203 protein-coding genes, 2 tRNA genes and 1 riboswitch (1 of these 206 only partly in view) are annotated in these 226,700 nt (G+C 62.3%); of the genes, 93 read left to right on the plus strand and 112 right to left on the minus strand.

Annotated features, from left to right (window positions below):
• Window position 1 precedes the first annotated feature (1 nt).
• The 8 genes from CTATCC11996_RS12300 (at window position 2) to CTATCC11996_RS12335 (ending at window position 9,901) form a co-directional block, all read left to right on the plus strand.
• Window positions 2-541, plus strand: coding sequence for a GspH/FimT family pseudopilin (locus CTATCC11996_RS12300; RefSeq protein ID WP_238532409.1), 540 nt, complete (start codon window positions 2-4; stop codon window positions 539-541).
• A complete protein-coding gene (pilV, locus tag CTATCC11996_RS12305; RefSeq protein WP_003076516.1) occupies window positions 529-1,221 on the plus strand; it encodes a type IV pilus modification protein PilV in 693 nt (230 codons plus the stop codon). The genes CTATCC11996_RS12300 and pilV overlap by 13 nt, the downstream gene beginning before the upstream one ends.
• Before the next feature lie 9 nt (window positions 1,222-1,230).
• Window positions 1,231-2,091 carry a PilW family protein gene (locus CTATCC11996_RS12310; RefSeq protein ID WP_003076518.1) on the plus strand — a complete coding sequence of 287 codons (861 nt, stop codon included), beginning with the start codon at window positions 1,231-1,233 and terminating at the stop codon, window positions 2,089-2,091.
• A gap of 5 nt (window positions 2,092-2,096) precedes the next feature.
• Window positions 2,097-2,924 carry a pilus assembly PilX family protein gene (locus CTATCC11996_RS12315; protein ID WP_034348957.1) on the plus strand — a complete coding sequence of 276 codons (828 nt, stop codon included), beginning with the start codon at window positions 2,097-2,099 and terminating at the stop codon, window positions 2,922-2,924.
• Window positions 2,925-3,230: 306 nt separating this feature from the next.
• A complete protein-coding gene (locus tag CTATCC11996_RS12320; protein ID WP_003076521.1) occupies window positions 3,231-6,533 on the plus strand; it encodes a pilus assembly protein in 3,303 nt (1,100 codons plus the stop codon).
• A 31-nt stretch (window positions 6,534-6,564) separates the two neighbouring features.
• Window positions 6,565-7,005, plus strand: a complete 441-nt coding sequence (locus CTATCC11996_RS12325; protein ID WP_003076524.1) for a type IV pilin protein — start codon at window positions 6,565-6,567, stop codon at window positions 7,003-7,005.
• 30 nt (window positions 7,006-7,035) lie between these two features.
• Window positions 7,036-8,145: a bifunctional diaminohydroxyphosphoribosylaminopyrimidine deaminase/5-amino-6-(5-phosphoribosylamino)uracil reductase RibD gene (gene ribD, locus CTATCC11996_RS12330; RefSeq protein ID WP_003076525.1), complete on the plus strand. Its 1,110-nt coding sequence runs from the start codon at window positions 7,036-7,038 to the stop codon at window positions 8,143-8,145.
• 52 nt (window positions 8,146-8,197) lie between these two features.
• Window positions 8,198-9,901, plus strand: a complete 1,704-nt coding sequence (locus CTATCC11996_RS12335) for a phospholipase D-like domain-containing protein (RefSeq protein ID WP_172590526.1) — start codon at window positions 8,198-8,200, stop codon at window positions 9,899-9,901.
• On the opposite strand, the gene CTATCC11996_RS12340 is transcribed toward CTATCC11996_RS12335, so the two are convergent.
• Window positions 9,855-10,898, minus strand: coding sequence for a tRNA dihydrouridine synthase (locus CTATCC11996_RS12340; RefSeq protein WP_003076529.1), 1,044 nt, complete (start codon window positions 10,896-10,898; stop codon window positions 9,855-9,857). The genes CTATCC11996_RS12335 and CTATCC11996_RS12340 overlap by 47 nt on opposite strands.
• Window positions 10,899-11,070: 172 nt before the next feature.
• Here CTATCC11996_RS12340 and CTATCC11996_RS12345 point away from each other — a divergent pair, with 172 nt between their 5' ends.
• Window positions 11,071-11,685: a hypothetical protein gene (locus CTATCC11996_RS12345; RefSeq protein ID WP_003076531.1), complete on the plus strand. Its 615-nt coding sequence runs from the start codon at window positions 11,071-11,073 to the stop codon at window positions 11,683-11,685.
• Window positions 11,686-11,696: 11 nt separating this feature from the next.
• Here the strand turns inward: CTATCC11996_RS12345 and CTATCC11996_RS12350 are convergent, their stop codons facing one another.
• From CTATCC11996_RS12350 to CTATCC11996_RS12380, 7 genes are all read right to left on the minus strand, one after another.
• Window positions 11,697-12,911 (minus strand): methyltransferase, encoded by a 1,215-nt coding sequence (locus tag CTATCC11996_RS12350; RefSeq protein ID WP_003076534.1) that lies wholly within the window; start codon window positions 12,909-12,911, stop codon window positions 11,697-11,699.
• A 33-nt stretch (window positions 12,912-12,944) separates the two neighbouring features.
• Window positions 12,945-13,469, minus strand: a complete 525-nt coding sequence (locus CTATCC11996_RS12355) for a GNAT family N-acetyltransferase (RefSeq protein ID WP_034348967.1) — start codon at window positions 13,467-13,469, stop codon at window positions 12,945-12,947.
• 267 nt (window positions 13,470-13,736) lie between these two features.
• Window positions 13,737-15,176 (minus strand): coniferyl aldehyde dehydrogenase, encoded by a 1,440-nt coding sequence (locus CTATCC11996_RS12360; protein WP_003076536.1) that lies wholly within the window; start codon window positions 15,174-15,176, stop codon window positions 13,737-13,739.
• A gap of 75 nt (window positions 15,177-15,251) precedes the next feature.
• Window positions 15,252-15,614, minus strand: coding sequence for a hypothetical protein (locus CTATCC11996_RS12365; protein ID WP_003076538.1), 363 nt, complete (start codon window positions 15,612-15,614; stop codon window positions 15,252-15,254).
• A 121-nt stretch (window positions 15,615-15,735) separates the two neighbouring features.
• Complete coding sequence (locus CTATCC11996_RS12370) at window positions 15,736-16,092, minus strand: hypothetical protein (RefSeq protein ID WP_003076540.1); 357 nt, start codon at window positions 16,090-16,092, stop codon at window positions 15,736-15,738.
• Window positions 16,093-16,121: 29 nt separating this feature from the next.
• Entirely contained in the window at window positions 16,122-18,734 is a 2,613-nt protein-coding gene (clpB, locus tag CTATCC11996_RS12375; protein ID WP_003064338.1) for an ATP-dependent chaperone ClpB, read from the minus strand.
• Window positions 18,735-18,864: 130 nt separating this feature from the next.
• A complete protein-coding gene (locus CTATCC11996_RS12380) occupies window positions 18,865-19,785 on the minus strand; it encodes a helix-turn-helix domain-containing protein (protein ID WP_034349098.1) in 921 nt (306 codons plus the stop codon).
• A 124-nt stretch (window positions 19,786-19,909) separates the two neighbouring features.
• On the opposite strand from CTATCC11996_RS12380, the gene CTATCC11996_RS12385 reads away from it, so the two are divergent.
• Window positions 19,910-20,803 carry a DMT family transporter gene (locus tag CTATCC11996_RS12385; protein WP_003076544.1) on the plus strand — a complete coding sequence of 298 codons (894 nt, stop codon included), beginning with the start codon at window positions 19,910-19,912 and terminating at the stop codon, window positions 20,801-20,803.
• 88 nt (window positions 20,804-20,891) lie between these two features.
• Here the strand turns inward: CTATCC11996_RS12385 and CTATCC11996_RS12390 are convergent, their stop codons facing one another.
• Complete coding sequence (locus CTATCC11996_RS12390; protein WP_034349101.1) at window positions 20,892-21,350, minus strand: molybdenum cofactor biosynthesis protein MoaE; 459 nt, start codon at window positions 21,348-21,350, stop codon at window positions 20,892-20,894.
• Window positions 21,351-21,403: 53 nt separating this feature from the next.
• Here CTATCC11996_RS12390 and CTATCC11996_RS12395 point away from each other — a divergent pair, with 53 nt between their 5' ends.
• Together CTATCC11996_RS12395 and CTATCC11996_RS12400 are read left to right on the plus strand one after the other, a co-directional pair.
• Window positions 21,404-21,658: a hypothetical protein gene (locus CTATCC11996_RS12395; RefSeq protein WP_003057869.1), complete on the plus strand. Its 255-nt coding sequence runs from the start codon at window positions 21,404-21,406 to the stop codon at window positions 21,656-21,658.
• Window positions 21,659-21,671: 13 nt separating this feature from the next.
• A complete protein-coding gene (locus tag CTATCC11996_RS12400; RefSeq protein ID WP_003076549.1) occupies window positions 21,672-21,998 on the plus strand; it encodes a hypothetical protein in 327 nt (108 codons plus the stop codon).
• Between the two features lie 85 nt (window positions 21,999-22,083).
• Here the strand turns inward: CTATCC11996_RS12400 and CTATCC11996_RS12405 are convergent, their stop codons facing one another.
• The 3 genes from CTATCC11996_RS12405 to CTATCC11996_RS12415 all read right to left on the minus strand — a co-directional run bounded on the left by CTATCC11996_RS12405 (window position 22,084) and on the right by CTATCC11996_RS12415 (window position 23,770).
• Window positions 22,084-22,671 (minus strand): hypothetical protein, encoded by a 588-nt coding sequence (locus tag CTATCC11996_RS12405; RefSeq protein WP_003076551.1) that lies wholly within the window; start codon window positions 22,669-22,671, stop codon window positions 22,084-22,086.
• On the minus strand, window positions 22,668-23,027 hold the full coding sequence (locus tag CTATCC11996_RS12410; protein ID WP_034348972.1) for a GIY-YIG nuclease family protein: 360 nt from the start codon (window positions 23,025-23,027) through the stop codon (window positions 22,668-22,670). The genes CTATCC11996_RS12405 and CTATCC11996_RS12410 overlap by 4 nt, the downstream gene beginning before the upstream one ends.
• A gap of 170 nt (window positions 23,028-23,197) precedes the next feature.
• Complete coding sequence (locus tag CTATCC11996_RS12415) at window positions 23,198-23,770, minus strand: TetR/AcrR family transcriptional regulator (RefSeq protein ID WP_003076554.1); 573 nt, start codon at window positions 23,768-23,770, stop codon at window positions 23,198-23,200.
• Between the two features lie 89 nt (window positions 23,771-23,859).
• Between CTATCC11996_RS12415 and CTATCC11996_RS12420 the strand changes: the two genes are divergently transcribed.
• The gene (locus tag CTATCC11996_RS12420) at window positions 23,860-25,059 is read left to right on the plus strand and encodes an MFS transporter (RefSeq protein WP_034348974.1); all 1,200 of its coding nucleotides are present in this window, start codon (window positions 23,860-23,862) and stop codon (window positions 25,057-25,059) included.
• A 136-nt stretch (window positions 25,060-25,195) separates the two neighbouring features.
• Here CTATCC11996_RS12420 and CTATCC11996_RS12425 read toward each other — a convergent pair whose 3' ends face one another.
• The 8 genes from CTATCC11996_RS12425 to CTATCC11996_RS12460 all read right to left on the minus strand — a co-directional run bounded on the left by CTATCC11996_RS12425 (window position 25,196) and on the right by CTATCC11996_RS12460 (window position 33,401).
• Complete coding sequence (locus CTATCC11996_RS12425) at window positions 25,196-25,534, minus strand: recombinase family protein (RefSeq protein ID WP_003076559.1); 339 nt, start codon at window positions 25,532-25,534, stop codon at window positions 25,196-25,198.
• 96 nt (window positions 25,535-25,630) lie between these two features.
• Entirely contained in the window at window positions 25,631-25,885 is a 255-nt protein-coding gene (moaD, locus tag CTATCC11996_RS12430; RefSeq protein WP_003076560.1) for a molybdopterin converting factor subunit 1, read from the minus strand.
• 11 nt (window positions 25,886-25,896) lie between these two features.
• The gene (locus CTATCC11996_RS12435; protein ID WP_003076562.1) at window positions 25,897-27,153 is read right to left on the minus strand and encodes a molybdopterin molybdotransferase MoeA; all 1,257 of its coding nucleotides are present in this window, start codon (window positions 27,151-27,153) and stop codon (window positions 25,897-25,899) included.
• A 14-nt stretch (window positions 27,154-27,167) separates the two neighbouring features.
• Complete coding sequence (mobB, locus tag CTATCC11996_RS12440) at window positions 27,168-27,710, minus strand: molybdopterin-guanine dinucleotide biosynthesis protein B (protein ID WP_003076564.1); 543 nt, start codon at window positions 27,708-27,710, stop codon at window positions 27,168-27,170.
• Between the two features lie 129 nt (window positions 27,711-27,839).
• Window positions 27,840-29,264 carry a threonine synthase gene (gene thrC, locus CTATCC11996_RS12445; RefSeq protein ID WP_003076566.1) on the minus strand — a complete coding sequence of 475 codons (1,425 nt, stop codon included), beginning with the start codon at window positions 29,262-29,264 and terminating at the stop codon, window positions 27,840-27,842.
• A gap of 156 nt (window positions 29,265-29,420) precedes the next feature.
• The gene (locus tag CTATCC11996_RS12450) at window positions 29,421-30,617 is read right to left on the minus strand and encodes a hypothetical protein (protein ID WP_003076567.1); all 1,197 of its coding nucleotides are present in this window, start codon (window positions 30,615-30,617) and stop codon (window positions 29,421-29,423) included.
• 91 nt (window positions 30,618-30,708) lie between these two features.
• Window positions 30,709-32,043: a homoserine dehydrogenase gene (locus CTATCC11996_RS12455; RefSeq protein WP_003064309.1), complete on the minus strand. Its 1,335-nt coding sequence runs from the start codon at window positions 32,041-32,043 to the stop codon at window positions 30,709-30,711.
• Window positions 32,044-32,111: 68 nt separating this feature from the next.
• Window positions 32,112-33,401 (minus strand): pyridoxal phosphate-dependent aminotransferase, encoded by a 1,290-nt coding sequence (locus CTATCC11996_RS12460; protein WP_003057902.1) that lies wholly within the window; start codon window positions 33,399-33,401, stop codon window positions 32,112-32,114.
• Between the two features lie 166 nt (window positions 33,402-33,567).
• On the opposite strand from CTATCC11996_RS12460, the gene CTATCC11996_RS12465 reads away from it, so the two are divergent.
• From CTATCC11996_RS12465 to CTATCC11996_RS12480, 4 genes are all read left to right on the plus strand, one after another.
• Window positions 33,568-33,936 carry an Mth938-like domain-containing protein gene (locus CTATCC11996_RS12465; protein ID WP_003076571.1) on the plus strand — a complete coding sequence of 123 codons (369 nt, stop codon included), beginning with the start codon at window positions 33,568-33,570 and terminating at the stop codon, window positions 33,934-33,936.
• 139 nt (window positions 33,937-34,075) lie between these two features.
• Entirely contained in the window at window positions 34,076-34,564 is a 489-nt protein-coding gene (locus CTATCC11996_RS12470; protein ID WP_003057908.1) for a peroxiredoxin, read from the plus strand.
• A 221-nt stretch (window positions 34,565-34,785) separates the two neighbouring features.
• Window positions 34,786-36,534 carry a PhoH family protein gene (locus CTATCC11996_RS12475; RefSeq protein WP_003076574.1) on the plus strand — a complete coding sequence of 583 codons (1,749 nt, stop codon included), beginning with the start codon at window positions 34,786-34,788 and terminating at the stop codon, window positions 36,532-36,534.
• Window positions 36,535-36,939 (plus strand): hypothetical protein, encoded by a 405-nt coding sequence (locus CTATCC11996_RS12480; RefSeq protein WP_003076576.1) that lies wholly within the window; start codon window positions 36,535-36,537, stop codon window positions 36,937-36,939.
• A 159-nt stretch (window positions 36,940-37,098) separates the two neighbouring features.
• Here the strand turns inward: CTATCC11996_RS12480 and dnaB are convergent, their stop codons facing one another.
• The 5 genes from dnaB to rpsF all read right to left on the minus strand — a co-directional run bounded on the left by dnaB (window position 37,099) and on the right by rpsF (window position 40,120).
• Window positions 37,099-38,532: a replicative DNA helicase gene (gene dnaB, locus CTATCC11996_RS12485; RefSeq protein ID WP_034348979.1), complete on the minus strand. Its 1,434-nt coding sequence runs from the start codon at window positions 38,530-38,532 to the stop codon at window positions 37,099-37,101.
• Window positions 38,533-38,682: 150 nt separating this feature from the next.
• Window positions 38,683-39,135: a 50S ribosomal protein L9 gene (gene rplI / locus CTATCC11996_RS12490; protein WP_003057918.1), complete on the minus strand. Its 453-nt coding sequence runs from the start codon at window positions 39,133-39,135 to the stop codon at window positions 38,683-38,685.
• Between the two features lie 11 nt (window positions 39,136-39,146).
• Window positions 39,147-39,428 carry a 30S ribosomal protein S18 gene (gene rpsR / locus CTATCC11996_RS12495; RefSeq protein WP_003057920.1) on the minus strand — a complete coding sequence of 94 codons (282 nt, stop codon included), beginning with the start codon at window positions 39,426-39,428 and terminating at the stop codon, window positions 39,147-39,149.
• Window positions 39,429-39,446: 18 nt separating this feature from the next.
• Entirely contained in the window at window positions 39,447-39,737 is a 291-nt protein-coding gene (gene priB / locus CTATCC11996_RS12500; protein ID WP_003076580.1) for a primosomal replication protein N, read from the minus strand.
• 20 nt (window positions 39,738-39,757) lie between these two features.
• Window positions 39,758-40,120 (minus strand): 30S ribosomal protein S6, encoded by a 363-nt coding sequence (gene rpsF / locus CTATCC11996_RS12505; protein WP_003057922.1) that lies wholly within the window; start codon window positions 40,118-40,120, stop codon window positions 39,758-39,760.
• A 313-nt stretch (window positions 40,121-40,433) separates the two neighbouring features.
• Between rpsF and grpE the strand changes: the two genes are divergently transcribed.
• From grpE to dnaJ, 3 genes are all read left to right on the plus strand, one after another.
• Window positions 40,434-40,979 carry a nucleotide exchange factor GrpE gene (gene grpE / locus CTATCC11996_RS12510; RefSeq protein ID WP_003076582.1) on the plus strand — a complete coding sequence of 182 codons (546 nt, stop codon included), beginning with the start codon at window positions 40,434-40,436 and terminating at the stop codon, window positions 40,977-40,979.
• A 122-nt stretch (window positions 40,980-41,101) separates the two neighbouring features.
• Window positions 41,102-43,039, plus strand: coding sequence for a molecular chaperone DnaK (dnaK, locus tag CTATCC11996_RS12515; protein ID WP_003076584.1), 1,938 nt, complete (start codon window positions 41,102-41,104; stop codon window positions 43,037-43,039).
• A 100-nt stretch (window positions 43,040-43,139) separates the two neighbouring features.
• Window positions 43,140-44,273: a molecular chaperone DnaJ gene (gene dnaJ / locus CTATCC11996_RS12520; RefSeq protein ID WP_003076586.1), complete on the plus strand. Its 1,134-nt coding sequence runs from the start codon at window positions 43,140-43,142 to the stop codon at window positions 44,271-44,273.
• Window positions 44,274-44,338: 65 nt separating this feature from the next.
• On the opposite strand, the gene CTATCC11996_RS12525 is transcribed toward dnaJ, so the two are convergent.
• Window positions 44,339-45,643 carry a tetratricopeptide repeat protein gene (locus tag CTATCC11996_RS12525; RefSeq protein ID WP_236597877.1) on the minus strand — a complete coding sequence of 435 codons (1,305 nt, stop codon included), beginning with the start codon at window positions 45,641-45,643 and terminating at the stop codon, window positions 44,339-44,341.
• A 350-nt stretch (window positions 45,644-45,993) separates the two neighbouring features.
• Between CTATCC11996_RS12525 and CTATCC11996_RS12530 the strand changes: the two genes are divergently transcribed.
• The 12 genes from CTATCC11996_RS12530 to accD all read left to right on the plus strand — a co-directional run bounded on the left by CTATCC11996_RS12530 (window position 45,994) and on the right by accD (window position 60,172).
• A complete protein-coding gene (locus CTATCC11996_RS12530; protein ID WP_003076589.1) occupies window positions 45,994-46,962 on the plus strand; it encodes a LysR family transcriptional regulator in 969 nt (322 codons plus the stop codon).
• A gap of 57 nt (window positions 46,963-47,019) precedes the next feature.
• Window positions 47,020-48,441: a 3-isopropylmalate dehydratase large subunit gene (gene leuC / locus CTATCC11996_RS12535; protein WP_003076591.1), complete on the plus strand. Its 1,422-nt coding sequence runs from the start codon at window positions 47,020-47,022 to the stop codon at window positions 48,439-48,441.
• Between the two features lie 24 nt (window positions 48,442-48,465).
• Window positions 48,466-48,591: an entericidin A/B family lipoprotein gene (locus tag CTATCC11996_RS12540; RefSeq protein ID WP_003076592.1), complete on the plus strand. Its 126-nt coding sequence runs from the start codon at window positions 48,466-48,468 to the stop codon at window positions 48,589-48,591.
• A gap of 25 nt (window positions 48,592-48,616) precedes the next feature.
• Window positions 48,617-49,273 carry a 3-isopropylmalate dehydratase small subunit gene (leuD, locus tag CTATCC11996_RS12545; RefSeq protein ID WP_003076595.1) on the plus strand — a complete coding sequence of 219 codons (657 nt, stop codon included), beginning with the start codon at window positions 48,617-48,619 and terminating at the stop codon, window positions 49,271-49,273.
• A gap of 252 nt (window positions 49,274-49,525) precedes the next feature.
• The gene (gene leuB / locus CTATCC11996_RS12550) at window positions 49,526-50,602 is read left to right on the plus strand and encodes a 3-isopropylmalate dehydrogenase (protein WP_003076597.1); all 1,077 of its coding nucleotides are present in this window, start codon (window positions 49,526-49,528) and stop codon (window positions 50,600-50,602) included.
• 373 nt (window positions 50,603-50,975) lie between these two features.
• Window positions 50,976-52,088 (plus strand): aspartate-semialdehyde dehydrogenase, encoded by a 1,113-nt coding sequence (gene asd, locus CTATCC11996_RS12555; RefSeq protein WP_003076601.1) that lies wholly within the window; start codon window positions 50,976-50,978, stop codon window positions 52,086-52,088.
• A 371-nt stretch (window positions 52,089-52,459) separates the two neighbouring features.
• Window positions 52,460-55,387: a motility hub landmark protein FimV gene (locus tag CTATCC11996_RS12560; RefSeq protein ID WP_003076603.1), complete on the plus strand. Its 2,928-nt coding sequence runs from the start codon at window positions 52,460-52,462 to the stop codon at window positions 55,385-55,387.
• A gap of 40 nt (window positions 55,388-55,427) precedes the next feature.
• Window positions 55,428-56,258, plus strand: coding sequence for a tRNA pseudouridine(38-40) synthase TruA (truA, locus tag CTATCC11996_RS12565; RefSeq protein ID WP_003076605.1), 831 nt, complete (start codon window positions 55,428-55,430; stop codon window positions 56,256-56,258).
• A 42-nt stretch (window positions 56,259-56,300) separates the two neighbouring features.
• The gene (locus CTATCC11996_RS25035) at window positions 56,301-57,086 is read left to right on the plus strand and encodes a phosphoribosylanthranilate isomerase (RefSeq protein WP_003076607.1); all 786 of its coding nucleotides are present in this window, start codon (window positions 56,301-56,303) and stop codon (window positions 57,084-57,086) included.
• Window positions 57,011-58,303: a tryptophan synthase subunit beta gene (gene trpB, locus CTATCC11996_RS12575; protein WP_003076609.1), complete on the plus strand. Its 1,293-nt coding sequence runs from the start codon at window positions 57,011-57,013 to the stop codon at window positions 58,301-58,303. The genes CTATCC11996_RS25035 and trpB overlap by 76 nt, the downstream gene beginning before the upstream one ends.
• Window positions 58,300-59,109, plus strand: a complete 810-nt coding sequence (trpA, locus tag CTATCC11996_RS12580) for a tryptophan synthase subunit alpha (protein WP_003076612.1) — start codon at window positions 58,300-58,302, stop codon at window positions 59,107-59,109. Before trpB ends, trpA begins: the two co-directional genes overlap by 4 nt.
• 187 nt (window positions 59,110-59,296) lie before the next feature.
• The gene (gene accD / locus CTATCC11996_RS12585; RefSeq protein WP_003076614.1) at window positions 59,297-60,172 is read left to right on the plus strand and encodes an acetyl-CoA carboxylase, carboxyltransferase subunit beta; all 876 of its coding nucleotides are present in this window, start codon (window positions 59,297-59,299) and stop codon (window positions 60,170-60,172) included.
• Between the two features lie 174 nt (window positions 60,173-60,346).
• Here the strand turns inward: accD and CTATCC11996_RS12590 are convergent, their stop codons facing one another.
• A complete protein-coding gene (locus CTATCC11996_RS12590; RefSeq protein WP_003076615.1) occupies window positions 60,347-60,913 on the minus strand; it encodes a YggT family protein in 567 nt (188 codons plus the stop codon).
• Between the two features lie 60 nt (window positions 60,914-60,973).
• Here CTATCC11996_RS12590 and CTATCC11996_RS12595 point away from each other — a divergent pair, with 60 nt between their 5' ends.
• The 6 genes from CTATCC11996_RS12595 to CTATCC11996_RS12620 all read left to right on the plus strand — a co-directional run bounded on the left by CTATCC11996_RS12595 (window position 60,974) and on the right by CTATCC11996_RS12620 (window position 67,538).
• Window positions 60,974-61,624, plus strand: a complete 651-nt coding sequence (locus tag CTATCC11996_RS12595) for an LON peptidase substrate-binding domain-containing protein (protein ID WP_003076617.1) — start codon at window positions 60,974-60,976, stop codon at window positions 61,622-61,624.
• Window positions 61,625-61,867: 243 nt separating this feature from the next.
• Window positions 61,868-63,418 (plus strand): lysine--tRNA ligase, encoded by a 1,551-nt coding sequence (lysS, locus tag CTATCC11996_RS12600; RefSeq protein WP_003076619.1) that lies wholly within the window; start codon window positions 61,868-61,870, stop codon window positions 63,416-63,418.
• A gap of 173 nt (window positions 63,419-63,591) precedes the next feature.
• The gene (locus CTATCC11996_RS12605) at window positions 63,592-64,428 is read left to right on the plus strand and encodes a class II glutamine amidotransferase (RefSeq protein ID WP_003076621.1); all 837 of its coding nucleotides are present in this window, start codon (window positions 63,592-63,594) and stop codon (window positions 64,426-64,428) included.
• Window positions 64,429-64,535: 107 nt separating this feature from the next.
• Window positions 64,536-65,564 carry a hypothetical protein gene (locus CTATCC11996_RS12610; protein ID WP_003076623.1) on the plus strand — a complete coding sequence of 343 codons (1,029 nt, stop codon included), beginning with the start codon at window positions 64,536-64,538 and terminating at the stop codon, window positions 65,562-65,564.
• A 113-nt stretch (window positions 65,565-65,677) separates the two neighbouring features.
• On the plus strand, window positions 65,678-66,736 hold the full coding sequence (locus CTATCC11996_RS12615; RefSeq protein ID WP_034348988.1) for a GGDEF domain-containing response regulator: 1,059 nt from the start codon (window positions 65,678-65,680) through the stop codon (window positions 66,734-66,736).
• Window positions 66,737-66,881: 145 nt separating this feature from the next.
• Window positions 66,882-67,538 (plus strand): mechanosensitive ion channel family protein, encoded by a 657-nt coding sequence (locus CTATCC11996_RS12620; protein ID WP_080569868.1) that lies wholly within the window; start codon window positions 66,882-66,884, stop codon window positions 67,536-67,538.
• A 73-nt stretch (window positions 67,539-67,611) separates the two neighbouring features.
• Here the strand turns inward: CTATCC11996_RS12620 and purT are convergent, their stop codons facing one another.
• From purT to CTATCC11996_RS12750, 26 genes are all read right to left on the minus strand, one after another.
• Complete coding sequence (gene purT, locus CTATCC11996_RS12625) at window positions 67,612-68,829, minus strand: formate-dependent phosphoribosylglycinamide formyltransferase (RefSeq protein ID WP_003076628.1); 1,218 nt, start codon at window positions 68,827-68,829, stop codon at window positions 67,612-67,614.
• A 133-nt stretch (window positions 68,830-68,962) separates the two neighbouring features.
• Complete coding sequence (locus CTATCC11996_RS12630; protein ID WP_034348990.1) at window positions 68,963-69,316, minus strand: hypothetical protein; 354 nt, start codon at window positions 69,314-69,316, stop codon at window positions 68,963-68,965.
• A 115-nt stretch (window positions 69,317-69,431) separates the two neighbouring features.
• Complete coding sequence (locus CTATCC11996_RS12635; RefSeq protein WP_003076632.1) at window positions 69,432-69,902, minus strand: hypothetical protein; 471 nt, start codon at window positions 69,900-69,902, stop codon at window positions 69,432-69,434.
• A gap of 54 nt (window positions 69,903-69,956) precedes the next feature.
• The gene (locus tag CTATCC11996_RS12640; RefSeq protein ID WP_003076633.1) at window positions 69,957-71,012 is read right to left on the minus strand and encodes a 6-phosphofructokinase; all 1,056 of its coding nucleotides are present in this window, start codon (window positions 71,010-71,012) and stop codon (window positions 69,957-69,959) included.
• A 112-nt stretch (window positions 71,013-71,124) separates the two neighbouring features.
• Window positions 71,125-72,906 carry an ABC transporter ATP-binding protein/permease gene (locus CTATCC11996_RS12645; RefSeq protein WP_034348992.1) on the minus strand — a complete coding sequence of 594 codons (1,782 nt, stop codon included), beginning with the start codon at window positions 72,904-72,906 and terminating at the stop codon, window positions 71,125-71,127.
• A gap of 193 nt (window positions 72,907-73,099) precedes the next feature.
• Window positions 73,100-74,191, minus strand: coding sequence for a beta-N-acetylhexosaminidase (gene nagZ, locus CTATCC11996_RS12650; protein ID WP_003076637.1), 1,092 nt, complete (start codon window positions 74,189-74,191; stop codon window positions 73,100-73,102).
• Between the two features lie 56 nt (window positions 74,192-74,247).
• On the minus strand, window positions 74,248-74,643 hold the full coding sequence (acpS, locus tag CTATCC11996_RS12655) for a holo-ACP synthase (RefSeq protein WP_003076639.1): 396 nt from the start codon (window positions 74,641-74,643) through the stop codon (window positions 74,248-74,250).
• A gap of 65 nt (window positions 74,644-74,708) precedes the next feature.
• Window positions 74,709-75,482, minus strand: coding sequence for a pyridoxine 5'-phosphate synthase (locus CTATCC11996_RS12660; protein WP_003076641.1), 774 nt, complete (start codon window positions 75,480-75,482; stop codon window positions 74,709-74,711).
• The gene (gene recO / locus CTATCC11996_RS12665; protein ID WP_003076643.1) at window positions 75,479-76,258 is read right to left on the minus strand and encodes a DNA repair protein RecO; all 780 of its coding nucleotides are present in this window, start codon (window positions 76,256-76,258) and stop codon (window positions 75,479-75,481) included. Before recO ends, CTATCC11996_RS12660 begins: the two co-directional genes overlap by 4 nt.
• 145 nt (window positions 76,259-76,403) lie before the next feature.
• Window positions 76,404-77,507 (minus strand): GTPase Era, encoded by a 1,104-nt coding sequence (gene era / locus CTATCC11996_RS12670; RefSeq protein WP_003076644.1) that lies wholly within the window; start codon window positions 77,505-77,507, stop codon window positions 76,404-76,406.
• Complete coding sequence (gene rnc / locus CTATCC11996_RS12675) at window positions 77,504-78,187, minus strand: ribonuclease III (protein ID WP_003057967.1); 684 nt, start codon at window positions 78,185-78,187, stop codon at window positions 77,504-77,506. The genes era and rnc overlap by 4 nt, the downstream gene beginning before the upstream one ends.
• A gap of 9 nt (window positions 78,188-78,196) precedes the next feature.
• The gene (locus tag CTATCC11996_RS12680; RefSeq protein ID WP_003057968.1) at window positions 78,197-78,547 is read right to left on the minus strand and encodes a DUF4845 domain-containing protein; all 351 of its coding nucleotides are present in this window, start codon (window positions 78,545-78,547) and stop codon (window positions 78,197-78,199) included.
• Between the two features lie 72 nt (window positions 78,548-78,619).
• Window positions 78,620-79,597, minus strand: coding sequence for a signal peptidase I (gene lepB, locus CTATCC11996_RS12685; RefSeq protein ID WP_003076646.1), 978 nt, complete (start codon window positions 79,595-79,597; stop codon window positions 78,620-78,622).
• Window positions 79,597-81,405 (minus strand): translation elongation factor 4, encoded by a 1,809-nt coding sequence (lepA, locus tag CTATCC11996_RS12690; protein WP_003076648.1) that lies wholly within the window; start codon window positions 81,403-81,405, stop codon window positions 79,597-79,599. The genes lepB and lepA overlap by 1 nt, the downstream gene beginning before the upstream one ends.
• A 427-nt stretch (window positions 81,406-81,832) precedes the next feature.
• The gene (locus CTATCC11996_RS12695; protein WP_003076649.1) at window positions 81,833-83,335 is read right to left on the minus strand and encodes a DegQ family serine endoprotease; all 1,503 of its coding nucleotides are present in this window, start codon (window positions 83,333-83,335) and stop codon (window positions 81,833-81,835) included.
• 260 nt (window positions 83,336-83,595) lie between these two features.
• Complete coding sequence (locus tag CTATCC11996_RS12700; RefSeq protein ID WP_003076652.1) at window positions 83,596-84,384, minus strand: sigma-E factor negative regulatory protein; 789 nt, start codon at window positions 84,382-84,384, stop codon at window positions 83,596-83,598.
• 27 nt (window positions 84,385-84,411) lie between these two features.
• Window positions 84,412-85,041: an RNA polymerase sigma factor RpoE gene (gene rpoE, locus CTATCC11996_RS12705; RefSeq protein WP_003076654.1), complete on the minus strand. Its 630-nt coding sequence runs from the start codon at window positions 85,039-85,041 to the stop codon at window positions 84,412-84,414.
• A gap of 38 nt (window positions 85,042-85,079) precedes the next feature.
• On the minus strand, window positions 85,080-85,562 hold the full coding sequence (locus CTATCC11996_RS12710; RefSeq protein WP_003076655.1) for a hypothetical protein: 483 nt from the start codon (window positions 85,560-85,562) through the stop codon (window positions 85,080-85,082).
• Between the two features lie 124 nt (window positions 85,563-85,686).
• Window positions 85,687-86,934 (minus strand): beta-ketoacyl-ACP synthase II, encoded by a 1,248-nt coding sequence (gene fabF / locus CTATCC11996_RS12715; protein WP_003057981.1) that lies wholly within the window; start codon window positions 86,932-86,934, stop codon window positions 85,687-85,689.
• A 36-nt stretch (window positions 86,935-86,970) separates the two neighbouring features.
• Window positions 86,971-87,210 carry an acyl carrier protein gene (gene acpP, locus CTATCC11996_RS12720; RefSeq protein WP_003058049.1) on the minus strand — a complete coding sequence of 80 codons (240 nt, stop codon included), beginning with the start codon at window positions 87,208-87,210 and terminating at the stop codon, window positions 86,971-86,973.
• A 159-nt stretch (window positions 87,211-87,369) separates the two neighbouring features.
• Entirely contained in the window at window positions 87,370-88,113 is a 744-nt protein-coding gene (fabG, locus tag CTATCC11996_RS12725; protein ID WP_003076657.1) for a 3-oxoacyl-ACP reductase FabG, read from the minus strand.
• Complete coding sequence (fabD, locus tag CTATCC11996_RS12730) at window positions 88,110-89,054, minus strand: ACP S-malonyltransferase (protein WP_003076659.1); 945 nt, start codon at window positions 89,052-89,054, stop codon at window positions 88,110-88,112. The genes fabG and fabD overlap by 4 nt, the downstream gene beginning before the upstream one ends.
• A gap of 51 nt (window positions 89,055-89,105) precedes the next feature.
• Window positions 89,106-90,086 (minus strand): beta-ketoacyl-ACP synthase III, encoded by a 981-nt coding sequence (locus tag CTATCC11996_RS12735; protein WP_003076660.1) that lies wholly within the window; start codon window positions 90,084-90,086, stop codon window positions 89,106-89,108.
• An 8-nt stretch (window positions 90,087-90,094) separates the two neighbouring features.
• Window positions 90,095-91,135: a phosphate acyltransferase PlsX gene (plsX, locus tag CTATCC11996_RS12740; protein ID WP_034348996.1), complete on the minus strand. Its 1,041-nt coding sequence runs from the start codon at window positions 91,133-91,135 to the stop codon at window positions 90,095-90,097.
• Window positions 91,136-91,332: 197 nt separating this feature from the next.
• A complete protein-coding gene (gene rpmF, locus CTATCC11996_RS12745) occupies window positions 91,333-91,515 on the minus strand; it encodes a 50S ribosomal protein L32 (protein ID WP_003058062.1) in 183 nt (60 codons plus the stop codon).
• Between the two features lie 239 nt (window positions 91,516-91,754).
• Entirely contained in the window at window positions 91,755-92,309 is a 555-nt protein-coding gene (locus tag CTATCC11996_RS12750; protein ID WP_003076664.1) for a YceD family protein, read from the minus strand.
• A gap of 25 nt (window positions 92,310-92,334) precedes the next feature.
• Between CTATCC11996_RS12750 and CTATCC11996_RS12755 the strand changes: the two genes are divergently transcribed.
• Together CTATCC11996_RS12755 and CTATCC11996_RS12760 are read left to right on the plus strand one after the other, a co-directional pair.
• The gene (locus CTATCC11996_RS12755) at window positions 92,335-92,943 is read left to right on the plus strand and encodes a Maf family nucleotide pyrophosphatase (RefSeq protein ID WP_034349000.1); all 609 of its coding nucleotides are present in this window, start codon (window positions 92,335-92,337) and stop codon (window positions 92,941-92,943) included.
• A complete protein-coding gene (locus CTATCC11996_RS12760; protein WP_003076667.1) occupies window positions 92,940-93,728 on the plus strand; it encodes an SAM-dependent methyltransferase in 789 nt (262 codons plus the stop codon). The genes CTATCC11996_RS12755 and CTATCC11996_RS12760 overlap by 4 nt, the downstream gene beginning before the upstream one ends.
• Window positions 93,729-93,822: 94 nt before the next feature.
• On the opposite strand, the gene CTATCC11996_RS12765 is transcribed toward CTATCC11996_RS12760, so the two are convergent.
• From CTATCC11996_RS12765 to CTATCC11996_RS12780, 4 genes are read right to left on the minus strand one after another with little or no spacing between them, the layout of a single operon-like run.
• The gene (locus CTATCC11996_RS12765) at window positions 93,823-94,875 is read right to left on the minus strand and encodes a S49 family peptidase (RefSeq protein WP_034349004.1); all 1,053 of its coding nucleotides are present in this window, start codon (window positions 94,873-94,875) and stop codon (window positions 93,823-93,825) included.
• A gap of 1 nt (window position 94,876) precedes the next feature.
• The gene (locus CTATCC11996_RS12770; RefSeq protein ID WP_003076671.1) at window positions 94,877-95,242 is read right to left on the minus strand and encodes a Rieske (2Fe-2S) protein; all 366 of its coding nucleotides are present in this window, start codon (window positions 95,240-95,242) and stop codon (window positions 94,877-94,879) included.
• A gap of 8 nt (window positions 95,243-95,250) precedes the next feature.
• On the minus strand, window positions 95,251-95,934 hold the full coding sequence (locus CTATCC11996_RS12775) for an HAD family hydrolase (protein WP_003076672.1): 684 nt from the start codon (window positions 95,932-95,934) through the stop codon (window positions 95,251-95,253).
• 9 nt (window positions 95,935-95,943) lie between these two features.
• Complete coding sequence (locus tag CTATCC11996_RS12780; protein ID WP_169315343.1) at window positions 95,944-96,948, minus strand: RluA family pseudouridine synthase; 1,005 nt, start codon at window positions 96,946-96,948, stop codon at window positions 95,944-95,946.
• 586 nt (window positions 96,949-97,534) lie between these two features.
• Here CTATCC11996_RS12780 and CTATCC11996_RS12785 point away from each other — a divergent pair.
• From CTATCC11996_RS12785 to queF, 4 genes are all read left to right on the plus strand, one after another.
• A complete protein-coding gene (locus CTATCC11996_RS12785; protein ID WP_034349009.1) occupies window positions 97,535-100,510 on the plus strand; it encodes an Rne/Rng family ribonuclease in 2,976 nt (991 codons plus the stop codon).
• A 107-nt stretch (window positions 100,511-100,617) separates the two neighbouring features.
• Window positions 100,618-101,418: a peroxide stress protein YaaA gene (gene yaaA, locus CTATCC11996_RS12790; protein WP_003076678.1), complete on the plus strand. Its 801-nt coding sequence runs from the start codon at window positions 100,618-100,620 to the stop codon at window positions 101,416-101,418.
• A 45-nt stretch (window positions 101,419-101,463) separates the two neighbouring features.
• Entirely contained in the window at window positions 101,464-102,363 is a 900-nt protein-coding gene (locus CTATCC11996_RS12795) for a 2OG-Fe(II) oxygenase (RefSeq protein WP_003076680.1), read from the plus strand.
• A gap of 74 nt (window positions 102,364-102,437) precedes the next feature.
• Entirely contained in the window at window positions 102,438-103,283 is an 846-nt protein-coding gene (gene queF, locus CTATCC11996_RS12800) for an NADPH-dependent 7-cyano-7-deazaguanine reductase QueF (RefSeq protein ID WP_003076681.1), read from the plus strand.
• A gap of 95 nt (window positions 103,284-103,378) precedes the next feature.
• Here queF and CTATCC11996_RS12805 read toward each other — a convergent pair whose 3' ends face one another.
• The 4 genes from CTATCC11996_RS12805 to CTATCC11996_RS12820 form a co-directional block, all read right to left on the minus strand.
• Window positions 103,379-105,739, minus strand: a complete 2,361-nt coding sequence (locus CTATCC11996_RS12805) for a hypothetical protein (RefSeq protein WP_003076683.1) — start codon at window positions 105,737-105,739, stop codon at window positions 103,379-103,381.
• Between the two features lie 74 nt (window positions 105,740-105,813).
• Window positions 105,814-107,370 (minus strand): methyl-accepting chemotaxis protein, encoded by a 1,557-nt coding sequence (locus CTATCC11996_RS12810; protein ID WP_003076685.1) that lies wholly within the window; start codon window positions 107,368-107,370, stop codon window positions 105,814-105,816.
• A 137-nt stretch (window positions 107,371-107,507) separates the two neighbouring features.
• A complete protein-coding gene (gene dinB / locus CTATCC11996_RS12815) occupies window positions 107,508-108,725 on the minus strand; it encodes a DNA polymerase IV (RefSeq protein WP_172590573.1) in 1,218 nt (405 codons plus the stop codon).
• 201 nt (window positions 108,726-108,926) lie between these two features.
• Window positions 108,927-110,447, minus strand: a complete 1,521-nt coding sequence (locus tag CTATCC11996_RS12820) for an amino acid permease (protein ID WP_003076690.1) — start codon at window positions 110,445-110,447, stop codon at window positions 108,927-108,929.
• 543 nt (window positions 110,448-110,990) lie between these two features.
• Window positions 110,991-111,090: riboswitch (glycine riboswitch) on the plus strand.
• Window positions 111,091-111,261: 171 nt separating this feature from the next.
• Here CTATCC11996_RS12820 and CTATCC11996_RS12825 point away from each other — a divergent pair.
• Window positions 111,262-112,530 carry a D-amino acid dehydrogenase gene (locus CTATCC11996_RS12825; RefSeq protein ID WP_003076691.1) on the plus strand — a complete coding sequence of 423 codons (1,269 nt, stop codon included), beginning with the start codon at window positions 111,262-111,264 and terminating at the stop codon, window positions 112,528-112,530.
• 160 nt (window positions 112,531-112,690) lie between these two features.
• Here the strand turns inward: CTATCC11996_RS12825 and CTATCC11996_RS12830 are convergent, their stop codons facing one another.
• Complete coding sequence (locus CTATCC11996_RS12830; protein WP_003076693.1) at window positions 112,691-113,623, minus strand: DMT family transporter; 933 nt, start codon at window positions 113,621-113,623, stop codon at window positions 112,691-112,693.
• 351 nt (window positions 113,624-113,974) lie between these two features.
• Between CTATCC11996_RS12830 and nhaA the strand changes: the two genes are divergently transcribed.
• The 3 genes from nhaA (at window position 113,975) to CTATCC11996_RS12845 (ending at window position 117,420) form a co-directional block, all read left to right on the plus strand.
• The gene (gene nhaA / locus CTATCC11996_RS12835) at window positions 113,975-115,363 is read left to right on the plus strand and encodes a Na+/H+ antiporter NhaA (protein ID WP_034349012.1); all 1,389 of its coding nucleotides are present in this window, start codon (window positions 113,975-113,977) and stop codon (window positions 115,361-115,363) included.
• A 451-nt stretch (window positions 115,364-115,814) separates the two neighbouring features.
• On the plus strand, window positions 115,815-116,618 hold the full coding sequence (locus tag CTATCC11996_RS12840) for a tetratricopeptide repeat protein (RefSeq protein WP_003076696.1): 804 nt from the start codon (window positions 115,815-115,817) through the stop codon (window positions 116,616-116,618).
• Window positions 116,619-116,661: 43 nt separating this feature from the next.
• Window positions 116,662-117,420 carry a tetratricopeptide repeat protein gene (locus tag CTATCC11996_RS12845; RefSeq protein WP_003076698.1) on the plus strand — a complete coding sequence of 253 codons (759 nt, stop codon included), beginning with the start codon at window positions 116,662-116,664 and terminating at the stop codon, window positions 117,418-117,420.
• Between the two features lie 55 nt (window positions 117,421-117,475).
• Here the strand turns inward: CTATCC11996_RS12845 and CTATCC11996_RS12850 are convergent, their stop codons facing one another.
• Window positions 117,476-118,654 carry an alpha-hydroxy acid oxidase gene (locus CTATCC11996_RS12850; protein WP_003076701.1) on the minus strand — a complete coding sequence of 393 codons (1,179 nt, stop codon included), beginning with the start codon at window positions 118,652-118,654 and terminating at the stop codon, window positions 117,476-117,478.
• Window positions 118,655-118,852: 198 nt separating this feature from the next.
• Here CTATCC11996_RS12850 and CTATCC11996_RS12855 point away from each other — a divergent pair, with 198 nt between their 5' ends.
• The 4 genes from CTATCC11996_RS12855 (at window position 118,853) to lldD (ending at window position 124,585) form a co-directional block, all read left to right on the plus strand.
• Window positions 118,853-120,511, plus strand: coding sequence for an L-lactate permease (locus CTATCC11996_RS12855; RefSeq protein WP_003076703.1), 1,659 nt, complete (start codon window positions 118,853-118,855; stop codon window positions 120,509-120,511).
• Between the two features lie 488 nt (window positions 120,512-120,999).
• On the plus strand, window positions 121,000-122,664 hold the full coding sequence (lldP, locus tag CTATCC11996_RS12860) for an L-lactate permease (protein ID WP_003076704.1): 1,665 nt from the start codon (window positions 121,000-121,002) through the stop codon (window positions 122,662-122,664).
• Between the two features lie 17 nt (window positions 122,665-122,681).
• Window positions 122,682-123,452: a transcriptional regulator LldR gene (lldR, locus tag CTATCC11996_RS12865; RefSeq protein ID WP_003076706.1), complete on the plus strand. Its 771-nt coding sequence runs from the start codon at window positions 122,682-122,684 to the stop codon at window positions 123,450-123,452.
• The gene (gene lldD, locus CTATCC11996_RS12870) at window positions 123,449-124,585 is read left to right on the plus strand and encodes an FMN-dependent L-lactate dehydrogenase LldD (RefSeq protein ID WP_003076708.1); all 1,137 of its coding nucleotides are present in this window, start codon (window positions 123,449-123,451) and stop codon (window positions 124,583-124,585) included. The genes lldR and lldD overlap by 4 nt, the downstream gene beginning before the upstream one ends.
• Before the next feature lie 40 nt (window positions 124,586-124,625).
• Here the strand turns inward: lldD and CTATCC11996_RS12875 are convergent, their stop codons facing one another.
• Complete coding sequence (locus CTATCC11996_RS12875; RefSeq protein ID WP_003076710.1) at window positions 124,626-125,507, minus strand: EamA family transporter; 882 nt, start codon at window positions 125,505-125,507, stop codon at window positions 124,626-124,628.
• Window positions 125,504-126,124 (minus strand): nitroreductase family protein, encoded by a 621-nt coding sequence (locus tag CTATCC11996_RS12880; protein ID WP_003076712.1) that lies wholly within the window; start codon window positions 126,122-126,124, stop codon window positions 125,504-125,506. The genes CTATCC11996_RS12875 and CTATCC11996_RS12880 overlap by 4 nt, the downstream gene beginning before the upstream one ends.
• 80 nt (window positions 126,125-126,204) lie before the next feature.
• On the opposite strand from CTATCC11996_RS12880, the gene CTATCC11996_RS12885 reads away from it, so the two are divergent.
• Entirely contained in the window at window positions 126,205-127,098 is an 894-nt protein-coding gene (locus CTATCC11996_RS12885; RefSeq protein ID WP_003076715.1) for a LysR family transcriptional regulator, read from the plus strand.
• A 27-nt stretch (window positions 127,099-127,125) separates the two neighbouring features.
• Here CTATCC11996_RS12885 and pbpC read toward each other — a convergent pair whose 3' ends face one another.
• The 11 genes from pbpC to argH all read right to left on the minus strand — a co-directional run bounded on the left by pbpC (window position 127,126) and on the right by argH (window position 144,891).
• Window positions 127,126-129,504 carry a penicillin-binding protein 1C gene (gene pbpC, locus CTATCC11996_RS12890; RefSeq protein ID WP_003076717.1) on the minus strand — a complete coding sequence of 793 codons (2,379 nt, stop codon included), beginning with the start codon at window positions 129,502-129,504 and terminating at the stop codon, window positions 127,126-127,128.
• A 162-nt stretch (window positions 129,505-129,666) separates the two neighbouring features.
• The gene (locus tag CTATCC11996_RS12895) at window positions 129,667-130,224 is read right to left on the minus strand and encodes an HdeD family acid-resistance protein (RefSeq protein ID WP_012837236.1); all 558 of its coding nucleotides are present in this window, start codon (window positions 130,222-130,224) and stop codon (window positions 129,667-129,669) included.
• A gap of 106 nt (window positions 130,225-130,330) precedes the next feature.
• The gene (locus tag CTATCC11996_RS12900) at window positions 130,331-131,206 is read right to left on the minus strand and encodes an endonuclease/exonuclease/phosphatase family protein (protein ID WP_034349121.1); all 876 of its coding nucleotides are present in this window, start codon (window positions 131,204-131,206) and stop codon (window positions 130,331-130,333) included.
• 66 nt (window positions 131,207-131,272) lie between these two features.
• Window positions 131,273-131,659 (minus strand): VOC family protein, encoded by a 387-nt coding sequence (locus CTATCC11996_RS12905; protein WP_003076721.1) that lies wholly within the window; start codon window positions 131,657-131,659, stop codon window positions 131,273-131,275.
• A 34-nt stretch (window positions 131,660-131,693) separates the two neighbouring features.
• Window positions 131,694-132,560 carry a carbohydrate ABC transporter permease gene (locus CTATCC11996_RS12910; RefSeq protein WP_003076722.1) on the minus strand — a complete coding sequence of 289 codons (867 nt, stop codon included), beginning with the start codon at window positions 132,558-132,560 and terminating at the stop codon, window positions 131,694-131,696.
• Window positions 132,557-133,513, minus strand: a complete 957-nt coding sequence (locus CTATCC11996_RS12915; protein ID WP_003076724.1) for a carbohydrate ABC transporter permease — start codon at window positions 133,511-133,513, stop codon at window positions 132,557-132,559. The genes CTATCC11996_RS12910 and CTATCC11996_RS12915 overlap by 4 nt, the downstream gene beginning before the upstream one ends.
• A complete protein-coding gene (locus tag CTATCC11996_RS12920) occupies window positions 133,513-134,802 on the minus strand; it encodes an ABC transporter substrate-binding protein (protein WP_003076726.1) in 1,290 nt (429 codons plus the stop codon). The genes CTATCC11996_RS12915 and CTATCC11996_RS12920 overlap by 1 nt, the downstream gene beginning before the upstream one ends.
• Before the next feature lie 46 nt (window positions 134,803-134,848).
• The gene (locus tag CTATCC11996_RS12925) at window positions 134,849-135,970 is read right to left on the minus strand and encodes an ABC transporter ATP-binding protein (protein ID WP_003076728.1); all 1,122 of its coding nucleotides are present in this window, start codon (window positions 135,968-135,970) and stop codon (window positions 134,849-134,851) included.
• Between the two features lie 226 nt (window positions 135,971-136,196).
• Window positions 136,197-142,208 (minus strand): alpha-2-macroglobulin family protein, encoded by a 6,012-nt coding sequence (locus tag CTATCC11996_RS12930; protein ID WP_003076730.1) that lies wholly within the window; start codon window positions 142,206-142,208, stop codon window positions 136,197-136,199.
• Between the two features lie 154 nt (window positions 142,209-142,362).
• Window positions 142,363-143,343: a Bug family tripartite tricarboxylate transporter substrate binding protein gene (locus CTATCC11996_RS12935; RefSeq protein WP_003076732.1), complete on the minus strand. Its 981-nt coding sequence runs from the start codon at window positions 143,341-143,343 to the stop codon at window positions 142,363-142,365.
• A 99-nt stretch (window positions 143,344-143,442) separates the two neighbouring features.
• On the minus strand, window positions 143,443-144,891 hold the full coding sequence (argH, locus tag CTATCC11996_RS12940) for an argininosuccinate lyase (RefSeq protein WP_003076734.1): 1,449 nt from the start codon (window positions 144,889-144,891) through the stop codon (window positions 143,443-143,445).
• 339 nt (window positions 144,892-145,230) lie between these two features.
• Here argH and CTATCC11996_RS12945 point away from each other — a divergent pair, with 339 nt between their 5' ends.
• The 3 genes from CTATCC11996_RS12945 (at window position 145,231) to CTATCC11996_RS12955 (ending at window position 148,211) form a co-directional block, all read left to right on the plus strand.
• Window positions 145,231-146,196 (plus strand): DMT family transporter, encoded by a 966-nt coding sequence (locus tag CTATCC11996_RS12945; RefSeq protein ID WP_003076736.1) that lies wholly within the window; start codon window positions 145,231-145,233, stop codon window positions 146,194-146,196.
• A 190-nt stretch (window positions 146,197-146,386) separates the two neighbouring features.
• On the plus strand, window positions 146,387-147,457 hold the full coding sequence (locus CTATCC11996_RS12950; RefSeq protein WP_034349127.1) for a sensor histidine kinase: 1,071 nt from the start codon (window positions 146,387-146,389) through the stop codon (window positions 147,455-147,457).
• Window positions 147,438-148,211, plus strand: coding sequence for a LytR/AlgR family response regulator transcription factor (locus CTATCC11996_RS12955; protein WP_003076740.1), 774 nt, complete (start codon window positions 147,438-147,440; stop codon window positions 148,209-148,211). Before CTATCC11996_RS12950 ends, CTATCC11996_RS12955 begins: the two co-directional genes overlap by 20 nt.
• A gap of 99 nt (window positions 148,212-148,310) precedes the next feature.
• Here CTATCC11996_RS12955 and CTATCC11996_RS12960 read toward each other — a convergent pair whose 3' ends face one another.
• The 5 genes from CTATCC11996_RS12960 to polA all read right to left on the minus strand — a co-directional run bounded on the left by CTATCC11996_RS12960 (window position 148,311) and on the right by polA (window position 154,471).
• Window positions 148,311-149,258: a ZIP family metal transporter gene (locus tag CTATCC11996_RS12960; protein ID WP_003076742.1), complete on the minus strand. Its 948-nt coding sequence runs from the start codon at window positions 149,256-149,258 to the stop codon at window positions 148,311-148,313.
• Between the two features lie 201 nt (window positions 149,259-149,459).
• Entirely contained in the window at window positions 149,460-150,365 is a 906-nt protein-coding gene (locus tag CTATCC11996_RS12965; protein WP_003076744.1) for a dienelactone hydrolase family protein, read from the minus strand.
• A gap of 92 nt (window positions 150,366-150,457) precedes the next feature.
• Window positions 150,458-150,769 carry an AzlD domain-containing protein gene (locus CTATCC11996_RS12970; protein WP_003076747.1) on the minus strand — a complete coding sequence of 104 codons (312 nt, stop codon included), beginning with the start codon at window positions 150,767-150,769 and terminating at the stop codon, window positions 150,458-150,460.
• Window positions 150,766-151,428: an AzlC family ABC transporter permease gene (locus CTATCC11996_RS12975; protein ID WP_034349018.1), complete on the minus strand. Its 663-nt coding sequence runs from the start codon at window positions 151,426-151,428 to the stop codon at window positions 150,766-150,768. The genes CTATCC11996_RS12970 and CTATCC11996_RS12975 overlap by 4 nt, the downstream gene beginning before the upstream one ends.
• A 229-nt stretch (window positions 151,429-151,657) precedes the next feature.
• Window positions 151,658-154,471 (minus strand): DNA polymerase I, encoded by a 2,814-nt coding sequence (polA, locus tag CTATCC11996_RS12980; protein WP_003076751.1) that lies wholly within the window; start codon window positions 154,469-154,471, stop codon window positions 151,658-151,660.
• A gap of 100 nt (window positions 154,472-154,571) precedes the next feature.
• Here polA and CTATCC11996_RS12985 point away from each other — a divergent pair, with 100 nt between their 5' ends.
• The 4 genes from CTATCC11996_RS12985 to CTATCC11996_RS13000 all read left to right on the plus strand — a co-directional run bounded on the left by CTATCC11996_RS12985 (window position 154,572) and on the right by CTATCC11996_RS13000 (window position 159,176).
• Window positions 154,572-154,934 carry a hypothetical protein gene (locus CTATCC11996_RS12985; RefSeq protein WP_003076753.1) on the plus strand — a complete coding sequence of 121 codons (363 nt, stop codon included), beginning with the start codon at window positions 154,572-154,574 and terminating at the stop codon, window positions 154,932-154,934.
• Between the two features lie 112 nt (window positions 154,935-155,046).
• Window positions 155,047-156,003, plus strand: a complete 957-nt coding sequence (locus CTATCC11996_RS12990; protein ID WP_003076755.1) for a homoserine kinase — start codon at window positions 155,047-155,049, stop codon at window positions 156,001-156,003.
• Between the two features lie 111 nt (window positions 156,004-156,114).
• Window positions 156,115-156,945 (plus strand): BPSS1780 family membrane protein, encoded by an 831-nt coding sequence (locus CTATCC11996_RS12995; protein ID WP_003067798.1) that lies wholly within the window; start codon window positions 156,115-156,117, stop codon window positions 156,943-156,945.
• Window positions 156,946-157,184: 239 nt separating this feature from the next.
• Window positions 157,185-159,176, plus strand: coding sequence for a PhoX family protein (locus CTATCC11996_RS13000; protein ID WP_003076757.1), 1,992 nt, complete (start codon window positions 157,185-157,187; stop codon window positions 159,174-159,176).
• Window positions 159,177-159,257: 81 nt separating this feature from the next.
• On the opposite strand, the gene CTATCC11996_RS13005 is transcribed toward CTATCC11996_RS13000, so the two are convergent.
• The 4 genes from CTATCC11996_RS13005 to CTATCC11996_RS13020 form a co-directional block, all read right to left on the minus strand.
• Window positions 159,258-161,741, minus strand: coding sequence for a UvrD-helicase domain-containing protein (locus CTATCC11996_RS13005; protein ID WP_003076759.1), 2,484 nt, complete (start codon window positions 161,739-161,741; stop codon window positions 159,258-159,260).
• 182 nt (window positions 161,742-161,923) lie between these two features.
• Window positions 161,924-163,504 carry a DHA2 family efflux MFS transporter permease subunit gene (locus tag CTATCC11996_RS13010; protein ID WP_003076761.1) on the minus strand — a complete coding sequence of 527 codons (1,581 nt, stop codon included), beginning with the start codon at window positions 163,502-163,504 and terminating at the stop codon, window positions 161,924-161,926.
• Window positions 163,505-163,511: 7 nt separating this feature from the next.
• A complete protein-coding gene (locus CTATCC11996_RS13015; protein WP_003076763.1) occupies window positions 163,512-164,684 on the minus strand; it encodes an HlyD family secretion protein in 1,173 nt (390 codons plus the stop codon).
• A gap of 125 nt (window positions 164,685-164,809) precedes the next feature.
• Complete coding sequence (locus tag CTATCC11996_RS13020; RefSeq protein ID WP_003076765.1) at window positions 164,810-166,306, minus strand: efflux transporter outer membrane subunit; 1,497 nt, start codon at window positions 166,304-166,306, stop codon at window positions 164,810-164,812.
• A gap of 106 nt (window positions 166,307-166,412) precedes the next feature.
• Here CTATCC11996_RS13020 and CTATCC11996_RS13025 point away from each other — a divergent pair, with 106 nt between their 5' ends.
• From CTATCC11996_RS13025 to CTATCC11996_RS13050, 6 genes are all read left to right on the plus strand, one after another.
• Window positions 166,413-167,060, plus strand: a complete 648-nt coding sequence (locus CTATCC11996_RS13025) for a TetR/AcrR family transcriptional regulator (RefSeq protein WP_003076766.1) — start codon at window positions 166,413-166,415, stop codon at window positions 167,058-167,060.
• 199 nt (window positions 167,061-167,259) lie between these two features.
• A complete protein-coding gene (locus tag CTATCC11996_RS13030) occupies window positions 167,260-168,237 on the plus strand; it encodes a GMP reductase (RefSeq protein WP_003076768.1) in 978 nt (325 codons plus the stop codon).
• Between the two features lie 199 nt (window positions 168,238-168,436).
• Window positions 168,437-169,315, plus strand: a complete 879-nt coding sequence (locus tag CTATCC11996_RS13035; RefSeq protein ID WP_003076770.1) for an NAD(P)-dependent oxidoreductase — start codon at window positions 168,437-168,439, stop codon at window positions 169,313-169,315.
• A gap of 79 nt (window positions 169,316-169,394) precedes the next feature.
• Window positions 169,395-169,470, plus strand: a tRNA-Lys gene (locus CTATCC11996_RS13040).
• Window positions 169,471-169,518: 48 nt separating this feature from the next.
• Window positions 169,519-169,594 (plus strand) — tRNA-Lys (locus tag CTATCC11996_RS13045).
• 159 nt (window positions 169,595-169,753) lie between these two features.
• Window positions 169,754-170,986, plus strand: coding sequence for a multidrug effflux MFS transporter (locus CTATCC11996_RS13050; protein WP_003076772.1), 1,233 nt, complete (start codon window positions 169,754-169,756; stop codon window positions 170,984-170,986).
• A gap of 180 nt (window positions 170,987-171,166) precedes the next feature.
• Here CTATCC11996_RS13050 and CTATCC11996_RS13055 read toward each other — a convergent pair whose 3' ends face one another.
• Together CTATCC11996_RS13055 and orn are read right to left on the minus strand one after the other, a co-directional pair.
• Window positions 171,167-173,293, minus strand: coding sequence for a DEAD/DEAH box helicase (locus tag CTATCC11996_RS13055; protein WP_003076774.1), 2,127 nt, complete (start codon window positions 173,291-173,293; stop codon window positions 171,167-171,169).
• Window positions 173,294-173,576: 283 nt separating this feature from the next.
• The gene (orn, locus tag CTATCC11996_RS13060; protein WP_003067823.1) at window positions 173,577-174,185 is read right to left on the minus strand and encodes an oligoribonuclease; all 609 of its coding nucleotides are present in this window, start codon (window positions 174,183-174,185) and stop codon (window positions 173,577-173,579) included.
• Window positions 174,186-174,215: 30 nt separating this feature from the next.
• Between orn and CTATCC11996_RS13065 the strand changes: the two genes are divergently transcribed.
• The 4 genes from CTATCC11996_RS13065 to CTATCC11996_RS13080 all read left to right on the plus strand — a co-directional run bounded on the left by CTATCC11996_RS13065 (window position 174,216) and on the right by CTATCC11996_RS13080 (window position 177,874).
• Window positions 174,216-175,517: a M48 family metallopeptidase gene (locus CTATCC11996_RS13065; RefSeq protein ID WP_034349021.1), complete on the plus strand. Its 1,302-nt coding sequence runs from the start codon at window positions 174,216-174,218 to the stop codon at window positions 175,515-175,517.
• A gap of 19 nt (window positions 175,518-175,536) precedes the next feature.
• Window positions 175,537-175,875 carry a 4a-hydroxytetrahydrobiopterin dehydratase gene (locus tag CTATCC11996_RS13070; RefSeq protein ID WP_003076782.1) on the plus strand — a complete coding sequence of 113 codons (339 nt, stop codon included), beginning with the start codon at window positions 175,537-175,539 and terminating at the stop codon, window positions 175,873-175,875.
• 5 nt (window positions 175,876-175,880) lie between these two features.
• Entirely contained in the window at window positions 175,881-176,867 is a 987-nt protein-coding gene (gene rsgA, locus CTATCC11996_RS13075) for a ribosome small subunit-dependent GTPase A (RefSeq protein ID WP_003076783.1), read from the plus strand.
• 116 nt (window positions 176,868-176,983) lie between these two features.
• On the plus strand, window positions 176,984-177,874 hold the full coding sequence (locus tag CTATCC11996_RS13080) for a lytic transglycosylase domain-containing protein (protein WP_003076785.1): 891 nt from the start codon (window positions 176,984-176,986) through the stop codon (window positions 177,872-177,874).
• Between the two features lie 148 nt (window positions 177,875-178,022).
• Here CTATCC11996_RS13080 and CTATCC11996_RS13085 read toward each other — a convergent pair whose 3' ends face one another.
• The 6 genes from CTATCC11996_RS13085 to rpsP form a co-directional block, all read right to left on the minus strand.
• On the minus strand, window positions 178,023-179,006 hold the full coding sequence (locus CTATCC11996_RS13085) for a CobD/CbiB family protein (protein WP_003076788.1): 984 nt from the start codon (window positions 179,004-179,006) through the stop codon (window positions 178,023-178,025).
• 47 nt (window positions 179,007-179,053) lie between these two features.
• The gene (locus CTATCC11996_RS13090) at window positions 179,054-179,752 is read right to left on the minus strand and encodes a CoA pyrophosphatase (protein ID WP_034349137.1); all 699 of its coding nucleotides are present in this window, start codon (window positions 179,750-179,752) and stop codon (window positions 179,054-179,056) included.
• Between the two features lie 112 nt (window positions 179,753-179,864).
• Window positions 179,865-180,251, minus strand: coding sequence for a 50S ribosomal protein L19 (gene rplS / locus CTATCC11996_RS13095; protein ID WP_003076790.1), 387 nt, complete (start codon window positions 180,249-180,251; stop codon window positions 179,865-179,867).
• 137 nt (window positions 180,252-180,388) lie between these two features.
• Window positions 180,389-181,168, minus strand: coding sequence for a tRNA (guanosine(37)-N1)-methyltransferase TrmD (trmD, locus tag CTATCC11996_RS13100; protein ID WP_003076791.1), 780 nt, complete (start codon window positions 181,166-181,168; stop codon window positions 180,389-180,391).
• 52 nt (window positions 181,169-181,220) lie between these two features.
• Window positions 181,221-181,790 (minus strand): ribosome maturation factor RimM, encoded by a 570-nt coding sequence (gene rimM, locus CTATCC11996_RS13105; RefSeq protein ID WP_034349024.1) that lies wholly within the window; start codon window positions 181,788-181,790, stop codon window positions 181,221-181,223.
• Window positions 181,791-181,892: 102 nt separating this feature from the next.
• A complete protein-coding gene (gene rpsP / locus CTATCC11996_RS13110) occupies window positions 181,893-182,147 on the minus strand; it encodes a 30S ribosomal protein S16 (protein WP_003058210.1) in 255 nt (84 codons plus the stop codon).
• A 282-nt stretch (window positions 182,148-182,429) separates the two neighbouring features.
• Here rpsP and CTATCC11996_RS13115 point away from each other — a divergent pair, with 282 nt between their 5' ends.
• Window positions 182,430-182,915, plus strand: a complete 486-nt coding sequence (locus tag CTATCC11996_RS13115; protein ID WP_034349141.1) for an NINE protein — start codon at window positions 182,430-182,432, stop codon at window positions 182,913-182,915.
• Window positions 182,916-183,133: 218 nt separating this feature from the next.
• A complete protein-coding gene (locus tag CTATCC11996_RS13120) occupies window positions 183,134-184,915 on the plus strand; it encodes a putative bifunctional diguanylate cyclase/phosphodiesterase (RefSeq protein WP_003076796.1) in 1,782 nt (593 codons plus the stop codon).
• 105 nt (window positions 184,916-185,020) lie between these two features.
• On the opposite strand, the gene CTATCC11996_RS13125 is transcribed toward CTATCC11996_RS13120, so the two are convergent.
• Both CTATCC11996_RS13125 and CTATCC11996_RS13130 read right to left on the minus strand, forming a co-directional pair.
• Window positions 185,021-186,031, minus strand: coding sequence for an inorganic phosphate transporter (locus tag CTATCC11996_RS13125; protein WP_003076798.1), 1,011 nt, complete (start codon window positions 186,029-186,031; stop codon window positions 185,021-185,023).
• 19 nt (window positions 186,032-186,050) lie between these two features.
• On the minus strand, window positions 186,051-186,698 hold the full coding sequence (locus tag CTATCC11996_RS13130) for a DUF47 domain-containing protein (RefSeq protein ID WP_003058214.1): 648 nt from the start codon (window positions 186,696-186,698) through the stop codon (window positions 186,051-186,053).
• A gap of 165 nt (window positions 186,699-186,863) precedes the next feature.
• Here CTATCC11996_RS13130 and CTATCC11996_RS25530 point away from each other — a divergent pair, with 165 nt between their 5' ends.
• Window positions 186,864-187,052, plus strand: a complete 189-nt coding sequence (locus tag CTATCC11996_RS25530; protein ID WP_138983856.1) for a hypothetical protein — start codon at window positions 186,864-186,866, stop codon at window positions 187,050-187,052.
• Window positions 187,053-187,198: 146 nt separating this feature from the next.
• Here the strand turns inward: CTATCC11996_RS25530 and CTATCC11996_RS13135 are convergent, their stop codons facing one another.
• The 5 genes from CTATCC11996_RS13135 to CTATCC11996_RS13155 form a co-directional block, all read right to left on the minus strand.
• Window positions 187,199-187,957 carry an ABC transporter ATP-binding protein gene (locus tag CTATCC11996_RS13135; RefSeq protein ID WP_034349027.1) on the minus strand — a complete coding sequence of 253 codons (759 nt, stop codon included), beginning with the start codon at window positions 187,955-187,957 and terminating at the stop codon, window positions 187,199-187,201.
• A gap of 2 nt (window positions 187,958-187,959) precedes the next feature.
• Entirely contained in the window at window positions 187,960-188,742 is a 783-nt protein-coding gene (locus CTATCC11996_RS13140) for an ABC transporter ATP-binding protein (protein ID WP_003076802.1), read from the minus strand.
• A 30-nt stretch (window positions 188,743-188,772) separates the two neighbouring features.
• Window positions 188,773-189,852, minus strand: a complete 1,080-nt coding sequence (locus CTATCC11996_RS13145) for an ABC transporter permease subunit (RefSeq protein WP_003076803.1) — start codon at window positions 189,850-189,852, stop codon at window positions 188,773-188,775.
• A 9-nt stretch (window positions 189,853-189,861) separates the two neighbouring features.
• Window positions 189,862-190,791 carry a branched-chain amino acid ABC transporter permease gene (locus CTATCC11996_RS13150; protein ID WP_003076804.1) on the minus strand — a complete coding sequence of 310 codons (930 nt, stop codon included), beginning with the start codon at window positions 190,789-190,791 and terminating at the stop codon, window positions 189,862-189,864.
• A 350-nt stretch (window positions 190,792-191,141) separates the two neighbouring features.
• Window positions 191,142-192,482 carry a replication-associated recombination protein A gene (locus CTATCC11996_RS13155; protein WP_003076806.1) on the minus strand — a complete coding sequence of 447 codons (1,341 nt, stop codon included), beginning with the start codon at window positions 192,480-192,482 and terminating at the stop codon, window positions 191,142-191,144.
• A 399-nt stretch (window positions 192,483-192,881) separates the two neighbouring features.
• On the opposite strand from CTATCC11996_RS13155, the gene brnQ reads away from it, so the two are divergent.
• Window positions 192,882-194,210, plus strand: a complete 1,329-nt coding sequence (gene brnQ / locus CTATCC11996_RS13160; RefSeq protein WP_003076808.1) for a branched-chain amino acid transport system II carrier protein — start codon at window positions 192,882-192,884, stop codon at window positions 194,208-194,210.
• 123 nt (window positions 194,211-194,333) lie between these two features.
• On the opposite strand, the gene lolA is transcribed toward brnQ, so the two are convergent.
• Both lolA and CTATCC11996_RS13170 read right to left on the minus strand, forming a co-directional pair.
• A complete protein-coding gene (gene lolA / locus CTATCC11996_RS13165) occupies window positions 194,334-194,969 on the minus strand; it encodes an outer membrane lipoprotein periplasmic chaperone LolA (protein ID WP_034349030.1) in 636 nt (211 codons plus the stop codon).
• A gap of 20 nt (window positions 194,970-194,989) precedes the next feature.
• Window positions 194,990-197,350, minus strand: coding sequence for a DNA translocase FtsK (locus CTATCC11996_RS13170; RefSeq protein WP_034349032.1), 2,361 nt, complete (start codon window positions 197,348-197,350; stop codon window positions 194,990-194,992).
• A gap of 258 nt (window positions 197,351-197,608) precedes the next feature.
• On the opposite strand from CTATCC11996_RS13170, the gene trxB reads away from it, so the two are divergent.
• From trxB to CTATCC11996_RS13190, 4 genes are all read left to right on the plus strand, one after another.
• Window positions 197,609-198,562, plus strand: a complete 954-nt coding sequence (gene trxB, locus CTATCC11996_RS13175; RefSeq protein ID WP_003076814.1) for a thioredoxin-disulfide reductase — start codon at window positions 197,609-197,611, stop codon at window positions 198,560-198,562.
• A 277-nt stretch (window positions 198,563-198,839) separates the two neighbouring features.
• Complete coding sequence (gene rpmB, locus CTATCC11996_RS13180; RefSeq protein WP_003058229.1) at window positions 198,840-199,073, plus strand: 50S ribosomal protein L28; 234 nt, start codon at window positions 198,840-198,842, stop codon at window positions 199,071-199,073.
• A 20-nt stretch (window positions 199,074-199,093) separates the two neighbouring features.
• On the plus strand, window positions 199,094-199,264 hold the full coding sequence (gene rpmG, locus CTATCC11996_RS13185) for a 50S ribosomal protein L33 (protein WP_003058233.1): 171 nt from the start codon (window positions 199,094-199,096) through the stop codon (window positions 199,262-199,264).
• A gap of 140 nt (window positions 199,265-199,404) precedes the next feature.
• On the plus strand, window positions 199,405-200,163 hold the full coding sequence (locus CTATCC11996_RS13190; protein ID WP_003076816.1) for a hypothetical protein: 759 nt from the start codon (window positions 199,405-199,407) through the stop codon (window positions 200,161-200,163).
• A gap of 16 nt (window positions 200,164-200,179) precedes the next feature.
• On the opposite strand, the gene CTATCC11996_RS13195 is transcribed toward CTATCC11996_RS13190, so the two are convergent.
• Window positions 200,180-201,784 carry an aminotransferase-like domain-containing protein gene (locus tag CTATCC11996_RS13195; protein ID WP_172590571.1) on the minus strand — a complete coding sequence of 535 codons (1,605 nt, stop codon included), beginning with the start codon at window positions 201,782-201,784 and terminating at the stop codon, window positions 200,180-200,182.
• Between the two features lie 119 nt (window positions 201,785-201,903).
• Here CTATCC11996_RS13195 and CTATCC11996_RS13200 point away from each other — a divergent pair, with 119 nt between their 5' ends.
• On the plus strand, window positions 201,904-202,299 hold the full coding sequence (locus CTATCC11996_RS13200) for a hypothetical protein (RefSeq protein ID WP_003076821.1): 396 nt from the start codon (window positions 201,904-201,906) through the stop codon (window positions 202,297-202,299).
• On the opposite strand, the gene CTATCC11996_RS13205 is transcribed toward CTATCC11996_RS13200, so the two are convergent.
• The 3 genes from CTATCC11996_RS13205 to CTATCC11996_RS13215 form a co-directional block, all read right to left on the minus strand.
• Entirely contained in the window at window positions 202,274-203,494 is a 1,221-nt protein-coding gene (locus CTATCC11996_RS13205; RefSeq protein WP_003076823.1) for a DesA family fatty acid desaturase, read from the minus strand. The genes CTATCC11996_RS13200 and CTATCC11996_RS13205 overlap by 26 nt on opposite strands.
• 123 nt (window positions 203,495-203,617) lie before the next feature.
• On the minus strand, window positions 203,618-204,949 hold the full coding sequence (locus CTATCC11996_RS13210) for an RsmB/NOP family class I SAM-dependent RNA methyltransferase (protein ID WP_003076825.1): 1,332 nt from the start codon (window positions 204,947-204,949) through the stop codon (window positions 203,618-203,620).
• A 231-nt stretch (window positions 204,950-205,180) separates the two neighbouring features.
• Complete coding sequence (locus CTATCC11996_RS13215) at window positions 205,181-207,058, minus strand: M48 family metallopeptidase (protein WP_003076827.1); 1,878 nt, start codon at window positions 207,056-207,058, stop codon at window positions 205,181-205,183.
• Between the two features lie 96 nt (window positions 207,059-207,154).
• On the opposite strand from CTATCC11996_RS13215, the gene CTATCC11996_RS13220 reads away from it, so the two are divergent.
• The gene (locus tag CTATCC11996_RS13220; RefSeq protein ID WP_034349034.1) at window positions 207,155-207,412 is read left to right on the plus strand and encodes a DUF1653 domain-containing protein; all 258 of its coding nucleotides are present in this window, start codon (window positions 207,155-207,157) and stop codon (window positions 207,410-207,412) included.
• A gap of 51 nt (window positions 207,413-207,463) precedes the next feature.
• Here the strand turns inward: CTATCC11996_RS13220 and purN are convergent, their stop codons facing one another.
• Window positions 207,464-208,042 carry a phosphoribosylglycinamide formyltransferase gene (purN, locus tag CTATCC11996_RS13225; RefSeq protein WP_003076832.1) on the minus strand — a complete coding sequence of 193 codons (579 nt, stop codon included), beginning with the start codon at window positions 208,040-208,042 and terminating at the stop codon, window positions 207,464-207,466.
• A gap of 86 nt (window positions 208,043-208,128) precedes the next feature.
• On the opposite strand from purN, the gene CTATCC11996_RS13230 reads away from it, so the two are divergent.
• The 4 genes from CTATCC11996_RS13230 to CTATCC11996_RS13245 all read left to right on the plus strand — a co-directional run bounded on the left by CTATCC11996_RS13230 (window position 208,129) and on the right by CTATCC11996_RS13245 (window position 212,152).
• Window positions 208,129-208,815 carry a YceH family protein gene (locus CTATCC11996_RS13230; RefSeq protein ID WP_003076834.1) on the plus strand — a complete coding sequence of 229 codons (687 nt, stop codon included), beginning with the start codon at window positions 208,129-208,131 and terminating at the stop codon, window positions 208,813-208,815.
• Between the two features lie 235 nt (window positions 208,816-209,050).
• Window positions 209,051-210,232: an acyl-CoA dehydrogenase family protein gene (locus tag CTATCC11996_RS13235; protein WP_003076836.1), complete on the plus strand. Its 1,182-nt coding sequence runs from the start codon at window positions 209,051-209,053 to the stop codon at window positions 210,230-210,232.
• Window positions 210,233-210,378: 146 nt separating this feature from the next.
• Window positions 210,379-211,494 carry an acyl-CoA dehydrogenase family protein gene (locus tag CTATCC11996_RS13240; protein ID WP_003076839.1) on the plus strand — a complete coding sequence of 372 codons (1,116 nt, stop codon included), beginning with the start codon at window positions 210,379-210,381 and terminating at the stop codon, window positions 211,492-211,494.
• 163 nt (window positions 211,495-211,657) lie between these two features.
• The gene (locus tag CTATCC11996_RS13245) at window positions 211,658-212,152 is read left to right on the plus strand and encodes a nucleoside deaminase (protein ID WP_003076841.1); all 495 of its coding nucleotides are present in this window, start codon (window positions 211,658-211,660) and stop codon (window positions 212,150-212,152) included.
• A 75-nt stretch (window positions 212,153-212,227) separates the two neighbouring features.
• Here the strand turns inward: CTATCC11996_RS13245 and CTATCC11996_RS13250 are convergent, their stop codons facing one another.
• From CTATCC11996_RS13250 to CTATCC11996_RS13260, 3 genes are all read right to left on the minus strand, one after another.
• A complete protein-coding gene (locus tag CTATCC11996_RS13250; protein WP_003076843.1) occupies window positions 212,228-213,175 on the minus strand; it encodes a bestrophin family protein in 948 nt (315 codons plus the stop codon).
• A gap of 222 nt (window positions 213,176-213,397) precedes the next feature.
• Window positions 213,398-213,949: a 2-oxo-4-hydroxy-4-carboxy-5-ureidoimidazoline decarboxylase gene (uraD, locus tag CTATCC11996_RS13255; RefSeq protein WP_003076845.1), complete on the minus strand. Its 552-nt coding sequence runs from the start codon at window positions 213,947-213,949 to the stop codon at window positions 213,398-213,400.
• A gap of 68 nt (window positions 213,950-214,017) precedes the next feature.
• Window positions 214,018-214,950, minus strand: a complete 933-nt coding sequence (locus tag CTATCC11996_RS13260; protein ID WP_003076847.1) for a LysR family transcriptional regulator — start codon at window positions 214,948-214,950, stop codon at window positions 214,018-214,020.
• Window positions 214,951-215,080: 130 nt separating this feature from the next.
• On the opposite strand from CTATCC11996_RS13260, the gene CTATCC11996_RS13265 reads away from it, so the two are divergent.
• From CTATCC11996_RS13265 to CTATCC11996_RS13280, 4 genes are read left to right on the plus strand one after another with little or no spacing between them, the layout of a single operon-like run.
• Window positions 215,081-216,418, plus strand: a complete 1,338-nt coding sequence (locus tag CTATCC11996_RS13265; RefSeq protein WP_003076849.1) for an MFS transporter — start codon at window positions 215,081-215,083, stop codon at window positions 216,416-216,418.
• 14 nt (window positions 216,419-216,432) lie between these two features.
• Window positions 216,433-216,948 carry a hydroxyisourate hydrolase gene (locus CTATCC11996_RS13270; protein WP_003076851.1) on the plus strand — a complete coding sequence of 172 codons (516 nt, stop codon included), beginning with the start codon at window positions 216,433-216,435 and terminating at the stop codon, window positions 216,946-216,948.
• Window positions 216,949-216,991: 43 nt separating this feature from the next.
• Window positions 216,992-217,327: a hydroxyisourate hydrolase gene (gene uraH, locus CTATCC11996_RS13275; protein WP_003076853.1), complete on the plus strand. Its 336-nt coding sequence runs from the start codon at window positions 216,992-216,994 to the stop codon at window positions 217,325-217,327.
• A gap of 24 nt (window positions 217,328-217,351) precedes the next feature.
• A complete protein-coding gene (locus CTATCC11996_RS13280) occupies window positions 217,352-217,840 on the plus strand; it encodes a nucleoside deaminase (RefSeq protein ID WP_003076855.1) in 489 nt (162 codons plus the stop codon).
• Between the two features lie 58 nt (window positions 217,841-217,898).
• Here CTATCC11996_RS13280 and CTATCC11996_RS13285 read toward each other — a convergent pair whose 3' ends face one another.
• Window positions 217,899-218,456: an HNH endonuclease gene (locus tag CTATCC11996_RS13285; protein WP_003066139.1), complete on the minus strand. Its 558-nt coding sequence runs from the start codon at window positions 218,454-218,456 to the stop codon at window positions 217,899-217,901.
• Window positions 218,457-218,638: 182 nt separating this feature from the next.
• On the opposite strand from CTATCC11996_RS13285, the gene CTATCC11996_RS13290 reads away from it, so the two are divergent.
• From CTATCC11996_RS13290 to CTATCC11996_RS13305, 4 genes are all read left to right on the plus strand, one after another.
• Window positions 218,639-219,700 carry a bifunctional riboflavin kinase/FAD synthetase gene (locus tag CTATCC11996_RS13290; RefSeq protein ID WP_003076857.1) on the plus strand — a complete coding sequence of 354 codons (1,062 nt, stop codon included), beginning with the start codon at window positions 218,639-218,641 and terminating at the stop codon, window positions 219,698-219,700.
• 105 nt (window positions 219,701-219,805) lie between these two features.
• Window positions 219,806-222,661, plus strand: a complete 2,856-nt coding sequence (ileS, locus tag CTATCC11996_RS13295) for an isoleucine--tRNA ligase (RefSeq protein WP_003076859.1) — start codon at window positions 219,806-219,808, stop codon at window positions 222,659-222,661.
• Between the two features lie 117 nt (window positions 222,662-222,778).
• On the plus strand, window positions 222,779-223,294 hold the full coding sequence (gene lspA / locus CTATCC11996_RS13300) for a signal peptidase II (protein ID WP_003076862.1): 516 nt from the start codon (window positions 222,779-222,781) through the stop codon (window positions 223,292-223,294).
• A 642-nt stretch (window positions 223,295-223,936) separates the two neighbouring features.
• Window positions 223,937-225,601 carry a Na/Pi cotransporter family protein gene (locus CTATCC11996_RS13305; protein WP_034349038.1) on the plus strand — a complete coding sequence of 555 codons (1,665 nt, stop codon included), beginning with the start codon at window positions 223,937-223,939 and terminating at the stop codon, window positions 225,599-225,601.
• Between the two features lie 13 nt (window positions 225,602-225,614).
• Here the strand turns inward: CTATCC11996_RS13305 and CTATCC11996_RS13310 are convergent, their stop codons facing one another.
• Entirely contained in the window at window positions 225,615-226,430 is an 816-nt protein-coding gene (locus CTATCC11996_RS13310) for an NUDIX hydrolase (protein WP_003076874.1), read from the minus strand.
• 150 nt (window positions 226,431-226,580) lie between these two features.
• Between CTATCC11996_RS13310 and CTATCC11996_RS13315 the strand changes: the two genes are divergently transcribed.
• Window positions 226,581-226,700, plus strand: partial view of a DMT family transporter gene (locus tag CTATCC11996_RS13315; protein WP_003076877.1) — the beginning only. The gene runs 780 nt beyond the window's last position; the window shows 120 of its 900 coding nt (coding positions 1-120); it begins with the start codon at window positions 226,581-226,583; its stop codon lies beyond the right edge, outside the window.

Here is a 226,700-nt window from a genome sequence, read left to right on the forward strand (position 1 = left end):
CTTGAGCAGTTACGGATTCACTTCCATTGAGCTGATAGTGACCGTTGCCATAGCCGCAGTCCTCAGCGCCATTGCAGTGCCCAGCTTCAACTTTATTTTTGAGCGCTGGCGCGTCATGGAGGCCGTGGAGATCATGAAATCCAGCCTGATGTTCGCCCGCTCAGAAGCTATCAAGCGCGGCGGCAACGTATATCTGGAAAAGCTTCCCCGAACCACTGTTGGCTGCGTCACCGACGGAACCACCCAGGACTGGGATTGCGGCTGGGTCGTCTTCGTGGACAGCAATGGCAACAGGCGCTGGAACAGTGGAGAGGAAATCCAGCGCTATGAACCCCCAACCAAAGTAACCGTCACCAGAACCAAATCAGGCGCCACCATCCGTGTCGACCGCTGGGGAATGATGGATGGTGCCAATTTGATCGGCTTCACGATAGCACCTCAGCCTGCCGGAATAGCCTCTGCCGCCACCAAAGGCATTTGCATGTCTTCGGGCGGACGAATTCGAGTCATTGAACAAAAAGACGTGCCATGCACCAACTGAATCACACTCGCCAAATCGGCAAACAGCGAGGCATCACTTTGCTGGAATCGTTGATTGCCATCGTCGTTGCCGCACTGGGCATCCTCGGCATCCTCGGCGTACAAATGCGCACGCTGACCGACACCCAGACCAGCATGCGCCGCGCTCAGGCCATCCGTTTGATTGAAGACCTCAGCGAGCGCATGAAGGTAAATCCCAATGCACTGAGCGGCATCAACACCTACGTCACGGGCTGGACCGCCACACCGCCAACCACTGCGGCGACCAAAAAATGTGTTGGCAGCACTACCTGCACTCAGGCTGAGTTGGCCGAGTACGACCTCAAGGAATGGAAACGTTTGGTGGAGCGCTCGCTCCCGCTTGGCAATGCAGCCACCTTCCTGGCCCTTGCTGACGGTGACGCCAACAGCATCACCAACCGTCGGCAATTGGGCGTGCTCATACGCTGGCGGGAAAACGAGCGCGAGGACTTTGCAAGCGACGCTGCCCAAAAGGCCTACAAGGACGCCATCAACACCGGAGCCAGCATCAAGGGTGACGGCAGCATTGGCACCAAAGACCCCACCTCCTGCCCCGCCAACTTCACTTGCCATCTTCAATACATACCGGTCAGTGCACGCTGCGCACCTGACTTTCGTGCAGGCAATAGTGCACCTTTGTTTTTCTGCCCCGGAACCTGACGTATCCTTATGAAAGTCTCCAGCATCGCGAGAAGCCAGCCCCAGCGCGGCGTGACTCTGATTGAACTACTCGTCGGCATCGTCATCGGACTTCTGACGATAGCCGTCGCCATGGGTGCGCTGATGGTCTCAAGAGGCGTTACCGGCACGGTCAGCGATAGCAGCATGCTGCAGCAACAAGCGGCATACGCCTTTCGCGTCATCGGGCAACAGCTCCGCCAGGCCGGTTCCTTGAAACTGAATCTAGCCTCACAGAAGTCAGAAGGAGCCGATATCGATATGTCGGATCCGGTAGCCTTTGAGACCAAAGCCACAGATTTCGATCCCGCTGTCAATACCATCAGCGGTATGGACAGCCCCGGCACCAATGAATACAAGCTCACCTTGGGTTATCGCAACTATAAAGAGCCGGTATATACATCGACAAATCCTGCATCCATGCTGCGCGATTGTCTCGGCCAATCACCCAATGAAAATTTGATTCAAAGCCGGTTCTCGCTCAATTCCACAAATAATGAATTGCGCTGCGTGGGCGCATCAGGAAACTCACAGCCCATTATTCAGAATGTCGCTAATTTTCAAGTGCGATATTTGCTGCAGACATCGGCATCCAGTGGATCCCCGCAGATCAGCTATGTCGATGCAGCTACTGTGGCAAGCGCTTGGCCGCAAGTTGTCGGCGTGGAAATATGTCTGGTGCTTTATGGCAATGAAGCCATTGATATGCCGGACAACACCACCTACCTGGACTGCGACAACACTACATCCGTCACCATGAATACATTGGCTGCCCCGCGTACGCGGCGAGCGCATATGGTTTTTCGCAACATCTACCAGCTGCGTAGCCAGGGGCTGGCTACCGTCAGCTGAATATCATGAATACATTCAAAATTCCCCGACAAAGAAAACAACGAGGTATATCACTATTCATTGTGATCATCTTTGTCATGCTCTCCATGTTGCTGGCCCTGTGGGCATCTCGCACATCGCTGTTCAATGAGTTGATCGTCGGCAATGATGCCGATTACCAGCGAGCCTTCGAGGCGGCACAGGCCATCTTGCAAGATGCCGAACTCGATATTCGTGGAGAAAATGCAGACGGCAGCTTTTGCACACCCAATGACAGCGACGGAAATATATGCCGACGCACGACTGCACAAAAGATCCCGCTAGAAGCACAAGAGGTTGGCGCTCTTCTGGCGGACCTCGCAGACCCCACCAAGATTGCCAGCACGGCGCCGAAATGCAAAAACGGGATTTGCATCAAGCGCGCCGATCGTCCTGACATCAAAGACAAGCAGGACTTCTGGAACAACACAGATTCGACCAAGGGCATTACCCTGACACAAATGACCGACGTACAGACAGGCACCACCACGCCTGTCGGCGCACGCTATGGTCAATTCACAGGCGCCGCAATCGGAGATGATGATAGTCCGGCAAGCGCCATATTGCGAGACAGAAGTGCCGCCAACCAAGGGGCCTGGTACTGGATCGAAATTCTCCCCTATGACGATAGCAGCAAGAATTCCGGCGTTCTTGTGAATAGCACAGGCACTGGCGCCATAAACCCCAACAATATTCTTGCGCTTAACTTAACACCCAATATTGTCTACAGAATTACGGCGCTTGCTTATGGCCGCAAACCTACCACCATGGTTGTATTGCAGCAAACATATGCACGCCAGAAGCTAAAAGACTAACTCATTCAAAGAACTTTCGCGATTACCTAAAAGGTGAAAGCCGTGCAAAATAATATTCCTCATCATTTTCGAAAAAAAATAGTTCCCGCAGCCATCGGATTGGTCATTGCACATCAGACAGCATTCGCTGTTGACTTGGTTCAAGCGCCACCGGGCACGCTGCAGCCTTATGTCATGCCGAATGTCATTATTTCGATTGATGACTCTGGCAGCATGAACTATCGCCTGGACCGAGAAAGCTCATCAGGAGCAACCAATGGCACAACCCCGAGTTCTGATGGTTCCTGGCCAAGCACAAGCCGCCGAATGAATGTGCTGAAGTATTCGCTTCAGTCCATTTTCGACCCCACTCACATCAAATACGACAGCACTTTGCTGCCGGACCGAAAAATACGCCTGGCATGGCAAACCATGAATGCGAACAACGGCACCCCCAGCTCGCTTCCAGGCTCGTCAAACACCGCCCCTACACTGGCAACCAACTCCATGCAGGTGCTGGCCGGCAACCACCGAACAGACTTCCTGACCTTTATCGACAGACTCTACCCCAGCAGCGGAACACCATCCCACAGGATGTTCAGCCAGGCTGATGAATACATGCGGGCGAGTCTGAACAAAAACGGGCCCTGGGCATCGGACCCTGGAGAAACGGCGGCGCCTTATCTGGGCTGTCGCCGCAACTACCATATCTTCATGACCGATGGACGCTGGAATGGAACGGCATCGGGCGGCTCGCAGGACGACAACACAAAGGACATCACACTTCCCGACGGCACGGTCTACGGAAGCAGAACTGCAAGTCTCAGACCAAAAAATCAGCTGTACGCGGACACCTATAGCAATACGCTGGCAGACTGGTCGTTCAAGAGCTGGGGCACCCGACTGCAGACAGCCACCGACCCCAATGGGGTCAATGGATTGAAAGGCACGATACAACCGACGACCGATTACGACAAAGCCACCCAGACAGAAAACTTCGGCAAAGACTCTGCGAACAAGAATGCCATTCTGGAGCGCTTCTGGAATCCACGCTACAACCCGGCCACCTGGCCACATATGGTGACCTACACCATCGGCTTCAGTGCCATGTCCTACACGTGGAATGCCGACATTCAAACCCCCACCAACATGGTCCCCTTTGGCTATGACGGTGATTTTCCGGCTTTGGTGACAGGCACCAAATCATGGCCGCAGCTGACTTCCAATACGGAAAGCAATAACGCGCTTGATTTGTGGCATTCCGCCCTGAATGGTCGCGGCCGCTTTTACGCGGTTGAAAAGGGTGAAGACCTGACAAAGGCCTTTCGCGAGATTTTCCAGCAGATCAATACCCAGACCGACCCTGATTTGACATCCACCGCCACCAGCGGGTCCAACAACACCCGCTATGACGTGGGCAAATACACCGGCAACTACGAACCCAAGAACGGCTGGAAGGGCTTCATCAAGGCCGACACCATCAGAACCGATGGAACTGCGGTCGCGAATCCGGGATGGTCTGGTCAAAATACAGCAGACAAGTTGGATGCCATGACCGTGAGCGACCGGGTCGTCCTCAGCTGGAGTGATAAATGGGAAAGCACCAACAACTACAAGGGAGGCGTGTTTTTCAAATGGGCAGGCGATGAAACCTATCTGAGTACCTCGCAAAAGCTATGGCTGCAGAAAAAATCTGACGGGAGCGGAACCGACGAGGGGGCGACAAAAGGGCAGCAACGCCTGAACTTCCTGCGCGGTGATCGCTCTCTCGAAGGCTCGGAAACCACAGGCTATACGACGGCAAGACCGTTTCGCGAACGCAGGAGCATTCAGGGCGACATCGTCAATTCCATCATCTGGTTCACCGGTATTCCCTCCAGCAACTACCCCTTGAAGGGCTATGCAGACTTCACTCGTGCCAAAGCAAACCGGACCGCGATGATTTACGCCGGAGGTAACGACGGCATGCTGCATGGCTTTACCGCAGGGACTGGCGCCGAGAAGATTGCCTATGTTCCTCAAGGCGTGATTCCCAGCCTGGGACGCCTGACCGACCCCACCTACAACCAAAAGCACCGTCACTTTGTGGACGACTCTCCCATGACCGGCGACGTAGACCTAGGCACCAGCACCACGCCCAACTGGCGCACCTTGCTGGTCGGGGCTCTAGGCGCCGGAGGCAAGGGCTATTTCGTGCTGGACGTGACAGATCCAGCCGATTTTGCCACTACCACCGCCCCTAGCCTGGTCAAGCTGGACCGTACGCGAAGCACTGATTCCGCCATGGGCGCCAGCATACCCAACTGCGCATTGACGGGCATCAGCGCCACAGAAGCAACAGCCTGCGTGGCGGCAGTGGCCGAAGACAGAGATATCGGCAATATCACCGCCCCCCCGGTTGCTGACGAGAACAATCCCATGCGCACCACACAGATCACGCGCATGAACAACAACCGCTGGGCAGTCGTGCTTGGGAATGGCTACAACAGCAGCAATCAGCGCCCCGTGCTGCTGATTCAGTATCTGGATGGTGCCATGGAGCTCAAGCGCATCCCCGTCACCGCCGAAGCAGCTGGCACAGGCAAGGCCAACGACAACGGCTTGAGCGCTCCACGCCTCGTGGACATCAACGGAGACGGCTTGCCGGATGTCGCCTACGCAGGAGACAACCAGGGCAATATGTGGAAGTTTGATCTGACCAGCGCAGACGCCAGCAACTGGGGAGTTGCGCTTGCAGGCTTGCCACTGTTCACGGCAACTGGTCCGGCGTCCCTCAACAGCGCCCGAACTATTGCCCAGCCTATCACCGCCCCGCCTACGGTTCGCGCCAACGACAGAAAGATGACCATCGGTTCAGGCACCGACAGGAAGACCGTGGCGATTGGCGGCATGATGGTAGCCTTCGGGACCGGCCGCAATGTCACCAAGGCCGACGAAACCGATAGAACAGTGCAGACCATCTACTCCGTGCTGGACAACACCCGCTACAACCTTGTCAGCACCAGCCTCGGCCCACGCCTGCAGGTCAACAGTGGCAGCTCTACTTGCACGACGCCCAACGGCAGTTGCATTCCCGTTCCCAGAGCCCTTGGAACCGGTGTCGTGACTGCTCAGCTGGCACAGCAAACCATTACGGAGCTCGACAACGGCCAGTTTGGAACCGTGGGCGCCAGCAATGACGACAACAAACTCAGCGCCAGCACCTGGGCGAACTACAACGGCTGGTATCTGGATTTGCCTGCAGTCGGCGAGCGTCAGCTCAAGCCCATGGAGTTTTATGACGGCAGCAATATCCTGGCCATTTACTCTCAGGTTCCAGCCAAGGGCACAGACGTCGATCCCAACGTCGAAAGTTGCGACTCCAGCACCGTGGATGAAGAGCGCCAGTACCGCACCTTCATCAACATCATGGATGGGCTTCGTCCGTCGGTTCAGATCGTTGATAAAAACAACGACGGTCTCTACAACTCGCTGGATCTGAATGTGTCGCGCGTCAAGGTAAGCAAAGGCTCCCACACGCTAATCACCCAGAAAAACAAGATCGCAGACTTCGATGCCAAGACCAACAAGGAAATGCTGGCCCGCATGCCTGAGCAGTCGCTGCGCCCCAGCTGGCGTCAGCTGCGTTGATGACTGCGCGCTTCACGAGGAGAAACTGATAATGCAGAAGAACCAGCAAAAAGGCTTCACGCTGATCGAGCTGATGATTGTGGTGGCAGTCGTTGGCATTCTCAGTGCCATTGCCTATCCCAGCTATACCGAATATGTTCGCCGCGGCCACAGAGCCGACGCACGCGCCGGCCTGCTACAAGCCCAGCTATGGATGGAGCGCGCAGCCACGGCAACCGGGGCATATCCAACCAATGCAGACCTCACCAAGGTGCTACCCGCCAACCTGTCCTGGTCCGCCGACTCCAGCAAGCGCTACCAGATCGAAATGAAAGCCAGCTCCACTGCCGCCTACACTTTGATCGCCAAACGCAAAAACCCGGGAGCTCAGGCAACGGACAAGTGCGGAGACTTCACGCTCAGCAACACAGGGGTCAAGAGTGCTGACAATGTGGCAAGCAGCACCACAGCCTCGGACTGCTGGACCAAGTAAGCCTGGCACCTCTGCATTACCATCCTGGGCATGACACCCTCTGCCCACTTCATGAACAAAGCGCTTGAGCAGGCTGCTCAGGCGCTTTTTCTTTCTTCACCCAACCCGCGCGTTGGCTGCGTGATCGTCGATGCCTCGGAGCGCATCATCGGCCAGGGCTTTACCCAGCAGGCCGGCGGCCCGCACGCCGAGGTGATGGCTTTGCGCGATGCTGCAGCCAAAGGCAACGATGTGCGTGGAGCCACGGCCTATGTGACGCTGGAGCCCTGCTCGCACCATGGCCGCACCGGCCCCTGCTGTGACGCCTTGATCGCAGCCGGCATCGGCAAGGTGGTGGGCGCGCTGACGGATCCCAATCCACAAGTGGCCGGCCAGGGCTTCGAGCGGCTGCGCGCCGCGGGTGTCAATGTGGAGATAGGCCCCGGCGGAACTGAGTCACGCGAGTTCAATATCGGCTTTTTCAGCCGCATGATTCGCGGCACGCCCTGGGTGCGCATGAAGGCAGCCAGCTCGCTGGACGGCGTAACTGCCTTGCACAATGGCCAAAGCCAGTGGATTACCTCGGCGGCCGCCCGGGCCGACGGACATGCCTGGCGTGCCCGTGCCTGCACGATTCTGACCGGCATAGGCACGGTGCTTGAAGACAATCCGCGCCTGAATGTGCGGGATGTAGACACGCCACGCCAGCCACGCATTGCCGTGGTAGACAGCAAGCTGGACATCCCGCTGGATGCTCATGTTTTGAAAGCACCCAGCGGTTGCCTTATCTATACCTACAGCACAAATCAATCCAAGATCGAGCAACTGCAAGCGCTAGGCGCTACGGTTATTGATATGCCGAACGCAGCGGGCAAGGTCGATCTGGCGGCCATGCTGCGGGATCTGGCCCAGCGCGGCACGAATGAGCTGCATGTGGAAGCGGGCTTCAAACTCAACGGCTCCCTGATTCGCGAAGGCCTGGTCGATGAGTTCCTCTTCTATCAGGCCCCAAAACTGCTGGGCACGGGAGCCATGGGTATTGCCAACTTCGGCCCGCTCGACAGCCTGGACCAAGGCCTGCCACTGGTGTTCCATGATGTCGCCCGCCTGGGACCGGACCTGCGCATTGTTGCCAGAGTCCAGGGCCGAGAGCAGTTCTAGCGCAGTCTGTGTCCGACATGTGAACTCGGTCATCATGGGTTACAAAGCAGCAATGACGGCTTCTATCTCCACATCGTCACTACTGCAGCCGTTGCGGCGGCCAAAGTGTCTGACACTGCTTGCCAGCGCTTTTATCGCGTTGCTGCTCACGGGTTGCGCAGCGTCGCTACCCAAGGATGTGGAACGCCCCATCAGCACCGCACTGAGCCAGCCCCAAAGCACCGAGCTGGGCCTGTTCGTCTCTCAGGCTCGCCCGGCCAGGGCAAAGCCAGATGCCTCGGCTTTTGCCTTGATCTCCGGCCCCAGGCATGCCCTCAGCAGCCGCATGGCGCTGGTCGAGAACGCACAGAAGACGCTGGATCTGCAGTACTACGCCATCCATGCAGACCAAAGCACCGGGCGACTGCTGCGCGCCGTCGTGCAGGCGGCCCGGCGCGGCGTGCGCGTACGCGTGCTGCTGGACGACTTCCACAGCACGGGGCCGGACGCGCAAGTCATGCGCCTGGCTTTTGTGCCCAATGTGGAGATGCGCATGTTCAATCCGCTGGCCGGCTCGCGTGCCTCTACCATCGGCCGGGCCTGGACGCTGCTGACCGACTTTCAGCGCGCACAGCAGCGCATGCACAACAAGCTGTTCGTGGCCGACAACACCCTGGCCGTGATTGGCGGACGCAATCTGGGCGACGCCTACTTTGACGCCTCCAATGTGGGCAATTTTGTCGACCTCGATGTTCTGGCCGCCGGCCCCATCGTCAAAGACCTGTCGCTCAGCTTTGACCGCTACTGGAACAATGTGCGCGCCTACCCCGTGCAGTCGCTGATCAGTGAGCCGGACTTGCTCAAGCTCAAGACGCAGTTTGACCAGGAAGACGCCAGCGGCAAAGCCGAACCAGCCCAAGGCGCCGCTGACCCCGAGAACGGCTCCCTGAATCTGAACCAGATCCCGTGGATCTGGGCCCAGGCCATGGTGCTGGCGGACAGCCCGACCAAGATCCCCGTCGAAGGAGCAGAACGATCCGCCGCCAGCGAGCCCGCCGGGGCAGCCGTGCTCAAGGCCGACGAAGCCTCCAGCCCACCCCCCTCCGCCGCACCGGCGCTGAATGCCGACTCGGTGGTCGATGGTCTGCTGGCTCTGATCCGCTCCGCCAAGCAGGACTTGCTGGTGGTTTCGCCCTACTTCGTGCCGGGGCAGGAGATAATGGACGCCTTTCGCGCCGCGCGCAGCAAAGGTGTCCGCATCCGGGTACTGACCAATTCGCTGGCCTCCAACGATGCACCGCTGGCCCATGCCGGCTATGCGCGTCACCGCAAGGCTCTGCTGGAGATGGGCATAGAGCTGCATGAGATGCGCAGCGAAGCGGCCAATGTACGCTCGGCATTGCGCGCAGGCACCACAGGCTCCAGCGGGGGCAGCGCCGGGGCTTCGCGGGCCATGCTGCACACCAAGCTGCTGGTCATCGACGGGCGTCTGGTCGCCGTGGGCTCCATGAATCTGGATATGCGCTCACGCCTGCAGAACACCGAGATCGCCGTGCTCATCGCCAGCCGCCGCTTCAGCCAGCTGGCTGGCGACAGCATCGATGAAAGCCTGCCCGAAAACAGCTGGCGGGTGGACCTGGACCCCAAGGGACAACTGGTCTGGCGTGCGCCTCAGGACAGCGGGCTTGCGGACTCCTACTCGGAGCCCGATGCCAGCCTGGGTCTGCGGCTTATGCTGCAGCTGCTCGGACCTCTGGCTCCGGACAGTCTGCTTTAGATGTGGTTTGCGGCCAGGCCCATTCCTGCTGCAGATCGCGCAGCGGCAGCGCTTGCACCCAGTCGCTGATGGCGCGCTGATCGGTCTGGGTGCGCACTTCCTGATAAGCCAGCTCGGCCTCGGGAAAGCGTCTGCGCATGAGATTGAGCCACTGCTTGAGGCGGCCCGCACGCTGGCGCGGCTCCAGATCCTCGCAGACCATATGCCAAAAACGCTGCACCTGGGGCACCAGCGCCAGCCAGTCAATGCCAGCGGCCGCCGCGCCACTGCCCTGCCCCACGGCGCGACGCACGGCCAGTGCCAGACCCGGGTCGGCCACAATGCCGCGCCCCAGCATCAGATCCTCGCAGCCTGAAACTTCGCGGCAGCGCAAAGCCTCTTCCACAGTCCAGATCTCGCCATTGGCCACCACATTCACACCCACCGCCTCACGGATACGTGGAATCTCTTCCCAGTAGGCAGGGGGGCGATAGCCGTCCAGCTTGGTGCGCGCATGGACGACGATCTCACAGGCACCGCCCTGCTCCATGGCCTGGGCGCACTCGGTCATCAGCGCACGGTCGTTGAAACCCAGCCGCATCTTGGCCGATACCGGCAGCTGCGCCGGGACCGCCTTGCGCACGGCTTCGACCACGCGGGCAATCTGCATGGGGTCCTGCAGTAGCGATGCGCCACCGCCATGGCGGTTGACCACCTTGGCCGGGCAGCCGAAATTCAGATCGATGCCCTCGGGTCCCAGACGCGCCAGATTGGCCGCATTCTCGGCCATGCTGACGGGGTCGGAACCCAGCAGTTGCGCCCGCACCGGCACGCCGGCCAGCGTCCTGCTGCCGTTGCGCAGCTCGGGCATGGTACGCAGATAGACCTTGTCCGGCAGCAGCGAGCCGCTGATGCGAATGAACTCGGACACGCAGCGATCCGCGCCGCCCACCCGGGTCAGCACATCGCGCAGCACAAAATCCAGCAGCCCTTCCATGGGCGCGAGCAGCAGTCTCATTTCAGATTCAAATCAGATTGACCTGTAGCGCTTATTCAGAAAACGCCAGCAGCTATTAATTCAGAAGCAATTGGCAAGCTTGGGCAGTAATGACTGGCCGATCCACTGCGAATTGGCGCAGATTCACACCACTGTCATCGTCAACTCATGCAATAGCGCATCCGCACTTGTAATGCGCCAGACAGAACCAGCCATGATTTTGCAGAAAACCGCCAAGGCCCAGGAGGAACTTCAGCCCGGATCACGCCAGCTGCCGCAGCGCGCACGCTCCCTGCTGTTGCTGGCCGGCGGCAAGAGCATGGAAGAACTTGCCGCCATGCTGGGCAGCGATCATGCCGCACTGGCCCAGCAATTGGTGGAGCAGGGATATCTCCAGCTGGTGACTTCATCCAGCGCCCCCAGGGAGCGCGGCATGGCCCTTCACCCTGCGGCGGCTCTCGCCACCCTCGGCCAAAGCCCTGCCGCACCGGCCCTGGCGCCAGCCGAGCAAGCCGCCAGCGCGTTGCCGGCCATCAATATGGCGGGCACGCGCATGTATCTATTCGATATGTGCGAGCGCCTGTTTGCCAACCGCCATGAGGCCCTGGCCCAGACATTGCGCACCCAGCTGCGCGAGGCCAGAGACCTGAACAGTCTGCGCAGCGCCGGCATCAGCCTGTTGGCGGCAGTACAGGAATATGCTGGCGAAGAGCGCGCCCAGTCGCTGCGCGAGAGACTGGCTGCCCTGCTGGCACATGGCGAAGCCGCCGATCCAATCGGCCAGGAACTGCAAGGCGCAGCGGCCTAGCAGCCTGTCTGTCAGCCGGCTTTGGCCAGACGCCAGAGCGAGGTCACTTCGGCCGCGCGCGCAGTGTGCAAGGGGTCCTCGCGGTCCTGTACCTTGCCATGGTGCGGGCGAACGTCATCGCGGCCCAGCACCTTGAGGCCGGCGTCGTCAATCCAGCCCAGCAGCTCGTCACGCGTACGCAACTTCAGATGCTCGGCCAGGTCCGACAGGATGAGCCAGCCTTCGCCGCCTGGCAGCAGGTGCGCTGCCAGCCCTTGCAGAAAACCGCGCAGCATGCGGCTGTCTTCGTCATAAATGGCCTGATCGAGCACCGATGCTGCCTTGCCCGGCAGCCAGGGCGGGTTGCAAACGATCAGGCCGGCCTGCCCTTGCGCAAACAGATCGGCATGCTGCAACTCAACCCGGGAAGCATGACCCAGACGCTGCAGATTCTCAGTGGCACAGGCCAGCGCACGCTCGCTGGTATCGGTGGCGACCACCGACTTCACGCCGCGCTTGAGCAGCAATGCCGAGAGCACGCCCGTACCGACACCAATATCCCAGGCCTGCTGAAGAGCGGCAGCGGGAATGCTCGCACGCGCCACCAGATCGAGATACTCGCCGCGCACGGGCGAGAAAACACCGTAGTGCGCATGAATGCGGGCGCCGTCCAGAGCAGGAATCTCCACGCCCTTCTTGCGCCATTCATGGGCGCCGACCACCCCCAGCAGATCGCGCAGCGGCACCAGCACAGACTGCGCATGTGCTTCGGCCGAAACGGCACCCCAGGCCTCGGAGCAGGCCAGACTCCAGTCCGGAGCCCGGCGCAAGGCGCAATGCCATTGCACATCCAGCTCGATCAGAATGCTGCCCAGCATGCGTGCACGCTGTGCCTGGGACTGGCGATACAGATGAAACGCGTGGGGAAAGCCTGATGCAGCAGTGCTCTTTGCCGGGCTCTTGCGACGCGACTTCTTGTCCAGCCGGCGGCCCAGTGCCAGCAACAGCTGACGCGCATTCTGAAAATCACCGCGCCACAGCAGCGACGCACCTTCGCTGATATGGCGAAACGCCGTATCAGCGGGCATGGTGTCATCGGCAACTTCGATGCGGCGGGGCTTGGGCAGGCTGCTTTCGCTGCGCCACAAGGCTGTATAGGCCTGGCCTTGCTCCTGCCATTGCAGCAGGTCGAAAGCAGATGCGGGAGCGCAGACTGAGGCCGCGAGCTTGCTGTTGGGAGACGTCACGGCCTGTCTTTCAGTGAGTGTTGAACGCTGTGATCAGCCGTTCAGAGGACGCTTGACGCGCACTTCTTCAATCTTGATGCTGCCGATCACAGCCGTCTTGGCCGTGGACATTTCACGCTTGAAGCCTGCCATTTCATGGAAACGCAGGGCACGCTCATTGCGCAGCGGAATCCAGGCGGTCACATTGGTGCAACCTTCTTCCAGCAGACCATCACGGGCGGCGTCCCACAGGGCGACGCCAACACCTTGATTCCAGTGGGAAGGGGCAGCATAGATGGCCCAGATCTCGCCGGTGGTCTGGCGGGATTTTTCATCGCGGGAGCGGTCAAAGCCGACAAAGCCAACGATCTTGTCGCCGTCGATGGCGACCTGGACCTGTGGCTCACAGTATTCAATAGCTTCGCGCCAGTAAGCCTGGCGCTTTTCAACCGAGGACATGGCCTTCAGTTGATCATCGGGAACCAGACCTCGATAAGCCTCCAGTGCGGAAGCAGTATGGATCTGGGCAATCGCTTTTGCATCGCGAAGAGTAGCGGGACGGACCTGGATACTAGACATGGAAAAACCGGGGCGGAAACATGTAAGAATAGAAGGGCGTAATTGTCTACAGATTCAGAGTTTTGGCACGCGGTGCAGTGGTTAGCCATTTGCTCAACTGCGGCTGTTCGCAATTTCTTGCTATGGCGCAATCTATGTGCTATGCGCTCCACTAAGCAGAGCAGCAAGCCCGCAACCATCAATGGTTTGCGTCACATTTGATGACAATCTGGCAAGCGCTCACAACAGCATCGAAGCACTCAATCCCTGTGCGACGGCCAAGAAACTTCAGAGCCAGCGTCGCATTAGGTCCATCACCCGATCGAATTTTTCCCCGAACGGCGGGTACAGCAGGGAAGTCGCCGCCCAGCGTGACTGCACGAAAACCGCCTTCTGGTGCACAAAGCGCAAAAAGCCCTGCTCTGCGTGATAGGCACCCCAGCCGCTGTCGCCGACACCGCCGAACGGCAAGTTCTCATGCGCCACATGCAGCAAGGTGTCGTTCACGCAGACGCCTCCGCTGACGGTGCGCATCAACACCGCATTGCGCTCGGCCTCGTCGTTGCCAAACCAGTACAGCGCCAGCGGGCGCGGGCTGGCGTTGATGGCATTGATCACGTCTTCGATATGCTCATAGGAGATCACAGGCAGGATGGGGCCGAAGATCTCTTCCTGCATCAGCTGCATCTCGCCCGTGGCGCCGAACACCAGAGCCGGAGCGAACTGCCGCTCCACGGCCTCGCCCCAGGCCGTGGTGTCGCCATCGACCGCAGGAGCTGCTGCCTCATGCATCCAGTGCACCTGCGCTCCCAGGCTTTGCGCCTGGCGCAGCATCTGCTTGAGCCGTGCCAGATGGCGCTTGCTGATGATGGCCGTGTAATCCGGGTTGCCCGAAATGCGCGGGTACAGCTGTTGCACCGCCGCCTGATAGGCCTCGGCAAACTCCTGCTCCTTACCGCGCGGCAGCAGCACGTAGTCGGGAGCGATGCAGGTCTGCCCGGCATTGACCAGCTTGCCGTAGGCCACCTTGAGCGCAGCGGCCTGCATATCGCAGTCCTGCGCAATGATGCAGGGCGACTTGCCCCCGAGCTCCAGCGTGGTGGGCGTCAGGTGCACGGCTGCGGCCTGCGCCACACGCCGCCCCACGGCCGTGGAGCCGGTGAACAGCAGATGGTCGAATTGCAGTCCCGAGAACTGCGTGGCCACGGCCACGTCCCCCTCGATCACGCAGAACTCTTCGGGCGCAAAGAACTGGGCGACCAGCTCGCCCATTTTTGCCGAGGTATGCGGCGTCAGCTCACTGGGCTTGAGCATCACGCGGTTGCCCGCCGCCAAAGCCGTGATGGCCGGCGCCAGCGATAGCTGCAGCGGATAGTTCCAGGGCGAGATGATGCCCACCACACCCAGAGGCTGGCGCTCCACCCAGGCCTTGCCGGGCTGCAGCATCAGCGGCGTGCGCACGCTCTGACGCTTGCACCACTTGGACAGATGCTTGAGCGTGTGCCGGAGCATATTGCGCACCAGCATCAGATCCAGCATTTCGGTCCAGCGCTCGGAGCGCACACCAAAGTCCTGCTGCACTGCGGCACAAAGCTGCTCGCCATTCTCATCCAGCATCTTCTGCAGGCGCAGCAAACGCTCACGGCGCACCAGCACAGGTACATCAACCTGCGCGCGGCTGGCTTGGTATTGCAAGTCAAAGATGCGATGCAAGTCCATGTAGTTCATGCCTGTCTTCAAAACCTCTGTTCACTCGTTTTCATTCTTACCCAAGCCAGCACCTGTAATCGGACCAGCTTCCCCTCATACAGACATCTCCAGCGGCATGCCATCTGCACCAAATGCAATGCCGCGCTCTTCCAGCCTGGCACGCGCGGCATGGTGCACCACGCCACGCTTGGGAAGGCTGGATTCCAGCAGGCGGCGCAGCGTGGCTTCGCCGACATTGGCGTGGCGAACGACTTCCATGCGCACGCCCCAGAACTTGTCATCTGCAAAGCGGTCAAGAATCTCTGCATCCGCATCTGGATTCATCGCGGCAGTCGCCCGGATGGCTTGATTGGGGTCCGTCAGGAAAGGCTCCAGCTCTTGCACATTGGCAGCGCCGCAGGCTGCAATGTAGCGGCGCTCCTCGGCAGCTTTTTGCTCAGGTGTCTTTTTTGCCATTGTGCCCTCGAAGAATTTGAATTCGTCCTTACTTCAGCGCAAGCGAGGTAAGTACCGCGTAAAAAAAGAGCCTGACACATACAAGCGCAGGCTCTTTGTTGGCGATCAGCTCGCAGCTCTATCAGGACTCATGGACCTCGCGCGGCTGCACATCGGTCACATCGCCGCTGCCGGGCAGAACGCCGCGGCGCCCGCGGGTTTCACGCCCATCCTTTTTGGCATCGGCATTGCCCGACGATTGCGCCATCCACTCGGCTCCCGAACGGTACACCGTCTGCCAGCCGGCAAAAGGACTCATGGCGCCCATGCTCATGGGCACCACGGGCTGGCCCGTGAGCCTGGCCCACAGGGCGCGCACGCCCCAGGCCAGGGCGATGAGGCAGGCCACGGCCATCAGGCACAGGAAGAACACCAGGCCCACCAGCATCAGCATGATGCGGACGGCCCAACGGGTTGCAGTGGCGGCGAAATCGTTCAAAGCAATACCTCTTTCTAGGGTTCGGGGCCTCAGGCAGTGCCTGCGGACTCGAACCGGAACACCCCGGGATCATTCACCGGGTCGACTGTCACAGCTATCGTACTCTTGGGTGGGAACTTTCCCTCAAGTAACAACTTGGACAGCGGGTTTTCAATACGCTGCTGGATGGCGCGCTTGAGCGGACGGGCACCAAACACGGGATCGAAGCCCACCTTGGCCAGCTCGGCCAGGGCTTGCTCGGACACCTGCATGCTCAGTTCCATCTTCTGCAGACGGCTTTCCAGCAACTTCAGCTGAATCCTGGCAATCGCCTCGATGTTCTTGGCATCCAGGGCATGGAAAACCACGGTTTCATCGATGCGGTTCAAGAATTCGGGTCGGAAATGGTTTTTAAGTTCCCCCCAGACCGCTTCCTTCACATCATCGGCATCCTCGCCAACCATGGCCTGTATTAAATGCGAGCCGATATTGCTGGTCATCACGATCACGGTGTTCTTGAAGTCCACCGTGCGACCCTGGCCGTCCGTCAATCGACCATCGTCCAGAACCTGCAGCAACACATTGAAGACATCGGGGTGGGCTTTTTCCACCTCGTCCAGCAGCAGCACGCTATAGGGCTTGCGACGCACGGCTTCCGTCAGGTAGCCGCCTTCCTCGTAACCCACATAGCCGGGAGGCGCACCTATCAAGCGTGCCACAGAGTGCTTTTCCATGAACTCACTCATGTCAATGCGCACCAGATGGTCCTCGCTGTCGAACAGGAATCCTGCCAGCGCCTTGCACAGCTCGGTCTTGCCCACGCCCGTGGGGCCGAGGAACAGGAAGGAGCCGGTGGGACGATTGGGATCTGACAGGCCCGAGCGCGAGCGGCGGATGGCATTGGCCACGGCGCTGATCGCCTCCTCCTGACCCACCACACGCTCGTGCAGCTTGCCCTCCATGTGCAGCAGCTTGTCTTTTTCACCCTGCATCATCTTGGCCACGGGGATGCCAGTGGCACGGCTGACCACCTCGGCAATCTCTTCGGCTCCGACCTGGGTGCGCAGCAGCTTGTTGGCCGTTGCGCCGTCCTGGCCCTCCTCCTTGGCCTGAGCTTCATGCAGCTGCTTTTCGAGTGCGGGCAGCTTGCCGTACTGCAGCTCGGCCACCTTGTTGAAATCGCCCTTGCGCTTGAACTCCTCAATCTGGATGCGCAACTGGTCCACTTCCTTGCGGATCTGCTCCGAGCCCAGAGCGCTGGCTTTCTCGGCCTTCCAGATTTCCTCGAGGTCGGCGTACTCGCGCTCCAGGCTTTCGAGCTCTTCCTCGATCAACTGCAGGCGCTTTTGCGAAGCCTCGTCCTTTTCGCGCTTCATGGCTTCGCGCTCGATCTTGAGCTGAATCATGCGGCGCTCGAGCTTGTCCATCACCTCGGGCTTGGAGTCCATTTCGATTTTGATCTTGGCCGCAGCCTCATCGATCAGGTCGATGGCCTTGTCAGGCAGAAAACGGTCGGTGATGTAGCGATGGCTCAGCTCCGCAGCGGCAACGATGGCGGGGTCGGTGATATCGACGTTGTGATGCGCCTCGTACTTCACCTGCAAGCCGCGCAGAATGGCAATCGTGTCCTCCACCGAAGGCTCGTCCACGATGACCTTCTGGAAGCGGCGCTCCAGAGCGGCATCCTTTTCGATGTATTTGCGGTATTCATCGAGTGTGGTCGCACCCACGCAATGCAGCTCGCCACGCGCCAGTGCGGGCTTGAGCATATTGCCGGCGTCCATGGCGCCATCGGCCTTGCCGGCGCCCACCATGGTGTGGATTTCGTCGATGAAAAGAATGATGCGGCCTTCGTCCTGTGCAATTTCCTTGAGCACGGATTTGAGGCGCTCCTCGAAGTCGCCGCGGTACTTGGCACCAGCCAGCAGGCCCGCCATGTCCAGCGACAGCACGCGCTTGTTCTGCAGGCTCTCGGGCACCTCGCCGGCCACAATGCGCTGGGCCAGACCTTCAACAATGGCGGTCTTGCCCACACCAGGCTCGCCGATGAGCACGGGGTTGTTCTTGCTGCGGCGCTGCAGCACCTGGATGGCGCGGCGGATTTCATCGTCGCGGCCGATCACCGGGTCCAGCTTGCCGCTGCGGGCACGCTCGGTCAGGTCCAGTGTGTATTTCTTGAGCGCTTCGCGCTGGCCTTCGGCTTCTGCACTGTCCACGTTCTGACCTCCTCGCACGGCATTGATGGCAGCCTCCAGGCTGGACTTGCTCACGCCGCTTTGCTTGAGCAAAGCACCGGCACGCGTGGCCGAGCCTGCGGCATCGGCCAGCGCCAGCAGAAACAGCTCGCTGGCGATGAACTGGTCACCGCGCTTGAGCGCTTCCTTCTCCGAGGCCTGCAGCAGCCGAGCCAGCTCCGAGCCGACCTGCACATCGCCTTGCTGCTGCACGCGCGGCAGATCAGCCATGGCCTGTTCGGCCAGGTTCTTGAGTTGCTGCACATTGCCGCCGGCGCGCTGCAGCAGCGCGCGCGGGCCGTCGTCCTGGCGCAGCATGGCTACCAGCAGGTGCAGTGGGTCGATGGTGGATTGATCAGCACCGAGCGCCAGGGACTGCGCGTCGGCCAAGGCTTCTTGGAATTTGGTCGTCAGTTTGTCAATTCGCATGGTTTGTCGCTTTCGCTCCAATCAGATTCATTGCCATTTATCTGATAGTCAAACAGGGGGTTTCAAGACCCTAATGCGCAAAAAACAGCAAAAGGCAGATCCACAACCACCCTGCTTGCGGTATATCAAGTCAAGCATCGCGCCAGCAGCGGGCCAGTTGCGTAGGAGTAAGCCCATAGTGCTTGCGAAAGCTGCGCAGCAAATGGCTGGCATTGGCAAACCCCGTTTCGGCGGCCAGCCATGCCAGCTGCGGCGTGCGCCCCCTCGCACTGCCTGTGCAGCCCTGCAGGCGGACACAGACCTGCTGCAGACGCCGCTGCATGACCCAGTCATGCACGGTGCAACCCATGCTTTGATGGAACATACGGGCAAAGTGATATTCGGACAAGGCCACGACCTGCGCCAGCGCGGGCAAGCTCAGGGCTTTGCTGTCGGCCAGATGGGCATCCACATAGTCAAGCACCTTGCGCCGGGCCGTGGATGACAGGCCACCCAGTGGTTTCAGCAGCTTGTGCCGCTGCCAGGGCGCCGCCGATTGCAGCACCAGCCGGTCCAGCACTTGCTGGCTCAGGCAGTCCGCCTGCCATATGTCGTGAGCCCCACTCCAGTCCAGTCGCCACAGCGCCTGTGCCCATTGCGCATAGATTGGGTCTTGGGAATAAATCTGTGGTGTCAGCGTAATGCTGCGCGGCTCGGAATCCAGCAGGCGCACCACACGGTCGGCCCAGGCAATATCCGAGACATACAGGTGCAGAAACTGCACGGGCTCGCGCACCAGCCAGCGCGATTCATGCTCGGCCGGGAGAACGCAAAAGCGCCCTGCTTCGCCTCGGGCCAGTGCATCGTCCTTGAGTTGCGACCCCTGACCTCCGGCCAGATAGACAGACAACGTGTGATGCCCCTGCTGGCGGTAGTGCACCTCATCATCGTGATTGGCCCAGATTGCCAATTCCAGCGACTGGCTCAAACCCGCTCTGCGCCTGATCTGGGCACGTGACCGAGCCAGTACATGACTCAGATGCGAAGGGGCGGATACAACGCTGGCGGGCATGCCTGCATTGTGGCGCCAGCCATCTGGCCGCGCTTGCTGCAGCGCCACAAAACCGCAGGAATGTGCAATGCAGAGCCAATCCAGGCGCGCAAGATCTTGGTTCTTCCAAGCACCAAGACTTGCCATGCTTTTACCTCTTTATGCCCTGGTCGTGCTGATCTGGGGCTCCACCTGGATCGCTCTCAAGATGCAACTGGGCAGCGTACCCGTAGAGCTGTCCATCGCCTACCGCTTTGGTCTTGCCTCCCTGGTGCTTTTTGCCTGGCTGCTGCTGACCCGCCAGTGGCGCGCCCCCCGCGGCGCAGCCATTCCACGCGTGCTGGGCCAGGGGCTATGCCTGTTCAGCCTGAACTTTGTCTGCTTCATGCACGCCAGCGAGACCCTGACCAGCGGTCTGGCTGCCGTGGTGTTTTCCAGTGCCAGCATCTGGAATGCATTTCTGGCGCGAGTCATCCATGGTCGCAGGCTTGCGCCCAATGTGCTCGCAGGCAGCGCTCTGGGCCTGACGGGCCTGGTGATTCTGTTCTGGCCGGAGCTGCAGCAAGGCCAGCACGCCAGCTGGCAAGGTCTGTTGTGGGCGCTGGGTGGAACGCTGTGCTTTTCCTGCGGGAACATGCTTTCTGCATCGCTGCAGAGCCTGGGCTACAAGCCGCTGCACACCAATGCCTGGGGCATGCTGGCCGGCACGCTGCTGCTGCTAGCGTATGCGCTGATTGCCGGTCTGCCCTGGCACTTTGATACCAGCCTGCAATATACAGGCGCGCTGCTGTATCTGGCCATTCCCGGCTCGGTGATTGCCTTTACCGCCTACCTCACACTGGTGGGCCGACTGGGACCCGAAAAAGCCGCCTATGCCACAGTGCTGTTTCCCATTGTGGCGCTCAATATCTCGGCTCTGTTCGAAGGCTACCAGTGGACTGCCGCCGGCATGCTGGGCCTGATCCTGGTGATGGCTGGCAATGTACTGGTCTTCAAGCCACCCCGCTGGCTGCAGCGGAACGATCTACAAAAAGCATAGCATCCACCGCTCTTTCGTATTGCGTTTCAGATGATTTTTCAATTGAAACTCAATGGGTAAATGCGTAAGCAGCTATCAATTCATAGAATCACTGCCATCGCGCCAATGCCTGCTCATCGCTGACACGCGCATCCACCCAGCGTGCGCCTTGCCCGGTCTGCTCTTTTTTCCAGAACGGCGCTTCGGACTTCAGATAGTCCATGATGTATTCGCAGGCCTCGAAGGATTTGCCGCGGTGGGCGCTGGTCACGGCCACCAGCACGATCTGGTCCATGGGCTGCAGCAGGCCGATACGGTGAATCACACGCGCGCCATAGATGCCAAAGCGCGCCACGGCCTTGTCGATGATGGCCTCGATCGACTTTTCGGTCATACCGGGGTAATGCTCGAGCTCCATGCTGGAGACGGCATCGCCCTCGTTGCGGTCGCGCACCGTGCCGACAAAGCTGCAGACCGCGCCCACGCGTGCATCGCCGGTGCGCAAGGCGGCAATCTCGGCCGAGAGGTCAAAGTCCTGGGTCTGAATGGATACACGTGCAGCAGTCATAGCCGCATTGTCGCAGGCCAGCATGGGCATGTCCGGCGCATTAGCATTGCGCCATGGCCACACAAACCATCAATCTGCCGGAGTACACGCTGTACCCCTCTCCGCGCAACGAGCACCGGATGATTTTCGAGTTCCAGCTCTTTGTGCCCTATCCCTATGAGCTGATCCATCTGCCCGACTACAACTTCAAGGGCAAGGCCACGCTGTTTGCCGCCCACCGCAAGCGCGACAACAAATCGGGCCAGCTCATTACCTGCGAGCTGGCCGTGGACATCGAGCGTTTCGAGCGCCTGTTCGAACCGAGCTAAAGGTCAAGGCTCTATGGACGATACCAGCCAGATTCAGCCGCCGCCCAGCTTTGCCGAGCTGTTTCGCACGCGCAGCGGCAAGCTGTCCGCCCCGATTGCCGAGGTCGTCGCACGCTATGAGCTGTGCGAAGACCTGGCAAGCCATCTGACCGAGCAGGCGCAGATGCTCTATCACTCGGGCAACTCCTCCGAAGAGCAGGTGCTGCTGGGCATGCATGCGGGCCTGGCCGCGGAGGGCTCGGTCGTCACGGCACTTGAAGCGGGCTGGATCGTGCAGCGCCTGGCCGAGCTGCTGGAATGGCGTGCACCGCAGTTCTCCGCTCCTGCAGACCCGGCCTGAAAGCCCGGACAGAACCCGTTTTCAGCGCTCTCGGACCAGCATTTGTCGCTTCAGATTTCAGGAACCTCTTTCACTCGAGAGCAGATCAGAAGGCTCCGGCAGGCGCATTGAGACGCTGCCAGGCCAAGGCCCGCCAGGCAGGCGTTCCGTAGGCGGCGACCAGATCTCGCCCTATGGCGGCCCAGGCCGGGTCGGCCGGTTTCAAGCCCAAGGCCTCGATGAACGGCGCTTGCACGATGAAGCACTGGCGCCGATAAGGCAGCAAAAAGCCATCCGCCTGCTGTGCAAGCACGCTGCGCGCCTGTGCATACTCGCTGAACCAGATGTGCAGAAGAATGCCGCTACGCGGCACATGCCAGAAGCTGCCCATGTCATCTCCCGGTGCCGCCAGCGCTCCCAACACCCGACGCGCCTGCTCCCAGCCGGCAAAGCCGACCTCGCGCGCCGCCTGATGCAGGTGATCGCGCAAGGTGGTCGAGCCCGCCGCCCCATCGCGCCGTGCACGGCTCAAGCGCACGCGGGCGCGCACCTTGATCTCGTCGACCAGGACTTGCTGCGACAGGAATCGGGAAACAGCACTTGCCCCCATGACCGGACCCGCCGGATCCACAGCTGCAGCACCATCGGGCAGCACTTGGCCTGAGCTCATGACATTCACGGATGCGCCGCTCATGACTGCACCTCTTGCACCTTTTGCAGCTCTTGCTGCCACAGGGACAGCAAGGCCTGAAGTTCGGCGTCATAGTCGAACAAAGGGTCGTCGCGTTCCTTGACGCGGTCCAGTACTTCGAAACGGAATGCCTGTGCGCCATGGCGGGCCCAGGCCTGGGCCATTGCCGGATCGCGCCGGGAGCCATGGCTCAGCTCAAACCGCAGGCGGTTGAGTATTGCATCCACATTGCGGCTGGCACCCAGGCGCAACAAGCCGGCAGCATCGCAGCGCACCGCGTAGATACCCATGGCGGGAAACGCCTGTTTGTAGTCCCGCGTCAGCGCGCGCCGCGCCTGGGGAAGGAGAGATGAAGTCATGACAGTGCTCCAGGTTGCATAGGAGCCTCCCGCGCTGGGCCCTTAGAACAACCATGGTCTGACAGAACATCGAATCGAGCGTGAACACGCTGCCTAAAGCAAGGGTGAGAGCCTCTTGTGCGGGCAGGCGCCCCTTAGCACCTGTGAGCCGCGATTCTAGTGCAAGCGCCTCAGGCCTGCTTGGGCGTCAGGTGCTCGACCAGCTTGCGCCCGAAAGCCACATCAGGCTGCAGACCATAGAGAATGCGATAGACGATGGGTGCCACCAGTTGATCCAGCATGGTGTCCACATCGGGACCCGACTCGCCACGCGCCCGGGCCCGGCTCAGCACAATGCCGAGCTGGTCGCGAATGATGTCCACGCAGGCGCAAGTCACCTGATCCTCCTGGGTCGCCACCAAGGTATCGCGCAGCAAGGTGCGCCCCAGAGGCGAGCCCATTTCCTCGATGTATTGCTCGGTCCAGGCCTGCAGATCGCCATGCAGGCTGCCCGTGTCCGCCGGCTCGGCAATGGGACGGATGCGCTCCAGCGCCACATCGGCCAGCAATTGCGGCAGATCGCCCCAGCGGCGGTACAGCGTGGAAGGCGTCACGCCGGCTTCGGTGGCGATCAGGGGAAAGGTCAGCTCCTCGCGCGGCATGCGCTCCAGCAGTTTCCTCACCGCCTGATGCACGCTGGCCTGTACACGGGAGCTGCGCCCGCCAGGTCGGGATTGGACTGGGTCTTTTGCAATCATGGTCATTAAAGCTAAATATTTGCGTTAACAAAGAATTAACGCAGAATACGCAAACGCAAAAATTTTGCTTTTATGGTAGCGGAGCCTGCTTTCCCATGCCCACATCCTCTATATCCCTGACTGCGGCGTCCAGCACCCGCAATATGGCTGCTGTCGCCCTGACCCTGGCCAGTTTTCTGGCTGCGTCCAGCGCTCCCACGCCCTTGTATCGCCTCTACCAGCAGGCCTGGGGCTTTTCGTCGGGCATGCTGACCCTGATCTTCGCGGTCTATGCCTTCAGCCTGCTCGTCGCCCTGCTCACCATGGGCGCACTGTCCGATTACCTGGGCCGGCGCCCCGTCATTCTTGCCGCCCTGGGACTGGAGGCTGTCTCCATGCTGATGTTCGCCCATGCACAGGATGCGCAAGCCCTGCTCTGGTCGCGCGTGGTGCAGGGCTTTGCCACCGGCATGGCCAGTGCAGCCCTGGGCGCTGCCCTGCTCGACATGGACCGCGAACGCGGTGCGCTGATCAATACACTGTCTCCCATGATCGGCATGGCAGCCGGCGTGTTCGGTGCCAACCAGTTGGCCAGCCACGGCCATGACGGACTGCACCAGATCTACTGGTGGCTGCTGCTGGTATTTGCGGCATCGGCCTGGGCCATTGCCGTGATGCCTGAAACCGTCAGCCGCCGCAGCGGGGCCCTGGCCTCCATGCGGCCTCGCATCCGCCTTCCCGCGCATATCCGCCCGGCCTTCCTGCGCATGGCGCCGCTGGATATCGCCGCCTGGGCGCTGGCGGGCTTTTATCTGTCGCTGGGCCCCACCCTGCTGCGGGTAATCACCGGCTCCACCCTGATGGCAGGCCTGGCCGTGTGCATCAACACCCTGAGTGCCGCAGCGGCCATCTGGCTGCTGCGCCACTGGACGGCCCAGCGCATGCTGCGCTTTGGCGGCTCGGTGCTGCCGCTGGGTATCGTGATTCTTCTGCTGGGCGTGGCCAGTCACAGCCTGACGCTGATGGTGGCCGCCTCCGTCATTGCCGGTGCGGGCTTTGGCGTGGGCTTTCAGGGGGCGCTGCGCAGCGTGCTGCCGCTGGCCGAGCCGCATGAGCGCGGCGGCCTGCTGTCCACCATCTATGTGCTGAGCTATCTGGCCTTCAGCCTGCCCGCCATCGCGGCAGGCCTGCTGACCCAGAGCCTGGGGCTGGTGCCCACCACCTTTGGCTATGGCCTGATGCTGATCGTGCTGGGCTTGCTGGCACTGGCAGCCACAAGGCAGAAGCCCGCGACGTGCATGGCAGACAGGCGCTGAATCACGGCCTTGCGCTGTACTGCATGGCTCATTCGCTCCAGGCCAATGCTCACCAATTACCCTGCGCCATCAAAAAAGCCGTGCGGCAGAAGCTGCACGGCTTGAGATGCGGTGGCTATCCTCGGACCTAGGCCGACTAGGCAGCCTTCCAGTCCGCATAGCGGTTCAGAATGCGCTGCACCTGACCATGGGTCCACTCACCGCCCTTGGCGGCCGCAATGCCCCGCGCATTGAGTTCGGCCGCCATGGCGCGGTGGGTCAGGCCTTGCTGCTGCAATTCGGCGAATAGCGCTTCGTGCTGCCTGGCAAAGGCATCGGCCGCCGATTTTCGTTTTTCCACCGTGGCGCGGATATTGTCCGCACCGGCCGTACCCAGCTTGACTCCGCGCTCGCGCGCTTCAGCCAGAGCCCTGCGGGTGCGGGCACTGATCTCGGGGTTGACTTCGGGAGTGGACAAATCGGCGGTTTCGGTCATGGCATTAGAGATGGGTATGCGACTCAGGGGCTGACCCCGCAACCATGGCGGGAGCAGCACAGCAGCGGTGTGTGAGGCAACAAGCGGCAAGGCTCATCAGCCGCCCGTCACAGGCGGGAAGAACGCCACTTCGTCGCCATTGCTGAGCACGGCATCGGCATCACAGATATCCTGGTTCAGCGCCATGCGCACGGCCTTGCTGGCTGCCAGCACCTGGGCAGCCGCATCGCTGCGGCTCATCAGTTGCTCGCGCAATGCCCCCACGGTAGTGGCCGGAGTCTGCAGGCTTTCGCTGCCCGTACCCAAGGCTTCCCGGATAGAGGCGAAATATCGAATCGTAACGGTCTTCATCTCCAACTCCATCAGGCCATGAGCTCGGCAAATGGGATAAAGCGCACGCTGTCTCCCATGGCAATCGTGGTGCCGGCAGGGTTGTCCACCACGCCGTCGCCCCAGGCCGTGGAAGTCAGCACGCCCGAGCTCTGGTTTCTGAACAGCTCCAGCCCACCGCTTTCGTTGTAGCGCACCCGCAGAAACTCTCTGCGCTTGTCGCCCTTTGGCCAGACGAAATCGGCGCGCGCCTCTATGGCTCGCGGCAGCACATGCTGCACGCCCTGCAGACGCAACAGGAACGGGCGCACCAGCACCTGGAAGGTGACAAAGCTCGAGACCGGGTTGCCCGGCAGGCCGATGAAGTGCGCAAAGCCCGTGCCGGACTCGCGATTGACGCGGCCATAGGCAAAAGGCTTGCCGGGCTTGATGTTGATCTGCCAAAGATCCAGCTGTCCCAGCTCCTGCACCGCGGGCTTGATATGGTCTTCCTCACCCACGGAGACGCCGCCGCTGGTGACGATCACGTCGTGGTCCATGGCGGCATCGGCGAGTGCGGCAATCGTGGCCTCGCGGTCGTCGGGAACAATGCCCAGATCCGTCACCTCGCAGCCCATGCGCAACAGCAATGCACGCAGGAAGAAGCGGTTGCTGTTGTAGATGCTGCCCGCTGGCATGTCCTGCGGAGCCACCGTGCCGGGCATGACCAGTTCATCGCCGGTGGAAAACAAGGCCACTCGCGGCTTGCGTGCCACCTGCAGGCGGGCAAAGCCCATGCTGGCAGCCAAACCAAGGTGGGCTGGCGTGAGGCGGGTGCCGGCCTCGATCACGGTCGCTCCCTGCGTGATGTCCTCGCCCGCGCGGCGAATCCACTGACCGCCCCGTGGCTCGACCTTGATGCGCACACGGCCGTCCTCGAGCAATTCGCAGTCCTCCTGCATGACGACGGCATCGGCCCCGGCCGGCACGGGCGCACCCGTGAAGATGCGGGCGACGGAGCCTGCAGCCAGGGCCTCAGGTGAGGTGCCGGCGGGAATGCGCTGCGACACCGGCAGCACCGCCGTGCCGCCCACGCATTCGGCGGCGCGCACTGCATAGCCGTCCATGGCCGAGTTGTCCTGAGGCGGCACCTGCAGCGGCGAGACGGCGGCCTGCAGCAGCACGCGGCCATCGGCATCGAAGGTATCCACCAGCTGTGCGCCGGCCTGGTGCCGGGCATGGGCCAGCAGCTCCTGCAGGGCCTCGTCCAGAGGCTTGAGCGGCTTGCGGGGCGTCTGTGGTGCTTGCATTGCTGTGTCTTTCCTTAGTTCTTGTATTGCAGAGAATCCGAATGCGCCAGCAGCCATTGCAGCACAAGCTGGGGCTGGTTCAGATCCAGTACAGGCTGGACAGGCGCTTGCGGCAGGTCATGGGCAGCGTCGGTGGCCACGGCCAGCACCCGGGAGTCCTGGGCAAACAGCGGCTCCAGGCTCTTGCCCTTGTCCAGCCTGTCCTGCTGCCGCCGCCAGACCTCGATCTTGGGCAGCTCGCCATGCTTGAAGCCTTCAACCAGCACCCAGTCCACGCTGGGGTCCAGTTGCGCCAGCATGTCGTGCACGCTGGGCTGCGCAGGCTGCTCGTATTCGCGCATCAACGCCATGCGCCTGTCGGACGCGAGCAGCACCTCGTAGGCACCGGCCTTGCGGTGGCGCCAGCTGTCCTTGCCTTCGCGATCCACATCAAAGTCATGATGGGCATGCTTGATGACCGAGACCCGCAGCCCGCGCTGCTTCATCAGCATCACCAGCGCCTCGACCAGGGCGGTCTTGCCCGCGCCCGAATATCCGGCAAAGCCTATGACCTTCATCTTGATTTCAATATGTTTTTGATAGCTACCAACGCTCTATGGAAAAGCTCAAAGTACCAATTTTATCCAAAGAAAAAAAGCACCTGTCGCCAAGCCACAGGTGCTTTTCAAGCTTAACGCCGCAGGACTTTATCTGCAGTTTGCGGCGATAAAGGCCTTGACCTTGTCCACGTCGGAGGGCATGACGACCACGCGCTTGGGCAGGTCTTCGATGCCGTTGAACTTGGCGGGACGGTCGGGCTGGCGGCCCAGCGCTTCTTCGATCGTCGCGGCAAACTTGATGGGCAGAGCGGTTTCCAGCACCAGCATGGGCTCGGCACCCAGATGCTCGCGCGCCACCTTCACGCCGTCGGCGGTATGGGTGTCGATCATCTGGTCAAAGCGCTCGAAGGTGTCCTTGATGGTGGCCAGACGGTCGGCGTGCGTGCTCTTGCCGCTCACAAAACCGTACTTGCCGGCCGCATCCTCGAAGGCGGGATCTGTGCTCAGATCGAACTTGCCCGCCTTGGCCACGCCTTCAGCGAACAGTTGCCTGGTGCGCACGCCGTCGCGGCCCACCAGATCGAACACAAAGCGCTCGAAATTGCTGGCCTTGGAGATGTCCATCGAGGGGCTCGAGGTCTCGTAGGTATTGGCCGAGCCACGCACCTGGTAGACGCCGGTGCGGAAGAACTCGTCGAGCACATCGTTTTCGTTGGTGGCTACCACCAGCTTGGCAATGGGCAGACCCATCTGGCGCGCCACATGGCCTGCGCAGATATTGCCGAAGTTGCCGGAAGGCACGGTGAAGCTCACCTTCTGGTCATTGGAGCGGGTGGCCTGCAGATAGCCGGCGAAGTAGTAGACCACCTGGGCCAGCAGACGTGCCCAGTTGATGGAGTTGACCGTGCCGATCTTGTACCGGGCCTTGAAGGTGTGGTCGTTGGAGACGGCCTTGACGATGTCCTGGCAGTCGTCGAACACGCCTTCGATGGCGATGTTGTGGATGTTCTCGTCCTGCAGGCTGAACATCTGCGCCTGCTGGAAGGGGCTCATGCGGCCGTGGGGGCTGGTCATGAAGACGCGCACGCCCTTTTTGCCGCGCATGGCGTATTCGGCCGCGCTGCCGGTGTCCCCGCTGGTGGCACCCAGGATATTCAGTTCCTCGTTGCGGCGGGCCAGTTCGTACTCGAACAGATTGCCCAGCAGCTGCATGGCCATGTCCTTAAAGGCCAGCGTGGGGCCGTTGGACAGGGCTTCGATGTGCAGCACGCCGTCGAGCTGACGCACGGGCACGATGGCGTCGCTGCCAAAGACTTCCCTGGTATAGGTCTTGGCACACAGGGCGCGCAGATCCTCGGCCGGAATGTCGTCGATATAAAGCGACAGAATCTCGAAGGCCAGGGCCGCATAGCCCTTGTTGGCCAGCGTCTCGCGCAGCTGGCTCAGCTTGGCATCGTCAATCTGGGGATACTCGACGGGCAGGTACAGGCCGCCATCGGGGGCCAGGCCTTCGAGCAAAATGTCGCAAAAACGCTTGCGGTCAGCATGGCCGCGGGTGGACAGATACAGCATCTCAAACTCGCCAAAAACTAAAATTCGGAACGGACAGCCAAACGGACAGAAGTCATGCCGCCAAGCCGACCATTATCGGTCAGCAAGCCCGATCTGACTGCGCGCGAATGCAGAGACCGGCCAACGCCATTGCCTCATATCGCGCTGAACGGGGACTCAGGGCTGCAAATAGCGCTGCGCCCCCGGCTTGATATAGGGCTTGAGCTCCTTGAACGGGACACTGACGCCACTGCCCAGGCACACTCCCATGGCGTGACCTATGCCTGAGATCACAAAACTCATCTTGTCGGGCTTATCGAACATCAGCGCCATGTACTGAGGCAGCAGCTCGGTGCACTCCTTGTCATCCTCGGAATGCCGGTCCACTGCCTTGCTCAGAAAACGCGACAGCCGATCACCATACTCCAGCTTGTACTCGCCATATTTCACGTCCTTGAGCAGGCGGGTGAAGTCCATATAGCCGCCCCGCAGCAAATCCAGCACAAAAGGGTCGTAGTGATTGTTGGGGTGCGCGCCGCCGCAACCGGTTGAGCCGGACTCCACCACACTCATCAAGGCGCTTGAGAGGTAGGTCACCTTGATCGACTCGTTATTGAAGTCCCCCAGTGAGCCTGCCGCCGGGCCGGCGTTCTGGTAGATCGAGCCCACACAGGCCAGCGCCTCCAGACTCATGCCCCAGTGGCGCTGCTCCAGAACGGTATTGGTCTGCGCCAGAATTTTGCTATCCGGGTGACGCGTGAGGCGCGGATACCAGAACTGGGTACGCGCATCGCGCACCGGCCTCCAGGCCAGAGTGGGGCTGACCACCACTTCCTTGCCCTGCTCCAGCTTTTGCTCGGCCACTTTCAGATAGTCGTAGGGCGTGGCCTGTGCCGAGATGGCAACGCCCGATGCAATACCGCTGCCCGCACCTTGCACAATCGCCAACGTCACGGCCTCCACACCGAATGGCGCTATCTTTTCAGGGTCGTACTGCGCAATATGGGTAAGGGCTAGCGGCAGTTTTTTGCCATGAATATCATCCACCCACTCACCCGCCAAAGCACTGCCTTGCTGGCGCAGATGCCAAACGATGCGGCGCTGTTGGGAGTCGGTCAACACAGGAGGCTCGCCACCGCTTTCACGCGCCCAGTCGTTATTCAAAGGACGCGCCTCAGACAGCGCATTCAGCGCGCCCCGGAGTGGAATATCCACTCCATGGCGCAGATAGAAATAGCGCCCCTGGCGTTCGCCATCCTCACCCGGCTTGCCCAGCTCCATCACCACCGCCGAGCCGCCCAGCGTGCCACGATAGACATCGACGGGCGCCGCTTGCGCACCCGCTGCCACTAAAAACAAAAAGGCTGGCGCCATAGGGCGCCAGCCTTTGAAGGAGTTTGCAATACCGACACCGCACTGAACAGGGAATAAACCGGTTTGAGTGCGACGGTACATGCTCAAGTCCTTAGTTCAGCTCTTCCTTGCGGATGCGGGTGATGGGAGCCAGCACCGTGGGCAGGCCCTGGATTTCCGCCAGGGCCTTGTCCATATCCCCTTCGCGCGTGTCGTGCGTGAGGATGATCAGGTCGGTCTGGGTCGAGCCTTCACCACCCACTTCATCAGCCTCGCGCTGCAGCACAGCATCGATGCTGATGCCGGCACCGGCCAGCAGGCCGGTGATCTTGGCCAGCACTCCGGCTTCGTCAGCCACGCGGATGCGCAGGTAGTAGCTGGTCACGACCTCGGCCATGGGCAGCACGGGCAGCTCGCTGCCGGCGGCAGCCAGGCTGCTGCTCTGGAAGGCCAGGGCAGGCACGCGGTGGGCAGGATCAGAGCCGTCCATGCGGGCGATATCCACCAGGTCGGCCACCACGGCGGAAGCGGTGGGCTCGGACCCGGCGCCCTTGCCGTAGTACAGCGTGGTGCCCACGGCATCGCCGTTCACCACCACGGCGTTCATCGCGCCTTCCACATTGGCGATCAGACGCTTGGAAGGCACCAGCGAGGGGTGCACGCGCAGCTCGATGCCCTTGTCCGTGCGCTTGGTGATGCCCAGCAGCTTGATGCGGTAGCCCAGTTGCTCGGCGTAACGGATATCGGCACCGGCCAGCTTGGTGATGCCTTCTACATAGGCCTTGTCGAACTGCACGGGAATGCCGAAGGCAATCGCGCTCATCAGCGTAGCCTTGTGGGCCGCATCCACACCCTCGATGTCGAAGGTGGGGTCGGCTTCGGCATAACCCAGACGCTGCGCTTCCTTGAGCACCACGTCGAAGTCCAGGCCCTTGTCGCGCATTTCGGACAGGATGAAGTTGGTCGTGCCGTTGATGATGCCGGCCACCCACTGGATGGAGTTGGCAGTCAGGCCTTCGCGCAGTGCCTTGATGATGGGAATGCCACCGGCCACGGCAGCTTCATAGGCCACCATCACGCCCTTCTCGGCTGCGGCCTTGAAGATTTCCGTACCGTGCACGGCCAGCAGGGCCTTGTTGGCGGTCACGACATGCTTGCCGGCCGCGATGGCTTCCAGCACCAGGGCCTTGGCAATGCCGTAGCCGCCGATCAGCTCGACCACCACATCGATATCGGGGTTGGCGATGACTTCACGTGCGTCGCCGACCACCTTGACCTTGTCACCCACCACGCTCTTGGCGCGTTCGGTATCCAAGTCGGCGACCATGGTAATTTCAATGCCACGACCCGCACGACGGCGAATCTCGTCTTGGTTGCGTTCCAGCACATTGAAAGTACCGCTGCCTACGGTGCCAATGCCCAACAGGCCTACTTGGATGGGTTTCATAAGTTCTAAGGTCAAAAAAGCGCTGAAGCGCTTGAAAATCAAGCGCCACCAGCTATCAAAAAGATGAGTTACGCGGCTTTCTCAGCCTTGGCAGGCTTGAGTGCCTTTTCTGCTGGCACTGCCTTGGGCTTGTCCGTGCCATGGCGCTTGCGGTACTTCTCGAGGAAGGCTGCCAGCCGGTTGATGGCCTCGCGCAGATCTGCCTCATGCGGCAGGAACACGATGCGGAAGTGATCAGGCTCGGGCCAGTTGAAGCCGGTGCCCTGCACCAGCATGACCTTGGTTTCCTGCAGCACTTCGAGGAAGAATTCCTGGTCGTCCTGGATGGGGTAGACGGCGGGATCAAGGCGCGGGAACATGTACAGCGCGCCCTGGGGCTTGACGCAGCTCACGCCGGGAATGGCGTTGATCAGCTCCCAGGCGAGATCGCGCTGCACGCGCAGGCGACCGCCCTCCTGCACCAAAGCATCGATGCTCTGGTGACCGCCCAGCGCCGTCTGCACCGCCCATTGGCCGGGCACATTGGCGCACAAGCGCATATTGGAGAGCATGTTCAGGCCCTCAATGTAATCCTTGGCGGGCTTTTTGTCGCCCGAAATCACCATCCAGCCAGCACGGTAGCCGCAGGAGCGGTAGGCCTTGGAGAGGGAATTGAAGGTAATGGTCAGCACATCGATGGACAGGCTGCCCAGCGGCGTGTGCTTGGCATCCTCGTACAGCACCTTGTCGTAGACCTCGTCAGCGAAGATGACCAGGCCATGCTCGCGCGCCAGCTCCACGATCTGCAGCAGCAGCTCCCTCGAGTACAGGGCACCCGTGGGGTTGTTGGGGTTGATGACGACGATGCCCTTGGTGCGCGGCGTGATCTTGGCGCGGATGTCGTCCATGTTGGGCATCCAGCCATTGGACTCGTCGCACATGTAATGCACGGGCGTGCCGCCGGACAGGCTGGTGGCAGCCGTCCACAGCGGATAGTCGGGCGCAGGCAGCAGCATCTCGTCGCCGTTGTCCAGCAGCGCGTTGGTGGCCAGGCTGATCAGCTCCGAAGCACCGTTGCCCAGATAGATATCGTCCAGTGTCACGCCCTTGATGCCCTGGCGCTGGGTTTCATGCATCACGGCCTTGCGCGCCGCGAAGATGCCCTTGCTGTCGGAGTAGCCTGCCGAGTTGGGCAGGTTGCGGATCATGTCCTGCTGCACTTCCTCCGGAGCATCGAAGCCGAACACGGCCAGATTGCCGATATTGAGCTTGATGATCTTCTGGCCGTCGTCCTCCATCTTCTTCGCCGCGTCCATGATCGGCCCGCGGATGTCGTAACAGACGTTTGCTAATTTGGCGGATTTTTGAACGGTTTTCATGCGAATCAATACAAAAGGATTTCAGGCACGCCAGGGCGCATTAAGTGCCATGGTGAAACCTATAATTTAAGCACAGTTCCGCGCTGCAGCAATGTCCCCACCCTCTCTGTATGGAGACAGCAGCCATCGCACCCGTCCAGCGCGCCGATTGCGCACACTCTCCATCATGAAATTTCAGGCAGACAAATCCGATGCGCAAACCATCACCGGCTATGGCCCGGGCTGGATCGCCGTTGACAAGCAAAACCACGAAACCAGTCTGTTGGTCGGAGCCCGCGGCCTGCTGACCGAGTGGAACTGCACCCGTTTCGAAGACCTGACGGCCGAGCATTTCGAGGAGCTTGCCAAGCTGGATGCGGAAGTCGTCCTCTTCGGCAGCGGCAGCAAGAACCGCTTTCCGCCTGTGGCCTGGCTCAAACCGCTGATCGCCAAACGCATTGGACTGGAGAGCATGGACACCGCATCGGCCTGCCGCACCTATAACGTTCTGGCCAGCGAAGGCCGCAATGTAGTCGCAGCCCTGCTGCTAGCATAGACTTCTGAGCTTACATTGAGAGAAATACGTATTTCAGGGTAAAATCGCAGGTTGCGGTTGGGGGCGATCGATTGATAAAAACAAAAATACCACCGACGTCCTCGGCATTTCAACGAACACACCCGAGAGATACAAGCGCATGGCGATCGTTGTCAACAAACCACTCCCAGAATTTGAAGCCAACGCCACCGGCGGCGTCAAGGTGTCCAACACCTCGCACAACGGCCAGATTCTGATCCTGTATTTCTACCCCAAGGACAACACGCCGGGTTGTACCACGGAAGCAATGCAATTCCGCGATAAGTACAAGGATTTCGTGAAGGCTGGCGCCACCGTGTTCGGCGTGTCGCGCGACAACATGAACTCGCACAACGACTTCAAGGAAAAGCTGGAACTGCCGTTCGAGCTGATTGCCGACACCGAAGAGAAGATGTGCCACATGTTTGGCGTGGTCAAGAACAAGATCATGTACGGCAAGAAGGTCAAGGGCATCGAGCGCTCCACCTTCCTGATCGGCGCTGACGGCATCCTGATGCAGGAATGGCGTGGCCTGAAGGTTCCCGGCCACGTGGACGAAGTACTCAAGGCCGTCAAAAGCCTGAAGACTCAGGACAAGAAGGTGGCCTGAACCCCGCCCGGGACTGAAAACCTTGCAATTATCTACACGCAAAGTATTTCAAAGTCTTTAAACAAGGCAAAACAGGAAATACTGCTTCAGGCCCTCGCAGCCTATGCATAATGGGGCATGCCTCAGTGCTACGCAGTATTCTCTGTTCACCCCACCAAAGCCGCCTCGGTTTCCAGGCGGCTTTGTGCTTTTTGAATCTTGTTGAGAACGGTTCGTCCACTATGCCCCTGCCCCCCGCACCCGGCCACCGCGCCGCAAAGCTCTCCGCAGAAGCCTTTTCGTCCATTCGCAAGACTGCCAGGCAGACTGCAGAACTTGACGAGGATCTGAACCCCTCCAACGGAGCCGCCCTGAATGTGACTCCAGAGACCGCCCCAGCGGTCACCAAGCCGCGCCGCAGCACCAGCAAGCCCGCCGCCTCGGCCACTGCAACCGCCAGGCCGCGCAAGACCGTCACAACAACGGCTGCCGCAGCAACGGCCTCTGCAGCAAAGACAGGGGCAGCTGCCGCAGCACCTGCCAAACCCGCCGACGCAGCTGCCAAGCCTGCCCGCCGCGCCCGCAATACGCGCACCGGCCCGACCACGCTGTTCGTGCTGGACACCAATGTGCTGCTGCACGACCCCAGCAGCCTGTTCCGCTTTGAAGAGCACGACATCTTCCTGCCCATGGTGGTGCTGGAAGAGCTGGACAATCACAAGAAGGGCATGACCGAGGTGGCGCGCAACGGCCGCCAGGTCAGCCGCACGCTGGACTCCCTGGTTGCCTCCCAGCCCGCCGACGGCCTGGAAAAAGGCCTGCCGCTCAATGCCACAGGTCAGCGCAGCGCCACTGGCACGCTGTACTTCCAGACCAACCCTCTGAATGCCGCTCTGCCGGACAGCCTGCCACAGGGCAAGGCCGACAACCAGATTCTGGGCGTGGTCGCAGCCCTGCGCGAGCAGCACAAGGATCGCGAAGTCGTGCTGGTGTCCAAGGACATCAATATGCGCGTCAAGGCACGCGCCCTGGGCCTGGCTGCCGAGGACTATCAGAACGACAAGGTGCTGGAAGACGGCGATCTGCTGTATTCGGGCGCCCTGGCCCTGCCCCACGACTTCTGGGCCAAGGCCGGCAAGAATGTGGAGAGCTGGCAGGAAGGCGCGATCACCTACTACCGCGTCAGCGGCGCCATCGTCGACCAGCTGATGATCAACCAGTTTGTCTATTACGAAGCACCGGGTGAGCCCAGCCTCTACATGCGCGTGACCGAAATCCGCGACAAGACGGCCGTGCTCAAGACGCTGCGCGACTTCGGCAACCCCAAGAATGCCGTCTGGGGCGTGTCCACGCGCAATCGCGAGCAGAACTTCGCCATGAACCTGCTGGTCAACCCCGAGGTCGACTTTGTCACGCTGACAGGCACGGCAGGCACCGGCAAGACCCTGCTGGCCCTGGCCGCCGGCCTGGCACAGGTGCTGGACGAGCGCCGCTACACCGAGATCATCATGACCCGCGCCACGGTGAGCGTGGGCGAGGATATCGGCTTCCTGCCCGGCACGGAAGAGGAAAAGATGGGTCCCTGGATGGGCGCCCTGGACGACAACCTGGAGTTCCTGGCCAAGGGCGACGGCGGCAATGCCGGCGAATGGGGGCGCGCCGCCACCAATGAGCTGATCCGCAGCCGTATCAAGATCAAGAGCATGAACTTCATGCGCGGTCGCACCTTCCTGAACAAATACGTCATCATCGACGAGGCCCAGAACCTCACGCCCAAGCAGATGAAGACCCTGATCACCCGTGCCGGCCCCGGCACCAAGATCATCTGCATGGGCAATCTGGCCCAGATCGACACGCCCTACCTGACCGAAGGCAGCTCGGGCCTGACCTATGTGGTGGATCGCTTCAAGGGCTGGCCCCATAGCGGCCACATCACCCTGGCGCGCGGCGAACGCTCGCGCCTGGCGGACTTCGCCAGCGAGGTGCTGTAAGTGGCCAGCTGGATCGCGGCGCTCAAGCTCGTGCCCTGGGGTGAGGTCATCAAGGCCACGCCCCAGGTGGTGAAGGCCGCCCAGGGCATGCTCAAGAAGAAAGAGGCTCAGGCCGAAGCGCGCGAGCAGGACGCCAGCGCGCAAAGCGCTGCGCAGCGCATTTCGCCGCCAGCCTCCGCCGGCGAGCAGGCGCTGCTGCTGATCCAGCAGCAGGAGGAGCGCATCGCCCAGCTGGAGCAGTCACAGCGCCAGTCGCTGGAGATCATCGAGAAGCTGGCCCAGCAAAATGCCCAGATCGTCGCGACCGTGGGTGCGCTGCGCATAGGCGCACAGCGCCTTGCCTGGGCCTGCGGCGCGCTGGGACTGTGCGTGATCGGCCTTGGCGTCTACCTGTTCAGCCGCTAGCGCTGCAGCCACTCAAAAACAAAGCCCGCAAGGTCCGCGCCTTGCGGGCTTTTCTTATGTTCACATTCAATTTGATAGCTGTCAGCACCCGTTATTCATAGATTTCATATTTATAGAGTTCTGAAATCCATGTTCTAAAAGCGCTATCAGCTATGCTTTTTAGTATTCATCCGTGCCGTAGCCTTGCGCCAGGTTCTCGAAACGCGTCTGGTTCTTCTGGAAGAAGAGCTTCACCGTCCCCGTCGGCCCGTTACGCTGCTTGCCGATGATGACCTCGGCAATATTGGGCTCCTTGCTCTCTTTGTTGTAGTAGTCGTCGCGGTAGATGAACATGATGATGTCCGCATCCTGCTCGATGGCGCCCGATTCACGCAGGTCGGACATCATGGGGCGCTTGTCAGTCCGCTGCTCCACAGAGCGGTTGAGCTGGGACAGCGCGATCACCGGACATTGCAGCTCCTTGGCCAGCATCTTCAAGCCCCGCGAGATTTCGCCCAGTTCGGTGGCACGGTTGTCGGAGCTGGCGGCCGATCCCGAGCCACTCATCAGCTGCAGGTAGTCGACCACGATCAGACCCAGCTTGCCGCACTGACGCGCCAGACGACGCGCATTGGCACGCAGCTCGGTCGGTGACAGGCCAGGGGTTTCGTCGATATGCAGCGACACGGTGCGCAATCGCTCGATGGCCTCGGTCAGACGCGGCCACTCGTCGTCGCTGAGCTTGCCGGTACGCAGATTGCCCTGATTGACGCGGCCGATGGAGCCGACGATACGAACCGCCAGCTGGGCCGCGCCCATTTCCATGGAGAAGATGGCAACCGGCAAGCCTTCATTGAGCGCCACATGCTCGGCAATATTCACGGCAAACGAAGTCTTGCCCATGGACGGACGCGCCGCCAGCACCACCATGTCGCCGGCCTGCAGACCCGAGGTCATCCGATCCAGATCGACAAAGCCTGTGGGCACGCCGGTGACATCCATGGGGTTGTCGGCCATCTCCTGGACCTGGTCCAGCAGATCCACCACCAGCGTGTCCAGCGACTGGAAGCCCTGCTTGTTGCGAGCCCCCTCCTCGCCGATCGCCATGATCTTCTGCTCGGCCTCGTCGAGGATGCGCTCGACGGTCTTGCCCTGCGGATTGAAGGCGTTGGTTGCGATGTCGTCGCTGGCCGTGACCAGCTTGCGCAAGATGGCGCGCTCACGCACGATTTCCGCATAGCGGCGGATATTGCTGGCACTGGGCACATACTGCGCCAGCTGGTTCAGATACATCAGGCCGCCGATTTCCTCGGCCTTGCCCATGCCCTGCAGATGCTCGTAGACCGTGATCACGTCGGCCGGCTTGCTGGCATTGATCAGCTTGCCGATGGCTTCGTAGATCAGCTTGTGCTCGTGCCGGTAGAAGTCGCCGTCGCCAAGCAGGTCACCCACGCGCTCCCAGGCATTGTTGTCCAGCAGCAGACCACCGAGCACCGAAGATTCCGACTCCATGGAGTGCGGCGGCACACGCAGTTGCGCCACCTGCTGATCAGCAGTGGGAACCGGGGCGAATGCATCATCTTGCAGATCAAGCGGGGGCATTACTGACGACATGAGACTCCTAGAGACAAGTCCTCCATCGTAGCGGGAGGCGGTGGCGACGTCACGGCGGGTGACGATAAAAACGCTGGCGAGACAAACAATTACCAGAAAACAAAAAACCGCCCGAAGGCGGCTTTTTGCCAATTCAGAACAGAGCCTGAATTAGGAGTGGTCGCCGTACACGGAGACAGCAACTTCTGCTGCCACGTCGGTGTGCAGAGCCACCACCACAGTGGCGTCGCCAACGGTCTTGATGGGACCGTTGGGCATGCGCACTTGCGACTTGTTCACTGCGAAGCCGGCCTTGACCAGTTCTTCAGCGATGTCGGCGTTGGTGATGGAGCCGAACAGACGACCGTCAACGCCGGCCTTCTGAGTGATCTTCACGTTGGCGCCGTTGAGCTTTTCGCTCAGTTCTTGAGCGGCAGCCAGCTTCTCGGCAGCAGCCTTTTCCAGCTCAGCGCGCTTGGCTTCGAATTCAGCCTTGGCAGCAGCTGTTGCACGACGTGCAGCGCCGGAGGGGATCAGGAAGTTACGAGCGTAACCGTCCTTGACCTTGACGATATCGCCCAGGTTACCCAGGTTCACAACCTTTTCGAGCAGAATGATTTGCATTGTCGTGCTCCTTAGATCTTGTGCTGGTCAGAGTAGGGCAGCATAGCCAGGAAGCGAGCGCGCTTGATGGCTGTGTTCAGCTGACGCTGATAGATGGCGCGCGTGCCGGTCAGGCGTGCGGGCACGATCTTGCCGTTTTCGGCGATGAAGTCACGCAGGGTGTCGACATCCTTGTAGTCGATTTCTTCGACGCCGGCGACTGTGAAGCGGCAGAAACGCTTGCGCTTGAACAGCAGCGACTGGGTGTTGCGCTTAGGACGCTTGTCCTTGTTGAATTTCTTGAACGTGGCCATTGCTGGACCTCTTGAAAATTAATTTTGTTGAATATCCTGAATGTGTAAAACCAGCATCTTGCTATTGCGCGGCGTGGCCAGAAAACCTTGAAAGGTCCATTGGCTACCGGGTGCTTGGCGGGCCAGCTTTTCAGCCAGGGCGCCAAAGGCAACAGCCTTGACAGATGCATTCACGTTGCGCGCACTGCCCAGCTCTTGTTGCTGCGAACTGTGCTCAATTCGCAAATCCAGGGCCGGCAATCCGGCGGGCGTGTAGCGCAAAGCGGCTTGCTCTGCGAGAAGGCCCGTCAATACAACGCGGTTTTCCACTCCTTCAGTGTCTGATGCTATTAAGCGTGCTCAGCCTGGTTGGCCTTGCGGGCTTCTTCGCGCTCAACGCTCTTCATCATGGCGGAAGCAGCTGTATCAGCCTTCTTCTTCTGCACAGTCAGGTGACGCAGCACGGCATCGTTGAACTTGAAGGCGTGTTCCAGTTCAGCCATCACAGCCTGGTCGGCTTCGATGTTCAGGCACAGGTAGTGAGCCTTAGCGAGCTTGTTGATCATGTAAGCCAGCTGACGACGGCCCCAATCTTCTTCGCGATGCACCTTGCCGCCACCAGCAGCAATCATGCCCTTGTAGCGCTCCAGCATCGCGGGAACTTGTTCGCTTTGATCCGGATGGATCAACAAAATGATTTCGTAATGACGCATAACGACTCCTTTTGGGTAAACGCCGCCCACTGCGTCTGTAGCGGTGCGGCAAGGCAAAACGTGAGATTCTAGCTGAGTAGCAGACTATCTGTACACTCAGGGGCCTATAAACCTGCGATTAGCATCGGTCAATCAAGGCGAGAGGTCCTGGAATCACAAGCACTTACTCTCCTAGAATGCTCCGCAAATCCTGCAGGATCGCTTCAGCCGCTGCGCCCCTCGCCCTTGTCGGGCCGCACAGGTCTTGAAATAGACCTGCCGGAGCGCATCTGGAAGACAGATTGTCTTAAGTTTTGAGAAACCTTCACCAACTATGACCGAGAACCAAAACCCCAACACCATCAACGACGCCAGCCCCGAGGAACTGGAAACGGCCCTGGCAGCCAATGCGTCGGACGAACTGGGTCGTCTGCAGGCCGAGCTGGAAGAACTCAAGGCCAAGAGCGCGGAACTGGCCGACCAATACCTGCGTGCCAAGGCCGACGCCGAGAACATGCGCCGCCGCGCCGAAGAAGAGGTCGCAAAGGCACGCAAGTTCGGCATCGAGAGCTTTGCCGAAAGCCTGCTACCCGTGATCGACAGCCTGGACGCGGCCCTGGCCATCCAGAACGCGACACCCGAGCAACTGCGCGAAGGCTCGGACGCTACGCTGCGCCAGCTGAATTCGGCCCTGGAGCGCAACAAGGTGCTGGCCATCAATCCCGCTGCAGGCGAGAAGTTCGACCCTCACCACCACCAGGCCATCTCCATGGTTCCCGCCGACCAGCCCGCCAACACCGTGGTGGCCGTGCTGCAAAAGGGCTATGCGATCGCCGATCGCATCCTGCGCCCCGCGCTGGTGACCGTGGCCCAGGGCTGAGCCCGCAAGACATAAGAAAACCCACCGTCAGGGCAAAAATTGTGAGTGACGGCTCTTGAAGCCGGCCACTACGCCCACAAGTGACGAATCAAGCAAACATTCAACAGATTACGGAGAGAATTATGGGAAAAATCATCGGTATTGACCTGGGCACCACCAACAGCTGCGTCGCCATCATGGAGGGCAACAACACCCGCGTGATCGAGAACAGCGAAGGTGCCCGCACCACCCCCTCTATCGTTGCCTATCAAGAAGACGGCGAAATCCTGGTCGGCGCATCCGCCAAGCGCCAGGCCGTCACCAACCCCAAGAACACCATCTACGCTGCCAAGCGCCTGATCGGCCGCAAGTTTGCCGAAGCCGAGGTGCAAAAGGACATCGACCTGATGCCCTTCCAGATCGTCAAGGCCGACAACGGCGACGCCTGGGTGCAAGTGCGCGACCAGAAGCTGGCGCCTCCCCAGATCAGCGCCGAAGTGCTGCGCAAGATGAAGAAGACCGCCGAGGACTTCCTGGGCGAAGCCGTGACCGAGGCCGTCATCACCGTGCCCGCCTACTTCAACGACGCTCAGCGCCAGGCCACCAAGGACGCCGGCCGCATCGCGGGTCTGGAAGTCAAGCGCATCATCAACGAACCTACCGCTGCTGCCCTGGCCTTCGGCCTGGACAAGGTGGGCAAGGGCGACCGCAAGGTGGCCGTGTATGACCTGGGTGGCGGCACTTTCGACGTCTCCATCATCGAAATCGCCGACGTGGACGGCGAAAAGCAGTTCGAAGTGCTGTCGACCAACGGCGACACCTTCCTGGGCGGCGAAGACTTCGACCAGCGCATCATCAACTACATCATCGACGAGTTCAAGAAGGAACAAGGCGTCGACCTGTCCAAGGACGTGCTGGCACTGCAGCGCCTGAAGGAAGCTGCTGAAAAGGCCAAGATCGAGCTGTCGAACTCCGCCCAGACCGACATCAACCTGCCCTACATCACCGCCGATGCCACAGGCCCCAAGCACCTGAACATCAAGCTGACCCGCGCCAAGCTGGAATCGCTGGTGGACGATCTGATCGAGCGCACGATTGCGCCTTGCCGCACCGCCATCAAGGATGCCGGCATCTCGGTCTCCGACATCCACGACGTGATCCTGGTCGGCGGTATGAGCCGCATGCCCAAGGTGCAGGAAAAGGTCAAGGAATTCTTCGGCAAGGATCCCCGCAAGGATGTGAACCCCGACGAAGCTGTGGCCGTGGGCGCTGCCGTGCAGGGCCAGGTGCTGGGTGGCGAGCGTTCCGACGTGCTGCTGCTGGACGTGACTCCCCTGTCTCTGGGTATCGAAACCCTGGGCGGCGTCATGACCAAGATGATCAGCAAGAACACGACCATCCCCACCAAGTTCGCGCAGACCTTCTCCACGGCTGAAGACAACCAGCCTGCCGTGACCATCAAGGTGTTCCAGGGCGAGCGCGAGATCGCCAGCGCCAACAAGATGCTGGGCGAGTTCAACCTGGAAGGCATTCCGCCCGCAGGTCGTGGCGTGCCCCAGATCGAAGTGACCTTCGACATCGACGCCAACGGCATCTTGAACGTGTCGGCCAAGGACAAGGCTTCCGGCAAGGAAAACAAGATCACCATCAAGGCGAACTCTGGCCTGTCGGAAGAAGAAATCCAGAACATGGTCAAGGATGCTGAGCTGAACGCAGCCGACGACAAGAAGAAGCTGGAGCTGGTGACTGCCAAGAACCAGGGCGAAGCCGCTGTTCACAGCGTCAACAAGAGCCTGGCCGAGCATGGCGACAAGCTCGATGCCGCCGAAAAGAGCACCATCGAAACCGCCGTCAAGGAGCTGGAAGAGGCGCTCAAGGGCGAGGACAAGGACGCCATCGACGCCAAGACCACGGCCCTGATGACGGCCAGCCAGAAGCTGGGCGAGAAGATGTACGCCGATGCACAGGCCGCAGGCGGTGCCGAAGCCGCTGCTGCCGCAGCAGGTGCCTCCGCCGGCGCATCGGCTGCCGCTGACGACAACGTGGTTGACGCCGAAGTCAAGGAAGTCAAGAAGGACTAAGCGCGGGCAGGTCCTGGCCTCAAACCATTGACCGCTTGCCGCCGCGCCGGGCTCCCAGGAGCTGGCGCGGCGTTCCTGTTCTATCCGACCGAAAACTCACATGTCCAAACGTGACTACTATGAAGTTCTGGGCGTTGCCAAAAGCGCCTCGGACGATGACATCAAGAAGGCCTATCGCAAGCTGGCGATGAAGTTCCACCCTGACCGCAATCAGGGCGACAAGGCCAAGGAAGCAGAGGAAAAATTCAAGGAGGTCAAAGAGGCCTACGAGATGCTTTCCGACAGCCAGAAACGCGCGGCCTACGACCAGTACGGCCATGCCGGCGTGGATCCCAATCGCGGTATGGGCGGCGGCGAGGGCTTTGGCGGCTTTGCCGAGGCCTTTGGCGATATCTTTGGCGATATGTTCAACGGCGGCGGCGGCCGCGGCGGTCGCGGCGGCCGTCAGGTCTACCGCGGCAACGACCTCAGCTACTCCATGGAAATCACCCTGGAAGAGGCTGCCAAGGGCAAGGATGCCCAGATCCGCATTCCGAGCTGGGACAGCTGCGACACCTGCAGCGGCAGCGGCGCAAAGCCCGGCACCAGCACCAAGACCTGCACCACCTGCAACGGCATGGGCACGGTGCAGATGCGCCAGGGCTTTTTCAGCGTGCAGCAGACCTGCCCGCACTGCCGTGGCACGGGAAAGATCATCCCCGAGCCCTGCACATCCTGCGGCGGCCAGGGCAAGGTCAAGCGTCAGAAGACGCTGGAAGTGAAGATTCCAGCCGGCATCGACGACGGCATGCGCATCCGCTCGGCCGGAAATGGCGAGCCCGGCACCAATGGCGGGCCGGCAGGCGACCTCTATATCGAGATTCGCGTCAAGGACCATGACATCTTCGAGCGCGACGGCGACGATCTGCACTGCAACGTGCCCGTGAGCTTCATCACCGCCGCCCTGGGTGGCGAAATCGAAGTACCCACGCTGCAAGGCAAGGCTGCGATCGACATTCCCGAAGGCACGCAAGCCGGCAAGCAGTTCCGCCTGCGCGGCAAGGGCATCAAGGGCATTCGCTCGAGCTACCCCGGCGATCTGTACTGCCACATCGTGGTGGAGACTCCGGTCAAGCTCACCGAGTACCAGCGCAAGCTGCTCAAGGACCTGGACGAATCGCTCAAGAAGGGCGGCTCCAAGCATTCGCCCAGCGGCGAAAGCTGGACGGACCGCCTGAAGAGCTTCTTCAGCTAAGCCCCCTGTGCCCCAACAAAAAGCCCATCGGCAATGCCTGATGGGCTTTTTTCATGGCGCGTCGATCACTCCTTGCCGGGCTTCCAGTTGCGCACCTCGCGCTGCACCTTCAGCCGCTCTGCGGGGCTCAATGCCTGCTCGGCAGTCTGCATGCGGCTTTGCAGCGAGGGATCCTTGGCATGAGCGATAGCCAGCCAGAAATAGGCCTTGCCCATGTCTTTTTGCACGCCCTGACCACTGACATACATGGCTGCCAGATTCGACTGCGCCAGGGTGTAGCCCTGCTTGGCTGCACGATCAAACCAGCGCGCCGCCTGGCCTGCATCCTGCGGCACGCCCTGGCCGTTGGCATACAGGAAACCCAAAGACGACTGGGCCGCCGCATTGCCCTGACCGGCCGACTTCTCCAGCCACCGCGCCGCGCGCGTCAGATCCTGCGGCACCAGCGCACCTACGGCATAGATCATGCCGGTGTTGTACTGGGCGTCGGCATGGCCTTTCTCGGCCGCCTGTTCAAACCATTGCAGGGCAGCCCGACCGTCCTCCTTGACGCCCCGGCCGCTGGAGAGCATCACCCCCAGGCTGTACTGACCTGCAGCCTCGCCGCTTTTGGCCGAACGCTCGAACCATTGCACAGCCTGTGCATCATCGGCCGCCACGCCTCGGCCCTCGGCATACATCAGACCCAGGTTGTTCTGGGCGATGCCGTCGCCCTGCTCTGCCGCCTTGCGGTACCAGTTCACAGCCTGCGCCTCGTCCAGAGTCACGCCCCTCCCATTGGCATAGAGCACTCCCAGGTCGGACTGCGCAGGCGCATAGCCCTGGTCAGCCGACTGGCGATACCAGTGCACAGCCTGTGCCAGGTCCTGATTCACACCTTTGCCAAAACGGTAGCGCGAGCCCAGCAGATACTGGGCCTTGGCGTCGCCCGCCTGTGCTGCTGCACGTATGGCTGCCAGCTCCTTGGCATCTTCGGCCTGATTGTTCCTGGCCTCCGGCGTCCAATGCTCACGGCCCAGCGGAGCGGCCGCTGCCGCACCTGCTGCCGCAGCACCAGCGACCGCTGCATTGCGGCCGGTGCGCCCTTTTTTACCGGCCTTGCCGGTGGACTTGGCCGATGAAGATTTGGCAGCACCTGCACTCGTGCTCTTGGCGGACTTGGACGATTTGGCTGGCGCGGCCGCACTGGATTTGGCCGGGGTCTTGCCCTTGGCCACAGCTGGCAAGGCAGTGCCGCCCAGCGCCAGTGCAGCTGCCAGCAGGCAGGCATGGCTCCAGCAACGGCTGCGGTGCAAGAGGGGCGCCCCCGAAGCCATAGCTGGCAACTCGGAAGGCTCACTGTCGGACATCGGATGGTTGGGAACTCTCATGACTCACATTTTTGCAGCGAATAGCGTCGATTCCTGGCTGCTTTACTGACGATTTACTTTGTAAAAAAATGCCGGAACTCAGGCACCAGAAAGACTTCCGCACCTCAGCCCGGATCAGGCTTGAACGATTCTGGCATCTAGAGTCTTCGCTATGAAAATGCAAGTGCGCAAGACTGACAAATGCAACATCGCATTCTCAGGTCTCGCCAAGTCATCGCAAAGCAAGAATTCACCCATCTCCAAAATTTACCCATCGTCAAGCAAGACATCTCATTCAAAGATGGATACAGCTAGATTAATCGGTAAAAATGCTGAAAACTTCTCGAAACGAGAAGACTTGAGCCTGCCCCATGAAGAATTCAGAGCGCAGTTTTGCGCGCCGCATCGATCTCACCTCGCTTCAGCTGTTCGTCGCCGTGTGCGAACTGGGCAGCATTGGCCGCGCCGCTGAACGCGAGTTCATTGCGGCCTCGGCCGTCAGCAAGCGCCTGTCCGACCTGGAAGCGACGGTGGATACCGCCCTGCTCTATCGCCACAGCCGCGGCGTGACGCTGACGCCGGCCGGCGAGAGCCTGCTGCACCATGCGCGCAATGTGCTGTACGGGCTGGAGCGCATGCAAGGCGAGCTCTCCGAATATGCCGACGGCGTGCGCGGCCATGTGCGCATGCACGCCAACATGTCGGCCATCGTGCAGTTTCTGCCCGAAGACCTGGGAGCCTTTGCGCGCGAACACAGCCAGATCAAGATCGATCTGCAGGAGCATCTGAGCCCCGACGTGCTGAGCGCCGTGGCCGAGGGCACTGCCGATATCGGCATCTGCACGCTGGGCAATATCAGGAGCAACGAAGGCAATCAGGCCACCGTTCAGCTGACCCAGGGCAATGTGCCGCTGCAGTACCGGAGCTACCGCAACGACCGATTGGTCGTCGTCGTGCCCGAGCGCCACGCCCTGGCCGAGCGCGAAAGCGTCGCCTTCACCGAAGTGCTGGAATGGGACATCGTCAGCCTGCATGCCGGCTCCTCGATCAGTCTGGCCATGCGTGCTGCCGCAGCCCAGGCCGGCCACCCGCTGCACCAGCGCATCCAGGTCACCAGCCTGGACGCCATGTGCCGCATGATCGACAACGGCCTGGGACTGGGCCTGCTGCCCGACCGCGCCTTCGAGCTGATGCATGGCGTGGGCCATCTGCGCGCCGTGCAGCTCACCGACGACTGGGCGCACCGCGAACTCTGCGTGGTGGCCCGCGATTTTGAAGCGCTGCCGGTGACCACCCGCCTGCTGGTCGATCACCTCTGCCCTGCCAGTGCCAAGGCTTGAAACATCGCATCAAGCCACAACAGAATCCTCCCAACAAACCAACCTCACGAGACCACCATGGGACGCACCCTCTACGACAAGATTTTTGACGAGCACGTCGTTCACACCGAGGAAGACGGCACCTCTGTCCTCTATATCGACCGCCATCTGGTGCACGAAGTCACCAGCCCCCAGGCCTTTGAAGGCCTGCGCATGGCCGGGCGCAAGCTGTGGCGCGTCAGCTCGGTCGTGGCCACGGCCGACCACAACACGCCCACCGACGGCTGGGAGCGCGGCTATGACGGCATTGCCGACCCCATCAGCAAGGAACAGATCACCACGCTGAACAGCAATATTGCCGAGTTCGGCTCGGCGGCCTTCTTTCCCTTCATGGACAAGGGCCAGGGCATTGTTCACGTCATGGGCCCCGAGCAAGGCGCGACCCTGCCCGGCATGACCGTGGTCTGCGGCGACAGCCACACCTCCACCCATGGCGCTTTCGGCGCGCTGGCCCACGGCATCGGCACCTCCGAGGTCGAGCATGTGATGGCCACCCAGACACTGCTGGCCAAGAAGGCCAAGAACATGCTGGTGCAGGTCAACGGCAAGGTCGCGCCCGGCATCACCGCCAAGGACATCGTGCTGGCCATCATCGGCAAGATCGGCACCGCCGGCGGCACGGGCTACACCATCGAGTTTGCCGGCGAAGCCATCCGCGACCTGAGCGTGGAAGGCCGCATGACGGTCTGCAACATGGCCATCGAAGGCGGCGCCCGTGCAGGTCTCGTGGCCGTGGACGACAAGACCATCAACTACATCAAGGGCCGCCCCCTGGCGCCCACGGGCGGCGAATGGGATGCCGCCGTCGGCTACTGGAAGACGCTGCATTCCGACGCAGATGCGAAGTTCGACCGCGTGGTGGAGCTGAACGCCGCCGACATCGTGCCCCAGGTGACCTGGGGCACCAGCCCCGAGATGGTGCTGGGCATCGATGCCGTCGTTCCCGATCCCGACAAGGAAAAGGACTCGAACAAGCGCGGCGCCATCGAACGTGCGCTGACCTATATGGCGCTGGAGCCCGGCAAGCCCATCAACGACATCTTTGTCGACAAGGTGTTCATCGGCTCCTGCACCAACAGCCGCATCGAAGACATGCGCGAAGCCGCAGCCGTGGTCAAGAACCTGGGCCAGAAGGTCGCCAAGAACATCAAGCTGGCCATGGTGGTGCCCGGCTCCGGTCTGGTCAAGGAACAGGCCGAGCGTGAAGGCCTGGACCAGATCTTCAAGGCCGCCGGCTTTGAATGGCGCGAACCCGGCTGCTCCATGTGCCTGGCCATGAACGCCGACCGCCTGGAGCCCGGCGAGCGCTGCGCGTCGACCTCGAACCGCAACTTCGAAGGCCGTCAGGGCGCCGGTGGCCGCACCCACCTCGTCAGCCCCGCCATGGCCGCTGCGGCAGCCATCCACGGCCACTTTGTCGACATCCGCAAGTTCTCCTAAACCATTTCTTCAGCGAGACAGAGCATGAAGCCTTCCGTCACGATTCTCTTGATCGGCCTGGCCTTCACCATGGCCGCCTGCAACACCGTCAAGTGCCTGGGCCAGGACGTGCAAAGTGCCGGCAGCGCCATCGAACGTGCCGCTCGCTGAACCCTTGATCCCTGGAATTCACGCCATGCAAAAATTCACCGTGCACAAGGGCCTTGTCGCCCCCATGGACCGCGAGAACGTCGACACCGACGCCATCATTCCCAAGCAGTTCCTGAAGTCCATCAAGAAGACCGGCTTCGGCCCCAACCTGTTTGACGAGTGGCGCTATCTGGACCAGCCCGGCCAGCCCGGCGTGCCCGAAGCCGACCGCAAGCCCAACCCCGAGTTCGTGCTCAACCAGCCCCGCTTCAAGGGCGCCAGCATCCTGATCGCGCGCAAGAACTTCGGCTGCGGCTCCAGCCGCGAGCACGCGCCCTGGGCCCTGGACCAGTACGGTTTCCGCGCCATCCTGGCCCCCAGCTTTGCCGACATCTTCTTCAACAACAGTTTCAAGAACGGTCTGCTGCCCATCGTGCTGCCCGAGGCCACGATCGACCAGCTGTTCAACGACGTCGCGGCCTTCCCCGGCTACGAGCTGACCATTGACCTGGAGCGCCAGGTGATCCTGAGGCCCCAGGGCGAAGAGATCGCCTTCGACGTCATCGCCTTTCGCAAGTACTGTCTGCTCAACGGCTTCGACGATATCGGCCTGACCATGCGCCATGCCGACAAGATCAAGGCCTTCGAAGCCGAGCGCCTGGCGCAAAAGCCCTGGCTGGCGCATACGCTCTTGCAGAAATAACCCCCTGAGCCGCTTTGCCTAGGCGGCCCCGCGGCTTCCCCCTTTCTCGATGCGTTGCATCGGAAGGGGGACGGCATCTTCGCTGCGGGGCGGCCCTTGCTTGATGCCTCCTTGTTTGGGGCGTGCTTGTTTTTAGGTTGCTACCCATAAATGAGCTGCTTGCGCCTTCTATTCATGAATATCAGCACTAATTCAATCTGAAATCTATGAATAAAAAGCGCAAGCAGCTATCAAATTAATCAAAGGAACATCATGAAGATTGCAGTTTTGCCCGGTGATGGCATCGGTCCCGAAATCGTCGCGGAAGCCGTCAAGGTGCTCGAGGCCCTGAATCTGGGCCTGGAGATGGAAACCGCTCCCGTGGGCGGCGCCGGCTATGAAGCTGCCGGCCACCCTCTGCCTCCTGCCACGCTGAAGCTGGCCCAGGAAGCCGACGCGATTCTGTTCGGTGCGGTGGGCGACTGGAAGTACGACACACTGGCCCGCCCCCTGCGCCCCGAGCAGGCCATTCTGGGCCTGCGCAAGGCCCTGGGCCTGTTCGCCAACTTCCGTCCCGCCATCTGCTACAAGGAACTGACCCACGCCTCCAGCCTCAAGCCCGAGCTGGTTGCGGGCCTCGATATCCTCATCATCCGCGAGCTGACCGGCGACATCTACTTCGGCCAGCCGCGCGGCCGCCGTGTGGCTCCCGATGGTCACTTCCCCGGTGCCGAGGAAGCCTTCGACACCATGCGCTACACGCGCCCTGAGATCGAGCGCATCGCCCATGTCGCCTTCCAGGCTGCCCAGAAGCGCGACAAGCGCGTGACCAGCGTGGACAAGGCCAATGTGCTGGAAACCTTCCAGCTGTGGAAAGACGTGGTCACCGAAGTCGCCAAGCAGTACCCCGACGTGGCGCTGGACCACATGTACGTGGACAACGCCGCCATGCAGCTGGTCAAGGAGCCCAAGCGCTTCGACGTGGTGGTGACCGGCAATATGTTCGGCGACATCCTCTCCGACGAAGCCTCCATGCTGACCGGCTCCATCGGCATGCTGCCCAGCGCCAGCCTCAACGACAAGAAGCAAGGCCTGTACGAACCCAGCCACGGCTCGGCTCCCGACATTGCCGGCAAGGGCATCGCCAACCCCCTGGCCACCATTCTGTCGGCCGCCATGATGCTGCGCTTCAGCCTGGGCCAGGAAGCAGCCGCCCAGAAGATCGAAGCCGCCGTGCAAAAGGTGCTGGCCGACGGCCTGCGCACTGCCGACATCTACAGCGAAGGCACGACCAAGGTCAGCACCCGTGAAATGGGTGATGCCGTGGTCAAGGCGCTGGCCAGCGTCTGAGGCACCGAAACCGCTGAAGCCCGGCCGCCGCCGTAAGCGGCGGCTTTGGGTTTGACGCAAATTTCGGCGCCAAATAAAACAAAACGTCAAAAATAAATCATTTATTTCGACGTTTTGACTAGAGTTTCAAGCACTTTTAGTTCTTCAAGCTTTTTCTCTAGTCGCTAGAATGACAACTCTTATGTTTGCCGCACGCACCTTCGCTCCCGAAATCGTCACACCCGCAAAGCTTGCCGGTGTGAATGCGCGCGCAATCACCATTAAGACGATTACAGGCTGACCCAGCCCGGTTCGTCGCGCGCCCCTTCCGGCCCTGACGAGCCGGCCGAAGCAGTCTCAAGCTACTGTTTTCAAAACTGAAAGGGCGTTTCAAATGAGCAAGCAATTGGTAGGTTTGGTGGGCTGGCGCGGCATGGTCGGCTCCGTGCTGATGGACCGTATGCAGGCCGAAGGCGACTTCGCGCTGATCGAGCCCGTGTTCTTCTCCACCTCCAATGCCGGCGGCAAGGCCCCGGCCATGGCCACCGTGCACACCGAGCTGAAGGACGCCAACGACATCACCGAGCTGTCCAAGTGCGACATCATCATCACCTGCCAGGGTGGCGACTACACCAAGGAAGTCTTCCCCAAGATCCGCGCCGCCGGCTGGAGTGGCCACTGGATTGACGCCGCCTCTTCGCTGCGCATGGAGGGCGACGCCGTCATCGTGCTGGACCCCGTCAACGACGATCTGATCCAGCAAAAGCTGGCCGCCGGCGGCAAGAACTGGATCGGCGGCAACTGCACCAACTCCATCCTGCTGATGGGCCTGGGCGGTCTGTTCAAGGCTGGTCTGGTGGAATGGGTCTCCTCCATGACCTACCAGGCCGCATCGGGCGGTGGCGCCAACCACATGCGCGAACTGCTCAAGGGCATGGGCGTGGTGCACGCCGCCGTCGCCGACGAGCTGGCGACCCCTGCTTCGGCGATTCTGGAAATCGACCGCAAGGTGGCCCAGACCATCCGTGACGATGTGCCCACCGAATTCTTCGGAGCACCTCTGGCCGGCGGCCTGATCCCCTGGATCGATGTGCAGTTGCCCAACGGCCAGTCCAAGGAAGAATGGAAGGGCCAGGCCGAGGTCAACAAGATCCTGGGCACCGAAGCCACGATCCCCGTGGACGGCCTGTGCGTGCGCATCGGCGCCATGCGCTGCCACTCTCTGGCCCTGACCCTGAAGCTCAAGAAGGATCTGCCCCTCGAAGAGATCGAAGCCCTGATCAAGGGCGGCAATCCCTGGGTCAAGTTCGTGGCCAACGACCGCGCCCTGACCGTCAAGGAACTGACTCCCGCAGCGACCACCGGCGGCCTGGAAGTGGCCGTGGGCCGCGTGCGCAAGCTCAATATGGGCCCTGAGTACGTTTCGGCCTTCGTGATCGGTGACCAGCTGCTGTGGGGCGCTGCCGAGCCGCTGCGCCGCATGCTGCGCATTCTGCTGGCCGCCTGATCTGCGCCGCCATCAAGCCCGCAGCGGGCTTGATCCAGCACAGCAAAGCGCCAGTCATCCTAGTGATGACTGGCGCTTTTTTCATGTCCAAGCTCTGGGCTTGGGTGACAATTGTTCGTCTATTCGGGCGAATGCAAACCGTCAGCAAACCTACATTAGGTTTCATCTCGTTGCCAATCGACAACAATTGAGAGCCTTGCCGACCCAGCTTTTGCTCACATTGCAATAGCGTCGTTGACAATGCAAACTATGTCCGCCGGGCCGAGAGACCTTTGCCGCCTGCTGGAATTTCCAATTTTTATGTGCACCGCAGCCACAAACCCGACCAAGAACAAGAGGGCTGTAGGCTGCACGAATCAAGTCTGAGCCCTATGCAACGCTGGAAACTTTCTGCGCTCGCCGCAGCCACCCTCGCACTGTCAAGCCTGCCGGCCACCGATGCATGGGCATTGGCACTGGGCCGCATCACGGTGCAGTCGGCTCTGGGCGAGCCCTTGCGTGCCGAGGTCGAGATCCCTCAGCTCAGCGCTGCCGAGGCCGACAGCCTCCAGGCCGCTATCGCATCGCCAGCGGCATTCCGCGCCCAGGGCATGGAATTCACGGGTACGGCCAACTCGGTGCGTGTGCAGGTGCAAAAACGCGCCAACGGCTCGGCCGTGCTCAAGCTCAGCAGCTTTCAGCCGGTCAACGATCCCTTTGTCGACCTGGTGATCGATGCCAACTGGGCATCGGGCAAGCTGCAGCGCAACTACACCTTGCTGCTCGACCCCCCTGCAACGCGCCGCCCGGCCCCGACGCCCACGACCGCTGCGCAGGCCACGCCTGCCGCGGCGCCTGCGCCTGTGCGTCCCGCCGTGACTGCACGCCCGGCGCCCAGCCCTGTCAACGCGGCCGGTCGGGATCTGCGCAATGACCGCGATCTAGACGAAACGGCAACCAAGCCGCAGCAAAAACGCCAGGCTGGCACTGCGGCACCTGCTGGCAGCGGTGATGAAGTTCGCGTCAGGACAGGAGACACCGCAGGTCGCATTGCTGCAGCGCACAAGCCAGCAGGCGTATCGCTCGATCAGATGCTGGTCGCCATGCTGCGCAGCAACCCGCAGGCCTTTGTCAAGGGCAACATCAACCGCATGCGCAGCGGCGCGGTAATCCAGCTGCCCGATCAGGCAGCCGCTCAGGCCACCTCGGCCAAGGAAGCCCGCCAGATCATGGCGGCCCAGTCTCAGGATTTCAACCAGTTCCGCCGTCAACTGGCTGGCGTGGCACCTGTGGCACCTGTGGAAGCAGCATCGCGCAGCGCTTCCGGCCAGGTTCAGGCCCACGTCGCAGATGCCAAGGCCGCCACCGCAGCCCCCGACAAGCTGACCCTGTCCAAGGGCTCCGTCAAGGGCGTGGCCGCCGATGAGCAAGTGGCCCAGCAAAAACAGGCCGCAGACCAATCTGCGCGCGCCGATGAGCTCAAACGCAATATGGCCGAGCTAAGCCAGATTGCGGCAGCCACCAAGCCCGCAGGTACGGCGGCAGCTCCCGCAGCAGGCACCGCGGCTGCAGCTGCGCCAGCGGCAAGCCCCACAGTCACCGTGCCCGCGGCCAGCACCGCCAATGCAGCAGCGCCCGCCCCCGCCCCCGCTCCAGCTGCTGATGCGCCTGCAACGCCTGCTACCCCTGCCCCAGCCGCACCCGAGGCTGCAGCAGCCGATGCCGGCAAGCCAGGCGACACCATGCCCGCACCAGCTCCGGCCGAAGGCGAACCGGCACAAGCCGCAGCCGAGCCTGCAGCGCCTGCACCGGCACCGGTTGCACCTCCCAAGCCTGTGGCGGCACCGGCCCCCATTCCCGAGGAGCCCAGCTTTATCGACAGTCTGATGGAAGACCCGACCATTCCGCTGGCTGGAGCAGCACTGCTGGCCCTGCTTCTGGGCTATGGCGGCTACCGTGTGTCTCAGCGTCGCAAAGCCGCTGCGGCAGGCGCGGACAGCACGCTGGGCGACAGCCAGCTGTCGGCGGACTCCTTCTTCGGCGCCAGTGGCGGCCAGCGCGTGGACACCACGACCAGCAGCAGCCAGATGTCGGGCCAGTCCATGCAGTACTCTCCCAGCCAGCTCGACGCCGGCGATGTGGACCCGCTGGCCGAAGCCGATGTGTACCTGGCCTACGGCCGCGACCTGCAGGCCGAGGAAATCCTCAAGGAAGCGCTGCGCACCGACCCCAACCGTCTGGTGCTGCACCAGAAGCTGGCTGAAATCTATGCCAAGCGCCATGACCGCATGGCCTACGCATCAGTTGCCAACAACGTCTTTGCCCTGACCCAGGGCAAGGGCCCCGAATGGCAGCGACTGGCCGATCAGGGCCGCATCCTGGATCCTGAAAACCTGACCTACCAGCTGGGCGGCGCCCCCCAGTCCCAGGCAGGCGCAGCGGCTGCGCCCAACGCCTTCAACCCCACCGCTCCATCGACCGCCTTGCAAGGCGGCGTGGCCGCCGCCGTGGGCTTCGGCTCGGCATTGGCTGCGGCACAGGCAGCCGAAGCCGCGGCCAGCCGCGAAGGCCCTCCCACAGAGCCCGCCGGCATGGACTTCGACATGGATCTGGAACTGCCAGCAGGCCTGCCCGACACTGCGGCCAGCGCAGCGCCTGTGCCCTCCGAGCCCGTTTCCTTGCCCAACGAACAGGACTTCGCAGCACTGGCACAGTGGGACACTCCTTCTGCCCCCTCCGCAGAACCGGCAGTTACAACCGCAGACAATGGCCTGAACCTGGATCTCGATGATCTGGCCTCGTTCAGCCTGCCCGCCACGGCATCTCAAGCTCCGGCCCCTGTCGCAGCTCCCGCGCCCGCCGAGCAAAGCTCTCTGAATGCACTCGAGTTCGACCTCGACAGTTTCACCCTGCCTTTGCAGACACAGCCCGAGCCAGACGGCGGACAGGAAACAGCTCCGCTGAACCTATCCTCCAGCCTGGAGAAACTGGACGAAGTGCAAGGTGGCGAAGCCCTGAGCTTGCAGCCGACCGAGGAGAGCGACAGCCTCGCCGCCGCCGCTCCTGCACAACCCGAGGTGACTTTCGACCTCAGCGGCCTGTCGCTGGATCTGGGCACAGCCGATATCGCCGCGCCAGTCGACGCCGTGCCAGCGCCCTCCGAACCCGAAGACCCGCTGGCCACCAAGCTGGCCCTGGCCGAAGAGTTCAATGCCATCGGCGACAGCGACGGAGCGCGTACACTGATCGAGGAAGTGATCGCCGAAGCCCATGGCGATCTCAAGGCCAAGGCTCACAGCCTTCTCTCTCAGATTGGTTGATTGATTTGATGCATTCAGACCCCGCGCCGGGAGCCATGCCATGCGCATAGCTCTTGGCGTCAGCTACAACGGTCAGGCCTATCGCGGCTGGCAAAGCCAGCCCGACGGAAACACCGTACAAGACAAACTCGAAGCGGCCCTGGGCCGCTTTGCTGCTCAAGAAGTCTCCACCATCTGCGCCGGTCGCACCGATTCCGGTGTGCACGGGCTGATGCAGGTCGTGCACTTTGACACCGAGTTGCAGCGCGCGCCCAACTCCTGGGTACGAGGCACCAACACCTTCCTGCCCAAGGACATCGCCGTGCAATGGGCGGCCGAGGTCGCCGACGGCCCGAATGGCTTCCATTCCCGGGCCTGCGCCACCGCACGCCGCTATGCCTATGTTCTGCTGCAGTCCCCCGTGCGCCCCAGCGTTGACCAGGGCCGGGTGGGCTGGGTGTTTCAGACTCTGGATGCGCAGCGCATGCGCGCAGCCGCCGATCTGTTGCTGGGCGAGCATGATTTTTCGTCCTTTCGCGCGGCAGGCTGCCAGGCCAAGAGCCCGGTCAAGACCCTGCGCCGCATCGACATCCACTACCGCCCCGCTGGCCAGGCCCCCATGCGCGACGGACAGATGGAATGCGGCTACTGGCGTTTCGAATTCGAGGGCAGCGCTTTTCTGCACCACATGATCCGCAACATCATGGGCTGCCTGATCTATGTGGGCCAGGGCTCCAAGCCCGTGCAATGGATGCAGCAAGTGCTGGAGGCACGCTCGCGCGAGGTGGCCGCCCCCACCTTCTCCCCTGACGGGCTGTACTTTCTCGGCCCCATTTACGATACACGCTGGGGCCTGCCTGTAGACACTCCCCCGTTTGCCTGGCTGCCCTGAGCGGCCAAGCGCCATCGATTGCTGCAACGCCTGGGACTTGTCATGTCTTCCATTGCCCCCCGCACCCGCATCAAGATCTGCGGCCTGACCCGCGAGCAGGATGTCGACGCTGCAGTGGCCGCCGGAGCCGATGCCGTCGGCTTTGTGCTCTATGCACCAAGCCCGCGCGCCGTGACGCTGCAACGAGCGGCCGAGCTGGCCCGGCGACTGCCGCCCTTTGTCACACCTGTTTTGCTCTTTGTGAATGAAACAGCTACCAATGTGATAGCTGCCTGCGACCTAATACCAAACGCCTGCGTGCAGTTTCATGGTGATGAAACGGCCGCGGATTGCGAGGCATCCACCCGGGGCGTCCAGCCCTGGTTGCGCGCGGCGCGCATACCCCTTGGAGACGATGCGGCCCAGTTTGACCTCGTAGAATATGCCCAACGTTATTCAAAGGCCCAAGCCATCCTGCTCGACGCCCATGTCGATGGTTATGGTGGCGGCGGCAAGGCATTCAATTGGTCACTTCTGCCAACAAGCGTCGACTCTCACCTCGTTTTGTCTGGTGGACTCACGCCTGCAAACGTGACCGATGGCATCTTGCAAGTGCGCCCTCGCGGGTTGTCTCTGGCCGTTGATGTGAGCTCTGGTGTCGAGGCCGAAGGTCCCGACGGCAAGCCTCTCAAAGGCATCAAGGATGCCCACAAGATTCATCGCTTCATTGCTGCCGTACGCGCAGCTGATGCCCAAATTTTGCAGACTGACACATGTTTGAATACCAGTATCCCGACGTCCACGGCCATTTCGGCCGCTACGGCGGCAGCTTCGCCAGCGAAACCCTGACCCACGCCCTCACCGAGCTGCGTGAGGCCTACGCAAAGTATCAGAACGACCCCGAATTCATCGCCGAATTCCAGTCCGAGCTGGCCCACTATGTAGGCCGTCCCTCGCCCGTCTATCACGCCTCGCGCATGAGCCGTGAAATGGGCGGTGCGCAGATCTATCTGAAGCGCGAGGACCTCAACCACACGGGCGCGCACAAGATAAACAATGTGATCGGCCAGGCCATGCTCGCCAAGCGCATGGGCAAGCCGCGCATCATTGCCGAGACAGGTGCCGGCCAGCACGGCGTGGCCACGGCCACCATCTGCGCGCGTTACGGCCTCGAGTGCATCGTCTACATGGGTGCCGAGGACGTGAAGCGCCAAAGCCCCAATGTCTACCGCATGAAGCTGCTGGGCGCGACCGTGGTGCCTGTCGAGTCCGGCAGCAAGACCCTGAAGGACGCGCTCAACGAAGCCATGCGCGACTGGGTGGCCAATGTGGACAACACCTTCTACATCATCGGTACCGTGGCGGGTCCCCACCCCTACCCCATGATGGTGCGCGACTTCCAGAAGGTCATCGGCGACGAGTGCCTGACGCAGATGCCCGAGTTTCTGGGCGCCGACAAGCAGCCCGACGCGGTGGTTGCCTGCGTTGGAGGCGGCAGCAATGCCATGGGCATCTTCTACCCCTATATCCCCTACGAAGACACCAAGCTGTTCGGCGTGGAAGCGGCCGGCGAAGGCCTGGAATCCGGCAAGCACTCGGCCTCGCTGCAAAAGGGCAGCTCGGGCGTGCTGCATGGCAACCGCACCTTCATCCTGCAGGATGAAAACGGCCAGATCACAGAGACTCACTCGGTGAGCGCCGGCCTGGATTACCCCGGTGTGGGCCCCGAACATGCCTGGCTGCAGGAGATCGGTCGTGCCCAGTATGTGGGCATTACCGATCAGGAGGCGCTGGACGCCTTCCACTATCTGTGCCGCGCCGAAGGCATCATCCCGGCTCTGGAGTCCAGCCACGCCGTGGCCTATGCCATGAAGCTGGCCAAGACCATGCGCGCCGACCAGTCGATTCTCGTGAGCCTGTCGGGCCGTGGCGACAAGGATATCGGCACCGTGGCCGACCTCTCGGGTGCCGAATACTTCGACCGACCCTCCATGCGCGGTCTCACCGTCAAGGGCGCTCCCGGACATGATGCAGCCAAGGCTGCCGCAGGGGGCAACAAGTTATGAGCCGAATTACCGCCACCTTCAACAAGCTCAAGGAAGAAGGCCGCAAGGCCCTGATTCCCTATGTGACTGCAGGCTTCCCGTTCGCCGCCATCACCCCGCCCCTCATGCACGGCATGGTGGAAGCAGGTGCCGACGTGATCGAGCTGGGCGTGCCCTTCTCGGACCCCATGGCCGACGGCCCCACCATCCAGCGCGCAGGCGACAAGGCCATCGCCAACGGCGTGGGCCTGAGCCAGGTGCTGGCCTATGTGGCCGAGTTCCGTAAAAAGGACCACACCACACCCGTGGTGCTCATGGGCTATGCCAACCCCGTAGAGCGCTACGACCAGATCCATGGCGAAGATGCCTTCGTCAACCATGCCGCCGCTGCCGGCGTCGATGGCGTGCTGATCGTTGACTATCCGCCCGAGGAATGCGAGGAGTTTGCCGCCAAGCTCAAGGCCCGCGACATGGACCTGATCTTCCTGCTGGCGCCCACCAGCACGGACGAGCGCATGCAACAGGTGGCCCGCGTGGCCAGCGGCTATGTCTACTATGTCTCGCTCAAGGGCGTGACCGGTTCGGGCGCTCTGGACACCTCGGCCGTGGAGGCCATGCTGCCGCGCATTCGCCAGCATGTCAGCGTGCCTGTGGGCGTGGGTTTCGGCATTCGCGATGCCCAGACCGCACAGACCGTGGGCCAGGTGGCCGACGCCGTCATCATCGGCAGCCGCATCATTGACCTGCTCGACAACCAGCCCCACGAAAAGATCGTGCCTCTGGCAATAGACTTTCTGCGTGGTGTGCGAAAGGCTCTCGACGCATAATGCTGCCCTGAAATCAGCCTCCCCCTGAGCGGCTTTGCCGCTTCCCCCTTGAAGGGGGACGACAGCCTCGCAGCGGGGCGGCCCTTGCTCGCTGTCCCTGACCGGGATTGCGCCAGTGCCTGCGCCGCGCCGCTCTCATGGGTTGCGGGTGGCGCGCAGTGCAGTGGAAACTGAAAAGGAAATAACCATGTCCTGGCTTGAAAAACTTCTGCCTGCAAAAATCCAGCAGACCAATCCGACGGAACGCCACCAGCAGATTCCCGAAGGTCTGTGGATCAAGTGCCCCAGCTGCGAAACCGTTCTGTACAAGACCGATCTGGAAAAGAACCAGAACGTCTGCCCGACCTGCGGCCACCACCACCGCATCGGTGCACGCGCGCGTCTGAACCATTTCCTCGATGCGGAAGGCCGCTATGAGCTGGCCCAGGAAGTCATTCCTGTCGACCCGCTGAAATTCAAGGACAGCCGCAAGTACCCCGAGCGTCTGAAGGAAGCGCTGGAGAACACCGGCGAGACCGACGCACTGATCGTCATGGGCGGCTCCGTCAAGAGCATCAATGTGGTCGTGGCCTGCTTCGAGTTCGACTTCATGGGCGGCTCCATGGGCTCCGTGGTCGGCGAACGCTTTGTGCGCGGCGTGGAAACCGCCATCGAGCAGAAAGTGCCTTTCATCTGCTTCACCGCCACCGGTGGTGCCCGCATGCAGGAAGGTCTGCTGTCGCTGATGCAAATGGCCAAGACCAATGCTGCGCTGACACGTCTGGCCAAGAAGGGCCTGCCCTATATCTCCGTGCTGACCGACCCCACCATGGGCGGTGTGTCCGCCGGCTTCGCCTTCGTGGGCGACATCGTGATCGCCGAGCCCAAGGCCCTGATCGGCTTTGCCGGCCCCCGCGTGATCGAAACCACCGTGCGCGTGAAGCTGCCCGAAGGCTTCCAGCGCGCCGAGTTCCTGCAGGACAAGGGCGCTGTGGACATGATCGTGGATCGCCGCGAGCTGCGTGATCGCATCTCCAGCTCTCTGGCCATGCTGCAACGTCTGCCTGCGGACGCCGTGGAATAAGCACCGGACGAGCAAAAAGCAAAACGGCTGACGCAGCATTCATCTGCGTCAGCCGTTTTTTTGTCGGTTTATCGCCTCGGGACATTCACAGAGCACCTCAGAGCAGCCTTGGAACTGACGAGGTTTCATCCGCAAGCCTCAAGGCGATGCGGCGTTCTTGGCCCGGACAGCCCCCTAGCGCACCCCGGCAATCATGGACAGGCCGCCAGCCTGCACATAGTTGAGCACCATCAGCAGCACCTGCAGGCCAATCAGGGCAATCAGCGCCGAAAAGTCCACATTGCCGATCAGGGGCACCACCTTGCGGATCGGGGCCACCAGCGGATCGGCCAGACGCTGCAGCACGCCGTAGATGGGCGAATAGGGCTGCACCCAGGACAGGATGGCGTAGATCAGCAAGATACCCATCATGCCGGACAGAATGACCTTGATCAGCCCGCACAGCGCCAGCCATGGCAGCGCCAGAACCGAGCCCTTGGCACCCAGCAGCAGCCAGATCAGCAGCACCTGCGCCAGTTGCAGCAGCAAGGCAGCAATCAGGCTGGATTTGTCCCAGCGGCCCTTGGCGGGAACGACCTTGCGCAGCGGCATGACGATCCAGTCGCTCAGCGCAAAGACCAGTTGCCCCACGGGGTTGCCAAACGGCACACGCTGTGCCTGCATATACATGCGCAGCAGACAGGCTCCGGTGATCAAGCCGACGACGACATCCAGCAGGAACAGAACGATTTCAAACAGCATGTGACCCAATTCAGAAAACAGTGAGCAACTCACCCATTCGTGGGATGATAGCCGGGCACCATGACCGATACGCAAAGTCTGCATTCCCTGCCCCTGTTCCCGCTGAACACGGTGCTGTTTCCCGAAGGCCTGCTGAGCCTGCAGGTCTTCGAGGTGCGTTATCTGGACATGATCCGCAAATGCCAGCATGCCGACGCCCCTTTCGGCGTGGTGGCGCTGCAGGTGGGACAGGAAGTGCGCAAGGCAGGCGCCCAGACCGAGCGCCTGCACTCCGAAGGCGTGCTGGCCCGTATTGCCCGGCTCGACTCGCCCCAGCCCGGACTGCTGCATCTGCAATGCAAGGGGGCCCAGCGCTTTCACATCCAGCGCTGCTGGCAACTGCCGCATGGCCTGTGGGTGGCCGATGTCACCATGCTGCCCGACGACCCCAAGGTCACTGTCCCCAAGCATTTGCTGAGCACCTCCCACGCGCTGGCTCAGGCCTTGCTGAACCTGCACGACCACGACCCCGATCACGCGCAACTGCCTACGCCGGCGCAGATGCACGACTGCGCCTGGGTTGCCAATCGCTGGGCCGAGATGCTGCCCCTGCCGGTGCGGATCAAGCAGCAGCTGATGACGCTGGATGCCCCGCTGCTGCGACTGGAGCTGATCGCCGATGTGCTGGAGCAAAGCGGCATTACCGGCTCGTCCCCGCAGGACGATGCCTGAAATCGCCTAAGACCCTTTGCTGGCGGCTGACAAAAGCTACCTATTCGATAGCATAAAGCTGACTTCTGAGACTGCAGCCTGAGCCATGGAGGCCGCATACCGCAGCTCCCGTCAGCGCTTTGCCCGGTCGCCTACCGCTGCTTCGGCAAAAAACTTAAAATCACCGGTTTCGGGCAGCGGCTATCCTTGCCGCGCCCTCATTCCTGGCCTCCAACCGGCGCTTGTCGCTGGCGCTCTCTTTTCATGACTGAACAAAACATCTCTTCTGCGGCAGAAAACACCGCCCCTCAGGACGAAAACAAACTCATCGCCGAGCGCCGCGAAAAACTCAAAGCCCTGCGCGAGTCCTCCAAGGCCAACGGCGGCGTTGCCTTTCCCAACGACTTCAAGCCCGAGCACCGCGCCGCAGCCCTGATCGCCGAACACAGCGACAAGGATGCTGAAGCTCTGGACGCCGCCGCCATTGCCGTCAGCGTGGCGGGCCGCATGATGCTCAAGCGCGTGATGGGCAAGGCCAGCTTTGCCACCGTGCAGGACGCCACGGGCCGCATCCAGGCCTATGTCACCCGCGATGCCGTGGGTGAAGAGGTCTACGCCGACTTCAAGAAGTGGGATCTGGGCGACATCATTGCCGTCGAAGGTCAGCTGATGAAGACCAAGACCGGCGAGCTGTCGATCAAGGCCACGAAGATCCGCCTGCTCACCAAGAGCCTGCGCCCCATGCCCGACAAGTTCCACGGCATGGCCGACCTGGAGCAGAAGGTGCGCCAGCGCTATGTGGACCTGATGACCGACGAAGAAGCCCGCAAGCGCTTCGTAGCGCGCAGCAAGGCCGTGGCCGGCATCCGCGACTTCATGGTCGAACACGGCTTCCTGGAAGTCGAGACCCCCATGCTGCATCCCATCCCCGGCGGTGCCAATGCCAAGCCCTTCATCACCCACCACAATGCGCTGGACCAGGAGATGTACCTGCGCATCGCGCCCGAGCTGTATCTCAAGCGCCTGATCGTCGGTGGCTTCGAGCGCGTGTTCGAGATCAACCGCAACTTCCGCAACGAAGGCATCTCGGTGCGCCACAACCCCGAGTTCACCATGATGGAGTTCTACGCGGCCTACTGGAACTACCAGGACCTGATGGACTACACCGAAAAGCTGATCCGCGACGCCGCCATCAAGGCCGTGGGAACGCTGGAGTTGAGCTACGGCGGCAAGCCTGTGGATCTGGCCAAGCCCTTCGAGCGCCTGACCATCCCCGAAGCCATCGTCAAATACACCGAAGCCGGCGACAACGTGGCCAACCGCGAATGGCTGACCAATGCCCTCAAGAAGCTGGGCATGAAGGAAGACAAGGACAAGCTGTCCACCCGCACCCTGGCCAGCCTGCAGGTGCTGTACTTCGAAGAGGTGGTGGAAGAGAAGCTGTGGAACCCCACCTTCATCATGGAACACCCCACCGAGATCTCGCCTCTGGCGCGTGCCAACGACGAGCGTCCCGAAGTGACCGAGCGCTTCGAGCTCTACATCACCGGCCGCGAATTCGGCAACGGCTTCTCCGAGCTCAATGACGCAGAAGACCAGGCTGCCCGATTCAATGCCCAGGTGGAAGCCAAGGACGGCGGCGACGACGAAGCCATGTACTTCGACCACGATTTTGTGCGCGCCCTCGAGTACGGCATGCCCCCCACCGGCGGCTGCGGCATCGGTATTGACCGCTTCATGATGCTGCTGACCGACAGCGCCAGCATCCGTGACGTGATCCTGTTCCCTGCCCTGCGCCGCGAACAGCAAGTCTGAAATTGATAGCTTTTAGCGCTTGACTGTCTTGGTTTTCAGATATATTTATTGCTGAAATCCAAGAATAGCAGGCGCTACCTGCTATCAAATATTCAGCAGAATACAGGCCCTGCCCGGCGGACACCTGGAACCGATAGGATGAATCATCGGTTCCATGTCTCAAGGAGAGCGCCATGTGTCGCTGGCTGGCCTATAAGGGCAATCCTGTTTCCCTGGAAACAATGCTGTTCCACGCGCGCCATTCGTTGATCGACCAAAGCCTGCATTCGAGATTCGGAGCGACGACGACCAATGGCGATGGCTTCGGACTGGGCTGGTACCAGCACCCGCACGATATGCCTTTTCGCTATCGCAGCATCCAGCCGGCCTGGCACGATCACAACCTGCGCGAGCTGTCGCGCGCCGTGTCGGCGCCCATGTTTCTGGCGCATGTTCGCGCGGCAACGCATACGCCGGTGCAGGAGACCAACTGCCATCCCTTCCGCCACCGGCGCTGGATGTTCATGCACAACGGCATGATCGAGGACTTTCCCCTGGTACGGCGCGATCTGCTCATGGCTATCGATCCGCAGTTCTTCAACTCGCTGGAAGGCTCGACGGACTCGGAGACCATGTTCCTTCTGGCCATGAGTTTCGGGCTGGAGCACACTCCTGTGCCGGCCATCGCGCGCATGGCGGGCTTTGTCGAGGCCACGGCGCGCAGCCACGGGATAGCACACCCGCTGAGCATGACCGTGTGTGCCAGCGATGGCGAGCAACTGGTGGCCGTGCGCTATGCGAGCGAGGGCCAGTCGCCGCGCTCGCTCTATCACAGCACCTCCTTCAAGCATCTTCACGCGCTCTACCCCGACGACCCGCGCATCGCGGCCGTTGGTGACGATGCGTATTTGATCGTGTCCGAACCGCTGGTTGATCTGCCGCAGGCCTGGGCACAGGTTCCCGAGTCGACGGCGATCGTCGTGCGCGGCACCCAGATCGATTACCTGCCGTTCGCGCCCATTCAATCCTGAGGGCGTGCTCAGCCGCGCAGGTCAACGCCCAGCGCAAGCTCATCCAATCGCTGTCGGCCATCTAGCCAGCGACTGTGGCATCGGCCCCATGGCTATACTGGCCCACCATGCATATCCCTCAATACTGGGCGCAAGCGCGGCTGCGCCATGCAACCGGCCAACGCCACGGCGCGACCGTCCAGCGTTGGGGCTGGTCAGACCACAGCCAGCAGGAAGCCCAGAACCATGCGCAGCAACGAGCCCAGCAAGCGCTGGACGCCGTGCTGGCCGCCCCAATGCAACGCCAGCTCGACGCAGGGTTCGAGCGCATGGAGTGGCGCACCGAATACGGGCTGGAAGGCGGCACGCCCATTCGCGAAGAAGTGCTGGAGCGGCGTGACGAATCCGTCATGACCCGCAACAGCTATGGCGCACATTGCCTGAACACAGAGAACGTGGCTATTGCCGACATCGACTTTCCGCGGCAGAAAAAGCCTGCCCGCTTCCCTGTCATCTCGTCGCTGCTGCTGGCTCTGGCCCTGCCCTGGCTGTGGGTGACCCCGCTGACCTGGAGTCTGGGTGCCGCGATATTGATGCTGCTGCTGGCCGGCATCGGCCTGGTCTTCTGGTCAGGCCTGAAGCAATGGTTGCATGCCCGCCATGCGCGGCGCGCCGAAGCCCTGCAGCCACCGCCCATCGATGCCGCGCTGGCAAAGGTTCAGGCTTTTGCGGCCGGACACCCGGATTGGGGCCTGCGCGTCTACGAAACGCCCAAAGGATTGCGCGTCATTGTCACTCACGCCGCATTCAGCCCCTCTTCCCCCGAGGTTCAGGCGCTGTTCCAGCAACTGGAGGTTGACCCGCTGTATGCCATGCTGTGCCATCAGCAGCAGTGCTTTCGCGCCCGAGTCAGCGGCAAGCCATGGCGCATGGGCTTGAATGGCCTGTCCACCCAGGAAAGACGCTGGCCCCAGCCTGAGGCCTCCCGGGCTGCACGCCAGCAATGGGTGTCGGACTATGAGGCCAGATCGGCACAGTTTGCAGCCTGTCGCTATATCGATCAGCTGGGCGCGACGACGCTGTGCTCAGCGGCACAGACTTTTGTGCTCTGGCACGATGAAAGCAGCAAGGCGCACTCCGCCCTGGCATTGGCCTGAGTATCTCCGTGACCATTCGCAAAGCCTGTTGCTTGAAACCGGCGTATAAAGTAACAATATATTTCCCGGCACATGCCTGAACTACAGATGCGTCCGCCCCTGATCTTCCTCCCATGACAGCTCTGCCATCTTCTGCATCAGCTTTGTCTGCCATCGAATCAAGCGGGGCACGGTTCTCGTCGCCTGATTCCGCGACGCCGTTCTCCGTGCTGGTTGTCGAGGATCAGGCCGTCATGCGCGCTGCCCTGGTGACCGAACTGCGCCAGGCCGGTGTGACGCACGTGCTGGAAGCCGAAAACGGCCGCTCCGCGCTGGCACTGTTTCGCAGCGAAAGACCCGATCTGGTGCTGCTGGACATCCGCCTCCCCGGCGAGGACGGCTATTGGGTCGCGCGTCAGCTGCGCGAGGCCGAGCCCGGCGAGTGGACACCCATCATCTTTCTCTCCGGCCTGGACAACGATCTGGACGTCTGGCGCGGTATTGAGGCGGGGGGCGACGACTACCTGGTCAAACCCGTCAAACCCATTGTGCTGGTCGCCAAGCTGCGCGCCATGCGCCGCCTGCTGGACATGCGCCGTCGCCTGGTCACGGTCTCTGCAGAGCTGCATCTGGCGAATCAAAAGCTCAACGAAATGGTGGAGCTCGATGCGCTCACGGGCCTGGTCAATCGCCGAGGGCTCGACCGCATGCTGCATGCCGAAATTGCGGCGGCAAGACGCGAGAGCAGGCCGCTGACGCTGATGCTTTGCGACCTCGATCACTTCAAGCACTTCAACGATACCTATGGGCATGTCCAGGGGGACGAATGCCTCAAGCAGGTCGGGCGCCTGCTGCGCGAAGTCTGTGTGCGCCCGCGCGACATCGCCGCACGTTATGGCGGTGAAGAATTTGCCCTGATCCTGCCCAACACCCCGCGTTCCGGCTCGATGACATTCGCCCGTGCTCTCGGCCAGATGCTCAAGTTCCTCAAGATTCGCCCACCAGGAACCGCCGAGGATATTCCGCTGACCCTCTCCGGCGGCATCACCACCTGCATTCCCGACGAGCACACCAGCGCCGAATCCATGCTGATGCGAGCCGACGAAGCCCTGTACGCCGCCAAGACGCAAGGGCGCAACCGCTTCTTCAGCTTCGAGATGCAGATGGACACCATAGAGCAAAGGCAGATCTAGCAGTCCACCTGGCCGCATTGCGGCTCTTGGCCTGCCTGCAAGGTCGGCACTTGTCAGCTCTGCTCTCAAGAGACGCTAGGATTGACGCATTGTCCTGTCAGACCCCTCGGGTCTGACCTCTGCCGTTTTTCTCGAGTGACTGGTTATGCGTCGTCTTCAAATGCACCTGCCCGATTGGATGCAGGACTGGCTTGAAATCCTGATTCCCGGGATTCAGATCTTTCTCATCATCCTGGTGGCCTGGCTGATCAACTGGCTCATCAAGCGCATCATCTCGCGCGCAGGCAAGGCCTACGACCTTCCTCATGAACTGCTCATGCCGCTGCGCGGCGTGTTTCGCTGGATCATCATCGCCGCCGCCGTGCTGGCGATTCTCGAGCGCATGGGCATGTCGGCCACCGTGCTCTGGACGGCCTTCACCGGCTTTGCCACTGTGGGCGCCGTTGCCTTCTTCGCAGCCTGGAGCGTTCTCTCCAACCTGTTCTGTGCGTTATTGATCGTCACCGTCGGCCCATTCAGGCTGGGCGACTATATCGAGGTGCTCGACACTGCCGAGAAGCCTGGAGCCAAGGGCCGCGTGATCGACCTCAATATGCTCTACATCACCTTGCAGGATGACAGCGCACCGGCGGGCATGCCCAATCTGCTGCAGATTCCCAACTCGCTGATCTTCCAGCGCGTCATTCGCCGCTGGAAAGGCGGCATGCCGGTGGTGACGGAAAACACTCCAGCCACCAGCCAGGAGGAAGCTTGCGCCGTGGCCATCACCACTCCTGGCGGCAGCGCCGTGACCTCGGGCTGAGACCGGCCGATACCCGGCCTCCATGCAAAAGGGCTTCCTGAGAAGCCCTTTTTTGATTCCCTGACGGGTCACCTCAAGGCAGGCGCGGCTTGACCTTGCTGGCGGCCAGCTTGGCATTCACGCGGGCCTGCTCCACATCGCCAGCGCGCGCCAGGGCCACGCCCATGCGACGCTTGACGAAACTCTCGGGCTTGCCGAAGAGGCGCAGATCGGTGCCGGGCACAGCCAGGGCTTGCTCCACGCCATCAAACACCAGGCCTTCGGCATCCTGACCGCCGTAAATCACGGCACTGGCACCGGGGTTGCGCAGGCTGGCATCCACGGGCAGACCCAGAATCGCGCGGGCATGCAGCTCGAACTCGCTTTGCCACTGCGTGCACAGCGTCACCAGACCCGTGTCATGAGGACGCGGCGAGACTTCGCTGAACCAGACCTGCTCACCCTTGACAAACAGTTCCACGCCGAACAGACCCAGGCCGCCCAGGTCGTCGGTGACCGCCTTGGCAATCTGGCGCGATTTCTCGAGCGCGGCAGGGTACATGGGGTGAGGCTGCCAGCTCTCCACATAGTCGCCGGCCTGCTGGATATGACCCACGGGGTCGCAGAAATGGGTTTCGATCTGGCCATCCGCACCCTTGGCACGCACGGTCAACTGGGTGATTTCATAGTCGAAGTCGATAAAGCCTTCGACGATCACGCGACCCTTGGCAACACGACCGCCGGCCATGGCGTAATCCCAGGCCTTGGCCACATCGGCCGGGCCGTCAATCTTGCTCTGACCCTTGCCCGAGCTGCTCATCACGGGCTTGACCACACAGGGGTAGCCGATGGCAGGCTGGCCGTCGCTGCCGTCGATCGCGGCTTGCAGCTCGGCCAGGGAGTCGCAGAAACGGTAGGGGCTGGTGGGCAAACCCAAGGTCTCGGCGGCCAGACGGCGAATACCTTCACGATCCATGGTCAGACGTGCGGCGCGGGCCGTGGGAATGCAGGTGATGACGCCTGCGGCCTCCAGCTCTTCCAGCATGGGCGTGGCAATGGCTTCAATCTCGGGCACGACCAGATCGGGCTTGACCTCTTCGATCAGCGCCTTGAGCTGGGCCGGATCGCTCATGGTGATGGTGCGCGCATGGTGGGCCACCTGCTGGCCAGGCGCATTTTCATAGCGGTCCACGGCAATGGTTTCCACGCCCAGGCGCTGCAGGGCAATCAGCACTTCCTTGCCCAGCTCGCCGCTGCCCAGCAGCATGACTTTGGTGGCATTGGGGGAGAGAGGGGTTCCTAGGGTGGTCATGGTTGCATCCTGCATATAAGGGGGCCGAGCCCCCGATCATAGGCGAGCAGGCAAGCCTCTCTTGGCTGCTGCTTGGCAATTCGGTCGCTTTCAGCGACGACCAATGAAGCGCATGGCGCGGCTGATCGAAGATTCAGTGCGGCATCGGCGAGTAATGCTCGATTCGGCAGGCGCCGCGATTCTTGCATTGCCCGTCCAGATAGCGGTAGCGTACCGTCACGGCAGCACCGGGACTGGGCCACTGCCTGCGCGGCAGCTCGCTTTGATAGTCCGCCGTTTCGGGCCTGAAGCTCAGCGCCGTGCCTGGCTGCGGACATTCGGCATCACCGCTGGCCTTGGCTTCGAGCACGCGGGTCTGCAGCGCGCGGCCACCGCTTTGCTTTTCTCGCACCTGCACCTTGAGATCGCAAATCTGCCAGTCAGCAGCCTGGGCAAAAGCGGCGCAGGCGGTCAAAGCCGCCGCGATCAGCATTCGGAAAAGAGTCATCTGCCTACCTGCAAGTGAGTGGTGTTCATGGGCCCGCATCTCCATTAAATAGATAGCACCAATCGCTTTAAGGCAAAGCGATTAAGGCCAATATCATGGAATTTTTTGGCGTATATCAATGCGTCAGGCCGACAGCCTTGCCGCCACGCTGCGGAATGCTTCCCGCGTCGAATCGCATCTCGGAAGTCCAGACCGCATCGTCCCAGACCCAGGGGCTACTGGCCTGCTCCAGGCCCAGCACATGCACGCCACTCAAGTCCTTGACGCGCTCCTTGAGCCAGTCGATCTGATCGCTGCGCACAAACACCAGGCAGGCGATCTCCCAGTCGGGCTGCGTGATGCCCAGGCCGTGCAGCTGCGACAGCAGCGGGGCATACCATTTCTCGATCCGCTCGTTGAGACGGTTGACCAGCGCCAGCGGATAGCCGGAAGCCGATACCTCGACCACATAGACCTGGCGACGAGCCGGGCGCAATGCCACGAAAGCCGGACATTGCCAGCCATCGGCCACCTCGTACTTGGGGGCCACAAAAGTCTCACCGTTGGCCGTGAGCAGCTGCATCACGGCTTCTTCATGTCGGTCCATGCTGAATTTCTCCGGCGCGCCGAAAGTGCGCGCAGGCTCACACCTTAGCGCAGCTCAGGCCTCGCCAAAGCAAATTCCGATATCGCGCGCCATGGTCAGCAGCGGGCTGTCCAGCGGCACCGTGCGCTGTGTATTGGCCACATCCGCAATCGCCACACTGCCGATGCGGCCGTTCTGCAGCGTGACCATATGGCCCAGCTGGCCGCCCAGCACCAGTTGCGCCGCGTGGTGGCCGAACTGCGTGGCCAGTACCCGGTCAAACGGCGTCGGATCGCCGCCGCGCTGCACATGCCCAAGGACCGTGGTGCGCACCTCGCTCTGGAGATGGGGTTGCAGGCGCTCGCGCAGCACATGGCCGACGCCGCCAAGACGCACAGGGTCGGGACTGTGCGCAATCCGCTCGCGCACCGTCAGACTCTGGCCGCTTTCCTTGGCCCCCTCGCCGATGCAGATGATGGTGTAGCGCTGACGCCGCTCGCGCTCCTGACAGACCTTGATGATGGACTGCAGGTCGTAATCGATCTCAGGCAACAAAATGATGTCGGCAGCACCGGCGATGCCGGACTCCAGCGCCAGCCAGCCCGCATGGCGGCCCATGGTCTCCACGATCATCACCCGGTGGTGGCTCATGGCCGTGCTCTCGATGCGGCGCAGGCTTTCGGTCACCGTGGCCACGGCCGTATCGAAGCCGAAGCTGCGCTCGCAGTTGGCAATGTCGTTATCGATGGTCTTGGGCACGCCTACGCATTGCAGTCCCACCTGCGTCAGGCCATGGGCCAGGCTCATGGTGCCGTCACCGCCGATGGCGACCACCACATCCAGTGCCAGCGCCTTGACATTGCGCCCCACCTGGGCCAGCGTGGCCGCATCGCGCAATGGATTGGCGCTGTTGCTGGTGCCCAGGATGGTGCCGCCGATATGCAAAATGCCGCTGACTTCGTCCCAGCTCAGCGCTCTGACGCGCGGGCTTGCATCCATCAGCCCTTCAAAGCCATCGGCAATGCCCAGTACCTCGCACTGGCCATGGTTGATCAGGGACTTGGTGACCGCACGGATCACCGCATTGAGGCCGGGGCAATCGCCGCCACCGGTCAGCACACCAACGCGCATGGGCTCGCTCTCCAAAGATTCTCGAATGCACATCATCCCACGAGAAAGCCGCTGCCAAAGCCTCCCTGGCCTGTACTGCGGTTGAGACTGCTTGTCCTCGAACCTGCCTGCTTCAGCAGCGCCCTAAAGGGCCGGCCTCCCGGATCCCTTGCTGCGGCGAAAGCAGCCAGCGGGCCGTGTGGAACTCCGTCACGCTGTCGCGGTGAGCGACCGAAACCAGTGCCCCGCCTCGGCCCTGAACCAGCTGCACCAGCCGGCTGTAGATCTGCGCTTCGGCAGCATGGTCCAGCGCGCTCGTGGCCTCGTCCGCAAACACCCAGGCCGGGCGCTTGAGCAGGACCCGCGCTACGGACAGCCGCTGCTGCTCGCCTCCCGACAGGCTGCTGTTCCAGGCCGCCTGGCTGTCCAGCCGCTCCTGCAGCTGCGGCAGCTGCGCTTCGCGCAAGACCTGTTTGAGTTCGGCATCGCTGTAGCTTGCCGCCGGCTCCGGATAGGCCAGGGCATCGCGCAGGCTGCCGTCGGGAAAATAAGGGCGCTGAGGAATGAACATAGCGTCCAGAGGCCGCTCCACCTGACCTCGCGCATAGGGCCAGATGCCGGCAAACGCCCGCAGCAAGGTGGACTTGCCACTGCCCGAAGGCCCACTGATCAGCAACCTCTGGCCCGGTCGTATCTGCAGCTCGGCGTCAGCCACGATGGGGCTTCCTGCGGGCAGGGACACATCGAGATTCCGGGTCTGCAACTGGGTCGACGCTGCAAGCTGCACGCCGACCGGATGCTCCTCCTGCTCGCGCAGACTCTCGTCAAAACCGGCCAGACGCAAGGTCGTGGCTCGCCAGGCCGCGATATCGGAGTAGTTGTTGACGATCCAGCTCAGCGAGTCCTGCACCTGATTGAAGGCCGAGCCTATTTGCATCAGCTGACCCAGCTGGATGGCACCGCTGAAAAAACGCGGTGCGGCAATGATGAAGGGAAAGACCACGGCCGCCTGGCCGAAGAAATTGGTAAACCAGCCCAGGCTCTTTTGCTTCTTGATCAGGTTCAGGTAGTTGCCTAGGGCATCGCCAAAACGCAGGCCGATCTGCGCCCCCTCGACGCGCTCGCCACCGTCCAGGGCAATGGCTTCGGCATGCTCGCGCACGCGGATCAGGTGATGGCGGAAATTGGCCTCCAGCTGCTGCTGGCGGCTGTTGAGCCAGACCTGGGGTTTGCCGATCCAGAAGGTGATCGCACTGCCGACCAGGCAATACAGCACCGCCATCCAGACCATGAAGCCGGAAACCTGCAACTGCCCGCCGCCGAACAAGGCCGGCAGAGCTATATCGACGACGGAACTCAGGCTCCACAGAATGCCGACGAAGCTCACAAAGGTGACGGCCGCATTCAGCAGCCCCATGGACAGCGACACGGTATAGGTGGTGAAGAGATTCAGGTCCTCCTGAATCCGCTGGTCCGGGTTGTCAGGCGCCTTGGCATTGCCGTCCACGCCATAGCGCCCCAACTCCAGGCGGTAGAACGCCTTGGCCGATAGCCAGCGCTGCAACATGTGATCAGTCAGCCAGCGCCGCCAGTTGAGCTGCAGCAACTGCGTCAGATAGAACTTGTAGACCGCAATGACGATATACACCAGGGCCAGCCAGAGAAAGCGCCAGAGCTGCTGCCAGAACACCTCGGCCTGCTTGTTCTGCAATGCGTCATAGAACACCCGGTTCCATTCATTGATCTGCACCAGCATGAACACCGCGGCGAGATTGAGGCCCACAATGGCGGCCAGCAGCCCCCAGGCCTTCCATTTATCCTCGGACTGGAAATAGGGCCGGGTCAGCGAAAAGGCCTGGCGCAGCACGCCCGGCCGGTGTTTGCGGGACTCAGGTCCCGGGCTCGTGGAATTCATGCAGGCTTTCGGTGATTCATGAACAACTGGCGCCGCGGCGATGCCGCTGCCAGGCTCCTGAGCTCACCCTAAGCCGGTTAACTGAGGCCAGACTTAAATGCCGGAAGCCGCCCTGCCCGGCCTTCGAGAGGCATAAAAAAACCGCTGCCCTTGCATCAAAGGCAACGGATGGCAGGGTCGGCTCAGTGCCGCGCTAGGGCAGCAGATCCAGCGCCTGCAGATAGGCAGGCTGGCGCATCAGATCGTCCCAGGCCTGGGGTTCAGTATCGGGCAGCAGCGAGACACGGCGCGATTCGGAGTCGATATCGGGCACCCAGCGGCCATCGCGCAGCGCGGCATCCATGCCGTCCAGCAACTCATCCACATGCTCGCCCAGACCCAGGCTCTGGTTGCACAGCAACACCATGTCGCAGCCCGCATTCAGGGCCGTCAACGCGGCATCGGTGTAGCTGATGAGTGCGCCGTCGATGCGGCGCGCGCCCTCCATACTGAGGTCGTCGCTGAAAATGGCTCCGTCATAGCGCAAACGGGCGCGCAGGATGTCCTTGAGCCACTTCTCGCTGAAGCCTGCCGGGCGCTTGTCCACCTTGGGATAGATCACATGGGCGGGCATGACGGCGGTAAGCACGCTGGACAGCCAGGGATACGGTGCGGCGTCTTCGTCGAGAATGGCCGTCAGGCTGCGCTTGTCGACGGGAATGTCGACATGCGAATCGGCCTTCACAAAGCCGTGACCGGGGAAATGCTTGCCGCAGTTGCCCATGCCGGCCTGCAACAGGCCGTGCATCAGGCTCTTGGCCAGGGCCGCCACCACGCGCGGGTCGCGGTGAAAGCTGCGGTCACCGATGACCGAGGATTCGCCATAGTCCAGATCCAGCACGGGCGTGAAGCTGAAATCCACACCGCAGGCACGCAGCTCCGTGCCCAGCACATAACCGGCGGCGGTGGCGGCGTTCATGGCCCGCATGGCACCGCCGCCTTCGCGGTGCTTTTTGCCCTTACCGTCATCCATCCACATCTCGCCAAAGGCGCGCATCGGCGGAATATGCGTGAAGCCGTCGGTGCGAAAGCGCTGCACGCGGCCGCCCTCGTGGTCCACGCTGATCAGCAGATCGGGCTTGACGGCCTTGATATCGGCGCACAGCTGGACCAGTGCGCTGCGGTCCTCCCAGTTGCGCTTGAAGAGAATGATGCCGCCCACCAGCGGATGGGAAAGGCGCGCGCGGTCCACATCAGTCAGCGATGTGCCGGCAATATCAATGATCAAAGGTGCATGCATGCTCATGATTTAAAAATTTCTATAGCTGCCAGCGCCTATATATCAAGCACCAGAGGCTAATTTCACTCTTTTCTTTCGACGACACAAAAGCTGGCTGCGTAGTCGGATTCATCGGTGACGGACAGGTGCGCCGTCAGATTGTTCTTCTCAAACCACTCCTTGAGTTCGCCATGCAGGCGAATCGCAGGCTGGCCGCTGGGCAGCTTGATGACTTCGCAATGGCGCCAGGTCATGGGCATGACCATGCCCATTCCCACGGCCTTGCTGAAGGCCTCCTTGGCCGAAAAGCGCGTGGCCACATAACGGATGCCGCGCTCGGGCCAGCGCTCGCTGCGCGCCTTCCAGGTCGCCAGTTCGCCATCGGCCAGAACCTTGCGGGCAAAGCGCTCGCCATGCTTTTCCAGGCTTGCGCGTATGCGGCGCACATCGCAGATATCGGTGCCGATGCCGTAAATCATGCGGGGCTCCTTTTGAGTCAAATCAGGCTCTGGCGCTTGCCAGTCAAGCGCCAGCAGCTATGGTTTCAGGATTTTTTGGCAGCCATACCGGCATCGATGCAAGCCTGATAGGCCTTGACGGTCTCGGCATAGCCCAGCTCCAGCGCATCGGCGATCAGCGCATGGCCGATGGAGACTTCGGCCAGACCCGGCACCCGGGCCACGAAGGCGGCCAGATTGTCGCGATTGAGGTCATGGCCGGCATTGATGCCCAGGCCCGCATCCAGCGCGGCCTGCGCGGCCCTGGCATAGGTTTGCAGTTGCTGCTCCTGCTCGGACTTGCCCCAGTTGGCGGCAAAAGGCTCGGTGTAGAGCTCCACGCGGTCGGCGCCGACCGCCTTGGCAGCCGCCATCTGCTCGGGGATGGGGTCCATGAACAGGCTCACGCGCACGCCCAGCGCCTTGCATTCGGCAATCAAGGGCTTGAGGCGTTCGGCATCCTGAGGAAAGCTCCAGCCATGGTCGCTGGTGAACTGGTCTTCGCTGTCCGGCACGAAAGTGGCCTGATGCGGACGCGTCTGGCGGATGAAATCCATCAGGTTCTGCGTGGGATTGCCTTCGATATTGAACTCGGCGCCAGGCCAGCTCTTGAGCAGCTCGTGCAGCTCGAACACATCCTGCGCACGGATGTGGCGCTCATCAGGACGCGGGTGAATGGTGATGCCCTGCGCTCCCGCTTCAAGGCAGATCTGCGCCGCACGCGTCACCGATGGAATGCCCAGATGGCGGGTATTGCGCAGCAGCGCCACCTTGTTGACATTGACCGAAAGCGCGGTGCGTGGGGAGACAGAGGTATTCATAGCGATTGCAGATCCATCATCAGCTGGCGGGTGCGCAGCATGGTTGAGCCGCAATGGTATTGCAGAAGATGGCGCAATTGCGGCTTCAGGGCCTGGGCCACTTCGGGCTCGGACAGCGCGTTCAGGGTTCTAGGAAACGGCTGCTCGGCCTGCAGCGCCAGCTCTATGCTCTGCCACTGCAGGCCGCTCAGCGCCGCGCGTTCGTAGCCTGCGGCCTGGCGCAACCCCCCATCGGCCACCAGCGTGTAGCGCAAAACACTGTTGACCTGGCTGAGCGTGGCGCTTTCCTGCCTCAGATCGGGCAGATGACCGAGTTCGCGCAGCAGCACCAGCTCGAAGGCGCGCAGCACGGGCTCGATGGCCTCGGTCGTGCCGCCATGCTGGCCAGCCAGCACGCGCACCACACCGGCATAGATATCGAACAGCGCCGTATAAGGATCATCGCGCGCCAGCAGCCGCAGCAGCAGCTCGTTCAGGTACATGCCCGACCACAGCGCATCGCCCTGGGGCATGACATGGCCGCCCACCCATTCCGCCCCCTTCAGGCTATGAATCTCAGCATTGCCCTCTGCTCCCAGCGTGTAGCTGAGCTTGAGCGGCTGCAGCGGCAGCAGCACAGGGCGAAAGTTGGAGGTATGGCGCTTGACGCCTTTGGCCGCAAGCGCCACACGCCCGCGATGGCGTGTGAACACCTCCAGAATCAGGCTGGATTCGCTCCAGTCGTACTGGTGCAGGATGTATGCGGGTTCGTCGCCGACGCGTTTGGCGCTAGCCATGACTTGCTCCGTACCACAACAAAAATGTGAATGGGGCGGTTTTGCCGCCGGGCCTCCCCAAGGCAAAACCCGGCCTAAGCCGGGTCAGGGCCCCCTCGGGGGGCAGCGAGCACACGCAGTGAGCGAGTGTGGGGGTCAAAAAGTTTTACTCGTAGCCGAAGGATTTGACCCGGGCCTCGTCATCGGCCCAGCCGGACTTGACCTTGACCCAGACTTCCAGGAACACCTTGGCATTGAGCAGCTTTTCCAGCTCCTGACGGGTTTCCGTGGAAATGCGCTTGAGGCGCTCGCCCCCCTGGCCGATCACCATGGCCTTGTGGCCGTCGCGCTCAACCACGATGGTGGCGGCAACGCGCATGAAGCGACCGAACTTGGTGCTGGGCTCCTCCTCGAACTTGTCGATGACCACGGTGGAGGTATAGGGCAACTCGTCGCCCGTGAAGCGAAACAGCTTCTCGCGCAGGGTCTCGGAAGCCAGGAACTTCTCGCTGCGGTCGGTCAGTTCGTCCTCGCCGTAGAACCAGGGCTGCTGCGGCAGGTACTTGGCGCAGATGCCATACATGCGCTCGATATCCTTTTTGTTCTTGGCCGACATGGGCACGAACTCGGCAAAAGGATGGCGCTCCTGCATATCGCGCAGCCAGGGCGCGATCTCTGCGCGGCGACCCACGGTGTCGAGCTTGTTGGCGATCAAGAGCGTGGGAATGCCGGGCTTGAACAGGCTCAGCACCTTGGCATCGGCCAGCGTGAAGCTGCCCGCCTCCACGACGAACAGGATCAGGTCCACATCGCCAATCGCGCCCATCACGGTCTTGTTGAGCGACTTGTTCAGGGCGGTGGAATGCTTGGTCTGGAAACCGGGGGTATCCACAAAGACGAACTGGGTCTCGTCCTTGGTGCGGATGCCGGTGATGCGGTGGCGCGTGGTCTGGGCCTTGCGCGAGGTGATGGAGATCTTCTGGCCCACCAGCGCGTTCATCAGCGTCGACTTGCCCACATTGGGCTTGCCGACGATGGCGATCAGGCCGCAGCGCTGCTCTTCGGGCGCGTAGACGCGTGCCGGAGCCTCTTCCTCCTGGTCGCGGATGGCGGTCGGCGTGCTACCGGGCTTGGCGGCGGCCAGCATGGCGCTGATGTAGTCCAGGCTGGGGTCGCTGATATCGGTAGTCACAGACTTGGGACCCTTTTGGCCCTTGGCTTTTTCTGCACCTGCGGTGCCCGCTATCTTTTTCTTAGCAGCATCGGTCATGGATTTTTGGCTTTCACTTTTTCCAGCAAGGCAGCGGCGGCTGCCTGCTCGCCCATGCGGCGGGATGCTCCCGAGCCCTGGGCGCTGATATTCCATTCGGCAATCGTGCACTCGACCTTGAAGGTCTGCTTGTGCGCCGCGCCACTGATTTCCACCACATGGTATTGCGGCAGCTTCATGCGCTTGCCCTGTAGCAATTCCTGCAGTGCGGTCTTGGGGTCTTTGTCAGCCGCACGCATATGGGGGTTGATGTCCACGCCCTCAAAGAGGTGGTGGACGACTTTCTCGCCTGCGGCAAAGCCGGCGTCGAGGTAGACGGCGCCGATCAGCGCCTCCACGGCATCGGCCAGGATGGACGGGCGCTGCTTGCCACCGGACTTGGCCTCGCCCTCGCCCAGACGCAGCAGGTCAGGCAGCTGCAGCTTCAACGCAATCTTGTGCAGCGTGCCTTCCTTGACGAGATTGGCCCGAACGCGCGAGAGATCGCCTTCGGGCATGGAGGCCAGCTTGGCATAGAGCAAGCTGGAGATGGCCAGGCTGAGCACCGAGTCGCCCAGAAACTCCAGTCGCTCGTTGTTGTCGGCCGAAAAGCTGCGGTGCGTGATGGCACGCTGCAGCAGCGCCGGGTTGGCAAATTGATGTTGCAGCCTTTGCTGCAGAGCGACTAGAGCAGGTTCCACCTGAAAGGTCTATTTCTTGAAACGGTAAACAAGGTAGGCAGGGCCTGCCAGATGAATCTCCCGGGAATACTCGAAGCCCACGACGATCTTGTCGTTGACCTTGGTCACGTTCAGATCGTTGCCAGAGATGGACTTGAAATCATCAATGGAGGCCGAACGATCGAAGCTGGCCTTGACTTCGGCAACGGTACTGCCTTCAGCGGCGGCCTTGTTGGCCGCCTTGGTGATGGCCTGGTACTCCAGGAAGACGGGCACCGATTGTGCGCCAATTGCGGCAACCGCCACGATGATGGCCACGAGAAACACCAGACCGATGAAGGACAGACCACGCTGCCTGGAGCGCAATGCCAGATTTTTCATGCTTTTCCCCTCTCAAGCCGGGCATGTTTCTGCCCGTGTATCCCAGAAAAATGACGAAACGATTGCCGGTGCTCAGTGGAAACGGCCGATACGGCTGAGATCACCGAAGTTCATCCAGACAAAAAAGGCCTTGCCCACGATGTTCTGGTCCGGCACAAAGCCCCAGTAGCGCGAGTCCAGCGAGTTGTCGCGGTTGTCGCCCATCATGAAGTAATAGCCTTCGGGTACCTTGCAGGTCACGCCTTCAACGCTGTAGCGGCAGTTTTCCTTGTACTCGAAGTTGCTCGCCCCCTGGATGAAGGCCGGCACATCGTTGTTGACGATGGCACGGTGCGGCTGCTCACCCAGGGTTTCCTCGAACTGCTTGAAGTAGCGCATCACGTCACGGTCCAGAAAGTCCGGCAGTTCGCGGGTAGGCAACTCCTTGCCGTTGATGCTCAGACGCTTGTTGATATAGGCCACTTCATCGCCGGGCACGCCCACCACACGCTTGATGTAGTCCAGCGTGGGCTGGGGCGGGTAGCGGAACACCATCACATCGCCACGCTGGGGCTTGTTGCCTTCGGTGATCTTCTTGTTGATCACGGGCAGGCGGATGCCGTAGGTGAATTTGTTGACCAGGATCAGGTCACCCACCATCAGCGTCGGAATCATGGAGCCCGAGGGAATCTTGAACGGCTCGAACAGGAAGGAGCGCAGCACGAAGACTATGGCGATCACCGGGAACAGACCGGCGGTCCAGTCCAGCCACCAGGGCTGCATGAGGATGCGGCCTTTGGCATCGTCGGAGACTTCGATGTCGGTCTTGGCAATACCCATGCGGTCCAGCTCGGCCCGGCGCTCGACCGCTGCCTGCTCCAGCGCTGCCGCAGCCGCGCGGCGTCGAGGCCAGAAGTAAAAGCGCTCGGCCAGCCAGTACACCCCGGTCACCACGGTTGCCAGAAACAGCAGCAGCGCGAAGTTGCCTTCGATGGAGCCGGTGTACCAGGCCGCGATATAGCCTACAAAGGCCGCCAGGATGGCGGCCGTGATCCACTGCATGACTTGCATCAATCCTCCACTTGCAGAATGGCCAGGAAGGCTTCCTGCGGCACTTCTACCGAACCGATCTGCTTCATACGCTTCTTGCCGGCCTTCTGCTTTTCGAGCAGCTTGCGCTTACGCGTGATGTCGCCGCCATAGCACTTGGCCAGCACGTTCTTGCGCATGGCCTTGACGGTCTCGCGCGCAATGATGTTGGCACCGATGGCAGCCTGGATGGCCACATCGAACATCTGGCGGCTGATGATCTCGCGCATCTTGGCAACCACGGCGCGGCCGCGATACACGGACTGCGAGCGGTGCACGATGATGGACAGGGCGTCGACCTTCTCGCCGTTGAGCAAGATATCGACCTTCACCACGTCGGACGCGCGATATTCCTTGAACTCATAGTCCATGGAGGCATAGCCGCGCGAGACGCTCTTGAGCTTGTCGAAGAAGTCCAGCACGATTTCGCCCAGAGGCATCTCGTAGGTCAGCATGACCTGACGACCGTGGTATTGCATATTCATCTGCACGCCACGCTTCTGGTTGGCCAGCGTCATCACCGGGCCCACATAGTCTTGCGGCATGTAGAGGTGCACGGTCACGATGGGCTCGCGAATCTCCTGGATGCGGCCGATATCGGGCATCTTGGAGGGGTTTTCCACGTCGATCAGCTCGCCATCGCCCTTGATCACCTGGTAGACCACGCTGGGGGCCGTGGTGATCAGATCCTGGTCGAATTCGCGCTCCAGTCGCTCCTGCACGATTTCCATGTGCAGCAGGCCCAGGAAGCCGCAGCGGAAGCCAAAGCCCAGCGCCTGTGAGACTTCGGGTTCGAACTGCAGCGCCGCATCGTTGAGCTGCAGCTTTTCCAGCGCATCACGCAACTGGTCGTATTCAGAGGCTTCGGTGGGGTACAGACCCGCGAAAACCTGGGGCTTGACTTCCTTGAAGCCCGGCAGGGGCTTGTCGGCAGGGCCCAGGTTGTTGGGCAGCTTCTTTTCCAGCGTGATGGTGTCACCGACCTTGGCGGCCTTCAGCTCCTTGATGCCGGCGATGATGTAGCCCACCTCGCCGGCCTTGAGCGCATCGCGCGGCTGGTTGGCCGGGGTGAACACACCGATGTTGTTGGCTTCATAGGCAGCACCGCTGGCCATCATCTTGAAGCGCTCATTCTTCTTGAGCTCGCCATCCACCACGCGCACCAGCATCACGACGCCCACATAGGGGTCGAACCAGCTGTCCACGATCATGGCACGCAGCGGTCCGTCGGGATTGCCCTTTGGAGCCGGCACCTTGGCCACGATGGCTTCCAGAATCTCGTCGATGCCCATGCCGGTCTTGGCCGAACAGGGAATGGCGTCGCTGGCATCGATACCGATCACGTCCTCGATCTCGGCCTTGGCATTCTCGGGGTCGGCCTGAGGCAGGTCCATCTTGTTGAGGACGGCGAACACCTCCACGCCCAGATCAAGCGCGGTGTAGCAATTGGCCACGGTCTGGGCTTCCACGCCCTGAGAGGCATCGACCACCAGCAGACCGCCTTCGCAGGCCGACAGCGAGCGCGAGACTTCGTAGGAGAAGTCCACGTGGCCGGGGGTGTCGATCAGATTCAGGTTGTAGACCTTGCCGTCCTTGGCCTTGTATTGCAGGGCCGCGGTCTGGGCCTTGATGGTGATGCCGCGCTCTTTCTCGATGTCCATCGAGTCCAGCACCTGGGCTTCCATATCGCGGTCGGCGAGGCCTCCGCAGCGCTGGATCAGGCGGTCCGCCAGAGTGGACTTGCCATGGTCAATGTGCGCAATGATGGAGAAATTACGGATGTGATTCATCAACGAGAAAGACAGCTTGGAATTGAAAAAAGTGGCCTGCAGCAGCAAGAAAAAAGGGCGCGTCCCTCAAGCGGCGCGCCCTTAACCAACAATCTCTGGCAACTGCGATAGTTGGGACTTTATTGTAGGCAAAACTGGCCGCAAGCCAAGACCCAGCAAGGCTTGACAAGTTTCGGTTTGTGATTTTCGAATTCATTTATCAACAAATTATCCACAAACCAGAAAACACCGTTTAGCCATCAGCAGCCGGAGATTGCAAAGGCTTTTGCACCGCTTGAAAACCGCTTGTCAGCGTGATTTTTTGCGTCCAACCACCATGCATTTGCGTGGGATTCTACCCAATGGCATAGGGGCACTGACAGGCTGAGGGCTTGTTGTCATTTCAGATCACGAAATGGCAACAAGCCCATGCTGGCTTTCAGCTCAGTTATTTGGCAGGGCGAATCAACACATACTGCGCCCAGTCACCACGGCGCACCAGCACATTGACGGGTTTGGACTTGTCAGCCTTGGCCCAGGCAGCCTCGAAGCTCTTGAGATCGGAGACTTCCGCATTCGCCAGTTGCAGGATCACATCGCCTTCACGCAGGCCGGCACGGGCTGCGGCATCCACCGCAGCCGACACGCGCACGCCGCCCTTGATGGCCAGCTCCTTCTTCTGCGCCGCCGTCAGTTCGCTCAGCGTCAGGCCCAGAGCCTTGTTCTCAAGCGTGCCGGCGGAAGGCGTCTTGCCTGCCCCACCGCTGCCGGCCTTGGTCTTGGCAGATTCGTCGGAAGGCACTTCGGCAATCACCATGCTCAACTCCTTGAGCTTGCCGCGGCGCAGCACGGTAATGGAGCTCTTGGTGCCTGGCTTGGTATTTCCTACGAGACGCGGCAGATCGGAGACCTTCTCGATGGCCTTGCCATCGAACTTGGTGATCACGTCGCCCGCCTCCACACCGGCCTTGGCCGCAGGAGAGTCCGGCTCGACGGCCGAAACAAGAGCGCCTTCTGGCTTGCCAAGGCCTATGGACTCGGCCACATCCTTGGTCACGGGGCCGATCTGCACGCCGATACGGCCGCGCGTGACCTTGCCGGTGGCACGCAGCTGATCGCTGACACGGATCGCTTCATCCACGGGAATTGCAAAGCTGATCCCCATGAAGCCGCCCGAACGCGAGTAGATCTGGCTGTTGATTCCCACCACCTCACCACGCATATTGATCAGCGGGCCACCCGAGTTGCCTGGGTTGATGGCCACATCGGTCTGGATAAAGGGCAGATAGTCGCCCGTATCGCGCTGCTTGGCCGAGACAATGCCGGCTGTCACCGAGTTTTCGAGCCCGAAGGGCGAGCCTATCGCCATGACCCACTCGCCCACGCGCAGCTTGCTCACATCGCCGATCCTGACCGCAGGAAGCCCCTTGGCATCGATCTTGACCACCGCGACATCGGTACGCTTGTCTGCGCCGACTATTTTTGCCTTGAACTCTCGCTTGTCGGTCAGCGTGACAATGACTTCATCTGCGCCGTCGACCACATGGGCATTGGTCATCACATAGCCGTCAGCCGTAAGGACGAAGCCAGAGCCCACGCCACGTGGCTGCTCTTCCTCTGATTGACCGCCCTTGGGCGAGCGCTGACGCGGCACATTGGGCACTGGAAGGCCGAAGCGGCGAAAGAACTCCAGCATATCTTCATCCATGCCCAGAGCTTCGGCGCTGTTGTTGGAGACTTTCTCCAGCGTTCGAATGTTGACAACCGAAGGTCCCACCTGATCGACCAGATCCGTAAAGTCCGGCAGGCCGCGTGCCGTAGCAGCACTTTGGGCATGAGCAGCAGTAACCGGCAGCATGCCTCCTGCGGCCAGAGCTGCGATCGCCATCGCACTGGCAATGGCTGTAGCCGAAACACGGGATTTGAGCGTCATCCGGGCTGGTGTGCGCATCGTTTTTATTCCTTGTTCGAGTCGTCTGACAGAACGGGTCGTCAAATCAGACCCATGAGAGAAAACAGGTGAGAGCATTGAAGCGCATTCTGGCAAAAGCCGCCATCAACTGAAAGCGCTCAGGCTCTTCAAGTTGCGCGCAGATAAAACAGCATCTGCACCCAACTGATCCTAAATCAATAGCTGCGTACGCAAGCCGGGAAAAAGCCTAGACCTGAAAACCATGCATTTCAGGCCTAAGACTGCTGTGTGAAGAAGCATCAATGGCGGGTAGCCGTGGCAAAGCTTGCATTGCGCAAAAAGCTGGCAGGCATCTGCAGATTGGGCGCGCTGCTTTGCTGAGGGTGAGAAGCCAGCAACTCGTCCAGACGCGGATCACGCAGCATCACGGTCTGGCCGTTGGGACCAGCAACTGCCACCACCGTGGAAGACTGGGCTTCCGAACCCAAGGGCATGGCCGCCTCTTCAGCACCCGAAACGGGCTGGCTCAAGCCCAGCGATGCGGCAGGCGCAGCGGCCACTACGGCATTCGGGCTGAGAGCGGCGAGCTGCGCCCCACCCTGGCGGCCGTACACCCCCCCCGAACCTGCGAGCATGACCCCCCAGCCCACGGCGGCCACAGCAGCAACCGAAGCAAAGCCGGCCGCCATCTTCCAGCGAAAGACCGATGCATTGGCCGCCTGACGGGCAGGCAGGCTGACCACGGCTGCGCCGTTGCCCTGAGCCTGCACGCGCTCCTCGGCTGCAGTGATCTGCTCCAGACCGCCCAAACCGAGGGAACTGGCCGCATCTGCGGTCACACCGGGCAGATGAATGCCGCGAATCGGCTCGCGCTCCATATGAGCGCGCACGCAGCTCAGAATATCGTGCTGACTGTGATGGGCCAGCTCGGGAGAACGCAGCACATCACCAATCAGGTGATACATGGCCCAGGACTGCTGGCCTTCGTCGCTTTCCGCATAGGAAAGCACGGCCTGCATCTGGACCGAGGAAGCCTCGCCATCCACCAGGGCCGACAACTGTTCCTGCTTGATCAGATCGTCATTCATGAAGTTCACCTGCTCGTCTTGCCTGTACTACCAACGCTTTCCGCCCTGGCGCTCCAGCAGGGGCTTGACCCTGGCCGAAATCGCCTCGCGTGCCCGAAAGATGCGCGAGCGCACCGTGCCTATGGGACAGTCCATCGCCTGCGCGATTTCCTCATAGCTGAGCCCCTCGATTTCGCGCAGCGTGACCGCCTGGCGCAAATCCTCGGGCAAAGCCTCCATGGCAGCATTGACGGCTTCGGCGATTTCACGCGCCGCCAACACTGTTTCCGGGGTTTCCTGAGTCGTTAGTTCCTGTCTGTGAACAGAAGTTTCATCCTCATCGTCCCCAGTGTGTAACGCGCTCTCGGTCATCACCGGCGAGCGATGCATTTCCATCAAGGCCTTCTTGGCCGTGTTGACTGCGATGCGGTACAGCCAGGTGTAGAACTGGGCCTCGCCGCGAAACTGGTGCAAGGCCTTGTAGGCGCGGATGAAGGTTTCCTGTGCGATGTCGGGCACCAGATCGACATCGCGCACCATGCGGCCCACCAGACGTTCGATGCGACGCTGGTACTTGATGACCAGAAGCTCAAAAGCCCGTGTGTCGCCAGCATTGGCTCGTTCGACCAGAGCCAGATCGCTGTCGGCAGAGGGAGTGGGAAAATCGGGTGGTGTCATGAAAGGCCAAGCGGCGTGCTGCCATAACCGGCGAAGGCCTAGCCTTGCTCTGCCAGCGGCACGATGGAGGAATATACCGCACGCCGCAAGTCTCCCCATTGCTCGGGGCTGTGTCGTTGAGACAGGAAAATCCATAGCACCCGGCGCCTGCCGCCCTTGGACCTGAACACCAGAACCTCCGAAACGCTGAGCCAAAGCCAGTGGCCACCATCAAGCCCCACCGCCAGCCGCACAGGCAGTGACCGAGCGGTTGACAGGTTTTCGGCCTCCAGCAACCAATGCTCGCCATTCCAGAGCAGACGTCCTTGCGGCCAGTTTCGCCACTGTCCGCAAAGCAGCACTGCGGCCAGGATCAGGGCCGGCAAAGCCAGCAGCACCTGCACCCAGCCCGATTGGACTTGCAGGCACCAGACCAGCAGAGCCATCAGCAAGACTATCCCGTTCAGCACCAGCCCCCCTCCGGCCCAGCCAGGCCGGACAAAGACATAGGCAACGGCTGGAGCATGGTAGCGAGCACTCATGAGCCGACCATGTGCGAAAACCCGGCTGCAGCAAAGCTAGGGAAAGCACGATCAAGCCGCACATAGAACAAAGCCCGCAAGGCCTGGGCCTGTGCGGGCTTGTGCAGAAGCGGCTCGACGCGACTTAGACGCGCTTGAAGACCAGCGTGCCGTTGGTGCCGCCGAAACCGAAGTTGTTCTTCACGGCAACTTCCAGCTTGGCGTCACGCGCCGTATTGGCGCAATAGTCCAGATCGCACTCGGGATCCTGGTTGATCAGGTTGATGGTCGGAGGAATCTTCTGGTCGTGCAGCGCCATCACGGTGAAAACGCTCTCGATGCCACCAGCACCACCCAGCAGGTGACCCGTCATGGACTTGGTCGAGCTGACCACCAGATTCTTCTTCGCAAACTCGCCCATGGCCGCCTTGATGGCATTGGATTCGTTCGCATCGCCCAGCGGCGTGGACGTGCCGTGCGCATTCAGGTAATTGACCTGATCCTGGTTCACACCGGCATTGCGCAAAGCATTGAGCATGGCGCGGCGGGGGCCGTCCATGTTGGGAGCCGTCATGTGACCGGCATCGGCACTCATGCCAAAGCCTGCCAGCTCCGCGTAAATCTTGGCGCCACGGGCCTTGGCGTGTTCGTACTCTTCGAGCACCAGCACACCAGCACCTTCGCCGAGGACAAAGCCGTCACGGTCCTTGTCCCAGGGGCGCGAGGCAGCCTTGGGGTCGTCGTTGCGCGTGGACAGCGCACGCATGGCAGCAAAGCCGCCGACACCCAGAGGTGAGACAGTGGCTTCCGTGCCACCGGCCACGACGATGTCTGCATCGCCGTATTCGATCATGCGTCCGGCTTCGCCGATGCAGTGCAGGCCTGTGGTGCAGGCTGTCACTATCGACAGATTCGGCCCCTTGAAGCCAAATCGCATGGACACATGCCCTGCCACCATATTGATGATGGAAGCAGGCACGAAGAACGGCGTGATGCGGCGAGGACCGCGGGCAGCCAGTTCTGCGTGAGTGTTCTCGATCAGCGGCAGACCGCCAATGCCCGAGCCGATCACGCAGGCAATGCGTGTGGCTAGGTCTTCGGACAGGGCTTCGCCTGTGGGCAGGCCTGCGTCCAGAACGGCTTGCTCCGCAGCCGCGATGCCGTAATGAATGAAGGTATCCATGGAGCGCGCATCTTTGGCGCTCATGTACTTCTCCACATCAAATCCCTTGACCTCACCCGCAATCTTGCAGGAGAAGTTCGATGCATCGAACTTGGTGATGAGGTCAATACCGGACTGGCCGGCCAAAAGATTGGCCCAGGCTTCGCCCACCGTGTTACCCACGGGGGAGATGCAGCCCAGACCGGTCACGACAACGCGACGACGGCTCATGCGTTCAAACCTTTAACTGATCGCTGAAAAAAGACCTTAGGCCTTTTGGTGGGTATTGGCGTAGTCGATGGCGTTTTGCACCGTCGTGATCTTCTCTGCGTCTTCGTCAGGGATCTCGATGCCGAATTCATCTTCCAGGGCCATCACCAGTTCCACTGTGTCCAGGGAGTCAGCGCCCAGGTCAGCCACGAAGGCCTTTTCGTTGGTCACTTGGGACTCTTCAACGCCGAGTTGTTCGGCAATGATTTTTTTGACACGTGCTTCGATATCGCTCATGGTTTCCCTCAGGGGGTTGTGAATGAACCCGCGATTCTAGCCGTTTCGGGAGAAGCCCCTTGGCGGCAGGCCGTCGCGAGGACACGGCCACTGAACTTGCAAAAGTGTTCAGCTTCTGGCAGCAAGTACGGCAAACACCGCGCAAACTGCCGAAATTTCTTACATGTACATGCCGCCGTTGACGTGCAGTTCCTGACCCGTCACGTAGCCGGCACCGGCAGAAGCCAGATAGGCCACGGCATGTGCGATGTCGCTGGGTTGACCCAGATCACCCATGGCGATCTGTGCCTTGAGCGCAGCCTTTTGCGCCTCTGGCAGGTCTGCGGTCATATCCGTGGCGATGAAGCCGGGAGCCACACAGTTCACGGTGATGCCGCGGCTGCCCAGCTCTTTGGCCAGGGCACGGGTCATGCCAGCCACACCAGCCTTGGCTGCGGCGTAGTTGGCCTGACCTGCATTGCCCGAGGCACCCACCACGCTGGTGATGCTGATGATGCGGCCGAAACGCTGCTTCATCATGGGACGAATAGCCGCACGGCTGACTCGGAAAACAGCCTTCAGATTGGTGTCGGTGACGGCATCCCAGTCGTCATCCTTCATGCGCATCGCCAGGGTATCGCGGGTAATGCCGGCGTTGTTGACCAGCACATGCAGACCGCCGTCATTCTTGACGATGGAATCGATCAGGGCATCCACGGCAGCGCCGTCGGTCACGTTCAGCGTGACGCCACGGCCACCGAAGGCGGACAGCGCCTGGCTGATCTTTTCAGCACCGGTATCCGAGGTGGCCGTGCCAATCACTTGATAGCCCTTGGAGGCCAGCTCCTGCGCGATGGCGGCACCAATGCCACGGGTGGCACCGGTGACCAGGGCAACCTGGGGCTTGGTCTGGTTATCAGTCATGCGAGCAATTCTTTCACGTCAGCCAGTGTGGCTGTATCAAACAGGGGAACACCCGTCAGGTCGGCGTCAATACGCTTGACCATGCCGGCCAGCACCTTGCCGGGCCCACATTCCACGATATGGGTCACGCCGCGAGCCTTGATGGCCTGCACGCATTCCACCCAGCGCACCGGACCAAAGGCCTGACGATACAGGGCATCACGAATCGCATCAGCGTCCGTCTGGACGGTGACGTCGATATTGTTGATGACGGGAATCTGAGGCGCTGCCAGCGTCAGCTCGGCCAGTGCGGCCTTGAGCTTTTCAGCAGCAGGTTTCATCAGACTGGAGTGAAAAGGTGCGGAGACCGGCAGAGGCAGGGCGCGCTTGGCACCGGCCGCCTTGACCGCTTCGCAGGCCTTTTCCACGGCCAGCTTGCTGCCGGCAATCACGGTCTGGCCCGGGTCGTTGAAATTCACGGCTTCCACCACTTCAACGCCACCCAACTGAGCCGTCACTTCGGCACAGACTGCCTTGACCTTTTCGGCATCCAGCGCCAGAACGGCCGCCATGCCGCCCGTGCCCACAGGCACGGCATCCTGCATGGCAGCGGCGCGCAGACGCACCAGGGGTGCGGCCTGAGCCAGCGTCAGCACGCCGGACGCAACCAGCGCGGAGTATTCACCCAGGGAGTGACCGGCCACGGCATCGGGCAGCGCACCGCCTTCGGCCTGCCAGACACGCCAGGCCGCCACGCCGGCCACCAGCATCACGGGCTGGGTATTGGTGGTCAGCGCCAGCGCTTCCTTGGGGCCTTGCTTGATCAGCAGACCCACATCCTCACCCAGAGCCTCTGAGGCTTCGGCCACGGTTTGAGCCACGACGGGATGATCACCCCAGCCATCCAGCATGCCTACGGACTGAGAGCCCTGGCCAGGAAATACAAATGCGAATTTCTTCATATTTCTTAGTATAAAAACTGCCATAAACGCTTATCCAGATTGCGCTTATAGCTACATCTTGAGGAGCACAGCACCCCAGGTGAAGCCGCCGCCCACGCCTTCGAGCAGCACGGTCTGGCCTTTTTTGACCTGACCGCTGCGCACGCCATGGTCTAGCGCCAGAGGAATCGAGGCCGCCGAGGTGTTGCCATGCTGATCGACGGTCACCACCACCTTGTCCATGGACAGCTTGAGCTTTCGCGCCGTGCTTTGCATGATGCGGATATTGGCCTGGTGCGGAATCAGCCAATCGATGTCGGCATCCGTCAGACCTGCCTTTTCCAGCGCGGAGCGAGCAGCCTTGTCCAGCACGCTCACAGCCAGCTTGAACACGGCCTGACCGTCCATCTTGAGCAGGGGGTCACCCAGCACATTGCCGCCAGAGACATTGCCCGGCACGCAAAGAATGCCGACATGGCTGCCATCGGCGTGCAACTCGGTGGACAGGATACCGGGCTCGTCGGACGCCTCCAGCACCACGGCACCGGCGCCATCGCCAAACAGCACGCAGGTCGTGCGATCGTTGAAATCCAGGATGCGACTGAAGACTTCGGAGCCCACCACCAGAACGTGCTTGGCAGCGCCGGTCTGGATCATGGAATCGGCCACCGTCAGTGCATAGACGAAACCACTACACACCGCCTGCACATCAAAGGCAGGGCAACCGTTGCTGATGCCCAGCTTGTGCTGCAGGATGGCGGCCGTCGAGGGAAACACCATGTCCGGAGTGGACGTGGCGACAATGATCAGATCGATATCCGAAGCCTCTATGCCTGCAGCCTCGATGGCCTTGCGACTGGCTTCCAGAGCCAGGTCGCTGCTGGTCACATCGGGCTCGGCAAAGTGGCGGGCACGAATGCCGGTGCGCTCGACGATCCACTCGTCCGAGGTTTCCAGGCCGCGCTGAGCCAGCTCGGCTGCGAGGTCGTTATTGGTCAGGCGGCGGGGCGGCAGGTAACTGCCGGTGCCAATGATGCGTGCGTAGCGTCTCATGTCTTCTATCAGGGCGCCGAAGTTCCAGATTCCGTCTGCGCTGCCAGCAGCAATGGTGCGGCAGCAGCAATACGGCTGCGGACACGGTCAAGCAGGTTGTTGCGTGCCGCATCATACGCGCGGTTCAAAGCATGCTCGAATGCCATTGCATCGGCCGAGCCATGGCTTTTGAAGACCAGCCCGCGCAGACCCAGCAATGCAGCGCCGTTGTAACGACGGTGATCAACGCGCTTCATCAGCGCAGATAGCACCGGATAGGCAATGATGGCAGCAATCTTGGTGAAGATGTTGCGCTTGAACTCTTCCTTGAGAATCCCCGAGATCATCGAAGCGACCCCCTCGGTGGTCTTGAGCGCGACGTTACCAACGAAACCATCGCACACGACAATGTCCACCACACCCTTGAAGGTGTCGTTGCCTTCTACATTGCCGTAGAAGTTGAGGTTGCCCGCATCGCCTGCTGCGCGCAGCAGCTCTCCTGCACGCTTGATGACTTCGCTGCCCTTGATCAGCTCTTCACCGATATTGAGCAGGCCGACGCTGGGCGCCTCCGTGTTCTTGAGCGCCGACACCAGGGCCGAGCCCATGACCGCAAACTGCAGCAGATGCTCCGCCGTGCAGTCCACATTGGCCCCCAGGTCCAGCATGGTGGTGTCGCTACCCTTGGCGTTAGGCAAACCAAAGGCAATGGCAGGACGGTCAATTCCATCCAGCGTCTTGAGCAGATAACGCGAGATCGCCATCAGCGCCCCGGTATTGCCCGCCGACACTGCAGCCTGAGCCGCACCATTCTTTACCTGCTGTACGGCCACGCGCATGGACGAATCCTTTTTCTTGCGCAGAGCTATTTCCACAGGGTCATCCATGCTCACCACTTCCGTGGCGGGAACGACGGTCACGCGCTCATGCTTGAAGCCGGCCAACTCCTCGGCCTTGCCGACCAGCAGCAGATGCGCATCGGGGTGTGAATTCAAAAACTGACGGCACGCGGCCAGCGTGACGCGGGGGCCATGGTCGCCCCCCATGCAGTCAACAGCCAAATTAATCATGGGCGACTGACAGGTCCAATCGGGTTTGGGGTAATGAACTGAATGGTCCAGGGACCACCACAGGAGTTATCAGCAAAACCAGCCCTGGAATTGTGCAGCAAGGCCAGTCAAGGTTGATTTTGCAAATATCTCCCATAAAAACAAAAGCCTGCTGCTACAAAAAATGTAGCAACAGGCTTTGCGAATGCAGTCGTCGCTTAGGCTTCGGACTTGTTCTTCAGCACTTGACGGCCACGGTACACGCCGTTGGGGCTGATGTGGTGGCGCAGATGTGTTTCGCCGGTAGTGGCTTCAACAGCAATGCCAGGCACATTCAGTGCATTGTGCGAACGGTGCATGCCGCGCTTGGAGGGAGACTTCTTGTTTTGCTGAACAGCCATGATGGCTCCTGTGTATCTTGAAAGGGTTGGTAACACGACCCACACAGCAAGACCGGGCAAAAAACTCTGCCTTTCGACGCACCCACCGAGAGTAAGTGCGCCCTTGTCTGTGCAAGTCCTAAAAAAACGCGATCAGCCCATTAAAGACACGAGGGGGTTTCGCGCGAAGCTCACGATTATAGCGCAAACGCTTTTCGCGGCCTACGCAAAATCAAATCCCCACCGTGCTCCGGGCTGGATCAGTCGGCAGACTTGCCTACATTGAGAGATTGCAGCACGGCAAAAGGGTTCTCCTTTTGCTCATTGGCCTGCTCGAAGGCGTCATCGCTGACCTCCAGCTTGACGGGGACCGGGCAGACCTCATGGCGAGGCACCACCGGCACTTCCATCAGCAGCTCGTCCTCGATCAGCTCCAGCAGATTGAACTCGCTGCTCAGTGCCAGCACATCCTCATCGCTGTCGTCATCTTCCAGTTCTGCCGTCGGCTCGTCCGGAACGAAGCGAAATGACCGATCCACATAAAGGGGAATATCGGCCTCGGTCAGGCAGCGCTGGCAGGTCAGCGGCAAATCCACCTCGGCACTCAGGTGCAGCCACACATGGCCGCTGCCGCCCTTTTGCTCAACCAGCTCGCCTTCGGCCTCCCAGCGTACCAGGGGCTGCTCGCCAGTAATCGCCAGCGCATCGGCCGCCAGACGCTTGAAGTCCGACAATGGTGCCTGACCATGCAGATGACCTGCGGCCTGCGCGAAAGCACGCACGTCCAGCCGGGTCGCAGAAAAATCCTTGCTCATGCAGCCAGTGTAAGAGAATCCCGCAATGCCCGACTTATTGATTGCCGGACGACTTGAGCGTCCATTGATTCTTGGCTCCACCTCGCGCTACCGCCGCGAGCTGCTCAGCCGCCTGCAACTGCCGTTCGAGACGGTTTCTCCCGAAGTGGATGAAACCCCGCACAGCGGCGAGACACCCTACGAGCTGAGCCTGCGTCTGGCCGTGGCCAAGGCACAAGCCGTGGCCCAGCTACACCCCGGCGCCATCGTGATCGGCTCCGACCAGGTGCCCGAACTCGACGGCCAGCCCCTGTCCAAGCCTGGCACCCACGAGCGCGCCACCGAGCAGTTGCGCCAGATGAGCGGCCGCCAGATGAATTTCCACACCGGCGTCTGCGTGAGCTGTGCCGAAACCGGCTTTATAGAGTCCAGCGTGGTCACGGTGCAAGTGCGCTTTCGCGAACTGAACGACCTCGAGATCGAGCGCTATCTGCGTGCCGAGCAGCCTTATGACTGCGCAGGCTCAGCCAAAAGCGAAGGCCTGGGCATCGCTCTGCTGGATGCCATCGTCAGCGACGACCCCACGGCACTGATAGGCCTGCCGCTGATTCGCACCTGCCAGTTGCTGCGTGCCGCGGGAGTGGTTCTGCCATGAGCGACACATCCAAAGGCAAGGCAGGCACTCTTTATCTGGTGCCGGCTCCACTCGACTTCGGCTGCGAAAGCCAGACCGCACTGACCGAGGTGCTGCCCGAGGGCACGCTGCGTCGCGCTGCCTCTCTGACTCACTGGATCAGCGAAAACGCCAAGACGGCCCGCGCCTACCTCAAGCGCATCGACGCCCTGTTCCCGCTGGCTGCTCCGCTGCAGGCCCAGAACATTGCCGAGCTGCCACGCGAAGCCCACAAAAAAGGCGACCATGGCAACAAGGGCGGCGCCGTCTTCGACCCCAAGCCCCTGTTGGCACCGGCGTTGGCCGGGCAGGACATGGGCTTGATCAGCGAGGCGGGCATGCCCGCCGTGGCCGACCCGGGCAGCTCCATCGTGCGCGCCGCCCATGATCTGGGCATTCGCGTCGTACCGCTGACGGGACCGGTCTCGTTGCTGCTGGGCCTGGCTGCCAGCGGCCTCAACGGCCAGAACTTCGCCTTTGTCGGCTATGTGCCTCAGGATGGCGCCGAGCGCACGGCCCGCATCAAGGAGTTGGAGAGCCTGGCCCTGCGCCAAGGCCAAACCCAGCAGTTCATCGAGACGCCTTACCGCAATGCCGCCCTCTGGCAGGCGCTGCTGCAAACCCTGCAACCCAATACCAGACTGGCCCTGGCCAGCGGATTGACACTGGAGACAGCACGCATTGAAAGCCATCTGGTGCGCGAATGGCGCCAGCGCAACGCCCCACCCGACAATCGCACGCCGGTGGTGTTTGCCATAGGCCGCTGAGAGCCAGGAAACAAAAAAGCCTGCGGCTAAACCGCAGGCTTTTTGATAGCTACTGGTGCTATCCAGAAAGGGTTGGCGCCTCTCTGACGCTCGATCAGCGAATGCTGGGCACCAGCCCGCGCATGGCTTTTACCGATCCCTCGCCGATGGCCGCGCCAAACCGCTTGGCCAGACGTTCGGCCACATTGTCGCGGCGGGTGTAGTCGATGACTTCCTCGGCCTTGACCACTTCACGCGCCACAAAGTCGAGGCTGCCCAGCTTGTCGGCCAGACCCAGCTCCACAGCCTGCTGGCCGGTCCAGAACAGTCCACTGAACATTTCAGGGGTTTCATGCAGACGGTCGCCACGGCCGGCCTTGACCACGCCGATGAACTGCTGGTGAATCTGCTCCAGCATCTGCAGCGCAAATTCCTTTTGCTGCGCAGACATGGGGCTGAACGGATCGAGAAAGCCCTTGTTCTCTCCAGCCGTCAGCAGACGGCGTTCCACACCCACCTTGTCCATCACACCTGTGAAGCCGAAGCCATCCATGAGCACGCCGATGCTGCCCACGATGCTGGCCTTGTCGACGAAGATCTCGTCGGCCGCCGCCGCGATGTAGTAGGCCGCCGAGGCGCAGGACTCTTCGACCACCGCATACAGAGGCTTGTTGTACTTGGCCTTGAGACGCGTCATCTCGTCGTTGATGATGCCCGCCTGCACGGGGCTGCCGCCGGGCGAGTTGATCAGCAGCACCACGGCGCGCGAGCCCGAATCCTCAAAGGCGCTGCGCATGGCCGCCACCACGAACTCAGCACTGGCATCCGCTCCCGAGGCGATCTCGCCCTTGATCTCCACCACCGCTGTATGGGGCGAGGTGCTGGTCTTGGTGGCCGTATCCTTGAAGAACACCGCCCACAGCACCAGCAGCACCACTACGGACCACAGCAGACGGCTGAAAAAACGCCAACGCCGTGCTGCTCGCTGCTCCTTGATGGAAGCAAACACCAGCTTTTCCAGCACATCGCGCTCCCAGCCCCCATTCCCGGAGACCTTGGCTGCGGCCGGCGCCTCGGCGGATGCGGCAGAAGCCTTGGACCACAGGTCCGCGCCCGGCGTCACATGCGGCTGGGAATCATGGTTATCAGGGGTGTTTGGGGAACTCATCTCAAAACTCTGGAGGTTTCAGTTGTGGCCCAGTATGCCAGCGCACTACGCCATCGCTTTCGCTCAAGGCGATTTTTACCAGCCCGCCACGGCAAGGACCGCCTGCACAGGCACCGCTGTCAGGTTCGTAGGCAGCTCCGTGGGTAGAACACAACAGCCAGCGACCGGAATCGTCAAAAAACTGACCTTCCTGGTAGTCCATTTCCATGGGGATATGGCTGCAGCGATTCAGATAGGCATAGACCTGCCCCTGGTAGCGAATCGCAAAAGCGCGGCTGCCTTGACCGGCATACTGCACGTCAAAGCCCACAGCCCGACCGCCGTCGACCAGATCGGCACTGGCGCACAACTCCACGGTCTGCGTCATGGCAGCCTTCACGCGTTGGCCAGAAGCCAGGCCCGCAGTTGCGCTGCGGAGTCGGCCACGAACAGCGGATCGAACTGGGCAAAGCCGTCGGGGGCATGGGCACCATAGGACACCCCTACACAGGCACAGCCAGCATTCTGCGCCATCTGCAAGTCGTGCGTGGTGTCGCCGATCATCAGCGTGCGCTCGGGCTCCACACCAAATTCGGCCATCAACTCGTGCAACATCAGCGGACTGGGCTTGCCGGCGGTCTCGTCGGCCGTGCGCGAACCGTCGAACAATCCCTTGAGCTGCGCATCCTGCAGCGCATGGTTGAGCCCCATGCGACTCTTGCCCGTGGCCACGGTCAGCCAGTGGCCGCGCTCGCGCAGCTCGGCCAGCAGCGGCAGGATGCCGTCAAACACGCAGATATCGTCCTGATGCTTGAAGAAGTGAAAGCGATAGCGATTGGCCAACTCCGGGTATTTCTCGGGCGGCACATCGGGTGCCGCGCGCGCCAGGGCCGGCATCAGCGCCATGCCGATCACATAGGCTGCCTGCTCGTCACTGGGCACGGTGCCGCCCACATCACGCACCGCCTCCTGGATGCTGCGGCTGATGATGGCCGTGGAGTCCGCCACGGTCCCATCCCAGTCAAATGCAATCAGATCGAAGCGGCGTGGTCGCCGGGGGCTATGGTTTTCAGTAGTCATGAAGCCTGGTCAGTTCACAAAGTCCGCCAGCTCCGGCGGCAGTTCGGCGCGCAGCTCGACACGCTCGCCGCTGGCGGGATGATTGAACTGTAGCCGCCAGGCGTGCAGAAACATGCGTTTGAGGCCCTGCTTTTGCACACGACGGTTGAGATCAAAATCACCATATTTGTCGTCACCGACGATGGGATGCCCCTGCGATGACAGATGCACGCGAATCTGGTGGGTACGACCCGTCTTGATGGTCACCTCAAGCAGGCTCATGGCAGGCAGTCCCTGCAGGGGGCGCGGCTCGATCAGCTTTCTGACCTTGACCAGGGTGATGGAGCGCATTCCGTCAGGGTCATCGGCCGTGGTCACGCGCACGCGGCGCTCGCCGTCTGCCTGCAGATACTTGTGCAGCGGCAGATCGATCACCTTCTTGTTGGCCGGCCAGGCCCCCTGCACCAGTGCCAGATAGGTCTTGCCGGTCTCACGTTCGCGAAACTGGTCCTGCAGATTGATGAGTGCGGAGCGCTTTTTGGCGACCAGCAAAATGCCCGAGGTCTCGCGATCCAGCCGGTGCACCAGTTCGAGGAACTTGGCATCGGGACGCGCCTGGCGCAGTTGCTCGATGACGCCGAAGCTCACGCCCGAGCCTCCATGCACGGCCACACCGGCAGGCTTTGACAAAGCGATCATGTGCTCGTCATCCAACAGTGCGGGAAAGTCCTTAGCCGGCGCCGGGCGTTCCGCTTTTTCAGCCACTTTGTCGGAGATCCGGACCGGGGGAAGACGCACCACATCGCCGGGCTGAACCCGGGTCTCTGCACTCACGCGCCCCTTGTTGATCCGTACTTCACCACTACGGATGATGCGGTAGACATGGGTCTTGGGCACCCCCTTGAGGTGGCGCATGAGAAAGTTGTCGAGTCGCTGTCCGGCGGAGTCTTCATCGACCTCGATCAGCCGTACCGAGGCCGTGGCCGTATTCTGGGACCGGTCCTGTGCCGGTTTGCCCTCTATAATGTGTTTCACCTGTGCCGAGCTTAGTTGTAAGTGATTGATTCGCATGGAGTTTAGTCCAAACAATCATTTCCCACCGCACAGGCAGGTCGATGCCCGCCAGTTTTGCACACGCAAATTGCAGTCAAGATGAGCTGCAGCAGCCTGTGAAAGCCTGGCAAAGGCTGACGAATTGAAACACTGATACGGAATCTCATACCGTGCAGTTGTCCAGGCAAAAGCAGCCTGCAACTGCCGGTTCTCTCAACGAGCATGTGGATCTTTTGGACATTGCTGATCAACCTCTGGGGCAAGGCACGGCCGGCCCCCGGGACGAGCCATGTCTCAAAGAAACCACCCACCTCCCTAGCACGCGCGTCGGCTTCTTTTGTACCTCGTCTGCATGCGCGTCCTCTCCCGCTCGTCCCCCGGCCTGTACCTCCGCTACTGACTTGAGATCAGGCCAGTAGCGCCGTCCTGTACCGCCCCCAGATTCCTCATCCGTTTCAACTCGTTCGTCTGGCATCACGGCTCCTGTTGAGCCTGTCTTTGATTACCAGTCAAAGGTGCGTTGGTCTGTGACCAGCGTGCCCCATAAAACGAATAAAGGAAGCGCATCATGAAACGGATGCTGATTAACGCGACGCAGTCTGAAGAACGCCGCCTGGCCATTGTGGACGGCCAGAAGCTGCTGGACTACGAGATCGAGATCGAAGGTCGCGAACAACGCAAGGGCAATATCTACAAGGCCGTCGTGACTCGCGTCGAGCCATCTCTTGAAGCCTGCTTTGTGGACTATGGCGAAGACCGCCATGGCTTTCTGCCCTTCAAGGAAATCTCCAAGCAATACTTTGCCGAAGGCGTTTCGCCCAGCCAGGCCCGCATCAACGACGTGATCCGCGAGGGTCAGGAGCTGATCGTCCAGGTCGAAAAGGAAGAGCGCGGCAACAAGGGCGCAGCCCTGACCACCTTCATCTCGCTGGCCGGCCGCTATGTGGTGCTGATGCCCAACAACCCCCGTGGCGGTGGTGTTTCGCGCCGCATCGAGGGCGAGGACCGCGCCGAGCTCAAGGAGGCCATGGACCAGCTCGAGTACCCCAAGGGCATGTCCATCATTGCGCGCACCGCCGGCATCGGCCGCTCGGCTCCCGAGCTGCAGTGGGACCTGAACTACCTGCTCAAGCTGTGGAGCGCCATCGACGGTGCCGCCAAGGCCTCCAAGGGCGCCTTCCTGATCTATCAGGAATCCAGCCTGGTCATCCGCGCCATCCGTGACTATTTCAACAACGACATCGGCGACATCCTGATCGACACCGATGACATCTACGAACAGGCCCAGCAGTTCATGGCACATGTGATGCCTGAGCATGCTGCCCGCGTCAAGCGCTACCGCGACGACGCGCCCCTGTTCTCTCGCTTCCAGATCGAGCACCAGATCGAGTCCGCCTATTCGCGCACCGTGACCCTGCCCTCGGGCGGTGCCATCGTGATCGACCATACCGAAGCCCTGGTCTCCGTGGACGTGAACTCGGCCCGCGCCATCAAGGGCGGCGATATCGAGGAAACCGCGACCCGCACCAACCTCGAGGCAGCCGACGAAGTGGCGCGCCAGATGCGCCTGCGCGACCTGGGCGGCCTGATCGTGATCGACTTCATCGACATGGAAGAGGCCAAGAACCGCCGCGAAGTGGAAAACCGCCTGCGCGATGCCCTGCGCCAGGACCGCGCCCGCGTGCAGTTCGGCACCATCAGCAAGTTCGGCCTGATGGAAATGAGCCGCCAGCGCCTCAAGCCCGCCTTGTCCGAGGGCGCCCACATCAACTGCCCGCGCTGCGGCGGCTCCGGCCACATCCGCGACACGGAAAGCTCGGCGCTGCAGATTCTGCGCATCATCCAGGAAGAGTCCATGAAGGACAACACGGCCGCCGTGCACTGCCAGGTGCCCGTGGAAGTGGCCTCCTTCCTGCTCAACGAGAAGCGCAGCGAAATCACCAAGATCGAGCTCAAGCAGCGCGTCAACGTGATCATGGTGCCCAACAAGTCCATGGACACGCCGCACTACAAGCTCGAGCGCCTCAAGCACGACGACTCGCGCCTGGAATCCATGGAAGCCAGCTACAAGCTGGCCGACGAGCCCGAAGAAGTGACCACCGTCACTCGCCGCTCGCAGGAGCCGACCAACAAGCAGACTCCCGTCATCAAGGGCGTGCTGCCCGATGCTCCCGCGCCGATTGCCGAGCCTCGTCCACCCCGCCAGCCTCGCACTGCAGCTGCGACGCCCGCTCCCGTAGCGGCCCGCCCCGTGGTGCGCGAGCAAGGCTTCTTTGCCTGGCTCAAGAATCTGTTCGGTTTTGGCGCACCGGCTCCCGTGGCAGCGCCCGCGCCAGTGGTCGAAGCACCCGCCCCGGCCGCCCGTGAAGGCAGCCGCGACGGGCGCCGAGGCGAAGGCCGTGGCGGTGACCGCAACCGCCGCGGCGGTGACCGCAACGAACGTGGCGACCGCAACAGCGCGGAGCGCACTGGCAGCGAACGTGGAGACCGCAACAACCGCCGCAATGCCCAGGGCCGTGATGAGCAGCAACGCAACGAGCGTCCCGAGCAGCAACAGCGCCAGGACCGCCCCGAGCGCGGCAGTCGCCGCGGTGGCGAACGCAACGAGCGCCGCGACGACCGCCAGCCCCAGGTGGCAGAAGCCGCGCTGAATGGCGAAGAGTTCAACGCAGCTCCCAAGCCCGAGCGCAACCGCCAGGAGCGCGGTGAGCGTGCGGAACGCAATGAGCGCAGCGAACGCGGTGAAGGCCGCCGCGAGCGCCAGAATCGCAACGCCGATGCCCAGCCCGCCATGCAGGCCGTGGCCGACGAAGCGGAGCTGAACACCGCCCAAGCTGAAGGCTCTGACGCTCAGGTGCAGGATGGCGCACAAGGCGGCGAGGCTCGCGAACCCCGCCAGCGCCGTTCGCGTGACCGCTATGGCCGTGACCGCCGCGACCGTGCACCGCGCGATGCCCAGGCAGAAGAGCAGTCTGCCGAGCAGACAGCCGAAGCCCAGGCCCCGGTCGAAGTGCCCGCCGCAGACGCTGGCGAGCAGCCGGCACGTCGCAGCTACTTTGATGCTGTTGCACCTCAGGCTCAGGCAGAGCAAGCGCCTGTTGCTGCACAAGTGCAGGCACCCGTGGCAGCAGAAGCCGTGGTAGCAGCTGTCGCTCCTGCAGCAGAGCCTGCCCAGCCTGTGCAAGCAGAGCCTGCGGCTGCCGCAGAGCCTCAGGCCGCCGCCGTGGAGCCCGTGGCTGAAACCGCAGCTCCTGCCCCCGCAGTCGCAGCGCCCAAGGCACAGACCTATGCGCTGCCGATTGCCGAGCTGCAAGCCCTCGCAGCCGCATCGGGTCTGGAATGGATCAACTCCGATGCCGAAAAGATCGCCGCCGTCCAGGCTGCGATTGCCGCCGAGCCCAAGCCCGTGCGCATTCCTCGCGAGCGCCCGCCCGTGGTGGTGCTCGACGAAGGCCCGCTGATTCTGGTCGAGACCCGCAAGGATCTGAGCCTGATGCAGCTGCCGTTCGAGAAGGAAGAACAGGCTGCAGGCGCCAACGCCTAAGCAGACTGCCTTCCGGCATCACAGGGCCAAGGGGACTGTCCACTTCGGTGGATGGGGCCTTGGCCCTTTTTCATGCGCCCTTTCTTTGATTGAGTGAACGTCAAGCCATGTTGTTTCTGATCTCTCCGGCCAAATCGCTGGACTATGAAAGCCCTATTTCCGCCGAGCTGCCGCACACGCTGCCAGTGTTCAAAAAGCAGCCCCTGGAGCTGATCGAAGTGCTGCGCGAGAAGTCGCCCCAGCAGATTTCCGAGCTCATGAGCATCAGCGACAAGCTCGCCGTGCTCAATGTCGGCCGCTACGAAGCGTTCAGTGCCAGGTTCACCGCAAAGAACTCGCGCCAGGCCGTGCTGGCCTTCAATGGCGATGTCTACGAAGGTCTGAATGCAGCCAGCCTCAAGCCCAGGGAGCTGGACTGGGCCCAGGAGCATGTCGTGATCCTGAGCGGCCTCTATGGCGTGCTGCGCCCGCTGGACCTGCTGCAGCCCTATCGCCTGGAGATGGGCACCCGGCTGGAAAATGCCAAGGGCAGCAACCTCTATCAGTTCTGGGGAACCCAGATTGCCGACTATCTGAACGAGCGCAGTGCTGCACAAGCCGAGCGCGGTGACGCCCAGGCCGAGCGCATTGTCGTCAACCTGGCGTCTCAGGAATATTTCAAGGCCGTGGATCTCAAGACGCTCAAGGCCCCCGTGGTCGAATGCGTTTTCGAGGACTTCAAGGGCGGCAAGTACAAGATCATCAGCTTCCATGCCAAGCGCGCGCGCGGGCTGATGGTGCGCTGGGCCGTGCAGCACAAGGCCAGGAAGGTGGCCGACCTGCGCAAGTTCGATCTGGAAGGCTATGCGCTGGCCGAGCAGGCCAGCACGCCCGGCAAGCTGGTGTTCCGCCGCAAGCTGCAAGACTGACGCTGCGCATTGAAATCGGCATCAGTGCACACTAGCATTGTCGACATGAGCACCTCCACCCAAGACGAGTTCGTCACACCTCCCGGCCTGACACCCGAGCTGATGCAATGGGTGCGAACACAAAGCGCCTCTGGCGTGCCACTGCCATCGCTGCTGCAATCCATGCGCAAGGCGGGCTGGGCCGAGCACCTGGCACGCCGGGCACTGGCCCTTCCCGAAGAGGGTGAACTGCCCTTGCCTTTCGCAGCAGCCCGGCCGGAAGCCGAAGTGGCAGTGCAGATTCATGAGTCAGGCGTTCCCGAGCCCGATCTTCTGACCGATCCCTGCTGCGTCCATGCCGGCGATCGCGATGTCCATGTCCTGATGAGCGTGCGCCACCCGCGCGTGGTGGTGTTCGGCAACCTGCTCTCCAACGAGGAGTGCGATGCCATCATCGCAGCTGCCCGCCCGCGCATGCAGCGCTCGCTGACCGTGGACAACCAGAGCGGCGGCGAGGCAGTCAACGACGACCGCACCAGCAATGGCATGTTCTTCCAGCGGGGCGAGAACGATCTCATCAGCCGTGTGGAGCAGCGCATCGCACGCCTGCTGAACTGGCCGCTGGAAAACGGCGAAGGCATGCAGGTGCTGCACTACCGGCCAGGCGCCGAATACAAGCCGCATTACGATTACTTCGCCCCCAACGAGCCCGGCACGCCAACCATACTCAAGCGTGGCGGCCAGCGCGTGGGAACCCTGGTCATGTATCTCAACGAGCCTGCACGCGGCGGCGCAACCACCTTTCCCGATGTAGGGCTGCAGGTCGTGCCGCGCCGTGGTAATGCCGTATTCTTCAGCTACAACCGGCCCGAGCCGGCGACCAAGACCCTGCACGGCGGCGCTCCCGTGCTGGAGGGCGAAAAATGGATTGCAACCAAGTGGCTGCGCGAGCGAGAGTTCAAGTAAAAACAGGCTCTATCCATTACCCATAAAGCGCCAGCAGCTATCTTTTTTACTGCTGGCCATTTTGTTTTTGAATCATGCACACCCCTGAACAATCGCAGCTGGGCAAAAGCTCTGCCTATGTGGACCAGTACGACGCGTCCCTGCTCTTTCCCCTGCCACGCCTCGCCAAGCGCGAGGAAATCGGCGCCGCCGTCAACCCGCCGTTCTTTGGCGCCGATCTGTGGACCGCATTCGAAGTTTCCTGGCTCAATCTGCGCGGCAAGCCCCAGGTGGCGCTGGCGCATTTCACCATTCCCTGCGAAACGCCCAACCTGATCGAAAGCAAGTCCTTCAAGCTGTATCTGAACAGCTTCAACAACACCCGCTTTGCCGACGCCAGCGAGGTGCTGGCGCGACTGCGCAGCGATCTGTCCGAAGCCACCTGGCGCGGCAGCCAAACCCAGGGCAGCGTGGGCGTGCGGCTGCTGGAAGCGGATCAGTTCGATGCCCAGCAAGTGCATGAGCTGGACGGTCTGCTGCTGGACCGCCTCGATGTGGAGTGCACCCGGTACACGCCGGCTCCCGAGCTGCTGCGTGCCAACCACGACGAAGCACCCGTCAGCGAGACCCTGGTCAGCAACCTGCTCAAGAGCAACTGCCTGGTCACCGGCCAGCCCGACTGGGGCAGCGTGCAGATTCAATACAGCGGTGCGCAGATCGAGCAGGAGGGTCTGCTGCAGTACCTGGTGAGCTTTCGCAACCACAACGAATTCCATGAGCAATGCGTGGAGCGCATCTTCATGGACATCTGGAGCCGCTGCAAACCCATCAAGCTGGCCGTCTACGCGCGCTACACGCGCCGCGGCGGTCTGGACATCAACCCCTTCCGCACCAGCCACCCGGGCGCCCTGCCCGCCAATGTGCGTACGGCACGCCAGTAGCACCGGCACGACCCCATCAAGGGCAGCAAGCAAGGGGCGGCCCGCTGCAAGGCTGCCGCCCCCTCAGGGGGAAGCCGCGAAGCGGCTCATGGGGATCAATTCTTCCAAGGGCAGTCATCCTGCCCCAGCAACGCCTCTGCATAGCGCAGATCCTGAATGCGCAGCCACAGCCCGTTCATGCCCTGGCGCAGAGGCTCGACGGCAGCACGCTGCCAGGTCTGAGCCACCACCAACTGACGCGCCGCTGCGGGCTCCGACGGGGGCTTGTGAACCGCCCTGGCCTCGCCCTGCAGCGCCGCCTCGTCAGGCAAGGGCAGATCCTGCCAATGCAGGCCCTGGGCATCCCAGCCCTGCAGCACCGGCATACGCGCCTTGAGCGTCAGCGTGCGCACTTCCTTTTCCACCGGGTTGAGCCAGTGCAGCTGCCATTGACCCAGTTCGCCATAGCGTGTCTCCACCGGCTCCAGCAAGGCCCAGCCTTCGCCTGAAGGATGGGGACAGGCACAGGGCCCGACACCGCAGAACGCCAGACCGCTGCGCGTCATGATCACGCCGTCCTTGCGAGGTTCATCATGCTGCCAATAGTGGTTGACGCGCTCGTTCACACCGCCCCACCACCAGACGGTGTCGCCGCGCACATCGTCGCGCCAGACATAGTCGCCGTCGGCGCAGGGATGCTGGATCTGTCTCACCTCACGCCAGCGCGGCAGCAACTGCCAGCGCCCTTGCGCATCGGACGCCAGTTCACGCTCGGAGTAAAGCGGGCGCCAGTCGGGTCTTGCCAGATGGCTCGCCGATACGGACTGCAGAGGCCAGCGCCAGGATGCGGTCGAGGGGTCCCAGTCCTTGTCCGCCAGACTGGCCGTCAGCGCCAGCACGCGCAGGCGAGCGGCCATGCCGCCCTTGACCGACGGCACAGCGGCCAGCCGCACCACGGGCCAGGGCAGGTCCACGCTTTGCAGGCGCTCCCCGTCCCAGACTTGCAGGCTGCCGCTGCCACCACGAATCGGTGCACGGCCGTGCGGCATGAGAATCGCCCAGCGCCCCTGCACGATCACGTGTTCCAGTGCCCAGGTGCCGGGCAGATGGCGTTCGCCCCATTGCAGGTTGTAGGCCGCCGTTTCGCCCAGCTCCTCTCTGGCGGGCTTGGACAGGGTCCAGATCAGACGCTGCCCCTTGAGCGGCTCGCTCTGCGCTCGCCACAGTGCGGGCTGCGCCGGATCACGCAGCCAGTCGAAGCACAAGGGAAGCGAGGGTTTGAGGATGGGCAGGCCATCGCGCTGATGGGCAGCGCAGACATCCACCTCGCTCATGGCGCAGCTGATGCTGGTGCCGTCGTGCAGGCGCTCGGTCTCGGGCGTATCGAGCTGCACCCTCTGCAGCAGCAGGTCATTGAGCCAGCTCAGCGGCAAAACCGCTGGCGCTTGCGGCTCGCTCGGCTGCTCAAGATCCGGCAGGCCCAGGGCCCAGGGCTTGCGATCCTCGGGCATCAACTGCGGCCATTGCTGCCAGCCTCGCTCCATGGTCCAGACGGCCAGCCGCAGGCTGGCCTGGCTGGCATCGCCCTGGGTGGGGTAGGCATAGAGCGCAAAGGCCTGGGCATCGGCACGCCAGACCATGCTGTGGCTCTCGTCCAGCACCCAGGGCTGGGCGGACTCACCCAGCATCAGCTGCCAGTGCGGATTCTGCAGCGGAGCCATGGGGTAGCGCAGCTTGCGCAGCGAAGCCGGCCAGTGGCGCTGCAGCAGCACTGGCGGCACCGGGCTGGGCTGAGCCGGTTGCGGCAGAGTCGGCATGGGCCGGGCGACTTCGGCCGGCAGGCAGTCTGCCGGCACCCAGAGATCCACCACCTGCAGCAGGGGCTGTGGCTGCGCAGCCATATGCTCGCCCAACCAGGCCTCGAAGCTGGCATCGGACATGATCACATGCGCATCATCGGCAATGCCGCTTTCGTTGATGCTCTCGCCGCTCCAGCGTGGCATGCGCCAGTGGATGGCATCCAGCAGCTCACCTTCCGGCTTGCTGATCACCCAGCTGCGACGTGATTTGCGGTCGACCAGATGCGCAGCCTCGCTGTCATAAAAGCCCGTGCGCAGCCAGCGCCCGTCATAGGAGGTGTGCATGTCCATCTCCCAGACATGGGGCAGGTAGACGCCGTCCGCACACAGCACATCGCCATAGATGGGGCCGCCCATGCCGCGCTCGCCCTGAGGACGAAAATTCACATCCCTGCTGGCCTCTGACGCCGTATCCGCCTGCGCCGCAACCTCTTGATCGGAGAGTGTCTGCGCCGCAACCTCCGACGCAGCTCTGGCCTGGGCCATGGACGGCTCGGCCTCCTGCCCGGCAGTTGCAGACGACGCAGGTCTGGCGTCAGCGCGCAAACGCGATATCAGCCAGATCAGCACACACAGGGCCAGCGCCGCAATGGCGATCAGGGTCAGCACAACACTCATGCCGCAATCCTACCGAAAGCCGATGTGAAAAAGGCAGCTCCACGGCTGCCTTTTCAGAGCAAGACCACAAAAGCCTAGAGATGGAACACGTCCACCGAACGCTCTAGCGTCCTGGCACTCTGGCGCAGCGATTGCGCGGCGCTGGTCGACTGCTCCACCAGGGCCGCATTCTGCTGGGTCACAGAGTCCAGCTGGGCCACGGCCTCGTTGACCTGGGAGATGCCTATCGACTGCTCGCGTGTGGCAATGCTGATCTGGTGCACCAGGGAGCCGACCTTGTCCACGGCCTGCACCATGCCGTCTATGGTCTGACCTGCGGCACGCATACGCGCATTGCCGTCGTTGATGCCGTCGACCGTGCGGTTGATGAGCACGCTGATCTCCTTGGCCGCTTCGGCGCTGCGCTGGGCCAGTGCCCGCACCTCGCCCGCCACCACGGCAAAGCCACGGCCCTGCTCGCCGGCCCGCGCTGCTTCCACAGCCGCGTTCAGCGCCAGCAGATTGGTCTGGAAGGCAATGCTCTCGATCACACCAATGATCTCGCTCATGCGGGTGGAAGAGCCGCGGATATGTTCCATGGCCAGTCCCACTTCACTGATGGCTGCGCCGCTGCGGCTGGCCACCTTGCTGCTTTCGTCGCTGGCACCGGCCATGAACTGTGCCGTATCAGCCGTCTGCGACACGGTGCCCGAAATTTCCTCCATCGAGGCCGCCGTCTGCTGCAGGCTGGTGGCCTGCGACTCGGTACGCCCTGCCAGATCGAAACTGCTCTGGGCGATTTCATGGGCGGTCTGGGCAAAGCCTTGCACCTCGGTACGCACATCACCCACCACGGCGCGCAGATTGATCTGGATCTGCTGCAGTCTCAGCATCAGCGCCCCCACGGCACCGCTATAGCTCTGGTTGCATTCGGTGCTCAGATTGCAGGCTGCCACATCGGCCGCAAAGCGGCTGGCCTCCTCCAGTCCCGCCACGCAGCGCCGTTGAAAGCGCCACAGCACGAATGCGCCGCCTGCCACCAGGGTTGCAGCACGCCAGCCCCTGGCGGCTGCACCCTGCCAGCCCAGCATATCGGGCAGCATGGTGATCAAGGCCACGATGGCCAGCAGCCAGGCCATGCGCGCCACCAGGCCCACATCCTTGCGACCGTCCCACCAGCCCATCAGGCCCAGGCGGCGCACCGCGCCTGCGCGCAGGCGGAAGCTGGCCTGCGCCTGCTTTTCCTCGTTGCTCATGCGCGCGTACAGCGCTTCGGCTTCAGCCACCTCCCTGGCCGAAGGCTTGGTACGCACTGACAGATAGCCGCTTGGCTTGCCGCCTTCCATGATGGGCGTGACATTGGCGCGCACCCAGTAGTGGTCGCCGTTCTTTCGGCGGTTCTTGACCAGTGCCGTCCAGGGATAGCCATGAGCAATGGTGCGCCACATGTCCTTGAAGGCAGCGGCCGGCATGTCGGGATGGCGAATCAGATTGTGCGGCTGGCCGATCAGCTCTTCGTAGGCATAGCCGCTGACGCGCACGAAGGCCGGGTTGCAATGGGTGATCTCGCCCTTGGTGTTGGTGCTGGAGACCAGCAGCTCGTCACCCGGAAAGTCGTAGTTTTGTTGAGATACCGGCAGGTTCAGGCGCATGCTTTGCACTCCTCCAATAGGCCTATGTAGTTTTTGTTCGAGAGTGAGCGATCAGGCATCCCGTAGTCAGCTGGTTAACCAGATACACAAATTCACACTTGGATCATCGCACAGCGATGATTCCCGTGGCCCCAAGCTCAGAACAGAGATGCGGTATAGGGATCAGAATGCTTGACCGAGGTCAAACCATGAGGTCTGAGCAGCAGCTCTCTTGCCACCGGATCGTGGGCGCTGGCCTGCCAGAGCTGCTCGGCAATCAGGCCCGAGACCTTGACCCCCAGCAGCCTGATGCGCTTGCCAAGCGGTACGCGCTTGAGGCATTGGCCTGCGGCCAGGCGGATGGCTGCCGCATCCTGTATCGGCAGGTTCAGAGTCTGGTCCCGCGTGGCGATCCTGAAGTCGTCATAGCGCAGCTTGATGCCCACGGTGCGCCCCACATAACCCTTGCGCCGCAGATCCTCGGCCAGCCGCTCGCACAGGTCCGTGAAGATGGCGCCCAGTTCGGCCTTGTCGCGCACGGCATGCAGATCGCGCTCGAAGGTGGTCTCGCGGCTCATGGACACCGGCTCGCTCTCGGTCACCACGGCACGCTCGTCCCGCCCCCAGGCCGACTCGTGCAGCCAGTGGCCATAGCTTTTGCCAAACCAGTGCAGCAGCTGCGGCAGGCTTTGCGCGGCCAGGTCGCCGATGGTTTCTATGCCCAGGCTCTTGAGCTTGGCATCGGCCTTGGGGCCTATGCCGTTGACCTTGCGGCAGGCCAGCGGCCAGATCCGGCTTTGCAGGTCTTCGGGCTGGACGATGGAGATGCCGTTGGGCTTGTTGAACTCGCTGGCCATCTTGGCCAGCAGCTTGTTGGGCGCCACGCCGACCGAGCAGGTCAGGCCCGTGGCGTCGAAGATGGATTTCTGGATCAGCCGGGCCAGCACGCGTCCGCCCTCGCGCTGGCCGCCCGGCACGTCGGTGAAGTCGATATAGACCTCGTCCACGCCGCGGTTCTCCATGAGCGGCGCAATCGACACGATGATCTCTTTGAAGGCCCGCGAAAAGCGCCGGTACTCGGCAAAGTCCACGGGCAGAAGAATCGCCTGCGGGCACAGCCTGGCTGCCTTCATCATGCCCATGGCCGAGCCCACGCCGAACTGCCGCGCCGCATAGGTGGCCGTGGTGATCACGCCGCGCCCCGTGTAATCGCGCAGCAGCGGAAAGTCGGCCAACGGGATCTCGGACAGCGGCCGCCCCGCATGCCGCGCCAACAGCTCTTCGTCAAAGCTGCGCCGCCCGCCGCCGATCACCACCGGCAGCCCCTTGAGCTGCGGGTAGCGCAGCAGCTCCACGGAGGCGTAGAACGCATCCATGTCCAGATGCGCTATGCGCCTGGATCTGGGCTCGGGGCTGGTGGGAAAATCGCTCACAGTGCCGATTTTGCCTGCGCTGGCAAGAGGCGGCATCCATGCATTAAACAAGCACACACGCACCTGAAAACAGCGAGCAGCGGCATGACCTCAGCCCTGCTGCCTTCAGCCTCCCGCACAGAAAAGAGGAAGGCTCAAACGGTCTCAGGACGAAACCTTGCCCTGCTTGATGTCTTCGAGCTCGTCAAAGCGCATATCGGCATAGCTGATCCAGGTCTTGCGCTTGACCAGCCAGTAACCCAGCCAGAACAGCAGGAACAGCGGAATGCCCAGATAGGTCGAGACCACCCCGCCCCAATCGATGCGATCTTCCAGGAAGGCCTGATAGTTCTGGCCCAGCGTCACAACCAGACACAGCACGAAGGCAAAGATGGGGCCGAAGGGGAAGGCGCCGGCCTTGTAGGGCAGCAGGCCCACATCGTGACCATGCATGACATAGCCGCGACGGAAACGGTAGTGGCTGACGGCAATGCCCAGCCAGACGATGAATTCCGTCATGCCGGCCAGATTCAACAGCCAGATATAGACGGCCTGCGGGCTGTAGAGCGAGGAAAACAGGCACAGGCTGGCAACCAGCGTGCTGCCGATCAAGGCTACCAGCGGAACGCCGTTCTGGGTCAGCCGGGAGAAGATGCGCGGCGCATTGCCCTCGGTCGCCATGTTGTAGAGCATGCGCGTGGCCGCATACATGCCCGAGTTGCCGGCCGACAGGACCGAGGTCAGGATCACCGCATTCATCACCGTGGCCGCCGACAGCAGGCCTGCGTGCTGGAACACCAGCGTGAACGGGCTCACAGCGATATCGGCCACATCGGTGCGCAGCAGTTGCGGATCGGTATAGGGAATCAGAAAGCCGATGACGACAATCGCCAGCACATAGAACAGCAGGATGCGCCAGAACACCTGGCGAATCGCACGCGGCACGTTCTCACGCGGATTCTCGGATTCGCCCGCCGCCACGCCCACCAGCTCCGTGCCCTGGAAGGAATAGGCCACGATCATGGCCACGCCCACAAAGGTCGCGAAATTGCCGACGAATGGCGCATCGCCCGTGGTCCAGTTCTCGAAACCGGGCACATGGCCGTTGCTGATGATGCCGAACAGAATCATCACGCCGGTGATCAGAAAGGCCACCACGGCCAGCACCTTGATCAGCGCGAACCAATATTCGGCCTCGGCAAAGCCGCGCGCGGAAAACGCGTTCAGCCCCACCATCAGCAGCAGGAACAGGCCGCTCCATAGGATGCCTGGTACATTGGGAAACCAGTAGGCCATGACCAGTTGCGAGGCCACCAGGTCCACCGCCACCACCACAGCCCAGCTGAACCAGAAGTTCCAGCCCAGCGCAAAGCCGAAGCCGCGATCCACATAGCGCGACGCATAGGTCGAGAAGGAACCGGCCACCGGCATGAAGGCAGCCAGCTCGCCCAGGCTGGTCATGATGTAGTACACCATGATGCCGATGAGCAGATAGGTGAGCACGGCTCCGCCCGGGCCGATCTGGGCAATGGCCGAGCCGGAGGCCACGAACAGGCCCGTGCCGATGGCGCCGCCAATGGCGATCATGCTCAGGTGGCGCTGCTTGAGCACCCGGTGCAAGCGGGGCTGCTTATCGTCACCATCGCCAGTCGGCGCAAGCTGCTGGCTTGAGTTGGGTTGGGACATAAATGTCTTGTTGTAATGGTTTGCGCCCATCCAGACAAAACACCCAACCATCCCGCAGGCGCTGCGACAGGCAACGCAAAAAGGCGACCATGACGGTCGCGGTCAACAAGGACAAAGGAACGAAGCCATGACAGCAGAACGCCATGGCGGATAGGCCAGTTGCATCCTGAATCGGCAGCCACCCCAGTCGGGCGCTTCAATGGCAAAGCGGTGATATCGCCGGGCCAATTGACAGGCAAAGACGATATTTTGCCCAAATACACCAACCTCCATAAGCCGCTGTGCCAATGCAGGGGCTGACTCTGGGGCTGCTCAGGCGTACTTGACAGAGCTTATTGCTATGAACTTAGAAGCACATTGCTCTTGAATACATTCATTTTCAAAGGCAAACAATCAATATTTCATTGAAGGATAAGCGGTAAGTGCTATCAAATATCGCAGACCCGACATGATCAGCCATGGCCGCCCCCTGACGCAGAACTCTAGTAAACCCGTATATCCAGGCGCCGCCGTTCTTCCTACATTTGCCCACAGGCTCTCAGCCCGGTGATGCCGAGAGAGACTGCAGCGCAAACTTGGCGCATGCAGCGCCGAAGGAGCAACCGCCCCGGAAACTCTCAGGCCAAAGGATCGGCATCGCTTTCACACACTCTGAAGAATGTCCGGACGTCATCGTCCGCCGGGCATACCGAAGGAGCAAGCGAGCAGCGCCGCAAGGCCCTGCCTCGTGAATCTCTCAGGTCCAGAACAGAGGGGGCGTCCGCTGCGCATGTTGCGCACGGGCTCCACCCTTGACGCATCTGCAATCTGAATCATGAAGACAATCGCCGTCATCGGCGGTGGCATCACGGGCGTGACCACCGCCTACGCCCTCGCACACCGCGGATTTTCCGTCACCCTGTTCGAGAAGCAGCGCTATGCCGCCATGGAGACCTCGTTCGCCAATGGCGGCCAGCTCTCGGCCTCGAACGCCGAGGTCTGGACCCATTGGTCCACCATCGTCAAGGGCCTCAAGTGGATGCTCAAGAGCGATGCTCCGCTGCTGCTCAACCCCAAGCCCAGCTGGCACAAGATTTCCTGGTTCTGCCAGTTTCTCGCTGCCATCCCCCATTACGAGAAAAACACCGTGGAGACCGCCAGGCTGGCGATTGCGGCACGCGAGCACCTGTTTGACTGGGCAGCCAGCGAAGGCATTGACTTCGATCTGAAGCAAAAAGGCATCTTGCATATCTACCGCGACCGAGCAGGCTTTGAGCATGCGGGCAAGGTTTCCCAGTTGCTGGCCAAAGGCGGGCTGGAGCGCCGCGCCGTCACGCCCGATGAAATGAAGGCCATCGAGCCGACCCTGTCCGGAACCTTCTATGGCGGCTACTTCACCGAGAGCGACTCCACCGGCGACATCCACAAGTTCACCAGCGGCCTTGCCGCCGCCTGCGAGCGACTGGGCGTGCAATGCCGCTACGGTCAGGAAATCGTGTCGGTGGACAGTAATGGCAAACAGGCCAGCGTGACCGTGCGCCAGGGTCTGGAAACCGAAACTTCGACCTTCGACGCCATGGTGGTCTGCGCTGGCACGGCCAGCCGTGCGCTGGCCGCCCAGCTCGGCGACAGCGTCAACATCTATCCGGTCAAAGGCTATTCCATCACGGTCAATCTGCCGGACGAAGCCAGCCGCGCCGCAGCTCCCGTCGTGAGCCTGCTGGACGACGAGACCAAGCTGGTCACCAGCCGCCTCGGCGAAGAGCGCTTTCGCGTGGCCGGCACGGCGGAGTTCAACGGCTACAACAAGGACATCCGCGCCGACCGCATCCGCCCGCTCATCGAATGGGTGCAGCAGTGCTTCCCAGGCGTCAGCACGCGCAGCGTCGTGCCCTGGGCCGGTCTGCGTCCCATGATGCCGAACATGCTGCCGCGCGTGGGCCCTGGCAACAAGCCCTGCGTGTTCTACAACACCGGCCATGGCCATCTGGGCTGGACCTTGTCGGCCGTCACCGCCGACATGGTCGGCGATGTCGTGCTGCAGTCCATGGGCAGCGCCAGCAGGCAGTCCCGGCCGGCCACGCTGACCACCGCCAGCGCCTGATAGCTGATTCAAGGAACTGCACCAACAAGCCAGGCACGGCATCGCGCATCGTCGCTGCAGAAAGCTATTGATTCAGAAGCTTCTTGCGCTTTCTCATGTTTGATTTCAAAGATTTTTAGCTTTGAAAATGAGCACAGACAAGCGCAGGTAGCTCTTGAAATCAGAGCTGCAGACAGATCAGCACCAGGCCCAGCATCATCAGCGCCATGCCCAGCTTTTCCGTCAATGAGAGCTTCTCGCTGAACACCTTGCGCGAGACGATATAGCTGAACACCACCTCCACCATGCCCAGGGTGCGCACGGCAGCGGCCCCCTGCATGGCATAGGCGGTGAACCAGGCCAGCGAGGCCGCAGCGCCCATGCTGCCGGCCAGCAGCGAGATGCGCCAGGCCTTGAAGATGGGACGCAGGCCCTGTTCATGGGTTCTGGCAATCCAGGCGCTCATGACGACAGACTGCATGGTCTGCGCGATCAGCACGCCCCAGGCCCCGGACAGCCAGGGCGAGCTCACGCCCAGTGTTGCGATCTCGACCGCGCCGCCGCGAAAGCCCACCGTGGCCAGCGCAAAACAGGCGCCGCAGATCAGCCCGTAGACCGAAGATTTGCTGGTCCAGGCCGAGAGCGTGAACAGTTGCCCGCGCGGCGGCAGCGACAGCATCAGCACGCCCACCGTGGCAAGCACCATGGCCAGCAGCGCCAGCCGGGTCGGCAACTCGTGCAGGAACATGGCGGCAAACAGTGCCACCTGCAGCACCTCGGTCTTGGACAGCGTGACCGCCACGGCAAAGTTGCGCTCCTTCATGGCCATGAGCAAGGCGACCGTGGCTGCGACCTGAAAGAGCGCACCAAGCGCAATCCAGCCCAGATAGGCGACGCTGAACTTCGGCAGCACCAGGGAAGGATCGCCCAGCGCATACAGCGCCAGCAGATAGACGGCGGCGAACGGCAGGCCGTAGAGAAAGCGCACCAGCGTGGCCGACAGCGTACCGACCTGCGCCGTCAGCGAGCGCTGGGCTGTGTTGCGCACCGTCTGCGCCGCCGCCGCAAACAGCACCACTCCCACCCACAAATATTCCATTCCTATGCCCGACATGACACGCCTTCTCTTTCGTTAGCGCGCCAGCATAGCGCCGGCTGCCGGGCGGCGCTGACGTGATTCGTGCAGTCCACCCGCTTGAGCCAAGGCGACGCGAAGCGCGAGAGGCAACCGTCCTGATGGCGAGGCCTGCTTCCCCGCAAATAAACCACATATCCAGACCATTGCTGCATCTTTAGCTACAATTTCAGCCGGGTGCCCGCCGCACAAGGTGGCGATGGCAGGTGAATGTTCATGCGCAGGTCGGGCCGCCAGCGCGCCAGTCGTCTAGCAATGCAGACGGCACCAGCAGGCATTGCCTCAGGTGCAGCGCGCCTTCAGAGCACGACTTCAGACACCTACCAACTCATGGACCCACAGACACTTGTGCAGGCCCCTGCGCCTTCTGCATCCCAGAATTCACCCCGCATCCCCGCGCTGCAATCCGCCACCGAGCGCGTGCAGGCGCAGATCTCGCACCTGCTGCATATCGAATCCTTTGCCGGCATGGTGCTCATGCTGGCCGCTGCAGCAGCCCTTGTCTGGGCCAACTCCGCTGCGGCTCCAAGCTACTTTGCACTGTGGCATGCCCCCGTCGCGCTGACGCTGGGCCCATGGAGCTTCAGCACCGATCTGCATTTCATCGTCAACGACGTGCTGATGACGGTGTTCTTTCTGGTCGTGGGCATGGAGATCCGTCGCGAGCTGCACAACGGCGCGCTGGCCAGCCTGCGCCAGGCCAGTCTGCCCCTGATCGCAGCCATCGGCGGCGTGGCCGTACCCGCACTCATCTATGTGGCCCTGGCGGGCAACGACAGGACGCTGCTCAACGGCTGGGCAATTCCGACGGCGACCGACATCGCGTTTGCCGTGGGCGTGCTGGCCTTGCTGGGCCGCAATATCCCGGGTGCACTGCGTATCTTCCTGCTGGCCCTGGCCATCATCGACGACATCGTGGCCGTGCTCATCATTGCCTTCTTCTACTCGGGCGGCCTGCAGGCCATGGGCTTTGTGGTTGCCGCAGCCGGCGTGCTGCTGGTGCTGCTGTTCAACCGCATGGGCATTGCCGCCGCGCCCCTGTATGTGCTGCCCGGCGCCATTCTCTGGTTCGGCCTGCTCAAGACCGGTGCACACCCCACCCTGGCAGGCGTGGTGCTGGGCCTGATGACGCCCGTGTTTGCCCGCCCTGCCCCCATGCCGCTGCTGATCACGGCACAGACGGCCATGCGCAAGGCTGGCGAGCAGGTGCTCAGCGGCCGGCCCGATCCGCAGCACCTGCTGCAGGAGCTGCGCACCGCCCAGCTCGCACAGCGCGACCTGTTGCCGCCCGCTCTGCGCCTGCCCATGATTCTTCATCCCTGGGTGGCTTTCTGCATCATGCCCATCTTTGCTCTGGCCAATGCCGGCGTGCAGTTCTCGGACATAGACCTGAGTGCGACTGCACCGCAGACCACGGCCATGGCCGTGCTGCTGGCCCTGGTGCTGGGCAAGCCTCTGGGCGTCTTCATCTGCACCTGGCTGGCCGTCAAGAGCGGGCTGTGCAGCCTGCCCGAGGGACTGAACTGGCGCGGTGTGCTGCTGGTGGGCCTGCTGGCCGGCATAGGCTTTACCATGTCCATCTTTGTCGGGGGCCTGGCCTTTGCAGATGCGAAGCTGCTGGGCGCGGCCAAACTGGGCATTCTCGCAGGCTCGGCCATGGCAGCCTTGCTGGGGCTGGGCTATGGATTTGCCATGCGCAAGCGCCTGCAGCACGCCTAAGCACTTCTCGATCATGATGCCCAATCGGGCAGCATCCCTGATCAACGAGCTGTAGCCGCCAGTCGAGATGATCGATTGGCGGCTACAGCTCGTCAGGTGACTAGAATGCCTTCTCGTTCTGCCCCGCAATCCGCACATCTGCCTGCTCCATTGACGGCAATGGCCGGTGCTCCAGGGGTTCTCGATCCATGCTCGGGCGTGAATCGCCCAGGATCCGGCGATCGGAGATCTCGCTGTGCAGCTTCCGTGCACGCGCACACCCAGTGAACCTCTTCACCGTGCCCCTGCACCGGCGTTCAGGGAGAGACCTCCGGGCCGCCCGAAGCGATGACGAGCTTTGCAGCAGCAGGCCGAAAACGGCACCTCTATCCCAAGAACATCAGGAAAAATGCAGAAAAACATAGCTCACCTTTACTCCGCAGCCGCATTGTTGCTCGCCAGCACCTTGGCAATGGCTCAGCCAGCGGACCTGCTGCACAAAGCGCAAGCGGGGGATGCACAGGCACAGCTGGATCTTGGCCAGATATACGTGGAAGGCCGTGGCGTGGCGCAAAGCGACGAGAAAGCCGCTCATTGGTTTGGTCTTGCTGCCGCACAAGGCAATGCATTGAGCCAGAGCAATCTCGGCCTGATGTATGACCGAGGCCGTGGCGTGAAGCAAAGCGACCAGGAGGCCGTCAAGTGGTATCGCCTCTCGGCAGCGCAGGGCGAGGCCAACGGCCAGTTCAATCTGGGCGTCATGTACGAAGACGGCCGCGGGGTGGAGCAAAGCGATCAGGAAGCCGTCAAGTGGTATCGGCTTGCTGCCGCGCAGAACCTTCTCGATGCCCAGTACAACCTGGGGCTGATGTATGTCAGCGGCCGGGGGGTAGAGCAAAGCGATCAGGAAGCCGCCAAATGGTTTGGCATAACGGCCGCCAAGGGCCACGACTCGGGCCAGGCCAACCTCGCCGTGATGTATGCCACCGGTCGCGGCGTGCCGCGCGACGAGAAGGAGGCAGCCAGACTGCTGGGCCTGGCCGCGGAACAGGGCAATGCGACGGCCCAGGTCAACCTCGGCACGATGTTTGAGGAAGGCCGGGGCGTCAAGCGTAGTCTGTCTCAGGCCTATTTCTGGTATTGCCTGGCGGCCGCCCAGGGCCTGGAGGACACGGTGTCGCTGCGCGATGCAGTCGCACGGAAGCTCAAGCCTGCAGAGCGCGCCACCCTGGACAAGAAAATCAGTGCCTGGAAACCCAAGACGACAAATCGCTGAATTTGCGCGTTCGAAACAACAACACCCTATCGACAGGCGATCCATGAAAAAGCAATTCAGCCATCTTCTTTGCGCAGCCGCCCTGCTGCTCTCCGGCCCTCTGGCCATCGCGCAATCGGACGAACTGCTGCAAAAAGCCCAGGCGGGCGATGCCCAGGCGCAGTTCAAGCTCGCGGCGGTCTATCTCACGGGCCGCGGTGGACCCAAGAATGATGACGAAGCTGCCAAGTGGTTCATGCTGGCCGCAAAGCAGGGCCACGCCGAAAGCCAGGCCAATATGGGCCTGATGTACGGCCGCGGACGCGGCGTGCCGCAAAGCGATGAAGAGGCCGTCAAGTGGTATCGCCTGGCGGCAGAACAAGGCGATGCCGATGGCCTGTTCAACCTCGCCGTGATGTATGACGACGGTCGCGGCGTGGCTGAGAACCCGGAAGAAGCCGTCAGGCTGTACCGCCTTGCCGTGGCACAAAACCATGTATCGAGCCAAAGCAATCTCGGCTATATGTACGACCATGGCCGTGGCGTGGCGCAAGACAGCAAGGAGGCCTTCAAGTGGTACATGATTGCGGCAGAGCAAGGAGATGCCAATAGCCAGTTCAACGTGGGCTCCATGTATGCCTTGGGGCGCGGTGTCAGCCAAAGCTGGCCCCAGGCCTATTTCTGGGCGCTGTTGGCAGCCAAGGACGGCGAGAAGGATTCGGCCAGGCAGCAGGAAATCATTGCCAAGAAATTGAAGCCGGCGCAACGGGCCAAGATCCAGCAGCAGGTGCAGGAGTGGAAGCCCAGGGCCGGCAACTCCTGACCTCCGGCCAGTGGTCGCGGCGGCTTGCAGCGCAGCAAGCCGCCGACAACACGGATCAGATCACTGCAAACGGCTTGGGATAGGTGCCTGGCAACAGAATCTCTTTGCCGACATGGTTGATATTGGTGTGCCCGCAGAAGGCCATCGTGGTGTCGAGCTCCTTGTGGATGATCTGCAGTGCCTTGCTCACGCCGGCCTGGCCATAAGCGCCCAGACCATAGAGGAAGCTGCGACCTATCATCGTGCCTTGCGCACCCAGTGCGCGGGCCTTGAGCACGTCCTGACCGCTGCGAATGCCGCCATCCATCCAGACTTCGATGTCCTTGCCCGCAGCCTCTGCAATCGACGGCAAGGCTGCAATCGAAGAAGGTGCGCCGTCAAGCTGACGGCCGCCATGGTTGCTGACCACCAGCGCGTCGGCACCGCTTTGTGCCGCCAGTCGCGCATCCTCGGCATCCATCACGCCCTTGAGAATGATCTTGCCGCCCCAGAGCTTCTTGATCCATTCCACATCGCTCCAGTTCAGTGACGGATCGAACTGATCTGCCGTCCAGGACGACAGCGAGGACACATCGCCCACACCATCCACATGGCCGACGATATTGCCGAAGCTGCGGCGCTTGGTACCCAGCATTCCCAGGCACCAGTGCGGTTTGGTCGCCAGATTGATGAGGTTTGCCAGCGTGGGCTTGGGCGGGGTGGACAGGCCGTTCTTGATGTCCTTGTGGCGCTGCCCAAGGATCTGCAGGTCCAGCGTCACCACCAGCGCCGAGCAGTTGGCCGCCTTGGCACGATTGATCAGGCGCTCCATGAAGGCCTTGTCGCGCATCACATAAAGCTGGAACCAGAACGGATGACGATCGGTGTGCTCGGCTATGTCCTCCAGCGAACAGATGCTCATGGTGGACAGCGTGAACGGCACGCCAAAGGCCTTCGCGGCCTTGGCTCCAAGAATCTCGCCATCGGCATGCTGCATGCCCGTCAGGCCCGTGGGCGCAATCGCCACCGGCATGGCGACCTCCTCGCCGATCATGGTGGTGCGCGTGCTGCGCCCTTCCATGTTCACGGCCACACGCTGACGCAGCTTGATGGTCTGGAACTCGTCTTCGTTGGCCCGGTACGTGCCCTGGGTGTAAGAGCCCGAATCGGCGTAGTCATAGAACATGCGCGGCACACGACGCTTGGCCACCACGCGCAGGTCTTCGATACAGGTGATTTTGGAAAGATCGCTCACGACTTCTAGCCTTGTAATTGGAATTGAACCCGATGGTAGCCCTCATCGCCGCTATCGGCGTTGCACTATGGTTTGAAGTGATTTATGCCGGTTTTGAAATTTTCTTCAGCGAGAGAAAATCAAGGGCAAATGCTAGGTATGCAAGCCTATTCGCACAGCCACCATCCTTGTCCGCACAACAAACAGGAGACAACACAGATGGTTTGGCAACAGGTCTACGACCCCCTATCGAATATGTGGCTATCCACATTGCTTGCGGCCATTCCGGTCGTGGTGATGCTGGTGGGCCTGGGCTTTCTGCACATGAAGGCCCACCTGGCCGCAGGAGCTGGCCTGATTGCAGCGCTGCTGATCGCGGTCTTTGTCTACAACATGCCCGGCGAAATGGCGGGGCGCGCAGCCTTGTTCGGCGGCTTCACCGGCCTGCTGCCCATAGGGTGGATTGTGCTGAACATCATCTTCCTGCATCAGCTGACCGAGCAAAACGGCAGCTTCAAGGTGCTGCAGGATTCGCTTTCTGGCATCACCGAAGACCGCCGCATCCAGCTGCTGCTGATTGCCTTTTCTTTCGGTGCCTTTTTCGAAGGCGCTGCCGGCTTCGGCACGCCCGTGGCCGTGACGGCAGCCATTCTGATCGGCCTGGGCTTTTCGCCTCTGGCGGCATCCGGTCTGTCGCTGATCGCCAACACCGCTCCCGTGGCCTTTGGCGCCCTGGGCACGCCCGTCATCACGCTGGCCAAGGTCCATGGCTACGATCTGATGGAAGTGACCGCCATGATCGGCCGCCAGTTGCCCTTCTTCTCGGTGCTGGTGCCGTTCTGGCTGATCTGGGCCTTTGCCGGTCGCAAGGGCATGATGGAGATCTGGCCCGCGATTCTGGTCACCGGCCTGTCGTTTGCCATTCCCCAGTACCTGGTCTCCAACTTCATCGGCCCAGAGCTGGTGGACATCATCGCGGCCATTGTTTCCATGGCCAGCCTGATCCTCTTCCTGCGCGTCTGGCAGCCCAAGAAGATCTGGACCTCGGCCTCGCTGCGCGGCAAGGATGTCAGCGCCTCCGAAGTCAAGCCGCCCCAGCCCGTAGCCAAGCACAGCAGGAGCGCGCTGATCGCCGCCTGGACACCCTGGATCATTCTCTCGGTGTTTGTGTTCATCTGGGGCCTGCCTCCGGTCAAGGCCTGGCTCAACAGCCTGTTTGCCCCCGCTTTCCCCATGACGGGCCTGCACAACCTGATCGAGAAAATGCCGCCCGTGGTGCCCCAGCCGACCAAGGAAGGCGCGGTCTACACGCTGAACCTGCTGTCGGCCACCGGAACAGCCATTTTGCTGTCTGCCATCGTCAGCGCCTTCGTCATGAAGTACAACCCGGTGACCATAGTGCGCACCTTCTTCAAGACCACCTGGCTGGTGCGCTACTCGCTGCTGACCATCGTGCTGATGCTGGCCCTGGGCACGCTGACACGCTACTCGGGCACAGACACCACCCTGGGCCTGGCCTTTGCCAACACCGGTGTGTTCTACCCCTTCTTCGGCACGCTGATGGGCTGGCTGGGCGTGGCGCTCACGGGCTCGGACACGGCGTCCAACGTACTGTTCGGCGGCATGCAGAAGGTCGCCGCCGACCAGTTGGGCCTGTCCCCCAACCTCATGGGTGCCGCCAACAGCTCTGGCGGCGTGATGGGCAAGATGATCGATGCGCAATCCATTGTCGTGGCTTCGACCGCCACACGCTGGTTCAACCGCGAGGGCGACATCCTGCGCTATGTGTTCTTCCACTCGATTGCCCTGGCCTGCCTGATGGGCCTGTTCGTCACCATGCAGGCCTATGTCTGGCCGTTCAAGCTGATGGTGAATTGACGCGCCCCCTGAGCCGCTTTGCGGCTTCCCCCCAGAGGGACGGCAACATCGGCTAGCCCCCCGGCGGGGCCGCCCGGGCTCTTGCTCGTTGCCCCTGGGTTACGCCGTGGCGGTTTAAAGCACCGCGCTCAAAACCCGCCCTCAGGCCGGTAATGAGCTTGTCCATAAAAGCCGCAGCGCCCAAGGCCTGCGGCTTTTTTATGTTCCAAGAATTCCATACCTCTCCTTAATTGGTATTACCAATTAATTTCAAAAATCAAGGGAAAACCATGAAATTCAAGACTTATTTCGCTCCATAAAATCCACTCCACTTGAAATCGACCGATATTGGTAATACCAATTTAGCAGGCAAGACTGGAATAGCTCAAGCCAGCCTATGGCGCGGCACAGCCGGCTTTGCGCACGGTCATTTTTGAAAATTTGACGGGGAAGACTTCTGGACAGTCAGGAGGGTTGCCCTCCCCGCGCATATCCAGGAGATCAAGGCAATGCAAGAAATCTGGTCGCAGAACTACGACCCCGCAGGCAATGTGTGGGTGTCGGCGCTGGTGGCGCTAATACCCATCATCTTTTTCTTTCTCGCGCTGACCAAGCTGCGCCTGAAGGGCTATGTGGCAGGCACCATCACGGTGGCGCTGTCCCTGGCCGTGGCGCTGCTGTTCTATCGCATGCCGGTTGCCAATGCGCTGGCCGCAGGCGTCTATGGCTTCTTCTACGGCCTGTGGCCGATTGCCTGGATCATTGTCGCGGCGGTCTTTCTCTACAAGGTCTCGGTCAAGACAGGGCAGTTCGACATCATCCGCTCGTCGATTCTCTCGGTCACCGAAGACCAGCGCCTGCAGCTGATCCTGGTGGGCTTTTGCTTCGGTGCCTTCCTAGAGGGAGCCGCCGGTTTCGGCGCCCCCGTGGCCATCACGGCAGCGCTGCTGGTGGGCCTGGGCTTCAGGCCCCTGTATGCAGCGGGCCTGTGCCTGATCGGCAATACCGCTCCCGTGGCCTTCGGCGCCATGGGCATTCCCGTCATCGTGGCCGGTCAGGTCTCGGGCGTCGATGTCATGGCCATCAGCCAGATGGCCGGCCGCCAGCTGCCGTTCATGACCATCATCGTGCTGTTCTGGCTCATGGCCATCATGGACGGCTGGCGCGGCGTGAAGGAAACCTGGCCTGCGGTGCTGGTCGGCGGCGGCAGCTTTGCACTCGGACAGTTTCTGACGGCCAACTACATCGGCCCCGAACTGCCGGACATCACTTCGGCCATCTTCGCCCTGGTGACTCTGACCACCTTTCTCAAGTTCTGGCAGCCCAAGCGCATCTTCCGCTTCGACACCGAACCGGGCGCAGCCAAGATCCAGACGACGGCCCCTGCCAAGCTGACGACCGGCATGGTGATCAAAGCCTGGTCGCCCTTCATCATCCTCACCGCCATGGTGACCATCTGGAGTCTCAAGCCCTTCAAGGCGCTGTTCGCCTCGGGTGGCGCGCTGTCCGGCACGGTCTTCAGCATCCCCGTGCCCATGCTGCACAATCTGGTGCAGAAAATGGCGCCCGTCGTTGCCACACCCACGCCTTATGGCGCGGTCTACTCCTTCAACTGGCTGTCGGCCACGGGGACCGCGATCCTGATCGCCGCCGTGCTCGCCATTCTTTTGCTGCGCCTCAAGCCCGCCGTGGCAGTCCGGACCCTGGGCGAGACCTTCAAGGAGCTGACACTGCCCATCTACTCCATCGGCATGGTGCTGGCCTTCGCCTTCATCGCCAACTATTCCGGCCTGTCCACCACGCTGGCCATGGCGCTGGCCCACACCGGCAAGGCCTTTGCGTTCTTCTCGCCCTTCCTGGGCTGGGTCGGCGTGTTCCTCACTGGCTCCGACACCTCGGCCAATGCGCTGTTCGGCGCCCTGCAGGCCACGACAGCCGCCCAGCTGGGGCTGCCCGAGGTTCTGGCCGTGACGGCCAACACCACCGGCGGCGTGACCGGCAAGATGATCTCGCCCCAGTCCATCGCCATTGCCTGCGCGGCCGTGGGCCTGGCCGGCAAGGAATCGGACCTGTTCCGCTTTACCGTCAAGCACAGCCTGGCCTTCCTGGTGCTGATCGGCATCATCTGCACGCTGCAGGCTTATGTGTTTCCGTGGATGATTCCAACCACCTGAAACTCCTGCCAGACCTCATGCCCGCCATCCGCCTGTCCGACCGCGTTGCCCAGCAGTTGCTGGAGCTGATCCAGAGCACCCAGCTCCAGAGCGGCGCCAAGCTGCCGACCGAGCGGGCGCTGGCCGAGCAGCTGGGGGTCTCGCGCACGGCGCTGCGTGAGGCCATACAGAAGCTGGCTAGCCGCGGCGTGCTCGAAAGCCGCGTGGGTGCCGGCACCTTTGTCGGCTCGCGCGTGCCCCTGTGGCACGAACAGGCCGTCGCACCGCTGGAGTCCCTGCTGCGCGACGACCCCCAATACCGCTACGACGTGCTGGAAGCACGCCAGGCCCTGGAACTCAGCACCGCCTGGTATGCGGCCCAGCGTGCTACCGACAAGGACAGGGACCGCATCCGCCGCTGCTTTGACGACATGCTGCGCCACCAGCAGGCGCGCGATGCCGCCAGCGCGGCCCGCTCCGACGCCCAGTTCCATCTGGCGATTGCCGAAGCCTCGCACAATGCCGTGCTGGTACAGCTCATGGGCAGTCTCTTCGAGCTGGTGCTGGGCACCGTGGCCCAGAACCGGCGCCTGATGTTCGTGCATGATGATCTCTCGACGCTGGAGCATCTGACTGCGCAGCACCGCAATCTCATGCAGGCCATTGTCGACGGCGAGCCAGAGCAGGCCAGAAGCGCTATCGGCCAGCACCTGGCCTATGTTCACGAAAAGCTGTCCGAGTCGGATGCCGAAGCGGCCCGACGCAAGCGGCTGGATCGTTTCTCCTCTTCCTCCGCCATTTTTTCATGATCATCTCCTCCACCACCGACTACCGCGCGGCTGCGCAAAAGCGCCTGCCGCCCTTTCTGTTCCACTACCTCGACGGCGGCGCCTATGCCGAGAAGACGCTGGCGCGCAATGTCGACGACCTGGCCGACGTGGCCCTGCGCCAGCGCGTGCTCAAGGACATGAGTCAGCTCGATACCAGCATCGAGCTGTTCGGCGAGAAGTTCTCGATTCCCGTGGCGCTGGCTCCCGTGGGGCTGACCGGCATGTTCGCCCGCCGCGGCGAAGTGCAGGCCGCCATGGCCGCCGACAAGAAGGGCATCCCCTTCACCATGTCCAGCGTCTCGGTCTGCCCCATCGAGGAAGTCGCACCCAGGCTGGGCCGACCGATGTGGTTCCAGCTCTATGTGCTCAAGGACCGGGGCTTCATGAAGAACGCGCTGGAGCGCGCTCAGGCTGCGGGCGTCTCCACCCTGGTCTTCACCGTGGACATGCCCGTACCCGGAGCCCGCTACCGCGATGCGCACTCGGGCATGAGCGGCCCCAACGCCGCCATGCGCCGCTATCTGCAGGCCGTGACCCATCCGCACTGGGCCCTGGACGTAGGCCTGATGGGCCGCCCGCACACGCTGGGCAATATCTCCACCTACAAGGGCCAGAACGTCTCGCTCGAAGACTATATGGGCTATCTGGGCGCGAACTTCGATCCCTCCATCTCGTGGTCGGACCTGGAGTGGATCCGTGACTTCTGGAAGGGTCCCATGCTCATCAAGGGTATTCTCGATCCCGAGGACGCCAGGGATGCCGTGCGTTTCGGGGCCGACGGCATCATCGTCTCCAACCACGGCGGGCGCCAGCTCGACGGCGTGCTCTCGTCGGCACGCGCCCTGCCTGCCATTGCCGATGCCGTCAAGGGCCAGATCAAGATCCTGGCCGACTCGGGCGTGCGCAACGGCCTGGACATCGTGCGCCTGCTGGCCCTGGGTGCAGACTGCACCATGATAGGCCGCGCCTTCGTCTATGCGCTGGCTGCAGAAGGCGAAGCCGGCGTGACCAACCTGCTGAACCTGCTCGAAAAGGAAATGCGCGTGGCCATGACGCTGACCAGCGTCAAGAACGTCTCGGAGATCACTGGCAATCTGCTGGTACGGGACTGATCCCGCACAGGCTCCTGCCCTGGGCCGGGCCTTGCGGGGATCAACGCGCCGCGCCCCGCTGCCCCAGCCAGATGCCGCCCAGGACCAGGGCCACGCCAGCCATCTGCATGGCCGTCAGCGTCTGGTCCAGGAATGCCCAGCCCAGCAAAATCGCCGTCAGCGGACTCAGAAAACCCAGCGGCGCCACCATGTTTGGCTCCAGCCGGGCAATGCCGCGAAACCACAGCACATAGGTCAGCGCCGCGCCCACCAGACCCAGCCAGGCCAGTCCGATCAGATGTCCCGGTGTGGGCGCCGGAAAGTCCGGTCCGGCCCACAGCGCCACCGGCAGCAGCAACAGTCCGCCGGCCGTGAGCTGCCAGGCAGTGAAGGTCAGCAGCGGTACGGGAGCGCGCCACTTGCGCGTGAGCACCGTGCCGCAGGCCATGGAAACCGCTGCTGCCAGGCCCGCCGCAATCCCCGTCGCATCCAGCCTCACACCAGGCGTGAGCACCAGCAAGGCCACACCCGCCAGACCGGCCAGGGCTCCCAGCACCGAGGCCGGCCGCAGCGCGCTGCCCAGCACCCAGGCCGCAAGAAACACCACCACCAGCGGCTGCACAGCCCCGACAGTGGCGGCCGCCCCTCCCGGCAGGCGGTAGGCCGAGACGAACAGCATGCTCCAGAACACCGAGAAATTGAGCGCTCCCAGAATGAACACCCGCAGCCACCACACGCCCTGCGGCAGGCGCCGTGCAAATGCCAGCAACAACAGGCCGGCGGGCAACGCGCGCAGCAATGCCACGGTCATCGCGGGCACCTGCGGCAGCAGCTGCGTGGTGACGATGTAGCTGCTGCCCCAGATGGCGGGTGCCAGCGCCGTCAGCAGCAGATCGCGCGCCTGGGTCCGCCTGAACGCAAGCGCAGATTGGCCGGCGCTCATGCGAACTCCAGCACCTGATCCAGCGGCCGGCGTGGCTTCTGCGGCCAGTTGCCGGGCGCAGCACGGCCCACGGTGACGAGCATGACCGACACCTCCTCGCTCGCCAGACCGAAGCTCGCCGCCACGCCTTCGGCGTCGAAGCCGGTCATCGCACAGGGCGCCAGGCCCAGCGCCTGCGCCGCGTGCATCAGCGTCATGGCGCCGAAGCTGGCCGAACGCAAGGCCTCGTCGCGCACCGCCTGCGCGCTGGCGTACTGCTGCTGCGCGGCCTGCAGCCATCCCTGCGCCATGGCGGAAGGCATGAAGCCCGCGTCCACAGAGGGCTGCAGCCGTTCGGCAAGCGCCTCGGGGTCGGCCAGCACGCCGCAGACGATGAAGCAGACGGCCGCCTCCTGGACCTTGGCCTGGTCCTGCGCCACGGCGCGCAACCTGGCCTTGGCCCCAGGCGTGCGCACGGCGATGAAGCGCCAGTTCTGAAGGTTGTAGGCCGTAGGTGCGCGCGTAGCCAGCTGCACCAGCCTTGATATGTCGGCATCCGCCAGATGGTGGGAGGTATCGAAGCGGTTGGCCGAGATGCGCTGCTCGATGAGGGTGAGCGTGGGATGAAGTGTCGTCATGGCACGACTGTAGATAATTCACCCCGAATTGATAATTAGCGATTATCAAAATAAACCATTCACTATCAGAGAAGAATCGCATGGACCGATTGACCGCCTTGCAAGTCTTTCATCGCGTCGCGCAGCGGGGCAGCTTTGCCGAAGCCGGCCGCAGCATGGGCCTGTCGCCGGCCGCGATCAGCAAGAACATCGCCGAGCTGGAGGCCCATGTGGGCACACGCCTGATCCAGCGCACCACGCGGCGCATGGCGCTGACGGAGGAAGGCCGCCTGTATCTCGAGCATGTCACGCGGGCGCTCGATGCGCTGGCCGATGCAGACTCAGCGCTATGCCCGTTCAAGGCCGCGCCCAGCGGCCTGCTCAAGGTCAGCGCGCCCATGACATTCACGCTGACGCAGATCTCTTGCGCGCTCCCCACCTTCCTGGAGCGCTACCCCGGGCTACAACTGGACCTGCACCTGGACGACAGACGCGTCGATATCGTGCGCGAAGGCTTCGATCTGGCCATACGCGGCAGTGACCGACTCGAGGATTCCTCGCTGATTGCGCGACCGCTGACAACCATGTCGCATGTACTGTGCGCAGCGCCCGGCTATTTCGAGAAGCGCGGCCGCCCGCACACGCCTGCCGACCTCAACGGCCTGGAGCACATACGCTTTAGCCTCTCGGGCCATGCAGATGTCTGGGAATTTGAGCAAGGCGGGCGCATGGAGCGCGTGGCGGTCAATGCGCGCTACTCGGTGTCCTCAAGCCTGGCGGTGCGCGATGCATTGCGCGCGGGCTTTGGCGTCAGCCTGATCCCGCTGCCCTATGTCGAGGAAGACCTGCGCACGGGCCGGTTGCAGGCAGCCCTGGAAGACTGGAGCACGGTGAAGACCGCGCTCTATGCCATTTATCCGTCGCGCCAGCATATGACGCCCAAGCTGCGGGCGCTGCTGGACTTTCTGGTAGCGCAGTTCGATTCTGGCAACTGAGCGCCTGGCCGGTTGACCGGCCGGCATTCAGCGCCGGCGCTGGCTCTGGATCTGCTCCGGCCCGGCCACCAGGGCACCGGCGCCGCGCACTTCCAGCGCGATGCTGTCCAGCACCTTGCCGGAGGCATCGAGCAGCTCCAGCCTGTGGCGCCCCGGCCAGGGCAGCCAGCCCAGCTGACTGCCGCGCCCCAGCTCGCGCTGCACTTCTCGCATCACGGGTTGGGCGTTCTTGTCTGCTGTGGCGGGCGCTCCATACTGCCGGGTCACCAAGCGCCAGCGCAAGCTGGCGTCACGCCAGTCCTGCTCGGCCGCCATGCCGGCCTGGCGCGCCACCAGCTGCACTCGCTGGCTGTCAGGCGGAATATCGGGGTCCAGCGCCAAAATGGTGCCATTGGCCGGACGCGAGATACGCACAGCGGCCGCAGCCGCAGCGCTGCCGGACTTGCTGCCTTTTTGCCTGACCAGGCTTTTCTGCTCTGCACTGCCAGCCACGTGATCCATGGCAAACAGTGATTGCTCGGTCCCCGCCACAAACCATTCCTCGCGTGCGCTTTCGATAGGCATGGCGCCGCTTGTCAAAGCACCGAACTGCACTTGCTGCTGCTGCACGCCAGCGGGTGGCCGGGGTGCATGACTGGACACATTGCGATGCAAAAAGCCCATGATATCGGCCCAGATGGGCGCTGCCCCGCTGGTGCCGCTGACCGAATGCATGGCCTCGCCACCCGCATTGCCCACCCACACGCCCACGGTGTAACGCTCGGACCAGCCTACGGCCCAGTTGTCGCGCATATCCTTGCTGGTGCCGGTTTTCACGGCCGTCCAGAAGCGCGTGGCCAGCACGCTGTCCGTGCCGAAGGTCGGAGCCCGCGCCATATTGTCGGAGAGAATGTCGCCCACGATAAAGGCTGCCCGCGCATCCAGTGCCTGCACCGCGTCGTCGCCGGTTCTGCCGCCGGCCTTGCGGCTTTCAGTCTGAGGCAAGGCCCAGCTCACGGGACGATATTGACCGCCATTGCCCAGTGCCCGATAGGCATTGGTCAGATTGAGCAGCGCGACCTCGCTGCTGCCCAGTGCCAGGCTGAAGCCGTAGTAGCCCCCGCTTTCGCGCAGCGGCAGGCCCAGTTTCTTGAGCTGCTCGAAGAAGGCATCGGGCGTGATCATGACCAGCGTGCGCACCGCAGGCACATTGAGCGAGGACGCCAGCGCCGTGCGCGCCGACACCCAGCCCTTGAAGCGCCGGTCGTAGTTCTGCGGAATGTAGAGGCCGTTCTGGGTGGGAATATGGGCCGATGAATCCTCGATCAGCGAGGCGGCCGTGATGCGCTTTTCGGCAATCGCCTGGGCATAGAGAAAAGGTTTGAGCGTGGAGCCGGGCTGACGCAGCGCAGTGACGCCATCGACCTCGGACGCCTGGCTCAGCGTTCCTGAGGAGCCCACCCAGGCCAGAATCTCGCCGCTGCGATTGTCCAGCACCACGGCCGCACCATCTTCCACATTGCGGCCCTGCAGCTCGCGCAGATGCTGCTGCAGGCTGGCCACGGCAAAGCGCTGCAAGGGTGCGTTCAAGGTTGATCGCACCTGCTCCTGCCCCCTGTTCTGGGGCAGCGCCAGCCAGCGCCGCGCGAAATGCGGGGCCACGCCCTCGCTGGACAGCCATTGGCGCCGCTGCAGCACGCTGGAGGTATAGAGCTGCATGGCCGAGCAATCCTTGGCCGCCACATCATCGGGCACCATCACCTGCAGCACACCGCAGGCACGCTGGGCCACACGCTCGACCGAGGCATTGGGCGCACGCACCAGGGCTGCGGCAATGGCGGCCTCGCGAGCATCCAGCCCATGAGCTGCCTTGCCGTACAGGCTTTGCGACAGCGCAGCTATACCCACGATCTCGCCGCGAAACGGCACCAGGTTCAGATAGGCCTCGAGAATCTGGTCCTTGCGCCAGCGCCTGTCCAGCACCTGGGCCGCCACGGCCTGACCCACCTTCTGCACCACGCTGCGCCCGCCCGGTCCCTGACGCCAGTCGCCATCGAGCAGACCGGCGAGCTGCATGGTGATGGTGCTTGCGCCGCGCGTGCGCGTGTTCCAGAGATTGCCCCAGGCGGCCGCAGTGACGGCAGCCCAGTCCACACCGCTGTGCTCGTAGAAGCGCTTGTCCTCGCTGAGCACCAGGGCCGTGCGCAATGCCGGCGAGACATCGGCCAATGCCACCCAGGGACCGCGGCGCACCGTGCTGTCGGTTCGCAGGCGCTGCAGCACCTCGCCCTCGCGCGAAAGCAGCAGGGTCTCCGACGAGCGATGGTCGCTGCGCACCTCGTCATAGCTGGGCACCGCATGGCTGCTGGCGGCCAGACCCAGCCATAAAGCGGCCGTCATGCCGACGGCCCGCCAGGACTGCTTCATTCTCGGGGGCTGGAAATACCGCTGCATGCCTTGTTCCATGTCTTTGTGCGCTGTTGGAAGTCAGCAGGCATTGTCCCAAAGATGGCCCGGCAAACAGACTGCTCAGACAAGCGGCAACAAAAAAGCGGCTTCTGCGAGCCGCTTTTTCGAGATCAATGCCCTTCAAGCCGTGAACTTCTTGATCTTGAACGCCAGTATCACCATCAGCACACCGAAGATGACGGCATAGGTCGCCAGCACCCACAGCATGGCCATCATGCCGGCGCCGGGTTGCATCAGCACGAAGATGCCGAACAGCACCGAGAGCAGCCCCCCAAGCACCAGCACCCATTCGCCTTGAATTTCCTTGCGCAGACGCAGCGCCGCGACGATCTGCAGCACGCCGGTCATCAGAGCCCAGACACCGATATAGATGGTCAGCACCAATGCGGTGATCGCAGGGTTGATGACCGTGAGCACCCCCACCACCACACCCGTCAGCCCCCACAGCAAAACCACCCACCAGTGGCGCGACTGCTGGCGGCTCTTGATGGCGGTGTAGATGCCCAGCAGGCCGTCGACAAACACATAGGCGCCAAACACCAGCACCAGCGCGGCGGCAGATGCTGCGGGCTGCATCCAGGTCAGCACGCCGAAGATGATGGCGGCGGCGCCGCGCAACAACAGCACCCACCAGCTACGGTGCAGCATGATGGACATGGACGGAATTTCTACAGGCATGAAGACTCCTCTCTTTTAGAACGTGTTTACGTTCTCAGGGTTTCACAACAGTGCGACTTGTGCAGCCACTCGTCTCTCGACTCCAGCCCCGACCCTAGCAAGAAGCTCAGCCCAGCGTCAACATCACCGGCTGGTGGTCGGACGCCTGTGTGGCGCTGTCCACACGCCAGGCCTGCACATGCTGGCACAGGCTGTCGCTCACCCACAGCAGATCGCAGGCCCCGGGCTCTGCTCCCCAGGTCCGGTCCACCAGTCTGAAGGTAGGGGGCTGCGGCTGGCCGGGGTGCAGCACATCCCAGCTATTGCGCCACTGCCCGGCCTGCAGACAGCCTTCCTCACCGGCAGCCCAAGGTGCGGACAGAACGGCATATTCGGGTTCGTGCGGCTCGAAGTTGAAATCCCCGCAAAGCACGGCATGGCGTGTATGCGGCTTGGTTTGATAGGGCGAGCCATCGCTGGCCGGCTGCGGCGGGGCATCGGCCAGCGCACAGGCCTGCATCTGCAGGGCACGCAGTGCGCCGGCCTGCGCCATGCGCTGACGCGACGAAAAATATTCGAGATGCGTGGTCATGATGCGTACCGGCCCCAGCGCCGCGTCGTCGACCGTGACCACAGAGCACATGCGCTGCATGCAGCGCATATCGGCCTCTGCCGGCATGGGCAGCAGATAGTGCTGAACCAGCCGCACCGGCAGCCGCGTGGCAATCAGATTGCCAAAACGCTGATGGCCACTGGACGTGAACTCATCGACCGATGCGCCAAAGAAGATCTGCCAGCCCGGCAACAGCGCCTTCAGCTCGGCCGGCTGCTCACCGGGCCGGCCCTGCAGATCGGGGTAGTTGACGGCGATTTCCTGCAGGCACAGCACATCCAGTCCGCCGGCCTGCTCGCCCATTTGCAGCGCGTGACGCACGATGCGCTCCACACTGACCAGTCCATCCATGCCGCAGCACCATTGCACATTCCAGGTCAGGATATTCATCTTGTCGCGTCTTTCCAGATTGAAAATGGCCGAAGCCCTGGCAGCCACTATTTTTTCAGCTGCTGATCAGACCAAGGTCTCGCGCAGCTGGAACACATTGCCTTCCCTGTCCATGGCATTGCAGGCCGCAAAGCCAGGACCTTGCCAACGCTCGTCAAACACCTGTCCGCCCAGCGCCTGTGCAGCGCTTTCGGCCTCGGCAATCGCCGGCACGGTGATGAAGAACTTGAGCGCCACATCGGCACGGCGCTGCGGTGGCGTGCCGATCCTGACCCGCGCCGCGATCTCGGCAGGCAGGGCGTGAATCACCAACTGCAACGCGGCGGACTCCAGCACGATGACGTGCTCGTCCTCATGCAGCCGCTGCATGCCCAGAACCTGCTCATAGAAACTTGCCAGACTCTGGAAATCCTTGGCATAAATCAGAACACCGGCAGCAGCGGGACCAGGCATTGTCAACTCCTCAAATGGTTTGACTGTATCCCAGTCACTTGATGCCCGCGCGCATGAAGCTTTGCACGAACTGGCGCTGGAACAGTAGGAATGCGATCAGCAGCGGCCCTGAAGTCATCAGGGTGGCGGCGCAGATGGTCGACCATTCCACGCCCGACTCCACGCTGGAGAAAACCTGCAGCCCTACGGTGAGCGGACGCGCCTGCACGCTGTTGGTGATGATCAGAGGCCAGAGAAAATTATTCCAGTGAAAGCTCACCGAAACCAGCGCAAACGCGGTGTAGACCGGCCTGGCCAGCGGTACGTAGACACGCCAGAGAATCTGCAGCGTGCTGGCACCTTCCACGCGCGCGGCTTCATCCAGCTCGCGGGGTATGCCCATAAAGGTCTGGCGCAGCAAAAAGATGGCAAAGGCCGAGGCGAAATACGGCAGACCTATGCCCACCAGAGTATCGACCGCTCCCAGCCCGGACATGGTCTGATAGTTCGCCACCAGCAGGATGTCCGGCATGATCATCAGCTGTATCAGCACCAGCGCAAACGCCACATTGCTGCCACGAAAGCGCAAGCGTGCAAAGGCAAATGCAGCCAGCGTGGACAGCAGCAGTTGCACCGCCAAAATCATGGCCACCAGCAAGATGGTGTTGAGAAAATAGCGCGCAAACGGTGCGGCCTCCCAGGCATGGCGGAAGTTCTGCAGCGTCCAGGGCGCGGAAAGATCCAGGCGCGTGGACGCATCGGAGGGGTGAAACGCCGTCCAGACCGCATAGGCCAGCGGCAGCAGCCACAGCAGCGCCAGCGTCCAGGCGGCCAGGGTGTCCAGCCATGAAGCGCCATAAAAGCTCACGCCCTGGCTTGCCCGGGCGCTCCTGCGCCCTGACAGAAATGAAGCAGCGGTCATTGATAGTGCACCTTTTTGTCCAGCACGAAGAACTGGAACAGCGCCACGGCAGCCAGCACCACGACCAGCACCACGGTGATGGCCGCTGCATAGCCGGTATCCCAGAACTTGAAACCCACTTCGTAGAGGTGATAGAGCAGCAGCGTGGAGGCATTGTCCGGCCCGCCGCGCGTGAGAATGAACACATGGTCCACCAGCCGGAAGGCATTGATCACGGCGTTGACCAGAATGAACAACGTGGTCGGCATGAGCAGCGGCCACTGCACGCGGCGCAGGAAATACCAGCGCGATGCGCCTTCGATGACCGCCGCCTCCTTGAGGCTGGGATTGAGCGTCTGCAGCGCGGCCAGATAGAAGATCATGAAAAAGCCTGCCTCCTTCCACACAGCCACCAGCGTGATGCAGGCCAGGGCCGTAGATGGATCGCCCAGCCAGTTGTGCGCGTCCAGGCCCAGTGCACCGCGCACCTGCTCCAGCAGTCCGTACTGAGGCGTGTAGAAGAACAGCCAGATATTGGCCACGGCAATCATGGGCAGCACCGTGGGCGTGAAATACGCCATGCGCAGCAAGGCCCGCCCCGCGAGCTTCTCGTTGACCCACAGCGCCATCAGCAAGGCCAGCCCCATGGACAGTGGAATGGTGGCAGCTGCAAACCAGAGGTTGTTGCGCACGGCCTGCCAGAACACGGGGTCATCGACCATGAGCGCATAGTTTTCCAGCCCCACCCATTCGCCGGACTGGCCGCCACGCCCCGTGGCATGCAGGCTGTCGATCAACGTGGACAAGGCCGGCCAGTGCGTAAAGCCCAGCAGCAGCACCAGTGCCGGCATGAGCAGCAGCCAGGCATGCACGGCCTGCTTTCGCGCTGCGGCCTGCGCCAGCCTGCGGGCGGCCCTGGATGACAAAGGCGCAGACATGGCGCCCTTGCCGGTTTCAAGCGCCGGACTGCTCATTACTTGTAGCGACGCAGAATGCGCTCGGATTCCTTTTGCGCGTCGTCCATGGCCTGGGCTGCGGTCTTGGTGCCGCTCAGGGCCGCCTGAATCGCATCATTGAGCACCTTGGTCACGCGCTGGTTCTCATGGGTGGAATACTCGGCCACCGACACGGGCAACTGGTCACGCGCCACCAGGGCCTGAGGAAATTCCTGGCCGTACTTCTTGAGTACGGGCGTCTCGTAAGCTGCAGGCGAGACAGCCACATAGCCGCTGTCCATGCTCCACTGCGCGGCACGCTCTGGCTGGGTCACCCATTTGGCAAACTCGAACGCAGCCTGCTGCTGCTCCCTAGGCGCATTCTTGAAGATGTAGAAATTGCCCCCACCCGTGGGCGAGCCCTTGCGGACATTGCCGGCGATCTGGCCCACGCCGAAGTCGAACTTGGCATTGGCGCGGATATTGGTGAGATTGCCCGTGGTCGTCACGATGATGGCGGCCTTCTTTTCCATGAAGTCCCTGGGCGTCGTACCCCACTCCACCACACCTGCAGGGTGCACGCCTTCCTTGACCAGGCTGACCCAGAAGTTCAGCGCCTCCACCACCTTGGGGTGGTTGAGCATGACGCGGGTGCCGGACTCATTGGCCAGCAGCACATCATTGGGCGTGGTCAGGGTCTGCAGCATCCAGTAGCCAAAGCCGGTGGACGGAATCTGGATGCCGTATTGCACGACCTTGCCGCTGGCGTCCTTCTTGGTCAGCTTGTGGGCGGCCTCCCTGAGCTCCTTCCAGTTCTGGGGCGCCTTGTCGGGGTTCAGGCCGGCCTCCTTGAAAGCTTCCTTGTTGTAGTACATCACCACGGTGGAGCGCTGAAAGGGCACGCCCCATGTCTTGCCTCCGGTCTGGCTGTTGGCCATGAAGGCCGGGTAAAAGCCCTTGAGCCAGGCCTTATCGGCATCGGTCTTCACGAAGTCGTCAATGGGCGCAATCGCGCCCTCGTCCATCAGCGTGAACATATCGGTGGACAGCAGTACCGAGCTCGCAGGCGCCTTGCCGGCCTTGTGCGCCGTCAGCGCCTTGACGATGGTTTCCTGATAGGTGCCCGCATAGATGGGCGTGAGCTTGTATTGCGGATGCGCCTTGTTGAAGTCCGCCGCATAACCGTCTATCACCTTGGTGATGGGGCCGCCCACGGCCACGGGGTAATAGAAAGGCACTTCCAGCGGGGACTGCGCAAGAGCAGTGCCCGCCAGGCCAAGGCCGGCGACAGCGGCGAACAGGCCGTGAACAAAGGTTTGACGACGCATGGGAATCTCTCCTCGGGATTTGCAGACAATGGAAAATGCCGGCGGCTCAGGCAGCGGCCAGCAAGGAGCGGGCGGATTCAACCGCCTGCCCGCAAACATGAATGCGCCCGCCCTGCGCATCGAACCAATGCGCAGCTTGCTGCGGCCAGTACAGGACCACGCCTTGTCCGGACCGCAGATCGGCATGGGCATGGCCGGGCACACGCGCCGTCAGCAACTCACTGCCCACCTGACAGCGCAGCACCAGATCGGCACCCAGATATTCAAAGCCCTGTACGGTGGCCGGAATACCATTGCCCAGCCCCTCGTTGCCGCCGCCGGCATCACCTGCCACGGCAATCACCTCGGGCCGCACGCCCAGCGCCTGCGGGTAGGCGCTGCCAGTCACCAGATCCGGTGCCACGACCACATCGCTGCCGGCAATCCGGTTGCCTTGCAGGGCCACGATGTTCATGGCGGGCGTGCCGATAAAGCGCGCGGCAAACGTGGTTGCGGGCCGGGCATAGATCTCGCGCGGCCCGGCGGCCTGCTCCACCAGACCCTTGTTGAGCAGCACCACCTGATCGGCCATGCTCATGGCCTCGGCCTGATCGTGGGTCACATAGACCACCGTGAGACCCAGACGCTGCTGCAGCTCGCGCAGCTCGGCGCGCATTTCCTGGCGCAGCTGAGCGTCGAGATTGGACAGCGGCTCGTCCATCAGACAGACCCTGGCCTGCGCCACCAGCGCACGGCCCAGTGCCACGCGTTGCTGCTGGCCGCCCGAGAGTTGCCCGGGCCGGCGCTCCAGCAGCGCCGTCAACCCCAGCAGCTCGGCCGTCTGCTCAAGACGCTGCTCGCGCTCGGCCCTGGCAAGCTTGCGCACCTGCAGACCGAACTGGATGTTGTCGGCCACGCTCAGGTGCGGGAACAGCGCATAGTTCTGAAACACCATGGCAATGCCGCGCTGCGCGGGCGGCAGATGGGTGACGTCGCGGCCATCGATGCGCACCGACCCCGAGCTAGGCGTGTCCAGCCCGGCGATCATGCGCAAGGTGGTGGATTTGCCGCAGCCCGAAGGGCCGAGCAGGACGCAAAACGAGCCTGGTTCAATGCGCAGATTCACGGCATGCAGGGCCGTGGCGTCACCCCAGGATTTGGCGACGTTCTCCAGCTCGATCAAAGACATCGCGCCAGTCTAGAAAGACTGGATGACAGCCGCGTGTCAACCCTCGGCGCTATCAAAAACAGGAGCTTCTTTCACCATCTATTCATAGATTTCAGATTGAAATGCCTTTGAATCAGCCTGTTCAAAGGCGTAAGCAGCTTCTCTATTAATAGCGCCCATGCATGAAAAAGCCCCGGCTGCTGGCGCAGACCGGGGCTTGGCGTAGGGCCGAGAAACCGCTCGGGGCTTACTTGGGCATCACCACTTTGAGCTTGGCGTTGGGAATCTCGCCAAACATCTCGGGCGCATACAGCGCTTCGGCACGCGTGGGCGGCAGGGCGAATTCACCAGCATTGTTCAGGCGCACGGTGTATTCGACCTTGGTCGTCCCTGCGGGCAGGTACTGATAGTAGGCACGGTAGGACTCGAAGCTGCGCTCCTCATAGGCCAGCCAGCCAGCCCCCTCCTGCTTCTCGCCCTTGGACGCGATCTCCGAATCACGGCCCAGGCCTCCACCCAGAATGGTCGCCCCCGTGGGAATGGGGTCGGTGATCGCCACCCAGGTCATATCGGTCTTGGCCTGCACCTCCAGCGTCACGCGCAGCACATCGCCGCGCGTGTACTGGCCGCCACCAAACAGACCCTTGTCGGCCTGCTCCACAGGCGTGACGGTCTTCTTGATGGTGTAGCCGGCGCTGAACGGCGCCTTGAGGGCCACGGCCGCCACGGACTGCACGGTCAGCCAGGGCTTGCCCGTGCCTTGCTGCGTCACGCTGAGCTGACCCTTGCCAGCCTTGGCCCAGGGCATGAACATGGTGTTGTTCATCAGGCCGCCGGCGCGCACGGGCTCGCCGAAGACGCTGTTGGAATGGGCCGTGCCCTGCGCATCCTCAGAAGTGGCACGCCTGACATCGGCCCAGTTCACCTTGGCTTCGTTGCCGTTCATGCTGGCCACGGTGCTGCCGGCCACGGGCTCGGACTCGAACTTCTGCGAGAAGCGACGCAGCGCCAGAGCTCCCCAGAGGTTGGCCGTGGTCGTGTTCCAGGCACCGGACTGCTGACGCGCGATAAAGCCGCTGACCAGACGCGGCATGTCTTCGGCCCATGCGGGGTCGTTGATGGTCGCCAGAATCAGGCGTGCCAGATTCACGTCCGGGCCCTGCATCAGCCACCACCAGCTATCGTCCTGATCGGTCGAGAAGCCGGCACGCGTGCCGTTGTAGGTCAGGCGGGCGCGCAGGATCTGCATGGCCTGTGCCAGGCGCTCGTCGCGCTGCGGCGCATCGCTCATGCGCTGCAGCAGCATCACCCAGTCGATGACCGTGTGCGTGGGCCACTGGTTGGGCGTGGCATTGATGCTGTCAAGCATGCGCGGCGTGGCCTTGCCCGACAGTGCCAGCGCGGCAATCGCCGCCAGCTTGCGCATTTCCAGATCCTTGCGCGGACTCCAGAAGTTGCGCTGGATGCGGCCTTCCACAAACGCGATCAGGCCATCCTCCATGCGCGCGCGTTCGGCGCCGGGGATCACGAAGCGCTTGTCAACGCCCTGCGCCATGGCCGACAGGTTAAGCAGATGCGCGGTCAGCGTATCGCTGCCGCGGCTGACCGATCCGTCCTGGGGCGGGAAGTAGTTGGCCAGGCCGTCACCGTCCAGATAGTTGGGCAGCTGGGCCATGGTGCTGCCCCACAGCTCGGCGTTGTTCATGCCGACGGCCTTGCTGGTGGTCTGCTCCAGGCAGGAGTAGGGATAGCGGGCCCACCAGTCGCGCACGCCGGGCAGACCTTCGGTCAGCTTGGGCACCAGCGACATCTGCACTCCGCCACGTCCTGGCAAGGCATCTGCGGGCGGATTCACGGGCACGCTATAGCTGCCGTTGACCTGCACCAGCGTGGCCTGCTGCACCGACAGCGGCACGGCGGGCACGATGCGCTGACTGATCTTGAGCGCATCCTGCGCCGCATCGGCACCGCCAGCGGTGTCGCGCGCGGAAATCTCCCAGATCAGCGCCTCGGCACGCGTTCCGGAGAGCTGGGCCGGGGCCTTCACATCCCAGGCCACTTCACGCGCCTCGCCTGCGGGAATCTCCACGTTCTGGGCCTTGAGCTCCAGCATGGTGGCACGCGGCGTGACCTCCACCTTCATGGCCTTGGCCGAGGTGTTGCGCAGCGTGATCTGAGCGCGGAACTGATCGTCCTCGCGCACCAGCGGCGGCAGGCCGCTGATGATCTGCAGATCCTGCGTGGTACGGATCGCCGCCTGGCCAGTGCCGAACAGGCTCACGCCCGCATCGGCCACGGCCACCACCTGGAAGGTGGTCAGGGCGTCGTTGAGCGGCACCTCGATCAGCGCCATGCCGTTGCCGTCCAGCACCACATCGGGCTTCCACAGCAGCAGGGTGTCTAGCAGCTCGCGCGTGGGGCTGCGGCCACCGCCACCGCCCGCAGGCACGGCCTTCTTGCCGTAGTGGCGCCGGCCGATCACCTCCATCTGGGCCGTTGCCGTCTGCACGCCCCATTCGCGGCGTGTCAGCATGGCATCGAGCAGATTCCAGCTGCTGTTGGGCATCAGCTCCAGCAAGGCCTGATCCACGGCCGCCAGTGCCACATGGGCACCTGCAGCGGGTTTGCCATCGGGCAGCGTGGCCTTGATGGTGACCTTGGCCGTGCCACGCACCTTGTAGCTGGACTTGTCCGAGGACACCTTGACGTCCAGCGTATTGCTCTTCAGGCCCACGCGAATTTCGGACATGCCGAAACGGAAGGCAGGCTTGGAGAGGTCCACCATGGAAGTCGGCGCGATGAATTCCTTGCCGTCATTCCAGAAGGTACGCCACCACTCCATGGGCGACTTGAAGCCCCAGGTGAAGAAGCTGTACCAGGGCACTTCCATCAGGCGGCCGCGCAGCGCCAGCACGCTGACATAGGCGTTGGGGCCCCAGTTATCCTCGATCTTGACGTCCACTGTGGGGTTGTCACCCGCCAGCTCCACCACCTGGGTGCTGACGACGCCTTCGCGCTCCACGGCTACCAGCGCCGTGGCGCGGCGGAAGGGCATGCGCACCTGAAAGCGCGCCGTCTCGCCGGGCTCATAGCTCTTGCGCTCGGACAGCACGTCCATGCGGTCGTGGTCTTCGCCACCGAACCAGAGCTCGCCCTGGCCCGTGACCCACACCGAGGTCGCAGCCTGGCTGCTGCGGCCTTCCTTGTCGGCAGCCTTGACGATCAGTTCCACCTCGCCGGGCTGGGACAGCTGGGCCTCGCATTGCACCAGGCCATGGCTGTCGCTGGTGCCCGAGCACACGGTGCCCAGATTCTTGAGCGTGGTCTGGTTGTCGTAGCTGTAGAAGCCGCCCACCAGCCGCTTGCGGCTGGAGGTGGTGATGCGCGCCACGGCCTCGACCTTGACGGGCACGCCGGCCTGGGCCTTGCCGGCCGTATCCAGCGTCAGCGCCTGAAAGCGCAGCTTGCGATCCACCGAGATCCAGTTCTCGGAGCGCACGCCTGCCACCACGGCAGCCGGCCAGATGGTGCGCGTGCTGCGCAGGGTCTGCACCTCGCCGTTCGGGTCGGCATAGGTCGCTTCCATCAGCAGCTCGCGCGGCTCGCCGGACTTGGGCAGCTTGTCGATGGCGACCTTGCCCAGACCATTCTTGTCCAGTGTCACGGGCAGCTTGTCGGCCACGACCTTGGTGTCGTCAGCCGCCGTGCTTTCCTCGTCGTCGCTGCTGCCCACATCCTGGGCGCTGCGCGGCGGGTTGAAGCTGAAGCCATCCCAGCCCGCGAAGTCCAGTGATTTGGAGCGCAGCAGAGCCGACACCTTGACCGGCAGATTGGCGGCAGCGCCGCCCGATACATAGTTGATCTGCACTTCGGCAGGCACGCTGCTGACAGCGTAGAGTTGCTCCTTGCCGGCCGGGCCCACACGCCCCTCCATCACCGGAAGGCGGAACTCCTCGACACGGAAGATGCCCGTGCTGAAGCTGGAGCGGCGGCCGCTGCCATTGGTATAGCCCAGCTCCACCGCATATTCACCCAGCTTGGCAGCCTTGGAGATGGGGAACTCGCTGCTCGCGCTGCCATTGGCATTCCAGCTCAGGGCCTGGGTAAAGCGCTGGCCACTGCCCAGATGGGTGATGGTCAGGCGGTCAGGCTTGTCCTGGGTCTGCTCAAAGCCCGTGGAGTTCTTGCCGGGGCCCGTCAGGGCACGCAGAAAGTGCTTCATGGACACGGTTTCGCCGGCACGGAACAGCATGCGGTCAAACACCGTATGCGCCACTTCGTCGCGCTTGCTGCTGGAGCTGGTCGGCACATTGAAGCGCCAGGACTCTATGCCCTTGTTCCAGTTGCTCCAGACAAAAGCCAGCTCCTCGCCTGCCTCGGTCTTGGCCCGAGCACTCACGAAATAGGAGTTGCTGCGGTAGTAGCCGTCTTCGTTGCTGCAGGAAGGCGGATTGGGGTTGAGGCCGTTGAAGGTCACCAGACCCTGGGCATCACTGACGGCCGAAGCAATCGCCTGACCATTGCAGTCCGAGACCTGCACCGTGGCGCCCGGCACCACCTTGCCCTTGTCCAGCGTCGTCACCCAGGCCACCGAGTTTTCGCGACCCAGCTTGAAGTGCACGGCCAGATTGGTCACCAGCACCGAGGTACGCACATACATGGTGCGGCCCGCGCCATAGCCTTCGTCGAGCAGCGACTGGCCCAGCATGGGCGAGGCGATCTCCACCACCTGGAAGCCCGGATTCAGCGGAATACCGATGACCTCGAAGGGGCGCGGATCGCTCTTGGCCGCCTTGGGCAGCTCCAGCGTCTGGGTCTGGCTCTGGCCGTCCAGCAGCGACAGCATGCGGGTCTGCACCCAGTGCTTGTCGTCGTTGATGACCGGAGGCAGCACCTTCACATCGCGTGCAGCGCGCTTGCGCTCCACGCTGTAGCTGTCATAGCGCTCGACCTTCTTGAGCCAGGCGATGATGTCGGCATCCGAGCCGCCCTTCTTGGTACGCACCACGCTGGCGTCCAGCGACTTGCCCAGGAGCTGCGGCTCTACATTGCGCAGCGTCACGGGCAGCAGCGCCGGTCCCTTGGGGCCTTCGGCAAAACGCTCGACGATGCCGAAGGGCGCCGCAGCAAACTTCACCAGCGGCGGCATATTGCCCGTGGCCGTGGCCAACGGGAACAGATTGGCATTGCTCAGCGTGCGACCTGCGGCATCCTTGAACTGCGGCGGCAGCTCCACCACATACTTGGAGTTCGGCTGCATGGTGGCCGGGAAGCTCACGCTGTCCACCAGCGAATCCTCGGCCAGCTTTTCGCCGTTCTGCTCGATGATGGGTGCCACGGCCGAGGCACCGCTCTTGAGGCGTATGCCTTCGATCAGCTTGCGCGGCACCGGCGCGCTGAAGGACAGGCGCATGGGGCGGATCGGCAGGCAGGCGGCATTGGCGTTCTCGCGCTCGCAGCTGAAGTCGGCGCTGAAGGGCTGGCGCACCTGGTACTCGTAGCGCTGCTCGTCCTTGCTGACCAGGCCGTTGGCCATGGCCACGCCCTTGCCATAGACCAGGGTCATCTTGCTGCCCGAGGTCAGGCGGCGGTTACACGCCAGCACCGCGAAGTTCTGCGGGTTCTTGGCGGCATCCTTGTCCCAGTGGCGCTGCTTGAGCACGGCCTCGCGGTCCTTGCCCTCGATTAGTTGCACGGGGATGCGCTCACCCACGCCTTCGGAGGTACACCAGACGCGCTGCTTGAGGCTGTCGACAGATGCCGCGCCCGTCAGGCGCAGGGCAAAGTACTGCTGCTCGTCCACCTCTTCATAGGTGTCGGGCGCAATGCTGGCCACCTGCGGACCGCCGGTCTGAAATTGATAGCTGGCTGCGCCCGTCACAGCTGTACCCGTGACGCTCTTGAACTGGGGGTTGAGCTGGGCCGTGCAACGCACGCCAGCGGGCAGGTTCTGGGCAAAATCGAATACCCATTCCTTTTCGCTGTTCCAGCGTCCCGTTCCCTTGGCGGCCTGGGCATCGCTGCACTGCAGATTGACCGGCGCGGCGGCCTTGGGGTCGCCAAAGCGCACGGCTGCCCCATCGAACTGCACCACGACCTGGCCCACCTTGCTCACATCTCCCTGCGGGCTGAACTGGCGCACCCCCACGGCATGGGCCGCCGTGGCCGCCAGGCCCCACAACAGACCTGCATTCAGCAGCTTGCGCCAGTGCGGCGCGATCTGCTCCCTCTTCCTTCCCTCTGCATAAGGCACAGTCATACAGTCACTTTCTTTTCGGGCAGGCATGGCGCCGGCCCTGGCTGTTTGAGTCTGAAGTCTGGAATCAGCGACGCAGCAGTGCAGGACGGCAGAAGGCAAAAAGCCCCGCCTCACAAGTGAAGCAGGGCCTTGAGCAGGTGCCGCACGCGCGAAACTACTGCGGCTGGAAACCGCTGCGCTGAATGATACCGGCCCAAACCCTGGAATAGGCGGCCTCGCGCTCCCCCAACTGGCGGGGATTCATGTATCCAACTGTAAGTCCCAATGCCGTCAGCTGCGCGTAAACGTCACGCTGCTTGAGCACATTGCCAACGGCTGCAGAAAAGCGCTCGACAAAGGCCTGGGGCACGCCCTTGGGCGCAAAAATGCCGTAGTAAGGCATGTCCTCGAAGCCCTTGATGCCCTGCTCCAGCAAGGTCGGCACTTCGGGCATGGAGGCCTGGCGCTTGGCGCCCAGCACGCCGATCACGCGCAGCTTGCCGGCCTTCTGGTTCTCCATGAAGTCGGGCACCGAGGCAATGCCGGCAGGAATCTGATTGCCCAGCATATCGGCCAGCAAGGGAGCGCTGCCGCGATACGGTGCGGCCACCAGATCGAGCTTGTAGTGGTCGGCCAGGATCTTGACCAGAAATTCGGGCGTCGATGCCGGAGCCGGAATGCCGATGGTGCCGTTCTTGGCACTGCCCCTGGCCCAGGCCGCGTACTCGGCCAGATTCCTCACCGGCGTGTTGCTGGAGACGGCCAGCGCATTCACGAAAGTGGCGACCCCCGCCACGGGAATGAAGTCCTGCTGCGGATCGAAGCCCGGCTTTTTCACGACCTTGGGCAGGATGGAGATGGTGTGGTCATGCGTGAGAAACAGCGTATGGCCATCGGCAGGCGAGGCCTTGAGCAGTTGCGCTGCAATCTGGCCGCCGGCACCGGGGCGATTCTCCACCAGCACCGTCACGCCGCCCAGCTCGTCCTTGAGCTTGTCAGCCAGCAGGCGCGCAATCGCATCCGAGCCACCGCCGGGTGGAAAGCCCACCAGAATGCGGATGGGCTGGCCCGACGAGGCCCAGGCCACCGAGCCCAGGGCAGACGCGGCAGCCGCTCCCACTCCGGCCTTCAGCCATTGACGACGAGTTTGCGTCATGTGTTTTCTCCTTATGCTTTTTCCAGACTAACCAAAACAAAAGCGCCCGGCAAAGGGCGCTTTCAAGGCGTGAACGTTACGCCACAGTGCTTGAGTCCATCAGGCCAGACGAGCGTGGTGCTTGGCCAGTTGCGCACGCACCTGCGCCGGAGCCGTACCGCCCAGCGTGTTGCGGGCGTTGAGCGAGCCTTCCAGGCTCAAGGCCTCGAACACATCGGCCTCGATATTGGGATTGAAGGCCTGCAGCTCGGCCAGTGGCAGATCGGTCAGGTCCACGCCCTTCATGGTGGCCAGCTTCACGGCGTGAGCCACGGTTTCGTGGGCGTCACGGAAGGGCAGACCCTTCTTGACCAGATAGTCGGCCAGGTCGGTGGCCGTGGCATAACCCTTCAGGGCAGCAGCGCGCATGTTCTCGGCATTCACGGTGATGCCGCCTTCCTTGATGCCGCTGGCGGGGTTGAGCTGGCCGCCGATCATCTCGGCGAAGATGCGCAGCGTGTCCTTCAGGGTGTCCACCGTGTCGAACAGCGGCTCCTTGTCTTCCTGGTTGTCCTTGTTGTAGGCCAGGGGCTGGCCCTTCATCAGCGTGATCAGGCCCATCAGGTGACCGACCACGCGGCCGGTCTTGCCGCGTGCCAGCTCGGGCACGTCGGGGTTCTTCTTCTGGGGCATGATGGACGAGCCGGTGGTGAAGCGGTCGGCGATCTTGATGAAGCCGAAGTTCTGGCTCATCCAGATGATCAGCTCTTCCGACAGACGGCTCACGTGCACCATGCACAGCGAGGCAGCAGCGGTGAACTCGATGGCGAAGTCACGGTCGGACACGCCGTCCAGCGAGTTCTGGCTCACGCCTTCCATGCCCAGGGTCTTGGCCACGCGCTCGCGGTCCAGCGGGTAGGTGGTGCCGGCCAGGGCGGCAGAGCCCAGGGGCAGCACGTTGACGCGCTTGCGCACGTCCAGCATGCGCTCGGCATCGCGCTTGAACATTTCCACATAGGCCAGCATATGGTGGCCGAAGCTCACGGGCTGGGCCACCTGCAGATGGGTGAAGCCCGGCAGGATCACGTCCACGTTCTTGGCTGCCACGTCGACCAGCGAGCGCTGCAGCTCCTTGAGCAGGCCTTCGATCAGGTCGATCTCGCTGCGCAGCCACAGGCGCACGTCGGTGGCCACCTGGTCGTTGCGGCTGCGGCCGGTGTGCAGACGCTTGCCGGCATCGCCGACCAGCTGGGTCAGGCGCGCTTCGATGTTCAGGTGCACGTCTTCCAGATCCAGCTTCCACTCGAAAGTGCCGGCCTCGATCTCGGCCGTGATCTGCGCCATGCCCTTCTGGATGGAGGCGAAATCTTCAGCTGCAATGATCTTCTGGGCCGACAGCATTTCGGCGTGTGCCAAAGAGCCCTGGATGTCGGCCTGCCACATGCGCTTGTCAAAGAACACGCTGGAGGTGTAGCGCTTGACCAGGTCGCTCATGGGTTCGGAGAACAGGGCAGACCAGGCTTCGGCCTTGGAATCGAGCTGGTTGTGCGAAGGAGCAGATGTAGACATGTGAGGGCAACAATCCCGTAAAACCACAGGCCGCCCGATGCAGAAGTTTGGCGTGACGGCTGTGCAAAGCAGAAACAGGGATTTTATCGGCCTGACCCGGCGCCGGCGCCAGAGCGCCCCAGAGCCATTGCCGGCCACTGCGACAAAGCAGCATTCACGCACCATCCGCTCATTAATCAATAGCTTTCTATGCTTTATGGAAAAGGCTTGCAAGGCTTTCCATGCGAATCAGATAAATCCGGTTGCAACCACCCGGTTTCTGGCTTGCGCGGACAATCTCGGCGTCTTCGCTCACCTTCCTCACAGGCCGCGGCCCAAGCGGCTGACGTGCCGCCTGGCATGAATTCCCGCTCTACCCTGATTTCCGGCCTCGGTTTTGCCCTGGCCGCCTGTGCGCTCTGGGGCGCGATTTTTCTCGTGCCTGCCATGCTGCCGGAGTTCTCGCCGCTGCAGATCACCTTCGGCCGCTTCGTGCTCTATGGCGTGGTGGCCCTATGCGTTTTTCTGCCTCGGGCCACCAGGCTGCTGCCCAGGCTGCAAGCGGCCGATATCCGGCATCTGGTCTGGCTGGCCCTGACGGGCAATGTGGTGTACTTTGCCCTGGTCGCCACCGCCGTGCAATGGATAGGAATGGCCGTGACCTCGCTGATCGTGGGCCTGGTTCCCGTCACCGTACCGCTGCTGGGCCGCAACACCCATGGTGCGCTTCCGCTGCGCCGAATGCTGGCGCCCATGGCGCTGATTCTGGCCGGCATCGTGCTCGTCAACGCCCATGCACTGACCACGGGGCCCGCAGGCAGCCAGGGGCGCTATCTGCTGGGCGTGCTGATGGCCCTGCTGGCCATGCTCTGCTGGAGCCGCTACGCACTGGACAACACCCGCTATCTGGCGCAAAGCCGCTTTAACGGCACGGAATGGTCCACGCTCTGGGGTCTGGTCGTCGGACTGATCAGCGCCTTGCTCTGGGCGCTGCTCTGGCTGGTATCGCCGGAGGCCAGCGCCGTCGGCAGCCCCGACATTCCAGCCCAGCGCTGGCAGCTGTTCTGGCTGTTGAATCTGGCCGTGGCCATCCTCTCGTCCTGGCTGGGAAACTGGATGTGGAATGCCGCCAGCCAGCGCCTGCCCATCACTTTCGTGGGCCAGTTGCTGGTGTTCGAGACCCTGTTCGCCCTGGCCTACCACTTCCTCTATGAACAGCGCCTGCCCCAGCTCGCCGAGCTGGCACCCATGCTGCTGATTCTCGCGGGCGTGGTCTGGTCGCTCAGACGCTTTCAGGCCGCAGGCCGGGCTGCGGCCTCGGTTTGAGTCAGCACAAACGCTGATGCATCCAGCCGACAGATGCCGCAGGAATTGCAGTTGCAGCGCAGCTGCGGGCCAATAATCACAGCACCTGCGCAAATTCGGATCGGGCATGTCGATGGACATGCTCTTTGCGCATGCTGGCCCGCCCAGCTCTTGCATCCAAATCACCGCCCTGCACCAGACCAGACCGCCCGTGCCCATTTCACCGCTCATCGCTGCCACCCCCAACCCGGCCCGCAAGGTCCTGGTGTTCGACGCCTGCAATGCCGGCGTGGTGCTGCGCGCCGTGCTGTTCGTACAGGTGGTGGTGAGCACGGCCGCCCTCTATGGCGCGGACTCGCTCTGGGAGTGGTTTTCCAGCGCGGCCCTGCTCACCGGGGCCTGCCTGCCCGGCACCCTGGTTTGGCTGATCGCAGCCTGCAGCCTCAAGCATCAATTGCAGCGCCTGGGCACGCGCGGCCAGTATCTGGCCGGCGTGCTGCTGGGCGCCCTCGCGGGGCTTTACGCCTGCGGCATGCTGTTCTTCATAGGCGTGCCCAAAGCCCCCTGGCTGGCCAGTGCCGTCACGGGAGGCCTGCTGGCCGCCCTGCTGGTGACAGCGCTGGTACTGCGCGCACGCGGCAACACGCCGGCGCAGACCCAGGCCCGCCTCACCGAGCTGCAGTCACGCATCAGACCACACTTTCTGTTCAACACCCTCAACAGCGCGATTGCGCTGGTGCGCGCCGAGCCTGCCAAGGCCGAGGCCTTGCTCGAGGACCTCAGCGATCTGTTTCGCTATGCGCTGGCAGAACCCCATCTGACCACCACACTGGCGCAGGAGATAGAGCTGGCCCAGCGCTATCTGTCCATAGAGCAGGTACGCTTTGGCGAGCGTCTGCAAATGCAGTGGCAGCTCGATGAAAGCGTGCATGACGCGCTGCTGCCGCCGCTGCTGCTGCAGCCGCTGGTGGAGAACGCCATACGCCACGGAGTGGAGCCCAATGCGCGCGGCGGCAAGCTGCAGGTCCGCACCGAAAGACGCGGCAACGCGGCGCAGATCCAGATCATCAACACCTTGCCGCCCGCCAGCGCCGAGCATCAAAGCACCGGCCATGGCATGGCGCTGGACAATGTCAAGGCCAGGCTGTCGCTGCTGCACGATCTGCAAGGCAGCTTCAGCGCCAAGGTGCGCGACGGGCTGTATGTGGTGCGCCTGAGCGTGCCTTTGCAGCAGAGCGAGTCAAAACCGGGACAATCCCGCCATGCACATTCTGATCGTTGATGACGAAGCTCTGGCCCGCGCCAGACTGCGCACTTTGCTCGGCGACTGCGCACATGGCCCGCACCATATCCAGGAAGCCGCCGATGGCGAACAAGCCCTGCAGATACTGCAGGCCGCACGGCCCACACCAGTCCAGCTGGTGCTGCTGGACATCCACATGCCGGGCCGCAACGGGCTGCAGCTGGCAGCGGAACTGGCGGAACTGACCAACCCGCCCGCCATCGTGTTCGTGACGGCGCATGCCAGCCATGCGGTACAGGCTTTCGAGCTCGACGCCGTGGACTATCTGACCAAGCCCGTGCGCCTGGAGCGCCTGCAGCAATCGCTGCAAAAGGCCGAACGCGCACTGAGCACGCGCAGCGTCGTCGACAGCAGCCCCGTGCTGCTGATCCAGGAGCGCGGCGGCACGCTGCGGCTGCCACTGTCCGAGGTGCGCTTTCTCAAGGCCGAGCAGAAATACATCACCGTGCGCACCGTGCAGCGCAACTACGTCCTCGACGGAGCGCTGGCCGATCTCGAAACCCGCCATGGCGAACATCTGCTGCGCATACACCGCAACGCCCTGGTGCTGCGTTCGGCCTTGCGCGGCCTCGAGAAATATGACGACCCGCAGGAAGGCGAAGGCTGGGGCCTGCGCCTGCAGGGCGTGCCCGAGCTGCTGCCGGTCTCGCGCCGCCAGTTGGCAGCGGTCAAGACCGAGCTCAAAGATACAGGACTTACGCAAACAAGAGTGCTGCAACGGCCTGCCTCCTGAGTCAGTCGTCCGGCCGGAACCCGCTTTGCGTAAGTCGTGAGATATTTCCTGAATGAAAAAACCGGCTGAAAGCCGGTTTTTTATCGACTGCAGTCGCAATCAATGCTCATGCTTGTGCGCCGCTTCATGGCTGGCAGCGGGCGCGGGCTCGTGCGCATGCCCGACCTCGGCGCCATGGTCGTGATCATGCTCATGTCCATGGTTGTGCGCCGCGCCGCTCATCACCGTCACGACGACAATGCCCAGCAGCAGCCAGAAGACCTGGGCTGCGGTTTCCTTGGCGCTCAGGCGCTTTTGCAGCTGGGGAATCAGGTCGGCCAGGGCCACATAGATAAAGCTGCTCGACGCAATGACCAGGAAATATGGCAGCAGCTCGTGCAACTGTCCGATCAGGAAATAGCCGGCCACCCCGCCCAGCGTGGTCACGGCTCCTGCCATGGACACCTTGATCAGCGCCACGCGGCGATTGCTGCTGGACTGGCGCAGCACCACGATATCGCCCATGTGGTGAGGCACCTCGTGCGCCAGCACCGACAGGGCAGCAATCAAGCCCAGACGGATGTCGGCCACGAAAGCCGATGCAATCAGCACGCCATCGCCAAAGCAATGCACGCTGTCGCCGGTCAGGATGGCCCAGCCGCCCTTGCCATGGCTGTGACCATGCGCGTGATCGCCATGATCATGGTGGGCGTGACCATGCTGATGATCGTGGCCATGACCGTGGTGCACAGGAACATGCTGGTGGGCATCTCCATGCGAATGCTCATGGCCGTGGTGCCAGAGCTCGGCCTTGGACAGCAGAAAGAAAAACACCAGCCCGATCAGCAGCACCACGAACAGATCATGGGATTTGCCGTGGCTCTCGAACGCTTCGGGCAGCAAATGCATGAAGGCCGTGGCGAGCAAGGCTCCCGCAGCCAGGCTCAGCAGACGCTGGGGCATCAGCCCTGGCGTGCGTCCCCCTCCCAGACTCATCAACAACGCGGCCACCCAGACACTGCCGATACCAGCAGCCAGGGTGGCCAGAATAATTGCTACCAATGTCATAGCTTTATATGGCTTAACCGCAACCTTTTACAGGCGAATCTTGAGGATTTTCGCAGAATGCGCCGCCCAACGCGGCCCGCTTGCGACTATCCCCATACCGTCAGCCCCGGATGCGCATGACATGCATGGCACGCCGGGACTTCTTTCACCTTAGCAAAGCTGTCAAGCCCCCCCGAGCCGAAAATTTCAGCGCATGAGGCATCAGGCCACGCCATGCTGGTTGAACCAGGTCAGCATGCGCGTCCAGCCGTCCTGCGCGGCATGCTCGCGGTAGCTGGGGCGGTAGTCGGCATGGAAGGCATGGGGCGCCTCAGGGAAGATCACGAACTCCGAGGCCCTGGCCGCCGCAGAGCCGGTCTTGAGCGCGGCCTTCATGGCTTCGACCGACTCCAGCGGAATGCCCGTGTCCTTGCCGCCGTACAGGCCCAGCACCGGCGCCTTGAGCTGCCCCACCAGGTCCAGCGGATAGCTCGGCTGCAGATCGTTCTTGTTGCCCTGCAGGCGCCCGTACCAGGCCACGCCGGCCTTGAGCGGGGCATGTGCGGCATACAGCCAGGTGATGCGCCCGCCCCAGCAAAAGCCGGTGATGGCGAGCTTCTTGACGTCGCCGCCCTGGGTGCCTGCCCACTGCACGGCAGCGTCCAGATCGCCCATGGCCTGGGCATCGGGCACCTTGGCGATCACCTCGCTCATGAGCTTGGCCATCTCGGCATAGGCCATGGGATCGCCCTGGCGCACGAACAGGTCGGGCGCTATCGCCAGATAGCCGGCACGAGCCAGGCGGCGGCAGGTGTCGGCAATGTATTCGTGCACGCCGAAGATTTCGGAGATCACCAGCACCACGGGCAGATTCTGCCTGCCCGCAGGCATGGCCCGGTAGGCCGGAAGCTTGAAGCCTTTGACATCGATGCTGACCTCACCCGCCGTCAGGCCGTCGACCGGGGTCTTGATGGCCGTCTGCGCCATGACCGGGCCGGCGGCGCAGGCATAGCCCACACCCAGACCTGCCCCCAGGGCTGCGCGCAAGGCCGTGCGGCGGCTGGGCTGGGCATCGGCGCGAGCGCCGAGCAGTCCCTGCATATCCTGAGCGATGTCTTCGTACTTCATGGATCCTCCTTGGGTTGATGGAATTTCAGAACGTGTTGACGATCTCAAGCCTGGCTAGCCATGCAGTCTAAGGCCAGTGCGTTGCAGGCACCTCAGGCCAGCCAGCGCAGCAGCGCCGCAGCCACGGCCCCCAGAATCACCACCAGCAGGAATGGTGCCCGCAGCCACAGGGCCAGCGCCGCCACCAGCAAGGCGCCCAGGCGCGCATCCAGGCTGATGCGCGTGCCGCTGGCCAGGGTGTTCATCACCGTCAGTGAAGCCAGCAGCGCCACCGTCAGACAGGCCGCGATCTGGGCCATGCGCGGGCTGCGCATCCAGCGCTCGGGCAGGCTGTAGCCGAGCAGCTTGGTCACAAAGGCCAGCGCACAGGCCAGCAAGATCCATTGCCACAGGGACAGTGTCATTGCTCGGCCTCCGAAGGGCGCACCCAGCCCCAGAAGGCGCCCAGGGCTGCGGCCAGCAGAATCGGCACACCTGCAGGCACCCAGGGTATGGCCAGGGCCGTGACCAGGCCGCAGCCCAGCGCCAGCGCCACCGGCTCGCGCGCATTCAGACGCGGCCAGAGCAGGCCGAGAAAGGCCGCCACGGCAGCCCCGTCAAGACCGAAGCGGCGCGTGTCGCCCAGCGCATTGCCCATCAGCGCGCCCAGCAAGGTGAACAGATTCCAGAGCGCAAACACGCCCGCCCCGGCGACCCAGAAGCCGCGCCGCTGCTCGGCCAGATCTTCCTGCCCCGATGCCGTGGCCGCAGATTCGTCGATGGTCCAGTGCGCGGCCAACCAGCGCTGCAGCCCTTTGACGCCCAGCAGGCGGCTCATCTGCATGCCGTAGATGGCATTGCGCACGCCCAGCAGCGAGGCCGCGCTCACGGCCGCCATGCCGCTGCCGCCGCCCGCAACCACGCCGATGAAGGCGAACTGCGAACCGCCGGTGAACATAAGCGCGCTCAGCGCCATGGTCTGCCAGAGATTGAGGCCGGCCGCCACGGACAGCGCGCCGAAGGAGATGCCGTACAACCCCGTTGCCACAGAAATCGACAGCCCCATGCGCACGGCAGGCGTCATTGCAAAGCCTTTGAACAAGATATTTCCTGGATCAAGCTAGAACAATTCAGGAGCTGGCAGCGCTTGCAAGCAAAGCACTTCAGATCAAAAACAACCTGAAGTGCTTTTTCAGTAAGCGCAAGCAGCTCTCTTTTTTAAGGAGCCGCCATGACGAGACAAAGGCCCCTGGTACGACAGCGTATCAGCGCGCCTTTTGGTGAAAAGCTCAATGCGCCTTTTGGTGAAAAGCTCAATGCGCTTTTTCCCAGTTGCTGCCAAAGCCGATCTCGGCCAGCAGCGGCACGGACAGATCGGCCACGCCGGCCATGATGGCCGGGATCTCGGCCTGCACCCAGTCCCTGGCGGACTCGGGCAGCTCGAACACCAGTTCGTCATGCACCTGCATGATGACCAGCACCTCGGGCTTTTCGGCGTCCAGCCTGGCCTGCACGGCCACCATGGCCTTCTTGATCAGATCGGCCGCCGTGCCCTGCATGGGGGCATTGATGGCGGCGCGCTCGGCCGCTTTCTTGCGCGGGCCGTTGCCGCCATTGATCTCGGGCAGCACCAGGCGGCGACCGAAGACGGTCTCCACATAGCCCTGGGCGTGGGCCAGCTCCACGGTCTGGTCCATATAGCGTTTCACGCCGGGATAGCGCTGGAAGTATTTGTCGATATAGGCAGCCGCTGCCTTGGTTTCAATGCCCAGGTTCTTGGCCAGGCCGAAGCTGCTCATGCCGTAGATCAGGCCGAAGTTGATCACCTTGGCATAGCGGCGCTGCTCGCTGCTGACCTCGTCCACACTCACGCCGAAGACTTCGGCCGCCGTGGCACGGTGCACGTCCAGGCCGTTCTTGAAGGCGCTCAGCAGCGCCTCGTCCCCCGACAGATGGGCCATGATGCGCAGCTCGATCTGCGAATAGTCGGCGCTGGCAATCAGCTTGCCCTCGGGTGCCACAAAGGCTTCGCGCACGCGGCGGCCTTCGGGCGTGCGCACGGGAATGTTCTGCAGATTGGGGTCGTTGCTGGACAGGCGCCCCGTCACCGCCACGGCCTGGGCGTAGTGGGTGTGCACGCGACCGTCGCTGGGCAAGGCCATCTGGGCCAGCTTGTCGGTGTAGGTGCCCTTGAGCTTGGACAGCGAGCGGTGCTCGAGCAGCTTGGCGGGCAGCGGATAGTCCTCGGCCAGCTTTTCCAGCACTTCCTCGTCCGTGCTGCGCGCGCCGGTGGCGGTCTTCTTCACGACGGGCATGCCCAGCTTGTCGAAGAAGATCTCGCCCAGCTGTTTGGGCGAGGACAGATTGAAGGGCTGGCCCGCAATCTCGTAAGCCTCTTGCTCGAGCTTGAGGATGCGCGCGCCCAGATCGTTGCTCTGGCGCGCCAGCTCGCCCGCATCGATGCTCACGCCATTGCGCTCGATGCGAAACAGCGCTTCGCTGGTCTGCATTTCCAGCTCGTAGATATGCAGCAGCCCGGCATGGGCCTGGATGCGCGGCCACAAGGTGTTGTGCACGTCCAGCGTCTGGTCGGAATCCTCGCAGCTGTATGCAGCGGCCTTGTCCACAGGCACCTGGGCAAACGGAATCTGGCTCTTGCCCTTGCCGCACAGGTCTTCGTAGCTGATGCCGCTGCGGCTCACATGGCGCAGCGCCAGGCTGGTCAGATTGTGCGGGCGGTCGGCTTCGAGCACATAGGACTGCAGCATGGTGTCGTGCGCATAGCCGCGCACGGTGATGCCGTGGTTGGCAAACACATGCTGGTCATATTTGACATGCTGGCCCAGCTTCTTCTTGCCGACGTCTTCCAGCCAGGGCTTGAGCCTGGCCAGCACCCTGTCCATGTCCAGTTGCTCGGGCACGTCCATGCCCTCGTGGCGCAGCGGAATATAGGCGGCCTCGCCCACGGCCACGCTGAAGGAGATGCCGACGATGCGCGCCACCATCTCGTCCAGCGAATCAGTCTCGGTATCCAGCGCCGTCAGCTCGGCGGCCTCGATCTTGGCCAGCCATTCATCGAGCTGCGCCTCGCTCAGGATCGTGGTGTAGACCACATCGCGCTGCTGGGCCGCAACGGCGACTTCGGTAGTCGCTGCGTCATCGGCATCGAACAGGCCGCCCTGGGCACTGTCTGCCTTGGCAGCCTTGCCTGGCTTGGCCGCCTTGGCTTCGGGCGCTGCAGCGCCCAGCGTGCGCACCAGACCCTTGAAGCCGTATTTCTCGTAGAAGGGAGCAAGCGCTGCGCTATCGGGCTCGGCCAGCGTGATGGCATCGAGCTGCGGCAGGCCGCCGATGTAGGCGGACAGATCGCAATCGGTCTTCATGGTCACCAGCTGACGGCTCAGCGCCAGCTGACCGCTGGCAATCGCATCGCGCAGGTTCTGACCAGCAACGCCCTTGATATCTGCAGCGCGGGCGATCAGATTGTCCAGCGAACCATGCTCCTCCAGCCACTTGGCGGCAGTCTTGGGGCCGACCTTGGTCACGCCTGGCACGTTGTCCACGGTGTCTCCCACCAGCGCCTGGTAGTCGATCATCAACGCCGGCGGCACGCCGAACTCGGCCGTCACGCCAGCCACGTCGCGCTTTTTGCCATTCATGGTGTCGATGATGGTCACATGCTCGTCCACCAGCTGGCTCAAGTCCTTGTCGCCGCTGGAGACGATCACGTTGATGCCCTGGGCCGCCGCGGTCTGCGCCAAGGTCGCAATCACATCGTCGGCTTCCACGCCGGGCACGGCCACCACTTTCCAGCCCAGCAGCTGAACCACCTCGTGGATGGGCTCGATCTGGCTGCGCAAATCATCGGGCATGGGCGAGCGTGTGGCCTTGTACTCGGAGTACATCTCGTCGCGGAAGGTCGGGCCCGAGGCATCGAACACGCAGACGGCGTAATCGGCCTGCACATCCTTCCTCAGCGCCTGCATCATGTTCACCATGCCGCGGATGGCACCCGTGGCCGGGCTGGCCGGGTCGCCTGGAATCGCCCGCAGGTCGGGCATGGCATGGTAGGCGCGGTAGAGGTAGCTGGAGCCGTCCACCAGCACCAGGGTCTTGGAATTGCTCATACCCCGGATTGTGCACGCGTGCCCGGCTCCTGCGGTCTGCAGCCCAAAGACAGGCTGCGCCTGGTGGGACAATTCGAAGTCGCCCTACAATCTATGCATCATGCGCGCTGCACCACTTTTCATCATCCTGAGCCTGGCTGCCGGATCCGTTCTGGCCCAGTCCCCCACCCCTGCTCCGGCCAATGCCGTGGTCGCTCCTGCGCCCCAGGGTCAGCAGGACAACGCGGCGGCGACCGGCAAGCACAACCAGCGGATCGAACATATCCGTGTGGAAGACGCCGGCAGCCGTGTGGATGAAACCCGCGTCGGCGGCCAGACCCAGAGCATCACCGTGCAACCCAAGGTCGGCTCCATGCCCGAGTACGAGGTGCAGTCCAACGACGGTGCCCGCGCAGCCCGCAACCGCGACAACAACAGCGGCGACACCACGGGCACCCGCGTCTGGAATTTCATCAAATTCTGAAGCGCGGCGCGCTTTCCCCCATTCATGACAGGGCAGTGCTTCACTGCCCTGTTGCATATAGACACCTTCTCCCCGCTAGTTCGGTCGGTCGCCTCAGACCGGCGTATTCACCATGGCTGTTTTCACCGAAGTTTCCGATAAAGATGCGCGCGAGCTGCTGCGCCGCATGTCCCTAGGCTCGTTCAAGGAATTGCGCGGCATTCAAGGCGGCATTGAAAACACCAACTACTTTCTGACGACCGACCAGGGTGAGTGGGTACTGACACTGTTCGAGCGCCTGAGTGCCGAGCAGCTGCCTTTCTACCTCTACCTGATGAAGCATCTGGCACAGGCCGGGATTCCCGTGCCGGACCCGCAGGGCGAGACACGCAGCGGCGACATCCTGCTCAAGGTCTGCGGCAAGCCCGCATCCATCGTCAATCGCCTGGCCGGCAAAAGCCAGCTGGCCCCGACTGCCGTGCACTGCGCTGCCGTGGGCGAGATGCTGGCGCGCATGCATCTGGCCGGTCAGGACTACGACCGCCAGCAGCCCAATCTGCGCGGCCTGCCCTGGTGGAATGAAACCGTGCCCGTGGTCCTGCCCCATCTGGGCGAGGAAACCGCCGCCATGCTGCGCGCCGAGCTGGCCTACCAGAACCATATCGCAGCCTCGGCCAGCTATGCAGCCCTGCCGCGCGGCCCCATCCATGCCGACCTGTTCCGCGACAACGTGATGTTCGAGGGCGACCGGCTGACCGGCTTTTTCGACTTCTATTTCGCTGGCGTGGACACCTGGCTGTTCGATCTTGCAGTCTGCCTCAACGATTGGTGTATCGATCACGCAACAGGTGCCCATGATGCCGAGCGCGCCAAAGCCATGCTTGCGGCCTACCAGGCCGTGCGTCCGCTGACCGGGCCTGAGCGCGAGTTGCTCAACGCCCAGCTGCGTGCCGGCGCCCTGCGCTTCTGGATCTCCCGCCTCTGGGACTTCCATCTGCCGCGTGAAGCCGCACTGCTGCAGCCCCACGACCCCACCCACTTCGAGCGTGTGCTGAACCAGCGCATCGCGCATCCGCTGACGCTGGACTGAGTACCAAGCAGCTGATTGCTCCGGGGCTTTTGATGGCCCCGCCCAGCCGTCTCGGGTACAGTGCAAGAAGCGACTTTTGCACGCTCTCGCAAAAGTATTTCAGCCTCTTCCATGAAACTTCAAATCGTTCCACCCGGCACCGGTCTGCAATGGGTGCTGCAGGGTCTGCGCACCTTCAAAAGCCAGCCCCTGGCCCTGGCCGCCCTGTTCTTTCTGGGCATGGCCAGCATGTCTCTGATCTCGGCCCTGCCGCTGATCGGCCCCGTCATTGCTCTGGCACTGCTGCCCTGCATCTCGCTGACCATGATGGTCGCGGCATCCGAAGCCGCCCACGGCCGCAAGCCCACACCGGCGCTGCTGCTGGTGGCTTTTCGCTCCGGCAGCCAGCATCTGCACTCCATGCTGATGCTGGGCGGCCTCTATGCCGCAGGCTTTTTGCTCATCATCGGTGCCTCCAGCCTTGTGGACGGCGGCACTTTTGCCAGCGTCTACCTGGGCCAGACTCCCATGACCCGCGAACTGGCCGAAGAGCCTGAGTTCCAGTCCGCCATGTGGCTGAGCATGTTTCTCTACCTGCCGCTGTCGCTGGCCTTCTGGCATGCTCCGGCGCTCATCCACTGGCATGGAATCAGCCCCGTCAAATCGCTGTTCTTCAGCTTTGTCGGCTGCATTCGCAATATCGGTGCCTATCTGGTGTTCGGTGTCTGCTGGATAGGCGTGTTCATCGTCTCCGGCATGGCCCTGGCCATCGTGACCGGCATCCTGGCCATGCTCATCGGCAGCATTGCCGGTGGCCTGATGGTGGCAACGGCACTGATGCTGGCCGCCATCTTTTTTACCTCGATTGTGTTTACCTTCCGTGACAGCTTCAGCCCGCCCGATGACGATCAGACCCTGATCGACTCCTCGTCAGGCACAGCGCCGCCATCATCGGATTCGTAAGCTCGAGCACTATCCAGCACCAGCACCAGCCCCGGCCTCAGATCGGGGCTTTTTTTATGGGCCGAGCACAGGCCCGCGCCAGCAGATCATTCATCCCGGCGTCATCAAGCCGCCACGGCACTGTCATATTCGTTTCCTAGGATTCGCAGGACTGACCAAGACATGCATCTCATGTCCTGGCATTCATCCAATTCAGCGCGGCCCCAAGTCTGCGCTTCACCCCACACTGCGAAACTCTCATGGCACAAAATCTGCTCAGCCGTCGTAAGGCCCTGCAACTCTTTTCTGGCGCTCCTCTGCTCCCACTGGGTTCGGTCGTGTCCGCATCCAGCCTGCTGGCCGCATGTGGTGGTGGTGACGATAACAACACAACGCCTCCTGTCACAAAGAACTATGTTTCCGCCACCTTCACCAGCATGGCCGCGCCTACGCTGAGCACTCCTGACAAGATGGCAACCATGTATGCGGCCTCGCAGCTCAAGGTCGCTTTTGACGACAAGAGCGAGCAGGTCTACGACCTGGGCTACCAGCCCTTCTTCGTGACCGGCGACATGGTCTCCGACGGCAAGGGCGGCCAGCTGCTGGCCGGTGGTTACTACGACATCTACAACAACAAGATCATCGACAAGACGGTCGCAGGCAAAGAGCGCCACTTCTTCTCCGATTCGCCCGACGGCACATCGCTGCTGACCGTTCCCGATGCCAAGGTCGACGGCATCAAGGGCAAGCCCGTCTTCGCCGTGGTGCAGTTCGAATACACCACCTGGGCCCAGGACGGCAAGACCGACATGTACGGCAAGCTGCCCTCGCCCATCGCCGTGCTGACGCTGGATCAGGACCAGAGCACCGGCAAGCTGAGCCTGGCGAAATACCACAATGTGGACACCTCCAAGGTTCATGGACTGTGGATCACCTGCGGTGCCAGCCTGTCGCCCTGGGGCACCCATCTGTCGTCCGAGGAGTACGAGCCCGACGCCTTCGCTTCGTCCAACGCCCAGCTGCAGGCCTTCAGCCAGAATCTGTACGGCGACCCGGCCAAGGCCAACCCCTACCACTACGGCCACATGCCCGAAGTGATCGTGAACGTCGACGGCACGGCCACCATCAAGAAGCACTTCTGCATGGGCCGCATCTCGCACGAACTGGTGCAGGTCATGCCCGACCAGCGCACCGCGCTGATGGGTGACGACGCCACCAACAGCGGCTACTTCGTCTTTGTCGCCGACAAGGAAAAAGACCTGTCCTCGGGCACGCTGTACGCCGCCAAGGTCGGCGCGGGCTTCTCCATCGACCCCGCCGCCAAGAGCGCTGCCCCCCTGACCTGGATCAAGCTGGGTTCTGCCACCAGCGCCGAGATCGAGAACCTGGCCAACACGCTCAAGCCCACGGACATCATGACCGTGGTTAAGACCGACCCCAGCGACGCCAGCTACACCAAGATCGTGGTCAACGGCAAGACCGAGTGGATCAAGATCAACGCCGGCATGGACAAGGCCGCGGCCTTCCTCGAAACCCATCGCTATGCCGCCTTCAAGGGCGCCAGCCTGGGCTTCACCAAGATGGAAGGCACGACCGTCAACGCCAAGGACAAGATTGCCTACTCTGCACTGCAGAACGTGCAGTCCTCCATGGTGGCGGGCAATGCCGCCAACGTGGCTGGCAACGGCGTCTCCGTTCCCAAGCAACTGGTGGCAGGCGTGGTGATGGCGCTGAACCTCAAGGGTGGCCAGAAGGACACCGACGGCGCAGCCATCAGCAGCGAATGGATGCCCGTGGACACAGCCCCACTGCTGGCTGGCGAAGATCTGCTGGACAGCGACGGCAAGACCCTCAAGGGCGACGCCCTGGGCAACACTGCCAACCCCAACAAGATTGCCAACCCCGACAACCTCAAGTTCTCGGAAAAGATGCGCACGCTGTTCATCGGCGAGGACAGCAGCCAGCACGTCAACAACTTCATGTGGGCCTACAACGTGGACACCAAGCAGCTGTCGCGCGTGCTGTCCGTGCCTGCCGGCGGCGAATCCACGGGCCTGCATGCCGTGGACGAAATCAACGGCTGGACCTACATCATGAGCAACTTCCAGCACGCCGGTGACTGGGGTGGCATCCACGCCAACGTCAAGACCCAGCTGGATCCGCTGATCAACGCCAACTACAAGGGCAAATTCGGTGCAGCTGTAGGCTACCTCACCGCTTCGCCTGCTCAGATGAAGCTCAGCGCCAAGTAAGCGCCGCACCCGGGCCTCAACAAAAAAGCCGCGCCTTGCAAAAGGCCGCGGCTTTTTTCTGTGCCAGGGACTTGGGGAAACTCAATCCACAATCGTCAGCTTGGCAATCGCCAGCGCCAGCCACTTGGTGCCATGGCGACCGAAGCTGACCTGGGCGCGCGCATCGTCACCCGTGCCCTCCACCGCCAGCACCTTGCCCTCGCCGAACTTGTTGTGAAACACCGCGATACCGGCCTTGATGCCATGCGCAGGCTCGGCCTTTTGCTGTGGCACGGGCGGGCTGGCAAAGACCTCGGTCTGCTTGCCGCCCCAGCCCGAGCCCGAACCGTATTGACCTCCAGCCCTTGATCCCCAGGCACCACCAGAGCCTGAAGAAGGCGCAAAACTGCCAAAGCCGCTTTGCCTGGGCGTGATCCACTTGAGCGCCTCTTCGGGCAGCTCGTCAAAGAAGCGGCTCTTGACGTTGTAGCGCGTCTGGCCGTGCAGCATGCGCGTCTGCGAATGGCTCAGATACAGACGCTTGCGCGCACGCGTGATGGCCACGTAGGCCAGGCGTCGCTCCTCCTCCAGACCGCCACGATCCATCATGGCGTTCTCGTGCGGGAACAGGCCTTCCTCGACGCCGCCAATGAACACGGCATCAAACTCCAGACCCTTGGAGGCATGCACGGTCATCAGTTGCACCGCGTCCTGGCCGGCCTGTGCCTGGTTGTCGCCTGCTTCCAGCGCCGCATGCACGAGAAAGGCCTGCAGCGGCGACAGCGTCTCGCCGGTGTCGGCATTGACCATGGAGGCTGCCGTACCGGCCGGCGCCTTGAGCGCCTCGTCCAGCAGCGGCTGATTCGGATCCAGCCCCTGGCTGACAGGTGACTGGCTCAGCTGTGGTGCATTCTGCTGCTCGTCCAGCGGCATGGCCACGGCATCGCGGCCAAAGCCTTCCTGGGTCACAAAGCTCTCGGCAGCCGTGACCAGTTCCTGCAAGTTCTCGATGCGGTCCGCGCCTTCCTTCTCGTTGCGGTAATGCTCGATCAGCCCGCTTTGCTCTTCCACGGTCTCGATGATTTCACGCAGCGTGCGCCCTTGCGTCTGCTCGCGCAGCACATCGATCTGGGCCACAAAGCCCTGCAGCTTGGTGCCTGCTGCGCCGCCCACGGCGGTGACGGCGTCGCTCAGCGAAGTGCCGCTGCTGCGCGCCGTGTCCTGCAGGACTTCGATCGTGCGCGCGCCGATGCCGCGCGCGGGGAAATTCACCACGCGCAGGAAACTGGTGTCGTCGTGCGGATTCTCCAGCAGGCGCAGATAGGCCAGGGCGTGCTTGATTTCGGCACGCTCGAAAAAGCGCAGGCCGCCGTAGACGCGATAGGGAATTTTGGAATTGAACAGCGCCGATTCGATCACCCGGCTTTGCGCATTGCTGCGGTAGAGCACGGCAATTTCCTGGCGCGTGAAGCCGTCGTTTCTGACCAGTTGCTTGATCTCGTCGACCATCCATGCAGCCTCGGCCAGATCGCTGGGCGCTTCGTAGATGCGCACCGGCTCGCCCGGGCCCTGGCTGGTGCGCAGGTTCTTGCCCAGGCGGTTGCTGTTGTGGCTGATCAGCGCATTGGCACAGTCGAGGATGTTGCTGAAGGAGCGGTAGTTCTGCTCCAGCTTGATCTGGTTTTTGACCTCGAACTCGCGGATGAAGTCGGCCATATTGCCCACGCGCGCTCCGCGAAAGGCATAGATGCTCTGGTCGTCGTCACCCACGGCAATCACGCTGGCGGCCGACTCGTAGCGCCCGCCCACATCGTCGCCCGCCAGTTGCTTGAGCCACTGGTACTGCAGCTTGTTGGTGTCCTGGAACTCGTCCACCAGGATGTGCTGAAAGCGGCGCTGGTAGTGGTGGCGCAGATGGGCATCGTCACGCAGCAGCTCGTAGCTGCGCAGCATCAGCTCGCCAAAATCGACCACGCCTTCGCGCTGGCATTGCTCCTCGTAGAGCTGGTACAGCTCCACTTTCTTGCGAGTGTCGGGGTCGGTCGCCACCACATCGCCAGGGCGCATGCCCTCTTCCTTGCAGCCCGCAATGAAGTACATCAGCTGCTTGGGCGGAAAGCGCTCGTCATCCACATTGAACTGCTTGCACAGACGCTTGATGGCCGAGAGCTGGTCTTGCGTATCCAGAATCTGAAACGCCTGCGGCAGCTTGGCCACCTGGTAATGGGCGCGCAGCAGACGGTTGCACAGGCCGTGGAACGTGCCTATCCACATGCCGCGCACGTTGTAGGGCAGCATGGCCGACAGGCGCGTGAGCATCTCCTTGGCGGCCTTGTTGGTGAAGGTCACAGCCATGATGGAGCCAGGCGTGGCCTGCCCGGTCTGCAGCAGCCAGGCGATGCGCGTGGTCAGCACGCGCGTCTTGCCCGAGCCGGCACCCGCCAGAATCAGCGCATGGCCCGCAGGCAGGGTCACCGCGGCCAGCTGCTCATCGTTGAGGCCGGTCAGCAGGGGCGAGTGAGAGGCGAGGTTGGCGCCGGAATTTGCACCGTCTGGCGCGGAGTCAAGCAGGTCGATCGGGAACATAGCCCCCCATTGTAGAAATGCTGGCGACTCCCTGCGATTTGCTGCTGCTTTCGCGGCATCATGCTCCTGAAAGAAAAGCTGCCTGCGCTTGATGCATATTGATTCCAGATACTTTCATATCTGAAATTCATGGATATCAAGCGCAAGCAGCTATCAATTCATTCAAGCCACGGTACTCACACTCAGTGGCCGCCCGCACCGGGCTCGACCACGCGGCTCGGCCTCGGTGCCAGCCAGATCGCGCAGGCCGCCAGCACAAAGCCGCCCGCAATGATGAACATGATCTGATTGGTGGCCAGCATCACGCTCTGGCTGGTGATGAGCTGATCGAGGGCCGACAGCGCCGCATCGGCACTCATGCCCGACTGCTGCAGCCCGTGCAGCACCTCGCCGCTGGCATCGCTCAAACCCACCAGATCCGCATGCTTGCGCGTCGTGCCGTTCTCCCAGGCCGTGTTGACCACGGAGACCGCGGCCGCGCCCGACAGGGTGCGCAGAAAGTTCATCAGACCGGCCGCGTTGTCCATCTCCTGCGGCTCCACACTGGCCAGCGCCAGCCCGGTGGTCGGTATGAAGAAGAACGGCAGACCCAGCCCCATGAACATCAGCGGCAGGGCGATGTCCCAATAGCCCATGTCCGTGGTCGCAAACGCGCGCCAGCAGGTGATCACCCCCATCCAGAACACGCCGCCAAAGATCAGCCGGCGCGGATCCACCCGGGCCGCCAGCCCCGCGGCGGCCGGCGCCACGAACAGCGCGAACAGCCCCGTCCATGCCGTGACCAGACCCGCCAGCGTGGCCGTGTAGCCCATGAAGCTCTGCAGCCACAGCGGCGTGAGCACATTGACGGCGAAGAAGGCCGCAAACGCCAGACTGATGGTCAGCACGGCCATGGAAAAGCCGCGGTGCCTGAAGACGCGCAGATCCACGATCGGGTGCTCGGCATGCAGCTCCCAGATCATGAAGGCCGCAAAGCCCACCACGGCCACCGCAGCCAGCGCCACGATCATGGGAGAGGCAAACCAGTCCAGATTCTTGCCTTCGTCCAGCATCAGCTGCAGCGAACCCACCCAGACGATGAGCAGAATCAGGCCCACGGTGTCTATGGGGTTCTTGAGCAGCGGCTGCTCGTAGCGCCTGACCAGATGCCAGACCGCAAACGCGCAGACCAGGGCCACCGGGATGTTGATCAGAAAGATCCAGTGCCAGGTGTACTCGTCGCAGATCCAGCCGCCCACGATGGGGCCCAGCACGGGGGCGATCAGCGTGGTCATGGACCACAGGCCGATGGCCGCAGGCGCCATGCGCGGCGGGAAGATGCGCAGCAGCAGCGACTGGGACAGCGGCATCAGCGGGCCGCCGGCCAGACCCTGCAAGATGCGCGCAAACACCAGCATGCCCAGTGAATTAGCCAGGCCGCACAGCAGCGATGCCAGACCGAACAAGCCCATGGCCGTGGCAAACACGCGCACCGCGCCAAAGCGCGCTGCCAGCCAGCCGGTCAGCGGCACGGTGATGGCCTCGGCCACCGCATAGCTGGTGATGACCCAGGTGCCCTGGCTGGTGGTCGCGCCCAGATTGCCGGCGATGCTGGGCACGGAGACATTGGCCACCGTCATGTCCAGCACGGCCATGAAATTGGCCGCGGCCAGCACCAGGGCCGCCAGCCACAGCGTGCCCCCCGTCAGCGGCACCATGCCGGCTGCCATGGGTACGGCCGGCGCATCGGCCGCTGCGGCCGCACTTGCGTTGTGATCGCTCATGAGGCACTCACTGCGCGGCCGTGGTCGCCACGCCAGCTGCGTCGGCAGGGCCGCTGCGGGTGTCCACCGTCACCTGCATGGACAGGCCCACGCGCAGCGGGTTCCTGGCCAGCTCGGCGGCATCGAGCTGAATGCGCACCGGCAGGCGCTGCACCACCTTGATCCAGTTGCCCGTGGCGTTCTGCGCGGGAATGGCCGCAAACGCCGAGCCGGAGCCGCCGCTGAAGCCCACCACAGTGCCGCTGTACTTCACATCGCTGCCGTACAGATCGGACTGCAGCTGCACGCGCTGGCCCACACGCACCTTGCCCAGCTGGCCCTCCTTGAAGTTGGCATCCACATAGATCCGCTGCACCGGCACCACCGTCATCAAGGGCGCACCAGCCTGCACGCGCTGCCCGATCTGCACGCTGCGCTTGGCCACCACTCCATCGACGGGAGCGCGCACCGTGCTGCGATCCAGATCGACCTGTGCCTGGTCGCGACGCGCCTGCGCCAGCTGCACCTCGGGATTGGTCTGGGCATCCGCACCCTCGATCAAGGTGGCGTTAACCTGCTTGGCGCCAATGGCGGCCTCGCGGTTGGCCCTGGCCTGGGCCTGCGCGGCCACGGCCGATGCCAGCTGCGCCTTGGCTGCGGCAAAAGCGTTCTGCGCCTGCGTCAGTTCCTCGCCTGAGACCGAACCGCTCTTGGCCAGGGCCTGGCGGCGCTGCAAATCGATGGTGGCACGCTCCATATCGGCCTCGGCCGCCAGCAGCTGCGCGGCCGCGCGCTTTTCATCGGCCTCGCGCGCCGTCACCTGGGCCTTGAGGCCGCCATCATTGGCCACATAGCCCTTGACGCGGCGCATGGCGCGGGCCAGCTCGGCCTCGGCCTGGGCCAGTGCCAGCCTGGCGTCCGTGGGATCGATGCGCACCAGCACATCGCCTTGCTTGACGGCCTGGGTGTCCCTGACCAGCACCTCCAGCACCGTGCCGCCTATGGACGGCGTGACCTGTGCCACCTCGGCCGCCGCATAGGCGTTGTCGGTGGAGACGAAATGGGAGGCATGCAGCCACCAATAGGCGCCGGCGGCCGCACCGGCAAGCAGCACCACGCCTGCCAGCCCGGCCAGCAGCCGGTTGCGGCGCTGTTCGCGCACAGCAGGATTGGCGCTCACGGAAGAAGCGTTTTCAGTCATACAAAAACCTCGGAAATATTCATGGGAGTCACGCAAACAAGACTGCAATCACGGCCTGCCTGCTGAGGCAGTCGTCTTGCCCGAACCTGTTTTGCGTAAGTCGTGATTCAGTTCTGGAAAGAGGCTCAGGCCTCTGGCACGGTCGCATCAGAGGCGCCGGCGGACTCGCTCCAGCCGCCGCCCAGTGCGCGGTGCAGACCGATATCGAGCGTCAGGGCGCGCGACTGCACATCGACCAGCTGGCGCACGCTGGCGAGCAGCTGGTCTTCCGCCGACAGCACATCGAGATAGCGCGCCAGACCGCCCTCATAGCGGTTGCGCGCCACACGATGCGCCTCGGTGGCGGCCGTCACGGCCTGCTGCATGGCCGTCAGCTGCTGCTGCAGTGCTCGCTGGCTGACGGCGTTGTCCGCCACCTCCTGCAAGGCCCGGTTGAGCGTGCTGCGGTACTGGGCCACGGCCTCGTCATAACGGGCACGCGCGGCACCCAGCTGCGAGCGCAAGCGGCCGCCATTGAAGATCGGCAGGCTGATGGCCGGGCCCACGCTGGCGATGCCGGAGCCGCTTCGGGTCAGCATGTCCAGGCCCAGCGACTGCACGCCGACAAAGGCGCTGAGGTTCACATCGGGATAGAACTCGGCCTGCTGCGATGCCACGCGCGACTCCTGCGCCTGTGCCTGCAGACGGGCGGCCACCACATCGGGGCGACGGCCCAGCAGATTCGCCGGCAACTGCTGCGGCAAGGCCCACTGCTGCTGCCACGGTGATTGCAGGCGCCTGGCATCGAGCACGATGGCCGCACCACGATCGGGAGCAGCTCCCATCAGCGCAGCAATGCTGTTGCGCTGCAGGGCGACCTGTTCCTGCATCTGTGCCAGCTCGGCCTGCGCGGCTGCCAGACGCGCCCTGGCGCTATGCACGCTGCCCTGGTTTTCCAGCCCGTTGGCATAGCGCTGCTCAAACAACTCGGCCGTGGTCCGGCGCACCTGCACCGATTGCTCCAGCGTCTGCGCATTGGTGGCCAGGCGCAGCAGCTGTGCATAGGCCAGGGCCACATTGCTGGACAGCACGAGACGCGCCTGGGCTGCATCGGCCTCGCGCGCTGCCAGCTCGCCGGCAGCGGCGGCCACGGCGGCGCGCTGCCTGCCCCACAGGTCCAGCGACCAGCTCAGGTCCAGCGTGGCGCGGCCATAGTCATTCATGCCGCGCGGCGCGAAAGCCTCTGGCGTCAGATGGTTGTAGCTGAGCTTGTCCTCGCTGACCGAGGCGCGGGCGGAAAGCTGCGGCGCAGAGGCCGCTTCGCTCACTCCCAGCATGGCCCTGGCCTGCTGCACGCGGGCTGCGGCGGCCGCCATATCGGGAGCGCCCTCCAGGGCCTGGGCGATCAGCTGATCGAGCTGTGCATCGCCATAGCGCTGCCACCATTGCTGGGTGGGCCAGTCCATGGGCGGAGCATGTTTTGCAGCCTGCAGAGTCTCGGGCACGGGCTGCGCCAATACGGCCTTGCCCTCCCATTCGGGAACCTGGGCGCAGGCTGCCAGTAGCGCAGGCAAGCCCAGAACCCACCAGCCATGGCGCCCACGCCGGATCCTCTGCGGCGCGGCGGCTATGCATTGAGTCATGAAATACTTTAATAATGAACTGTACGGTACAGTATATGTTTCCAGCGTTTGAGATCGCAAGCGCTACACTGAAAGACATCACAACCGCCCCAGGACATTTCGCCCCATGCGCACCAAAACGGAAGAAAAGCGACAGGCCATCATTGACGTTGCAGCGGCCACCTTTGGCGAACTGGGCTTTGAGCGCACTTCCATGTCCGAGATCTGCACCAGACTGGGCGGCTCCAAGGCCACGCTCTACAACTACTTTCCGTCCAAGGAAGCGCTGTTTCTGGAGGTGATGTTTCAGGCCTCCGAGGCCGACTTCCAGAACACCATGCTGGCGCTGCAGGCCGGCAATGACGATGCGGCGCAGACGCTGCGCAACTTCGGCCAGCGTTTCCTGGGCCTGCTGTATTCGCCGGAGGTGATGGCCGTGCGCCGCCTGCTGGTCTCCGAAGGCGGGCGCGCCAATATCGGCCAGCGCTGCTGGGACATGGGGCCGGCGCGCGGCAACGTCGCCATCAATGCCTTTTTGCAGCAGGGCATAGAGCGCCGCCTGCTGCGCGATGCCGACACCGAGGTCATGCGCCATCATCTGCTGGCGCTGCTGGAAGCCGAGTTGCTGCCGCGCTTCATGTTCCAGCACCTGCCCGCCCCTACTGCGCAGGAGATTGCCCTGTGCACCGAGCGCGCCGTGGATGCCTTCATGCGGGCCTATGGCACACCCGGTGAGACGCAGGGCAAAAGTGACGCTATAAGAAAATCCTTATAACCCTCATAACGATGTCGGAACATACGATTTGCGCCGTCGCCGTATAGAATCAATCACCGGGCCCAAGTTTTTTGAGGTCCGGTTTTTTTTGCCTGCTGCATGCCGGCACTGCCAGAAACCGGGCTCCAAGCCAAGCGCCTATCCTTGAAAATTGAGGTGGGTGAGATTCCCGCCGTGACCTTTTCCGGAGCTTGGAACCATGGAAATCTTCGACTACGACAACATTCTTCTGCTGCCCCGCATGTGCCGCGTGGAAAGCCGTTCGGAATGTGACACCAGCGTCGTGCTGGGCAACCGCAGCTTCAAGCTGCCTGTAGTGCCCGCCAACATGAAGACGGTGGTGGACGAGAAGATCTGCACTTATCTGGCACAAAACGGTTTCTTCTATGTGATGCACCGTTTTGACATCGACAACGTGGCCTTCACCAAGGACATGCAGTCCAAGGGACTGTTTGCCTCCATCTCTCTGGGTGTCAAGCAGCCGGACTACGAGACGGTGGACCGCTTCGTGGCCGACGGCATCTGCCCCGAATACATCACCATCGACATTGCCCACGGCCATGCCGAGAGCGTGAAGAACATGATTGCCTACATCAAGGCCAAGATCCCTGCGGCCTTCGTGATTGCCGGCAACGTCGCCACGCCCGAGGCCGTGATCGACCTGGAAAACTGGGGTGCAGACGCCACCAAGGTCGGTGTGGGCCCCGGCAAGGTGTGCATCACCAAGCTCAAGACCGGCTTCGGCACAGGCGGCTGGCAGCTGTCGGCGCTCAAGTGGTGCGCCCGCGTGGCCACCAAGCCCATCATTGCCGACGGCGGCATCCGCAGCCACGGCGACATCGCCAAGAGCGTACGCTTTGGCGCCACCATGGTGATGATCGGCTCCCTGTTTGCCGGCCATGAAGAGTCGCCCGGCAAGACCGTGGAAGTGGATGGCCAGCTGTTCAAGGAATACTACGGCTCGGCCTCCGACTTCAACAAGGGCGAGTACAAGCATGTCGAAGGCAAGCGCATTCTGGAGCCCGTCAAGGGCCCGCTGATGAACACGCTGGTCGAGATGCAGCAGGACGTGCAGTCCTCCATCAGCTACTCAGGCGGCACCAAGCTCATGGACATCCGCAAGGTCAACTACGTCATCCTCGGCGGCGACAACGCCGGCGAGCATCTGCTGATGTAGGCCGCCAGGCGCGACTCACCAGCGCGAAGGTGAACCTCCAAAAAAAGCATCAAGGGCAGCTCAGGCTGCCCTTGTTGTTTCTGGCTTTCCTTTTTTCTGCATCCCGCGCGCACAACTGATCTGTGATCATGGCCGCGATTGCGGCCTTCGTCAGGGCTTAGCATGTCGTCATTCATAAAAGCTCCAGGGAAACAACGCCATGAACACATTGAAGATCGCAGTTCTGGGCACGGGCATGATGGGCCTGCCCATGGCCCGCCGCCTGGCCCAGGCCGGCCATGAGGTCCACGTCTGGAACCGCACCCGCGCCAAGGCCGAGCCGCTGGCTGCCGATGGCGCGAGCATCCACGACAGCGCGGCAGATGCCGTGCGCGGCGTGGACTTTGCCGTGAGCCTGCTGGAGAGCGGCGCCATCGTGGGCGAAGTGCTGTTCGGGTTGGGCGTGGCCGATGCCCTGCCCAAGGGCTCGCTGTTCATCGACATGGCCTCCATCCAGCCGCGCGAGGCGCGTGAACATGCCGGCAAGCTTGCCGCGCTGGGCGTGCGGCATCTGGATGCACCCGTCTCTGGCGGCACGCTGGGTGCGCAAGCCGGCACCCTGGCCATCATGGCCGGTGGCGAAGCTGCGGATTTCGAGCATGCCCTGCCCGTCTTTGCGGCGCTGGGTCGTGCCACCCATGTGGGCCCGCATGGCGCAGGCCAGCTGGCAAAACTGGCCAACCAGATGATCGTGGGTATCACCATCGGTGCCGTGGCCGAAGCCCTGCTGCTGGCCGAACGCGGCGGCGCCGACCCGGCCAAGGTGCGTGAAGCCATCTCCGGCGGCTTTGCCGACAGCCGCATCCTGCAAGTGCATGGCGAGCGCATGGTCAAGCACGACTTTGCGCCACGCGGGCGCATGACAGTGCAGCTCAAGGACATGCGCAACGCCATCGCCACGGCCGAGGAAGTCGGCTTTGATGCCCCCATCACCGGCCTGCTGGAGCAGCTCTATGCCGAGGGCGTGAAAAACGGCCTGGGCGACCTGGACCAGGCGGGCCTGTTCGTGGAATTGCAACGCCGCAACGCACTGGATTAAAAAAACCTGCGGGTTTTCCTGCAAGCCCTCCAGAATTAGCGCATAATTGCGGTCTCGCTTGCAGCGCAGGCGTTGTGTGGGGCTCTTAGCTCAGCTGGTAGAGCAGCGGACTCTTAATCCGTTGGTCGAGTGTTCGAATCACTCAGGGCCCACCAAAATTTCTTCAGTCTGATTCTTCAGATTGATCCTCCGGTTTATCCGGCGGGCTCTTAGCTCAGTTGGTAGAGCAGCGGACTCTTAATCCGTTGGTCGAGTGTTCGAATCACTCAGGGCCCACCAAAATTCAAAAGCCAAAGTTCTCAGGAACTTTGGCTTTTTTTCTTGGCCGTGCCTGGGCGCCGCCGAATCTGCAAAAGCATGGGCGCCGACATCGGAGTCGCGCCATATCAGGCATCATGCAGATATCCCCGGGCAGTATTTGCTCGCCCAAGACTCACTATGCAAAACGACCTCTCCACGTTCTGGCGCGGACCGCGTTGGACTCTGGCCATGCTGCTTGCCATCCTCGGCATGCTGGGCCCGTTCTCGGTTGACACCTATATTCCCGCCTTCTCGGGCATTGCCAAGGCATTGGGTGCAACTCCCGTAGAAATGCAGCAGACTCTGTCTGCCTACCTGCTGGGCTTTGCCTTCATGAACCTGTTTCATGGCGCCCTGGCCGACAGCTTCGGACGCCGCCCCGTCATCCTCTGGGGACTGGTGATGTTCACCATCGCCTCGGCCGGCTGCGCGCTGTCGCAGAACATCACCCAGCTGGTGATCTTCCGCACGCTGCAGGGCCTGTCCACCGGTGCCGGCATCGTGGTCTCGCGCGCCATCGTGCGCGACATCTTTCCGCCGACTCAGGCCCAGGGCGTGATGGCACAGATCACCATCTTCTTCGGTGTGGCGCCGGCACTGGCTCCGGTGATCGGCGGCTGGCTGTTCGTGCACCTGAGCTGGCAGGCCGTGTTCTGGTTCCTGACCATCGTGGGCGTGCTGCTCTGGCTCATCAACGTCAAGTTTCTGCCCGAATCGCTGCCGCCGCAAAAGCGCCAGCCCTTCCAGTTCAGACCGCTGATGCAGGGCTATGGCATCTTGCTCACCGACCCGCGCTTTCTGCTGCTGGCCCTGGCCAGCGGCATTCCGTTCAACGGCATGTTTCTCTATCTGCTGTCGGCGCCGGCTTTTCTGGGCGATATCCTGCAGCTCGAGCCCACGCAGTTCTTCTGGTTCTTCATTGCCACCATCGGCGGCATCATGGCCGGCAGCTGGACCAGCGGCCGCCTGGCCGGACGCATCCCGCCCAAGCGCCAGATCCGCCATGGCTTTCTGGTGATGTGCGTGACCTCCATCATCAATCTGGTGGCCAATCTGATCTGGCCCGCGCATGTGAGCTGGGCCTTGATTCCCATCAGCCTGTTCGCCTACGGCTGGGCGCTGATGGTGCCCGTGGTGACGCTGCTGGTGCTGGACATCCACCCTGCGCGGCGCGGCCTGGCCTCTTCGCTACAGGCCGTGGTGGGCTCGGTGGCCAACGGCTTTGTGGCCGGCGTGATTGCGCCGCTGGTCATGCATTCGGCCGCACTGCTGGCCACGGGCTCGATTCTGATGATGCTGATCGGCCTGGTCGCCTGGATCTATCTGCACCACCACTGGCCGGACATCGGCCGCCATGCCTCAGAGCATTAAAAAAAGGAGCATCTACCGCACGTAATTCATAGATTTCAGATTAAAAAGCATCTGAAATCTATGAATAGCACGCGCTATCCGCTCACTTTTTAATCAAGATTCCAGCCCTGTACAGGCAACAAAAAGCCGGCTTCAAGAGCCGGCTTTTTTCATGCTTCGGGCCGCAGCCCGAATCAGCGATCAACGCTCGTCGCGACGCGGTGCGCGGGGCTTGCGCTCAAAGCTGCGCTCGCCACCACGTTCGCCATGAGGCTGGTAAGGCTTGCCGGCACCCTGACCAAAGGCAGGACGACGATCGCCGCCGCCGAAGCCGCGCGATTCGCCACCGCGGAAACCGCCTTCGCGAGGAGCGCCTGCATGAGCGCCTTCACGGCCACCGCCGAAGCTCTTGCGGCCGAAATCGCCGCCTTCACGGCGCTGGCCGCCACCGAAGCCGCCACGCGATTCGCCGCCGCCGAAGCCGCGCGATTCGCCACCGCGGAAGCCGCCGCGCTGCTCGCCACGATCGCCGCCGCCGAAGCTGCCGCGGTCATCACGACGCTCGAAGCTGCGCTCCTGGCGTTGTTCGCCACCGAAGCCGGGACGACCGCCGCCGAAGCCGCGATCCGCACCACGCTCGCCACGATCGCCAAAGCGATCACCGCGAGGAGCGCCGCCAAAACCGGCGCGATCGCCACCGAAGCGGTCACCGCCACGGTCGCCACCGAAGCCGCCGCGATCATTGCCACGGCCGCCGCCGAAGCTGCCGAAGCCGGACTTGCGACCGTAGCCTTCGCCATCACGACGACCACCGAAGCCACCGCGACCACCTGCGCCGCCGCCACGGCGACCGTCACGCTCGCCCGCTGCCGGGAAGCGCTGCTGGGGTTCCATGCCGGGAATGGTCTCGGCCTTGAACTGCTGACGGGTATAGCCTTCGATATCGAACACGCGGCGACGGTCGCGGAATTCCGCAAACGTCACAGCCACGCCTTCGCGGCCGGCACGACCGGTACGGCCGATACGGTGGGTGTAGTCCTCGGCCTTCATGGGCAGGCCGTAGTTGAAGACGTGGGTGATGGTGGGCACGTCGATACCACGAGCCGCCACATCGGTAGCCACCAGGATCTGGACCTGACCGTTGCGCAGCGCCATCAGGCGGCGGTTGCGCAGACCCTGGCTCAGAGCACCGTGCAGGGCCACGGCAGAGAAGCCGTCCTGCTGCAGATCGTTGGCCAGACCGTCACATTCCACCTGGGTGGACGCAAACACGATGGCCTGATTGATGCTGCTGTCACGCAGCCAGTGGTCGAGCAGCTTGCGCTTGTGCTGCATGTTGTCAGCCCAGAACAGCGCCTGCTTGATGTTGGCGTGCTTTTCCTGGGGCGTATCAACAGTCACCTTCTTCACGCCGGAGCCGTTGTCGTGCATCACGCGCATGGCCAGCTGCTGCACGCGGGGTGCAAACGTGGCGCTGAACATCATGGTCTGCTTGCGCTGGGCAGTCATCTGATTGACTTCAGCCAGATCGTCGGAGAAGCCCAGATCCAGCATGCGGTCGGCTTCGTCGACCACCAGGAACTGCACCTTGTCCAGCTTGATCTGCATGGAACGCTGCAGGTCCAGCAGACGGCCGGGAGTGGCCACCACCAGATCGGCGTTCTGCAGCTTGGCGATCTGCAGCTGGTAAGGAATGCCGCCCACCACGTTGGCAATGCGAATGCCGCGGCAGTGCTTGACCAGCTCGATGGCGTCATGCGCCACCTGCTGGGCCAGCTCACGCGTGGGGCACAGCACCAGGGCGCCGGGTACGGCAGCCTTGAAGTTGCGGGAGTTGGTAGGGTCCTTGCGCTTGTTGCGCTTGGGCAGAGGCTCGCCCTTGGCGGTGGCTTCTGCGCACAGACGCTCGAACTCGGCCTTGGCTTCGGCATCGGCTTGAGCGCGTTGCTGAATCAGGGTGTGCAGCACGGGCAGCAGGAAGGCGGCAGTCTTGCCGGAGCCGGTCTGGCTGGACACCATCAGGTCGATGAAACCGCTGGCATCAGCGGCTTCGCCCATGGCCAGAGGGATGGCCTTTTGCTGCACTTGTGTGGGCTGGGTGTAGCCCAGGTCGGCCACAGCCTGAACCAGCTCTGGGGCCAGGCCCAGTTCAACGAAGCCATTAGGGACTTCTTCAGCAGCAGTTTCTTCTGCGGTGTTTTCTTCAGCAGCAGCGTCTTCTGCGTCCATGTCAGCCAGCATGGCGTCCAGACGGGAATCGATTTCAGGCGAAGACAAAGCAATATCAGCAGCGGCCACTTGGCCCTGCTCCAGGGAGTTTTCTGTCATGAATAGCTCACGCAAAAAGCGACGCAGTCAGCGTGCTGCTCGCTTCTTTGACGGTTGGTTATCAACATCCACCGTCAGACTTTGACTGGCCCGTTCGCAAAACGGGGCAGATGGGCGTTATGGCTTGTCGTGTCGGCTGTATGCAGGCCGTTGCACGCAAGTAAGAACCCGGTGTGTGATGGAGATGCGCAAAAATTACCCATTGATCGGGTAAGCACTGCATTGTCGCATGTACCGGGTTTTCCCGCAAGTGGCAGGGCTATACCGCCCCGCCACCGCGCCATCAGACACTGAGCAGCTGCTGACGGTAATGCTGCAGCTCGTCGATCGACTCATGCACATCGGCCAGGGCCGTGTGGCGCTGCGCCTTCTTGAAGGAGGTATAGGCCTCGGGCTTCCAGCGCTTGGCCAGCTCCTTGAGCGTGCTCACGTCGATATTGCGATAGTGAAAGAAATTGTTGAGCTTGGGCATGTAGCGCTCCATGAAGCGCCGGTCCTGGCCAATGCTGTTGCCGCACAGCGGCGTCTTGCCCTTGGGCACGTACTTGCCCAGAAAGGCAATCAGCGCGGCTTCCGCCTCGGCCTCGCTGATGGTCGAGGCCTTGACCTTGTCGATCAGGCCGCTTTTGCCATGCGTGCCCTTGTTCCAGGCATCCATGCCGCCCAGCAGCTCGTCGGACTGATGAATGGCAAATACCGGGCCTTCGACGCGAATCTGCAGATCGGAGCTGCTGACCACCACGGCAATCTCGATGATGCGGTCGCGGTCGGGGTTCAGCCCCGTCATTTCGCAGTCCAGCCACACCATATTGAGATCGGATTTGGGCAGAACCGGTGGGGTAGCGGCCACGGGTGCGGCGCTGACGGAATTCGTACAGGAAGCTTCAGACATGGCGTAAATTGTCGCCTACACTGCCAATACATGGCTTCCCAACTAGATTTCACATTGGCACTTTCGCTGCTGTTTGCGACGGCCGTGGCCCTGCAATGGCTGCTGCGTGTGTGGCTTGTTTCACGCCAGGTGCGCCATGTGGCCACCCACCGCGGCGCCGTGCCGCCGGCATTCGCCCATCGGATCAGCCTGGCGGCCCACCAGAAGGCGGCCGACTACACGCTGGCCAAGGCCAAGGTGTCGCTGATCGACATCACGCTGTCGGCCGCCGTGCTGCTGTGCTGGACGCTGCTGGGCGGGCTGGACTGGCTCAACCGCTGGCTGCTGGAGTTCATCAGCCCCGGCCTGTGGCAGCAACTAGCGCTGCTGGCCGGCTTTGCCGTGATCTCGGCCCTGATCGAGCTGCCTTTGTCGCTCTATCAGACCTTCAGGCTGGAGCAGCGCTTCGGCTTCAACCAGATGACGCCAGGCCTGTGGCTGGGCGATCTGCTCAAGTCGACGCTGGTGGCAGCCATCATCGGCCTGCCGCTGGCAGCCCTGATTCTCTGGCTCATGGGCGGGGCCGGGCCGCTGTGGTGGTTCTGGGCCTGGGGTGCCTGGACGGCTTTCAATCTGCTGCTGATGTGGATTTTCCCCAGCTTTATTGCACCGCTGTTCAACAAGTTCGAGCCGCTGGCCGATGAAAGCCTCAAGAGCCGCGTGACCCGGCTGATGGAGCGCTGCGGCTTTGCGGCCAAAGGGCTGTTCGTGATGGACGGAAGCCGCCGCTCGGCGCATGCCAACGCCTATTTCACGGGTTTCGGCAATTCCAAGCGCGTGGTCTTCTTTGATACCCTGCTCAGGCAGCTCAGCCCCGGCGAAGTCGAAGCCGTGCTGGCTCACGAGCTGGGCCACTTCAAGCACAAGCACATCAGCAAGCGCATGGTCCTGATGTTTGGCGCCTCGCTGCTGGGCTTTGCGCTGCTGGGCTGGCTCAGCCAGCAGCTCTGGTTCTACACGGGACTCGGAGTCTCGGTGCTGCTGGGTCCGAACATCGACGTGGCTGCAGAAAACAATGCCCTGGCACTGCTGCTGTTCATGCTGGCCGTGCCGGTCTTCAGCTTCTTCGTCACGCCGCTGATGTCGGCCATGTCGCGCCGCGACGAGTTCGAGGCCGATGCCTATGCCATGCAGCAGGCCGACGGTGCACAGCTCGCTTCTGCACTGCTCAAGCTTTACGAGGACAATGCCTCCACACTCACGCCAGATCCATGGTATGTGAGCTTTTACTATTCACACCCTCCTGCCGTGGATCGCCTGGCGCGCATGCCGGCTCCCGCAGGCAGCTTGTAACACCACAACGGTTTCAGACATGAGCACACCCACACTGCAACACAAAGACTGGTCCCAACTCAAGCGCAGCGCCTTGAGCACAGAGCAAGTGCAAGAGCAACTGGCAGCCCTTGAGGGCTGGGAGCTGTCGGCCGGCCCTGCGGCCATCAGCAAGACCTTCCGTTTCGTGAACTTCTACGAGACCATGGCCTTTGTGAACGCGCTGGCCCTGATTGCCCATCAGCAGGACCACCACCCCGATCTGGAAGTCGGCTACAACCGCTGCAAGGTCAGCCTCAACACCCATGATGTGGGCGGCATCTCCGAGACCGACATCGACTGCGCACGCCGCATCGAAGCACTGCTGAATCCGGCCTGATCCTTATGGCAAAACAAGGACGGCGCCCAGGCGCCCAAGCAACAGGCGGCACCCAGACAGGCCTGGTGGTCGCCAGTTATGGCCGCCACTGCGTGGTCGAGACCCCGGACGGCGAGCGCCGCATCTGCCATCCGCGCGGCAAGAAAAGCCAGGCCGTGGTGGGCGACCATGTGCAGTGGCTCGCTCCCCCACCCGGCCAGGGCGATGAAGGCACGATCGAGAAAATCGTGGAGCGCCGCAACGTCTTCTACCGCCAGGACGACATCCGCACCAAGACCTTTGCTGCCAACCTGGACCAGCTCCTGATTCTGATAGCCGCCGAGCCGGTATTCAGCGAAGTGCAGCTCGCCCGTGCGCTGATCGCCGCCGAGGCCGCGCACATCAAGCCCATCATTGCGCTCAACAAGATGGACCTGGAAGAGCCCTTCCTGCGAGCCTGGCAGCGGCTGGAGCCTTACCGGACCATGCGCGATACAGCGGACACCACGCCGCACTATATGGTGCTGCCGCTGTCGCTGGAAGATGCGGACGATGAAGATCGCGACGCCATCATCGGCCTGCTGCAAGGCAAGACCACACTGGTTCTCGGTCCTTCGGGCGTAGGCAAGAGCACCTTGATCAACTTGCTGCTGCCCGATGCCAAGGTGGCGACCAACGAAATTTCGCAAGCGCTGAACACCGGCAAGCACACCACCACCAGCACCACCTTGTACTGGGTGGATGAGGCACGCACCACCGCCATCATCGACTCGCCTGGATTTCAGGAGTTCGGCCTCTATCACATTGCCGCCACGCAACTGGCCGCCTGCATGCCCGACATCGGGGCGCTGGCAGACCAGTGCAAGTTCTACAACTGCACCCATCTGCATGAGCCTGGCTGCGCCGTCATGGCCCAGGTCGAAGCGCAGGACAGCCCTCACGCCATCAGCGCCAACCGCTACCGGATCTATGGCGAGCTGTTCGAGGAACTGAGTCAGGAACCGCGCTACTGAGCGCAATGCTGCGCTCTTTGAGAGCTATTCAGTGTTTGCCACGCCGGCCATCCCAAGCCCGATGCGCGCCCGCCGCCGCCTGGCTTGGCTGCCGGCCACAACCCGGTGTTCACGTCATGAAGCCCAGAATTTTTCAGCCCTGCCTGCTCGCCGCCATCGCCTTAGTGATGTCTGCAGGCATGGGCCTGACCTGGGCCCAGGGCACGGAGTCCGCCCCCAGCTGGGAGGACGAGCCGCCCACGCTGTCTCGCTGGATCGAAGAAGGCTACAAGGCCGAGCAGAGCCGGCAGCCATGGCGCGCAGCGCAGCGCTATTGCGCAGCTGCACGCTATGGCAGTCTCGAGGCCCAATACCGGCTGGGCCGGCTGCTGTTGCTGGGCCGAGGCATGACGCCCGACCCTGCCACAGGCACGACGCTGCTGGCTCTGGCCGCCCAGCGCGGACATGAAAAAGCCCAGCTGCTGCTGGCCGGCAAGCTGCCCGGCGACCGGCTGCCCGACTGCCTGACCCAGGGGGATGCACCGCCGCAGGAGTTTACCGACTCCGGCCAGGAGGCCGTGCCCCACGAAGTGGTGGCCAGCTATGTGAGCAGTCTGCCCAGGCAGAAGCGGCGCATGGCCGAGCTGGTGCAACGCCTCGCGCCACGCTTCTCGATTGATCCGCGGCTGGCACTGGCCATCGTGCGCTCGGAGTCGAATTTCGAGGCACAGGCGCTGTCGCCGCGCAACGCTCAGGGCCTCATGCAACTCATTCCCGAGACTGCCGAGCGTTTTGGCGTGCGCGATGCCTGGAATCCCGAGCAGAATGTGCGTGGTGGCCTCGCCTACCTGCGCTGGCTGCTGGAGCGCTTCGAGGGCGATGTGGCACTGGTATCGGCCGCCTACAACGCGGGCGAGAGAACCGTGCAGCAGTATGGCGGCGTGCCTCCTTATGCGGAGACGCGTGAATATGTGCGGCGCATACTGAGCTTCTATCGCGCCAAGCGCCACGAGCGCCCTGCTCGCTGATGGCCCCCTTGAACAGCGCCCGGCATACCCGTCGCACCTGAGCCACCTTCGCATATGGCACTGCCCAGCACAGGACTTCGGTGACCCGCTGCGGCTGGAGCGCTCATGCCGCCAAGCTGCTGCCACGCAGAAGGCAATGTCCGGGTGCTCAACCGAGCAGACGGGCAAATGTCAGCAAGGCCAGCAGCAGAAGCCAGACCACAACCGAACGCCAGACCAGCCCCACCACACTGCGAAGATGAGCCATTTCCGGCTCTCGCCCCGGAGTGACATCGCTGCCCGTCCACTGTGCATCGTCGCCCTCTTCACCGTCAGCCGCATCGCGGCGGCGCAAGGCCTCGCCCCCCAGGCGTACATTGATGGCACCCGCAGTGGCTGCCAGAATCACGCCATCGTTGTCATTGGGAAAGCGCTGGGCATAGACGCGCCAGTTGTCTATGGCCTCCTCAAAGCTGCCCACCATGGCAAAGGACAGTGCCGTCAGCCTCGCCGGCAGCCAATCGATCACATACCAGGCCTTGGCTGCGGCGGACTGCAAACGCTCGCTGGTCGGTGCCCGAAGGCCTTCCGCCCCCTTGCGCGACCAGGCACGCGACAGATATTCGGCCATGCGGTAGAGGATGGCCCCCAGCGGCCCCAGCCCCAGAGCCGAGAAAATCGAAAACCAGAACAGCACGCCAAACACATGACGGTGTGCTGCCAGCACCGAGTACTCGATGACATGTCGCACTACTTCGCTGCGTGGCACCTCGCTGGCATCGACCTGCTGCCAGTCGGCCAGGGCCTGACGGGCGGCAAATTCATCGCCGGCATCGAGCGCATCGCGAATCCGCGTGAAATGGTGGCTGAACTGGCGAAAGCCCAGCGTGACATAGAGCACCGCGACATTCCACAGCATGGCTGCAGGCCAGCCAATGAACTCCATCAGCGCCCAGAATATGCCCAGCACGATAAGACTGGGCAGCAGCACGGCCATGGCCCAGGCCAGCCAGCCGTGATGGGGCTTGCCCGCATCGAAGTTGCTGCGTACGGTCACTGTCCAGGCGCGGTAACCGGCCTGCACCAGATTGGAGCGGGCCAGCGGGCGCGCCTGTTCCAGCAGCAGTGCGATCAGGATGGCAAAAAAGCTCATTGCTTCATCATAGCGGCGCTGTTTGTCGGCTCGTTACAACTGCTGTCTCAAGCCGCCAAAAAACGGTAAAGATTGCGCAACATGCCCGCTGTTGCCCCCCAGATATAACGTTGCTGCTCACCATCCTGATAGGGCATGGCAAACCATTCGCGATCCACCCCCTGCCACAGCATGGCGTGACGCTCATGATGTGCGGGATTGAGCAGATACGACAGGGGAACCTCAAACAGATCAGCCACTTCTCCAGGATTGGGGAAATAACTGACCTGCGGATGGACCAGCGCCACCACAGGGGTGATGTGAAACGCCGTCCCCGTCACGTAAATGGGCAAGCGACCCAGCACCTCGACATTCCTGGGAGCCAGTCCCACTTCCTCATGCGCCTCGCGCACCGCAGTGGCCTCGGCCGAGACATCCTGCGGGTCGCGCTTGCCGCCGGGAAATGCCACCTGGCCCGAGTGCGTGGACAGCCCGGCCGAACGCACGGTCAGCAACACGGTGGGCTGCTCGCGCATGACGATGGGCACGAGCACGGCCGCGTCAGAAGGCGGCCTGGCAGTGATGCGCTTTTCCTGCATGGCCTCGGGCAGCCACAGCGGCGGCTGGGCAAAGCGCGTGCGCAAGGCCTGAGGCGTCTGTGCAGCCAGCGGCACGGCCGGCAACTGGCTATCGATGCCCAGAAGGCGAGCCTTGCGCGGATCAACAATGCCCACCACGGGGAGCGAAGAATTATCAGTTGCAGGCATGTAGGTGTTCAGCCAAAAACCAGAAGCAAGAATCACAAAGCCAAGGCCGGCATAAAAAAAGCCGCCACAGCGAACTGTAGCGGCTTTTACGGAATCGCTTCCGATACGCGTATTACACGGCTGCAGCAGCAGTCTTGTTAACGCGCTGGGGCAGCTTTTCCTTGATACGAGCAGACTTGCCGCTGCGCTCACGCAGGTAGTACAGCTTGGCACGACGCACATCACCGCGACGCTTGACTTCGATCTTGGCGATCAGGGGAGAGTAGGTCTGGAACGTACGTTCCACGCCTTCGCCGCTGGAGATCTTGCGCACTGTGAAGCCGCTGTTCAGGCCGCGATTACGCTTGGCAATCACCACGCCTTCGTAAGCCTGCACGCGCTTACGGCTACCTTCCACCACGTTCACGCTCACGATGACGGTGTCACCGGGGGCGAATTCGGGGATGGTCTTGTTCAGGCGAGCGATTTCTTCTTGCTCGAGGGTCTGGATCAGATTCATGATTTAGTCCACCTTGATCTTGTCCGCGCCAGAATTGGCAAGCACCGGGATTGGTGCTATTGCTGCATTAAGCGAGCTGCCGAAGCGGCTCCGCCATTTCCTTGCAGCGGCCGGATAGAGGATCAAAGAGCCTGCAATTATAGCTTGGACGCTGTTTTTGCCAAAAAACCCTCATCTTTGGCATTGAGCAGCCCCTGCTTGCGGGCCTGCTCTATCAGCTCTGGCCTATGCTCGGCCGTAATGCGCAGGCGCTGATCGCGACGCCAGCGCTCGATATTGGAGTGGTGACCGGAGAGCAGCGCGGCCGGCACCTCCTGCTCATTCCAGACTTCGGGGCGAGTGTAGTGGGGGCAGTCCAGCAAGCCGTCAAGCGCAGGATTGAAACTGTCCTGCTGAAAGCTGCCTTCATCGTTGAGCACACCGGGCTGCAGACGCGCCAAAGAGTCCAGCAGCACCATGGCTGCCAGCTCGCCGCCCGAAAGCACAAAGTCACCCAGACTCAGTTGATGAGTGACATTTCTATCAATAAAACGCTGGTCAATGCCCTCATAGCGGCCGCAGAGCAGCACCGCCCCCCGGCTTTCGGCCCAATCGGCCACCACAGCATGCTTGAGAGTCGTACCTATGGGTGAGAACAGCACTACAGGCGCAGGCTCGGCCTGCTCCTGGGCATCGGCCTCGGTGCGTGCCGAGCGAATCGCTTCAAGGCAGCGCTGCAGCGGCTCGGCCATCATCACCATGCCGGGGCCGCCGCCAAACGGTCGATCATCCACACGGCGGTAATTGCCTTCAGCCCAGTCACGCGGATTCCACAGATGCACTGCCACCTGGCCCGAACTGTAGGCACGACGCGTCACCCCGCTCTCAAGAAATGGAGCGAACAGTTCAGGGAACAGCGTAATAATGTCGAAGCGCATTGATATAAAAGCGATTTCAGCTACAAACTAAATAGCAAAAAAGCTTTCTAGCTCAATAATCGGGCTGCCAGTCGGCCACGATCTTCTTGCCGGCCAGATCCACCGAATCCACATAGGCATCGACAAAGGGTATCAGACGCTCCTGCTCCTTGCCGTCCTGTTCATAGCCCAGCACCAGCACGGTCTGCGGGCCGGTGGCCATCAAGTCCTTGATCACCCCCAGGGCCACACCTTCGCGGTTGACCACGTTCAGTCCCATCAGATCCACCCAGTAGAACTCACCATCCTCGGTCTTGGGAAAATGCTCGCGCGCCACAAAGACGCGGGCACCGCGCAAAGCCTCGGCAGCGTTGCGGTCAGCGACCTCAAGCGAGGTGGCCACAATGGTGTCGGCATGGAAACGGGCCTGCTTGACGGGCAGCACCACGGTGCCCGTGAAATGCTTGGCGCCTTTCTCGGCAGGCTGCAAAAACCAGTCCTTGGCGGCAAACAGGGCCTCCGGGGCGCTGCTGAAGGCATGAACCTTGAACCAGCCCTTGATTCCCCAGGCATCGGCAATGCGACCGACTTCAATGGCATCAGCAGGCAAGCTCGTGGCTTGAAGAACAGGCATGTGACTCATGGGATCAGCAGAAAAATGCAGAATTTCAATAAAAAACGGGTCCCGTCAGGCAAGCCAACGGAACCCGCTTTGGTAAAGGTGCCTAGAGAGCGACCGCCTAAATTAGGCAGCAACCTTCTTTGCAGCTTCCTTGATCAGGCGTTCAGCCGTATCGGAAGTTTGAGCACCAACGCTCTTCCAGTAGTTCACGCGGTCCAGAGCCAGACGCAGGCCTTCTTCGGCGCCACGAGCGCTAGGGTTGTAGAAACCCAGACGTTCGATGAAAGCACCGTCGCGACGCACGCGCTTGTCAGCTGCAACGATGTTGTAGAAGGGACGAGCCTTAGAGCCGCCGCGGGAGAGACGAATAACAACCATGATGTTTCCTTCGGGTGGTTACAGCCAGTGCCATCAAAAATTTGACCAGCTGCGCAGGTTTTCTTACAGCGTTTGAGACACGCGACATGACCACCCGGCCAGCGACACGCCGTAAAACCGGAAATTATATCGAGTTCTGTCAAAGCTGCCTATAGCAACGATAAATGGGCATAGCCGGCAAAGAGGACTCCCTGAAAGTGAACCGCAATTGCCCTGAGCCCCGCATTTCGCGCGAAGGCAATAATGGACGGGTTCTTTCGTTTTCTGCCTGCGCACCAGACCATGAACCAACTTGTTCCCGCCTCCACCCCGGCCCCTCGCCCCAAAAACAAGACGATGGCCGCCTGGCTGGCCTTGATCGGCGGGCCTCTGGGGCTGCATCGCTTTTACCTGCACGGCCTTGGGGACTGGCTGGGCTGGCTGCTGCCCATTCCCACGGCACTCGGCATCTACGGCATCGAGCGCGTGCAGCAACTGGGGCAGGACGACAGGCTGAGCTGGCTGCTGATCCCCCTTCTCGGCTTCACCATCGCGGGCTGTGCCCTGCGCGCCATTCTCTATGGCCTGATGGAGCAAGGAAACTGGAACCGGCTCTTCAATCCCTCTATAGAGGCCGACGCACCTGCCGGACGCACCCAATGGGCCACGATTTTTGCCGTAAGCCTGTCCCTGATGCTGGGGGCCACCGTGCTGATGGCCAGCATCGCCTACAGCTTCCAGCACTACTTCGAATATCAGGTTGAAGAGGCGCGAAAGATTTCTCAGTAGCTGCAGCACTCTGCACCAGGGGTTCTCGCCCACGCCGAAGCGGCTTCGGCCTTGCCGCTTTTGTAAGCAAAAGTCTAATTTTTCAGCTGCTGGACGCAAAGCGCAGCCTGCCGATTCCACAGAACTCACAATGCCCAACTGACGAACATCTTGCAAAGGCTGCATCCAAGCAGTTTTCGCACTACGACGGCTTTGCTGCACCAGTCCGAAGAGGTCTTATGTCTGCAACCAACGAAAAGTCTGCCAGATCCGAAGTGCATGGGCAAAACTCCTTTCCAGCTGCCACCAGTCTGGTGGGCGTGTACGGAGAACAGCTTTTCCGCATTCTCGAACAGACCAGCAGCGGCTATGTGCTGCTGGATGCCCAGAACCGGGCCCAGCGCTGGAATGATGGTTACCTGCAGCTATTTCCCTGGCTGGCCGCCACCCTCAAGGTCGGCATACCTCTGCAAGCCGCTTTGCAAGCTGCCGCAACCGCAGCTCCGGCAAGCGCTGCACCGGCTCTGAGTCATATCGCTGGGAGTCATCAAGCCCTGATTGCGCGCCAGCAGGTCAATGCCCAGTTTCAGTTGCCCGATGGACGCAAGCTCAATCTGTCAGCTCACGCCCTATCTGCCAATTACACCGTGCTGGCCTGCAAGGAACTGCTGCCTCATGGCAACGAGGCAGAAAGCCTTTCCTTCTTCGATGTGCTGACCAATCTGCCCAACCGGCGCCTGCTGCTGGACAGACTGTCCCAGGCCATGATTCAGTCCGAGCGCACGGGCTGGCGCGGGGCCTTGCTGACCATAGACATGGGGCCGGTGGCGGGCTCGTCCGCCGGCACAGGCGAGAGCCCGCCCGGCCTGGCACAGAACATCGCACAGCGCCTGCTAGCCTGCGTACGCTCTTGCGATACCGTGGCCAGACTCGATGCCAAGCGTTTCGTCATCATGGTTTCGGATCTATCCCCGGATATCGAAGTGACCACGGTGCTGGTGGAGCGCTTGGGAGAGCGTCTGCAGGAAAGCCTGAACGGCAGCTACCAACTCGGCAACAAACGCGCGATGCTGGAGGCCAATATCGGCGCCACTTTGTTCGGCCCCCACTCCCGCTCCGCCACCGAGTTGCTGCAGCAGGCAGAGAGCGCCATGTACCGTCTGCGCGACGAGGAAGCCCGCGGCCTGCACTTCTTCAGCCCCGAACAGCGCATCCTGGCCGATGATCGCCACCGCATGGAGCAAGAGCTGCGCGAAGCCCTGCGCCTCGGCCAGTTCGAGCTGCATTACCAGGCGCAATATTCCGCCAGCGGCGACGTCAACGGCTTGGAAGCCCTGCTGCGCTGGCGCCATCCCAGACGCGGACTCGTACCACCGAGCATCTTCCTTTCGGTGGCAGAGGAGACCGACATCATCGTTCCGCTGGGCCGCTGGAGCATTCAAGCCGCCTGCGAGCAATTGGCCCGATGGAAAGCCGAGCAGCAATTGGGCAGGCTGCCCATCTGCGTCAACATCAGCGCCAGGCAGCTCAGGCAAGCCGATCTGGCCGAGCAGGTGCAGGGCATCATCAGCCAGACAGGGGTCGACCCAGCCTTGCTGCTGCTGGAGCTTTCCACCCAAGCCCTGAGTCCTTCGTACGCGGATATAGTGCCCACACTCACCCGCCTGCGCACCATGGGAGTACGGCTGTCACTCGACGATTTTGGTGGCGGCTCCAATATGCTGGAAGCACTGCAGCAGCTCCCCCTGAACCAGCTCAAGCTCTCGCATTCTCTGGTGCAACGCCTGGGCCCCAACAATGCCGCCGAGGCCGCCGTGCAGGCGGCCATCGCTCTGGCCGCCCGCCATCGGATGACGATAGTCGGCGTCGGGGTGGAGACCCTGGAGCAGCGTGCCCTGCTGGCGCAATATGGCTGCGAACATTTCATGGGCTATCTGCTCAGTCCCCCGGCACCGGTCGGCCAACTCAGATCGCTGCTGCAGCGGCAGGCCATATCCAGTCTGCAGGAAGCTGCAGCTTGACACCGTGTTTCAGCCATAAAAAAGGGCTTCGCAAAGCGAAGCCCTTTTTCCGTTCAGCCCCTGATCGACAAGCGTCAACAGCTATCAATCAAGGAGTACGCAAGCTCAATACAGCTGCAGGCTGACCCAGTAGGCAATAGATGCCACAAAGGCGCTGGCAGGAATCGTCAGAATCCATGCCCAGACGATATTGCCCGCCACGCCCCAGCGCACGGCACTCGCGCGCTGCGTGGACCCCACGCCCACGATGGCACCGGTAATGGTGTGAGTGGTCGAGACGGGAACTCCCAGGAAGGTGGCAAAGAACAATGTCAGAGCACCACCGGATTCGGCGCAGAAACCTCCGACGGGCTTGAGCTTGGTGATCTTCTGACCCATGGTCTTGACGATACGCCAGCCACCAAACATGGTGCCCAGGCCGATGGCCAGGTAGCAGCTCACGATGGTCCACAGGGGAGGCTCGGCATCACCGGCATTGGCATAGCCCGTGGCAATCAGCAGCAGCCAGATGATGCCGATGGTCTTTTGCGCATCGTTACCACCGTGACCCAGGCTGTAGGCACCGGCAGACACCAGTTGCAGACGGCGGAACCACTTGTCCACGCGATTGGGGCTGGCGCGACGGAAAATCCAGGCCACCAGCACCATCATCAGCGAGCCCAGCAGAAAGCCCAGCACGGGAGAGACGAAGATGAAGGCAACGGTCTTCCAGATGCCGCTGGCGATCAGCGCGCCCGCGCCGGCCTTGGCAATCACCGCACCCACGATGCCGCCAATCAGGGCATGCGAGGAACTGCTGGGAATGCCGTAGATCCAGGTGATGACGTTCCAGGTGATGGCACCCACCAGAGCGCCGAACACGACATGCGTGTCAACGATGCCCGGCTGAACAATACCCTTGCCCACGGTTGCCGCCACACTGAGGTGGAAGACGAAAACCGCAACAACGTTGAAGAACGCGGCAAATGCCACGGCCTGAGTAGGCTTGAGAACCCCCGTGGAAACCACGGTGGCAATCGAATTGGCAGCGTCGTGAAAGCCGTTCATGAAATCGAACAGCAAGGCGAGCACCACCAGCAAAATCACAACCCAGAGGGCTGCCTGTACCGGCTCCATGATCGGGCTCCAGCGAGAATCAGGAATTCTCGAGGACGATGCCCTCGATCAGGTTCGCCACGTCTTCGCAGCGGTCCGTGATGGTTTCCAGCAGCTCATAGATCGCCTTGAGCTTGATCACTTCACGCACATCGGGCTCTTCACGGAACAGCTTGCTCATGGCCGCACGCATCACGCGGTCGGCATCGCCTTCCAGGCGGTCGATCTCGTCGCAGGTCTTGCTGGCGGCATCCACGATCGTGGGGTCCGAGAGACGGTCCAGCAGCTTGACGGCATCACGCACACGTTCGCAGCAGCGCACGCACAGATCGGTCAGACGAGTGATTTCGTCTGTCATGTGACGCACGTCATACAGGGCCATGGTCTCGGCCGAGTCCTGAATCAGGTCGGCCACGTCGTCCATGGTGTTGATCAGCGAATGGATATGTTCGCGATCCAGGGGCGTGATGAAGGTCTTGTGCAGCAGCTTGGTGACGTCATGGGTCACACGGTCGGCTGCGCGCTCGGCGTTGTCCACATCGGCGTTGTATTTTTCGCGCAGATGGGGATCGTTGTAATTTGCAACGAGTTGCGAGAAGGCATGAGCTGCTTCAACGATGCGGTCCGCATGTTGATTGAACATCTCGAAAAAATTGCCTTCGCGCGGCAATAGCTTGCCAAACAGCATGAATGCTCCTTACCGGGGAAAAGAAACCAGGCGACTCACTGCAAAAAAAGTGCATGGTTCCCGGCTTAAACGGGGCGGAGTTTACTCTTGAGTCATTGTGCGTTTCAGCGCGTCTTCAAGACACCCCTTCTGGCACCACGAAAAATAAAATACAAGCTCTTCGCCATGCTAGGCACTGTCACAAAGCCTGTGATTCCTCCAGACAACACCGAAGAGCAGCAATCCACCCGCCCAAAGCGCCGACTCCTTGAGCATGTCACTGAGCCACGCGAAAACGTTCCAAATACTTCTTTTTGTAATAAGCAAATTCTATTCAATGACAAAAAAGAATTAAAAGGAACTAAAAAGAAATGAATAAAACAATCAAAGAACCGTGAAAAACGTCATTTTTTTGTCATTTTCTTGAATTTAAGGGGAATTAGGGTTCACCCTTGACTGCAGGAGAGCGTCACGGCGGGATAGCGCACCGCGATCGAAAGCGCCAACCGTCTCGTCGAGACTTACTCTCCCAGGTAGGCCGCACGCACGCGCGGATCGCTCAGCAAGGTCTGGCCCGGCCCCGTCATGGTGATGATGCCGGACTCCATGACATAACCCCGATCGGCCAGCGCCAGCGCGCGACTGGCGTTCTGCTCCACCAGCACCATGGTCACGCCCAGCGCATAGACATCGCTGACCACCTCGAAGATCTTGTCCACCATGATGGGCGACAAACCCATGGACGGCTCGTCCAGCAGCAGCACCTTGGGCTGACTCATGAGCGCGCGGGCCATGGCCAGCATCTGCTGCTCGCCCCCGGACATGGTGCCCGCCAACTGATCCTTGCGCTCCTTCAGACGCGGAAAGATGCCGAACATGCGCTCGATATCCGCCTGGATGCCGGCCTTGTCCTTGCGCGTGTAGGCCCCCATGAGCAGATTTTCGGTAATCGTCATGCGGGCGAACACGCCGCGTCCCTCAGGCACCATGACCAGGCCTTCGGCCACCAGATCCCAGGCGCCCTTGCCCTTGATGCTCTTGCCCAGGTAGAGAATTTCGCCATCGGCAATCGGCAGCCCTCGCGTGACAGCCTTCATGGTCGTGGTTTTGCCCGCGCCGTTGGAGCCGATCAGCGACACCAGCTCGCCCTGATGCACCTGAAAGTCCACGCCCTTGACAGCCTGAATGCCGCCATAGCCCACCTTCAGGCCCTTGACCTGCAGCAACACCGGGGCCGTGGATTTGGAGGCCTGCGCCTGCTCCAGCACTTGATCCTGCATCTTCAATGGCCTCCCGTGCCCAGATAGGCTTCAATCACTTTTTCATTCTTCTGCACTTCGGCAGGCGTGCCTTCGGCAATCGGCTTGCCATAGTCCAGCACCGTCACGCGGTCGCACAGACCCATGACCAGCTTCACATCGTGCTCGATGAGCAAGATGGTGCGGTGGTCGTTGCGAATGCGGTCGATCAGCTCACGCAACTGCAGCTTCTCGGTAGCGTTCATGCCGGCAGCCGGCTCATCCAGCGCAATCAGCTGCGGGTCCGTCGCCAATGCTCGGGCAATCTCCAGGCGACGCTGGTCGCCATAGGACAGGGTGCGCGCCTTGAAGTCCGCATATTTGCCGATGCCGACATAGTCGAGCAGCTCGCGCGAGCGGGCGCGGATCGCAGCTTCCTCGGCCTTGAAGCCCTTGGTGCGAAACACCGCTCCGAGCAGGCCGGAATGCGTGCGCACATGGCGCCCGACCATGACGTTTTCCAGTGCCGTCATCTCGGCAAACAGGCGGATGTTCTGGAAGGTCCGGGCAATGCCGGCCCGGGCCACCTTGTGCACCGCCGTCGGCTCATAGGGCTTTCCGGCCAGCTCGAACTTGCCGGTATCGGGCGTATAGAGGCCGGTAATCACATTGAAGAAAGTCGTCTTGCCTGCGCCATTCGGGCCGATCAGGCCATAGACCTGGCCTCTATCAATCTTCATGCTCACACCGGACAGTGCCTGCAAACCGCCAAAGCGCTTGGAGATGTCCGAGACGTGGAGGACCGTGGAAGTCGTGCTCTCTGCCATATCAGTTCACATTCCTTGTCTTCGCTGTCATCAGGACGGATGGTCCAGGCTTTTGGCATGCTCTGGCGTGGGCCACAGGCCGCGCGGACGCATCAGCATGATGACGATCATGGCCAGCGCAATCAGCAACTGGCGCAGGATGGAGGCATCCAGCCGCCCCCCCGTCATCTCCTGCAGCGGGCCAGCCACATAGCGCAGCGCCTCGGGCAAAGCGGACAGCAGCACCGCCCCCAGAATCACGCCGGGAATATGACCCAGACCGCCCAGCACCACCATGGCGACGATCATCACGGACTCCATCAGGCTGAACGACTCTGGCGAGACGAAGCCCTGAAAGGCGCCGAACATGGAGCCGGCCACACCGCCAAACGATGCCCCCATGCCAAAGGCCAGCAGCTTCATATTGCGCACATTGATGCCCATGGCCTTGGCGGCGATTTCGTCTTCCCGTATCGCCATCCAGGCACGGCCTATGCGCGAGTCCTGCAGGCGGTAGCAGATCAATATCGTGAACAGCACCAGCACCAGGAACAGGTAGTAGTACAGCGTGACGGAGGATATGTCGTAGCCGAAGATTTCATGCCGCTTGGCCAGGTCGAAGCCGAAGATCTTGACCGAGTCGATCTGGCCAATGCCTTTGGGGCCGTTGGTGATGTTGACGGGCTGATCCAGGTTGTTCAGGAAGATGCGGATGATCTCGCCGAAGCCCAGCGTCACGATGGCCAGATAGTCCCCGCGCAGCCGCAGTACGGGAAGCCCAAGCAGCACTCCCGCACAAGCCGCTATCAGCATGCCCAGCGGAATCACCAGCCAGATCGAGGTGTGCAGTCCGTTGGGAAACATGGCCACAAAACCTTCGAAGGTCTCGGCCAGATGCGGCGATGCCATGAGCGCAAACATATACGCGCCCACGGCATAGAAGGCCACATAGCCCAGATCCAGCAGGCCGGCGTAGCCCACCACAATGTTCAGACCCAGCGCCAGCATCACATAGAGCAGTGCCAGATCGGCGATGCGCACCCAGGCGTTGCCGAAATACTGCAGGATCAGCGGGAGCACCAGCAGGCCTATGCCGCCCACAATCCAGTGGAGTGTCTTGTTGTTCTTCATGGGCACTCCTCAGGCACGGTCCGCCACACGCTCACCCAGCAGGCCCGAAGGGCGCAGAGTCAGGATGATGATGAGCACGATGAAGGCAAAGATGTCGGTGTACTGGCTGCCCAGCACGCCCCCCGTCAGGTCACCGATATAGCCCGAGCCTATGGACTCGATCAACCCCAGCAGCAGCCCCCCCACCACGGCCCCGGCCAGATTGCCGATGCCGCCGAACACGGCCGCCGTAAACGCCTTCAGACCTGGCAAAAAGCCCATGGTGTGATGAGCCGTGCCGTAATTGGAGGCATACAGGATGCCCGCAATGGCCGCCAGCACGGCACCGATGATGAAGGTCGCGGAAATCACCATATCGGGCTTGACGCCCATCAGAGCCGCCACGCGCGGGTTTTCTGCCGTGGCGCGCATGGCGCGGCCTAGCTTTGTGTAATTCACCAGATACATCAGCGTGGCCAGCGCAATGGCCGTCACCGCCAGCACCAGGATCTGCGTGGGCGTAATCACGGCCGTGCCGATCTCATAGGGCGTGGACGACAGCAACGTGGGATAAGCCTTGTAATTGGGCTTCCAGATGATCATGGCCAGGGTCTGCAGCAGGATGGAAACGCCGATGGCCGTGATCAGCGGTGCCAGACGCGGGCTGTTGCGCAGCGGCCGGTAGGCCACCTTCTCGATCACGAAGTTCAGCGATGCGGCCACCACGCAGGCGATGATGGCGGCGATCAAAAGCATGAGCCAGCCCGGCAGATAAGGCATGGCCTCCTGCATCAGACCGATGCAGCTCCAGCTGGTCAAAGCCCCCACCATCAGCACCTCGCCATGCGCGAAGTTGATCAGCTGAATGATGCCGTACACCATGGTGTAGCCCAGGGCTATCAAGGCGTACATGCTGCCTAACACCAGACCATTGATGATCTGCTGCAGCAAGATATCCATAAGCGCGCTCCCCTTCCCTCGATCCAAGACGGAGACACTGCGAGCCTCTCATCCCGAACGACGGAGCCAGCGATGCCATGGTTCCCCTTCTGCAGTCCGCCGCTTTGTGGGCCGCTTGTCGCAAAAGAGTGAATCGATTCTAGGGAGCTGTTTTCAGGACTCAGGGCCGGGGTTTCCCGTGCGCAGACCCAAAATGCTGCAGCGCAATAATTTCATCGACAGCGCAAGCCCAATAAATACAGGCACTTAGTCATGGGCTGATACTCAATCTAGCGAAAAACCCTGAAAACACCGCAAAAAATGCAGCATTCAACTAGTGCCAGTTGTGCAACACCTGGGCAACTCGCTCTTTACAAGCTTGCCGGCTCGTCATCTGCCGCACGAGCAGCGTCGTTGAGCGCCTTGAGCTCGGCCAGCTTCTGGCCGATCTTGATTTCCAGCCCGCGCGCCACGGGCTGGTAGAAGCCTGGGTCTTCCATTCCGTCAGGCAGATAGCGCTCGCCCGCCGCAAAGCCGCCCTCCTCGCTGTGGGCATAACGGTAGTCCCGCCCATAGTCCAGTTGCTTCATCAGCTTGGTGGGTGCATTGCGCAGATGCAGCGGCACAGGCCTTGTCGTGTCGCCCTTCACAAAGGCCTTGGCCTTGTTGTAGGCCATGTAGCCGGCATTGCTCTTGGGCGCCACGGCCAGGTAGATCACGGCCTGGGCCAGCGCCAGCTCGCCCTCGGGGCTGCCCAGGCGTTCATAGGTCGCAGCGGCATCGTTGCACATCTGCATGGCACGCGGGTCGGCAAGTCCTATGTCTTCCCAGGCCATGCGCACGATGCGACGCGCCAGATAGCGCGGATCGGCCCCGCCATCCAGCATGCGGCAAAACCAGTAAAGCGCCGCATCGGGGTCCGAGCCGCGCACGGATTTATGCAGTGCGCTGATGGTGTCGTAGAACTGCTCGCCCCCTTTGTCATAGCGGCGCATGCGCTCGCCCAGTACCTTGAGCAGCCAGCCATCGGTAATGCTTTCCACTCCGGCCTGCTCGGCCGTGATGGACAGGGTCTCCAGCGTATTCAGCAAGCGGCGCGCATCGCCGTCAGCGTAGGCAATCAAGCGATCCAGCGCTTCATCTTCAATAGCTGGAATCGCTTTGATGGCCTGTGCTCTAGCCACAATCTGCCCTAAATCGTCAGCCGTCAGGCTTTGCAGCACATAGACGGCCGCTCGCGAAAGCAGGGCCGAGTTGACCTCGAACGACGGGTTCTCCGTCGTCGCGCCTATGAAGGTGAACAGCCCGCTTTCCACGTGGGGCAAAAAGGCGTCTTGCTGGCTTTTGTTGAAGCGATGCACCTCGTCCACAAACACAATGGTGCGCTGCTGCAACAGTCCGCTTCGCGCCGCTTGCGCCTGTTCCACGGCCTCGCGAATGTCCTTGACGCCGCCCAGCACGGCGCTGATGGAGATGAACTGCGCATCAAAGGCATCGGCCATCAGGCGCGCAATCGTGGTCTTGCCCACCCCCGGCGGGCCCCAGAGTATGCAGCTATGCGGGCGACCCGACTCAAAGGCCAGGCGCAGCGGCATGCCCTCTCCCAACACATGCTGCTGGCCGATGACTTCGGCCAGAGTGTGCGGCCGCAGGCGCTCGGCCAGGGGCTGATGGGGAACGGCTGGGGAATGGGAGTTGATGTGCGTGACCATGACCCCTCAAGTATCCAATGCTCCGGGCAGTTGCGCATTCAAATGGGTTGGGGCTGCTTGCACACCGAAGGCAGGCAATACTTATCCACCTTAACCCCTGCATCCTTATCAGAATTTTTCATCAGAGAAAATAGCGTTTTAACGGATTAAATCTCTCCATTAACGAGGCCACCCCTCGCCCCATGGAGGTACTGCCCCCATCCGGCCTGCCAAAAACCAGGCCAGCCAGGCCCGGCAGCACGCTTAGATTCATTGCTGGCCGCCTCATCTGCGCCACGCAATGCCTGTGCCTGATAGGGCTACCGCCATCAGCCAGAAATCAATCGAAAGCATCCGCAACTTTCCTTGGTTCCACATTGCTCCAAGACGTGCCAGCGCTGCACGCCTGAGCCTAAGCGTATGAAAAAACTCAAGACCTGGGACATTTTTGCCCTCGGTTTCATGACCTTCGCCCTGTTCCTCGGGGCCGGCAACATCATCTTCCCTCCCATGGTGGGCCTGGCTGCTGGTGAAAACCTGCTCGGCGCCTCAATCGGCTTTCTGCTGACGGGTGTCGGTCTACCCCTTCTCGGCGTAGTCGCTCTTGCACGCGTGGGTGGCGGTCTGGACACCTTGACCAGCCCCATAGGCCGCATTGCCGGCCTGGTGCTGGCCGTGGCCATCTATCTGACCATCGGCCCTCTGTTTGCAACGCCGCGCACGGCCACCGTATCCTTCGAGATGGGACTGGCGCCCTTTGTCGGCAACACACCAGCGATGCTGCTGGCCTTCACCATCGCTTACTTTGTGGCGGTGGCGCTGCTGTCGCTCTTCCCCGGCAAGCTCATGGACAACGTGGGCAAGATCATCACGCCCGTGCTGATTCTGGCTCTTGCCGTGCTCGGCGGCTCCGCCGTGCTGGCTCCTGTGGATGGCTACAGTCTCAGCACCGAGGCCTATGCCACACAGGCGGCGGCCTTCTCCGAAGGCTTTCTGCAGGGCTATCAGACCATGGACGCCCTGGCCTCGCTGATCTTCGGTATCGTCATCGTCAACGCGATCAAGGCGGCTGGAGTGAGCGACAGCAAGCTGCACACCCGCTACTGCATCTATGCCGGCATCATTGCCGCGACCTGCCTGGGTCTGGTCTATGTCTCGCTGATGTATCTGGGCGCCACCAACAGCCAGCTGGCTGCCAACGCCTCCACCGGCGTGCAGATTCTCACAGCCTTTGTACAGCAGACCTTCGGCCCCGCAGGTCTGTGGCTGCTGGCCACCGTCATCATGCTGGCCTGCCTGACTACCGGCGTAGGCCTGATCACGGCCTGCAGCAGCTTCTTCAGCGAGCTGACCGGCATCTCCTACCGCACCATGGTCATCGGCCTGTCGGTCTTCAGTGCAGCCGTTGCCAACCAGGGCCTGGCGCAGCTGATTGCCGTCGCCGTGCCAGTGCTCGTGGGGCTGTACCCCGTGGCCATCGCCCTGATCGCCCTGAGCCTGCTGCACCGCTGGAATCAGCCGGCGCGCGTCTACATCCCCGTGATGAGCACCTCCCTGGTCTTCGGCCTGTTTGACGCCGCCAAGGCGGCCAAGCTCGACTTCCTGGTGCCCGCCTGGCTGGACATGCTGCCCGGCGCCGCCCTGGGCATGGGCTGGGTCACCCCGGTAGTCTGCGTGCTGGTGATTGCAGGCCTGCTGGACTTCGCCATCGGCAACAAGCAAAGTGCCGCAAACGCCACACGCGCCTGATCACAGCGCCTGCCAAAGCGCAACTGGCTGCGCTCTGCTCACAGGGGCTTAAACCCGACTCCTGCATAAAAAAGGCCTGCGGACACAATCCGCAGGCCTTTTTGCTGATGCATGCCGCGATCTTTACTGCTTGAGCACATCGGCCCCCTTGGGCACCTTGAAGTGGAAGGTTGATGTCGGCAGCGAAGCCTGGGTTTGCAGGCCCTTGAACTGCATCAGCGAACGCTGGCCAAAGCTGTCCTCGATATCCAGCGCCGCCAGCTTGCCCTCGGGTGTGAAGCCTATGCGCACGCTCTTGAGCTGACCGCCTTTCTGCCTGGGGCTGGCCAGCACCCATTCCAGACCGTCTGCGTCAGGCTGGTTGCCCAACTCGAAATCCGCCTTCAAGGCCTTGAGGTCTGTGGCCGATGTCAGGATGGCCGCCGGTGTGCTGCCCAGCACCTGGGCCTGGGCGCGCTCCGTCACCTGATTCAGATCGGCGTCGTACAGCCACAACGTCTTGCCGTCAGCCACGATGAGCTGCTCGAAAGGCTTGGTGTAGTTGAAGCGGAACTTGCCGGGCCGCTGGAACTCGAAGCTGCCGCTGGAGACCTTGGTGCGCGCCTCCTGCCCGGACTTGGGCGGCGAAGTCACGGACTGGGTGAAGTCGGCCTTGCCCGCCTGAGCGTTCTTCATGAAGGACTCAAGGCTTTTCAGGCCATCGGCCATTGCAGCACCTGCGCTGCCAGCTATCAAAATTGCAGTCAAAAGACGTTTCATGACTCTCCCTCTTGCGCGGCTCACTCGCTGCGAGCCGGAACTAGAACATCGCGCTGCCCACTGGATGTAAGCGAGCTGACCAGACCGGCCCTTTCCATCTGCTCGAGCAGATTGGCCGAGCGGTTGTAGCCGATGCGCAGTTTGCGCTGAACATAGGAAATGCTGGCCTTGCGGTCTTTCAGCACGATTTCGACGGCCTGATCGTAGAGCTCGTCCTTTTCGCCGCCGCCCTCGCCATCGTCATCGCCACCCTCTCCGTCGACAGAGCCGCCTTCCAGGATGCCTTCGATGTAGTCGGGATCACCCTGCTCCTTGAGATAGCTGACCACACGGTGCACCTCGTCGTCGGAGACAAAAGCGCCATGCACGCGGATCGGCAGACCGGTTCCGCTGGCCATATACAGCATGTCGCCCATGCCCAGCAGGGTCTCGGCCCCCATCTGGTCCAGCACGGTGCGGCTGTCGATCTTGCTGGAGACCTGGAAGGCGATACGGGTCGGGATATTGGCCTTGATCAGGCCGGTGATCACGTCCACGCTGGGGCGCTGAGTCGCAAGAATCAGATGAATGCCGGCCGCGCGCGCCTTTTGTGCAAGGCGTGCGATGAGCTCTTCGATCTTCTTGCCCACCACCATCATCAGATCGGCCAGCTCGTCGATCACGATGACGATGTGCGGCAGGCGCTGCAGCGGCTCGGGCTCCTCGGGCGTCAGGCTGAAGGGGTTGGGAATCGACTCCTCGCGCGCCTTGGCCTCGTCGATCTTGCTGTTGTAGCCGGCCAGATTGCGCACACCGAGCTTGCTCATGAGCTTGTAGCGGCGCTCCATCTCGGCCACGCACCAGTTCAGGCCGTTGGCCGCCTGCTTCATGTCGGTGACCACGGGGCACAGCAGATGGGGAATGCCTTCATAGACTGACATTTCCAGCATCTTGGGGTCGATCATGAGCAGGCGAACATCGCGCGCCTCTGCCTTGTAGAGCAGAGACAGAATCATGGCGTTGATGCCCACGGACTTGCCCGAGCCGGTCGTGCCGGCCACCAGCACGTGGGGCATCTTGGCCAGATCGGCAACCACGGGATTGCCCACGATATCCTTGCCCAGTCCCATGGTCAGCAGGCTCTTGGCATCGTGGTAGACCTGCGAGCCCAGCACCTCGGACAAACGGATCGACTGGCGCTTGGCGTTGGGCAGCTCCAGCGCCATGAAGTTCTTGCCGGGAATGGTCTCGATCACACGAATCGACACCAGAGACAGCGAACGCGCCAGGTCCTTGGCCAGATTGACGATCTGCGAGCCCTTGACGCCTGTGGCAGGCTCGATCTCGTAACGTGTGATCACAGGGCCTGGCATGGCCGCAACCACACGCACTTCCACGCCAAAGTCCTTGAGGCGCTTTTCAATCAGCCGGCTGGTCATCTCCAGCGTCTCGGCAGACACCAGCTCCTGGCGCTGCTGGGCCTGATCCAGCAGGTCCACCTGAGGCAGCTTGCTGTCCGGATGATCGGTGAACAGCGGCTTCTGGCGCTCCTTCACCACCCGGGCGCTGGGCTGGCTTGCCTCCTGCAGCACGGGCTCGATAATCTGCACAGGCTGATGCACCGGGGCCGCGATTGCACCTTCGGTGCGGTCAAACACCACTTCCTCGCGTTCGCGGGCCGCTCTCTTGCCGACAGAGACGTCCTTGGCAATTTCACGACGCTCACGGCCAAACTGCACCATGCCATCCAGGCGCGCACCCAGGCCTTCGGCCAGCGTTCCCCAGGAAAAGCCGAACACCATGGCAGCGCCCAGCACGAACAGGCAGATGCCGATCAGGCCCGAGCCCGCAAAGCCCAGCCATTTGAGGGCGTTGAAGCCCATCATGTAACCAAACACGCCACCGGCAGGGCCGGGCAGCAGGTTCTCGAAACGGTACAGACGCGTCCATTCCAGCGCGCAACTGGCAACCATCAGAATGCCCAGACCGCCCCAGAACAGAAAGCGGCGGCGCCACAGCGGCATCAGCGCCAGAGGGCTGCCGTCCTTGTTCACCCCGCCGCGCATCCAGCGCACCAGCGATGTCACCCAGGTCTGCACGGCGGCCAGCACCAGCCACCAGATGGACATGCCGAAGCCGAAGTAGCAGGCATCGGCCAGCCAGGCACCCACACGGCCCATCCAGTTATGGACAAACGGCCTCTGCCCGGCACCTGAGGTGGACCAGGCTGCGTCTTGCGGCGAGTAGGTGAACATGGCCGTGAGCCAGAACACCAGTGCCAGCAGGCCGATCAACAGCAAAACCTCCTGGCTGAAGCGAATCACTCCATAGCGCGGAGTCGCAGCGCGGGATTTCGATTTGCTGGAAGAAGACGCGTTCGAAGCGTTCAATGTATATGTCATACGCAGGCGCAAGCTTACCTTAGGCCCTTATCCAAGCGGTACATTCGGCCAAGACGATCGCTCAGCGTAATGCAAGCACATGCAACAAAACTGCCATACGGTAGCCTGATTCGCTTCATCACTATCATTTTTAACAATTCCGGTGATTAAAAACAGCTGCACGCGCAGACCTTGATCAGGAGCGATACTCCCACATCTTTCCAATGTTTTCATGACCGCGCGCCGGCTGTCGGCCTGCTTTTTTCAGAGTTCCGCTCCATGTCCTCTACCAAACACGCACAAGTTCTCATCCTCGGCTCCGGCCCTGCCGGCTATACCGCAGCCGTATACGCGGCCCGTGCCAACCTCAAGCCCCTGCTGATTACCGGCATGGCCCAGGGTGGCCAGTTGATGACCACCACCGAAGTGGACAACTGGCCTGCCGACGTCATGGGCGTGCAGGGCCCCGAGCTGATGCAGCGTTTTCAGGAACATGCCGAGCGCTTCAAGACCGAAATCGTTTTCGACCACATCAACCAGGTTGACCTCTCCAAGCGCCCCTTCACCCTGAGCGGCGACAGCGGCGTCTATACCTGCGACTCGCTGATCATCGCCACCGGCGCATCGGCCAAGTACCTGGGCCTGCCCTCCGAGGAGGCCTTCATGGGTCGCGGCGTATCCGCTTGCGCCACCTGCGACGGCTTTTTCTATCGCGAGCAGCCCGTCTGCGTGATCGGCGGCGGCAACACGGCCGTGGAAGAAGCCCTCTACCTGTCCAACATCGCCAGCAAGGTCACTCTCGTGCACCGCCGCGACAAATTCAAGGCCGAGCCCATCCTCGTGGACAAGCTGATGGAAAAGGTCGAGGAAGGCAAGATCGAGCTCAAGACCCATTTCACGCTGGATGAAGTGCTGGGCGACCAAAGCGGCGTGACCGGCATTCGCATCAAGAGCACGCAGGACGGCCACACCGAAGAGGTCAAGCTGCAAGGCGCCTTCATCGCCATCGGCCACCACCCCAACACCGACATCTTCCAGGGTCAGCTGGAGCTGGAAAACGGCTACATCATCACCCAGGGCGGCCTCAAGGGCTTTGCCACCCAGACCAGCGTGCCCGGCGTGTTTGCCGCCGGCGACTGCCAGGATCATGTCTACCGCCAGGCCATCACCAGCGCCGGCACCGGCTGCATGGCGGCCCTGGACGCCCAGCGCTTCCTGGAACAGGAATCCTGATGACGCCAGGACGCTTCGGCGTCTGAGCGGCTGTTAGCGCATGTTCGGCGCAAAAGCCCTTGGGTTTGGCCAGTTTTGGCCGGCACCAGGGGCTTTTTTGCGAGAACGCTATAATCGCAGACTTTGCTGAATTCCAGGTTCGCGCTTTACCGTGCTTCGGGACTTCCGCAATCGGGCTACCGCCACCCATTACAAACTGGCGAGGTGAGGTTGTCGGCACCTCCTGCTCCTGCAGGATTCCAGAGCCGGCGGCCGATTCAACTATCGGAGTGTCCCAATGGCACGCGTATGTGAAGTTACGGGCAAGAAGCCCATGGTGGGCAACAATGTTTCCCACGCCAACAACAAGACCAAGCGTCGTTTCCTCCCCAACCTGCAATACCGCCGCTTCTGGGTGGAGAGCGAAAACCGTTGGGTGCGCCTGCGCGTTTCCAGCGCTGCTCTGCGCCTGATCGACAAGAACGGTATCGACTCCGTGCTCGCAGACATGCGCGCTCGTGGCCAAGCTTAATTTCCTGAAGGAGAAACACCATGGCTGCTAAAGGCGGACGCGAAAAGATCAAGCTGGCTTCCACTGCTGGTACCGGTCACTTCTACACAACGACCAAGAACAAGAAGACGATGCCTGAAAAGATGTCGATCATCAAGTTCGACCCCAAGGCTCGCAAGCACGTCGAGTACAAGGAAACCAAGCTGAAGTAATTCGGCCTGTTTCTTGAAAAACCGCCTCACGCAAGTGCAGGCGGTTTTTTTCATGCCTTCGCGATGCATGTCGCGGCGCGAGAGCTGACGCAGCGCCCCTCCCTATACTTGGCACTTTGCAACGAACAGGGATCGATCACATGAATCACCGGACGCTGAGCACATTGCTTTTTTCGCTTGCCGTGTCGCCCGCCGTCTTCGGCCAGACATTCATCTGCCCCACGGGCCCCGGCCCCGGCCAGCGCCAGGTCGGCATGACCGGCGGCTCGCCAGGTCTGGCCTCCGTGCCCGTCTGCGAGCAGTTCAGCTCCGCGCCAGCCGCCACCCAGCGTGCCGAGCCTTCTCCTGCCGACGCCCTGGGCGGCCTCGCACGCGGCCAGCTGGAGCTGCTGCGCGAAGGGCAGGAGCTGATCAAGGAAGGACAGAAAATTGCACAAGACCCGCAGTACCAGAAGCTGCGCAAGGGCTACTGGATGTTCTCGCATGACGAGAAAAACCCGCGCTCGGGTCTTGGATGCGCGGCGATTTTTGGCAGCATGTCCGGTGCCGTTCAGCTTTCGGGCCCCACGGCCAAGCACAACGGTGCCCTGCTGACCTTTCTGGGCATGGACATTCCCCAGCCCGCCAGCCCGCGCAAGATCCAAACCACGCTGACCCAGAACCAGGACCGCCCCCAGGAGGTTGGCGCCATCAACTACACCATGTCCAATGGCAAATGGGGCGCCATCGTCTACGCGCTGGGCGGAGCCGAAGCATTGATCAAGGAGCTGGGTGAAGAGGAAGAAGCCCGCTTCAAGGTCTCCGTGGAAGGCAAGGAAGTCATCAGCACCTTCTACAAGGAGGGCGGCAAGGCCCGTGACTTCCTGCGCCAGTGCATGGCCGGTCAGCCTACCAAATAAAGGACCTTGGTCAGCGCTAGCTGCGCGGATTCTGTCCCAGTTGCCGGCAAGCCATCGCCCCCAGATCCTGCATCGCCCTCTCCATGAGTTCGTCGACCGGATGGGTGCAGGCCAGCCGCATGCAGTGCTCATACCGACCGGAATTGGAGAACATGCTGCCCGGCGCAATGCGTATGCCGCCCGCCAGGGCTGCCGTGAACAAGTCCGACGTGGACAGCTGCGCTGGAAACTCCAGCCACAGACACAGGCCGCCGCTTGGCAGACTCATGCGCGTGCCCAGCGGAAAATGGCGTGCCACCAGTCTGGCCATGGCCTCGCGCTGCCGCTTGAGTTGCTGTCTGAGCTTTTCCAGGCTGCGCTGATGGGTGGGTGAGCCCAGCACCTCGGCCACGACCAGCTGCCCCAGCGTCTGGGTATTGCGGCTTTGTGCAAATTTCAGCATCTGGATACGGCCGTGCCATTGGCCGCCATTCATCCAGCCCTGACGCAGACCCGGCGCCAGACTTTTGTTGAAGGCCTGGCAATAGATCACATGCCCGGAGACACTGTCCCAGGCCTTGAGCGGCTTCACCGGCAGCCCTTCGACAAACAGGCCGTAGGAGTCATCTTCGATCAGTGCCGCCCCATGGGCTGCGCACAGGGCCACGAGTCTGGCCTTGTTCTCGTCCGGCATGCGTGCGCCCACAGGCATCTGCAGATCCGGCACCACCACCACGGCCTTCAGGCGCGGCTGGGTCTGAAAGGCCAGCTCCAGCGCCTCGATGGACATGCCGGTGCGTGGGCTGCAGGGAATCTCCAGCGTTTTCAGCTGCAGGGACTCCACCACCTGCAGCAGGCCGTAATAGGTTGGCGATTCGACGGCCACCATATCCCCGGGGGATGCCACGGCAGCCAGCGCCAGACTCACGGCTTCGGAATTGCCGGTGGTTGCCAGCACATCGGCAGGCGCCACACGGATACCGGAGGCCAGCGCCCGTCTGGCCATGGCCTGCTGAAACAGCGGGTGGTTGCCCTGATTGGCCAGCAGTGAGCGCCCCTGAGAGAGCAGCGTCGGATGCTCGCGCAGCAGCCGGGTGACGGTCTTGTTCAGATAGTGATGATCGAACAGGGACGCAGGCGGCGTGCAGCCACCGATGTCCATATAGACCTCGGCCTGACGGCCGCGCTCGAGCAGCAGAGAAATATGCTCGTTGATGCCCACGAAATGCGCATGCGCGCCGGGAGACAGCGGCTGGCTCAGGTCCGGCTCGCTGGTCAGAGGAATATCACCCGCCTTCGTCGCGCACACAAAGTAGCCCACGCGGGGCCTGGCCTCCAGACAGCCCTGTGCTTCCAGAAAGCGCAACACCTGCAAGGCCGTCGAGAGGCTGATGTCATGCCGCGCCATCAGCTCGCGCACCGACGGCATGCGCTCCCCGGGTTTCAGACTCCCCAGCTCTATGGCTGCGCTGTAGTGCGCGGCCAGCCGCTGGTACAGCGGCAGCAGCACATCGTTTGCCGCATCATCGACAGACTGTGATTCGGAGGTGGTGGAAGTCAGCATGATGACAAAAAGCAGGGCCGAGCAGGCATCATGCCAGCAAGCCCTGTTCTGCAACAGATACAGATTGTCAGCAAACAGGGCAGAACAGATGCACCGGAATCCGCGCTGCTACGTCTGAGCAGAACGCTTGCTGTGCCTGTTCTGCCAAGCCGTGTTTCCCTACGCTTGAGGGCCTGAATCACAGACCTCCAGCCACCATGTCACAGCCGGACTTCACCCCGAAAACACATAGTCTCAACAGCGGCCAGGCCGCATCGCTGCTGTTTGAACCAGGCAGCGAGCTATTTTGCCAGCAAGGGCCGCTGCGTCTGGCCATCGGGCCGCTGAGCTTTACCGACAATCACTTCGGCCAGGTCATGGTGCTGCAAACCGGGCAAAGCTGGCGTTGCCCCAGCCGCACCTGGGTGCAGCTGAGCACGCCGGCGGGCGCGGCCTGGATTCAATATCCTGCAGCCCGGATACAGCAAAGCCGCCCCTACCCGAGCAGGGCAGCGAAGCGGCTTGAAGAGGAAAAAGGCCTGAGCTTCGCGCTTGCCAGGATCTGGCAGCAGCTTGGCAAGCTCGCCCTCAGACGTGGGCAGCGCGCAGCTTGATGGAAAAATCCTTGAGTGCGGCAATGCCGCTGGCTTCGGCCCTCTGGCACCAGGCCTGCAACTGACCGGTCAGCTGCTCGCGGCTCAGGCTGGTGTTGAGCCACAGCTGACGCAGCTCTTCGCGCATGACCAGCATCTGGTCAATCACCGGATGCGCAGCGCGCGCCTGCGCCAGCTGGCCCTGGGCACGCTCGGGCACCTTGTCGGCATCGCGGTGCAGCCAGCGCTGCACGCCCTTGAGCAGGGAAACATCCGACTTCTGCGCCTGTTTCTGCTTGAGCAGATCCAGCTCATGCTGAACCGCCGTGCGAACGCCGCGCGCATAACGGGCCATGACCTCGTAGCGATTGGCAATGACAGCCTCCAGCGTCAGCTCGTCAGCCACAGGCTTGACGGCGCCCATGCGCAGGCGCGGCGGGGTCTTCTTGACCTTGGCCCAGCCCAGCTTCTGCATGATGCTGATATAGACCCAGCCGATATCGAACTCGTAGGGCTTGACGGAGAACTTCGCCGAAGTGGGGAAGGTATGGTGGTTGTTGTGCAGTTCTTCGCCGCCGATGATGAGGCCCCAGGGCACCAGATTGGTGGAGGCATCCGTCGCCTCGTAGTTGCGATAGCCCCAGAAATGCCCCACGCCGTTGACCACGCCCGCAGCCCAGAATGGAATCCAGACCATCTGCACGGCCCAGATCGACAGACCGATCACGCCGAACAGCGCCACATTCAGGATGAGCATCAGCGAGGGGCCCATCACCGAATGGCGGTAAATGTTGCGCTCCATCCAGTCGTCGGGTGTGCCGTGACCGTATTTCCTGAGCGTTTCCTCGTTCTTGGCCTCTGCGCGGTACAGCTCGGCACCTTCGCGCATCACCTTGGCCAGGCCGCGCGTCTGCGGGCTGTGCGGGTCATCTGCGGTCTCGCATTTGGCGTGGTGCTTGCGGTGGATGGCAACCCATTCCTTGGTCACCATGCCCGTGCCCAGCCAGAGCCAGAAGCGGAAGAAATGCGAGGGAATGGGTCCCAGATCCAGCGCCCGGTGCGCCTGACTGCGGTGCAGAAAGATCGTGACGCCCGCAATCGTGAAATGGGTGGTGATCAGGGTGTAGAGCAGCAACTGCCACCACGACAGATCCCACAGGCCATTGGCCATCCAATCCACGACGGCATTCCAGATCAAGCCGATATCCAGCGACATAAATAACAAAGCCTTTGGCAAAAAACCGCGCCCACCCGATAAGCACGGTCGTGCCATTTTAGGTGAGCCGCCGACCGGTCTGCTGTCGATTCCCCGACAGCAGATACCGGATTTGCACCGAAGTTACGCCTTTTTCACCCAAACAGCCGCGAAAAACCCGTCTGTCTCGTGCTGATGCGGCCACAGACGCAGATAGCGCCGGCCCTCGTCACCACCGCTGCAAAGCTTGTCACCGTCGGCAATCTTGAGCTGCTCCAGCACCTCGCCCGCGTCCAGCGGCACAAACTCGGGGTGCGCAGCGCTGAAGGCTTCGGCAATGGCTTCGTTTTCCTCCGGCAGGATGGAGCAGGTGGCATAGATCAGACGTCCGCCGGCCTTGACCAGACGGGCGCTGCTCTCCAGGATGGATGCCTGCTTGAGGGTCAGCTCCTGCACCGCCTTGGCGCTCTGGCGCCACTTGAGGTCGGGGTTGCGACGCAGCGTGCCCAGACCCGAGCAAGGTGCATCGACCAGCACGCGGTCGATCTTGCCGGCCAGGCGCTTGACGCGCTCATCGCGCTCATGGGCGATGGCTGCGGGGTGCACATTGGACAGGCCCGAACGCGCCAGACGCGGCTTGAGCGCATCGAGACGGTGACCCGATACGTCAAAGGCATACAGACGACCGGTATTGCGCATGGCCGCACCAATGGCCAGGGTCTTGCCGCCGGCACCGGCGCAAAAGTCCACCACCATCTCGCCGCGCTTGGCATCCAGCATCAGTGCCAGCAGTTGCGAGCCTTCATCCTGCACCTCGATGGCGCCACGGTTGAAGGCATCGACCTTGGCCAGCGCGGGTTTGCCGTCCACACGCAGACCGATGGGCGAGAACGGTGTGGGCTCGGCCTTGATGCCGGCTTTTTCCAGTTCCTTGCGCAGATCGGAGCGCTTGTCGTTGAGCGTGTTGACGCGCAGATCCAGCGGAGCGGCCTTCTCCATGCTCTCGGCCAAAGCCCAGAACTCATCACCGACCTGCGCCTTGAGCGGCTCGACCAGCCACTCGGGCAGGTTGTGGCGGTGCGCCTCCATCAGCTCTTCGGGCTTGATGCCGTCGCAGGCAGCCAGCCATTTGAGTTCCTGGGGCGTCAGCGCCGCCTTGATGAAGGTCTCGCTGTCCTGGCCTTCCTTGTTCTTGACTTTGCCTTCCTTCTTGGCCTGCTCGCGCAGGACGGCGGCAAAGCCGAGGATGGCCAGACGGCGCTCGCGTGCGCCGCTGCCCGAATGCGCCAGGCCTTCAAACAGCAGCTTTTTGCGCAGCACGGTGTAAGTGGTTTCAGCCAGAGTGGCGCGTTCGCGCGGGCCGAGGTAACGGTTTTCGCGGAAGAAATAGGACACCACGGAATCGGCCGGGTGTTCAAATGTCAGGGCGCGCTTGACGAGTTCAGAGCAAGCGTCGAGAAGGGCTTTGGGATGCATGGGCGCAATTGTCCCACTGCCCGCATATCCATATGACGCCCTCTGGCTGCCAGCGGCTTCACTATTAAAATCATAGCTTACATCGCAATTAATTCATTGATTTTGAATTAAAAACACATTGAAAATCAATCAAGGCAAGCGTTAGAAGCTATGAATTTAGCAAAACTCAGGTCAACCAGGATGCGCCTGAGAGTGAGTCTCTTGCTTGAACCTGCTTTGCGCAAGCCATGTCTAGCCAGCAAAGGCGCGCAGATACACGGGTCTGACGCCCTGGCGTGCCATATCGTCGCGCGTAGCAGCCTGCTGCACCCGCATGACGTAGAGCTTGCCGGGCAGCTCCAGACCGTCGTGAATCTGCGCCCCCAGCGCGTCGCCTTCCTCCTCTCCCAGCCCGTCCATCTCGGCCAGCAGCAAAAAGACGGGCCGGCTGCGAATGGTGTCCAGCTGCTTGCGCACCAGCCAGGCCTGGGATACCGCTCGGAAATTGCGCAGCTCGGCCGCGACCTCTGAAATCTCGAAATCCGTCAGTCCATGCGCCAGCAGAGCATTCAGCAAAGGCGTCTGCATCAGCTCTTCGGAAAACCGGTCTTCCAGCTCGCTGGTCTGTCTGACCCGCTCGCGCCACAGCTTGAGCGCCTGGACCGACTCGCCCTCCACCCCTATCTGCTGACGGGACTCCAGCAGTTCCACCGCAAAATTGGCGGCCCACCAGCGATATTCCACATGCAGATCGAACAGGCGCTCCAGCATGTCAAGCTGCACATCGCCCATGTCCGGCGGCAACACGTCAACCATGCCTGCAAGCGCCTTGGCGTTGTCGGGTTCGCGGCGCAGCACCTCCTGATACAGCGCTCTGACTTCGGCATGGGGGTCCAGCCTCAGCATGAGCTTCACGCGCAGCAGCAGGTCGGCCACGGACTGGTGGCCCTCGCCGCCGAGCTGAGCCAGCATGCGCTCGCTGCGCGCCAGGCGGGCGTGATGCTCCTTCCAGGCGCTGGCGTTTTCCAGGCACCACTGCTTGTCAAAGCTCTTGAGCCATTCGCCGAGCTTGCGCGGGTTGAGCAAGGCCAGCGCACCGCCCGCCGACCATTGCTGCGGCAGTTGAGGGCGCTCGCCTATCAGCGCATCCACGCGCTCCCTGAGCACCGGGTGGGTATCTTCCAGGCCGGACTTGAGGCGCAGGCTGGCCTTGAGCGCCTGGCGCGCAAACGCCGGCTTGACGGGCTGCGCCAGCCAGTACTTCATGGCGCTGTACGGCCCCATGGGCACTGCCTGCTTGCGAGCCGAGCGCCAGTGCAGCGGCCAGAATTTCTGCTGAAACCATTGCTGGCGCAGGTCGATCTCCACCAGCGCATCGGCCATGACGGCCTGGCCCAGCAGGCCGGCTGCGGCCTTGTCGGCCTCGTATTCGTCCTGGCGCGCCATCGCAAAGGTCCTGGCCAGAAAGCGCGGGAAATACCAGTGCAGGAACCTGCGCGTGACAAACGAGGCCACGCCGGAGTCACCCTGCATGCCTTCGTACAGCCGGGTCCAGCTCAGCCGCGTGCGGTAGACCCATGCGCCGAACTTGCCATGCCCGCCGCGCAGATGGCCGTATTCATGGGCCAGCACGGCCAGCAAACGGTTTCTGTCCTGCGCCATCATCAGCGGCAAGCCCAGACTCAGCTCATTGCGCACGCCACCCACCACACCCCAGCGCGGCACCTGGCGAATGCTGGCATTGAAGTCCCGGGTCAGATAAACGGCATCGATCCCGGGGCCTGCCATCTTGCGGCGAATGCGCTCCAGTGCCTCGAACAGGGCCGGGGCGTCCTCGGGCATCAGAACAATGCCCTCGGCCTTGTCCACCTTGAACCACAGCGCGCGCAGGCTGTTCCAGAACAGGCTCAGGCTGGCAATGGCCGTCATGATCCAGACAAAGCGCCACTGCCCGGCCAGCAGATGCGAGCCGGCCCAGAACAGCAGGCACAGCGCCAGAGCCAGACAACCCAGCACCCAGGCATAGCCCAGTGCGGCAAACAAGGCCACGCTGCGCCTATATGCATGACTGTTTTCGGCGCTGGCAAGCTCGCTGACGCGAACCAGATGCACATAATCTGCCTGTTCCATGGCGCAGCCCTGCCTCCCCGATTGAATACTTTGGCAGGATTTTCACACGCCGCCAGGCTCCAACCCCTTCACAGCCCTCACCGTTTCAGCATCTTCATGAGCAACTCCGAACTTCCCCCGTTGATCACCACCACGCCCGGTCTGTACGAGCATTACAAAGGCATGCGCTACGAGGTGGTGGGCACCGTGCGCCACAGCGAAACACTGGAGCCCATGACGCTGTACCGCGCCCTGTACGGCGAACACGGTCTGTGGGTGCGCCCTGCCGCCATGTTCAACGAGACCGTGGTGATTGATGGCGTGGAGCAGCCACGCTTTCGCCGCTTGCCCGCAGAGCAGCAGAAATCCGAATGAAAACAAGCTGCAGCGCTTATGCATCAAGCGCTGACAGCGATCAAGCCAGCATCAACCCTTGAGCAGATTGAGCACCGCGCGCGGGTAAATGATGTGCTCCTGCACCAGCACCCGTGCCGCCAGCAGCTCGGCCGTGTCACCAGGCAGCACGGGCACGGCAGCCTGATCGAGGATGGGGCCCACGTCGAGCTCGGCCGTCACGCGGTGCACGGTGCAGCCCGCAAACTTGCAGCCCGCATCGATCGCTCGCTGATGGGTGTGCAGGCCGGTGAAGGCCGGCAGCAGCGAGGGATGGATGTTGATCAGCCGGCCCTCATAGTGCGCAACAAATCCCGGCGTGAGAATGCGCATGAAACCAGCCAGCACCACCAGATCGGGCGCATGGCGATCGATGACCTGCGCCAGCTCGGCATCAAAGGCCTCGCGGCTGTCGAACTGCTTGTGATCCAGCACCTCGGTGGCAATGCCGTTGTCCCGCGCGAACACCAGGCCCTTGGCCTCGGCCTTGTTGCTCACCACGGCGCTCACGCGGGCGTTGTACTGCTTTGCCCAGTTCTGCTGCTGGGATGCACGCACAATGGCAGCCATGTTCGAGCCGCCGCCCGAGATGAGGATCACGATGTTTTTCATGGGCGGCGATTGTCGCATTGACGGACAAACCCTATCGGGTTTGCACCAGTTCCTGTGCGCAGCCCTAAGACTTTAGAGGAGATCCCATGCCGTTTGACCCACGCAATACCCCTTTGAGCGCCATCGAAGCCCGCGTTCTGGCCACGCTGATGGAAAAGGCCCGCACCGTGCCCGACAGCTATCCGCTCACGCTCAACAGCCTGGTCACGGGCTGCAACCAGAAGTCCAGCCGCGACCCGGTGATGGAGGTCAGCGAGGGTGAAGCCCAGGAGGCTCTGGACAGCCTGCGCCTCAAGACCCTGTCGGTGCAGATCAGCAGCGTGCGCTCCACACGCTGGGAGCACAACTTCCCGCGCGGCATTGGCGTGCCTGACCAATCTGCAGTGCTGCTGGCCCTGCTGATGCTGCGCGGCCCTCAGACCGCTGGCGAACTGCGCATCAACTCCGAGCGCTGGCACCGCTTTGCCGATATCTCCTCGGTCGAAGCCTTTCTCGACGAACTGCGCGAACGCAGCGAGGAAAAAGGCGGCCCGCTGGTCGTGCAGTTGCCGCGCGCACCCGGTGCCCGCGAACAGCGCTGGGCCCACCTGCTTTGCGGCCCGGTGGATGTCAACGCCCTGGCAAGCACCGGCAGCGCCAGCACAGGCGGCAATGCATTGGCCCTGCAGCAGCGTGTGGATGCGCTCGAAGCCGAAGTCGCCCAACTGCGCGCCACCGTGCAGATGCTGTGCGAATCGCTGGGCGTGGAACCGCCTGCTGCCCAGGCTGAATAAATCCAGACAGAAACTGATAGCTGCCGGCGTTTATCCAATAAGCGCTGGCGGCCTGTTTCACTACAAACGACCCGCCAGTACCCAAAACTGGCGCACACCAAGCAAGGGAAAGCAGGCAGGCGCAGCCTGCTCAGGGGATGCTCATCCCTGGGGTTTCCCACCATTTGTCGCAACCCGGACAGCCAGAAAAAGAACGTGCGTGCTACAAATCTCCAGCATTTGCAGGAGACAACGCATGGACTTGGCATTCACACCTGAAGAACAGGCTTTTCGCGAAGAGATCCGCAGCTGGGTGCGGGCAAATCTGCCTGAGGATATTGCGCACAAGGTGCGCAATGATCTGCACCTGACGCGCGACGACATGCAGCGCTGGGCCAAGATTCTGGGCAAAAAAGGCTGGCTCGGCTACGGCTGGCCCAAGGAATTCGGCGGCCCCGGCTGGAGCGCCGTACAAAAGCATCTGTTCGAGGAAGAATGCGCACTTGCCGGCACGCCGCGCATCGTGCCCTTCGGCCCCGTGATGGTGGCGCCGGTGATCATGGCCTATGGCACGCCGGAACAGCACCGGCGCTTTCTGCCCGGCATCGCCAGCGGCGAAGTCTGGTGGAGCCAGGGCTATTCCGAACCAGGCTCGGGCTCGGACCTGGCCAGCGTCAAGACCCGCGCCGAACGCGTGGGTGACAAATACATCGTCAACGGCCAGAAGACCTGGACCACGCTGGGCCAGTACGGCGAGTGGATCTTCTGCCTGGTGCGCACCAGCAACGAGGGCAAGCCCCAGACCGGCATCAGCTTCCTGCTGGTCGACATGAAGTCGCCCGGCGTGACCGTGCGCCCCATCAAGCTGCTGGACGGCTCGCACGAGGTCAACGAGGTCTTTTTCGACAATGTGCAAGTGCCTGCCGACCAGCTGATTGGCGAGGAAAACAAGGGCTGGACCTATGCCAAGCATCTGCTCAGCCACGAGCGCACGAATATCGCCGATGTGAACCGTGCCAAACGCGAGCTGGAGCGCCTCAAGCGCATCGCCAAGACTGAAGGCGTCTGGGAAGACCAGCGCTTCCGTGATCAGATCGCCCTGCTGGAGATCGATGTGATCGCGCTGGAAATGCTGGTGCTGCGCGTGCTCTCGGCCATGAAATCGGGCAAGAACCCGCTGGACATCGCCGGCCTGCTCAAGATCAAGGGCAGCGAGATCCAGCAGCGCTACTCCGAACTGATGATGCTGGCCGCAGGCCCCTATGCCCTGCCCTATATCCAGGAAGCCATGGAAGCCGGCTACCAGGGCGACTTTCCCGGCGACGTGCTGGGCAATGCACCGCTGGCCGCGACCTACTTCAATATGCGCAAGACCACCATCTATGGCGGCTCCAACGAGGTGCAGCGAAACATCGTCGCCCAAACCGTGCTGGGCTGATTCAGAAGCAGTGAAGGCGACGATGTTTCGCTTGCGCGAATTCGTTCTGCTCCCCCGTGCCCCCTCCGGGAGGGGGTTCTAGATTGAGCTTCGCTGGGCTGGTTTGGCGCTTCGCGCCAATTGCGGCCCGGTGGCAGGAGACAAATATGGATTTCGATTTTTCCGACGATCAGCAACAACTGCGCGATGCCGTGGCCCGCTGGGTGGACAAGGGCTATACCTTCGAGCGACGCCAGAGCATTGCCAAACAAGGCGGCTTCTCGCGCGAGGTCTGGAACGAGCTGGCCGAGCTGGGCCTGACAGCCCTCACTGTGCCCGAGCAATATGGCGGCCTGGGCCAGGGCGCGGTCGATGTGATGGTGGTCATGGAGGAGCTGGGCCGCGGTCTGGTGATGGAGCCGTTGACCCAGGCCTTCGTAGCCTCCGCCCTGCTCGGACAGTTCGGCGACGAGACCATCAAGCAAGCCTGGCTGCCCCGTATCGCCAGCGGTGAAAAGCTGGTGGTGCTCGCATCGCAGGAGCGCAAGGCGCGCTACCAGATTGATGTTTGCGCGGCAAAGGCGTCAAAGTCTGGCGATGGATATACGGTAGACGCTACGAAAAACATTGTTCCTGCGGGCGACCAGGCCGACGCCTTCATCGTGCCGGCCCAGCTCGACGGCAAGATTGCACTCTTCCTCGTCGAGAACGGCCGCGAGGGCGTGAGCAGCAAACCCTATGCCACCCAGGACGAAGGGCGCGCGGCCGATCTGGTCTGCCGGTCAGCAGCGGCTACCCTGATCACCACCAACGGCGTGGCGGCCCTCGGCCTGGCCCAGGATGTGGCCAATGCCGCTCTTTGCGCCGAAGGCGTGGGCGTGATGGAGCAGACGCTCAAGCTCACCACCGAGTACATGAACCAGCGCAAGCAGTTCGGCGTGGTGATCTCCAGCTTCCAGGCCCTGCGTCACCGCGTAGCCGATATGAAGATGCAGCTGGAGCTGGCCCGCTCCATGAGTTACTACGGCACGCTCAAGCTGGTGGCGCCTGCCGAAGAGCGCCATGTCGCCATCGCCCGCGCCAAGGTGCAGCTGGGCCAGTCCATGCGTTATGTGGGCCAGCAGGCCGTACAGCTGCATGGCGGCATCGGCGTGACGGACGAGTATGTGGGCAGCCACTACTTCAAGCGCCTGACCCAGATGGAGATGACGGGTGGCGACACCCTGCATCACCTGGGCACGGTATCGACCCATATGCAGGACAGCGCCGGCGTCTTTGCCTGAAAGCCTGCTTCAACATTCATCAAAATCACGGCAACTGCATTCAACCTAAAACTAAAAGTCAACAGCACGCTTCGGCGTGCTGTTTTGCTTCCTGCATGCGCTATGGACCCTGCCGCTCTTCCTATGATTCTTGCGCCATTCACAAGAATCAAAGGAGACATGCATGAGCAAGCAAGACAGCGAAAAGTATCTGCTGGAGTCCATCCGCCTGGCCATGGGCAATGTCAAGGGCCGCGAATCCGCGACCTGGCCCTTCGGCGCCGTGCTGGTGCGTGACGGCAAGGTCCTGGCGCGCGCCGTCAACCAGGTCGATGATCTGTGCGATCCCACGGCCCACGCCGAGATGCAGGCCCTGCGCATTGCCGCCAAGGCCCTGGGCAGCACGGATCTGTCCGGCTCGGTCATGTATGCCAGCGGCTATCCCTGCTCCATGTGCCACACCGCCATGCTGCTGGCCGGCGTGAAACAGGTGTACTTCGCCTACTCCAATGAAGACGGCGAGCCCTACGATCTGTCGGCTGCGCGCGGCTATGAGGAACTGGCCCGCCCCGCAGGCCGGCGCGAGCTGGCCGTCGTCGGCCACCGCGTGCGCGATGCCGGCGAGGACCTGTACCAGGCCTGGCAAAAGGCCGTGGACGAAGATCGCGCCACGGTCTAGCCAGCACTGGTGTCTGCCGCCATCAAGAACAAAGCCCTGAATGAGGAGTTCAGGGCTTTCGCATTGTGGAGAGCCTCAGGTCAGCAGATAGTCCACCGGCTTGAGCGGCGCTGGAACCTGGGGGTCGCCCAGCGACTGGCTGAGGCTGATCTCTATGCTGCGGCAGATGCTGTCCAGCGCCAGGTCGTTGCTTTCCATGCCGAATGGCTCTTCCAGCTCGTCACCCAGCACATCGAGGCCATAGAAGGTATAGGCCACGATGGCCACGACAAACGGCGTCATGAAGCCCGTGATGTCCACCAGGCCGAACGGCAGCAAAAAGCAGTACAGATGGGCCGTGCGGTGCAGCAGCAAGGTGTAGGAAAACGGAATCGGCGTATTGCGGATGCGCTCGCAGGAGGCAGCGGCCGTCGTGAAGCCATTGAGGGTGCGGTCCAGCTCCACGGCCAGACAGGGGTCTATGCGCTGCTCGCGCACGCACTGACCCAGATCCTTGCCCATGGCCAGCATCAGCGCATCGGTGCGCTGATTCAGCGGCAGCTGCTGCAGGCGCTGCCACTCGGCATGGGTCAACCATTGCTGGGCAGCCACATCGTCCTTGAGGCCGCGCAGCTGGGCCCGCAGCACATGAGAAAAAGCCACGGCCCGATGCACCATGCGCACCCGCACATCGTTGGCCCGCTGGCGCGGGTCTACGGGGTGATTGAGCTCGATCAGGCTCAGGCACTGGCGCGCCAGCGTGCGTGCATAGATCACGATCTCGCCCCAGAGCTTGCGTCCCTCCCAGTAGCGCGCATATGCGGTGTTGTTGCGAAAGCCCAGAAAAATCGCCAGCGGCAGACCGATCAGGGTGAACGGAATCGGCGTGATGGGGATCTTGGTGTGGAACAGCGTGCCATGCGCCACGGTGACGATGATGGCCAGCACGATATTGACGGCAAGCACACCTTTGATGCGTTGCAGCACCGAGCCCCGGACAATCCACAGCAGCTTGAAGCCCGACGGGCGATCTCTGACGATCATGAAAACGAGAAATGAGGTCTAAACCCGAATTCAATCACAAGCATGCGGGGATTTCAGCCGGCGCCGAGAACTCCCACTGCGGCAGTAGGCAGCCCGTGCCGCGCCAGCACGGCACATGCGGCATCTGCTGCACATGGGCAGCGAGCCCCGACAGACGGTGCCAGGCGGCCAGCCAGCATAAGAAAAGCCCCGCATTGCAAGGCTTGGACCGCGCTGGAGGGCTCAGGCTGCTTGCAGGCTGGCGGCGCTCACGCGCTGCGCCAGGCGCAGTCGGCTGATGAAACCGATCTGGCGCAGGGCTTCGGCGAACTCCTGCTCGGTGCCGCGCTCGGCGCGCGAGGCCAGCTCGGCAAACAGGCCGGCGCGCGTGTAGTGGCGCACGCAGGCGATGAAGGGAAAGCCATGGCGCTTGCGATAGGTGTCGTTGAGCAAGGCCAGGCGCTCGCCTTGAGCCTGCTCCAGATCACCCAGTCCCGCGCTTTGCTGCTCCTGCTGGGAGTCAACGGTCAGCGTGCCGGAGCGCACGGCACTGGCCGACAGCTCGGGGTGGCCACAGAGAAAGCGCAGGGTCTGCTCGCGCGGGCTGTCATGCACGGCCGCCAGCATGGCCTGGTGCAGTGCATCCAGGCTGGCGAAGGGGCGCTGCTGCGCCGCCGCCTCGGCCACCCAGGGGGCGTATTCGAAAACCTCGCCGAGCGCAGCCGCAAAGGCTGCGTGGGTCATGACGTTGAGCTCGTCGAGCGTGGGGATGGAGGAGGTAGTGGTACTGGTCATGAGGCCAGTGTAGAAAGCGCGTTTGCCGCCTCACAGTGCTGGCTTGTTATAGCCCGTATAGCAGCCGGCTACGTCGACGCCGTCAGCACCTGCGAGGCCTGATTGAGCAGAGCCCGCAGCCAGATATGGGAGGCATCCCGGTGCCGGGACGAATGCCAGAGCTGGTAGAAGCGCATGACACGGTTGCCCATGGGCAGAGGCACCATGGCCAGCGGCAGCCGCCTGGCGTGATAGGCCGCGAAATGGCGGCTGGTGGTCAGCAGCAGGTCGGTGCCCACCAGCAGGTCCGGCGCCATCGAGAAATGCGAGCATTGCACGCGGCCGTCACGGCTCACCCGCATGGTGCCCAGACTGCTCTCCACCACGCCGCGCTGATCGGGCGAGTAAGGCGTGAACACCACATGCGCAGCCTGCAAATAGTGCTCGGCCGTCAGTCGGCCCGGCCCGGCCAAGGCATGCTTTTCATCGAGCAGGCAGACCACCTCGTCCTCTAGCAGCGTGGACATGTGCAAATGCTCGGGCGGGCTCGGCCAGTTGCCGATGACGATATCCACCTCGCCGCTTTGCAGGGCCTGCTCGTAGTCGAAGTTCTGGCCCAGCGGCAGCAGGACCAGCCTCGCGCCCGGCGCCTGAGCACGCATGAGCTGGACCACGCGCGCCATGAAGGGCGGTGCCAGGTAGTCGGGCATGGCGATGGTGAAGCGCAGCTGGGTGGTCTCGGCCACAAATTCCTTGCCGACGCTCAGCAGACCGTCGATCAGCCCCAGCGCCGCACGTGCCTGCTCCACCGCCTGAAGCGCGCGCGCCGTCGGCACCATGCGATTCTTGTCCCGCACCAGCAGCGGGTCGTTGAAGATGGCCCGCAAACGCCTCAGCGCCGCGCTGATGGCCGGCTGTGACTGATTGAGGCGTATTGCCGCGCGCGACACGCTTTTCTCGCTGATCAAGGTGCACAGCACGCGCAGCAAATAGGTATCGAACGGTTCTTCGCTGCGAGACACGTGTTTTCCCTAGAGATATGCATTTTGCTATGCGGCTCATAGCAGGCGCTTAGTTTCGCATATCGCCACAAGTCGCGACCATGCAAGTGTCCGCAAACCCAACAACAAATTTCCGAGACAAGGACTTGCCATGAGTGCTCATCATGTGCCGATCAGCGGCACCGGTGCTTCCGTCGATCAGGTCGACGCCACCTATTCCAAGATTTCCTGGCGCCTGCTGCCCTTTCTGGGCGTGCTGTGGGTGCTGGCCTGGCTGGACCGCGTCAACATCGGCTTCGCCAAGCTGCAGATGCTCGACGACCTGAAATTCAGCGAAGCCGTCTACGGCCTGGGCGCCGGCATCTTCTTCATCGGCTACTTCCTGTTCGAAGTGCCGTCCAACATGCTGCTGCAGAAGATAGGCGCCAAGAAGACGGTGATGCGCATCACCATAGGCTGGGGGCTGATCTGCATCTTGCAGGCCTGGGTGACGACACCGACCCAGTTCTATATCCTGCGCTTTCTGATGGGCGTTTTCGAGGCCGGTTTCTACCCCGGCATCATCCTCTACCTGACCTACTGGTATCCGTCCAAGCGCCGCGCCAAGGCCTTCGGCACCTTCATGTCGGCCTCGGCCATCGCCGGCGTCATCGGCGGCCCGCTGGCCGGCGGCATCATGACCTGGGCCGCAGGCGCGCACGGCATGCACGGCTGGCAGTGGCTGTTCATCATCGAAGGCATCCCCTCGGTGCTGGCCGGCATCTTTGCCTACTTCTACATGACCGACCGTCCCGAGCAAGCCAAGTGGCTCACCGACACGGACCGCGCCGTCGTGCGCCAGCAGCTCGAGATCGACCAGAAGGCCCAGGGCGAGCGCCACAGCGACTGGCGCACCCTGTTCGGCAACCCCATGGTGTGGCTGCTGATCGCCGTGTTCTTCTGCCTGCTGTGCGCCAATTCCACGCTGACCTTCTGGATTCCCACGGTGATTCGCGAAGCGGGCTTCACCTCGCCCATGCAGGTGGGCTGGATCGCCGGTGCCGCCTATCTGCTGGGCGCGGCCGGCATGATCATCAACGGTCGCCACTCCGACCACCGTGGCGAGGTGCGCTGGCACTTCGCGGGCTCGACCCTGCTGGGCGCCGTGGGCATGCTGGCCCTGGCCGTCACCATGGGCATGGACAGCATCCCCGTGATCGTGGCGCTGACTGCCATGGTCCTGGCACTGGTGGGCACCATGAGCGCGATTCCCGTCTTCTGGCAGATGCCCAATATGCTGCTCAGCGGCGGCGCCGCTGCCGTGGGCGTGGCGCTGATCAACTCGGTGGCCAATCTGGCCGGCTTCGGCGCCCCTTATCTGATGGGCGTGATCAAGGCCACCACCGGCAAGGTCGCTCCGGGCCTGTACCTGGTAGCCATCGTGGAAGCGCTGGCAGCCGTTCTCGCCATAGCCTTCGTCGCCCGCATCCAGCGCCGCAAGAACGCCTGAAGGAGTCACCCCGCATGCATCCCTCACCCACACTGACCCCGTCGCGCCGGCAGTTCGCGCTCTCGGGCCTCATGCTCGGCGCCTCGGCCCTGACGGGCACGCACGGCGCACTGGCCGCCGACACGCCCCTAGCAGCGCCGGCACAGGCCACCGGCCCCATCGTGCTGCATGGTGTCAGCCCGCGCCTGACCATGCATGCCGTGGACACCTTCCATGGTTCTGCGGCCACGGGCTTGCGCATCGACTTTTCGCGCTTCGACGGCGAAACCTATGTGCCGATACGCAGCTTTGTCGTGAATGCCAACGGCCGCGCCGACGAGCCGCTGCTGATCGACGACAGCTACCGCAGCGGCCGCTACGAAATGCTGCTGCACGTGGACGAGTACTTTGCTGCCAAGGGCGCCAGACTGCCGCGCCCGGCCTTTCTGTCCAAGGTGCCGGTGCGCTTGCAGATCGTGAACACGGCAGAGCGCATCCACTTGCCCATTCAGTTCGGCCCCTGGAGCTACACCTATTCGCGCGGCAGCTGAGCCTGCCTATCTGCGCTCTATCGCAACCCATCGAAAGACCACCATGGCAGGCATCAGCACCCATGTACTCAACCTCACCAACGGCCGCCCCATCGCCGGCATGCGGGTGGAACTCTATGACGTGGCGCAGACCCCCGCGCAGCGCCTGAACAGCACCCGCACCAATGCCGACGGCCGCACCGACGCCCCCATGCTGCCCGCCGCCGCGGCCCGCACCGGTGACTTCGAACTGCGCTTTTACACAGGCGAGCATTTCAAGGAGCCCACGGCGCTTTCGGAAGAAGTGCTGGTGCGCTTTTCCATCTTCGACGCGGCCCAGCACTACCACGTGCCCATGCTGTGCTCGCCGTGGTTCTTCAACACCTACCGCGGCAGCTGATTTTTTACCAAGGAGAACGACTCGATGAACAACGAAAACGACAGCGGAAAATACCTGCTTGAATCCATTCGCCTGGCCATGGGCAATGTCAAGGGCCGCCAGCAGCCCACCTGGCCCTTCGGCGCCGTGCTGGTCAGGGACGGTCAGGTACTGGCCCGCGCCGTCAATCAGGTCGATGAGCTCTGCGACCCTTCGGCCCACGCCGAGATGCAGGCTCTGCGCATAGGCGCCAAGGCCCAGGGCAGCACCGATCTGTCGGGGGCCGTCATGTATGCCAGCGGCTACCCCTGCTCCATGTGCTACACGGCCATGCTGCTGGCCGGCGTGAAGCAGGTGTACTTCGCCTACTCCAACGAGGACGGCGAGCCTTACGACCTCTCGGCCGCGCGCGGCTATGTGGAACTGGCCAAGCCCGAAGACCAGCGCGAGATGGCCCTGATCGGTCAGCGCGTGCGCGACACGGGCGAAGACCTCTACGAGGCCTGGCAAAAGGCCGTCTCCGCCACCGTCTGAACGCGTTTCCGTCCTCTTGCTCCTGCCCCGCGGCGCCAGCCCGGGGCTTTTTTTCGCCCTAGCTGCGCCAGCGTGATCCACGCGGCACATGGGCCACGAGAAACTCCATCTGATCGGCCAGAATGCGGCGGTTTCTCAGGATGAAATCCTCCCACAGCGTAGGCGTGTAGGGCGTATAGAGCAAAGGCATCCGGGCCTGCTCCGGCGTTCTGGCTCCCTTTCGGTGGTTGCAGGCGCGGCAGGCAGTGACCAGATTCATCCAGCTGTGTTGCCCGCCAGTACTCACGGGGACGATGTGCTCGCGCGTGAGATCGCTCTCATGGAACCGCCGCCCGCAATAGGCGCAGACGCAGCGGTCACGAGCAAAGAGCTTGCCATTGGTCAGACCTGGCAGCAGCTCATGCGGGTTGATGTTCGGCATGCCCTTGGTGCCGATGATGGAGTTGATGTGAATGACTGACTGCTTGCCGGTCACCGCATTGTGGCCACCGCGAAAGCAGGCGATTTCGACACCGGCTTCCCAGCGCACATCTTCTGCTGCGTAGTGCAGCGCCGCCTGCTCCAGCGTTACCCAGGACTGCGGCAGCCCCTGGGCTGTCAGCTTCAAGACTTTCACAACCAGCCTCCATACAGTCAAACATCGACCACGGAAAACGGACAAGCGTCTTGGCGCTTTTGAGCACAATCGCGCAGCCTGCACAGCTGCCTGATTTGAAGCAATATACTCTGAAACTATGTCAAATTGACGGCTTGTGTCGCATGCATCGGCGCCAGTTGCTACAAATAACAAAGCAGCCCATGAAGATTTTTCGCGGTATCAATCATCCCGGCCTGGCTCCGGCCTGCGCTGTGACTATTGGCAATTTTGATGGTGTACACCGGGGACATCAAGCCATGCTGGGCCTGCTCAAGGCCGAGGCGGCCCAGCGCGGCATTCCCAGCTGCGCCATGACCTTCGAGCCGCACCCGCGCGACTACTTTGCCAAGAAGCTGGGCAAGCCCGAGATGGCCCCGGCCCGCGTGGGCACGCTGCGCGACAAGCTCAGCCAGCTCGAAGTCTGCGGTGTCGATCAGGTCGTGATCCTGCCCTTCAACCAGGCTCTGGCCAGCCAGAGCCCCGAAGACTTCATTCAGGATGTGCTGATCTCGGGTCTGGGCGCCAAGTACGTGCTGGTGGGCGACGACTTCCGCTTTGGTGCCAAGCGCGCGGGCGACTACGCCATGCTGGACAACGCCGGCCAGGCCCTTGGCTTTGATGTGGCCCGCATGAACAGCTATGAAGTCCATGGCCTGCGCGTTTCCAGCACGGCCGTGCGCGAGGCGCTGGCTGCCGGCGACATGCAGCAGGCCGCCAAGCTGCTGGGCCACCCCTACCGCATCTCGGGTCATGTGGTTCATGGCCGCAAGCTGGGCCGCAAGCTGGCCGAATCCCAAAGCGGAGCCGAGGACGGCTTTCGCACGCTGAATCTGCGCTTCGACCACTGGAAGCCTGCCGCCAGCGGCATCTTTGCCGTGCTGGTGCACGGGCTGACGGACCAACCGCTGCAAGGCGTGGCCAACCTGGGCGTGCGCCCCTCGCTGGACCCCAACGACATCAACGGCGGCCGGGTGCTGCTGGAGACCCACTGTTTCGATTGGCCCGCCCGGCTGGGTGGAGAAGGTGCCTACGGTAAAATCATCCGCGTGGAACTTCTGCACAAACTGCACGACGAGCTGAAGTATGACAGTCTCGATGCCCTGACGGTCGGCATCGCCAAGGACTGCGATGACGCGCGCGCGTTTTTCGCCTCGGCCCACATACCGTCCCATACCTCGTCGCACACAGAGACTCGTCGCCAGACCACGCGCGACCGAATTTGACGCTCGCTGCTCGCACGTCCCAGGCGCAGCAGCGCACTGGCGCTCACCTCACCATTCACGCCCAGGCAGAACTGCCCGGGCATTGCATTGCTTTCAAGGTTTCCCATGTCTGATTCGAAGTCCAACAAGCCCGAAGCGTCCGCCTATCGCGCCACGCTGAACATGCCCGACACCCCCTTCCCCATGCGCGGCGACCTGCCCAAGCGCGAGCCCGCCTGGGCCAAGGAATGGGACGACAAGGGCATCTACAAGAAGCTGCGCGACGCCCGCAGCGGAGCGCCCAAGTTCATCTTGCACGACGGCCCTCCGTACGCCAACGGCAAGCTGCACATCGGCCATGCGGTGAACAAGATCCTCAAGGACATGATCGTCAAGAGCCGCCAGCTCGAAGGCTTCGACGCGCTCTACGCACCGGGCTGGGACTGCCACGGCCTGCCCATCGAGAACGCCATCGAGAAGCTGCATGGCCGCAATCTGCCGCGCGACGAGATGCAGGCCAAGAGCCGCGCCTTTGCCGCCGAGCAGATCGAGCAGCAGATGGTGGACTTCAAGCGCCTGGGCGTGCTCGGCGACTGGGATCACCCCTACAAGACCATGAACTACGCCAACGAGGCCGCCGAGCTGCGCGCCTTGAAGAAGGTGATGGAGCGTGGCTTTGTCTACCGCGGCCTCAAGCCCGTGTACTGGTGCTTTGACTGCGCCTCCTCGCTGGCCGAGTTCGAGATCGAATACGCCGACAAGCAAAGCCAGACGCTGGACGTGATGTTCCCCGCAGCCGAGCCGGCCAAACTGGCCGCAGCATTCGGCCTGGACAAGCTCGACAAAGAAGCCTTCATCGTCATCTGGACGACGACAGCCTGGACGATTCCTGCCAACCAGGCGCTCAACGTCAACCCCGACCTGGAATACAGCCTGGTGGACACCGAGCGCGGTCTGCTGATCGTGGCCTCCGCCCTGGTCGAGAAGTGCCTGGAGCGCTGGAAGCTGGAAGGCCGCGTGGTCGCCACCGCCAAGGGCGAAAAGCTCGACCACATGCCCTTCAAGCACCCGCTGGCCCATGTGGACAAGGGCTTTGACCGCATCTCGCCCGTGTACCTGGCCGAATACGCCACCGCCGACGACGGCACCGGCATCGTGCACTCGGCCCCTGCCTATGGCGTGGACGACTTCAACAGCTGCATGTCCAACGGCATGGACTACAAGCAGATCCTGAACCCCGTGCAGGGCAACGGCGTGTACGCGGCCGACCTGCCCATGTTCGGCGGCCAGCATATCTGGAAGGCCGTGCCCGTCATCCTCGACGCCCTGAAGGTCGCGGGCCGCCTGATGGACACCACCACCATCAGCCACAGCTATCCGCACTGCTGGCGCCACAAGACGCCCGTCATCTACCGCGCTGCCGCCCAGTGGTTCATCCGCATGGACGAAGGCGAAGGCGTGTTCACCGATCCCGCGCAAAAGCCCGAGAAGACCCTGCGCCAGATCGCTCTGGACGCCATCGAGCAGACCAACTTCTACCCGCAAAACGGTCAGGACCGCCTGCGCGCCATGATCGCCGGTCGTCCCGACTGGTGCATCTCGCGTCAGCGCAGCTGGGGCGTGCCCATCCCCTTCTTCCTGCATGTGGACACGGGCGCTCTGCACCCTCGCACCATGGAGATCATCGATCAGGCAGCGGCCATGATCGAGCAAGGCGGCATCGAGGCCTGGAGCCGCGTGAGCACCGAAGAGATCCTGGGTGCCGAGGAAGCCAAGCACTACACCAAGAGCACCGACATTCTGGAAGTCTGGTTCGACTCGGGCTCGACCTTCTGGCATGTGCTGCGCGGCACCCATCCCGAGCACCACCACGACAAGGGCCCCGAGGCCGATCTGTACCTCGAAGGCCACGACCAGCATCGCGGCTGGTTCCACAGCTCGCTGCTGCTGGCATCGGCCATCTTCGGCCGCGCGCCCTACCGCGGCCTGCTGACCCACGGCTTCACCGTGGACGGCCAGGGCAAGAAGATGTCCAAGTCGCTGGGCAACACCGTGGCCCCGCAGGATGTGTCGAGCAAGATGGGCGCGGAAATCATCCGCCTGTGGGTGGCCTCGACCGACTACTCGGGCGACCTGGGCATCGACGACAAGATCCTGGCCCGCGTGGTGGACGCCTATCGCCGCATCCGCAACACGCTGCGCTTCCTGCTGGCCAACACCAGCGACTTCGATGCGAGCAAGGACGCCGTGGCCTACGGCGAGATGCTGGAGATCGACCAGTTCGCGCTGGCCCGCTCGGCCCAGCTGCAGCAGGAGATCCTGGCCCACTACAAGGTCTACGAGTTCCACCCCGTGGTCGCCAAGATCCAGCTGTTCTGCTCCGAAGACCTGGGCGGCTTCTACCTGGACGTGCTCAAGGATCGTCTCTACACCAGCGCCCCCAAGAGCCTGGCACGCCGATCGGCCCAGACCGCGCTCTACCAGATCACCCAGGCGCTGCTGCGCTGGATGTCGCCCTTCCTGTCCTTCACGGCCGAAGAAGCCTGGAAGATCGTGGGTCACAGCGAATCTATCTTCCTGGAGAAGTTCACCGAGCTGCCCGCCGGCGACGAAGGCCTGCTGGCCAAGTGGACGCGCCTGTGCGAGATCCGCAACCTGGTCAACAAGGACATCGAAGTGGTGCGTACCACCGGCGCTGTGGGTTCCTCCCTGCAGGCCGAAGTCACGCTCACGGCCGAGCCCGAAGACCTGGCCCTGCTGCAAAGCCTCAAGGACGACCTGAAGTTCGTCTTCATCACCTCGGCAGCGACTGCCGTGGCCGGCGATGCCCTGACCACTACCGTGAAGGCCAGCGAGCACGCCAAGTGCGAGCGCTGCTGGCACTACCGTGAAGACGTGGGCGTGAACCCCGAGCACCCCTCGATCTGCGGCCGCTGCGACAGCAATCTGCACGGCACGGGCGAAGTTCGCACCAAGGCTTGATCTATCAAAAAGTGAGCTGCCAGCGCATGCTGGCAGCCATTTTCAGCATTAAATATTGCTGAAATCCTTTTGAAACAAGCGCTAACCGCTATCAAAAAACCTTAGCAAAGAGCTGCCATGAGCAACACCCAGACCTCCTCCGCAGGCCTTGGCCGTATCTGGCCCTGGCTGCTGTGGGCGCTTGTCATCATCGGCGTGGATCAGATCACCAAGCAGATGATTCTGAGCCACTACCAGTATGGGGACTGGACGCCCATCACCAGCTTCTTCAACATCGTGCGCGCGCACAACACGGGCGCTGCCTTCTCCTTTCTTGCAGGCGGCAGCGGCTGGCAGCGCTGGTTGTTCGTGGCCATTGGCGCGATTGCCACCGTGCTCATCGTCTGGCAGCTGCGCAAGCACCCTGGCGAGAAGATGTTCTGCCTGTCGCTGTCCAGCATTCTGGGCGGGGCCATCGGCAATGTGGTGGACCGCCTGCAGCACGGCTATGTGGTGGACTTTCTGGACTTCTACTGGGGCAGCAGCCATTTTCCGGCCTTCAACGTGGCCGACATGGCCATCACGCTGGGCGCCATACTGCTGATCCTGGATGAGCTCTTGCGCGCAAGACGCGCCAAGAACCAGAGCGTGTAAGCGCCAGCCGCTTTTCATCGGCAAGGCCCGCTGTCTCTCTAGCAGACAGCGGGCCTTGCTCATTGCGCCCCGCTCTGGCCGGATTCGGCCGACTCGTCGGGGGCTCGGCAGCATTTTCAGTGCATATCGCGCTGGATATGGCTGCCCGTGTAGACAAGGTGATGTGGCCCCGGACCACGGGCGAGCCAGCGTGATATGCGTCAGCCGCTCCTGCTCGGCCATCTGCTGCGCCTGCCGCTGATCGCTTCAAGCAATCTGCGCCGGCCCCGGCAGCGTTGAGGTGGGCGGTATGGACAGCAATGCCACCACCCATTGCCAGATGCGCTGCAGAGGCCTGGGCTGGCCGCGCCGCAAATGCCACAGCCGCCAAGGCTGCCAGCAGCATCAAAAGGAAGCCCACCGCAGCGGCGCCGGGCATGGCAGGAATCATGAACCCGCCTTTTCAATAGCATCGAACGCAATACAGATATACGAAAAACTCGGTCATCTCCGAAATCTCATCCGTAGAAACGATGTTTCTAATAATTCGTTTTTGTTCTATTGTGTTCCTTATTCCGCACTTATTTGTGCGTGAAGAGTGAGTCATCCAGGCAGACCGACCTCACTCAGGGGTATATTAGGTCGCTCCTTCGCGGGCAGAACATGAAGCATTTATTGAATCTTTTAGCAGCCATTGCCCTGTTGATCTGGGGCTCTCAGATGGTTCGCACCGGCGTTCTGCAGGTCTTCGGCGCAAACCTGCGCAATATTCTTGCCCGCAGCATGAGCAACCGCTTGTCTGCGGCGCTTTCCGGCATGGGCGTCACAGCCCTGGTTCAGTCCAGCACTGCCACCTCGCTGATGACCTCGTCCTTTGTGGGCCAGGGTCTGATCACCCTGCCCTCGGCCCTTGCCGTGATGCGCGGTGCCGATGTGGGAACGGCCTTGATGGCCGTGCTTTTCTCCACCGACCTCTCCTGGCTGTCGCCGCTGTTCATCTTTGTCGGTGTGGTGCTCTATATCTCGCGCAAGGATTCCAAGCCCGGCCGTATCGGCCGCGTGCTCATCGGCCTGGGCCTGATGCTGCTGGCCCTGCGCCTGGTGGTGGAAGCCACCGAGCCCCTGCTGCAGGCCCCTGCCGTGCGCACCCTGCTGGCCTCGGTCAGCAGCGATCTGTTCATGGAGCTGCTGCTGGGCGCGGTACTGGCCGTGCTGGCCTACTCCAGCCTGGCCGTGGTGCTGCTGATTGCGGCCATGGCCAGCTCCGGTGCCATTCCGCTGGATGTGGCTCTGGGCCTGACCCTGGGCGCCAACCTGGGCAGCGGCCTGGTCGCGGCGCTCACCACCGCCAAATCGGCGGTGGAGGAGCGCCAGGTCACCATAGGCAATCTGCTGTTCAAGATCATGGGCGTGGCCATCGTCGCCCCCTTTATCGGACTGTGGTCGCAGTACGCCCAGCCCTATCTGCCCAACGCCGGCCAGAACGTGGTGATGTTCCATCTGGCGTTCAATGTCTTCAACAGCCTGTGCTTTATCGGTCTGACCCAGCTCGTGGCCCGCTGGGTGACGGCAATGCTGCCCAAGCCCGAGGAAGAAAGCGCGGCCAAGCTGCTACGCCCACGTCACCTGGATCCCTCGGCCCTGTCCACTCCTTCGCTGGCCATCACCTGTGCCGTGCGCGAGTCACTGCATCAGGCCGACGTGGTGGAGTCCATGCTGATCGGCCTGCAAAAAGTGGCCGAAACCGACGATGCCAAGCTCTCCGAGGAAGTGCGTCATCTGGAATCCACGGTGGACGACCTGTACTCGGCCATCAAGTACTACATGACCAAGATCTCGCGCGCCGAACTCGACGAGCGAGAAGGTCAGCGCTGGACGGAAATCATCAGCTTCACCATCAATATGGAGCAGATCGGCGACATCATCGAGCGCGTGCTGCTGGATCTGGAAGACAAGAAGATCAAGAAGGGCCGCCAGTTCTCGGCCGCCGGCAAGCTGGAGATTCACGAGCTGACCCAGCATCTGCTGGACAATCTGCGCCTGGCCATGAGCGTCTTTCTCAACGGCAATGTGCGCGAGGCGCAAAAGCTGCTCGAGGAAAAAGCGCGCTTTCGCGATCTGGAACTGGCCTATTCGGCCACCCACCTGGAGCGTCTGTCCCAGCACACGGTCTCCAGCATAGAGACCAGCTCTTTGCATATCGACATGATCAGCGACCTCAAACGCATCAACTCGCTGCTGTGCTCGGTGGCCTACCCGATTCTGGAACAGGCCGGAGCCCTGGCGCCCAGCCGGCTCAAGCCCACCGCACTGGAGAGCCAGCGCTAACTGCTCTGCCGCCCTACCAGCCCATGTAGGCGGCAAGCACCAAGGAGGCCTCGGGGGTGAAACGGCCCTGCAGCATCCAGCCCTGGACCTCGGTCAGCTCCAGCCGCTCGAAGCGCTGCACCTCGCCATCCTGATTCACAGGCTGCAGCGCATCGGGCACCAGGGCCGAGAACCAGTCTATGCGCTCGACCATATAACCCTGCCCCTCTGCTTCGTCGCTGGGCCTTGCAAAAATCACATTTCCGCCGTGCCGAAGCTCGCCGAGTTCCGCTACATGCAGACCGGCCTCCTCCCAGGTTTCACGCGCCAGCGCCTCGGCCAGACCATCTGCCGCCGAGACCATGCCGCCCATCAAGGTATCCCACATGCCGGGGTTGTTGGCCTTGTCCTGCGAGCGCTGCTGCACCCAGATCGAGCCATCCGCGCAGGCACCCACCAGATGCACGGCTCTGGTGGCGATGCCCAGTGGCCGCACGGCACCACGCTCGACGGTTGCCAGTTGCTGGCCTTGTGCATTGCAGACCGCCAGCTGTTCATTGCGCCACGCCCCTGCAAGGCCGGCACTGCGCATGGCCAGGGCCAGCCGGTTCAGATTCTCGGTCGCCCCGCCCTCTCCCGTCAGAAGCCATTGCCCTGCAACCGACTGCAAGTTGACCTCATGCACCGCCAGCAGTTCCTCCCCCAGCTTGCTAGCGAAGTCTTCCTCGATACTGCCGATCTGCTGATCATCAATGCACAGCGGCTGGCGCGGGCGCAGGGGCTGCCTGCTGGCCATGGCATGTTGTGCCTGCAGCCATTGCTGCTGGAGCGACGTGGTTTGCTTCTTCATGAAAAATCTCCCATGCACTGCATTGTGCTCAGCTTCTCAAAACGGGAAGGCTTGCATCACTATTGAGGACCGCCGGTTTGTCGGCAACAGCCGCGGCCCCAGGGTGCTGCAGGCCCAGAGGCCAGTTGCCGCGCGTTACAGTGACAACCCATGAATTCCCCCCTGAAACCCGCCACGGTCGCCATGCTCAGCCTGGCTCCGGCACTTTGGGCCGGCAATGCCATCGTGGGTCGCCTCGCTCATGATCTGATCTCGCCCTTTGCACTCAAC

This window comes from Comamonas testosteroni ATCC 11996, from assembly GCF_000241525.1.
GTDB classification, from domain to species: Bacteria; Pseudomonadota; Gammaproteobacteria; order Burkholderiales; family Burkholderiaceae_C; genus Comamonas; species Comamonas testosteroni.

What these genes read in the sequence shown, in the direction of transcription:
- plsX (WP_034348996.1), bottom strand. Translation starts at nt 91,135, where the DNA reads ATGATTAATTTGGCTGTTGACTGCATGGGGGGCGACCATGGCCCCCGC.
- CTATCC11996_RS13235 (WP_003076836.1), top strand. Translation starts at nt 209,051, where the DNA reads ATGGACTTGGCATTCACACCTGAAGAACAGGCTTTTCGCGAAGAGATC.
- CTATCC11996_RS12975 (WP_034349018.1), bottom strand. Translation starts at nt 151,428, where the DNA reads ATGACGCCTGCCGTGCGCATGGGGCTGTCGATTTCTGTGGCAACGGGG.
- CTATCC11996_RS12895 (WP_012837236.1), bottom strand. Translation starts at nt 130,224, where the DNA reads ATGCCTGTAGAAATTCCGTCCATGTCCATCATGCTGCACCGTAGCTGG.
- trpA (WP_003076612.1), top strand. Translation starts at nt 58,300, where the DNA reads ATGAGCCGAATTACCGCCACCTTCAACAAGCTCAAGGAAGAAGGCCGC.
- CTATCC11996_RS12805 (WP_003076683.1), bottom strand. Translation starts at nt 105,739, where the DNA reads ATGAGTGTTGTGCTGACCCTGATCGCCATTGCGGCGCTGGCCCTGTGT.
- acpS (WP_003076639.1), bottom strand. Translation starts at nt 74,643, where the DNA reads ATGATTTACGGCATCGGCACCGATATCTGCGATGTGCGCCGCATACGC.
- CTATCC11996_RS25530 (WP_138983856.1), top strand. Translation starts at nt 186,864, where the DNA reads ATGCTAGGCACTGTCACAAAGCCTGTGATTCCTCCAGACAACACCGAA.
- trmD (WP_003076791.1), bottom strand. Translation starts at nt 181,168, where the DNA reads ATGCGCTTCGACATTATTACGCTGTTCCCTGAACTGTTCGCTCCATTT.
- rpmF (WP_003058062.1), bottom strand. Translation starts at nt 91,515, where the DNA reads ATGGCTGTTCAGCAAAACAAGAAGTCTCCCTCCAAGCGCGGCATGCAC.
- dinB (WP_172590573.1), bottom strand. Translation starts at nt 108,725, where the DNA reads ATGGATGCGTTCTACGCCTCCGTGGAGCTGCTGCGCTACCCGCAGCTC.
- CTATCC11996_RS13205 (WP_003076823.1), bottom strand. Translation starts at nt 203,494, where the DNA reads ATGTCGCTGGATATCGGCTTGATCTGGAATGCCGTCGTGGATTGGATG.
- CTATCC11996_RS12325 (WP_003076524.1), top strand. Translation starts at nt 6,565, where the DNA reads ATGCAGAAGAACCAGCAAAAAGGCTTCACGCTGATCGAGCTGATGATT.
- orn (WP_003067823.1), bottom strand. Translation starts at nt 174,185, where the DNA reads ATGTCTGAAGCTTCCTGTACGAATTCCGTCAGCGCCGCACCCGTGGCC.
- rimM (WP_034349024.1), bottom strand. Translation starts at nt 181,790, where the DNA reads ATGAGTCACATGCCTGTTCTTCAAGCCACGAGCTTGCCTGCTGATGCC.
- CTATCC11996_RS12735 (WP_003076660.1), bottom strand. Translation starts at nt 90,086, where the DNA reads ATGAGACGCTACGCACGCATCATTGGCACCGGCAGTTACCTGCCGCCC.
- leuB (WP_003076597.1), top strand. Translation starts at nt 49,526, where the DNA reads ATGAAGATTGCAGTTTTGCCCGGTGATGGCATCGGTCCCGAAATCGTC.
- CTATCC11996_RS13140 (WP_003076802.1), bottom strand. Translation starts at nt 188,742, where the DNA reads ATGGCAGAGAGCACGACTTCCACGGTCCTCCACGTCTCGGACATCTCC.
- CTATCC11996_RS13155 (WP_003076806.1), bottom strand. Translation starts at nt 192,482, where the DNA reads ATGGTCACGCACATCAACTCCCATTCCCCAGCCGTTCCCCATCAGCCC.
- lepA (WP_003076648.1), bottom strand. Translation starts at nt 81,405, where the DNA reads ATGAATCACATCCGTAATTTCTCCATCATTGCGCACATTGACCATGGC.
- CTATCC11996_RS13250 (WP_003076843.1), bottom strand. Translation starts at nt 213,175, where the DNA reads ATGATCGTCAGAGATCGCCCGTCGGGCTTCAAGCTGCTGTGGATTGTC.
- CTATCC11996_RS13010 (WP_003076761.1), bottom strand. Translation starts at nt 163,504, where the DNA reads ATGAGCGATCACAACGCAAGTGCGGCCGCAGCGGCCGATGCGCCGGCC.
- CTATCC11996_RS13085 (WP_003076788.1), bottom strand. Translation starts at nt 179,006, where the DNA reads ATGAGCTTTTTTGCCATCCTGATCGCACTGCTGCTGGAACAGGCGCGC.
- CTATCC11996_RS13190 (WP_003076816.1), top strand. Translation starts at nt 199,405, where the DNA reads ATGAATCACCGGACGCTGAGCACATTGCTTTTTTCGCTTGCCGTGTCG.
- CTATCC11996_RS12590 (WP_003076615.1), bottom strand. Translation starts at nt 60,913, where the DNA reads ATGCTGTTTGAAATCGTTCTGTTCCTGCTGGATGTCGTCGTCGGCTTG.
- lldD (WP_003076708.1), top strand. Translation starts at nt 123,449, where the DNA reads ATGATCATCTCCTCCACCACCGACTACCGCGCGGCTGCGCAAAAGCGC.
- CTATCC11996_RS12775 (WP_003076672.1), bottom strand. Translation starts at nt 95,934, where the DNA reads ATGACTACTGAAAACCATAGCCCCCGGCGACCACGCCGCTTCGATCTG.
- CTATCC11996_RS12360 (WP_003076536.1), bottom strand. Translation starts at nt 15,176, where the DNA reads ATGAACTACATGGACTTGCATCGCATCTTTGACTTGCAATACCAAGCC.
- rplS (WP_003076790.1), bottom strand. Translation starts at nt 180,251, where the DNA reads ATGAATCTGATCCAGACCCTCGAGCAAGAAGAAATCGCTCGCCTGAAC.
- CTATCC11996_RS13000 (WP_003076757.1), top strand. Translation starts at nt 157,185, where the DNA reads ATGGCACAAAATCTGCTCAGCCGTCGTAAGGCCCTGCAACTCTTTTCT.
- CTATCC11996_RS12365 (WP_003076538.1), bottom strand. Translation starts at nt 15,614, where the DNA reads ATGGCAAAAAAGACACCTGAGCAAAAAGCTGCCGAGGAGCGCCGCTAC.
- era (WP_003076644.1), bottom strand. Translation starts at nt 77,507, where the DNA reads ATGACCGATGCTGCTAAGAAAAAGATAGCGGGCACCGCAGGTGCAGAA.
- yaaA (WP_003076678.1), top strand. Translation starts at nt 100,618, where the DNA reads ATGTTGTTTCTGATCTCTCCGGCCAAATCGCTGGACTATGAAAGCCCT.
- accD (WP_003076614.1), top strand. Translation starts at nt 59,297, where the DNA reads ATGTCCTGGCTTGAAAAACTTCTGCCTGCAAAAATCCAGCAGACCAAT.
- CTATCC11996_RS13170 (WP_034349032.1), bottom strand. Translation starts at nt 197,350, where the DNA reads ATGACATATACATTGAACGCTTCGAACGCGTCTTCTTCCAGCAAATCG.
- CTATCC11996_RS13215 (WP_003076827.1), bottom strand. Translation starts at nt 207,058, where the DNA reads ATGGAACAGGCAGATTATGTGCATCTGGTTCGCGTCAGCGAGCTTGCC.
- CTATCC11996_RS13230 (WP_003076834.1), top strand. Translation starts at nt 208,129, where the DNA reads ATGCCGTTTGACCCACGCAATACCCCTTTGAGCGCCATCGAAGCCCGC.
- lepB (WP_003076646.1), bottom strand. Translation starts at nt 79,597, where the DNA reads ATGCAAGTCATGCAGTGGATCACGGCCGCCATCCTGGCGGCCTTTGTA.
- uraH (WP_003076853.1), top strand. Translation starts at nt 216,992, where the DNA reads ATGGCAGGCATCAGCACCCATGTACTCAACCTCACCAACGGCCGCCCC.
- CTATCC11996_RS12880 (WP_003076712.1), bottom strand. Translation starts at nt 126,124, where the DNA reads ATGACGACACTTCATCCCACGCTCACCCTCATCGAGCAGCGCATCTCG.
- ribD (WP_003076525.1), top strand. Translation starts at nt 7,036, where the DNA reads ATGACACCCTCTGCCCACTTCATGAACAAAGCGCTTGAGCAGGCTGCT.
- CTATCC11996_RS12320 (WP_003076521.1), top strand. Translation starts at nt 3,231, where the DNA reads ATGAATGTGCTGAAGTATTCGCTTCAGTCCATTTTCGACCCCACTCAC.
- CTATCC11996_RS12355 (WP_034348967.1), bottom strand. Translation starts at nt 13,469, where the DNA reads ATGTCTAGTATCCAGGTCCGTCCCGCTACTCTTCGCGATGCAAAAGCG.
- rplI (WP_003057918.1), bottom strand. Translation starts at nt 39,135, where the DNA reads ATGCAAATCATTCTGCTCGAAAAGGTTGTGAACCTGGGTAACCTGGGC.
- CTATCC11996_RS13025 (WP_003076766.1), top strand. Translation starts at nt 166,413, where the DNA reads ATGCGCACCAAAACGGAAGAAAAGCGACAGGCCATCATTGACGTTGCA.
- CTATCC11996_RS25035 (WP_003076607.1), top strand. Translation starts at nt 56,301, where the DNA reads ATGTCTTCCATTGCCCCCCGCACCCGCATCAAGATCTGCGGCCTGACC.
- CTATCC11996_RS12435 (WP_003076562.1), bottom strand. Translation starts at nt 27,153, where the DNA reads ATGCAAGCACCACAGACGCCCCGCAAGCCGCTCAAGCCTCTGGACGAG.
- CTATCC11996_RS12540 (WP_003076592.1), top strand. Translation starts at nt 48,466, where the DNA reads ATGAAGCCTTCCGTCACGATTCTCTTGATCGGCCTGGCCTTCACCATG.
- CTATCC11996_RS12925 (WP_003076728.1), bottom strand. Translation starts at nt 135,970, where the DNA reads ATGTCTTTGATCGAGCTGGAGAACGTCGCCAAATCCTGGGGTGACGCC.
- truA (WP_003076605.1), top strand. Translation starts at nt 55,428, where the DNA reads ATGCGCATAGCTCTTGGCGTCAGCTACAACGGTCAGGCCTATCGCGGC.
- CTATCC11996_RS13290 (WP_003076857.1), top strand. Translation starts at nt 218,639, where the DNA reads ATGAAGATTTTTCGCGGTATCAATCATCCCGGCCTGGCTCCGGCCTGC.
- CTATCC11996_RS12750 (WP_003076664.1), bottom strand. Translation starts at nt 92,309, where the DNA reads ATGAGCAAGGATTTTTCTGCGACCCGGCTGGACGTGCGTGCTTTCGCG.
- CTATCC11996_RS12660 (WP_003076641.1), bottom strand. Translation starts at nt 75,482, where the DNA reads ATGAATACCTCTGTCTCCCCACGCACCGCGCTTTCGGTCAATGTCAAC.
- nagZ (WP_003076637.1), bottom strand. Translation starts at nt 74,191, where the DNA reads ATGAGCATGCATGCACCTTTGATCATTGATATTGCCGGCACATCGCTG.
- CTATCC11996_RS12335 (WP_172590526.1), top strand. Translation starts at nt 8,198, where the DNA reads ATGACGGCTTCTATCTCCACATCGTCACTACTGCAGCCGTTGCGGCGG.
- CTATCC11996_RS12795 (WP_003076680.1), top strand. Translation starts at nt 101,464, where the DNA reads ATGAGCACCTCCACCCAAGACGAGTTCGTCACACCTCCCGGCCTGACA.
- CTATCC11996_RS13220 (WP_034349034.1), top strand. Translation starts at nt 207,155, where the DNA reads ATGAGCAACTCCGAACTTCCCCCGTTGATCACCACCACGCCCGGTCTG.
- CTATCC11996_RS12620 (WP_080569868.1), top strand. Translation starts at nt 66,882, where the DNA reads ATGCGTCGTCTTCAAATGCACCTGCCCGATTGGATGCAGGACTGGCTT.
- purT (WP_003076628.1), bottom strand. Translation starts at nt 68,829, where the DNA reads ATGACCACCCTAGGAACCCCTCTCTCCCCCAATGCCACCAAAGTCATG.
- CTATCC11996_RS12310 (WP_003076518.1), top strand. Translation starts at nt 1,231, where the DNA reads ATGAAAGTCTCCAGCATCGCGAGAAGCCAGCCCCAGCGCGGCGTGACT.
- CTATCC11996_RS12915 (WP_003076724.1), bottom strand. Translation starts at nt 133,513, where the DNA reads ATGAGCAGTCCGGCGCTTGAAACCGGCAAGGGCGCCATGTCTGCGCCT.
- CTATCC11996_RS12340 (WP_003076529.1), bottom strand. Translation starts at nt 10,898, where the DNA reads ATGAGACTGCTGCTCGCGCCCATGGAAGGGCTGCTGGATTTTGTGCTG.
- CTATCC11996_RS13310 (WP_003076874.1), bottom strand. Translation starts at nt 226,430, where the DNA reads ATGAAGAAGCAAACCACGTCGCTCCAGCAGCAATGGCTGCAGGCACAA.
- CTATCC11996_RS13065 (WP_034349021.1), top strand. Translation starts at nt 174,216, where the DNA reads ATGGCTTCCCAACTAGATTTCACATTGGCACTTTCGCTGCTGTTTGCG.
- CTATCC11996_RS13270 (WP_003076851.1), top strand. Translation starts at nt 216,433, where the DNA reads ATGCATCCCTCACCCACACTGACCCCGTCGCGCCGGCAGTTCGCGCTC.
- nhaA (WP_034349012.1), top strand. Translation starts at nt 113,975, where the DNA reads ATGGACCCACAGACACTTGTGCAGGCCCCTGCGCCTTCTGCATCCCAG.
- CTATCC11996_RS12400 (WP_003076549.1), top strand. Translation starts at nt 21,672, where the DNA reads ATGGACGATACCAGCCAGATTCAGCCGCCGCCCAGCTTTGCCGAGCTG.
- CTATCC11996_RS12935 (WP_003076732.1), bottom strand. Translation starts at nt 143,343, where the DNA reads ATGACGCAAACTCGTCGTCAATGGCTGAAGGCCGGAGTGGGAGCGGCT.
- pilV (WP_003076516.1), top strand. Translation starts at nt 529, where the DNA reads ATGCACCAACTGAATCACACTCGCCAAATCGGCAAACAGCGAGGCATC.
- rpsP (WP_003058210.1), bottom strand. Translation starts at nt 182,147, where the DNA reads ATGGTTGTTATTCGTCTCTCCCGCGGCGGCTCTAAGGCTCGTCCCTTC.
- CTATCC11996_RS12820 (WP_003076690.1), bottom strand. Translation starts at nt 110,447, where the DNA reads ATGTCCCAACCCAACTCAAGCCAGCAGCTTGCGCCGACTGGCGATGGT.
- leuD (WP_003076595.1), top strand. Translation starts at nt 48,617, where the DNA reads ATGCAAAAATTCACCGTGCACAAGGGCCTTGTCGCCCCCATGGACCGC.
- CTATCC11996_RS12695 (WP_003076649.1), bottom strand. Translation starts at nt 83,335, where the DNA reads ATGCGCACACCAGCCCGGATGACGCTCAAATCCCGTGTTTCGGCTACA.
- CTATCC11996_RS13115 (WP_034349141.1), top strand. Translation starts at nt 182,430, where the DNA reads ATGAACCAACTTGTTCCCGCCTCCACCCCGGCCCCTCGCCCCAAAAAC.
- grpE (WP_003076582.1), top strand. Translation starts at nt 40,434, where the DNA reads ATGACCGAGAACCAAAACCCCAACACCATCAACGACGCCAGCCCCGAG.
- CTATCC11996_RS12990 (WP_003076755.1), top strand. Translation starts at nt 155,047, where the DNA reads ATGGCTGTTTTCACCGAAGTTTCCGATAAAGATGCGCGCGAGCTGCTG.
- CTATCC11996_RS12700 (WP_003076652.1), bottom strand. Translation starts at nt 84,384, where the DNA reads ATGAATGACGATCTGATCAAGCAGGAACAGTTGTCGGCCCTGGTGGAT.
- CTATCC11996_RS12380 (WP_034349098.1), bottom strand. Translation starts at nt 19,785, where the DNA reads ATGCCCGCCAGCGTTGTATCCGCCCCTTCGCATCTGAGTCATGTACTG.
- CTATCC11996_RS12635 (WP_003076632.1), bottom strand. Translation starts at nt 69,902, where the DNA reads ATGGACCGACATGAAGAAGCCGTGATGCAGCTGCTCACGGCCAACGGT.
- leuC (WP_003076591.1), top strand. Translation starts at nt 47,020, where the DNA reads ATGGGACGCACCCTCTACGACAAGATTTTTGACGAGCACGTCGTTCAC.
- dnaJ (WP_003076586.1), top strand. Translation starts at nt 43,140, where the DNA reads ATGTCCAAACGTGACTACTATGAAGTTCTGGGCGTTGCCAAAAGCGCC.
- CTATCC11996_RS13135 (WP_034349027.1), bottom strand. Translation starts at nt 187,957, where the DNA reads ATGCAGGATCAAGTGCTGGAGCAGGCGCAGGCCTCCAAATCCACGGCC.
- moaD (WP_003076560.1), bottom strand. Translation starts at nt 25,885, where the DNA reads ATGAAGACCGTTACGATTCGATATTTCGCCTCTATCCGGGAAGCCTTG.
- CTATCC11996_RS12385 (WP_003076544.1), top strand. Translation starts at nt 19,910, where the DNA reads ATGCTTTTACCTCTTTATGCCCTGGTCGTGCTGATCTGGGGCTCCACC.
- CTATCC11996_RS12965 (WP_003076744.1), bottom strand. Translation starts at nt 150,365, where the DNA reads ATGAAGTACGAAGACATCGCTCAGGATATGCAGGGACTGCTCGGCGCT.
- dnaK (WP_003076584.1), top strand. Translation starts at nt 41,102, where the DNA reads ATGGGAAAAATCATCGGTATTGACCTGGGCACCACCAACAGCTGCGTC.
- CTATCC11996_RS12680 (WP_003057968.1), bottom strand. Translation starts at nt 78,547, where the DNA reads ATGAAAAATCTGGCATTGCGCTCCAGGCAGCGTGGTCTGTCCTTCATC.
- CTATCC11996_RS13120 (WP_003076796.1), top strand. Translation starts at nt 183,134, where the DNA reads ATGTCTGCAACCAACGAAAAGTCTGCCAGATCCGAAGTGCATGGGCAA.
- CTATCC11996_RS12405 (WP_003076551.1), bottom strand. Translation starts at nt 22,671, where the DNA reads ATGAGCGGCGCATCCGTGAATGTCATGAGCTCAGGCCAAGTGCTGCCC.
- CTATCC11996_RS12810 (WP_003076685.1), bottom strand. Translation starts at nt 107,370, where the DNA reads ATGCGCCTGAACCTGCCGGTATCTCAACAAAACTACGACTTTCCGGGT.
- CTATCC11996_RS12995 (WP_003067798.1), top strand. Translation starts at nt 156,115, where the DNA reads ATGAAACTTCAAATCGTTCCACCCGGCACCGGTCTGCAATGGGTGCTG.
- trxB (WP_003076814.1), top strand. Translation starts at nt 197,609, where the DNA reads ATGTCCTCTACCAAACACGCACAAGTTCTCATCCTCGGCTCCGGCCCT.
- CTATCC11996_RS12395 (WP_003057869.1), top strand. Translation starts at nt 21,404, where the DNA reads ATGGCCACACAAACCATCAATCTGCCGGAGTACACGCTGTACCCCTCT.
- CTATCC11996_RS12470 (WP_003057908.1), top strand. Translation starts at nt 34,076, where the DNA reads ATGGCGATCGTTGTCAACAAACCACTCCCAGAATTTGAAGCCAACGCC.
- CTATCC11996_RS13245 (WP_003076841.1), top strand. Translation starts at nt 211,658, where the DNA reads ATGAGCAAGCAAGACAGCGAAAAGTATCTGCTGGAGTCCATCCGCCTG.
- CTATCC11996_RS12930 (WP_003076730.1), bottom strand. Translation starts at nt 142,208, where the DNA reads ATGACTGTGCCTTATGCAGAGGGAAGGAAGAGGGAGCAGATCGCGCCG.
- CTATCC11996_RS13080 (WP_003076785.1), top strand. Translation starts at nt 176,984, where the DNA reads ATGAAGCCCAGAATTTTTCAGCCCTGCCTGCTCGCCGCCATCGCCTTA.
- CTATCC11996_RS13070 (WP_003076782.1), top strand. Translation starts at nt 175,537, where the DNA reads ATGAGCACACCCACACTGCAACACAAAGACTGGTCCCAACTCAAGCGC.
- CTATCC11996_RS12785 (WP_034349009.1), top strand. Translation starts at nt 97,535, where the DNA reads ATGAAACGGATGCTGATTAACGCGACGCAGTCTGAAGAACGCCGCCTG.
- mobB (WP_003076564.1), bottom strand. Translation starts at nt 27,710, where the DNA reads ATGAAGGTCATAGGCTTTGCCGGATATTCGGGCGCGGGCAAGACCGCC.
- clpB (WP_003064338.1), bottom strand. Translation starts at nt 18,734, where the DNA reads ATGCGAATTGACAAACTGACGACCAAATTCCAAGAAGCCTTGGCCGAC.
- CTATCC11996_RS12595 (WP_003076617.1), top strand. Translation starts at nt 60,974, where the DNA reads ATGACCGATACGCAAAGTCTGCATTCCCTGCCCCTGTTCCCGCTGAAC.
- CTATCC11996_RS12525 (WP_236597877.1), bottom strand. Translation starts at nt 45,643, where the DNA reads ATGAGAGTTCCCAACCATCCGATGTCCGACAGTGAGCCTTCCGAGTTG.
- rpsR (WP_003057920.1), bottom strand. Translation starts at nt 39,428, where the DNA reads ATGGCCACGTTCAAGAAATTCAACAAGGACAAGCGTCCTAAGCGCAAC.
- trpB (WP_003076609.1), top strand. Translation starts at nt 57,011, where the DNA reads ATGTTTGAATACCAGTATCCCGACGTCCACGGCCATTTCGGCCGCTAC.
- CTATCC11996_RS12985 (WP_003076753.1), top strand. Translation starts at nt 154,572, where the DNA reads ATGCGCGCTGCACCACTTTTCATCATCCTGAGCCTGGCTGCCGGATCC.
- CTATCC11996_RS12845 (WP_003076698.1), top strand. Translation starts at nt 116,662, where the DNA reads ATGAAAAAGCAATTCAGCCATCTTCTTTGCGCAGCCGCCCTGCTGCTC.
- lldR (WP_003076706.1), top strand. Translation starts at nt 122,682, where the DNA reads ATGCCCGCCATCCGCCTGTCCGACCGCGTTGCCCAGCAGTTGCTGGAG.
- CTATCC11996_RS12610 (WP_003076623.1), top strand. Translation starts at nt 64,536, where the DNA reads ATGCATATCCCTCAATACTGGGCGCAAGCGCGGCTGCGCCATGCAACC.
- CTATCC11996_RS12425 (WP_003076559.1), bottom strand. Translation starts at nt 25,534, where the DNA reads ATGACCGAAACCGCCGATTTGTCCACTCCCGAAGTCAACCCCGAGATC.
- lspA (WP_003076862.1), top strand. Translation starts at nt 222,779, where the DNA reads ATGAGCAACACCCAGACCTCCTCCGCAGGCCTTGGCCGTATCTGGCCC.
- CTATCC11996_RS13090 (WP_034349137.1), bottom strand. Translation starts at nt 179,752, where the DNA reads ATGCCTGCAACTGATAATTCTTCGCTCCCCGTGGTGGGCATTGTTGAT.
- lysS (WP_003076619.1), top strand. Translation starts at nt 61,868, where the DNA reads ATGACTGAACAAAACATCTCTTCTGCGGCAGAAAACACCGCCCCTCAG.
- CTATCC11996_RS12630 (WP_034348990.1), bottom strand. Translation starts at nt 69,316, where the DNA reads ATGACTCTTTTCCGAATGCTGATCGCGGCGGCTTTGACCGCCTGCGCC.
- CTATCC11996_RS12855 (WP_003076703.1), top strand. Translation starts at nt 118,853, where the DNA reads ATGGTTTGGCAACAGGTCTACGACCCCCTATCGAATATGTGGCTATCC.
- CTATCC11996_RS12755 (WP_034349000.1), top strand. Translation starts at nt 92,335, where the DNA reads ATGCCCGACTTATTGATTGCCGGACGACTTGAGCGTCCATTGATTCTT.
- CTATCC11996_RS12560 (WP_003076603.1), top strand. Translation starts at nt 52,460, where the DNA reads ATGCAACGCTGGAAACTTTCTGCGCTCGCCGCAGCCACCCTCGCACTG.
- CTATCC11996_RS12765 (WP_034349004.1), bottom strand. Translation starts at nt 94,875, where the DNA reads ATGAGTTCCCCAAACACCCCTGATAACCATGATTCCCAGCCGCATGTG.
- CTATCC11996_RS13305 (WP_034349038.1), top strand. Translation starts at nt 223,937, where the DNA reads ATGAAGCATTTATTGAATCTTTTAGCAGCCATTGCCCTGTTGATCTGG.
- fabD (WP_003076659.1), bottom strand. Translation starts at nt 89,054, where the DNA reads ATGAAGAAATTCGCATTTGTATTTCCTGGCCAGGGCTCTCAGTCCGTA.
- polA (WP_003076751.1), bottom strand. Translation starts at nt 154,471, where the DNA reads ATGAGCAATTCCAAGACCCTGGTGCTGGTGGACGGCTCCAGCTACCTC.
- lolA (WP_034349030.1), bottom strand. Translation starts at nt 194,969, where the DNA reads ATGAAACGTCTTTTGACTGCAATTTTGATAGCTGGCAGCGCAGGTGCT.
- CTATCC11996_RS13280 (WP_003076855.1), top strand. Translation starts at nt 217,352, where the DNA reads ATGAACAACGAAAACGACAGCGGAAAATACCTGCTTGAATCCATTCGC.
- pbpC (WP_003076717.1), bottom strand. Translation starts at nt 129,504, where the DNA reads ATGAAGCAGTCCTGGCGGGCCGTCGGCATGACGGCCGCTTTATGGCTG.
- CTATCC11996_RS12825 (WP_003076691.1), top strand. Translation starts at nt 111,262, where the DNA reads ATGAAGACAATCGCCGTCATCGGCGGTGGCATCACGGGCGTGACCACC.
- CTATCC11996_RS12910 (WP_003076722.1), bottom strand. Translation starts at nt 132,560, where the DNA reads ATGACCGCTGCTTCATTTCTGTCAGGGCGCAGGAGCGCCCGGGCAAGC.
- CTATCC11996_RS12450 (WP_003076567.1), bottom strand. Translation starts at nt 30,617, where the DNA reads ATGGCGCCAGCCTTTTTGTTTTTAGTGGCAGCGGGTGCGCAAGCGGCG.
- CTATCC11996_RS12465 (WP_003076571.1), top strand. Translation starts at nt 33,568, where the DNA reads ATGAAATTTCAGGCAGACAAATCCGATGCGCAAACCATCACCGGCTAT.
- CTATCC11996_RS12390 (WP_034349101.1), bottom strand. Translation starts at nt 21,350, where the DNA reads ATGACTGCTGCACGTGTATCCATTCAGACCCAGGACTTTGACCTCTCG.
- brnQ (WP_003076808.1), top strand. Translation starts at nt 192,882, where the DNA reads ATGAAAAAACTCAAGACCTGGGACATTTTTGCCCTCGGTTTCATGACC.
- CTATCC11996_RS13150 (WP_003076804.1), bottom strand. Translation starts at nt 190,791, where the DNA reads ATGGATATCTTGCTGCAGCAGATCATCAATGGTCTGGTGTTAGGCAGC.
- CTATCC11996_RS13020 (WP_003076765.1), bottom strand. Translation starts at nt 166,306, where the DNA reads ATGACTCAATGCATAGCCGCCGCGCCGCAGAGGATCCGGCGTGGGCGC.
- CTATCC11996_RS13145 (WP_003076803.1), bottom strand. Translation starts at nt 189,852, where the DNA reads ATGAAGAACAACAAGACACTCCACTGGATTGTGGGCGGCATAGGCCTG.
- rpoE (WP_003076654.1), bottom strand. Translation starts at nt 85,041, where the DNA reads ATGACACCACCCGATTTTCCCACTCCCTCTGCCGACAGCGATCTGGCT.
- CTATCC11996_RS12945 (WP_003076736.1), top strand. Translation starts at nt 145,231, where the DNA reads ATGAATTCCCGCTCTACCCTGATTTCCGGCCTCGGTTTTGCCCTGGCC.
- CTATCC11996_RS13050 (WP_003076772.1), top strand. Translation starts at nt 169,754, where the DNA reads ATGCAAAACGACCTCTCCACGTTCTGGCGCGGACCGCGTTGGACTCTG.
- CTATCC11996_RS12530 (WP_003076589.1), top strand. Translation starts at nt 45,994, where the DNA reads ATGAAGAATTCAGAGCGCAGTTTTGCGCGCCGCATCGATCTCACCTCG.
- CTATCC11996_RS13130 (WP_003058214.1), bottom strand. Translation starts at nt 186,698, where the DNA reads ATGCTGTTTGGCAAGCTATTGCCGCGCGAAGGCAATTTTTTCGAGATG.
- CTATCC11996_RS12345 (WP_003076531.1), top strand. Translation starts at nt 11,071, where the DNA reads ATGCGCCAGACAGAACCAGCCATGATTTTGCAGAAAACCGCCAAGGCC.
- thrC (WP_003076566.1), bottom strand. Translation starts at nt 29,264, where the DNA reads ATGCTGTATCTGTCCACCCGCGGCCATGCTGACCGCAAGCGTTTTTGC.
- ileS (WP_003076859.1), top strand. Translation starts at nt 219,806, where the DNA reads ATGTCTGATTCGAAGTCCAACAAGCCCGAAGCGTCCGCCTATCGCGCC.
- dnaB (WP_034348979.1), bottom strand. Translation starts at nt 38,532, where the DNA reads ATGTCGTCAGTAATGCCCCCGCTTGATCTGCAAGATGATGCATTCGCC.
- CTATCC11996_RS12885 (WP_003076715.1), top strand. Translation starts at nt 126,205, where the DNA reads ATGGACCGATTGACCGCCTTGCAAGTCTTTCATCGCGTCGCGCAGCGG.
- CTATCC11996_RS13035 (WP_003076770.1), top strand. Translation starts at nt 168,437, where the DNA reads ATGAACACATTGAAGATCGCAGTTCTGGGCACGGGCATGATGGGCCTG.
- CTATCC11996_RS12920 (WP_003076726.1), bottom strand. Translation starts at nt 134,802, where the DNA reads ATGCGTCGTCAAACCTTTGTTCACGGCCTGTTCGCCGCTGTCGCCGGC.
- CTATCC11996_RS12315 (WP_034348957.1), top strand. Translation starts at nt 2,097, where the DNA reads ATGAATACATTCAAAATTCCCCGACAAAGAAAACAACGAGGTATATCA.
- CTATCC11996_RS13015 (WP_003076763.1), bottom strand. Translation starts at nt 164,684, where the DNA reads ATGACTGAAAACGCTTCTTCCGTGAGCGCCAATCCTGCTGTGCGCGAA.
- CTATCC11996_RS13125 (WP_003076798.1), bottom strand. Translation starts at nt 186,031, where the DNA reads ATGGAGCCGGTACAGGCAGCCCTCTGGGTTGTGATTTTGCTGGTGGTG.
- CTATCC11996_RS12410 (WP_034348972.1), bottom strand. Translation starts at nt 23,027, where the DNA reads ATGACTTCATCTCTCCTTCCCCAGGCGCGGCGCGCGCTGACGCGGGAC.
- CTATCC11996_RS13055 (WP_003076774.1), bottom strand. Translation starts at nt 173,293, where the DNA reads ATGACAGAAAACTCCCTGGAGCAGGGCCAAGTGGCCGCTGCTGATATT.
- CTATCC11996_RS12415 (WP_003076554.1), bottom strand. Translation starts at nt 23,770, where the DNA reads ATGACCATGATTGCAAAAGACCCAGTCCAATCCCGACCTGGCGGGCGC.
- CTATCC11996_RS13200 (WP_003076821.1), top strand. Translation starts at nt 201,904, where the DNA reads ATGTCACAGCCGGACTTCACCCCGAAAACACATAGTCTCAACAGCGGC.
- CTATCC11996_RS12710 (WP_003076655.1), bottom strand. Translation starts at nt 85,562, where the DNA reads ATGAGTGCTCGCTACCATGCTCCAGCCGTTGCCTATGTCTTTGTCCGG.
- CTATCC11996_RS13030 (WP_003076768.1), top strand. Translation starts at nt 167,260, where the DNA reads ATGGAAATCTTCGACTACGACAACATTCTTCTGCTGCCCCGCATGTGC.
- CTATCC11996_RS13240 (WP_003076839.1), top strand. Translation starts at nt 210,379, where the DNA reads ATGGATTTCGATTTTTCCGACGATCAGCAACAACTGCGCGATGCCGTG.
- acpP (WP_003058049.1), bottom strand. Translation starts at nt 87,210, where the DNA reads ATGAGCGATATCGAAGCACGTGTCAAAAAAATCATTGCCGAACAACTC.
- CTATCC11996_RS12960 (WP_003076742.1), bottom strand. Translation starts at nt 149,258, where the DNA reads ATGACATTGGTAGCAATTATTCTGGCCACCCTGGCTGCTGGTATCGGC.
- argH (WP_003076734.1), bottom strand. Translation starts at nt 144,891, where the DNA reads ATGTCTACATCTGCTCCTTCGCACAACCAGCTCGATTCCAAGGCCGAA.
- CTATCC11996_RS12770 (WP_003076671.1), bottom strand. Translation starts at nt 95,242, where the DNA reads ATGACGCAGACCGTGGAGTTGTGCGCCAGTGCCGATCTGGTCGACGGC.
- rsgA (WP_003076783.1), top strand. Translation starts at nt 175,881, where the DNA reads ATGGCAAAACAAGGACGGCGCCCAGGCGCCCAAGCAACAGGCGGCACC.
- CTATCC11996_RS13265 (WP_003076849.1), top strand. Translation starts at nt 215,081, where the DNA reads ATGAGTGCTCATCATGTGCCGATCAGCGGCACCGGTGCTTCCGTCGAT.
- asd (WP_003076601.1), top strand. Translation starts at nt 50,976, where the DNA reads ATGAGCAAGCAATTGGTAGGTTTGGTGGGCTGGCGCGGCATGGTCGGC.
- fabF (WP_003057981.1), bottom strand. Translation starts at nt 86,934, where the DNA reads ATGAGCCGTCGTCGCGTTGTCGTGACCGGTCTGGGCTGCATCTCCCCC.
- fabG (WP_003076657.1), bottom strand. Translation starts at nt 88,113, where the DNA reads ATGACTGATAACCAGACCAAGCCCCAGGTTGCCCTGGTCACCGGTGCC.
- purN (WP_003076832.1), bottom strand. Translation starts at nt 208,042, where the DNA reads ATGAAAAACATCGTGATCCTCATCTCGGGCGGCGGCTCGAACATGGCT.
- CTATCC11996_RS12905 (WP_003076721.1), bottom strand. Translation starts at nt 131,659, where the DNA reads ATGCCTGGTCCCGCTGCTGCCGGTGTTCTGATTTATGCCAAGGATTTC.
- CTATCC11996_RS12760 (WP_003076667.1), top strand. Translation starts at nt 92,940, where the DNA reads ATGAGCGACACATCCAAAGGCAAGGCAGGCACTCTTTATCTGGTGCCG.
- CTATCC11996_RS12455 (WP_003064309.1), bottom strand. Translation starts at nt 32,043, where the DNA reads ATGAAACCCATCCAAGTAGGCCTGTTGGGCATTGGCACCGTAGGCAGC.
- rpmG (WP_003058233.1), top strand. Translation starts at nt 199,094, where the DNA reads ATGGCTGCTAAAGGCGGACGCGAAAAGATCAAGCTGGCTTCCACTGCT.
- CTATCC11996_RS12615 (WP_034348988.1), top strand. Translation starts at nt 65,678, where the DNA reads ATGACAGCTCTGCCATCTTCTGCATCAGCTTTGTCTGCCATCGAATCA.
- CTATCC11996_RS12970 (WP_003076747.1), bottom strand. Translation starts at nt 150,769, where the DNA reads ATGACACTGTCCCTGTGGCAATGGATCTTGCTGGCCTGTGCGCTGGCC.
- CTATCC11996_RS12955 (WP_003076740.1), top strand. Translation starts at nt 147,438, where the DNA reads ATGCACATTCTGATCGTTGATGACGAAGCTCTGGCCCGCGCCAGACTG.
- lldP (WP_003076704.1), top strand. Translation starts at nt 121,000, where the DNA reads ATGCAAGAAATCTGGTCGCAGAACTACGACCCCGCAGGCAATGTGTGG.
- CTATCC11996_RS12900 (WP_034349121.1), bottom strand. Translation starts at nt 131,206, where the DNA reads ATGAATATCCTGACCTGGAATGTGCAATGGTGCTGCGGCATGGATGGA.
- CTATCC11996_RS13210 (WP_003076825.1), bottom strand. Translation starts at nt 204,949, where the DNA reads ATGCATCCCAAAGCCCTTCTCGACGCTTGCTCTGAACTCGTCAAGCGC.
- CTATCC11996_RS12830 (WP_003076693.1), bottom strand. Translation starts at nt 113,623, where the DNA reads ATGTCGGGCATAGGAATGGAATATTTGTGGGTGGGAGTGGTGCTGTTT.
- CTATCC11996_RS12605 (WP_003076621.1), top strand. Translation starts at nt 63,592, where the DNA reads ATGTGTCGCTGGCTGGCCTATAAGGGCAATCCTGTTTCCCTGGAAACA.
- queF (WP_003076681.1), top strand. Translation starts at nt 102,438, where the DNA reads ATGCACACCCCTGAACAATCGCAGCTGGGCAAAAGCTCTGCCTATGTG.
- CTATCC11996_RS12875 (WP_003076710.1), bottom strand. Translation starts at nt 125,507, where the DNA reads ATGAGCGCCGGCCAATCTGCGCTTGCGTTCAGGCGGACCCAGGCGCGC.
- rpsF (WP_003057922.1), bottom strand. Translation starts at nt 40,120, where the DNA reads ATGCGTCATTACGAAATCATTTTGTTGATCCATCCGGATCAAAGCGAA.
- CTATCC11996_RS12420 (WP_034348974.1), top strand. Translation starts at nt 23,860, where the DNA reads ATGCCCACATCCTCTATATCCCTGACTGCGGCGTCCAGCACCCGCAAT.
- uraD (WP_003076845.1), bottom strand. Translation starts at nt 213,949, where the DNA reads ATGACCAGTACCACTACCTCCTCCATCCCCACGCTCGACGAGCTCAAC.
- CTATCC11996_RS12640 (WP_003076633.1), bottom strand. Translation starts at nt 71,012, where the DNA reads ATGCGCGTTGGTGTGCTGACCGGTGGCGGCGATTGCCCCGGCCTCAAT.
- CTATCC11996_RS12645 (WP_034348992.1), bottom strand. Translation starts at nt 72,906, where the DNA reads ATGAATTCCACGAGCCCGGGACCTGAGTCCCGCAAACACCGGCCGGGC.
- CTATCC11996_RS12475 (WP_003076574.1), top strand. Translation starts at nt 34,786, where the DNA reads ATGCCCCTGCCCCCCGCACCCGGCCACCGCGCCGCAAAGCTCTCCGCA.
- CTATCC11996_RS12840 (WP_003076696.1), top strand. Translation starts at nt 115,815, where the DNA reads ATGGCTCAGCCAGCGGACCTGCTGCACAAAGCGCAAGCGGGGGATGCA.
- rpmB (WP_003058229.1), top strand. Translation starts at nt 198,840, where the DNA reads ATGGCACGCGTATGTGAAGTTACGGGCAAGAAGCCCATGGTGGGCAAC.
- CTATCC11996_RS12460 (WP_003057902.1), bottom strand. Translation starts at nt 33,401, where the DNA reads ATGAAAACCGTTCAAAAATCCGCCAAATTAGCAAACGTCTGTTACGAC.
- CTATCC11996_RS13005 (WP_003076759.1), bottom strand. Translation starts at nt 161,741, where the DNA reads ATGTTCCCGATCGACCTGCTTGACTCCGCGCCAGACGGTGCAAATTCC.
- recO (WP_003076643.1), bottom strand. Translation starts at nt 76,258, where the DNA reads ATGGCTAGCGCCAAACGCGTCGGCGACGAACCCGCATACATCCTGCAC.